Source organism: Arenibacter aquaticus, assembly GCF_003957295.1.
GTDB classification, from domain to species: Bacteria; Bacteroidota; Bacteroidia; order Flavobacteriales; family Flavobacteriaceae; genus Arenibacter; species Arenibacter aquaticus.
In genome coordinates, this window is record NZ_RQPJ01000003.1 from 379,135 (window position 1) to 609,820 (window position 230,686).

At 39.9% G+C, this 230,686-nt stretch carries 127 protein-coding genes, 1 tRNA gene and 2 pseudogenes (1 of these 130 cut by a window edge); 29 read left to right on the forward strand and 101 right to left on the reverse strand.

The window, feature by feature from the left end; all coding sequences use genetic code 11:
* Nucleotides 1-318 precede the first annotated feature (318 nt).
* The gene (locus EHW67_RS08495) at nucleotides 319-618 is read left to right on the forward strand and encodes a GIY-YIG nuclease family protein (RefSeq protein ID WP_126161950.1); all 300 of its coding nucleotides are present in this window, start codon (nucleotides 319-321) and stop codon (nucleotides 616-618) included.
* A gap of 787 nt (nucleotides 619-1,405) precedes the next feature.
* Here EHW67_RS08495 and EHW67_RS08500 read toward each other — a convergent pair.
* The 26 genes and pseudogenes from EHW67_RS08500 to EHW67_RS08625 form a co-directional block, all read right to left on the reverse strand.
* Nucleotides 1,406-2,263: a phosphoenolpyruvate hydrolase family protein gene (locus EHW67_RS08500; protein WP_126161951.1), complete on the reverse strand. Its 858-nt coding sequence runs from the start codon at nucleotides 2,261-2,263 to the stop codon at nucleotides 1,406-1,408.
* A gap of 37 nt (nucleotides 2,264-2,300) precedes the next feature.
* Complete coding sequence (locus EHW67_RS08505) at nucleotides 2,301-3,530, reverse strand: Tm-1-like ATP-binding domain-containing protein (protein ID WP_126161952.1); 1,230 nt, start codon at nucleotides 3,528-3,530, stop codon at nucleotides 2,301-2,303.
* 6 nt (nucleotides 3,531-3,536) lie between these two features.
* Nucleotides 3,537-3,842: a Dabb family protein gene (locus EHW67_RS08510; RefSeq protein WP_126161953.1), complete on the reverse strand. Its 306-nt coding sequence runs from the start codon at nucleotides 3,840-3,842 to the stop codon at nucleotides 3,537-3,539.
* 22 nt (nucleotides 3,843-3,864) lie between these two features.
* A complete protein-coding gene (locus EHW67_RS08515) occupies nucleotides 3,865-7,050 on the reverse strand; it encodes a PVC-type heme-binding CxxCH protein (protein WP_126161954.1) in 3,186 nt (1,061 codons plus the stop codon).
* A gap of 32 nt (nucleotides 7,051-7,082) precedes the next feature.
* Nucleotides 7,083-7,814, reverse strand: coding sequence for a 3-keto-disaccharide hydrolase (locus tag EHW67_RS08520; RefSeq protein ID WP_126161955.1), 732 nt, complete (start codon nucleotides 7,812-7,814; stop codon nucleotides 7,083-7,085).
* 882 nt (nucleotides 7,815-8,696) lie between these two features.
* On the reverse strand, nucleotides 8,697-10,139 hold the full coding sequence (locus EHW67_RS08525; RefSeq protein WP_126161956.1) for a helix-turn-helix domain-containing protein: 1,443 nt from the start codon (nucleotides 10,137-10,139) through the stop codon (nucleotides 8,697-8,699).
* A 558-nt stretch (nucleotides 10,140-10,697) separates the two neighbouring features.
* Nucleotides 10,698-11,741, reverse strand: a complete 1,044-nt coding sequence (gene asnA / locus EHW67_RS08530; RefSeq protein ID WP_126161957.1) for an aspartate--ammonia ligase — start codon at nucleotides 11,739-11,741, stop codon at nucleotides 10,698-10,700.
* Nucleotides 11,742-12,405: 664 nt separating this feature from the next.
* The gene (locus EHW67_RS08535) at nucleotides 12,406-14,589 is read right to left on the reverse strand and encodes a beta-N-acetylhexosaminidase (RefSeq protein ID WP_158285103.1); all 2,184 of its coding nucleotides are present in this window, start codon (nucleotides 14,587-14,589) and stop codon (nucleotides 12,406-12,408) included.
* Nucleotides 14,590-15,008: 419 nt separating this feature from the next.
* Nucleotides 15,009-17,030: a six-hairpin glycosidase-like protein gene (locus EHW67_RS08540; protein ID WP_126161959.1), complete on the reverse strand. Its 2,022-nt coding sequence runs from the start codon at nucleotides 17,028-17,030 to the stop codon at nucleotides 15,009-15,011.
* Between the two features lie 40 nt (nucleotides 17,031-17,070).
* Complete coding sequence (locus EHW67_RS08545) at nucleotides 17,071-18,276, reverse strand: MGH1-like glycoside hydrolase domain-containing protein (protein WP_158285104.1); 1,206 nt, start codon at nucleotides 18,274-18,276, stop codon at nucleotides 17,071-17,073.
* 152 nt (nucleotides 18,277-18,428) lie between these two features.
* Nucleotides 18,429-19,652, reverse strand: a complete 1,224-nt coding sequence (locus EHW67_RS08550; protein WP_126161961.1) for a M60 family metallopeptidase — start codon at nucleotides 19,650-19,652, stop codon at nucleotides 18,429-18,431.
* Between the two features lie 53 nt (nucleotides 19,653-19,705).
* Nucleotides 19,706-21,100: an arylsulfatase gene (locus tag EHW67_RS08555; RefSeq protein WP_126161962.1), complete on the reverse strand. Its 1,395-nt coding sequence runs from the start codon at nucleotides 21,098-21,100 to the stop codon at nucleotides 19,706-19,708.
* A 15-nt stretch (nucleotides 21,101-21,115) separates the two neighbouring features.
* Nucleotides 21,116-23,425: a family 20 glycosylhydrolase gene (locus EHW67_RS08560; protein WP_126161963.1), complete on the reverse strand. Its 2,310-nt coding sequence runs from the start codon at nucleotides 23,423-23,425 to the stop codon at nucleotides 21,116-21,118.
* 3 nt (nucleotides 23,426-23,428) lie between these two features.
* The gene (locus tag EHW67_RS08565; protein WP_126161964.1) at nucleotides 23,429-25,708 is read right to left on the reverse strand and encodes an alpha-N-acetylglucosaminidase; all 2,280 of its coding nucleotides are present in this window, start codon (nucleotides 25,706-25,708) and stop codon (nucleotides 23,429-23,431) included.
* Between the two features lie 227 nt (nucleotides 25,709-25,935).
* On the reverse strand, nucleotides 25,936-27,510 hold the full coding sequence (locus EHW67_RS08570; protein ID WP_126161965.1) for a SusD/RagB family nutrient-binding outer membrane lipoprotein: 1,575 nt from the start codon (nucleotides 27,508-27,510) through the stop codon (nucleotides 25,936-25,938).
* A 28-nt stretch (nucleotides 27,511-27,538) separates the two neighbouring features.
* Nucleotides 27,539-30,793: a SusC/RagA family TonB-linked outer membrane protein gene (locus EHW67_RS08575; RefSeq protein WP_126161966.1), complete on the reverse strand. Its 3,255-nt coding sequence runs from the start codon at nucleotides 30,791-30,793 to the stop codon at nucleotides 27,539-27,541.
* 491 nt (nucleotides 30,794-31,284) lie between these two features.
* Nucleotides 31,285-34,263 carry a GH92 family glycosyl hydrolase gene (locus EHW67_RS08580; RefSeq protein WP_126161967.1) on the reverse strand — a complete coding sequence of 993 codons (2,979 nt, stop codon included), beginning with the start codon at nucleotides 34,261-34,263 and terminating at the stop codon, nucleotides 31,285-31,287.
* An 8-nt stretch (nucleotides 34,264-34,271) separates the two neighbouring features.
* Nucleotides 34,272-36,698 carry a family 20 glycosylhydrolase gene (locus EHW67_RS08585; protein WP_158285105.1) on the reverse strand — a complete coding sequence of 809 codons (2,427 nt, stop codon included), beginning with the start codon at nucleotides 36,696-36,698 and terminating at the stop codon, nucleotides 34,272-34,274.
* Nucleotides 36,699-36,812: 114 nt separating this feature from the next.
* Nucleotides 36,813-37,565, reverse strand: coding sequence for a PKD domain-containing protein (locus EHW67_RS08590; RefSeq protein WP_126161969.1), 753 nt, complete (start codon nucleotides 37,563-37,565; stop codon nucleotides 36,813-36,815).
* Nucleotides 37,566-37,577: 12 nt separating this feature from the next.
* A complete protein-coding gene (locus EHW67_RS08595) occupies nucleotides 37,578-39,116 on the reverse strand; it encodes a SusD/RagB family nutrient-binding outer membrane lipoprotein (protein WP_126161970.1) in 1,539 nt (512 codons plus the stop codon).
* A 12-nt stretch (nucleotides 39,117-39,128) separates the two neighbouring features.
* Nucleotides 39,129-42,368 (reverse strand): SusC/RagA family TonB-linked outer membrane protein, encoded by a 3,240-nt coding sequence (locus tag EHW67_RS08600; RefSeq protein ID WP_126161971.1) that lies wholly within the window; start codon nucleotides 42,366-42,368, stop codon nucleotides 39,129-39,131.
* Nucleotides 42,369-43,378: 1,010 nt separating this feature from the next.
* On the reverse strand, nucleotides 43,379-44,842 hold the full coding sequence (locus EHW67_RS08605; RefSeq protein ID WP_126161972.1) for a RagB/SusD family nutrient uptake outer membrane protein: 1,464 nt from the start codon (nucleotides 44,840-44,842) through the stop codon (nucleotides 43,379-43,381).
* An 18-nt stretch (nucleotides 44,843-44,860) separates the two neighbouring features.
* Nucleotides 44,861-47,968 (reverse strand): SusC/RagA family TonB-linked outer membrane protein, encoded by a 3,108-nt coding sequence (locus tag EHW67_RS08610; RefSeq protein ID WP_126161973.1) that lies wholly within the window; start codon nucleotides 47,966-47,968, stop codon nucleotides 44,861-44,863.
* A 773-nt stretch (nucleotides 47,969-48,741) separates the two neighbouring features.
* Entirely contained in the window at nucleotides 48,742-50,532 is a 1,791-nt protein-coding gene (locus EHW67_RS08615; RefSeq protein WP_126161974.1) for a sodium:solute symporter family protein, read from the reverse strand.
* A 2-nt stretch (nucleotides 50,533-50,534) separates the two neighbouring features.
* Nucleotides 50,535-52,268, reverse strand: coding sequence for an N-acetylmuramic acid 6-phosphate etherase (locus EHW67_RS08620; RefSeq protein ID WP_126161975.1), 1,734 nt, complete (start codon nucleotides 52,266-52,268; stop codon nucleotides 50,535-50,537).
* Between the two features lie 87 nt (nucleotides 52,269-52,355).
* Nucleotides 52,356-52,685 (reverse strand): annotated as a pseudogene (locus EHW67_RS08625) (sulfatase/phosphatase domain-containing protein); the annotation flags it as partial.
* 648 nt (nucleotides 52,686-53,333) lie between these two features.
* Between EHW67_RS08625 and EHW67_RS08630 the strand changes: the two are divergent.
* On the forward strand, nucleotides 53,334-54,128 hold the full coding sequence (locus EHW67_RS08630; protein ID WP_126161977.1) for an AraC family transcriptional regulator: 795 nt from the start codon (nucleotides 53,334-53,336) through the stop codon (nucleotides 54,126-54,128).
* A gap of 340 nt (nucleotides 54,129-54,468) precedes the next feature.
* Here the strand turns inward: EHW67_RS08630 and EHW67_RS08635 are convergent, their stop codons facing one another.
* The 4 genes from EHW67_RS08635 to EHW67_RS08650 form a co-directional block, all read right to left on the reverse strand.
* Nucleotides 54,469-58,650, reverse strand: coding sequence for a hybrid sensor histidine kinase/response regulator transcription factor (locus EHW67_RS08635; RefSeq protein ID WP_158285106.1), 4,182 nt, complete (start codon nucleotides 58,648-58,650; stop codon nucleotides 54,469-54,471).
* Between the two features lie 1,306 nt (nucleotides 58,651-59,956).
* Nucleotides 59,957-60,030: transfer RNA gene (locus EHW67_RS08640), tRNA-Arg, on the reverse strand.
* A gap of 315 nt (nucleotides 60,031-60,345) precedes the next feature.
* Nucleotides 60,346-62,115 (reverse strand): alpha-amylase family protein, encoded by a 1,770-nt coding sequence (locus tag EHW67_RS08645; RefSeq protein WP_126161979.1) that lies wholly within the window; start codon nucleotides 62,113-62,115, stop codon nucleotides 60,346-60,348.
* A 47-nt stretch (nucleotides 62,116-62,162) separates the two neighbouring features.
* Complete coding sequence (locus tag EHW67_RS08650; RefSeq protein WP_238389872.1) at nucleotides 62,163-63,101, reverse strand: carbohydrate kinase family protein; 939 nt, start codon at nucleotides 63,099-63,101, stop codon at nucleotides 62,163-62,165.
* 601 nt (nucleotides 63,102-63,702) lie between these two features.
* Here EHW67_RS08650 and EHW67_RS08655 point away from each other — a divergent pair.
* Nucleotides 63,703-64,728, forward strand: a complete 1,026-nt coding sequence (locus EHW67_RS08655) for a LacI family DNA-binding transcriptional regulator (protein WP_126161980.1) — start codon at nucleotides 63,703-63,705, stop codon at nucleotides 64,726-64,728.
* A 123-nt stretch (nucleotides 64,729-64,851) separates the two neighbouring features.
* Here the strand turns inward: EHW67_RS08655 and EHW67_RS08660 are convergent, their stop codons facing one another.
* Nucleotides 64,852-65,754 (reverse strand): DUF808 domain-containing protein, encoded by a 903-nt coding sequence (locus EHW67_RS08660; protein ID WP_126161981.1) that lies wholly within the window; start codon nucleotides 65,752-65,754, stop codon nucleotides 64,852-64,854.
* A gap of 370 nt (nucleotides 65,755-66,124) precedes the next feature.
* Between EHW67_RS08660 and EHW67_RS08665 the strand changes: the two genes are divergently transcribed.
* From EHW67_RS08665 to EHW67_RS08675, 3 genes are all read left to right on the forward strand, one after another.
* Nucleotides 66,125-71,113, forward strand: a complete 4,989-nt coding sequence (locus EHW67_RS08665; protein ID WP_126161982.1) for a translocation/assembly module TamB domain-containing protein — start codon at nucleotides 66,125-66,127, stop codon at nucleotides 71,111-71,113.
* Nucleotides 71,110-73,434, forward strand: coding sequence for a translocation and assembly module lipoprotein TamL (tamL, locus tag EHW67_RS08670; protein WP_126161983.1), 2,325 nt, complete (start codon nucleotides 71,110-71,112; stop codon nucleotides 73,432-73,434). Before EHW67_RS08665 ends, tamL begins: the two co-directional genes overlap by 4 nt.
* 341 nt (nucleotides 73,435-73,775) lie before the next feature.
* Entirely contained in the window at nucleotides 73,776-73,961 is a 186-nt protein-coding gene (locus EHW67_RS08675) for a CsbD family protein (RefSeq protein ID WP_126161984.1), read from the forward strand.
* A gap of 172 nt (nucleotides 73,962-74,133) precedes the next feature.
* Here the strand turns inward: EHW67_RS08675 and EHW67_RS08680 are convergent, their stop codons facing one another.
* Together EHW67_RS08680 and EHW67_RS08685 are read right to left on the reverse strand one after the other, a co-directional pair.
* Nucleotides 74,134-75,156 (reverse strand): AI-2E family transporter, encoded by a 1,023-nt coding sequence (locus EHW67_RS08680; RefSeq protein WP_126161985.1) that lies wholly within the window; start codon nucleotides 75,154-75,156, stop codon nucleotides 74,134-74,136.
* 46 nt (nucleotides 75,157-75,202) lie between these two features.
* On the reverse strand, nucleotides 75,203-75,604 hold the full coding sequence (locus EHW67_RS08685) for a VOC family protein (RefSeq protein WP_126161986.1): 402 nt from the start codon (nucleotides 75,602-75,604) through the stop codon (nucleotides 75,203-75,205).
* 370 nt (nucleotides 75,605-75,974) lie between these two features.
* Between EHW67_RS08685 and EHW67_RS08690 the strand changes: the two genes are divergently transcribed.
* The 4 genes from EHW67_RS08690 to EHW67_RS08705 all read left to right on the forward strand — a co-directional run bounded on the left by EHW67_RS08690 (nucleotide 75,975) and on the right by EHW67_RS08705 (nucleotide 82,940).
* Entirely contained in the window at nucleotides 75,975-76,424 is a 450-nt protein-coding gene (locus EHW67_RS08690) for a response regulator (RefSeq protein ID WP_126161987.1), read from the forward strand.
* Nucleotides 76,425-76,547: 123 nt separating this feature from the next.
* Nucleotides 76,548-77,465 carry a YihY/virulence factor BrkB family protein gene (locus tag EHW67_RS08695; RefSeq protein WP_126161988.1) on the forward strand — a complete coding sequence of 306 codons (918 nt, stop codon included), beginning with the start codon at nucleotides 76,548-76,550 and terminating at the stop codon, nucleotides 77,463-77,465.
* A 678-nt stretch (nucleotides 77,466-78,143) separates the two neighbouring features.
* Nucleotides 78,144-81,275: a SusC/RagA family TonB-linked outer membrane protein gene (locus EHW67_RS08700; protein WP_202911936.1), complete on the forward strand. Its 3,132-nt coding sequence runs from the start codon at nucleotides 78,144-78,146 to the stop codon at nucleotides 81,273-81,275.
* A gap of 12 nt (nucleotides 81,276-81,287) precedes the next feature.
* Nucleotides 81,288-82,940: a RagB/SusD family nutrient uptake outer membrane protein gene (locus EHW67_RS08705; RefSeq protein WP_126161990.1), complete on the forward strand. Its 1,653-nt coding sequence runs from the start codon at nucleotides 81,288-81,290 to the stop codon at nucleotides 82,938-82,940.
* Nucleotides 82,941-83,136: 196 nt separating this feature from the next.
* On the opposite strand, the gene EHW67_RS08710 is transcribed toward EHW67_RS08705, so the two are convergent.
* Genes EHW67_RS08710 through EHW67_RS08730 form a run of 5 tightly spaced genes read right to left on the reverse strand, consistent with a single transcriptional unit; the run spans nucleotide 83,137 to nucleotide 87,857 of the window.
* On the reverse strand, nucleotides 83,137-83,937 hold the full coding sequence (locus EHW67_RS08710; RefSeq protein ID WP_126161991.1) for an alpha/beta hydrolase: 801 nt from the start codon (nucleotides 83,935-83,937) through the stop codon (nucleotides 83,137-83,139).
* Between the two features lie 9 nt (nucleotides 83,938-83,946).
* Complete coding sequence (locus EHW67_RS08715) at nucleotides 83,947-85,065, reverse strand: Zn-dependent alcohol dehydrogenase (protein WP_126161992.1); 1,119 nt, start codon at nucleotides 85,063-85,065, stop codon at nucleotides 83,947-83,949.
* Between the two features lie 35 nt (nucleotides 85,066-85,100).
* Complete coding sequence (locus tag EHW67_RS08720; RefSeq protein WP_126161993.1) at nucleotides 85,101-86,357, reverse strand: NAD(P)/FAD-dependent oxidoreductase; 1,257 nt, start codon at nucleotides 86,355-86,357, stop codon at nucleotides 85,101-85,103.
* A 15-nt stretch (nucleotides 86,358-86,372) separates the two neighbouring features.
* Complete coding sequence (locus EHW67_RS08725; RefSeq protein ID WP_126161994.1) at nucleotides 86,373-86,681, reverse strand: 2Fe-2S iron-sulfur cluster-binding protein; 309 nt, start codon at nucleotides 86,679-86,681, stop codon at nucleotides 86,373-86,375.
* A gap of 15 nt (nucleotides 86,682-86,696) precedes the next feature.
* Complete coding sequence (locus tag EHW67_RS08730; protein WP_126161995.1) at nucleotides 86,697-87,857, reverse strand: cytochrome P450; 1,161 nt, start codon at nucleotides 87,855-87,857, stop codon at nucleotides 86,697-86,699.
* Between the two features lie 206 nt (nucleotides 87,858-88,063).
* Between EHW67_RS08730 and EHW67_RS08735 the strand changes: the two genes are divergently transcribed.
* Together EHW67_RS08735 and EHW67_RS08740 are read left to right on the forward strand one after the other, a co-directional pair.
* A complete protein-coding gene (locus EHW67_RS08735) occupies nucleotides 88,064-88,906 on the forward strand; it encodes an AraC family transcriptional regulator (RefSeq protein WP_126161996.1) in 843 nt (280 codons plus the stop codon).
* Nucleotides 88,907-89,355: 449 nt separating this feature from the next.
* Complete coding sequence (locus tag EHW67_RS08740; protein WP_238389884.1) at nucleotides 89,356-89,874, forward strand: alpha-L-fucosidase; 519 nt, start codon at nucleotides 89,356-89,358, stop codon at nucleotides 89,872-89,874.
* Here the strand turns inward: EHW67_RS08740 and EHW67_RS08745 are convergent.
* The 4 genes from EHW67_RS08745 to EHW67_RS08760 form a co-directional block, all read right to left on the reverse strand.
* A complete protein-coding gene (locus tag EHW67_RS08745; protein WP_126161997.1) occupies nucleotides 89,787-90,518 on the reverse strand; it encodes a sulfatase-like hydrolase/transferase in 732 nt (243 codons plus the stop codon). The genes EHW67_RS08740 and EHW67_RS08745 overlap by 88 nt on opposite strands.
* A 115-nt stretch (nucleotides 90,519-90,633) precedes the next feature.
* A complete protein-coding gene (locus tag EHW67_RS08750) occupies nucleotides 90,634-92,196 on the reverse strand; it encodes an alpha-L-fucosidase (protein ID WP_126161998.1) in 1,563 nt (520 codons plus the stop codon).
* Nucleotides 92,197-92,222: 26 nt separating this feature from the next.
* A complete protein-coding gene (locus tag EHW67_RS08755; RefSeq protein ID WP_126161999.1) occupies nucleotides 92,223-93,617 on the reverse strand; it encodes a glycoside hydrolase family 28 protein in 1,395 nt (464 codons plus the stop codon).
* Between the two features lie 6 nt (nucleotides 93,618-93,623).
* Nucleotides 93,624-95,312 carry a sulfatase-like hydrolase/transferase gene (locus EHW67_RS08760; protein ID WP_126162000.1) on the reverse strand — a complete coding sequence of 563 codons (1,689 nt, stop codon included), beginning with the start codon at nucleotides 95,310-95,312 and terminating at the stop codon, nucleotides 93,624-93,626.
* A 462-nt stretch (nucleotides 95,313-95,774) separates the two neighbouring features.
* On the opposite strand from EHW67_RS08760, the gene EHW67_RS08765 reads away from it, so the two are divergent.
* The 6 genes from EHW67_RS08765 to EHW67_RS08790 all read left to right on the forward strand — a co-directional run bounded on the left by EHW67_RS08765 (nucleotide 95,775) and on the right by EHW67_RS08790 (nucleotide 102,835).
* The gene (locus EHW67_RS08765) at nucleotides 95,775-97,322 is read left to right on the forward strand and encodes an alpha-L-fucosidase (RefSeq protein WP_126162001.1); all 1,548 of its coding nucleotides are present in this window, start codon (nucleotides 95,775-95,777) and stop codon (nucleotides 97,320-97,322) included.
* A 251-nt stretch (nucleotides 97,323-97,573) separates the two neighbouring features.
* Nucleotides 97,574-98,590: a zinc-binding alcohol dehydrogenase family protein gene (locus EHW67_RS08770; RefSeq protein WP_126162002.1), complete on the forward strand. Its 1,017-nt coding sequence runs from the start codon at nucleotides 97,574-97,576 to the stop codon at nucleotides 98,588-98,590.
* 242 nt (nucleotides 98,591-98,832) lie between these two features.
* Nucleotides 98,833-99,630: an SDR family oxidoreductase gene (locus tag EHW67_RS08775; protein WP_126162003.1), complete on the forward strand. Its 798-nt coding sequence runs from the start codon at nucleotides 98,833-98,835 to the stop codon at nucleotides 99,628-99,630.
* Between the two features lie 12 nt (nucleotides 99,631-99,642).
* Nucleotides 99,643-100,977 carry an L-fucose:H+ symporter permease gene (gene fucP / locus EHW67_RS08780; RefSeq protein ID WP_126162004.1) on the forward strand — a complete coding sequence of 445 codons (1,335 nt, stop codon included), beginning with the start codon at nucleotides 99,643-99,645 and terminating at the stop codon, nucleotides 100,975-100,977.
* Nucleotides 100,974-101,318: an L-rhamnose mutarotase gene (locus EHW67_RS08785; protein WP_126162005.1), complete on the forward strand. Its 345-nt coding sequence runs from the start codon at nucleotides 100,974-100,976 to the stop codon at nucleotides 101,316-101,318. Before fucP ends, EHW67_RS08785 begins: the two co-directional genes overlap by 4 nt.
* A 20-nt stretch (nucleotides 101,319-101,338) precedes the next feature.
* Nucleotides 101,339-102,835 carry an alpha-L-fucosidase gene (locus EHW67_RS08790; RefSeq protein WP_126162006.1) on the forward strand — a complete coding sequence of 499 codons (1,497 nt, stop codon included), beginning with the start codon at nucleotides 101,339-101,341 and terminating at the stop codon, nucleotides 102,833-102,835.
* A gap of 274 nt (nucleotides 102,836-103,109) precedes the next feature.
* Here EHW67_RS08790 and EHW67_RS08795 read toward each other — a convergent pair whose 3' ends face one another.
* From EHW67_RS08795 to EHW67_RS08990, 41 genes are all read right to left on the reverse strand, one after another.
* Nucleotides 103,110-106,412, reverse strand: a complete 3,303-nt coding sequence (locus EHW67_RS08795; protein ID WP_238389873.1) for a VCBS repeat-containing protein — start codon at nucleotides 106,410-106,412, stop codon at nucleotides 103,110-103,112.
* An 85-nt stretch (nucleotides 106,413-106,497) separates the two neighbouring features.
* Complete coding sequence (locus tag EHW67_RS08800; RefSeq protein ID WP_126162007.1) at nucleotides 106,498-108,054, reverse strand: RagB/SusD family nutrient uptake outer membrane protein; 1,557 nt, start codon at nucleotides 108,052-108,054, stop codon at nucleotides 106,498-106,500.
* 17 nt (nucleotides 108,055-108,071) lie between these two features.
* Nucleotides 108,072-111,155 carry a SusC/RagA family TonB-linked outer membrane protein gene (locus tag EHW67_RS08805; protein WP_238389874.1) on the reverse strand — a complete coding sequence of 1,028 codons (3,084 nt, stop codon included), beginning with the start codon at nucleotides 111,153-111,155 and terminating at the stop codon, nucleotides 108,072-108,074.
* Nucleotides 111,156-111,547: 392 nt separating this feature from the next.
* Complete coding sequence (locus tag EHW67_RS08810; protein ID WP_126162008.1) at nucleotides 111,548-113,230, reverse strand: sulfatase family protein; 1,683 nt, start codon at nucleotides 113,228-113,230, stop codon at nucleotides 111,548-111,550.
* A gap of 354 nt (nucleotides 113,231-113,584) precedes the next feature.
* Nucleotides 113,585-115,387 carry an arylsulfatase gene (locus tag EHW67_RS08815; RefSeq protein ID WP_238389875.1) on the reverse strand — a complete coding sequence of 601 codons (1,803 nt, stop codon included), beginning with the start codon at nucleotides 115,385-115,387 and terminating at the stop codon, nucleotides 113,585-113,587.
* A 15-nt stretch (nucleotides 115,388-115,402) separates the two neighbouring features.
* Nucleotides 115,403-119,635 carry a hybrid sensor histidine kinase/response regulator transcription factor gene (locus tag EHW67_RS08820; protein WP_126162009.1) on the reverse strand — a complete coding sequence of 1,411 codons (4,233 nt, stop codon included), beginning with the start codon at nucleotides 119,633-119,635 and terminating at the stop codon, nucleotides 115,403-115,405.
* 422 nt (nucleotides 119,636-120,057) lie between these two features.
* Nucleotides 120,058-121,527 (reverse strand): sulfatase family protein, encoded by a 1,470-nt coding sequence (locus EHW67_RS08825; protein WP_126162010.1) that lies wholly within the window; start codon nucleotides 121,525-121,527, stop codon nucleotides 120,058-120,060.
* Between the two features lie 42 nt (nucleotides 121,528-121,569).
* Nucleotides 121,570-122,910 (reverse strand): sulfatase, encoded by a 1,341-nt coding sequence (locus tag EHW67_RS08830; protein WP_126162011.1) that lies wholly within the window; start codon nucleotides 122,908-122,910, stop codon nucleotides 121,570-121,572.
* 38 nt (nucleotides 122,911-122,948) lie between these two features.
* Nucleotides 122,949-125,093, reverse strand: a complete 2,145-nt coding sequence (locus tag EHW67_RS08835) for a sulfatase-like hydrolase/transferase (protein ID WP_202911937.1) — start codon at nucleotides 125,091-125,093, stop codon at nucleotides 122,949-122,951.
* Nucleotides 125,094-127,010: a right-handed parallel beta-helix repeat-containing protein gene (locus EHW67_RS08840; RefSeq protein WP_126162012.1), complete on the reverse strand. Its 1,917-nt coding sequence runs from the start codon at nucleotides 127,008-127,010 to the stop codon at nucleotides 125,094-125,096.
* The gene (locus EHW67_RS08845; protein WP_126162013.1) at nucleotides 127,010-128,827 is read right to left on the reverse strand and encodes an alpha-1,3-galactosidase-related protein; all 1,818 of its coding nucleotides are present in this window, start codon (nucleotides 128,825-128,827) and stop codon (nucleotides 127,010-127,012) included. The genes EHW67_RS08840 and EHW67_RS08845 overlap by 1 nt, the downstream gene beginning before the upstream one ends.
* Before the next feature lie 13 nt (nucleotides 128,828-128,840).
* Entirely contained in the window at nucleotides 128,841-130,307 is a 1,467-nt protein-coding gene (locus EHW67_RS08850) for a sulfatase family protein (protein ID WP_126162014.1), read from the reverse strand.
* Nucleotides 130,308-130,561: 254 nt separating this feature from the next.
* Nucleotides 130,562-133,969, reverse strand: a complete 3,408-nt coding sequence (locus tag EHW67_RS08855) for a VCBS repeat-containing protein (RefSeq protein WP_126162015.1) — start codon at nucleotides 133,967-133,969, stop codon at nucleotides 130,562-130,564.
* A gap of 16 nt (nucleotides 133,970-133,985) precedes the next feature.
* Entirely contained in the window at nucleotides 133,986-135,116 is a 1,131-nt protein-coding gene (locus EHW67_RS08860) for a sulfatase-like hydrolase/transferase (protein WP_202911938.1), read from the reverse strand.
* Nucleotides 135,077-135,514 (reverse strand): sulfatase-like hydrolase/transferase, encoded by a 438-nt coding sequence (locus EHW67_RS20855; RefSeq protein ID WP_202911939.1) that lies wholly within the window; start codon nucleotides 135,512-135,514, stop codon nucleotides 135,077-135,079. Before EHW67_RS20855 ends, EHW67_RS08860 begins: the two co-directional genes overlap by 40 nt.
* Nucleotides 135,515-135,643: 129 nt before the next feature.
* Nucleotides 135,644-137,182 (reverse strand): RagB/SusD family nutrient uptake outer membrane protein, encoded by a 1,539-nt coding sequence (locus EHW67_RS08865; protein WP_126162016.1) that lies wholly within the window; start codon nucleotides 137,180-137,182, stop codon nucleotides 135,644-135,646.
* A 19-nt stretch (nucleotides 137,183-137,201) separates the two neighbouring features.
* Nucleotides 137,202-140,315 carry a SusC/RagA family TonB-linked outer membrane protein gene (locus EHW67_RS08870; RefSeq protein ID WP_126162017.1) on the reverse strand — a complete coding sequence of 1,038 codons (3,114 nt, stop codon included), beginning with the start codon at nucleotides 140,313-140,315 and terminating at the stop codon, nucleotides 137,202-137,204.
* A 357-nt stretch (nucleotides 140,316-140,672) separates the two neighbouring features.
* Nucleotides 140,673-141,602 (reverse strand): sugar phosphate isomerase/epimerase family protein, encoded by a 930-nt coding sequence (locus tag EHW67_RS08875; RefSeq protein ID WP_126162018.1) that lies wholly within the window; start codon nucleotides 141,600-141,602, stop codon nucleotides 140,673-140,675.
* Between the two features lie 41 nt (nucleotides 141,603-141,643).
* Entirely contained in the window at nucleotides 141,644-142,207 is a 564-nt protein-coding gene (locus EHW67_RS08880) for a gluconate 2-dehydrogenase subunit 3 family protein (RefSeq protein WP_126162019.1), read from the reverse strand.
* Nucleotides 142,207-143,919, reverse strand: coding sequence for a GMC oxidoreductase (locus EHW67_RS08885; protein WP_126162020.1), 1,713 nt, complete (start codon nucleotides 143,917-143,919; stop codon nucleotides 142,207-142,209). The genes EHW67_RS08880 and EHW67_RS08885 overlap by 1 nt, the downstream gene beginning before the upstream one ends.
* Before the next feature lie 40 nt (nucleotides 143,920-143,959).
* Nucleotides 143,960-145,462 carry an alpha-L-fucosidase gene (locus tag EHW67_RS08890; protein ID WP_126162021.1) on the reverse strand — a complete coding sequence of 501 codons (1,503 nt, stop codon included), beginning with the start codon at nucleotides 145,460-145,462 and terminating at the stop codon, nucleotides 143,960-143,962.
* On the reverse strand, nucleotides 145,459-147,063 hold the full coding sequence (locus EHW67_RS08895) for a sulfatase family protein (protein ID WP_202911940.1): 1,605 nt from the start codon (nucleotides 147,061-147,063) through the stop codon (nucleotides 145,459-145,461). Before EHW67_RS08895 ends, EHW67_RS08890 begins: the two co-directional genes overlap by 4 nt.
* A 104-nt stretch (nucleotides 147,064-147,167) precedes the next feature.
* Nucleotides 147,168-148,610: a twin-arginine translocation signal domain-containing protein gene (locus tag EHW67_RS08900; RefSeq protein WP_126162022.1), complete on the reverse strand. Its 1,443-nt coding sequence runs from the start codon at nucleotides 148,608-148,610 to the stop codon at nucleotides 147,168-147,170.
* Between the two features lie 7 nt (nucleotides 148,611-148,617).
* The gene (locus tag EHW67_RS08905; RefSeq protein ID WP_126162023.1) at nucleotides 148,618-150,330 is read right to left on the reverse strand and encodes a glycoside hydrolase family protein; all 1,713 of its coding nucleotides are present in this window, start codon (nucleotides 150,328-150,330) and stop codon (nucleotides 148,618-148,620) included.
* A gap of 79 nt (nucleotides 150,331-150,409) precedes the next feature.
* Nucleotides 150,410-151,978 (reverse strand): sulfatase-like hydrolase/transferase, encoded by a 1,569-nt coding sequence (locus EHW67_RS08910; RefSeq protein WP_126162024.1) that lies wholly within the window; start codon nucleotides 151,976-151,978, stop codon nucleotides 150,410-150,412.
* A gap of 19 nt (nucleotides 151,979-151,997) precedes the next feature.
* Nucleotides 151,998-153,518 (reverse strand): sulfatase, encoded by a 1,521-nt coding sequence (locus EHW67_RS08915; RefSeq protein WP_126162025.1) that lies wholly within the window; start codon nucleotides 153,516-153,518, stop codon nucleotides 151,998-152,000.
* 659 nt (nucleotides 153,519-154,177) lie between these two features.
* Complete coding sequence (locus EHW67_RS08920; RefSeq protein WP_158285107.1) at nucleotides 154,178-158,227, reverse strand: hybrid sensor histidine kinase/response regulator transcription factor; 4,050 nt, start codon at nucleotides 158,225-158,227, stop codon at nucleotides 154,178-154,180.
* Nucleotides 158,228-159,255: 1,028 nt separating this feature from the next.
* On the reverse strand, nucleotides 159,256-160,959 hold the full coding sequence (locus EHW67_RS08925; RefSeq protein ID WP_126162027.1) for a RagB/SusD family nutrient uptake outer membrane protein: 1,704 nt from the start codon (nucleotides 160,957-160,959) through the stop codon (nucleotides 159,256-159,258).
* A 63-nt stretch (nucleotides 160,960-161,022) separates the two neighbouring features.
* Entirely contained in the window at nucleotides 161,023-164,229 is a 3,207-nt protein-coding gene (locus EHW67_RS08930; protein WP_126162028.1) for a SusC/RagA family TonB-linked outer membrane protein, read from the reverse strand.
* Between the two features lie 594 nt (nucleotides 164,230-164,823).
* Complete coding sequence (locus EHW67_RS08935; protein WP_126162029.1) at nucleotides 164,824-166,308, reverse strand: sulfatase-like hydrolase/transferase; 1,485 nt, start codon at nucleotides 166,306-166,308, stop codon at nucleotides 164,824-164,826.
* Between the two features lie 53 nt (nucleotides 166,309-166,361).
* Complete coding sequence (locus tag EHW67_RS08940) at nucleotides 166,362-168,008, reverse strand: sulfatase (protein ID WP_126162030.1); 1,647 nt, start codon at nucleotides 168,006-168,008, stop codon at nucleotides 166,362-166,364.
* A 24-nt stretch (nucleotides 168,009-168,032) separates the two neighbouring features.
* The gene (locus EHW67_RS08945) at nucleotides 168,033-170,135 is read right to left on the reverse strand and encodes a glycoside hydrolase family 127 protein (protein WP_126162031.1); all 2,103 of its coding nucleotides are present in this window, start codon (nucleotides 170,133-170,135) and stop codon (nucleotides 168,033-168,035) included.
* A 27-nt stretch (nucleotides 170,136-170,162) separates the two neighbouring features.
* Nucleotides 170,163-171,557: a sulfatase gene (locus EHW67_RS08950; protein WP_126162032.1), complete on the reverse strand. Its 1,395-nt coding sequence runs from the start codon at nucleotides 171,555-171,557 to the stop codon at nucleotides 170,163-170,165.
* 461 nt (nucleotides 171,558-172,018) lie between these two features.
* Nucleotides 172,019-174,106: a DUF5696 domain-containing protein gene (locus tag EHW67_RS08955; protein ID WP_126162033.1), complete on the reverse strand. Its 2,088-nt coding sequence runs from the start codon at nucleotides 174,104-174,106 to the stop codon at nucleotides 172,019-172,021.
* Nucleotides 174,107-174,189: 83 nt separating this feature from the next.
* The gene (locus tag EHW67_RS08960; RefSeq protein ID WP_126162034.1) at nucleotides 174,190-174,831 is read right to left on the reverse strand and encodes a bifunctional 4-hydroxy-2-oxoglutarate aldolase/2-dehydro-3-deoxy-phosphogluconate aldolase; all 642 of its coding nucleotides are present in this window, start codon (nucleotides 174,829-174,831) and stop codon (nucleotides 174,190-174,192) included.
* Nucleotides 174,821-175,774: a 2-dehydro-3-deoxygalactonokinase gene (locus EHW67_RS08965; protein ID WP_126162035.1), complete on the reverse strand. Its 954-nt coding sequence runs from the start codon at nucleotides 175,772-175,774 to the stop codon at nucleotides 174,821-174,823. Before EHW67_RS08965 ends, EHW67_RS08960 begins: the two co-directional genes overlap by 11 nt.
* A gap of 5 nt (nucleotides 175,775-175,779) precedes the next feature.
* On the reverse strand, nucleotides 175,780-177,225 hold the full coding sequence (locus tag EHW67_RS08970) for an aldehyde dehydrogenase family protein (RefSeq protein WP_126162036.1): 1,446 nt from the start codon (nucleotides 177,223-177,225) through the stop codon (nucleotides 175,780-175,782).
* Complete coding sequence (locus EHW67_RS08975; RefSeq protein ID WP_238389876.1) at nucleotides 177,197-178,378, reverse strand: mandelate racemase/muconate lactonizing enzyme family protein; 1,182 nt, start codon at nucleotides 178,376-178,378, stop codon at nucleotides 177,197-177,199. Before EHW67_RS08975 ends, EHW67_RS08970 begins: the two co-directional genes overlap by 29 nt.
* Before the next feature lie 28 nt (nucleotides 178,379-178,406).
* Nucleotides 178,407-179,414 (reverse strand): L-rhamnose/proton symporter RhaT, encoded by a 1,008-nt coding sequence (locus EHW67_RS08980; RefSeq protein ID WP_126162037.1) that lies wholly within the window; start codon nucleotides 179,412-179,414, stop codon nucleotides 178,407-178,409.
* 239 nt (nucleotides 179,415-179,653) lie between these two features.
* Nucleotides 179,654-180,952, reverse strand: a complete 1,299-nt coding sequence (locus tag EHW67_RS08985; RefSeq protein ID WP_126162038.1) for a GntP family permease — start codon at nucleotides 180,950-180,952, stop codon at nucleotides 179,654-179,656.
* A 193-nt stretch (nucleotides 180,953-181,145) separates the two neighbouring features.
* Entirely contained in the window at nucleotides 181,146-182,030 is an 885-nt protein-coding gene (locus tag EHW67_RS08990) for an AraC family transcriptional regulator (protein ID WP_126162039.1), read from the reverse strand.
* Nucleotides 182,031-183,277: 1,247 nt separating this feature from the next.
* Between EHW67_RS08990 and EHW67_RS08995 the strand changes: the two genes are divergently transcribed.
* From EHW67_RS08995 to EHW67_RS09035, 9 genes and pseudogenes are all read left to right on the forward strand, one after another.
* Complete coding sequence (locus tag EHW67_RS08995; protein ID WP_202911941.1) at nucleotides 183,278-185,116, forward strand: alkaline phosphatase D family protein; 1,839 nt, start codon at nucleotides 183,278-183,280, stop codon at nucleotides 185,114-185,116.
* On the forward strand, nucleotides 185,113-187,392 hold the full coding sequence (locus EHW67_RS09000; RefSeq protein ID WP_126162041.1) for a sulfatase-like hydrolase/transferase: 2,280 nt from the start codon (nucleotides 185,113-185,115) through the stop codon (nucleotides 187,390-187,392). Before EHW67_RS08995 ends, EHW67_RS09000 begins: the two co-directional genes overlap by 4 nt.
* Before the next feature lie 7 nt (nucleotides 187,393-187,399).
* Nucleotides 187,400-188,911, forward strand: a complete 1,512-nt coding sequence (locus tag EHW67_RS09005; protein WP_126162042.1) for a sulfatase family protein — start codon at nucleotides 187,400-187,402, stop codon at nucleotides 188,909-188,911.
* 435 nt (nucleotides 188,912-189,346) lie between these two features.
* Nucleotides 189,347-190,075 carry a FadR/GntR family transcriptional regulator gene (locus EHW67_RS09010; protein WP_126162043.1) on the forward strand — a complete coding sequence of 243 codons (729 nt, stop codon included), beginning with the start codon at nucleotides 189,347-189,349 and terminating at the stop codon, nucleotides 190,073-190,075.
* A complete protein-coding gene (locus EHW67_RS09015; RefSeq protein ID WP_126162044.1) occupies nucleotides 190,072-191,079 on the forward strand; it encodes a sugar kinase in 1,008 nt (335 codons plus the stop codon). Before EHW67_RS09010 ends, EHW67_RS09015 begins: the two co-directional genes overlap by 4 nt.
* A complete protein-coding gene (locus tag EHW67_RS09020) occupies nucleotides 191,076-191,711 on the forward strand; it encodes a bifunctional 4-hydroxy-2-oxoglutarate aldolase/2-dehydro-3-deoxy-phosphogluconate aldolase (RefSeq protein ID WP_126162045.1) in 636 nt (211 codons plus the stop codon). The genes EHW67_RS09015 and EHW67_RS09020 overlap by 4 nt, the downstream gene beginning before the upstream one ends.
* A gap of 2 nt (nucleotides 191,712-191,713) precedes the next feature.
* Complete coding sequence (dgoD, locus tag EHW67_RS09025) at nucleotides 191,714-192,871, forward strand: galactonate dehydratase (protein WP_126162046.1); 1,158 nt, start codon at nucleotides 191,714-191,716, stop codon at nucleotides 192,869-192,871.
* Nucleotides 192,872-192,915: 44 nt separating this feature from the next.
* Nucleotides 192,916-194,238 carry a GntP family permease gene (locus EHW67_RS09030; RefSeq protein ID WP_126162047.1) on the forward strand — a complete coding sequence of 441 codons (1,323 nt, stop codon included), beginning with the start codon at nucleotides 192,916-192,918 and terminating at the stop codon, nucleotides 194,236-194,238.
* A gap of 285 nt (nucleotides 194,239-194,523) precedes the next feature.
* Nucleotides 194,524-194,664: pseudogene (locus EHW67_RS09035) on the forward strand (transposase); the annotation flags it as partial.
* Nucleotides 194,665-195,083: 419 nt separating this feature from the next.
* Here the strand turns inward: EHW67_RS09035 and EHW67_RS09040 are convergent.
* The 18 genes from EHW67_RS09040 to EHW67_RS09125 form a co-directional block, all read right to left on the reverse strand.
* Nucleotides 195,084-196,448: an aldehyde dehydrogenase gene (locus EHW67_RS09040; protein WP_126162048.1), complete on the reverse strand. Its 1,365-nt coding sequence runs from the start codon at nucleotides 196,446-196,448 to the stop codon at nucleotides 195,084-195,086.
* Nucleotides 196,449-196,800: 352 nt separating this feature from the next.
* Entirely contained in the window at nucleotides 196,801-197,475 is a 675-nt protein-coding gene (locus EHW67_RS09045; RefSeq protein ID WP_126162049.1) for a PKD domain-containing protein, read from the reverse strand.
* Nucleotides 197,476-197,498: 23 nt separating this feature from the next.
* A complete protein-coding gene (locus EHW67_RS09050; protein ID WP_126162050.1) occupies nucleotides 197,499-197,741 on the reverse strand; it encodes a SusD/RagB family nutrient-binding outer membrane lipoprotein in 243 nt (80 codons plus the stop codon).
* A gap of 116 nt (nucleotides 197,742-197,857) precedes the next feature.
* Nucleotides 197,858-198,991: a carboxypeptidase-like regulatory domain-containing protein gene (locus EHW67_RS09055; protein ID WP_126162051.1), complete on the reverse strand. Its 1,134-nt coding sequence runs from the start codon at nucleotides 198,989-198,991 to the stop codon at nucleotides 197,858-197,860.
* A gap of 63 nt (nucleotides 198,992-199,054) precedes the next feature.
* On the reverse strand, nucleotides 199,055-200,563 hold the full coding sequence (locus EHW67_RS09060) for a parallel beta-helix domain-containing protein (protein WP_126162052.1): 1,509 nt from the start codon (nucleotides 200,561-200,563) through the stop codon (nucleotides 199,055-199,057).
* A 28-nt stretch (nucleotides 200,564-200,591) separates the two neighbouring features.
* The gene (locus EHW67_RS09065) at nucleotides 200,592-201,782 is read right to left on the reverse strand and encodes a cytochrome-c peroxidase (RefSeq protein WP_126162053.1); all 1,191 of its coding nucleotides are present in this window, start codon (nucleotides 201,780-201,782) and stop codon (nucleotides 200,592-200,594) included.
* 227 nt (nucleotides 201,783-202,009) lie between these two features.
* A complete protein-coding gene (locus EHW67_RS09070) occupies nucleotides 202,010-202,855 on the reverse strand; it encodes a LytR/AlgR family response regulator transcription factor (RefSeq protein ID WP_158285108.1) in 846 nt (281 codons plus the stop codon).
* Between the two features lie 511 nt (nucleotides 202,856-203,366).
* Nucleotides 203,367-206,621: a glycoside hydrolase family 2 TIM barrel-domain containing protein gene (locus EHW67_RS09075; protein ID WP_126162055.1), complete on the reverse strand. Its 3,255-nt coding sequence runs from the start codon at nucleotides 206,619-206,621 to the stop codon at nucleotides 203,367-203,369.
* A 260-nt stretch (nucleotides 206,622-206,881) separates the two neighbouring features.
* Complete coding sequence (locus EHW67_RS09080; protein WP_126162056.1) at nucleotides 206,882-210,031, reverse strand: DUF5107 domain-containing protein; 3,150 nt, start codon at nucleotides 210,029-210,031, stop codon at nucleotides 206,882-206,884.
* Between the two features lie 157 nt (nucleotides 210,032-210,188).
* A complete protein-coding gene (locus EHW67_RS09085) occupies nucleotides 210,189-212,579 on the reverse strand; it encodes a glycoside hydrolase family 95 protein (protein ID WP_126162057.1) in 2,391 nt (796 codons plus the stop codon).
* Nucleotides 212,580-212,614: 35 nt separating this feature from the next.
* On the reverse strand, nucleotides 212,615-214,912 hold the full coding sequence (locus EHW67_RS09090) for a glycosyl hydrolase family 95 catalytic domain-containing protein (RefSeq protein ID WP_126162058.1): 2,298 nt from the start codon (nucleotides 214,910-214,912) through the stop codon (nucleotides 212,615-212,617).
* A 22-nt stretch (nucleotides 214,913-214,934) separates the two neighbouring features.
* On the reverse strand, nucleotides 214,935-217,919 hold the full coding sequence (locus tag EHW67_RS09095) for a glycoside hydrolase domain-containing protein (protein ID WP_126162059.1): 2,985 nt from the start codon (nucleotides 217,917-217,919) through the stop codon (nucleotides 214,935-214,937).
* 53 nt (nucleotides 217,920-217,972) lie between these two features.
* Entirely contained in the window at nucleotides 217,973-218,704 is a 732-nt protein-coding gene (locus EHW67_RS09100; protein ID WP_126162060.1) for a phytanoyl-CoA dioxygenase family protein, read from the reverse strand.
* A gap of 62 nt (nucleotides 218,705-218,766) precedes the next feature.
* Entirely contained in the window at nucleotides 218,767-221,298 is a 2,532-nt protein-coding gene (locus EHW67_RS09105; RefSeq protein ID WP_126162061.1) for an alpha-N-acetylglucosaminidase, read from the reverse strand.
* 142 nt (nucleotides 221,299-221,440) lie between these two features.
* Nucleotides 221,441-222,199 (reverse strand): sugar phosphate isomerase/epimerase family protein, encoded by a 759-nt coding sequence (locus EHW67_RS09110; protein ID WP_238389877.1) that lies wholly within the window; start codon nucleotides 222,197-222,199, stop codon nucleotides 221,441-221,443.
* A gap of 218 nt (nucleotides 222,200-222,417) precedes the next feature.
* Nucleotides 222,418-223,956, reverse strand: a complete 1,539-nt coding sequence (locus EHW67_RS09115) for a RagB/SusD family nutrient uptake outer membrane protein (protein WP_126162063.1) — start codon at nucleotides 223,954-223,956, stop codon at nucleotides 222,418-222,420.
* Between the two features lie 15 nt (nucleotides 223,957-223,971).
* Nucleotides 223,972-227,250 carry a SusC/RagA family TonB-linked outer membrane protein gene (locus EHW67_RS09120; RefSeq protein ID WP_158285109.1) on the reverse strand — a complete coding sequence of 1,093 codons (3,279 nt, stop codon included), beginning with the start codon at nucleotides 227,248-227,250 and terminating at the stop codon, nucleotides 223,972-223,974.
* 269 nt (nucleotides 227,251-227,519) lie between these two features.
* A complete protein-coding gene (locus tag EHW67_RS09125; RefSeq protein WP_126162065.1) occupies nucleotides 227,520-228,695 on the reverse strand; it encodes a FecR family protein in 1,176 nt (391 codons plus the stop codon).
* 192 nt (nucleotides 228,696-228,887) lie between these two features.
* Between EHW67_RS09125 and EHW67_RS09130 the strand changes: the two genes are divergently transcribed.
* On the forward strand, nucleotides 228,888-229,487 hold the full coding sequence (locus EHW67_RS09130) for an RNA polymerase sigma-70 factor (RefSeq protein WP_126162066.1): 600 nt from the start codon (nucleotides 228,888-228,890) through the stop codon (nucleotides 229,485-229,487).
* Between the two features lie 793 nt (nucleotides 229,488-230,280).
* Nucleotides 230,281-230,686, forward strand: the 5' portion of a protein-coding gene (locus tag EHW67_RS09135) for a phage integrase SAM-like domain-containing protein (RefSeq protein WP_126162067.1). The gene runs 401 nt beyond the window's last position; the window shows 406 of its 807 coding nt (coding positions 1-406); the start codon lies at nucleotides 230,281-230,283; the stop codon falls past the right edge of the window.

Below are 230,686 nucleotides of genomic sequence, written 5' to 3' on the forward strand. Positions count from 1 at the left end.
TGCATTCAAAACAACTGGGGTGGTCACTTCGACAGCATCCTTTTTCGGGACGACGAGAAGTCGCACATATTGGGTTTTGGTTACTACATATTATATTATTGTCCAAAGCTGGGAAATTGTGGACTCAATTTATGTTTAGGCTGAGCTAGTTGTGTGATTTAGCTCATAGCATTTCTATTGTACGGGTATTCGTGAATCTTCGATTTCTCCTCCCTATCGGTCGTTCGAAATGACTGGGGTGGTCATTCTGTTTTAAGGCGCTTTTCGAAACTTATTAATAAAAAACTAAATTTGGGTAACACCAATTCCAGCTTCTAATTGTTTTACAATCATTTTGTATATATAACCACAAACGAACATCGTACAACCCTTTATATCGGGGTGACCAATAATATACAGCGTAGGTTATCCCAGCACTATTTTGATAGTCAAAATTCCAAGAAATCTTTTGCGGGAAAATATAACTGCATTTATTTGGTGTATTACGAAGGCTTTGAAAGCTCAAAAGATGCTATTGCGAGGGAAAAGGAAATTAAAAAGTGGCGAAGGGAAAAGAAGAAAAGTCTTGTTACTTCTTTTAATCCTAAGTGGGAAACCTTAAACAATCAGATTATTTAATAGGATTATATTTCAGGGGCAGTCACTTCGACAGAGTCCCTTTTCGGGACGACGAGAAGTCGCACATATTATGGTTTTGAAGTATGAACATTTTTCATGTCCATAGCTGGGAAATTATTCAAACAATTGAGGTTTCGTTCAGCTACCTGTGAGATTTCTCCTCCCTATCGGTCGTTCGAAATGATTGTTTTACGTCACTCCGACAGAGTCCCTTTTCGGGCGATTGAGAAGTCGTAAATATTGGTTTTCGTCATTGCACATTTTATCATTGTCCATAGCTGGGAAATTATTCAAACAATTGAGGTTTCGTTCAGCTACCTGTGAGATTTAGCTCATAGCATTTCTATTGTACGGGTATTCGTGAACCTCAGGTTTAGCTTATGCCGTATTTATTATTGGGGATTTTCGTAAACCTGCGGTTTAGCTCATGGCTTTGTTATTTCACGGGAATTCGTGTACCTACGGTTTCTCCTCCCTATCGGTCGTTCGAAATGACTGTTTTACGTCACTTCGACAGAGTCCCTTTTCGGGCGATTGAGGAGTCGTAAATATTAGTTTTCGTCATTGCACATTTTATCATTGTCCATAGCTGGGAAATTGTGGACTCAATTTATGTTTAGGCTGAGCTACTTGTGCGATTTCTCCCTAAGGTCGAAATGACTAGAGTAGTCACTTCGACAGAGTCCTTTTAACAAAACTAATTTAACAACTAATGCTAGATTTTTAATTGGATAGGCTTGCCAGCACCACTACCTATTCCCTCCTGCTTTAACAACAGCAGTTTGGTTTAGAGTTCCAAAGATTTAAATTCCTGCGTCAAGGCTGTCAAGGAAGATTCCACGGCCATCCTCTCTAGGGAAGATGCCCCAACAAAGCCATGGGCATCCGTATTGGCAAGGATCACCCTTACATCATCCGGGGTATTGATGGGCCCGCCGTGCGCCAAGAAAATGATATCCGGATTGACCTTTCGGCCCGCTTCTATAATCTCCTGTGTCCTTTTTATGGCAAAATCCATGTCCACCGTGGCACCCACTACCCCGATGGATCCGCCCACCGTGGTGCCCACATGGGCTATAATGGCATCGGCACCTACCTCTGCCATCTGTACGGCCTCCTCGGGGGTAGCAACATATACACATGAGAAAAGATCCATTTCCGAGGCCAGGCGTACCATTTCCACTTCCTTGTAGAAGCCCATCCCGGTCTCCTCTAGGATGTCCCTAAAATTACCGTCCACAATGGAATGGGTAGGAAAATTATTGACCCCGGAGAAGCCCATGGCCTTTACCTGTTGCAAAAAATGCCACATACGCCTTCTAGGATCGGATCCGTGTACCCCACAGAATACGGGGATCTCCTCCACTACTGGCAATACCTCAAACTCCCCGATCTCCATGGCCACCCCATTGGCATCGCCATAGGCCATTAGTCCCGCAGTGGAGCCGTGGCCGGACATCCTAAAGCGCCCGGAGTTGTATATGATCAGAAAATCGGCCCCGCCCTTTTCAATGAATTTGGCACTGATACCCGTTCCTGCTCCGGCGCCTATGATGGCCTTCTTTTGGGCCAGAGTCTTTTTCAATCGCTCTCTTACTTCTTCTCTGGTATAGGGGTTTCCCTTTCCAGTCCATTTATTTGGCATATCGTCTTTTATTTTTGTTGTATTTGGTTTTTGTATATTATTTCTCTTGTTGCAGTAATCCCAATAAACGCTCCACCAAGGCCTCGGCAAAGGCCGTGTCATTGATATGGGCGTCCACCTCCATGACCCCTATTTGGCCATCGGCGCTATCCTTTATGGCTCCGAACAGGGCCGTATCCGCTTCGGGATCATAAAAAATATCCCCTTCACTGTCCACCTGGGATATCCCTTTTAGCGGGATCATGATTTCTGCAGCGGCCTTGGCCTCTTTTAGCTTGTCTACCAACTGTTTTCCCAGGGCCTGGTTCTCCGCAACATTGGTGCGCATCAGGGTAACGTCCGGCGCCCAACTGTAGAGCTGTCGGGACCTGTACTGCTCGGGAAGCGTGTCCATTTGTGCAAAGTTCACCATGTCCAGACATCCGGGCACCACAATCTGTGGTATCCCCATTTCCGACGCTGCCGTGAGTCGGTCTGGTCCTGCGCTCAAAATGCCCCCGCACAGTTCATCGGCCAATTCGGTGGTGGTAACGTCCAACACCGCATCAAAGACCCCTTCTCGGATCAGCGATTCCATGGTGGCCCCGCCCACTCCGGTGGCATGGAAGGCCATTACCTCGTACCCCTTAGCCTTTAACAGTTCGGTACACTTGTCCACACACTTGGTGGTATTCCCGAACATACTGATGGCAATATTCTTTTTGGTCTCCTCCGAGGCGTCCTCCTTGGTATCCGCCATGGCAACGATGGCCGATGCCGCCTGCCGTATCAACAGCCTACTAATGCTATTGAGGCCGGCCACGTCCACTACCGAGGACATCAGGGTAATGTCCTTTACCCCTATCTGCCTGGAAAGGTCCTTGGCCACTACCGTGCTAAGGCAGAATTTGGGGATGCCCAGCGGCACTGCCTGCATGGCCTCCAGGATGATATAGGTTCCTCCTCCCCCGCCCATGCCGATGACGCCCTTGATCTTGTCCTTGTCGGCAAGCTCCTTCAGGATGGCTGCGGCGCCCTTGCCCATCAATTCTACCGCCCTGCCCCTATCGTTGGAATTGCGGATGGATTCCAAGTCCGATCCCGAGGCCTGTGCCACGGCGTCATGGTCCACATCAATGGGAAAATCCACCGAAGTCTCCATGACCCCGGTGTTTATGGTGATCACCTGCTGGTCCTGCGCTTTGAGATTTTTTAGGAGGTAGGAAAAATCCTCCCCCTTGGTATCAAAGCAGCCCAGCATTACTATACTTTTATCAGAGGTCGCCATAAGTTTTTATTTGGATTGCACGTTGAAATCGAACACCACTACACGCTCCAATTTTGGCACTACCAGCTCCTTGACCTTTTCGTGTATGGGATGTGGCAGATAGGCCTCCCTGGATTCGGGACTGTCAAAGGTCATGATAAATCCGTGGGTATAGCCATCGTTCAGCCCTTCCGTACTGTCATAGGATCCGTGCTCCATCTCCAAAAGACCGGGTATCTGCCCCACCATAGCCTGCATGGTGGCAAAACAATTCGCTATCTCCGCCTCACTTATCCCATCCTTGAACTGGAACATTCCATAATGTCTGGTCATAATCTAGTTTTTTATTTACTGTCTAATTTAAAGTTTTTATATAAGCGAGCAAATCCGAAACCTGTTCCTCCGAATAATTGTCTATCAGCCCCTTGGGCATAAAGGAGCGACCCCCCAAAAAGCCTTCGGAATCAATTTCCGATACTTGGATAAACTGACTACTGCCGCCCATAAATCCTAGGGTAGTCCCCCTATTATCCCTTTTCACCAGGTAGCCCTCTAAATTGGAGCCGTCCTTCTTGGTTACCCTATATACCGCATAACTACCTTCCACAGCAGCGTCCGGATTCAAGATAGCTGTTAAAAGGGCCTCGTTTTCGCGCATTGCCGATCCGTCCAATGCCGGGGCAAAATCGTGTCCCTTGTCGCCCACACTGTGGCACATAAGACAGGTCTGGAAAAGTTTTTCGCCATTTTCAGGATTTCCTCCCCCTTTTTCGGCAATGGCCATAAATCGTTGCAATTTGGACTGGAAGGCTTTCTTTTCGGCATCTATCCTGTTTTTCACCTGATCAAAAAGTTGTATCCCCCTTGTGTCTTCCTGGTCCGACTTAAAGACCTTTTCCGCACTGGAAAGGTTGAATTCTTCCGAGGTCAAAGCCCCCGCTTCAAAAAGCTGCTTAAGTAGGGTACTGCCCACTTCGGAGTTGGACAATTTTCCAGTAACAGATTTCTTCTGCGACTGGTCCAACTTGGGCATCCAATTATTTATAACCTTACTGGCCCCTTTCATATCGGTCTTTGCCAGCGCTTGGATAGCTTCTGCCCTCAGATCCAATTCCAAGGTTTTCATTTTAGCGATCCGCTCAAAAATGGCCCTATTCTCTTTAGGCTGTCCAACCAATGCCAGCATGGCCAGCTTGATCGTTTCCGAAGGGGAGTCCTCACTTACAAACGGAACTACCTTATCCCTCAAGGTATGGATACCCAATTTCCCTATGGCCTCCAAACCTAAATTTTGTTGTGATTTATCACTGCTTTTCAGCAAATGCCCAATGGGCTTTATCAATGCACTGGTAAGTTCCTTGGATTGCACCTTGGACAGGTTTTTTAGGGTGAGGGAAACATGTTCCTCTGCCTTGTCCACATTTTGCAGAACGGGCCGCATCAGACTCTCTACCTGCTTGTTCTCCAGCATTCCTGCCACGATTATAAAGGTGGGCTCGTCCAGATCCTTATTGTCCGCTTTCTTCCAAAGGTCCATAAATACCGTTTCCCGTTCCTCCTTTGGCAATGCCTGACTGGCCCATATTAAATTGGCCGTGGCGTATTGGGATGCATTGGGAGATGCAATAAAATTCAACAATTCCTTGGGATAGTTCTCTAGGGCCTTACGGGCCAAATACCTTTCAAAATTACGCTCGTAGGCCCCTCCCATGTCGTTGCCTTCAAGTGGTGGCTTACAGGCAGCTACCAATAGGGCTATGGTCTCTGGATTTGCCGTTCTTGCCGCATCCAAGGTCCGTAGTACCTGTGACCTTACCATGGGGTTTTGGTCCTTGGAAGGTTTTTCCAATAGCTGGGCCAATGTTTTGGCATCCAAGGAAAAGGATTCCAGGGCACGGACAGCTTCCCTTCTAAGGTTATCGTCTTGGGTCGCCAATAGGGTCTCCATTAGTCCTTGGTCGTAGTGGTTTATTCCCTCAAGCGACCAGAGGGCCATGATACGGGTAATTTCGTCCTGTTGGCTATCCGAAACCAGCTGTACAAGGTCCTTGGTCAATGCCTTGGTCTCCCCAATAGGGCGATCTGATATCTGGTGCCAGGCGGCACGCTTGGCCCATATGGAGGGGGACTTAAGATAGCCTACAAGTTCACCGGTCTTTACCTCATAGAAATTGGGGATCTCCCTAGGCTTTTGGGATTTATGACGGATCCTCCATATGCGACCATGGGATTTGTCCCGGTCCGGGTGTGATGTGTCCACCTCGTTATGGGAAACAATTTTATTGTACCAATCGGCAATATAAAGACAACCGTCAGGTCCAAATTCCATATTCACCGGTCGGAACCAGTCATCATCCGATGTCAAGAAACTCGGAAGGAGTTCGGCCGACACCGAGCCGTCTTCGTTACGTACTATTTTAACGGCATTGATCTCACTGGTAATGGGATTGGCAATAAAGGCCACATCTTTCCATTCACTGGGAAAAGAGCCTTGTACATCATCTGCAAAGGCAACGCCCGACATGCCCGTTCCGCCAACACGGAATTTGTGCAGTTCCGGCATAAATGGCTGGTAAGGCCTTAGACGTTGCATACCTATACCGGGGAAACCGGTCCCTGGTTCCATGGGTACGACCGAATACCCCAAATCATTGGCTTCCATTCCATACCATTGGCCATTACCCCGTAACTTAAAGCCCCAGATATTGTTCAATCCGGCGTTTACCAGTTCTATCTTTTTTGCATCCATGGAGAATTTTGCAATTTTACTGAAGTCAAGACGTATTTTGGCGTCGCTCTTAAGTGAGCTCACCTCACCTTTGTTCAGGGCCCCTTGGCTAAAATGTATCCAATCTCCCGGGCCGCGGACCAAAACATGGGCCATGGTATGGGTATCGGTAAAGCCAAAGCCGGTGAACAAGGGCGTACGCTTGTCCGACTTTCCGTCATTGTCCGTATCCTCCAGAAAGAAAAGCTCTGATCCCTGGGCCACATAGGTACCATTCTTATAGGGCAATATACTCTGTGGTATGGCAAGTCCGTCTGCCCATACATTGGTCTTGACATTATTTTTTTCGTAGAGTCCGGATAGTACCAATATTTTATCCTTTCCTTTGGTCTTCCCGCGGTACAGGTCTAGAATTCTTCTAAAATTAGGGTCTTTTTCCTGGGCTGCCGGATCGTCCATTAGCTTGAGCAAATCCCGCCAAGCGATATCGGATACCGGATCTAAGGGATACATCTCCGCCGTTTGCGTCCACAATCTGCCTGCATCGTCAAATGCCATATGGATGGGGTTTACCACGCCGTCCTTTTCACTGGCCACCAACTCTACCACAAAACCTTCTGGTACATTAAAGCCCGCCAGTTCCTCTTGGGGCGAAAGTATTGCTGTCCGTGACGAATGCGTTTTTTTGTTGAGGGCCGGATATTTACTTGCATTAGTATCCCCTGAATTGGCCATATCCGATTTATCCTTACATCCCAAGCAAGTTAAGGCCAATACAAAGCCATATAAAAGTAGTTTCCTTTTAATTCCCATCTGTTTTCCTAAATTAATAATAATTATATGCCCTAAAGCTCCGTGATTGTTATATGCTTAAATTCTACCTTGGCATTTCCCCCACTGTGCAGTTGGATGCCTATCACCCCTTTTGCCGGAATATTAGGGTCTTTTTCAATATACTCGGCAGTTTTAACGCCATTGATATAGGTTACATGCTTGTTGCCTATACATCTAACAATATAACTGTTCCAACCTTCCTCGTTCAGAATATGTTTTAGGGTTTCAAGTTCACCGCCCAGGAGTTTGCCCCTACGGTGCTCATCATAAATATCGCCCCAATACCCCTTGCCTATGTCGGCCTGGTAGCCGATTATCTTATTGCCCTCTATAATGGATCGGTATTGGATACCACTATTGATAAGGCCCTGGTCATGGTCTCCGGTAATACGGAACAAGCAACGGAACTCAAAGTCGCCATAGCTTTCAGTAGTATACAAATAGGTATTCGTTGGGATCTTGGTTACCCCATCCCCCCCGGTAATGACACCATCTACAACGGACCAAAATTTGGCGTTTTCCTTCTTTACGGGCTTCCAGCCGTTAAGTGTTGCCCCATCGAAAAGGGAAGTTGTGGAAGTCGTGGTTTGAGCACTACAGTAAAAGCTCGTCAATAGGGCTATTAAGAGAATAGGTAGTTTATTTCCTAAAACGCATTGCCCTTTTTCCCAAAGGAATCTGCCTGCATTTTCCTTTTTCGCATACGGCTCCCTATATAAACCATTGTCTTTACTGATTTTCATATTTTGATATTTTAAGGTTTTCTACAATTTATAAAAATCATTGAATTCAATAATAAGCATACGGTAAAAAAGCAATTTAGTGGCAACTTATGAATGATTGAAAAAATGCCAATCATAAATTCCCATCATTTGCGCCTTTATTACTTAGGTATAAAAGTAACCGTTTTACCGATTGGTTTTTGATTGTCCTAAAGTAGGACTAGAATTGAAAATTAAACAGATTTGCAACACTTAATATATCCCAATTTTAGTATTGGGACGTCCCAAAAGCCCAAAAAACGGTACTTTTAAGGGATAAGACACCACACAAAGGAGATGGACCTTAAGGTAAAATTTCCCTCTTTCAACTCTCCATTACCCCTATACACCTATAGAAATGGAGGGAGTAGTTGGGCAAGATTTCTACGCCCGCCCTTAACGGATACGGGTGGGCAAGCGTCGGAGCAATTAAATCTTGATTATCGAGTAAAAATTAGATTAATCTTAAAATTTTTATGTGAATTGGAAAAATAGAATAAACTATCCCACAGTTTGTGCTATGTTCATTTTTTGCATCGCCCAAAAAACGACCAGGGCCGAATAACCAGGGTACAGTGTACCTTGGTTAGGAGGAGCCAGCTGTAGCCAGGGTCATCTTGCTATTCAGAACTGCTGCTCATTGTGGAAACCACTTGATTTAGAACGAAATTGAAAATAGGCCGGTTATCGTTGCTTCAACCTTACAGCACATACAAATATTTGATCCTTATCAACATAACTAAGAACGTTATCTTCAAAGTCCGTTGATTGGATAATCTCCTTATGTAATGGAAATGTCATGCCAGTTAAGAATCATTGAAGCCGTGGAAGTAAATGACTGCTTATGCCCTAAATCAATATTTATTATTGACCAAGACTCTTTTTATATTCTGATGGGGTGCGATTGGTTACGGCCTTAAAAACCCTATAAAATGAAGTCTTGGAACTGAATCCACTTTTTTCGGCCAAATACATCATGGTATAAGCTTCATTATTTGGATCTTTCAACAGCCTTTTAAATTCCTCTACCCTTAAGTAGTTTAGGTAGTTGGTTAAACTAGTACGCCCTATCTTATCGAAAAGCATATTGATGTTCTCTTCGCTTTCCCCGGCCACTTCCAGGATTTGATCTATGGAAAGGTTTTGATCTTTATAAATGCCAGACTCCTCTATAGAGGCCTTGACTTTTTCAAACTTTTCCATTTCCACCTCACTCACTTTCACTTTTGACCCCTTTCTTAGATGGAAAATATATCTTCTTAGCAGTAAAATGCCGATAACAACAGCAATCACTGCTACTACAAGGTATATCCAAATATTATATGGCACAGGCTTGTTGAAAAAAATGATATCATCTACCATAATATGTCCCCATCCACCAGAGAAATGGTCAAGGATTTCAATCCTTGCCTTCTGACCTTTAAAAGGAGTTACATCCCATTGTTTCCAACGCAACTGCCCGTCGTTTTGTCCTGTTTGGGAAAAGACGATGGAGTCATTGACCAATAAATTAATGCAGGTCTTGTTGGGATGCCTTCCTCCTCCCACTAAAAACTTAATGCCATCATACTTAATCGTAAAGGTTTTGGAAGTGAGTTTTCCTTGTTTGGTATCATGGGTCTCCCCAAAGGAAAATGCGAAAAATTTGCCATTGAACCCATCCGGGGTTAAGGGATAATATACATTGGTCCTATTTCTTGGCACCTCAAAGGCCTCTCCTTCTACCTTCCAATTGCCGTAAGAGCCGCTTTCAAAATCCTCAAAAACCTCTTCCCTGGCATCTTTGAAATCACTAAAAACAATATTATCTACCAAAATATGAGGTAAGGTGTTTGGTGTATATTCTGTGATCATCGCATCCACTATCTCTATCACCGCACTCTCTCCTTGCAAATCATCAACATCCCAGATTACCTTTCTAAAAATATTATCGTTCTCTCCGCTGGCAACCCTTACAATCTTGTTGTTCACTATTAAATTAATACATTCCCGTGTATCATGTTTTCCCCCGGCAACCAATAAACGAATGTACTTCCGGTCTATAATAAAGTTTTTTGATACCAGCTTGCCTTGATTATGACTTTCGCCCTCCCCTTCAAAATTGGAAAAAGCAAAAAAGCTGCCTTGGGCGTTTTTTATATTTACGGAAACGGAATCGATTCTGCAGGGTTTATCAAATGCTACCCCCAATTTGTTCCACTTACCAAAATCACCGCTTTCAAAATCCTCGAAAACAATATCCGGTCTTTTCGAAGAAGAACAGGAAACAATAAGAAATACCAAGAGGAAACTTAGGCGAAATAACATTTACCTGACGAATGTTAATTAAATATTAATCTCTAAATATACGTACGCCCATACCAACTTCAAAATATTTGAAGTAAGAATTTCTTAAGGCTATCTGTTAACCCTACCCAAAGCCCCAAGTGACTATTGACCAATTTCTTGCTCTCTTGCTCCTAGGCATATCACGTATTCCCTAAGGGTGATTTTCAACTATTCTGAAATTGAAGCAGTTGGGTGATGCTCTTAAAAAAAGAGACTGCATCTTTTAGAGTGCGGTGATTGCAAAAAGATTAGCTGCGCTGATCATTTCTAATCCATGCTGCAAATTCATAACCTCGCAGCTAGCACTGCTAGTTTTTTTATGTACCACAGCGTATGGAATAATTAGAATTCTTCCTATCCAAACACTGTTATAGCCTGCATCATACATGTAGTAAACAGTTGGGACTAATTTGCAATAAAGAAGCAAAATACGTCTCTATACATATAAGTACCGATTATCATGAAGGATGACCATAATAAAAATGACTGCCAAAAAATACGGCAGCCATTTTTAAGGTATTTTAAAGTGTGGTGAACCTAGAAAAGAATGGGAATATTCCCTTGCTTACACTCTACAATCATATCTTCAGGCCAAATACTAGTTTGAATCTCTCCGATATGCGCTTTTTTCAGAAAAAACATACAAAGACGAGACTGACCTATTCCCCCACCAATGGATAAAGGAAGTTCATCATTAAGAAGCATCTTATGCCACATTAATTCCTTCCTATCCTCTGCTCCTTCAATAGCCAATTGTCTATTAAGTGCTTCTTTATCAACACGAATTCCCATAGATGAAAGCTCCAATGATTCTTCAAGCATAGGGTTCCAAACAAGGATATCTCCATTAAGCCCCTTTAGACCATTTTCCGTTTCGGTACTCCAATCATCGTAGTCAGGAGCCCTATCATCATGTTTTTTTCCTTCTTGGAGTAGCCCTCCAATTCCTATTATAAATACCGCACCATACTTTTTAGCCGCTGCAGATTCTCTTTCCTTGGATGTAAGATCAGGATACTGTTGTGCCAATTCCTCTGTATGAATAAATGTAATTTCTTCTGGAAGTACAGGCTTTAAATGAGGATAGCGCTCGTAAACAACATATTCTACCCTCCTAAAAATACTATATATTTTTCTTACAATATATCTTAAAAAATCAGTAGTCCTTTCTTCCTTAGAGACCACTCTTTCCCAATCCCATTGATCTACATATATGGAGTGTATATTAGAAAAAACTTCGTCTGGACGAAGTGCGTTCATATCAGTATACACTCCATAGCCTGACTCCATTTCTAACTGGGCCAGTGCAAGCCTTTTCCATTTTGCAAGCGAATGAACAATTTCAGCCTCGGCATCATTCATGCTTTTAATTGGAAAGCTAACAGGACGCTCCACTCCGCTGAGGTCATCATTGATTCCAGATCCTTTTTTAACAAATAAAGGTGCTGTAATGCGTCTCAATCTTAATTCGGATGATAAACTAAGCTCAAAAAAGTCTTTGATCAATTTTATTGCCTGTTCTGTCTCCTGCATATTTAATTGCGGACGATATCCTTTTGGGATTTGTAATTTATAATCCATTATATTAATATTTTATTAAATGATTAGCTCTATGCCGAGTTATATGTAAAATTTGAAACGCAAATGTGCAATAAATAGCAGGAATATCAAAACTGCGCTAAGTGATAAATCATGGACGATTTATTGACTTCACCCCATTTAATCGAAATACCAATCAAAATAATCCAATCAGGTGATGAACGTTGTTCAGTTTTTACAAACCAACCAGGGTTAGCTACGCAGATCCTTCCTTATCAATGTTGCAATTTCAAAACCTCGCATTCGCCATTTCCTGTTCGTTATTTATTATAAAGCCAGCATCTCAAATTTCCCCATTATATCCACGGTATTGAATAGCGAAGGGCAGGGCCACAATTCCATTAAAAGGACAGAGTTCTATGTAGGGAGTTTTACCAACCGTGTATTGGGTGAGATGAATAAGGTTTCTGTTTCGGGAATAGCAAATAAAAAGTTATAAATACCAGCCAATTTAGTTTTACTGGGGATCTACATTGTCTTCTAAAATGGTGTAGCTTAATTTCAGGTCAACTTCTAAAACAAAAGGAGGAAAACAAAAGCATTTTCCTCCTTTTAAACATAGTACACTCAGTACGATCATTTTAAATATTTACAATATTTGATCGTTATAATCCCTAAGCTTGACATTTAAAAATGGCTTCCTGGCTTAGTCTTTCTTCTTAATAAAAACCACTCCGTAGGAATCATTACCTATATCTCCCCTCACCTTAGCCTTAATTATAAATTCGGCTCCAGTCTCATATCCATCGATCTTTATATTGTAGGTGTTGTCAATAGAAGTGGGCCCAGTTTCTCCCTTATGCCTATCTTCGGTAATCAATTGTCTGTTTTTATAAACGGATACCCCTTCAATTTCCAATTTATGGGCCCCGTCCGTGTAAATGAAAGTGACCTCATAAGTCCCATTTCCATTTATTTTTCCCGTTGAATTTAATTCCAATTCCCCGAAATTAACTCCTTTGATAAGTGCCGGTTTCCATTCACCTAACAGTGTCCCAAATTTTTTGAATTGTTCATACTTCTCTGGGAAGTACAATGGCAAAGAGAACTGCTGACGGTTCACTACAGTAATCGCCTTAAAATCGGACAACTTTTCTACGCGGACAGGCTTGGTATATATCTTATCATAGGAATTAGGTTTAAGGCCATTGGTCGTATAGGTGATATGTGCCCCCTCAACCACATTTTCCATGGTCACCTCTATGCTCCCATCCATTTCTTTTTTTCCAATAAGTTTAGGCTGAGGCACCCTATAGCCGTAGCCGGCTTCATCATATCTGTTATAATGTTTTCGCATTCTTTGTTCAAAATCTGACCAATCTTTACGGCTTTTTTCGGTCCAGGCAACTTCGGCTAAAGCTGCCATTCTAGGAAAAGTTAGATAATCAAAATACTTCTCTGATCGGTTTTCATTAATAGGCTGGATTTCCTGTAAAATAGTGCCATGGATAAACTGATCTGACCAAAGGGTAGCGTGAACTCCTAAAACCTGGGACTTGAATTCATCCCCTAATCCTTCTACCACAGGATCCATACCGTAAACTTTTTCAAGGCTAATTGGAGATAACCAAGTAGCTGCTTTCACCTCTCCAGGGATATTACTCTCGGCCACATCAAAATAGGCATGGCTAGATAGTGCCATCACCATATCATGTCCTGCTTGTGTACCCAAAATGGCCTTTTTTTTGTTGTGCCACACCATTCCAACTGCCTTATCATCTAGACCTCTTTCTATTATCTCATCCCAACCTACAATAATCTTTCCGTGATTTTTTAATACCTTTTGGATCCGATTGGTAAAATACACCTGCAGGTCGGCTTCCTTTTCCAGTCCTAGGGTTTCTTTTCTTTTCTGGCAATGTGAACATTGTGCCCATCGATCGTACTTGGCCTCATCACCTCCAACATGTATGTATTTACTTGGAAAAAGTGCTACGACCTCATCAAAAACATCCTCCAGAAAATCAAAAGTGGACTCTCTGCCCACACAGTACAGTTCCCCACTAATTGAGTGCTGGGTCTGTACTACTTGCGGAGCTCCTGTACAGGACAAATGTGGGTAGGCGGCAATGGCCGGTAAGGTATGGGCCGGAATCTCTATTTCCGGGATAACCTCTATATTTCGCAAAGCTGCATAGGCTACTATTTCTTTTATTTCCTCTTGGGTGTAATAGCCTCCGGTTCTTTCGTGTCCATCGCCCCTGAATCCGCCAACGGAAGTTAACTTGGGATATTTCTTAATTTCTATTCGCCATCCGGCATCGTCTATCAAATGAAGGTGCAGTACGTTCATCTTGTACATAGCCATCATATCTACCAATTGTTTTACATAGGACACCTCATAAAAATAACGGCTAACATCCAACATCATTCCCCGCCAAGGGTAGGTAGGCTCGTCCTCTACGTAGGCTCCTTCAATGGCCCAATCTACATCTTTTTGTCTTCTTGGATTAAATATTTCTATGGGTAGCATTTGTCTAAGTGTCTGAATTCCGTTGAAGACACCAGCCTCACTATTGCCAATAATCTGAATATTTCTGGAATTCACAGAAAGTCGGTACCCTTCCTCTTTATCGTCTTGTGGGTCTATGGAAAGATGAATGCTGTTTTTTTTGGATTTTTTGGATGCCGATAACTCAAAATCCCAACCTGTTGCAGGGGAAAGGGTTTTTCCCAAATAAGTTGCCAAGGCCTCCAAGCCCTCATTATACTGTATTTTTGTTGAATGATCTAGTAAGAAAAGTTCGCCATTAGGTTCAAAAAGCTGTGATTTTGGGATGATATCGGTCGTTTCAGCCTGACCGTAAGAATTAATAATAACGAAAAACAATAAACACGTTTTTCCTAAAATAGTTTTTAACATAAAAAATTATAATTGAAATATTTATAAATACAACTTAATAACAACCTCAACCTTTCCATTCTGTTAGGCCATATTCCTTAATAACATTATCGTAGCATTAAATTAAGAAATTACTGAATGGACCAATTAACGTACTAAATTGTTCCCAAAAATATACTAAATTCAAATAATTATGTTTACCAATTACAATATTCCTAACTGTTAAGGTTTTCTTGGCTAATAGATGTCAAAATCATTTCTTATCTATGTTGCAATTTCAGAACCTCGCAGCCACCGCTGCTGTTTTTTTTATTTACTACTCTTTGTAGGGTTCTGCCTCTCTATAGAAGCGGACCTATTGATATAGGTTCATTGAGTATACGATCATCAAACCGCACTTTTACTGTCTAAAATTCAAACGCTATTTTTTTGCCTTCAGCAATTCTTCTTTTGACAACTTTATTGGTTCGATTGTCCGTGAAGTAAACCATGAGCTTTTTACCCGATCTTTTTACCTCAATATTAAAGTCCTCACCAAAAGCCTTTATATTTTTTAGGGACATATGCTCCCATTCCTTTGGCAATCTGGGAGTACACTCAAAACTTTTGAGGCCGGTTGGAACGATTCCGAACATTCCTTCGGTAAATACGCGGCAATACAATCCGCTTTCTGCAGATAAATGTGCCATATTCCCTTCCGGGTACGCTTCTACAACATAGGGTACCCTACTGCCCAACAATCTTTGATCTGTAAATTGGGTCAGTTTTTGAATGGATTCCTCCGTAGCTCCCGCCAAGAAAGTTCCTCTAAGGGCATAGAGGGTGCCCCTATCCCAAAATATTTCGGAAATCTTCTTGTTCTGATCGTTTTTTTCTACATGCACACCGTTTTCGGACCACAATTTTTCAAACAATGCCTTTGTGGTATCGTCTTTTCTGTCGAATAACTGCACTACAAGTGGAAGGCATATCCAATGCCGTAGATTTTGGTGTTCCTTGTAATATTTATACGTATCCAACCCTTCTATGGTAGCCCCAAAATAAACTTCTATGGCCTTGGAAATCTGCTTGGCCTGCTGTCTGTATTTTGCCTCTAAACTTCTGGGCTTGCCCAATGACCTACTAAGGTCCCGGGCCAAATTTAAGGCTCCGTAATACAAACTTGAGGTAGACAGATTGGCGTTTCCTGTTTCGATCCTTCCCTCCATCTCATCAGATTCTGAAGCCACCACCCCGGCTTCGTTCAACTGTCTATGATTGTATTCCAAACACCAACTGATCAAAGGCCATAATTTTTCCGCAGTGTCACGGTCCCCGCTAGCCAAGGCATACTGTGCAGCACCGTAGGCGATCATAGCCGCATCACCACGATCTAATGGATTTATAGGGGCATCACCCTCAATTTCAAAGGAGTATCTAATATTGGAGTATTCCTTATTAGTCTCCTTATCATAAAGGTCGTACATGTTCATGGCCGCATCATTACCTAAATCGTATCCCAAATACGGAAAGAACGGATTTACATACTCCGCCTGATCATTGGCCCAAAAACCTACATAGTACCTGCCCCCTCCTGGGGAATGCAACAGCCCTAATTTGGACTCAAAAATACTTTCTGAGGCTCTTATCTTAGAAAACTCAAAAAGGGTATTTAAGCTTTGGTTCGGGGTCTCCAATGTTAAGGAGGTTTTCATTTTTCTTAAAAACTCCAAGCGCTCCTTATAGTATTCGTCTCCTTGAATATTTATTTCGCTTTCTTTGTTCAAGGTAGCGGATATTCCTATAGAAAAAGTATATGATCCTCCAGGAGGTATATTGATCTCCTTCTTAATATTGCTTTTGACCGAAGCGGTATATTCCCCTTTTACTCCCTGGAGCCTTTTCTCCCTACTATTGGTTCGGCCCAACATATTCACCTCCTGTTCTGATGTATTGGTCAAGGTCCATTGCTCTACAAACAATCGCTCGGACATGGATGGGAAGAACGTTCTGGTCAAGGCTACCCCACCTACCGGCTCATGGACAAATTGCAACATGCCGTTGATGTGCACCTTACTTACCTTCCCGGGTGCATATATCTTATTGTTCTGTATAATACTGGGTAAAATAGCATCTGAATATATATCCTTAAAATAAGCCCGATAATGTTTCCATTCTGCATCATTGGTTTTTATATATGTTCTTAGTTGTGGGAAAAAGATTTCCCTGGAAATAGAGAGTTCCTTGTCTTCGTTTATTTCATAAGAAATAATTCCGGCCACACGTTTACCTGCCATTTCAATATTATCGGAATAGGGAATGTTCTCCTCTTTGGAAAGGTCCATAGCAATTTCATTGGCATGTACAATGTTCCAATGTTTTTTTACCTGCCCTACAGCCTTTAGCCCAAAAAGCAAAACGGTCGCGGCCAATACTATTTTCTTTTTCATATTTTAATTAAGGGGTTAAAATAGTTTCTCCAGCACTATATTAGTTAATATCCAACAACATCCAATTATCATTTACCGCTCCGTCCAGGACATTCTCTATGCAGAGATTCCAACTGACAAAACCGACAATCTTCCCATTTTCATCTATATGATCATCACTTGGAGCCAAAGGTTCCCCGGTATCGGCATTATAATTTTCATGCATGGTATTGTGCTTCTCCATATCCTTAAGCAATAGGGTTCCCAAGGTTTCTCCCAGCCATGCCACTTCTTCTTCAAAACCATATTTTTTTAAGCCTACCGAGTAAATATAGTTGGATATGGGCCATACCGGGCCCTGCCAATTGGAAAAGGGCACGATAATATTCTTATTGTTATAATCAGGGTCTTTTGCGGATAGCGTCCTAAAGCCATACTTGGCCTTCATATGTTCTGGATCCAAAAGATATTTTTCAATCATCGCCTTGCCTTCATGTTGCGGAGCGATACCTGCCAGTAAGGGAATAAAGGAAGAGTAGGATATTCTTTTGTAAAAATCCCCTGTTTCCCGGTCAACGGTATAATACACCTGGTCATCATTGGACCAAAGCAACGCATTAATGGCCAGTTTCAATTTCTCGGCTTTACCCAAATAAATAGTAGCATCTTCTAGTTCCCCTATCTTTTCTGCCAAGGCAGACTGCGCCAAGTATTCCTTATATTGCCAAGCACTGGCATCCGGCGCCAAGAAAGACCGTTTATCTTCCATGAAGTAGTTAAGTGCCGGATTGTTGTCGGCTCCACTCTGCATGGCTATATCCCAATAAAAAAGTCCGGTTTCCGCATCCTGCTGCGTTTTTTCCCTATAGGCCAGTACTTTTTTCAACTGCTCATAATGCGGTTTTACCCATGTAAAATCCTTTAGCCCCTTGGATGCCAAATACACCCCTTGGGACAAAAAAGGTTTCATGGCAAAATCTCCAAATATGGGCCGTGGTCCTTTGGTAGTAGCACAGCCAGATACGTAACCTTCCCCATCTATACCTTTAATCAAGTTCAACGCCCAATATTTCAGGTATTCCGGTTTTCCTTTGCTAACAAAGTAATTGCCCATAAAAAAGCCGTCCCAATCCCACATTTGCTTATAAAAACCAGCTGGAATAAGGTAAGGATATTCTAAATACCCTTCAGCGGGTTGGATAACTTTTTTTGACTGCTCCAGGTAATTATCCTTTAGGTCGTTATACACTTTTTTTAATACCCTCATATCTGGCATCGTTTCATTTTTATTTAGTTCGGGATCAGTAGATTTTTTTGTGTCTGAGCAGCTGTAATTGATGATTAAAAAAACAGAAATTAGTAATATGTATTTAATAGTATGCATCGAAATCTTATTAGGATAAAGAATAATTATTGATTTTAATTTATTTGATATTTATTTTCCAACTCTTGAATTCTTTCTTGGGACACAGGAAAACGCCATGTTTGAAAAAGTGGGATAAGGTTTACTTGCGCCTCCTTGCTCAATATCAATGCTATTAGGTTTATTTTATCCTCTGTACTCTCTGGGGGTGTAAAACCTTTAGCGTTCAATTCCCTGAAGGTCCTGTAAAAACCCTTATATACTTCCCAACCATACATATACTGGATACGTTGAAAAAGCGAATGCATTTCGTCTGAACTCATACTCTCCCATGTTCTGGAAGGGTCCGACAAATATTTATCACCAAAAAACAAAAATGATCTTTGCGAAAATTCCTTTCCTTTTAACTTTCTTCCCTGTTCTTGGAAGGGATAGTCTTTGACCACTATGGTCTGGGGAATCCTAAAGGATTGGTCTGGCATAGTTTCTATTATATAACAGAGCTTAAAATTGGCTTGAAACTCTGTAAAAGGACCATTAAAATTATACCACTCCCCTATTACATTATCAAAATCGTGTCCCATTTCATGTATCCATCCAAAAGGAAAGATTCCTTCTTCAAACTCCTCTATTGCATTACCAACAAACTTGGTATTCAATATAATTTCCTGTCCAGCATAAGCAAAATATGGATTCTCTACACTTTCCTTAAAAACGATGGTTTGCCCGTCATAGGGTACCCCGCCTACTAATTCTTCCATGGCTATATATGATTGGTTCAACCATGTCATAGCCCTCTCTATGGTCTTAAAATTATTGTACCTCGATTTCATTAGGGACAAGGCTACCTTGCCCTTGGACACTACTTTCGACTCTTCTGGCAAATAAGCTGCGGGTATTTCCAATTTTAAAGGAAATTTTTTGATCTTGCCGTTAACATTGGCGATGATATACCCTGTTTTCTTTGGATTTTTTTTACCAAAATCCGCAATGGTTTTTTGGGATAAATGTCCTATTTCAAATTTCTTCCATTCCTCATTGGGCGCCAGTACCCTATCCAGGGCATTGACTTTTTCTTCTTCTCCCTTCCACTGAAAAGTCCATCCTTTTAGGGTAACGTCCTGTTCTCCAGTATTGGTGGCCCTAATAGTGTAACTACCCCAGCCGTTGGGCATCCATCCCTCCGGTTGTCCCAGTGTCGTTTCTATTTCAATTTGAGCTGTGGCCGTAGTACATGCCAATGTACTTACCAGTATGGCAATATGTTTTTTTATACTCATAATAAGGTTCGTTTTAACCACTTTTCCGAGGCTTAATTCTAGTCATACTATTTTTAAAACTGATCAATAACGTTCATTAATTCTTCGACCATTTTTGGATTTTCCTCGGCCAAATTATATTCTTCAGAAATATCATTGGAAATATTGAACAATTCCACGCTTGTCGTATCCGGGTTCTTCTTGGTAATTGTTACCAGTTTATAATCTCCTTTACGAGCGGCACGTCTAGAAATACTTGTATCAAATTCCCAATAGAGAAAGTCGTGCTTAGGCTGACGATCAAAATCCCCAACAAGTGTTGGTAAATATGAAATACCATCACTTGATCTAGGTACCTCCACCCCTGCCAGATCACAGGCCGTTGGCATAAAGTCCCAAAAAGTAGCAACGTTATCGGTTTTGCCAGGAGTAATAATTTCTGGCCATCTTGCAATAAAAGGAATCCTAATACCGCCTTCGTACAAATCCCGCTTCATTCCCTGTAAACTCCCATTACTATCAAAAAAATCAAGGTTCCACCCCCCTTCTTGGTGAGGACCGTTATCAGAGGTAAAAATCACTAAGGTTTCTTTTTCCAATCCTTTTTCTTTCAACTTGTCCATTAGGACACCTATGTAGCTATCCAGACGGGAAATCATAGCGGCCCCAGCCTTTTTGGCTTCTGGCCAATCTTCATTGGCGTAAATACCCAAATCCGGCACTTCCATTCCATGTTCATTAATTAGAAAACTTTCATTATTGGCATGGGGTATGGTATAAGCCAGATAAAGGAAGAATGGATCATTCCCTTTCTTATCCAAGAAGTCCAATGCTTTTTCAGTAAAGACATCATTGGAATATTCCACTTTTTCCACAGCGGCATTACCAATGCCTACTGCATAATTGGTACTATCGGTAACATAGATGACCTTGTTTTTTAATGGATATTTCTCCCCATTTTCCCATAGGTAATCCGGATAATAATTGTGCGCCCTAATTTGATCGTAGTAGCCAAAAGAATAATCAAATCCCTGATCATTTGCATATCCGGTAGTACCTACGGCACCCAACCCCCATTTACCTATGACTCCAGTGGAATATCCTGCCGTTTTAAGTACTTCTGCAACGGTAATGTCTTCCTTTTTAATTGGTTTTTCCATGGATTTAATGGTGGTATGCCCCATATGTTGGCCCGTAATAAGACTATTGCGGGAAGGCGCGCATACCGTGGCCCCAGCATAATGCTGCCTAAAGAGCAATCCTTCAGAAGCCAATTTATCTATGTTAGGGGTTTTTATTACATCTTGTCCATAACAACCCAAATCCCCATACCCCAAATCATCAGCCAATATATAGAGTATATTGGGTTTGGAGGCTACAGCCTTTTCATAAGGGCTCTTTTCTTCCTTACAGGAAATTGCCACCAATATAGCAGCCGCGACCAAAAATTTATTTATGACATTGTTCATATTTCCTATTATTAATTAGTTGCTCAATGGCATTACCAATTCCTCCAAGGGTACAAAATTGGTCTCCCCTTCTTTCTTATACATAATGTTCAACTGGTTCTGGATATGCTTATAAAAATATTTTATCATCAAGCTGTGCTTACCTTCAGACAATGATACCGAATACTCTTCCGGCTTCCTTTTAAACTCGGTCCCTTTAGCCACCAATATGCCATCTATATAAACTTCGGCCAAACCATCGTCAGTGGTAAGCCTTAACTGATAATCGCCCTCCTCTGTTAATATTTCACCCGTCAATTCCAATCCATATGGATTATAAACATCTTTGAATCGGGTATCAACATGCCCTTCTTTCCTTACTTTAGCGAACAGTTCCCCATTAATTTTATCTAATCTATCCTCGGTCACTTTGCCGCTAATACCTTCTCGAATGAGATTCAGATCAGAAAAATTAGGCATGGAGTCCCAACCCTTAGCAGGAGCAGGACCGTAAATTTTGTACCTATACGCTGGTTCTATTTTTTGATAATATTCTTGGACCGGATAGCCTATGGTATTGCCGTTCAGATCTTCCTTCTGAATAGTTAACACACCACTTTCCGAAAGAACAATTGGCTCTTCGTAGAACTTAGCATTTTTCATATCAGGAAGGTCCCAAGATTTGGAAAAGACCCATTTATAACGTGCTTTAGGTTGCTCTTCCAAAACCACTTCAGCAGTATCCGTGAATTTTAAATCCTGTTGCTGGATTAAATTATTAACCTTAGTAACTACAGGCCGGAACAATCTACCATAGGTAGAATTTGTCGATTTCAAATCTAATTTAAAGGCTTCAAAATCTTTGGTTGGTTTCTTGTTCCATAAGTGTTCTGCCAAAATAGGCACCCTTTCCCTAAGTACTGGAATAACCTTGTAATGATTTTGTTCCCAAAAAGAAATCTGGGCGCCTACAATATTTTCCTTAGATCCTACTGTTACGTCTTTTATTTCATTCTTCCAGTGAGACCAATTGGTTATATCCCAATTATAAGCTCTTTCCAAAGAAGGTGCCAAATTCATAGCACCCACCATATACCAAGGGATCCATGTGGAGTTTATTACCTTATAACCATTTTTGAGTAAGTTATCTGGATGGTTGTAGGTTGTATTCCAGACTATGACCGTAATATCCTTATCTATCGTTACATTGCCACCACCAGTACCATGAAACCCTTCCCACAATATGGTGCTCTTTCCAGTAGCTTTCACCATTTGGTTCATCTTATTTATAAAATGTGCAAACAATTCGTTGGCATCCCCGTTTGCAGCAGCCGTTAAACCATTGGCTTGTGTATAGGGTAGGTACTCCGGGACTTTTTTAAGATTCTCTAAATATACCTCGTCACCCCCAACGTGAATAAACGGGCTATTGTAAAAAGTCGCTGCCAACTCCTCTATTATTTCATTTACCCCCCTGTAAGTTTCTTCCTTTGCTATATTAACAACATACAATGGTTCCGGTTTATTGGTTTGGGGATCTAGACTGCCAAATACCTCAGGGTATGTATTCCAAAGCATAGCGGAATGCCCTGGTAAATCAACTTCCGGAATTATGACCACACCACGCTCCTTGGCATATTCTACCAGTTTAGCCAATTCCTCCTTCGTATAAAACTCCCTTTCACCTTGAGTGTTAATTTTATTTAGTTTTGGGTAATTCTTTAACGGGAAGGTAAATCTATTGTTATCACTTAAATGAAGCTGTAAGTATGGAATTTTATACATCCACAGTAAGTCTATGGTTTCCTTTAAGGTTTCAACAGGATGCCAAAATCTAGCAACGTCCAATAATACGGCTCTAAATTCTGAGGAAGCATAATCTGTTATTGAAACATTGGGAATGTAACTACCAGTTTCATTGCTTTTTATTAATTGAACCATAGTTGCAGCGCCATTGGCTATAGTGTTATAGGAAGATCCTTCCAAAATAATATTGTCACCTACACTAATTTTATGTGTATTGGGTTCAAGGCCACTATTATATTTTATTACGATGGTATTTTTGTTTGGTGCAGACGTTACGAAATCAATATTGTTCCCGGTTAATCTTGTTGCATAGGCAGACAGAATTCTTGCTATTGGCAACAAACTATCATCTTCCACTACGATGGCAGTTCTATCCGAAAACCTAAAATTCCCATTTTGATTGTCCCACTTTTTAGGCGTGGGAATAACAGATACCTCCCTATCCTCAGTAACTTCTAATGACTTGGAAACACTACTACAACTGGTCAATAGTATTATTGATACCGATGCAAATCCATAAAATAAATCTCTTATTCTCATTGTTTAATTTTTAAAAAAGTGTGCATATTCCTTCTGTAATCTTTTCGCAACCAATACAGCATCCCCCGTAACAGTTGAAGGGTATGCATCCGTACTTTTAGTCCATTTGTAGTCCATTTCCCTAACCTCCTTGTCGTACTGTTTTGGATCAAAGGGCCGTTTTGTATCCAAAGACTGCCTTAAATGATCAATGAACAATTCCCATCTTGGTTTATAATAGCCACTGAACAATCCATTCCATTGTTTCCCCGCATAATCCCTTAGACCGCCATCAGGGTAGGGCTGCCAAATAGTAACAATGGTACGTGCGTTCCACTCATAATAATCCTGTTCTTGTTCTGTAGCTCCCCAGCTTCTGGCATCCTGTATCCATTTGCCCAACAAGAAGTTTTCATTTGTACCGGTAATATCATTAAGATCGTCCAATAACTTTAACAATGTTGCCGAAGCCTCATTAAACTTTTGTGTGTCTTTGGTTTGATAGGCTACACTTAGATCGTTTATAAATCTATGGGTAAGACTGAACAACAGCTCGCGATATATATTGGTCACGTCAAATTTGTACGTATCAATATCCTTTAATTCGCTACTGGCCTGCAAAATTAGATCCGCCGCCTTGGCAAGTTCAAAAACATCAAAATCCCATGCAAAAGGATCTTCCTCACTAATCTGAAAGTCTTTTCTCACGTGTCTTATATCCTCTTGACTCCCAGCATCAAAAATCATGAGCCGAGGTGTTGTGATTAATGGGGACCATAATGTCCTTGTTCTTCCGTAGACAGATTTCTCCAATGATTTCCAGGCCTCTATCGCTGCTTCATTGTCGGTTCCATATCTGTTGGACGCATAGTTATTTATCCAATCTGCAACATTCACCTGATTTTGGTCCCATGCTTTTTCAAAAATAAAATCCTGTACTACAGGGTTGTAACCCAAGCCTTCCGGTATTACCCCTATACCTTTTAGATTATTTTCAATTTCTGATTTATACGCCTGTTGAAATTGCTCTTGCATCACCTGCAGATCACCGCTCATATTCACTTTTTGGTCCTCATTGCAGATCACATTCCACACCCACGGCTGACCGTAAAAAGCATCTGTTTTGTTCCAGGTTGGATTTTTCTCTCCGTAGAGATCCAACACTATAGCTTTATCCTTAGGTATTCCATTCAAGAAGGCACTACCTCTTTCTTTGGTCCAGAAATCTTTTTTGAAAAAGAAAAACCACCCCTGTAGTACCCAGGTAGCTTCTGGGTCGGCCTGAGCCATAGACTCATATACACTTTCACTTACTTGCTTTAAAAATTCCGGATCTTCGGATGGGGGATCTACCTCTATAAAGCAATCGGCATCATATAAATGATCGGTGCCGTACATTTTTGTTTGCTTCTCAATAAACGCTGTACCAATTTCCTGAAAAAGACTGTCGGTAGGATCCAAGAAATATGTGCCCTCTACCCCGGCCCAGTCTTCTATCTGAAAAATATTAGCCTCTGGATAAAGCTCTTTTAAGGATTCTGGAACATGGCCTGTAAATGCCTGAAGTACGGGTTTCATCCCAAATGAACGCATGCGTTCCAAAATTTTGAGCTGAAGTTCCTTTCGCTGTTGTATCCAATTATCTGGCAATGGCCCTCCCATACCGTCTATATTTCCCATCCACCCCCATGGCAAATGGGCCGGACCTACAAAAAAATCATCTATTTGCTCATCCGACATGCCCAAGTCTTTAAAGACCTCTTGCCAAACCGCTTCTTGGCCAATCATGGCAAGAGGCATATTTACGCCCTTTAGGGCCATGTAATCTATCATTTGCTCCCATCTTCCCCAATCCCACCATGGCATGGTATACCCATAGGTGCAATAATTAAAAAAGTATCTGTAACTAAAGGGAGTTTCTACCTTTATCGGTTCAGTTAGTTCGGGGAGAACTTCTGGCAGGTTTATTTGATTATTATTAAGTGAGATTTGGGAATTACAATACTTACTAAGGTACCAATCCAGTCCAGACGCCATGGCTACCGCATTGTTCCCTTTTACGATCAATTGTCCATTTTCTGTACTGAGTTCAAATACATCCTTGTCATTTTCAGCAGGTATTTCCTTAAATACAAATTCCGTAGTACGTTCCGGAATAACACGTTTAACCAACGCGTATGAAGCTTTTTCTGATTTGCTGAGAGCCTGTTCTTTACTTTCACTACAGGCAACAAACAACAAAATACCTACAAGGGCTATTAAATGTTCTAGTTTGGAAATACTTCTGATTCTTGACAAAGACATGTTCTTTATTTAATTTTTTTAAAAAAATCATTACAACAATAAGATAGGGGCTTGCTCATGGATCCCTGTATCCTAAAATAAACTCCCCCATTACACCCCCGCCGACAATTTGATTACGATATAAGAACCAAACTCATTGGGAGTGCAAACGGTGAAGCTTACTAACAACTAATCAACTCTAACTCAAATTATAAATTCCTTATCCACTACCTAGTTGACAAATAGTTTTAATACTGATATAATACCGGTGCTGTTTGTAGGTTTGGTTCCATCCCAACAGTCGGGGCATTTTTTGCAAACCACAAATTATCCCCAAAAACATTGTCGATAATTGAAACTCCTGCAATTGCATTCTCGTAATTTTCTTTATTAAAATTCAGCATGGTCTCAATTGGATATCGCATTCTAACCGGATATCCTTTTTCCTTATGAATTCCTATATCAAAAAAGTCCATTGTAGGGTAACCTGTTCTTCTGATCATAGAGAAGGTATTGATACTTTGACCAAATTGGGCAATATATCTTTGCGTAATTATTTGCTCTGTTGCCTTGCTGGCATCATAGACTACATCGGAGGAAGATAAATAGGTATCTATATCCGCTGTACTTACCCCAAGCTCTTCCATATGGGCAGCAATACCGGCTTGGTACGCAGCTTCTGCTGAAGTTCCTACATTAATATTTTTTGCTTCGGCTTCGGCTTTGATCAATAACAGTTCGGCATAGGTCATGATGGGTCTTTGCTGCACCGAAGTAAATTCTGGCGATAACTGACTTACCGAGTCCAAAGCCATCCTAGTAAAATCACTTGGATTTTCATCATCAAAAGCTGGAGGCAAACCAACATAAGTCTCCTCATCAGTATACCCCTCGGCAGGGGACACCAATACTTTCATCCTAGGGTCCTCTAGATCTCCCAAGGTATTTAAAAAACCAGTAATTACTATGGGGGCACGTTCATCATTGTTTTCCACATAACTGGCAAAGGGGTCAGGATAAGATCCCACAGCATCCTCCCAAGTCATACCAAAATTATCCGCATTGCTTTCCAAAACCGGGTACTTGGACGGATTTGCAAATATTTCCTCCAGTTTTGCCTTGGCAAAGCTGGGATCAGCATCGGATATTCTCATTAGTATCCTAACTTGCAACGAATTGGCAAATTTCTTCCATTTTAGAATATCGCCACCTCCAAAGGCATCACTCTCCGGTTTAATGACGACGCCAGACTCCCCGGAAAGATCAAAAGTATTATTTGCTTCCTCCAAAAGGCCAATAACTCCTTTTAAGATTTCTTCCTGAGAGTCAAACTTGGGTTTGTTATATTGTTCTTCTTCCGAAATTTCGCCGTATTGAGCGTCCGAAAAAGGAATTGGGCCCCATAGCTCGGTCATGTTACCATAAATCCACCCTTTGAGTACCAATGCTATTGCCTTAAAGTTTGGATGTGGTGTCTCCTCAGTGTTGTCAATAATCCTTTCCACCAAGGGAATAGTTTGTGTCACTAAATTTTGATACACCCAAAAGTCATTAAAATCACTACGTGTATTGGAGGAAATAAACTCACTAGGCTGAAGATTATTGGTATAGTATTGTGTCCATTTGGACATTCCTTTATTAAAGCTATTGATGTTATCCAACAGTTCTCTTGAGGCCCTTATTTGAGCCCCTAGCAAAAGCCCTTCATTACTGCCGACCACCTGCGAATTGGGGTTGGTATTTATCTCTTCAAAATCATCGGTACAAGCATTTATCGCCAATAGGACAAAGCTTAGTATCGCTATATATTTAATTGATTTCATATTTTTTTGTTTTCAAATGGTTATTAATCTAGAAGCTCACTGACAAATTCATCCCTATACTTCTCGTATTGGGCAATGATCCATACTCAAAACCAGATCCATTGTTCAAACTTCCCATATTTGCTGTTTCGGTATCTATTCCGTCCAGGTTGTTTTTAATCAGCCAGAGGTTTCTTCCAATAAGAGAGATATTAACATCGCTAAGCCCTAGTTTATGGGTTACTTTATTGTCCAACCTATAGCCAATGGACAGTTCCCTTAATTTAATGTTGGTAGCATCCCTCATCAAATCAGATGTTGGGTAATTAAAATTTGAATATAGGTCTTGGGTACTTATCGCAGTAGTATTGGGCTGTCCTGTTTCAACGTCGATACCATCAAAAATAAAACCGCCTCCGTCAGTTACATTATCCCTAACGGCCACTCCGTTGGCATTTATACCTGCACTGTCAGGGTTTAGACCATTTAACGACATAAACTGATAAGTTGTAGAAATTACTTTGCCTCCATATCTAAAATCGAACAAGAAATTAAGGTTAAAGTTTTTATAGTTAAAACTATTTCTGATTCCACCGGACCAGTCTAATGGAGCTGATTCTTCTAAATCCCTGGTTCCACGCCATTGATTGTGCATAGGAAATCCATTTCTGGTAAGTATTTTACCTGTTCCGTAAATATTGTTCTCAGCGGTATATCCAAAGTTTTCAAAATCACTAGCCATATTTGGTACATTGGCCAAGGCATCTTGGGTATCCCTAAAATATTCAAACCCAACAATATGACCATATGGCTTCCCATTTGTAGCCCTTATCTCTGGTCCGTACCAGGCTGCTATGTGTTTAAAATCAACCAAATCCTCAGGAAAACCGGAAACGGCACCTCTATTTTGAGACCAATTCATATTAACGTCCCATCTAAAATCCTTGGTTGTAATTGGGGTCAGCTCCAACTTTACCTCTATCCCTTTATTGGTAATGGTGCCTGCATTGATAAAAGCAAATCTTGCTCCTCTTTCCCAAGCATTTTCAACCCTTATCAATTGATTGCTCGACTCGTTTTTATAATAAGCAACATCCAATTTAACACGGCTGTCTATCAGGTATAATTCTCCCCCAACCTCGAAAGAAGTAGATTCTTCGGGTATTAACGTTGTGGCAGGTATTACATTATCTATCCCCATTACCGGCTGTCCGTTAAAAGAACTCGTACTTCTTGTAATAAACCTATCCAAGGCATATGGCTGTGTATCATTCCCTACTTTGGCCCAACTACCCCTTAACTTACCATAATTTAAAAAGTTACTTTTTATATTCAAGGCATCCGTGAAAATAAAACTAGATGATACGGAGGGGTAAAAGAAAGACCAGTCATCCTTAGGCAAAGTGGAGGACCAATCATTTCTACCGGTCACCGTTAAAAAGGCATAACTTTTATAATTTAACTCAAGGGAACTAAATACACTGTTCACTTCTTTTTCGGTCTTACTATTGTTCACTATGGCCGGCTTGGCAGAATTGCCCAAATTGTAAATACCGCGCACCAATAGACCACCATCTGTTGCAGCATATTTCCTATTGCTTTCCTCATGCCTAGTAGCGGCACCTACCATTAAATTTAAGTTCAAGTCCCTGAACAGATCCCTGTTAATGTTTAACCTAAAATCGGCGTTCACTTCTTTATTAAGGTCTAAACCTTCCTGATACCCCCCATTGTTGTATAGGTGCTTTGCTACAATCCGCTCATACTCTGTAGTGTTGGTATCCTGAAAAACATTCCCTTGTAAAGAAATCCAATCGTTTACGGCATAATCCAACCCTACATTGAAGCTAAATCTTGTACGGGTAACCGGATTTACATTTTCATATAAATCCCAATACGGATTAGGGCCATTTTCATAAAAACTCACTTTGTTACCAAACTCATCCTTATAATTCCTCAGATCTCTAATATCTATGTTGGTAGGTATAAATAGAGTTTGCCAAAGTGCACCACCACCACCATAGGATGTCCTATTGTCGCTATTCATAGTTGATCCGGTAGCTACGAAATTTAAGTTCAATTTTTCGCCGATTTGAAAAGATGAATTAAAACTTCCAGTAATTCTTTCCAAACCGGTATTAGGAGTGATCCCTTTTATATCCTGATGTCCCAAGGACAATCTGGCATTTGAAGTTTCCGTTACATGTGTCAGTGATAAATTTTGTTGAATGGTATGGCCCGTTTCAAAGAAATTCTTTAGATTGTTGGCCCCATAAGGTAGCCAAGGTTTTACAACGGCCCCTCCGGTATTGGGATCCCATTGTGATATTTCCTGGCCATTATAGGCCGGCCCCCATAAGTTGGTATTGGATTCGTTTACCCCAGCACCGTTCCCGTCCACGTAGCTAAACTCACCATCAAAACCTTGTCCGTAATTTAACTGTGGTTCAGGTAAGATCAAAGCGGATTGAAAGGTAGTACTACTAGATATGTTGGCACCCCAACCTTTTTGACCAGATTTACCTTTTTTAGTGGTAATCATTATCACCCCATTGGCTCCACGCGCACCATAAAGTGCAGTTGCACTGGCCCCTTTTAAGATACTTATATTCTCAATATCGTTTGGGTTTATATCTGACAAAGGATTTCCCAGGTCCGACGCTCCACTAGAAGAAGTAAACAGGCTTTCGGACAAGGACCTATTGCTCAACAATGGAAGACCGTCCAAAACGTATAATGGTTGATTATCCGACGATAATGAAGTTACCCCCCTGATCAACACCCTTGGGGATCCATCCACCCCATTGGCAGAACCGGTTACCTGTACACCTGGGGCCTTTGCCGAAAGGTTTAGCAGTACATTGGGTTCTCCGGTTGAGTTTATTTCTTCTGAAGATATGGCATCTACCGAATATCCGATTGCCTTTTTCTCCTTTTTAATCCCCAATGCCGTAACAATAACTTCGGCCAGTTCATCGGAATCTGGCTCTAAAGCCACCGTTAACTGGCTCGCATCATTAACAACCACATCCTGGACTACATAGCCCACATAGGAAAAACTAATAGTTTTACCCTTGGCGACCATTATGGAAAATTCCCCATCATCATTGGTCATGGTTCCCGTAGGGGTTCCCTTAACATAAACATTCACATAAGGCAGAGGAAGGTTGTTTTCATCTACAACATTACCGGAAATGGACAGCTTATCTTGGTTGGCATTCTGGGACTGGACGTATCCCACAATTAGCAACTGGAAAATTAGTGCAAGAAAAGTACTCTTGCGCATTAACATTTTTATTTTCATAATTATTTGGTTTGTAGTTTTTTAATTCTCTAGGTTCTTGAAATTTGATAAATCATTTTTTTTCATTGAGTTCGTTTTTCGTTTAAAGTTTTTAATTAGTTTTCCATTCAGAAAAGGCAGAAAACACATTTTACCTTTTAATTTTTCAACCAAAGAATTGCAACGGATTTTCACAACACCTATCTGAACTTTTATGAGCTATACTGTTGTTAACAAAAGTAGAATGAGAACAGATTTTGAAATAGTATTGCAGTATCAAATACTTGTAAAATAGTATCAAAAGCCCCGTTTTTAGGGGTAAAACAAGGAGATTAAAGCATAGTCCGCCGATAGTTACACCTTAATTTAGTAAAGGAAAAACTACCCATTAAAACGATTTGAATTTGAAAATTATTCGAAAGGAAAATCTTTTGTCCGTACAACAAAAAAAGTGCTTACCGTTGATGAAGCCCACAAACGATAAGCACTAAAGGTTATAAAAAGCTAAAATCCTAATAGACCCTAAATTCTGCAATATGCACACCGGCATTAGCACTGTTATAGGACATATTTACTCTAAAATATTTAGCATAAGTTGGTGGTATTTTGTGTATATATCCTTCTTTGGTCGCCACAGTTGTATTGTCATTGGCATCAACAATGGTTTTCCAATTTATTCCATCCACCGAAGCATCAATGCTATATTGATAATATCTACCGCCATCCCAATATGTAAATAGATGCACTTCATTAACTTCTTTTTTTGTTTCCAACTCTATGGACCACCATTGTGGAAAGGGAGACGCATCCCAAAAATTATCCCTATCAACAAAACCATCAACTGCTTTACTAGGCTCATAACCAGGATTTAACAAGGAAGCCTTTGTTTTTTGATAACGAGTAATATTGTTTTCGTAGTTAATCTTTTCATACTTGGCCTTTCGTATCTTTGTAAGAGGTTTCCCAGCTGGGTTAAAAACAGTAGCAGTTACAGTTACAGTTTCCATAAACTTCAAAGGTGTACTGTAAATAGCTGATGAATTATTTGGTATGGAACCGTCTATGGTATACCGTATTGTTCCGTTCTTTAAGTTGGAATGTATAGTTACCAATACAGAATCCATAAAAGTTTTTTTCTCATGGTCCTCTATGCCTTTTGCCGAAATCACAAACCCGGTCTCATTCTTATTTTCCCACTTTCCATGCTCGGACATTGAGGGCGGCAGTTCTGACACTCCCCAATTCACATTTGGTTCTGGTCCCATTACATATTCCAACTTACCTCCTTTTTGAAGTTTCAATGCTTCTATAAAGGTATTGTGCAACGGTTTTCCATTAAATTTAGCGGATTGTATATACCTATTTCTATCACTGTTATTTTTAGCAATAATTTTTATTTCTTTTCCATTCTCAAGGGAAATCTCAGTCCTTTCAAAAAGTGGACTCCCTAGATCAAAAATAGGGGTTACACCAGAACCTCCTTGCATTTGGAACAACCCCAATGAGCTCATCACAAACCAACCTCCCATCTGTCCTTGATCCTCATCACCAGGCCAACCATCTTCCGGAGTTTCCCCATAATAAACATTCAAAATTTCCCTAACCCATTTTTGTGTCAACCATGGTTTACCTGCATAATTAAATAAATAGGCTGCTTGCATATTTGGTTGATTACCATGATTAATAGGATATTTTGCATATTGATCTCCAGTGGCATTAAATTTGGATTTTTGAGAGCTATTAAACCCCCATTCGAGTCTTTCTACAAATTTTTCTTTCCCTAGAAAATTGATAATAGACTGTACGTCATGTGGCGCATAAAAAGTATATTGCCAGGCATTTCCCTCTATAAACCCTTTGGAAGAAAATGGCTCCATAGGATCAATCCATTCACCGCTGGAACTTCTTATACGCGCATAAAGAGCCTTTTGGTCCAAATGATTTTTATAGCTTTTCGATCTTTCAAGAAAGTATTCATAATCCTCCATTTTACCTAAATCCTTCGCCATTTGGGCAACACACCAATCCTGAAAGGCTAGTTCCATGGTATTGGATGCCGGACCATATTCCAAAGGGACATAACCATAATCCATGTATGGCCTTAACCATCTATTACCAACAAAACCTCCACTTTTGTGTGGGCGGCCCGGCTCTTTCATAATTTTTGAAATTGCCTCATACGCCAAATCTACATCATAGTCCCTTATACCCTGTTGGTAGGCCGCTGTAATAAACGATACAGCAGGGGAAGAGGTCATAATTGCGGAATATTCACCGGCATTGGGCCCTTTGGGCAACCACCCTCCTCTTTTATATATTTCCAATAGAGAAGTTACCCAAGAATTCATTAATGAAGGATTTACCAAAGACCACAAACCATTTAAGTTCCATTTCATTCCCCAAAAAGCATCAGCCCCATAAATAGGCGTACCGGGTGCAACGGAAACCACATCCTCATTCATATCTACCCACTTGCCATTTACATCACTCCAAATGGTCTTAGCGCAATAAGTCCTATATAAATTTGTGTAGAATTTGACCTTGTTTTTTTCATTATTATCCTTTATTTTAATCTTCCCCAAAAGATTATTCCACACTTTTCTAGCATTGGCCCGGTACCTATCAAAGTTAAAACCATACTCACGAGTTTCAACATTCAAGTTTAATCGCGCTTGGTCAGTACTAACCATAGACAGTGCTGTGTGCACATTTATCTGATCTCCTTTCTCTGTGTTATAGTCTAAAAAACAGCCCACATCCCCAGAACCTTTTATTTGGTTTACATCTTTAAATATTTTGTCTTTATGCCATCCGCTTAGACTCTTAAATGGTTTGTCTACACGCGTTACAAAATACAAATAGTAATCATTATGCAACCAAATAGTTACTCCATTGTTTTGACGGTCCATAACTTTAATATAGCCCTCTATCTCCGTATCGCTTACCTTATTCACCACAACTTCCAAAACTTCACCGGGGTCCTCATACGGAATTTCAAAATCGAACATTACCCTGGATTCATTAGATTTCGGAAAGGTGTAGCGTTGTATACCGACCCGTGTTGTGGAAGAAAGCTCTGCTTTTACACCATAGTCTTCCAGATTAACAGCGTAATAACCAGGTGCGGCTTGTTCATTGTCATTATTAATCCGGGACCTATAACCTAAGTCTGGATCTACTTCAGTGCCAGGTTGTGTTTGTATTTTTCCCGTTACGGGCAAAACATAAAACGTGGACAGGTGATAATCATGTACAAAATTAAATCCCGCTATATTTTTTATGGCATAATCATGACCAGCTTTCCAATTGGATTTTTGATTATCAGGACTTAATTTCACCATACCAAAAGGCAATGTAGCACCAGGAAACAATAAAGGTCTCGAATCATGTGTCCCAATAAATGGATCTACGTAATCTACTGGTTCTTGTGAATAACTTAAGGTTAGGCAAAACACAAAACACAGTAAATTAATGTTAATTAATTTTTTCATAAATATGATTAATAAGCTCTTACTTCTACGATATGCATTGAACTATTAGCAGTATTACTTAGCATATTGACCCTAATAAATTTCGCCTTGGTTTTGGTAAATTCGTCTATATAGCCATTCTCAGTAGCTACTTCCCCATTGGAAGTCCTATCTACTATTAGTTCCCAATCTTTGCCATTTACAGAAGCTTCCACCGTATAACCATATACCCTATTACCGTCCCAATAGGTATAAAGTTGAATACTACTTATTACTGTTTCCTGATCCAAATCTATAATTACGCTAGTGGCTTCATTACTATTATCCCAATACCCATCAATATCCACAAAACCATCTATGGCTTTGTCTAAATTTATTCCAGATCCGGTACCACGGTCTACAGCCACTATTTTCTTAGCTGTAGTAATATTTTTTTCGTAATTCTTTTTTACAAACTTGTTTTCATATAATTTACCATATGGCACTCCATCAAAAAAACAACTTGCTTTTAGGTCCATTGAACTATTTATTAGAACATTACCTTGATAACGTTTAGAGTTCATCGTGGGCCTGCTCCCATCCGTTGTATACCTTATTTCAGATTGATCCTTTAAATTTTTCAATTCCAGTTCTACTTCGTCTATAAACTCTACACGATTTCTTTTACTATTAATATCCCTTAGTGGAATTGTATCCCCAACAATCTTGGATTTAATGGCGTTTACTTCGTATTTAGCAACTTTATACCCTATAGACAGACCTTTTGAATTAAAAACCCCTATCCTCGCAGAGAAATTATTATCCAACTCCAAAACTTTAGGCAACTGTGGTGAAGAAAACGTAGGCATGGAGCCATCTGTTGTATATGTTAATTTAGTGTCCGCAAGTATGGGTTTAAATTTTACCTTCGCCTTATCCGAAAATTCATTTTCCCTGTTAAAATATATCCCTTCATATTCCGGCTCATTAAACCCTTCCCTTTCAACATTTACCGGAAAAATCAGTTTTGTATACAAATCATCCACAATATGGGCCCGCTCATTGTAATCTTCATAGCTTTTCTTCCCCTCCCCATTCCAAAAAACTTCACTAATAGCCGAAACCCTTTTATGGATACTCGCTATCTGCTCTTCTTCACTCATTTCCCATGAGCACAATTGACCTCCTAAAATTGGGGTACTTTTATCTAGCTGTATAGGGTTAAAATAAGCAGGGGTTGCATTCCAATGATTTTCCCATCGATGTAGGTTCCAGTTATAAATATACTCCTTTGTCCAACGCCATCCGGGTGTAACATAGGCTGGTTTCCATGAGGCGTTTATTATCGTATATCCATTTTTAAGTAAACTTTCAGGTCTCTGATAAGCCGTTTCCCAAGCAAAAACGATCATATCTTTCGGTATTTTGACCTTTCTACTTCCCTCACCGGAAAAACTCTCCCAAACAAGCGTTTTTTTTCCGTGTTTTTTTACTACTTCATGCATTTTTACCAAGAAATCCAAGTAGACATCATGGGCATTATCAAAATCATTTTTAGCAACATGGGCTTTTGTAGCCTCTTTTTTTTGAAACTCTCCCAACCAAGCCTCATCTCCACCAATATGAAAATAGGGTGAGGTGTAAAAAACATCCATCATTTCTTTCATTATGGTTTCCATTGCCCTATACACCTCATCCTTGGTCATATCTACCACCCCTAAATTAGACGGTCCAAATAGCTCTGGCATAGCTTTTCGCATTGCTGTTGTATGTCCGGGAGCATCAAATTCTGGAATTATTACAACACCTCTTTTTGTTGCAAAATCTACCAAATATTTTAATTCATCCAAACTATAATGCCGGCCCTTGGTCGGCAAATTTGGATATGTGGTAGAAGGAAAAGTAAAAGACTGATCATCTGTAAGATGTATTTGTAAGTACCTAATTTTATACCAACGGCATAATTCTACCACCTGTTTAACTGTTTCAATACTGTGCCATTGACGGGCCACATCCAACATTACCCCCCTGTATTCAGATGTTGGCTTATCTTTTATTTCACATAAAGGGAAGATTAGACCGGCTTTTTTGGGTTTAGCCAATTGCAAAACAGAAGTTACCCCCATACACACTGCGTTATAACTTCCCCCTTTTACGGTTACATTAGCCTTGGTTACAATTATATTGAATTCTTCTTCAGCTAAAGAATTATCTATATCCAAAAATATATCAGCTTTACCCTCTTTTGCTTTTACTCTAATTTGGTACAACTTATATAAATCTTGTGCCATTAGATCCGCAACAGCGGATACCTTTTGATTCTTAAAGCCAACCCTTACTACTTCATCCAGATATAATTCACCTTCATTCAACTTTATTTCCTTTGGGTGAGGCACTATAGTTATCCTTTCCTGAGCAAAGTTTGTTGTAATAAAAATCAGGAAGGCTATTATGACTAGTGTAGTTTTAATATTCATCAATTTCATAATGTTTTACTGTTATAGTATAAAAAAGGCATAACAAAGAGCATTCTAAAATCAGAAACCTGAACTTCAATTGCTCAATCCTTTGCTATGCCTATTTAAAAGTGTTTATTTTTGACGGGCAATTAAAACTTTTTCCGTTAAAGCTTCTTCATCCCAATTTAGACCATCGCCTTCAAAAAGCTCCACATATTCTAAAGAAATAGCTTGAGTTTCTGCATTATATCTTCCCCTGCCCTGCACAAAAACACGATCATGGTATCCAAAGCCATCAATGGTATACATATATTGTAAGGGTATGGTTAAAACTCCGTCTTCCTCTACAATAACTTTTGCAAAATCATTTGTGCCATCAAAAGTGGCATACCCCCAACTCTTGTATAGCTCTCTATTAGCTTTTAGAACATTTCCAAACAGAAAGGCATTTTCACCGTTGACCAAAGTTGCAGTTGTTGTAAATTCATATTTTGAACCTCCTGAAGCTGCTTGAAAAACCCCTTGATATTCACCTGAAAAATCGGTTGAGTTGGCCGTTGCTCCTTGTAAAAAAATCTGGGTAGAATCTATGGCCGCTTTAAAATAACCTTTTGAGTAAGCGGTATATCGTATCTTCCACGCCCCGGGTAGCTCATACTCATGCTCTGGTTCCCTGTCAGTACTAATATTACCGTCACCAAATTCCCATAGGTATTCTTGAGCATTGGTAGAATTATTGGAGAAACGAACAACATAGCCATTTGTTTCCTCTAAATCAATGTTTGCCACAGGGGCATCTATATTGAGGTCGTAATCTTCGTATTTATCACATGCAACCAAAATAAATATGGCCAACACATATAATGTAATTATGGATTTTTTCATTTGTTTTACTATTTAGTTGTAGATAAATTTATATACTACTGGTTCCTCATAAGCAGCAGCTGTTGTAACAGTAATATCCTTGGCAAACCACATGTTGCCCCACAAGTTTTTGGTTAACTGAGGTGCTATAGTTTCAAAATTAGGATTACCCCCACGCATGTTATGTGAGTATGGGATTCTATCTGGATATCCATTTTCTATTGAAAAACCTATACTAACCCATTTCAATCCAGAAAAACCAGATCTTCTGATCATTGCAAAGGTGTTCAGGGCCTGGTGAAATTGTTCTATGTAGCGCTGTGTTATAATTTGTTCTTGTGCCCTTGAGGAATCAAAAGCGACAAAAGGAAGGGCTAGGTATTGATCTACTGTTCCTTGATCTGTAACGCCCCATTTTTCCATTGATGCCTTAACACCTTCTACATATATATCAGCAACATTGCTACCTACGTTATATCCCTTGCTAGCAGCCTCTGCTTTAATAAATAACACCTCGCCATATGTCAATACATCAATTGGCCTAGAATAATCCAATGATATAGCATCACCCACCGTGGACACATCGTTTATCTGAAAAGAGTTAAATGGACTTAAAACCGCTGGCGGCACACCTTGATATTCATATTCTGTCCATACTCCAGCCGTAACGGAATCGACAGATTTTTTAGTAGCGTTCAACATAATTGTACGCCTTGGATCATTATTGGCACATAGCAAATCTACTAAGGTGGTACTAACCGCCCTTACCTGACCATTGTTAGTTTGTTGAACAAAAATTGAAGTGTTAACTCCTGAGGTCTCCCCTATGAATTTCACACCAACATTGTCCAAATTGTCTTCCAAAACCGGGTAGGTATCCGGATTTTGAAAAATTTCTTCCAAACCAGCCTTTGCCACATCTGCTGCAGATTCGGACATTCTAAGCAACAATCGTGCTCGTAAAGAATTGGCAAACTTTTTCCATTTAAGCATATCCCCTTGACAAAAAATATCTGAAGCTCCATCTATATCGGCTACACCTGGTTCCAACTCAATTTTAGCATCTGCCTCTTTAAGTTTAGCCACCAAATCATTATAAATACTTTCTTGGGTGTCGAACTTTGGGTATAAAATGTTTTCGTCCATTGCCTTTAAAGCTTCACTATATGGTATATCACCGTACATATCCGTGAAATATGAAAAAACCCATGTCTTCATAATTATTGCTACTGCCTCATAATTTGCATGTTCATCACTAACCGCTTGCTTCCTCAGTAATTCCAAATTGTTTAAGACCGCTGTCTGATTATTAAAGAATGCATCCGTATTCCAATCAATGTCATAAGTTTGTTCACTATACCCTAATTTGGCATGGTACTGTACCCAATTTAAGGTTGTAAACACATTGTTGTCATCTAAAAGCGTATGGGTTATAGTGCGCTGCGCTGCCAACAATATTGATTGAGAAGATGCCTTAACTGGATTATTGGGATCAATATTCATTTCATCAAAGCCATCTGTACAAGCTGCTGTTCCAATAATACATGTAAATAGATATATTAATTTTTTCATATCTTTTTAAGATTAAAATTTAACATTTACTTTAAAGCCAATTCTTAGGGCCGCTGGCAGTGCTCCGTTTTCCAAACCAGTACCTGCATTGTTTCTCCCAAGGGACACTTCAGGATCTAGATTAGGTATATCACTTTTTAATACCGCTAAATTGTACCCTACCAAAGAAAGACTAGCTCCTTTAAAATATTTAAATGGCTCTAGTTGTTTTTTTGAAAGTCTATAAGATATGGACACATCCTGCAACTTAATATAACTAGCATCGAAAAGGTGTTCTTGGTGAATACCAGAAACCCATTTGTAATAAGCCTGTGCTTCCATATAGGTGTCATTTTCAACATACCCGGTTACGTTACCGTTAACGTCCTTCACTTCTTTAACACCTTCTGCCCTTACTCCTCCACCTTGAGCTACCGGCAATCTCTTCTCCACTCCCCTATCATTTAGACCAACAGTCTCTTTGAGCAACCCTCTATTCATGTTAATGACATTGGACATGGAGTATATTTTGCCTCCAAATCTTGCACTGATGGTGGAACTTAACCTAAGGTTTTTATACCTAAAGGAGTTGGTTACACCCCCTAACCAATCTGGTTGTGCATTACCTAAATATTGATCCCAATCCATATCCGGATAATCTTGGGAGCGGTATGGTCTGCCGTCATCCATAATTATATTTTTACCCTCCGGGTTTTTCACATAGCTATAACCATATATCTCCCCATATTTCTCACCTTCCGTAACCCTAACTTCCAAGTTGCTCCAGCCTGTTCTAATAAATTCTATGTCTTCGTGTAGGTCTACCAACTTATTTTCATTCTTGGAGGCGTTGACCACTAAATTCCATTGAAAGTCACCGGCCTTTACAGGAATGGTGTTCAGCATTAACTCTACCCCTTTATTTTGGACATCACCAGCGTTGATGGTAGCCCTGGAAAAACCGGAGGACCTGGGAATACCTACAGTAACAATTTGATTACGGGTATTGGTTTTATAGTAGGCAAAATCAATATTAAAGCGATTGTTGAAAAAATTCAACTCGGTTCCAAATTCTATAGAATTTGTGCGTTGTGGCTTTAAACTTGTAGGAGGTAGTACTGTTGTAAAGGAGTTGGTCTGCTGTCCGTCCCAGTCCAACCCAGAGCCAAAGGTCCCTGACAATTGGTAGGGGGCAGTGTCCGAACCAACTTGTGCCCAACTTGCCCTAAGCTTACCATAGTTAAATAAGTCCGATTTTAGGTTTAATGCTTCACTAAACAATAATGATAACGAAGTAGACGGATAAAAATAAGACCTATTCTCCTTTGGAAGTACCGAAGACCAATCGTTTCTACCCGTAACATCTAAGTACAAATAATCCCTATATCCAACAGAAAAAAGTCCAAAAATACTTTGGGTTTCTTTTTCCGTATATCCTTGGTTTACCGGCTTGTCCCCTAATCCATTGTTCAAGGTTGCCAATCCCGGGGTAGCTAATTCCTGGACATTGGCATTCCAAGAATTAGAATAGGTCTCCCTTTTGTTTGCTCCTAAGGTATATGAAAAGTCAAAATCTTCGGAAAAGTCCTTTTTCCCATAAACTAGAAGATCATAATTATTTTCAGTAAATGTATTTGCACTTACACTGTAAGCACCATTATCATAAAAATTACCAGAATTCGTTTTCGCCAAATCTATTTCACTAAACGACCTGTACTCCGTATTGTTTATTGTCTTTGAAATTGAAACCTTAGCTTCCATCCATTCGTTCACGGTATAGCGAAGCCCAATTCTTCCGACCACATTTCTTCTTTTATAACTATTAAAATCTTCTTTTAAAATCCAATACGGGTTATCAAAGCCCGTAAAAACAACTTGAGAGCCATCAGCCCTTTTGTGGGGAACAGAATTTATATACCTTATATCATAATTTATGGGCAAACGCATTAAATTTTGAGTGATGCCTGTCCCCCAACCCGGAACTCTATTATCACTACTGCTCTCTATGTAGTTTACCATCATCTCTGCCTTCCACTTATCCGATAAATTGGCCAGCAAATTAGAATTAACACTGGTTCTTGACTCATCCGTTTCCGGGGTCATTCCAGACTCTTGGGAATTCTTCAAAGAGATACGCCCGTAACCCGCTTCACCTCCGAAGGATACAGATACGTTGTGATCCTGAATAATACCGGTTCTCAAAAACTCCTCTACGTTATTTTTGTGGGGCAGCCAGGGTAAAGGCACTAGAGTGTTGTTTATCTTAGGTGAGCCAAATTGCGGTAAATAGGTATTCCCATCAAATTGGGGCCCCCAAGAATCATGTGTAAGTTCATTTGTCCCCGGGTTATTCCTGTCGCCAGTATACTCATATATGCCATTATTACCCGCCCCATACCTTGTTTGAAAATCTGACCTTATCACTGGATTAGAAAAAGTAGCATTATAGCTGTAATCAATACCTACACCCTTTCGGACACCCTTTCCTTTTTTTGTAGTAATCAATATTACTCCGTTTGCAGCCCTGGATCCATATAGAGCTGTAGAACTGGCTCCCTTCAAGATGGAAATTTCTTCTATGTCCTCTGGGTTCACCTTGGAAATTGGATCTCCCCAATCTATTTTTCCTTGACTTCGCCATCCATCCCAGAAAGATTGTTTATCAACCTCTTCATTATAGAACGGCACGCCATCGATAACAAAAAGTGGCAAATTGTTACCACTTAAGTTTGTATTACCTCTTATTGTGATATTGGATGACCCACCCATTCCGGAAGTACCTCCAGTGATAAATACTCCTGCAGCCTTACCAGATAGTGATTTTACAAGGTTGGGCTCAGCAGTAATCGCAAGCTCTTCTGCCTTAATAGTCTGAATTGCATAACCGACTGATTTTTTTTCCCTTTTTATTCCAAGGGCCGTAACGACCACTTCAGAAAGAACATCTGAATCTGGCTGTAATGAAACCATCAACTGGTCTCCATCACCTACAACTATTTCTTGGGAAACATAGCCTACATAGGAAAAGCTTATAGTCTTCCCCTTGGCCACCAACAGGGAAAATTCACCATCGTCATCTGTCATCGTTCCAGTTTCGGTTCCTTTCACATAAACATTTACATAGGGTAAAGGAAGATTGTTCTCGTCCAAAACAACACCTGAAACGGACAACTCTTCTTGGTTGGTATCCTGCGCCGGTACGTATCCCACGATTAGTAGCTGGAAAATTAGTGCAAGAAACGTACTCTTGCGCAAAAACATTTTTTTTCTCATAATTATTGGGTTTCTAGTTATTTATTTTTTAAGCTTCTGGTAAATTGAGTAAATCACTTTTTTTTCATTGAATTCTTTTAGAGGTTTAAAAATTAATATTGATCATTTAACGATGTTGGATATCACTCATTTAGATATCCCGTGCCCTAATATGAGGTCCACATTTTCATATCCAGAATCCTTTTCCAAAAAAATAGTTGGTTGGATTTTCCCTAATATTTGATGTTAAAATTAGAATTGAACCTAAAAAAGTAATAGTACCTAAATCTCAAATACTTATAATATTGTGTTCCAACAGAAGTATTTATGGGTGTTTATGCAGATTTATATAAAAAGTAAACGCCTTTAAATATTAACTAAAGGTTACGGCCCATAACATACAATTCAGCTGAATATTTCTTGATCGGTGCATAAAAAAATGCTTATAACCAATATGAGCTATAAGCATTCAAATTAATGGGTTATTTTAGTATCCCTGAACATAACAATATACAACCCGGTATTGGTACTATTGTAAGATTTTCCTACCTTAAAAATAATTGCTATTGTTGATGTTATCCTACGAACATACCTATCTGTGGTAGCTACTTAATGGCTATTAATGGCATTAACAATAGTTTCTAAATTTATCCCTTAACGACCAATTCAATGTTATACCTGTAATATCTGTTAGCATCAAAATAATTAAATAAATGCACTTCTTTTGACTCCTTTTCGGTTTCCAAACTATGGACCACCTCTCAAAACCCAATACATTATCTGGCTCATATCCGTCAATGATATATCTGATTAATTGTAAAATGGCCCATCTATTATTGTATGCACAAACCACTAAACTAAAAAGAACGCTAATGGCCCTTTTATATCCGTAGAATGAGATTCTCCTACGAAAAAAACCATGAACGCTCTTTTTTTAAATTATCATTTAAGTCCGTAGACTTCCTCGGGCAACCTATTTACCCACAAAGGCAGGCAGGTTCAAATCTCGATTATTGCCAAAGTTGTTCGGCCTACCAATTGGGGTTATTGGGAGCCAAATTTGGATTGATATCTATTTCGCTTTGCGGTATGGGCCAAAGCTCGTTCTTTCCGGCCACAAAACTGTATCCTTTAGCGGTCAGTACTTCGGCAGCTTTGCCCCAACGGACCAAATCAAAATAACGCTTCTGTTCGAAACACAATTCTACCCTTCTTTCATGATATAAGGCCTCTCTCATTTGCTCTTTAGAAATATCCGCATCAATGGTGGGTACTTTGGCCCGTATCCGAACAGGGTTAATAAAATTAACGGCTTCGGAGGTACGATCAAGCTCATTCAAAGTTTCCGCTTTTAGCAAAAGAATATCGCCCAAACGTATCACAACATAATTATTATCTACAAAATAAGGAGTCCCGGCGGTATACTCATCAAAGGCCACCAAGCCTTTCCTACAGTTATAACCAGTAGGCGACCATTCTTTTTTATACATATCGCCGCTAAACATGTCGCCATCACGTAGAATTGAAGCTTCCAATCTGATATCTCCAGGTTCAAACTCGTCTACCAAATCTTGGGTAGGCAACATGAATCCTATCCCTCCCCAATCTATATCGGAGGATCTTGGAGACATCCATCCGTTCCTGTTATACCCTTCACGGTCACTAGCGCCTCCTGTCTGAAAGTTCACCTGAAAAATCACTTCTTCGTTGGTTTCGTTTCCTATGCCAAAAATGCCTGAAAAGTCATCAGATAGTTCATAACCATAATCGTTTATTACACTACTGAGCAACGGATCGGCCTCTGTCCATTTTTTCTGAAAAACATAGGCTTTGGCCAAAAGCGCCTTTGCCGCTCCTTCAGTGGCCCGACCCAGATCATTGTCTGGGAGCTCGGCAGGCACCTTGAGCCCCTCCACTGCTTCTTTTAAGTCTCCTTCGATAAAAGCCCATACCTCGGGAGCAGGGCTTCTTGCGATATCATAATCTTCTGGACTATTGGGTTCCATTACAATTGGCAGATCGCCAAATCGTGTAACCAAATCAAAATAACACAAGGCCCTAAGGAACTTGGCCTCGGCCAACAGTCCTTTTTTAACATCGGCATCAATACTTTCCTCCCCCATTTCCTGAATTTTCTGAATCGCCAAGTTGGCCCTAAATACGGGCACAAAATATGCTTTCCATTTATCCACAAAAATATGATTGTCGGCCGAAGCGATAAATTTCTGTACCTGATCCATTCCCGGTTGATCGGAAGGACCGCCGCCCCCCTTTTCGGCATCATCGGTTTGTACATCTTCTACAATGGACATGGCACCGTAAACCGTATAACTTTGAATTCCGTCATAAATAGCGTTAACCGCTTGGGTTGCCTCCTCCGCGTTGGAATAAAAAGTGCCCACACTTAGCGAACCCAAGGGTTCCTTATCTAAAAAGGAATCGTCACATGCGAATAAGCCTAAAGCCAGTAAAGTGATATATATGTATTTCTTCATGGTTTCGTTTATTTAAAATTATAAGGATAAGTTTATACCCAGCACAAAAGAACTGGCCACGGGATATTTGGCCCTATCGACCCCTAGATCGGTTCTGGACCCCTTGGTCTGATACATTTCAGGATCAAAACCACGATAAGAGGTAAACGTATGCAGGTTTTCTGCACTGATATAAAAACGCAGACGTTCTACTTTTAGTTTTTCCAGAACACTTTCCGGTAAAGAATAGCCCAACTGAACATTTTTGATTCTCAAGAAAGATCCGTCCTCGATCATGCGGGACGAACTTCTGGTGTTTTGATTAATATCATCACGTGTAACCCTAGGCACGGAATTGGATGTACCTTCTCCAGTCCATCGATTTAAAATATAGGACCACTTGTTATATGGTTCCGAAGCTGTTTCCACCTGACGGATCATTCCGTTATAGATATCGTTACCATAAGAGCCATAAAGTCTCACACTAAAATCGAAATCCTTATAATTGGCCTGTGCATTCGCAGAAAAGGTAAAATCAGGATTGGGATCACCTATATACGTACGATCCTTATCGTCCAGAACACCGTCTTTGTTGGTATCTACAAACCTAATATCACCGGGCTCTGCATTGGGCTGTACCCCGTGCGCCGTAACATCAGCATTATTTTGAAAAAGTCCGTCCGCCACGTAACCAAAGAATTGGCTAATTGGTTTCCCTACCTCCGTACGGGTCCAACGTTCTCCAAGATACGCTTGATCACTCCAGATGTAATCCACGGTTCCAAGATCCTTAACCTCGTTCCTGATCTTGGTAAAGTTACCTCCAACATTGTATGTAAACTCCTTATATGAAGGAGATTGATAATCCACTGCCAACTCTATCCCGCTGTTCCTTATTTTACCTACATTGGTATAGGCAGTAGTAGAATAGCCCGATGTAGCCGGCGCAGGTAAAGTCAATAACATATCCTCTGTATCCTTTATGAAATAGTCTGCTGTGAACGTAACACTACTATTTAACATTTTTATATCAAGACCAAAGTTACTTTGAATTGTAGTTTCCCACGTTACGTTAGGGTTGGATGCAGCAGTAGGTGCGTATCCTGGTACAGTGGCCTGGGATGTTCCAAAAGGATAGTACACCAAGTCTAAGTTATTTGCCCATGGATAATTACTATAAATGTCTTGATTCCCCAATTTACCATAACTAGCCCTCAATTTAAAATAATTGACCACATCGGTATTTTTAAAGAAATCTTCTTCACTAGCAATCCATCCTGCAGAAACGGAAGGGAATGTCCCGAAGCGGTTAGATTCTCCAAAACGGGAAGAACCGTCCCTTCTTACATTGGCCTGAAAGAGGTATCGGTTTTTAAAGTTATAATTTAGTCTTCCTATATAGGACATCAGGGCATATTCCGAAGTAGTTCCGCTATTGTCCCTAGTACCGGTACCCGCTCCTAAATACCAAATATACTCTTGGTTGTTGGGAAAGTCCTTTCTACTGGCATTTAAAGTCTCATATATGTTTTCCTCTTTGGTAATGCCCCCTAAAACATCAAAACTGTGATCCTCGCCTAAATCAAAGGCGTAACTAACGGTGTTTTCCCATACCCAAGTGGTATATAAAGACGAGGTTTCAGATAATTGGTTCTGAATTGCCTGGGAGCTACCTTCAACATAAGTAGGATCAAAATCCTTTCCTTTAGAATACAAAAAATCATATCCAAAAGAACTCTTAAAAGTAAAATCGGAAACAGGAGTGTACTCCAAATAAGAATTCCCTAACATCCTGTAAGTTTTTCGCCTATCGAAATTCAACAACGCCAAACGCACCGGGTTTCCACCGTCTCCAACATACTCTGCCGGACCTATATTTCCGCCCCAATTTCCATTCTCATCTTTTACTGGTACCATAGGCCGTTCCCTTAACGCACCGAAAAGTACACTGGTCCAAGAATGATCATCGGGAACTACATCTTGAGTAGTGGTGGACAAGGATAAATTAGTGCCCACCTTGAATTTATCAGAAAATTTGGTGCTACCATTGATACGGGCCGATATTCTTTCAAACCCGCTACCAATAACGATTCCGTCTAATTGATAATAGCCTAAGGAAAATAAATAATCTGATATTTCGGATCCTCCCGAAAAAGTAAACTGGTGGTTTTGGATAGGCGCATTTCTGAATACCTCATCTTGCCAATTCGTATCGGTAGGATATGTTTGTCCTGGACCGTATTCGGCCGGATCTCCCCAAAACGCATCGTCTGGCAATCCAGAATTCCTATAAGCTTCCTTGGTGATCATGACATAGTCATGTGAATTCAAAACATCGATCTTATTGGCCGTCTGTTGAAAACCGTAATAACTTTCAACGTTAATTTTGGATACGCCTGCCTTTCCCTTTTTAGTAGTAACAATGATTACTCCGTTGGCCGCTCTGGCACCGTAAATTGCAGAAGCCGCAGCATCTTTTAGAATAGAGATGGAGGCAATGTCCGAAGGGTTAACGGAGCTAATTCCCGATTTTGTGGGAAATCCATCAATAACATATAAGGGATCGTTGTTGCCAAAGGTACCGGTACCCCGTATTCTAACAGCAATGCCACCACCTGGCTCCCCAGAATCGGCGGTAATCTGTACCCCCGCAACTTTTCCTTGAAGCGCTTGGGAAACCGTAGGAACCGAGCTCTCTTTTAGCACGTCTTCGCTAACAAAACCCACACTTCCGGTAAGATCCTTTACCTTTTGTTTGCCATATCCAACTACCATTACACCTTCCAACGAATTGGCCTCAGGCTCCATGTGAACCTGTATGTTAGACCCAGTTCCCACTGTAATTTCCTGGGTCTTATATCCCAAATAAGAAATAACCAATACGGCGCTTTCTGAAGGGAGCTCGATTTTAAAATTACCATCAAAATCTGTAGTGGTACCGTTCATGGTTCCCTTAATAACAACAGCCGCCCCTGGCAATGGGATACCTTGATCGTCCATAACACTTCCCACTACTGCCTGATCTTGTCCATCCGTAAAAAACGTCGGTTCATAATGGGCACTTGCGGAAGCCAAAAACGCCAGATAGCTGATTAAAAAGCCGAATATTCTAGCTTTAAAAACCATACATTTAATTTGTTTCAACATTGAATTAAAATTTTAAGTTAGCCAGGTTAAAAAACCCAATTGAATTAGTACTACAAACTAGTGATCACAACACTAAATTAGTATCACGTAAATGTATCTGCATGACAGCTTATAAAACTTATAATTGCGTATCAAATACTGAAAAAATAGTATCAAAAGCTTTGAAAAGCCCCTTAGTACATGGCGTTTTCCTTCGGCTGCCAGAAAAGGAGTAAAACAAAAAATTAGGATTTACCTGATAACCTAGTGATCCTTTTTATACGCTTTTGGAGTGTATCCATTAGTTTACTTGATGCATTTGAAGAAATAACCTGCTCCCTTTAAACCAGACAAGAAGAAAAATCTCCAATAGGTCGAATATTTCTTGATCCAGTAATTCTTTGGCCACTAGCTTTAAAAGATTCAGTAATATTATTGAGATTAAGTTCCGGTCAAAGCCTATACTGCCCGTAGCATCTGTGACCAATTTATATAAATTCTATAGGCATCATGTGTAGTTTTAATCTAAGCACTGATAATTATCTGTTATTTTTTGCAAAATGACAGAAGTTTATTAGTGCATATTGTAAATTATTGTGTATGTGGTTCCCCTAAAATCCTAAAGCTCCTGATCGACATCGAAGCATAATTCTCAGCGCATTATTATCATATGGTGGAGCGAATGACGGGTTACCACTTTGTAAGTGTAATTAGATATAAAACTATAATACTCCTTGATACTAATAGGATTAGTACTATTGAGTTTATGCCTTGGTGTATAATAACGAACTTGATTAGTCCATCTTAAGTCTTTTCCAAAGTTTCAGTAAGGCCCAAAGACTTAATCCTGTCAGCATCAACATTACAAAACCAAGCCTATAATCTCCTAAAATAAAATAGCCTATGGTAAAGAGCATTGAAAAGACCATAATACTTCCTAATACCATACATAAAATTGCCACTGGTACGTCCCATTCGCCAGAGCGGTCAAAATCCTTTAGTTGATCTTTTTCCATCTTGGCTATAATTTTTTTCCAACCTGGACCCCCAGGTCTAATCAATCGATAGAACGATTTTAAAGTTTCTTCGCTAGATGGGCTGGTTGCCAAAGTAACTCCAACCCATGCTACGGTAGTTATAAAAATTCCGATAAGAAGCTGATTAGAAGAAGATATTTCGGAAAAACCTACTCTAGTATGAATTAACTGAAAGTATATAGCCACAAAAAAAGATACAGTCATAGCTGTAATCTCACTCCAGGCATTTATTCTGTACCAAAACCATCTAAGAATAAATAATAGTCCCGTGCCCGCCCCAATTTGAAGAAGTATATTAAAAGCCTGTAATGCACTACTTAAAAATAATGCCAAAACAGCCGCAAAAAACATTAGCATAACAGTACTTACTCTTGCCGCCACAACTAATTCTTTGGAAGACGCTTTGGGCCGTATAAACCTTTGATAAAAGTCGTTTATCATATAAGAGGATCCCCAGTTCAAATGAGTGGAAATTGTTGACATAAATGCGGCAATCAATGATGTTAAAACCAATCCCAAAAGCCCGGAAGGCAAATATGTGAGCATGGCCGGATAGGAAAGGTCATCTTTGATTACGGAGGAATCTACATTTGGAAAGGCTCTAGCCAAGTCGGATAGATCAGGAAAGATAACTAAGGAAGCCAAGCCAATCAAAATCCAGGGCCATGGACGTATAGCATAATGCACTATATTAAAGAGTAGGGTGGCCCACACTGCATTCTTTTCATCCTTGGCAGAAAGCATACGTTGGGCAATATAACCTCCCCCTCCAGGTTCGGCTCCTGGATACCACACGCTCCACCACTGAACTGCAATAGGTATCACAAACACAGTAATCAGCATTTCAGTATTCGAAAAACTAGGTAATATATCTAATTTATCCTTTACATTGTCATGGGCTAGCAAATTTTGCAATCCACCAATTTCGGGTAAATCAACAATTACTATTGTTGCCCAAATAGAGCCTATCATGGCGATAAAAAATTGAATAAAATCTGTTATCAAGACTCCCTTTAATCCGCCCAGAGAACTATAAACTACTGTTACTAGAGAGGCAATAAACAAAGTTTGAACGGGTGATAAACCTAGCAGTACTCCAGATATTTTAATAGCCGCCAAGGATACAGTAGCCATTATGACAATATTGAAGAAAAAACCTAGATAGAGGGCTCTAAACCCCCTTAAAAAAGCCGCTTCTTTACCGCTGTATCTCAATTCATAAAATTCAAGATCCGTTAACACTTTTGACCTTCGCCATAATTTAGCATATAGAAAAACCGTAAGCATACCGGTCAATAAAAATGCCCACCAAATCCAATTTCCCGCTATTCCATTGTTCCTGACTATATCAGCGACCAAGTTAGGAGTATCAGCAGAAAAGGTAGTGGCCACCATAGATATACCAAGAAGCCACCAAGGCATAGAACGACCTGACAAGAAGTATTCAGAGGTATTTTTCCCTGCTTGTTTAGCAACAATCACCCCTATTGCCAAAGAGACAACAAAAAACAAGCCTATTATAATCCAATCTATCGCTTCTAACACCATCTTTATACCTCCTCTTTAATTCTCTTGATCACATCGCCCAAATGCATATCGGCATCTTTCAACCTTTCCAAGGCCTCATTATCACTCATATTATATAATTCTTTAAGAATAGCCTTAGCTCTTTCAACCAGTTTATCATTGGAACAAACTACATCAACCATTTGAGAACCAACGACCTTCCCTAATCTTATCATTAAACTAGAAGAAAAGAAATTCAACACTTTTTTGGTTGCTGTTCCAGCCTTCATACGCGTTGATCCAGCGATAAGTTCCCTCCCTGAATTTAGTGGGATTACGTAATCTAAAAAGGGCAAAATTACATTCATGGGCTCAACTTGAATAATTGTGGTCAATGCTCCTTTGGCCTTGGCCAAAGCCAAGGCGGATTGCACGTAATAAGCCGTTCCGCTTGCAGAGATTCCTATTACCACATCATTTGAATTAATATTCAGCAACAACATTTCCGGAACAGAACTGGCATCCTCTTCAAAATCGGATTCGATTTCTATTCCCGAATCCGATATTCCCCCTGCGACCAAGGTAACTATCCTATCTTCTGGCAAACCATAGGTACAAGGTATTTCAACACCGTCCATGGCAGCAATACGTCCACTTGTACCCGCACCGACATAAATAATGCGACCACCATTTTGGATTTTGCCTACAGATGAATCGACAACCTCAGCAATAATTCCAAGGCTATTTTCCAATTGAAGACCGGCCTCTTGCTCCACATCCCAGAGTTTCTTAATAATTTCTGAACTACTCATTCTTTCCAGATGAAACTCTCTATCATAAGGTATTTCCGTTTCGAGTTTTCTATATTCGTAGTTTACTTTAGTCTTAGCTGCCACCAACTCTCCCTGCGCCAAGGCCAAATTCCCTATCAACTGCAAATTATTACCTTCATGAGCAATCCTTATATTTACTGGTTTATCGAATACATTAAAAGGGTTAGATAAATGATTAATTATTTCCCGATTCAGTGCAAAGTCGGAATCACGTGCTGCGTCTACCAATCCTCCACATAATATAACTTCATCAAGGCCATAAATGATAGCCGCAGTTTTAATTATAGCTGCTAGATTTTGGAAATAGGATTCACGTTCAGCATAATACTTTTGGTTACTAAGAACCATAGAAAGGTCATTATTATCATCTAGACTAGCCAAACGTGATGCACTGGCCAGGTAATTATACTTACTATCAATAAAATCAATTTCACCAAGTAAGGGGAGCATTTTTCCTGGTCGCCATCTTCTACCATTACGCCATATACTAAAACCGAGACCTGTACCTATAGGCATAATACCAACAGTTTTATTGCCATTTAGATAACCTATTTCTGCCAACCCAATGGCCGCTGCGTCAGCATCATTTATTAAGCTAATAGGGCACTGGAACCTACTTTTAAGTTCTTTTTTGCATTCGGCGCTCTTAAGTATGTTCAAATGCGGGCCGGCACTTATTAATCGAGTCCCGTGGTAATCTACAATGCCAGCGGTTGAAATCCCGATACTCTGAATATCGTCTAATGTTGAATCAAAAAGAGAAAATAATTCTGTCAGTGAATCCATGACTTCAATAACTTTAGTATTTTCATGCAACGGACTTTTAACCTTTTTTACTTGAAAGCTTACGTCAGCTTTATTTGCTGACCTTTTGTCAAAATTGTAATTATCTACCAAAGTTCCTTTAATCCAAGTTCCTCCAATATCGATTCCTATGTACTTCATCTATTTTATTATAAATGCTTAAATGTTGATTAGGCATGATCTCCATTTGCCATCATCAGTCAATTTTATGAAAAACGGTATCATTTTCTAATTAAAAGAAAACAATCCTGAAGGTGTTCGTGCCGCCTCAAACAATTCTTCCATTTTCTCAACAATTAAAGGATTGTCATCAGCGACATTATTTTCCTCCAATATGTCCAATTGCAGGTCATATAATTCTATAGAATCATCTCTGTCTTTGAACACTTCGTTTTTAACTGCTTTCCAGTTTCCTATTCTTAGCGCCTGTTTACCTCCCATTTCATGAAATTCCCAATACAAATAGTCCTGTGTTTCTTGTTTTTCAGTGCTCCCTAAAAGCGTCGGAAGAAATGAAATACCATCTACATATTCCGGAACTTCTACGCCGGTTATTTTGGATAAAGTTGGTAAAACATTCTAAAAAATATAAATATGGTCCATTATGCTCTTTGCCTTAATTTTCCCTGGCCACTTTACAATCATCGGAACACGGATGCCTGCTTCATTTAAATCGCGTTTAAAACCTCTAATAAGTCAGTTGCCCCAAAAAAAGCTCAGTAAAAGGCGCAAAGAAAGATATGGTCTAAGTCCCTATCACTTTATCGGATCATGATCAATTATCAATATCGACTTATTCGCCTCCCTTATAATACTTCCTCGGCAGTAAAAAAAAGCGTTCCTTTAGTGTTACACCTACCGAAATGTATTTTCCTAAGGCCATATACCATCACACTCTTTTTTCAACTTACAGCTATACTTCTAACTAGTAAATCCTATTAGGCTTATTGGAAAACACTATGTGCTTCTATTACCAAATATTTAAAAATCTCCTTATAAGCCAATTATTGATTTTATGATAGTAGCTCAAATTTGTGGATTTGTATCACCACCCTTTAACCAAACTAAATCAAAAATATCTTCATATAAGGTGCCAAAATTATGGATTAAAGCTATTAACCAATTATCAAAAAATATCACTCGTTTCGCAAATATTTGCAACATCAACCTATCTTTATACATAATTAATAACATGATTTATTAGAAATGACCAACATTCATTATAACTTTACCTCAACCAATATAGAATGCCCAGTAACCCAAATCATGGGTATGTGGGAATTTAAAAGACCCGCCTTTTTTAAATATTTATGCTATTCCCTCTCCGGCCATCTGTTACATATGGTTACCAAGGGATCTTATTTGGTTAAAATAAATGGCGTTGCTTATAATGTTAAAGAAGGAGATGTTATTTACTACTACGAATCAGAGGAAGTTGAGACTATTGGAGGTACAGAAGAGGTCATTTTTTACTCCGTTAGCTATCAGGCCCCAAGCTTATTTCCGTTACCTATTGACAAGCGCATTATTTCAGTAGATTCAGAGATAAGAAAATTGTTTGACCAACTCTATAAAGGCTTTTCTTTCGATGACAAAGAAAGAAAAAGCTTCATAATATATTCCAATTTATTGGCAATTCTATACAAAATAGGACACGTTAATTTTGATTACAATGAAAAGGAGGATAGCAATGAATTATGGTGGGCAATTGAAAGAAGAATTCGAAAAAACAAGTCGTTCAGACCATCATTGAGCTATCTAAGCGAAATTGCAGGCTATAGCAGAGCAACTCTAATTCGCTCATGCAAAAGAGCCACAGGACATACGCCAATCAACAGAATACGTAAGATTAGGATGGAAGAAGCCAGAAGTCTCTTGACTTTTGCCAATATAAATGTCACTCAAGTTTCGGAATACCTTGGATATAATCGAGTACACGAATTTTCCCGTGAATTCTCGAAATATTATGGAGAACCTCCAAGCAAGTTGATCATTAGGTAAAACAATTGTCGTCTAGGCATTCTTTATTACTTCGAATATCTCAATCATAAATACTCAGAAGTTTTAATCAATAAAGTTTCTAATCTCAACATTAGTACTTTTAGACTGTCATTATTATATAGTCTATTCTAATTGAAATACCATACACAGCCAAAATTCATTTTTTAACCTTCGTTCCCCAAATACTAAGTGGACCCAAATCAAAATGCGTCAGCACAAAGGGGAAATCTCACTTCCCAACCTAAAAACTCCATAAAGAATAAAGTGAATTACCAAGTCTAATATATTGAGAAAAAATTCAACAATTGACAAGGTAGAAGAAGAGAAAAACTAGGAATAATTAGTTCCTTTTATGATTTTTAGTGTATTCTTTTGGAGTGCATCCATAGGTTTCCTTGAAGCATCTGGAGAAATAACTTGCCTCTTTAAATCCGGATAGATAAGCAATTTCGGCCATTTGGAATTTTTCTTCCTCCAGCAATTGAACGGCAAATTTTAATCGAATGGATTTGATAAAATTGTTAGGGGTAAGTCCGGTCAAAGCCTTTACTTTTCGGAACATTTGGGCCCTACTGACCCCAATCTCTGTCGCCAACATTTCCAAGGTCAAATTTTGGTCTTGAATATTGTCTTCTATAGCTTGTTTCAAATTTAGCAATAACTTCTCGTCCACGGAGGTAACCGTTACCTTTGAAGGCTCCAATATTGTTGAATTTTGGAACATTAACCTCAATTTCTCCCTGTTCTGAATAAGGTTATTGATATTGGCCAATAATACATCCTTATTAAAAGGTTTGATAAGATATACATCGGCCCCAGAATTAATACCTTCCACCACCTGTTGATCAAAGGCCTTGGCCGTTAATAATATTATAGGTATATGGCTGGTCTCAAAATTTTCCTTTAATTGTCTACATAAATCCAGTCCACTAATTTCTGGCATTACAATATCACTGACCACCAAATCTGGAATTTCCTCTTTGATCAAATCTATTCCTTCCAATCCGTTATTGGCGGTATAAACATTGTAATAATCTTTCAAAATATGTTTTAGATACATTCTTAATTCGTCATTATCCTCAACAATCACAAGGGAATGCTTCTTAGCCCCCTCAAGAACCAAAGGCGCTTCCGAAATGGAAGGAAGTTCTTCCAGTATTCTTTCTTTGTTTGGCGATACAGACAAAGAGGATTTTGAAACCTCATATAAATCCCTATTTTTAGGGAGAATCACTATGAAAGTGGAGCCTTCATTTCTTTTACTATTTAATAATATGCTGCCGTTGTGCATTTCCGTAAGCTGTTTAACCATATATAGACCAATCCCGGTACCAGAGTTTACACTATCGCTTTGGTAAAAACGGGTAAAGATCTCATGAATATCCTCCTCTAAAATACCAACTCCGTTATCGGCAATTTTTAGATAAACGTAATGCTCGGGTTCAACAATGAATTTCTCACCACATATTAACTTATACTTGTCGCTATTAAGATATTTTCTTTTGTTACTTAATTCCCCCAAAGTAAGCTGTACCTTTCCCTTATTGGTTACGGACTTAAAGGAATTGGATAGTATATTGTACAGTATTTTCTCCACCTTGTCCTGATCATAAAACATCATAATGGAACCCTTAGGTAATTTTACTCTAAACCGAATATTTTTCACCTTGGAAAGGTGTACAAAAGAATTATAGATACTCTTTACGGTATCAACCATGTCTCCCTCAACGATTTGAAGTTCCATTTTACCGTACTCATATTTCCTAAAATCCATTATCTGATCAATAAGCCTCCGCAACCTTTCAACGTTATTTTTAACTATATCCAGAAGCTCCCTGTGCTTGGCGTAATAACGCCTATCCTGAATTAAACTGAACACAGGATCTAGAATAAGTGAGAGGGGGGTACGCAGTTCATGGGAAATGTTCGTAAAAAACATAAGTTTGGATTCATAGATCTCCGCCAGTTTAACACGCTCCATTTCCTTGATTCTTAACTCATTACGATTATCCCTGTTTTTCAAAATTATTACCACAAAAGAAACAACAATGCCAACCCCCAATACGTACCATAGCAACATCATCCACCAAGTAACATACCATGCAGGCAAAACCTCCATCCCAAAACGTAGTATGTCCTTATTCCAAACCCCATCGTTATTAGAACCCATCAATTGAAACTCATACTCCCCTTCTGGTAAATTGGCATAATTTATAGAGCGTTTAGTGCCCAAATACCGCCAATCTCTGTCTACTCCTATAAGTTTACATTTATAAAGGTTATTGGAAGAATAGGGCAAGTGCAGGGATACAAACTCTAACCCAACCGTATTGTGGTTAGCCTTTAATTGAATATTTGAGGTATGTGAAACAACTTTGGTCAGTATTTGGCTCCCATCATCCACGGTTATTCGTTTCCCGTTCACCAGAAGTCCGGTCAAAACTACATTGGGACTGTAATCGCTTTTATTCCATTTTACAGAAGAATCGTAAACATTTAAACCTCTGGCTCCACCAAAATAGAGGTGCCCATTTTTCCCTTTATAAACCGAGTTACCATTGAATTCCAAGGACTGCAATCCGTCTTTGACACCGTATCGCTGCAAATCTCCATCATTAAAATCATAGGTAAACAGACCATTGTTTGAGCTGGCCCAAAGCGTGTTGGACAATTCCTCGTACAAAAGTCCGTAAACATAACTAGTTCCTAAGTTTAAAGAGTCTGAAGTGGTGCTTAAAGACGAATAAGGTGTTATTTCCTTTTTGGACAGATCAATACTACATATTCCAAAATTGGTCCCTACCAAAATGTTGCCTTTCCCAACCTCGCATATGGAATAGGTCTCATAATTTTCGATAAATTTCTTGTACTCCTCTGTAATTCTAATGATCTTAAAATCCAAAGGCTTCCCCATATTGCGGTATAGCGAAATCTGGGTACTATAGTCCTTGTAATCCAAATAGGCAATCATTCCGTTCAAGGTCCCCAACCAGATTCTATCACTGCTATCCAAGAGTAGCGAATAAACAATTTTATTGTCCAAAGAGGTTCCAATGGAGGTATTGGTCAGCTTTTTGGTCTCGCCTTTGGCCGTATATACAAATAGTCCGTTGGCCGTACTGACCCATTTATTGCCATCAGGGTCCTCCATAATGGCATATATATGCTCCCCGGGCAAAAGAGACGGCCGTTTGCCCTTAAATTGATTCACCAAGTCCTTTTGGGTAACTTCAAAATTAGCGTCCAAAATATAAATTCCGTCTTGGGTGCCAATCCAAATTTCCCCTTTTGCATCTTGTATTATAGATCGGATATGTCCAAAGGAGCTATTTACATCCGATGCCATGGTAACCACAAAGTCCGTTCCCAAAACAAAAAGTCCCTTTCCCCTAGCACCTACCCATAAATTTCCAAGAGCATCTTCCAATATCCCATGAACATTTACAATTTCAGTTTCCCCTGTGGTTTTGTCATTAATATGATCAAACACCTGGAACCTTTTTTGTTGTGTGTTAATGGCATTGACCCCAGCATCGGTCCCTACAAATAACAGCCCCGAGGTATCCTCGTACAAGGCTCTGACAAAATCGTTCTTCAGAACATTCTCGCGGTTAATTTTATATATATAGTTCTGCCAACTATTGGTCTTTTTATGATATACATAAAGCCCTTCTCCTTCGGTCCCGATCCAAATTGCCCCGTTAACATCCTCCAAAAACGTATTTACTCTTTCAGGCTTAGGCCAGTTATCATATATGTTAGAAATGTTCTGTACCTTAAGTAATGATTGTATTGGCTCAGCCTTATCTAAATTTGTAAAGTAGGTATTACCATCAGCAAAAACTAGTAATTGTCCCATCTTTGTCAGGTATAGTGCATTGCTGTCCCCAATCCTTCGTCCACTCACCACTTCCACTTCCAACCTTTTGGCCTCTTTATCTTTGGAAGCCAAATAGAATAGGTTTTTGGAACTGCGAATAATGGAGCCGCCGGGCACCGAAAGAATTTGGTCTATTTCCGGAGCATTGAATACACTGTCAAAACCTTCCAAACCAATTCTGTTAATGTAAAACGTACCATCCTTTTGTAAAGTAACTTTAAAGAGGCCGTTGGTAGTACCCATTAAAAATTCGCTGTTCCCCTCGTTGGCATCTATAGCGGTAATATGATTACTGAATTCAGAATTAATATCCGATGGAAAGATATAAGAAAAGGTTTGGTTGGACTTGTTTAAAAGATTCAATCCGTTTTTAGTACCAACGATAAGATAGTCCCCTGATCCATCTAGATCAGTAACCCACGGATTGCTTAATCCAGTATTGCTATTAAAGGTATTGGAGAAGATTTCAAAATCGTAGCCGTTGTACCTGTACAATCCGTCCATCTTACCGATCCACAAAAACCCCTTTCTGTCCTTATAAAAGGAGGACACTACATTATTGGTTATGCTAGATTCATTGCTTAGAGGGCTAATCTTATAATCAAAATTTTGCCCTAGAACAGTTTTGCTGACTATTAACATTAACAGAGCAATAAATAAGAAATTATTTTTCTGCATTCAGGGGTAAAGACTTGTAGAATTTATATATAAAAAGGTTAAAGATAATAAAATCGGGATACGCACATATTTTGCATCCATTTATTTTAAGCCAGCAGTCAATTCCCTAAGTTTGGTCTTTTCTAAGGTATAGCCTTTGTGTTTACCGGCCTCCTCCCAATTCGACAAAAAACCCAATTCCAATAAAATAGCCGGGCAGGTATCTTGCGTTTCCCTGAGCACGGGAAATTTGCGGATCCCCCTTCCCTTGACTAAAATTTGAACAGCACAAAGGACACAAAAAGCGCAAAAATATTGACCTCCTGCTTTTTTATTTACATCAAAGAAATTGAACCAAACACCATAAATTTTAAAACACTTATTTACAGTGTTTTATATACAAATAAGGCCTTTACTTACCCTTTGAGATGAATAAAAATTTTAAAAAAGTGTGCCTAAACTGAGCTTTTAGGCTCAAAAAAGAAGGGCCTCCAATCTCTTGGAAGCCCCGTGTTTATTGTGGTGATCGCGAAAGGATTAGCTGCGCTGATCCTTCCTTATCAATGTTGCAATTTCAAAACCTCGCAGCCACCGCTGCTGGTTTTTTTATTTACTACTAAGCTCAAACAAGTGTAAAACCATTAATTGCCCCCCAGGATTAGCTGCGCTGATCCTTCCTTATCAATGTTGCAATTTCAAAACCTCGCAGCCACCGCTGCTGGTTTTTTTATTTACTACTAAGCTCAAACAAATGTCAATTCCTTAATTGCCCATCAGGATTAGCTGCGCTGATCATTTCTTATAAATGTTGCAAATTCAAAACCTCGCAGCCACCGCTGCTGGTTTTTTTATGTACAATTAAGCTCAAACAAGTGTAAAACCCTTAATTGCCCCAAGGATTAGCTGCGCTGATCCTTCCTTATCAATGTTGCAATTTCAAAACCTTGCAGCCACCGCTGCTGGTTTTTTTATTTACTACTAAGCTCAAACAAATGTCAATTCCTTAATTGCCCATCAGGATTAGCTGCGCTGATCATTTCTTATAAATGTTGCAAATTCAAAACCTCGCAGCCACCGCTGCTGGTTTTTTTATGTACAATTAAGCTCAAACAAGTGTAAAACCCTTAATTGCCCCAAGGATTAGCTGCGCTGATCCTTCCTTATCAATGTTGCAATTTCAAAACCTCGCAGCCACCGCTGCTGTTTTTTTTATTTACTACTAAGCTCAAACAAGTTTGGCTTCTTCGTAAATAAAAAAACCACGCCAATTGGCGTGGTTTTGAGAGTGTCGTGATCGCGAAAGGATTCGAACCTTTGACCGTCTGCTTAGAAGGCAGATGCTCTATCCAGCTGAGCTACGCGACCATTCACTAATTTTCGATAAGTTTTTATCCTTAGCGGCTGCAAATATACAATTATCATTAATTACTGCACAATTAAAATGCGAAAAATATTCCTCCCTATTGCAACAAATAGTTTCTGTGACGATAATCACCTTTGAATACGCTAATCCCCAGCTGCGGTAAGCAACATCATTCTCACAAAACAGGCTACCTCTTATCACTGATTTTTTTGGTCCATCCTGGGGTAATCGAACTCAGTAAATAAGATCACCAGGGGTACTTATTTATAGTGACCAGCCCATGAGCACTCAATTAATACCGAATAGCCGCGCATACATTAACCCTTATTTAATGCCATTCTTTTTACCTCTGCCCCTTCCGTATACTCAATAGTGAAGGTCAAGGTTTGTAAATCGGCCCTAAGTTGGGCCCTCGTGTTTTGGAAAGTCCACAGTAGATCCAATTGACCATCTGTGGTTTCATTGATTCTTAGATTGCCCATAAATGCCTTGGAAGTATTTCGCACCCGCATTATAGATAGTTGCTGGAGCACTACATCTTTTTCCAATCCCTTTTTAACCTCTTCCAAGCTTATGTTTGATCTATTTATTTCCTTATGCCCTCCACTTCCCCCACTATCCGCTGCCTGATAGTTATTCTTTCCAGCAAATATATCCAAGTACCACACTTGTGGTATCCCCGGCATAAACATCTGTATGGCCCGTGCCAACAGCAGTTTTTCTTCGCTTTCACCCAAGGCACTAAAAAAGGTCGCATTTATCTGATAGTAGGAAATTTTCCTGCCTGAGGGATCATACAAATTCTTCACCCTACCCCCACGTTCCATAAGGGTATCCATTAATTCCTCAATCTCCCTATCTAATAGCAATCCGGGATTGTAAACGCCATCCAAATCCTTCCCTTTAAGATCCAATACAGGTATCCCGTCATGGCAACCTAACATATTAACAGTCTTATATCCTTTGTCCAGTATCTCCCTTACCCACTTCAATAGCGCCCTGTTTGTTCCCTTCTCCAAAGTGTGAAGCATGAGACCGGGAAGAAAGAAATCATAGATAACATAGCCCCTACTTGCCACCTCAGCATGTAAGTGACTTCCATATTCGGCATGGATCTCCGGCAATACTTGCATATTACTATCTTTGGCCATACGCCTAATCCTATCCAAATATTCCCAGGTCCCGGGCCTATTGAAAAAGTTCGACTGTCCAACTTCTTTGTGCAAATAGGCAAAAGCATCCAACCGCAAAACCCTTCCTCCATAGCTACTAATCTTACCAATAGTTTCCCGATAGAAGTCCCAAACCAATGATGACCGTGCATTTAGGTCCATTTGCCCCAGATAGGATCGGTTGCGATCCAAAACTTGGATAATTTGTCTTCTTAATTCATTATGGACTCCTAAACGGACTTTACTTAAATCCCGATTCCCATCAATGGCCAAATTAACCTTCTCACAGATAAATAATATTTGTTGATCCGATATTCCCACTATTCCCTCCAAATCTTCCGGCCTAAGGTGGTTATACCTACAGTCTTGGTAAAAAGTGTTCCAATAAGGCCTTGGCGTTCCGTCCGGAAAAAACACCTTTAAAATGGGGAGCCCTGCTTTTCTCATAAACAGCTGGTCAAGAAACTCCTTCTTAGGGATTATAACGCCATCATCATCCATTCTACCATGGCCTTCCCAGAACTTGTTCCAGTCTATAAAAAAGTCCTTATAGTTGGATTTGCTCCCGTGTTTTAATAAATCCTGAAATTGGGGTGAGGCTACGGACAAATGATTTAGAACAATATCGAACTTCAATTGAATGTTCATAATAGATAGCGCCCTTAAATCTTCTTCACTCACCAAAACATGATTTAGGTTATAGTCTATTATGGAGAAGCCCCGGTCCAGATCACTATTAAAAAAAGTGGGCAGTATATAAAATTGGGAAAACACATTTTTAAACTGGGACATTTTTAACATGCCCACCATATCGCCCATTTGCTCCCCAATACTGTCCGGATAGGCGTTCAGCATCACCCCGTTCATAAGTTGATCTTCGCTATTGGATTGCAAACTGTTTTTTTGGTCAAACATAAATATTTGCCGTTAACTATATTCTCTGTATTCCGGACAATGCGGTTCTATAAGATCTTGGACAACAGATCCATGTCATCAGGAAAGTTTCCCACATACTGCAGTTTTAAAGCTGCTAGGTTCAACCCCACTTTTAAACATTGCTCCAGGGGTTTTTCGTTTAAATAAGCAAACAAAAACCCGGACCAAAAAGCGTCTCCCGCCCCCGTAGCATCCTGTATTTTGTTCACCTTAAGGGCCGGTAAATTAATAATGCCCTGTCCGTTTTGGGATAGCTTTACCCCCTCACTACCAAGGGTTAAACATACAGTTCCCACCCCTTCTGAATGAAAAAAATTAAAGATCTCATCGTGGGACAAGCTTTGTCCGAACAAGCGTTGCATATCGTCCTCACTAATCTTCACCAAGGGGTTAAATTTACAATATGCCTTAATAATCCGAAGTGCTTTATCCTGACTCTCCCAGAGTTTATTGGCATAATTTAGGTCTATACTTAAAGTACATCCTAAATTAAAGGCTTCTTCCGCCATTTTTAAAATAGTAGCCTGTGCAGGTTCCTTACTAAGGGCAAAACAGCTGGTATGAAATATGTTGGTCTTTTCTAAGGTGCAAACCGTAATTTGGTTTTCAGCAATATGACAATCGGCATAGCGGAAGGGTAGAAAATCAGGGGTATCAACTGTACGGGACACAAAAATCACCGTAGTTGGGGTGTCTTGGATTTTTCTAATGAAATCTACATTTACATTGGCTGCTCTTAGCTTATTTAAAATATAGTCTCCAAAGCCATCCTCTCCCACAGTGGCAACCAAAGCGGCATGCAATCCCAATCTGGCTGCATTCATGGCCACATTGGATGGGGATCCTCCAACATATCTATGATAATCCCGAGTGTCATTGATTAGTGCTCCCTCTTGATGACCAATGAAATCTATTAGTACTTCCCCCACACAAAGTATGTCTATTTCCTTAGTGCTACTTTCCAAATTATATTGGTTTTTCCGGTCAAAGTTTGTGTTGTTTTAGTCCAAAATGATACCCATTAGGTACTAATAATTTTGTTTTAATGGCTGTGTGATGACCATGATATTTATCTTAAATCCTGGCGCTTCTGCTTGGTTTCTTCTTCTAAAATATCAGTCTGTGAATCATCTAAATACAGTAGTATTAAAATGTACAATGGTAAAGAGTAAAAGAGCTAACATAGTGCTACCACTATATCAACTCTAATTACACTACACTTGAAAAATCAACCAACCAACCAATAAAATTTATATCATAGAGCGTGGCATACGGCACATAATTTGCCCACCCGCTCATTTAAAAGTAATCAGGTTCAAAAAAATAATTCCTCCTTCAAAATTCCCTACACCTCAAATTCCCTACTTGTAATTTGTGATAGTGCTGGCATCTAGGGACTACTCAATACCAACATGGTAATTATTTGCTTTTACTATACCGCAATTTAAATCCTGTTCATTACAATAATTGGATTTTTTTAATCGAAAACGTTTTCGATATCAACGAAAACGTTTTCGAATTTCATTTTTTTATTATCTTTATATAAGAAAATTCATCAATTTACCAATGAAGCCTGTAACCCTAAAGCAAATAGCAGAGCAACTGAACATTTCTGTAACTACCGTATCCAAAGCACTTAAGGATTATCCGGATATCAGCAAAAAAACAAAGGCAATGGTTAAGGAATTGGCAAAGACCCTTAACTACAAACCCAATGCTTTTGCGGTAAACCTAAGAACCAAGGAATCCAAAACCGTTGGCCTTATAATCCCCGAAATTGTCCATCATTTTTTCTCTAATGTCATAAAGGGTATAATTGCGCAGGCAGAAAAAAAAGGCTATTTGGTAATTATTCTACAGTCTAACGAATCCTACGAATTGGAAAAAAAACAAATTGATCTACTTCTTAGGCAACGGGTAGATGGTATTTTGATCTCCTTGGCCAACGGTTCTGCCGAATTTCATCATCTAAACGAAGTCATGGCACAGGACAAACCATTGGTGATGTTCGATAAGATCGCGAAAATTGTACAATGCTCCAAAGTAATCATTGATGATAGAAAAGCAGGCTATGCGGCCACACAACATCTTATAGATACGGGTTGTAAACGTATAGCCCATTTTAGGGGTGCCTTATTGCCACAAAATTCCATCGACCGCTTTCTTGGCTATAAAAAGGCCTTGCTAGACAACAATATGCCGTACGACCCTTCCATTGTCTATATCTGCCAATGTGGTGACAGAAGTTTTGAAGAAGGCCGTGAAAACGCCAAACAACTATTAATGGATCACGACGACGTGGACGGTATATTTATCAATACGGACCTTGTTGCCATAGGGGCCATAACCGAATTCAACGAACAAGGTGTTAAGATTCCAGAAGACATTTCCATTGTAGGGTTCAGTAATTGGTTTATGTCCTCGGTGATCTCCCCTTCCCTGACCACTATAGACCAACCGGGATATGAAATGGGAAAAACAGCCTTTAAACAACTCTACAAGGAAATTCAACAAAAGAAAAAAAACAAAGCCATAACACACAAACAGATTGTACTGGATACCGCACTTGTAAAGCGCGCATCTACCAAATAGACAACTGGCTAAATGCAAGGATAACCTAATTCCTTGCCTAAATCTTCAAAATTACATTCGCTCCAAACCCAAATGCCAATCCAAAAATTGCTACATACCTTTTCAGATCCCCAATTATGCCATCTACCCAACATTTCTTGACCCCTCCCTTTCTGGCCCAAAAGCCTTCCAGGTCTTTTTGCTTACCATAACCACCAAGAAACAAAGGAAACCAATAAGCAATCCTACCAAAAACTCACCTACTATGGCCGGCAATGCCTCTATCCAATGATGAAGAAAATCTAGATTGTGTACAAAAATCCCACCTGCTACCAGAACTAAGGCAATGGTTCCAATGACCGATAAACTTTTAACAACTATAGGCAGTGCGGCAACAAGAAACCTTCCTATACTATCGGATACACTGTGCTTCTTGCCATTCCATTCAATAAGCCTTAGGCCCAAATCATCCATCCTCACTATCATGGCCACAATTCCATATACCCCTACTGTTGCTACAAGTGCTATTATGGTCACCACTACTATCTGGGTCGCAATTGGCTGTTCTACCACAGTTCCCAGTGCTATGATCACTATTTCTACAGAAAGGATGAAATCGGTAACTATGGCCGACTTAATTTTTTCCTTTTCCAATAGTAAGATTTCCTGCTTTCCCAAGTTGGTCTTTACCTTCCCTGATTGTGGCTTATGTTTGGGTGCTAAAAAATGATAAATTTTTTCCGCACCTTCATAGGCCAGGTAAAGTCCGCCCAACAACAGGATTATGGTGATGGCCAAAGGTAAAAAAGCACTGAGCAAAAAGGCTACAGGTAAAATAATCAACTTGTTTAATAAGGACCCTTTGGTAATGGCCCACAGTACTGGAATTTCCCTTGATGATACAAAACCGGATGCTTTTTCTGCGTTTACCGCCAAATCATCCCCCAAAATACCCGCTGTCTTCTTACCTGCTATTTTGGTCATTGCCCCTACGTCATCCATCAAACTGGCAATGTCGTCCAATAACGCAAAAAATCCTGATGCCATATCTACACTCTTTTAGTTCTTTAATAAATTGGATAGCCTTTCCTCACTTACCCCACTAACCGCAACCTTAGCCACTTATTTCCCGCAAATATATTTATAATTCCTACATCTACATTTCAATTGCAACAATAGGTCTTTTTAATAAGAATAAAAGTCTCTAAAACGTCTTTTGTTGCCCCATTTCCCTTATCGCTTTCCATATGAAGTGGCAATAGGTTGCCCTTAAGGACCCACTACTTTTCTCCCTTGATAGTGCAGTAGATAATTCCAACAATTTCTTAAACCCCATTATTTAATTTAATAAGTTAGTATAAGAATGGTAAAAGCACCTTTATTTTATTACTATTGATGATCTTTGGTCCCCTAAACTATGAATAAGGACAAATCCAACTATCGATTCTTAAAATGGACCGCCAAAGTGCTCTTGGTGCTTGCCAGTTTGTTTATCATTTTGGTACTTTTTATTAGAAGCCCCTGGGGACAAAATATAATTGTTACCAAGGCTACTGCTTTTATTGCCGATAAGACTAAAACCAAAGTTGAACTGGAGCGACTCTATATTACGTTTTCCGGGAATGCCTATTTGGAAAAGCTTTATCTGGAAGACCAAAAAGGAGACACACTCCTTTTTTCAAATAAGCTTGAAGCTAACATTGCCCTTTCTCCCTTATTGTTCCAAAACAAATTAAACTTACAGTCCCTGGAATGGGATGGCCTGCGCGCTTATATAAGTAGAAAAGCTGATTCTGATAAATTCAATTTCGACTTTATTGTGGAGGCACTGGTTTCCCAAGACCCCTCCACCCCACCTACCCCAGAGGCTAAGCCTATGGACATAAATATTGGGACGGTTAAATTATCCGACTTTATAATTGACTACCAAGATGCATACCTAGGTATGGATGGTAATCTTAATTTAGGGCACTTGTTCTTACGTGCCAGGACCATAGACCTAAATACCCAACAATTTAACCTGAAGGACCTAGAACTATCAGACACTGCCATTTCATATAAACAGTCCAAGCCTATTGTTTCTGAAAATGAGGAACCTAGTTCCCTTCCCCTAGTTGGAGTTAACCATTTAAAACTAAACAATGTCCGAGCCAATTATATCTCCATACCTGATAGCCTAAGAGCCAATATCTCTCTGGGCGATTTTATACTAAAGCTTCCAAGGGCAGACCTAGAAAAGAAGGACGTGGACATACGGATGCTATCCTTAAAGAACACTGATGTAGCCCTTAATTTTCTAAAAACACAACACAAACAGCAGGATTCCATCAGTAGTACTCAAGAAAAAATTGACTTTAAATGGCCTGAAATGTTTCTTAAGGCAGATAAATTACTTTTGGAAAATAATACTTTTCTGTTTCACTCCAATCATAATACCGCTTCAGAAGCTCAATTTAACCCTAACGATCTTCTTCTTTCCAATATTAGTTTAAGGGCCAACAACCTCAATTACCATCCCAAAAAAATAGGTTTAAATTTGGACGGATTGTCCTTTACGGACAAAAGTGGCTTTAAGCTTCAAAGACTAGGTTTTAAGGCCAGGGTTAACGACAATACCGCAAGCATTTCTGAACTGGAGTTACGGACAAATAACAGTTTGTTGGCCGCCGATCTACAAATGGAGTATGCGTCTATAAATCAAATGATGCGTTACCCTGAAAAGACATCGATAGACCTACAAATCCCTAAGCTAAGCCTAGCTGTGCAGGATGCATTCTTTTTTCAACCCAACCTAAGTGAGAACCCTTATATTTCCAGTGCCCAACAGCAACCGTTTACCGGAACCTTAAAGGCAAAAGGCACAGTTAATGAGATGGATCTCCCCAACCTGAAATTTGAGTGGGGCAGCAGTTCATTGGTAGCCGAAGGCCAAATTTCCCAACTTATGGAAACCGATTCTATCCGCTTTAATTTCCCAACCCTAAACGCTTCTACCACAAGGAGCGATATGGAACAATTTATTTCCATAAAAGACTCCAGCATTGTACTGCCCAAGACAATTTTGGTACAGGCCAAAACCCATGGTAACCTAAAAGATATTTCTGGGGAGGCATTCCTGAAAATACCGGAAGGCACAGCCCAACTAAAGGGACGTTATACCCAAAAAGACCAGATCAACTTTAACGGGAACCTAAAAGTGGATAGCCTGCAATTGGGGCAATTAATCAAAAATGATGCCCTAGACATAATAAGTCTTAAAGTTAAGGCTTCAGGAAGTGGCAACAGCCTTGAAACATTAAATGCAGAATTTGAATCGGACTTCACACAACTGAAACTAAAAGATTACGATTTCTCCAATCTGAAATTAAAGGGAAATATGGAAGACGGGCACGGTACTATCAACTTACAATTTAAGGATGAGAACCTAAATTTGGATTCTAAAACAAAATTGACCTTTAATCCCAAGAATTCCAAAGCCTCACTAAACTTAAATGTTATTGGTGCCGACCTGCAGGCACTGGGTATCACCAATGAGAACATTAAAGCTGGATTGGACGTGATAGCAAATTTTGAGGGCAATATGAACAACTATGCCCTAGATGTTCAAATGAACAATGGTATAGCCGTGTATGACAGTCAGCAATATCAAATGGGCAATATCAAGCTTAGCTCCAAAATAGACTCTCTTAGTACCAGTGCAAAGATTAATAGCGATTTTATGAATGGTAGATTCACATCCAATGCCTCACCAAAGGGAATCAATAAAGCGCTTGGTCAGCAATTCAAAAATTATTTTCAAGATACCATAAAAGTACCCTCCGCATCAGATTCGGTAAAACTTGAAATGAACCTGAACATACATCCCAATGCTCTAATTACCGAGGTCTTTTTAAGCGATTTGGACCAAATGGACTCCATTCGTGCAAATGCCAGCTTTGACGCCACAACCCAAAACATAAAGGCTACTTTACATGTACCTTATGCCAAATACAAGGATATTACTATGGACAGTCTAACCCTATCCATTATAGGGGATTCTACCAACCTGAATTTTACTGCCGGACTTGTTAATCTCCTAGCAGACCCGGTACATATAAAAAAAACATATTTGGAAGGGATTTTAAAGAACAAGGAATTACAATTGGATTTTAGTTCATGGGACGAAAAGGAAAAAGTAATGCATATTGCCTCTAACTTGAAACTTGCCAAGGACACCACTGTGCTCCAAATAAAGCCTAATGGCCTCCTGTTCAATAAAAAGGAATGGGAGATCCCTCATGACAACCAGATAACTTTTGCTCCTAACCACTTAGGTTTGAAGAATGTAAATTTAATCAGGAATTCCCAACAACTAAGATTTGGCAGCGGCCATTCCAGTTCAGAAAAAAAACAGCTCTCCATAAACTTCGAGCAATTTAGACTGCAAACCTTCCTGAGCCTGCTTAACCCGGACTCCCCTATTGCTAGCGGATTGGTCAACGGGAATCTTACCATAGAAAATCCCTACGGAGCTACAGGAATAGTGGCCGATTATAAAATTAATGACTTGGAAGTAATGCAACACCCCTTGGGCAATTTATCCTTATCAGCCGCCTCCAAATCCGCAGAACAATATGATTTTAGTCTGGCCCTAAAAGGCAATGGAATAGATACTGATTTAAATGGTGATTTTACGGCAGCAAAAACCGGGGCCCAACTAAACTTGGATTTGGACATAAACAGAATAGCTCTGAATGTGCTGGAAGGGTTTTCCTTTGGAGCATTGAAAAATACCGATGGATATCTTTCCGGAAAAATAGATGTTTCAGGTACCACCACTGCCCCACAATACAACGGTAACATTAGTTTTAATGAGGCCGAGTTTAATGTGACCGCATTAAATGCTAATTTTAACATAGGGCAGGAAACCTTAAAACTTGATACGGCCGGACTCTATTTGGACAGTTTTGATATAACCGATGCCAATGGGAATAATTTTGTTTTGGACGGCTCCGTGCTCACAGAAGAAATGCTAAACCCAAAATTTGACCTCAGTCTCAACGCCAAACAATTTCAATTCCTTAATTCCACGAAAAAAGACAACGAATTGTTCTACGGAAATGCTAGTTTGGATGCGGATATTACCGTAAAAGGTGATCTAAATCTTCCCATAATAAACGGAAAATTGCGTGTACGCGAAGGTACAACGGTGACCTATGTTGTTCCAGAATCGCAATTGGATGTGGAAGAACGTGAGGGCGTAGTTGTTTTTGTAAACCGTCAGCGTCCCGATGCAATACTCACCAGAAATGAAACGGAAGAAACTACAACTTTCTTTAGGGGCATGGATGTAAAAGCTATTTTGGAAATAGCCGATGATTCCAAATTCAATATAATTATTGATGAACGAACTGGAGACAACCTTCAAGTTTCTGGAAATGCCTCCCTTAATCTTAATATGGAACCAAATGGTAGGATACAACTCACGGGCAGGTATAAGCTAAACTCCGGTCATTATGAGACCAACCTCTATAACCTGGTTCAAAGAAGGTTCCTTATAAACCCCAATAGCACCATTAGTTGGCAGGGCGACCCTACAGATGCCAAAATGGATGTTACTGCGACCTATAAGGTAGAAACTTCTGCCGCTCCCCTTATGTCCAGCGTAGTATCAAGTGAGGATATAAGCGTAACCAGCAAATACCGTCAAGTCCTTCCATTTTTGGTCTATTTACATGTAGATGGGGAATTATTGGAGCCAAAATTGTCTTTTGGGCTGGATATGCCAGAAGATGAGCAGGGGTCCTTGGGCGGTGCGGTGTACGGACGAGTCCAACAATTGAACCAGCAGGAGGCCGAACTGAACAAACAGGTTTTTTCCCTCTTGGCCTTAAATCGCTTTTATCCAGATTCGGGAAGTGATGGCAGCACTGGTGGTACCGCGGCCATTGCAAGGGATAATGTGAACAAAGTATTGTCCGGGGAATTAAACGCCTTTTCAGATAAGATATTCGGACAATCGGGGTTTGAGCTGGACTTTGATCTGGACAGTTTTACGGACTACCAGGGCGAGAGTCCCCAAGACCGAACCCAATTAAACATCAATGCCCAAAAGAAATTGTTTAACGACCGCTTGATCGTAACCGCAGGAAGTGCTGTTGATGTAGAAGGGAGTGCGCAGCCAGGACAGGAAGAAACCCCTATTATTGGCAACCTAAGCATAGAATATTTACTTACAAAAGACGGCCGCTATAGACTTAAAGGCTTTAGAAAGAACGAGTATGAAAACATCATAGACGGACAATTGATCGTTACCGGGGTAGCCCTTATCTTTAATAGGGAATTTAATAGGTTTAGTGAATTGTTCAACCCCTTGAACAATTCCCAATCTGAGGAAGAAAAGGATAAAGAAGAAATAAAAGAATGAGAAGTCCCACACCAATTAAAACATACCCGCTTATAATAATTGTGCTCGTCTTGGCATGTCTGTACTCCTGCAGTGTTGGCAAATATATCCCAGAGGATGAAAGCCTATATACCGGTTCCAATATTGCTATTTCATTTAACAAAGAAGTAAAGAACACTAAATATATAGAGCAGGAATTACAAAATCTATTGGAGCCACAACCTAACTCAAAAATACTGGGCATGAGACCAGGCCTGTATTTCCATTATAAGGCCCAGAAAAAAAGGCCCGGATTTTTAAACCGGTGGCTCAACAAGAAAATTGGGGAGGAACCTGTTTACCTGTCGGATGTAAACAAACAACGGGTAGAGAAGCTAATGTTGAACAGGTTGGACAACCGTGGATTTTTCTACAGCAAGGTATTCCCAGAGATAGATAGCAGTCAAAAGAAGGCGGCAATCAAATACAACATAAGAGTCCCTAAGCCCTATACTCTTGAAAAATTTGAGCTGGACAAAGACTCTTTGCCCATCTATGCAGATATTGAAAAAGCTTTGGAGGAAACCCAAATAAAGCTTGGTGACCGATTTGATCTAGAACTGATGAAATTTGAAAGGGAGCGGATAGATCATGTACTTAAACAAAGGGGGTATTACAATTTTAACCCAGAATTTTTGATTTTTGAAGCCGATACCAATCGCTATGATAACAAAAAAACCGACCTTTTTCTAAGGTTGAAAAAAAATGTTCCAAAAAAATCACTTATCCCCTATACCATTGATTCCATAGCGGTTTATCCCAACTACTCCATAGATACCGATAAAAAGGATACACCCAAACCTTATGAATTAAACGGCATTCATTTCTTTCAGAAGAAGGAATTTTTCAAACCTAAAAAACTGGAGCCCTATATCCTGATGGAGCTAGGTGAAAAATATAATTCTGAGGTTGCCAGGTTAACCAGCAACAGACTTTCGGCCCTTGGGAATTATAAGTTTGTAAATATTCGCTTGAATATGAAAGATACTGTGGAGGTAGACAGCACAGCTTCCTTGTACGCCGATATAATGCTATCACCCTTGACAAAAAGATCGTTAAGGGCACAATTACAGGCGGTAACCAAATCCAATGGTTTTGCTGGTCCTGGATTGTCACTCACCTACAACAATAGAAACCTCTTTAAGGGAGGGGAAACCTTGAGTATCACAGCTAACTTTGCTTATGAGACACAACTTTCGGGAGGTGAAAAAACCGGTCTTAGCAGCATAGCCGGTGGCCTTAAGGCAGATCTGATCTTACCCAGGCTACTGCCCTTTTCCCCCAAGCAGTTTAAATATGCCGTGCCCAAAACGAAAATAAGCCTTGGAACCGATTTCCTAAAACGAACCAAGCTATATACCCTTGGTTCTTTCAATACTTCCTTTGGCTATACCTGGAATGCCAATAGATATGTGTACCATGAACTTAATCCTATAAGTGTTAATTACGTAAAGCTGTTCAATACCACCGATGAATTCAACACTATATTGGACAATAATCCTTTTTTAAAACAGAGTTTCGACCAACAGTTTATTGCCGGACTCAATTACAACTTTACCTATAATGAACTGGTAGACAACGACAATAAACAGCCGATATTTCTCTCTACAAGTGTTGATATAGCCGGGAATCTGTTACATCTAATAGGGGGATCCGATAAAACCGTTTTTGGAATGGAATATGCTCAATATGCCAAGGCGGATATCGATTTTCGCTATTATTTTAAATGGGGCAAGGAACAAGCCCTAGTGAGTAGACTATATGCAGGATGGGGCATACCTTATGGCAACTCCTCTACCCTACCCTTTGTAAAACAATTTTTTTCGGGTGGCCCATATAGTGTAAGGGCATTTCAAATACGCTCATTGGGTCCAGGAACCTTTAATTCCGTCGAAGATGGCTCCTCGTCTTTCTTCGATCAGTCTGGAAATCTGCGATTGGAGGGTAATTTAGAATATAGATTCCCTATATGGTCCTACCTGAAAGGAGCGATTTTTGCCGATGCCGGAAATGTATGGTTGACCAATGAAATTGAGATAGCTGAAGATGAACCTGCCGAAAGCAGGGAATTCAACGAAGAATTGTTTGCCAAAGGAAAGTTTGGTAGTAATTGGACCAAAGAGCTGGGTATTGGTGTGGGATTCGGCCTTAGAGTAGACATCCAAAGCTTTGTATTGCGCTTTGACCTTGCCTCCCCATTACAAATCCCTTACCTCCCCGAAGGAGAACGCAGCAATATTCCATTTTTTAATGGGGGTAGTGACAACATCACTTTCAACTTTGCCATAGGATACCCTTTTTAAGAGTCATCCCATTCACCTTTCCGGTTCCAGAACCTAAACTTACCCCAAAAAATATCATGGAAAGTTAATTACCTCATGGCAAGCCTGTCTGCCCATAAAGGCAGGCCCTCAAGGCATTGAAGGGATTCTTATTTAAGATTTTGACGCCCTCCTCAACTGATACGGGCGGGTAAATGCCAGAGCACCTGTCTGCGCCAGGTAGGTTGAAGTCTCGATTATCGAGTAAATGTGTCAAAAATGAATTTCTTAGAATCAATGAACACCTTAAACAATACGTAACTTTATGATAGTTAAATTATTAACCCGTCTACCCAATAGGTAGACCTAAAAAATAAAGTACAATGAACAACGATCAATTGGAAGGAAAATGGAAGCAAGTGAAAGGACAGTTCAAACAAAAATACGGTGATATTACAGACGATGACCTTACCTATTCAGAAGGCAAGTTTGATGAAATGATAGGCCGTTTACAGGAAAAAACCGGTAAGAAAAAAGAAGAGCTAAAAGAAGAAATAAGCAACTTGTAAGAATTTGTGAAAGTTCCCCCCTAAATAACCCCAATCCTAGGATTGGGGTTATTTTTTTGTTTAAGGCCATTATCGGGTTTTAAACATATTGTAATATCATATATAAAGAAACCAACTTTAAAATGCTGTTCCTATAATCTTATTCAATTAAGTGACTAGGTAACAAGGGGTATTAAAGTTGTTCTCCTTGTTCTTTGGCGTATTCTTTTTTGTACATACGTACAATGATAAGAAAAAGACTAAGAAGCAGAGGTCCAAAAATTAGGCCTATAAATCCAAAAATGGGTACCCCCACAATTACACCTATAAGGGTAATCAATGGATGTACGTTATCCAATTTTTTAAGCACATAGAGGCGAAACAAATTATCTGTAGACCCTACAATAACAAAACCGTAGATCAAAATACCCCAGGCCTGAAAGGTATTACCAGTGGACAGGGCCAGTATAAAAACGGGCGCTATACCCAAAAGGGCACCAACAAAAGGGATCATAGACCCTATGGTTACAATTACTGCCCAGAAAACGGGGGAATTAATACCAAATATTAAAAACCCTATTAGTGCTATAACTCCTTGGGCTAGAGCCACCAAGGGAATCCCCAGGGCATTGGATCGGACCATGGCCCTGATTTCCTCTCCAATTATCTTTAGATTATCCTTGCTAATGGGAATATACTCGAATAGGGATTCCCGCAATTCCCTCCTGTTGGTCAACATATAAAAAAGCATGAAATACATAATGGCTACAGCAATAAAAATATTAAAGGTGCCCCCGGCAAAGCCCTGAAGGTTTTTGGATAGCCAGGTAGATACGGCGTTGGCATCTATTTGGGAGGTAACATCATATCCAAACTGATTTTCCAATTTGGCCATTTGGGTTTCTACCGCAGTAATCACTTTTTCAGAATTCTGAACGGCACTTTCCACCTTATTCCCCAGCATTAGAACAATACCAGAAATAGGCAATAAGATACCAACAAAGGACACTATAAGCAAAAAAGTGGCCGCCACATTGGGCAGCCATCCTTTTTTTACCAGCTTTGCCATGGGCTTGCGCAATAGCACATAAAAGGTTATTGCGCCCAAAACCCCAGAAAAATAAGGTAGTATTGCCTGAAATATTATGCCTCCAAGCAGAATAATGAGAAGTAATATAAAGATTTGACGGATAATTTTAGGGTCAATCTGAGACATACGCTTTGTTAATCAGTATTATTAACTGTAATTTAATCAATTAGGATTACAGATCACAATTGACCATCCAGTGAATTCCAAATTTATCTGTACATCGGCCATACATGGCCCCCCATTCTTTTTCCACAAAGTTGTGATTAACCTGACCGCCATCGGAAAGTTTGCGAAATAACTCTTTAGCCTTTTCCCGCTGATCCATATCTATAGCCATATGAATTTTATTACCATTGTTCAATGGTGTATCGGGTGCTGCATCATAAGCCATTAATTTTATGCCTTTCCCCTTTAGCTCTGCGTGCTGCAGTTGATGTCGGTACGATTCGGGAATATCCATTTTAGATTCTTCATAGGTTTGCTTATTTACTATCTCGGCATCAAAACAATCTGCATAAAAATTCAATGCCTTTAAACAATCTCCTGAAAATGCCAAATAAGCTTGTACGTTCATTTTTATTTTATTTTTAGGTTCAAACACAATGTATTGTATAAACAGCAATCCAATTTGTGCAATCCAATTTTATTTTATCTCGAATAAATAACGGGGCTTGGCGTGTACCCAGAACCCAATAATAGGAATCGACCCAAGGGTCGAGGCATTGAACCTGGATCCTGCAGAAAAAGGCGGGATTAGTTCAACTTTCAATTTTCAGTGCGTCCTACTGACTTCTCAAAATTGAGTTTCACTAATAAAAACCCCAACTATATAAAAAAGTAACCCGTCTGCATAAATTATTGGTTCATTGACAATTAAGGTTTTAAGATTGGCCAAAAAAGAATTATCTTGTATAGGCTTACTATTCTTTAAATAACCACGACCGATGACCGCTAACAAAAAACCAATAAAAATCTACCTTGCCGATGACGACGAAGATGATCTTATGCTATTCTCGGAGGCATTGGAAGAACTGCCCATAAACTGTAAAATGTACAATTTTAAAGATGGCATATATTTGATGGGCCAACTAATGGTCAAAGAAACCCCATTACCAGATTTAGTCATCCTAGATATAAATATGCCATTGATGAACGGTGCTGCCTGCCTGTTAAAAATTAGGGAAACCGAGCGTATTGGTTCCTTACCTGTCATTATTTATTCCAACTCCTTTGAAAAAAGTGAAGTGGAGAGTTTTAAAGATATGGGAGCCAGTGGGTACCTACAAAAGCCCAACTCCTTTAATCTACTTAAGACCTTATTGTACAAGTGCATCCAGCCATATGCGCAGGGAAATTACCAGAAAACGACCAACAACTTTGTTATTCAGGTGTAGGCAATAAGAGGATCTCTATTATCCTTTAAATTAAATAGGGTTAATATTTAGTGTTTTTAAGTTACAGAATTCGGGTTTATTCTGCTATGTTGTTGTTTAAAGATCTATTTAAAAATAAAAGACATGGGCAGCAATACGCAAGAAAAGTTTTCCCTAAAAGCCTTACCAGGTTTGATAATTGACACCTATAAGTCATGGATGTCCCACGACCCATTTAGGTCTAGTGCCGTAGTCGCCTATTATGCCATCCTTTCCCTACCTGCTCTTTTGGTCATCATAGTAAATGTTGTAGGAGCCGTTTGGGGCACAGAAATTGTACAGGGGAAACTAACCGAAGAATTCTCCATGGCATTGGGCAGTGATGCGGCAACATCCATACAAGGAATGATAGCCGAAACACAGAACGAGCATAAAAGTACACTCTCCTCCATTATAGGGGTTGGGGTACTGTTGTTTGCTGCAACTGGAGTGGTCTATCATTTAAAAATATCATTGAACGCCATTTGGAGGATAAAATCGGATCCCCAGGCCAAAATAAAAAAAGTGGTCTTGGACCGTATGCTAAGTTTTGCTTTTATACTGGCCATTGGCTTTCTATTGCTTATCAGTTTTATGGTAACGGCAGCCATATCGGTATTAAACGACTTTATACGTCAGGTCTTGCCCGATATTTTGCTCTATGTGGCCTATGGGATCGATTTTCTGATTTCTATAGCCATCATATCGGTACTTTTCGGGCTAATGTTCAAATACTTGCCCGATGCCAATGTAAAATGGCCATCGGTAAGGATTGGAGCCGTCATAACAGCCTTATTGTTCGTCCTGGGAAAATCGGCCTTGGGATATTATTTCGGACAGGCCGAACCCGGGTCCACATACGGTGCCGCTGGGACCGTTGTATTAATTCTATTGTGGGTATCCTACTCTTGCCTGATCCTTTTTTTTGGCGCCGAGTTTACCTATAATTATGCGGAGCGTTTCGGATCTGGCATAGAACCCAATAGCAGGGCGGTAGCCACTTCCAACCCCAAAACCACCTGATAAAACCTTAGTTAGGACAGGAATTTTAAAATCTATAAGACCCTCAGGGCAAATAAGTTTGTCCTTGATGAAGGGTGTAACTATATATCAAAGGGTTTGCTCCTATTAAGGTCTGGTTTTCTTCTTTAAATATCTGTCAAGAACGGTTTAGCAGCTCTAAAATCTTAAAACCTAACTACAATGTTAAGTTAATGTATATTCCAACTTATTGTGCAGAAAAGGTATTGATTTAATAGGAAACCCAGGGCCGCATTTATTTTACTACTCTGGCTAACAAGTCTTAGCATCCCACTTTAACTGGGTAATTAACACCAGGCCATACTACTTTTAAGGTGAAATTTCTCTGTAACCACAACTTCCAATATTAAATTTTAATAATGTATTGATTAAGGTTTCTTTAACAATAACAATGACCTTTTTTAACATGCATTTAAATTTTCAATTTTGCGCCTTGTAAGAAAACCTGAAAATTAAATGAGCTATATATGACCTAAAACTCTCCAGAAAAGCTGTAACCCTAAAAGTACTTTTTGCCTTTAAACTGTAGTATACGGCAGAGAAGTATAACATTCAAAACAAAAAATCAAATTCAAAACTCTATTTATTTTTATTATGCCAAACCCTCCACGGAACATTAAATGTTCGTATTCAAAATCACAAAGGACAAATATTAGTTCGTTGATTTTACTAGTATTCGTTGCTCTGTATTCTAACAGCCATGCACATGTAAACAATGATATTAATAACTATGTATATGATGCGTATCAGCAAACAGTATCAGGTAAGATTACAGATAGTTTAGGAGAACCGCTCCCTGGAGCGAGTATTTTGGAAAAAGGCACCTCTAACGGCACAACAACCGATTTTGATGGTAATTTCTCCATAGAGGTAACAGATGAAAATGCCGTTTTGGTCATTTCATATATTGGATTCACTACACAAGAAGTCAGCTTAAACGGAGACGCTAAAATCTCGGTAACATTATTGGAAAACGCCGCTGCCTTGGCCGAGGTTGTAGTTACCGGATATACGTCAGAAAGAAAAAGTGATCTAACTGGAGCCGTCGCTATTGTTGATATGGGCGATGTAGTAAGCCAACCTGTTGCCAGTGTCGACAATATGCTACAAGGCCAGGTTTCCGGTGTTAACGTCGTAAGTTCAGCCTCTCCTGGTGGCCCTAGTAGCCTTAGAATTAGGGGATATAGCACGATACGAAATAACGATCCACTTTATGTAATAGATGGTGTGCCTACAACTTCAGGCATCAACCTTATCAACCCAAATGATATTGAGTCGCTTCAAGTATTAAAAGATGCTTCATCATCCAGCATCTACGGTTCCAGGGCCGCAAATGGTGTTGTAATAATTACTACCAAAAAAGGTAAATCAGAGGAAACAAAGGTCTCGATCAACATGCATTCCGGTATTCAGAATACTACTAATTTACCAAATAATCTAAGTGCACAGAACTATGGAAATGTATATTGGCAAGGTTTTGCCAATGATGGAATAACACCTGCCCATGCCATATATGGCAACGGTACTTCTCCTGTAATTCCTGATTTTTTAGATGCTGAAAACACAATTCCTTCCGCTAACACGGATTGGGTCGGTGAAATTTTTGATCCAGCAATTATCCAATCTTATAACATAAGTTTGGCCAAAGGAGGTGAAAAGTCCCATAGTATGTTCTCATTAGGTTATTTTGATCAAGAAGGAACCTTGAAATACACAGATTTTAGTAGAATTACCACACGTTTGAACTCGGATTATAAATTGTTCAATGACGTTGTAACAATAGGCGAAAACCTAACCGTTGCTTACTCCAAAAGTGTTGGAACCAGTACTAATTCATTGTTGGGGAATGCCGTTTACGATGCCTTTAGAATTCCAAGTATAGCTCCAGTTTATGATATTAATGGAGAATTCACCGGTTATCCATTATCGGATACTCAAAATCCGTTAGGTAATTTATACCGAAATAAAGATAATGTTGAAAATAAGGTACGTGTATTTGGTAATGTATTTACCGAAATTCAACTTTATGAAGATTTAAAATTCAAAACTAATTTTGGACTTAATTACACTACATCCGATAGAACCTCATTTAGTCCCACTTATAAGGAGCCAAACCCACAGCGAGTAATCAATAGTTTATCTATCAGAAATAATAAGCAGTTCGACTGGGTTTGGTCTAATACCTTAAATTACACAAAAACTTTTGCTGATAGGCACAATTTTAGTGCCTTAGTCGGGATGGAAAGTATCGAAAATCTATATGAAGTTACTACCGCTTCTATTGATGATCTACCTACCAATGAACTAAACATTAGAATATTAAATGCAGGTGACCAAGGCACACAAACCAATAGCGGGGATAAAATAGAGTACTCCTTATTTTCGTATTTCGGTAAATTAAATTATACCTACGATAATAAATATTTGTTTTCCGCTACCTTGAGACGTGATGGTACTTCTAAATTATTAAATAATAGATGGGGTACTTTTCCTGCACTATCAGCGGGTTGGAAAATATCGGAAGAGAATTTCTTTAATAAGGAAGGGGCTTTGTCCAACTTAAAATTACGTGCTGGATGGGGTGTAACAGGTAATCAAGACATCCCTGCTTACCAAACACTATCTGGATATAGTAGTAATCCGTATTATTCCAATTACGCCATTGATGGAGCTCAAAACAGTACACAAACTGGTTTTACTTTATCCAGAATTGCGAACCCGGATTTAAAATGGGAAACAACTACACAGATCAATGTTGGTTTGGATTTTGGTTTTCTTAAGGATGCCTTGACTTTTTCTGCGGATTACTTTTATAAAAACACAGAAGATTTATTATTGTTTAAAACCTTGGCACCAGATCAAGCAGGTTTTTCCAATAGTGGTCAATGGCAGAATGTTGGTGAGATGGAAAACAAAGGTTTTGAATTTACCGCGGATTATCAAAGTGATCGTGCAAAAGACTTCAACTATAATATAGCTGTTAATTTCTCTGTTATTGATAATGAATTACTGTCATTAGGGGAAGGCATAAATTTTATAGAAACAGACCCTGGGGTTTTACATAGTGTAAATTTTGACCAGAATACCTCAAGAACTGCAGTTGGGCAACCAATAGCTTCGTTCTACGGCCATGTGGTAGAAGGTATCTTTTCTTCCGATGCCGAGGCGGCTTCCAGTAATCAGCCAAGTGCCGTTGCTGGGGATTATAGGTTTAAAGACATCAATAACGATAATGTTATAGATGATCTTGATCGTACTTTCATTGGTTCTCCGCATGCAGATTTTACATATGGCATTAATTTCACTGCCAATTATAAAGCACTGGATTTAACATTGTTATTTCAAGGTTCCCAAGGAAATGATATTTATGATTTGTCGCGATACTATACCGATTTTTTCAACTTGGCCAACTATAATAAGAACGATCGTATTCTAAATGCGTGGACACCACAAAATACGAATACCGATTTAGCTAGAGTTTCTTTAAATGACCCAAACAACAATATTAGACCATCTTCTTACTACGTACAAGATGGTTCATTCTTACGTCTAAAAACCTTTCAATTGGGCTACACCCTTCCTGAAAATGTAGCTGAAAAAATAAGAGCTTCGCGAATTAGAGTTTATTTGGAAGCATACAATTTATTTACCATAACAGGATACGAAGGTTTGGATCCGGAAATTGGTTTACAGAATTACGATTCCGATGATCGCAACCTGGATATTGGCGTAGATAGAGGTATATACCCAAGTTCACAGACATTTACTTTAGGTCTTAATTTCAACTTCTAAAAAAATATTAAAATGAAAAATATAGTCATATTATTTGCCTTAATTGGGTTATTGGTCTCCTGTAGCGATGAGTTCTTGGAAAAAGAACCATTTGGAGAGCTAACAGACGGTCAGGTTGAATTACCAGAAAATATAGAATCTTTGGTAATCTCCGCCTACAGCATATTAAATGGACAAGGTAATGAAGCCTCCAACGCATTTAACTCGCCCGCTTCCAACTGGAGTTTTGGCGATGTGCTTTCTGATGATGCCTATAAAGGTGGTGGCGGTACAGGTGACCAAAACCAAATTCACAGAATGGAAATTTACAATATTGACGGACAAATTATTGATGTTGTTCAAAAGTGGAGTGTACTTTATGAAGGGGTTTATCGTGCAAATACCGTCTTAAAGGCTTTAAAAAATACTACAGATTTTGATGAGGCTACCAAAACCCAACGCGTTGCTGAAATGCGTTTTTTAAGAGGTCATTTCTACTTTGAACTTAAGAAACTGTACAATAGAATCTCCTATACGGATGAGGATGGAAATTACTTGTCCAACACCCAAATTACTCCGGAAGAAATTTGGACAAAAATAGAGGAAGATTTTAATGCAGCCATTGCCGTTTTGCCGGAAACTCAAGCAGATCCAGGCAGACCAACCAAATACGCGGCATGGGCTTACTTGAGTAAAACTTATTTATACCAGGGAAAATGGCAGTTGGCCAGTGATGCTGCAGACGAAGTCATTTCTAAAGGAGGTTATAGTTTAACGCCTAATTTCAGTGAAATATTTATACCGGAAAACGACAATGGAGAAGAAGTTGTTTTTGCAATTCAATATTCAATTAATGATGGTTCTCCCAGTAATTATAATGGATCCATTGGTGATCGTTTAATGCCTCCTGGGGGGCCTAGATATCCGGCATACGGCTTTTTACGTCCTTCTCAGAATTTAGTAAATGCCTACAAAACGGACGTTGATGGAATGCCAATACTAGGAAATGTAGATCTTACCGAAACCGATAATGTAGACCCAAGATTGGATGTTACCATTGGACGACCAGGGATTCCTTATAAAGATTTAGGGATCAACTATGAAGAAAGTTGGGCTAGGGATTTAGCTACTTATGGCCCATATGGCCCTAAGAAAAGGGTGATTTCGGCAAATCATCCCGATTATTTACCATCTTGGCCTTATGTCACAGCTGCCAATTACAGTATTATTAGATATGCCGATGTTTTGTTATGGAAAGCAGAAGCAGAAATAGAGTTGGGCAATTTGGAAGAAGGGAGAACTTATATAAATATGGTAAGAGAGCGGGCAAAAACGGGCTGTTATATTCAAAACCTAGAAGGCACTGCAAATGCGGCCAATTACATGATCGACACCTATAATGATCCCTTTGATTCAAAAGAAGAAGCTACGATTGCTTTAAGAACGGAACGTCGTTTGGAAATGGCACACGAAGGTCATCGCTTTTTTGATTTAGTAAGATGGGGTATTGCAGCAGATGTTATAAACACCTATTTAGAAAAGGAAAAGATTGCTAGAGGCTTTTTAACCGGTGCTACCTTTGTTGCAGGTAAGCATGAATATATGCCAATACCTCAATCCCAAATTGATGCTGGTGGCAAAGATGAAAGTGGCAACCCACTCACCACCCAAAACCCAGGTTATTAAGCAATAGGATTAATTGTATTGCCAGTGAAAAAGGGAGTGGGATTAATTCTACTCCCTTTTTTAATTAAGGGAATATTTACTATTCTTTAATATCATAGAGCTACAAATAAAATGAATTAAATATAATCGGGGAAAATCCAAGGATGATTACCTGTTTCCTGCCAACTATGATCTAAGCTACCTGTACACTCAAGTTCTAGTCAATCTGCTGGTCAAAAAAACTTAAAGTTTGTTTCAAATGCCTCTGCCAATACGGCCATTCGTGCCCCCCTTCAAATTCTTCGTAGGTATGGACTATTTTTAGTTCTTGCAGTTCTTTGTGCAATGTCCTATTGGCTTCCAAGAGGTCATCACTTGTACCACAATCAAAGCGTAGGGCAGGCAATTGACCTTGTTGTTTTTTTATTAGGTCGATGACGTTTTTGTCCGAATCACCTATTTCGTAGGAAGCAAGGGGCTCTTCTACAAAGGCGGCCATCTGCTCAAACCTGGTTATGGCACTGTGGGCCGAAATAGCCTTAAATTTATGGGAAAATTGCCCTCCAAGCATCAAGGCACCATATCCGCCCATAGACAATCCCCCAATACATAATGGGGAGTTTTTGGTTGCTCCGGCCATAGTTTCAATTATGGCCTCTGGAACATCGGACACAATCCACTTGGCAAAGTCTTTTTCCCTATGGGACAAGTAGCCAGAACCATCACCCCAAAGTCCGTCCGAAGGCATGGCAATAATGGCAGGACGTATATCGCCCTTATCCATTAATCTTTTTGCCGTAATATGCGCACCACCTTTCATGGACCATGACCAGGAGCTGCCGTATACGCCATGTAAAAGTATATAGATCGGGAGGTCCCTATGATTTGCGGCGTTTTTTGGTACAAAAAGACAGATATCTCCCCTACCCTTCAAGTTTTTTGTTTTGATGGTTAAAAACCTCAGTTCATCATTTTCGTAGGCTTTATCGGAAAGTTCAATGGTTCTAAATTTGCTCATATCCTAAAATTAATTGAAAACTATTACACCCTTTGCATTTTTTCCTTGGAGCATATCGTCCAATGCCTGATGTAAATCTTCAAGTTGATATTCCCTACTAATCATCTGATCCAATTTTAAATCCCCCTTTTTGTATAATCGCATCAATTTTGGAAAATCAATTTCAGGGCGACATTTTCCGTATAAGGGATTGATGTATATTTTGTCCCATTCAAAGAGTCGCATATCAACCGTAATTTCTTCTTCAATGCCGCTTACTTGTACCGCCGTTCCCGCATTCCTGATCATGGCCAAGGGTGCAGCTCCCAAGGAGGGGATTGCAGTACATTCAAAAGCGTAATCGGCTCCTCTCCCATCAAACATTTTCTTTACTTTTTCCGCTACCTGGGCAAGTCCCGTATCGGTTCTATCGGCCAAGATAACATCGGTGGCACCAAATTGTTTGGCCAATTCCAGTTTATTTGGATTTATGTCTACCGCTAAAATACTTGCAGCACCGGAAATTGCGCAGGCGTTGATGACGTTCAATCCAACACCCCCACACCCCAAAACCACTGCAGAACTACCGGCTTTTAGTCGGGCCGAATTCACTACAGAACCGTAGCCCGTCATCACCCCACAGCTGACAATACTGGCGGCTGAAAAGTTTAGATTCTCATCATCAACCTTTACCAAAGCCGAGGCTTTTACCAGGGCATATTCACTAAGTGTTCCAATATTAAAGGAACGCTCTATGGGTCTCCCCTTCCATTGGGTACCTTCCAAATGGGCATGCCCAGGGGTATAGCCATTTCCTCCCGCAACAACGGGAGAATTATTCTCGCAAATATGCTGATTTCCTTCCTGACATTGGAAACAGCTCATACATGGAGTGGCCCAATTAAAAATAACTTGGTCTCCCTTCGCAAGGTTGTTAACGCCTGCCCCTACTTTTTCAACGATACCTGCCCCCTCGTGTCCCATAAGCACAGGCTTGCCCCAAGAAAGGGAATCGTAATCGGTATGGCATAGGCCTGCTGCCTTCATTTTCACCACTACCTCATCTTCAAGGGGTTCCCCAAGGGTAACATGGTCTATAACAAATTTTCCATCGCCGGTGGCTATTGCACTCTTTGAAATTATGGACATATTTTCCTTTTAATTTTTAAGGGACATCAACACCTTTATTTATTCGCCAATAGATGTATTGGCTTAAATTCCACTGCTGGGTCCGCCAGTTTTTCCTTATTAATTTTGTTGCCGATTTTAATAAATTTAGTGCCGTATACATAGGCCTTGGCATTGTTCACGGCATCAACGGCAAGGAGACGATCTCCCCTGAAATACCAAGCGGAAAAACATTTCTCCTTATCGGCTTCCCTCCGTAAAATTAGTTGGTCATATCCATTTGACAAACCTACCATCTGTAGTTTTACGTCATATTGATTAGACCAGAACCAGGGAATGCTATCGTATCTTGTTTCTTTTCCACACATGGCAGCGGCCGCCACTTTTGCCTGATCCACTGCGTTTTGAACTGACTCCAACCTTACAAAACGACGGTAATGTGGGTTATAATGAAAGGTACAATCCCCAATAGCAAAGATATCATCATCCAAGGTCTTGGCAGTTTCATCCACTTTTATACCGTTTTCAATGATGAGTCCGGCCGAGGCCGCCAATTCTGTATTGACAAGTATCCCTACACCAACAATGATAATATCGGCGATATAACTGGTTCCATCATCACATTTCACCACATTTTCTTTAGTATTGGTGTCAATAGCGATTACATTCTTATTACTGAAAATAGCAACGCCATTTTCAGCGTGCAGATTTTGAAAGAAGGCGGACATTTCCGGTGCGGTAACCCTGGCCAAGACTCGATCTTCACGTTCCAATACCGTAACCGAAGCTCCTATTTTTTTTAAAGAGGCAGCAGTTTCAAGACCTATAAACCCTCCCCCAATAACAATTACCCTTTTATTATCACTTGCCGCCAAGCAGGTTCTAATGTTGGTCACATCGGCAGCCGTGCGCAGTGGGAAAATATTATTTGAAGACATTAAACCGGGAATTGGCGGTATAATAGGGCGGGCTCCAGTAGCTAGGACCAATTTGTCATAACTATGCTGCGTGCCATCATTGAGAACAACCTGCTTTTTCTCTCTTTTGATGGCGCTTACCTTAATCCCCAGTTTTAGGGTTATCCCTTCCTTTTCATAACTCTCGGCAGATTTCAATAGGTTTTTATCAATGTCATCATCACTTGTTAGATATGTTTTGGATAAAGGGGGGCGATGATATGGAAGCAAGGGATCGGCATCATATAAGATGATATTGCCCTCCCAACCTTCGCGCCTTAATGCAAAGGCAAAATTCACCCCTGAATGGCTTGCGCCGATAACGACGCATATTTTACTGTCCTTGATTTCGGTCATTATTGGAGGTGTAAATTATTTGGCAACCCTTAGGACCACTCCGTCCAAATGATCCCCTATTTCCAACTGACAGCACAAACGACTAAATTCGTCGGCATTATCGTCCAGTTCCAACATATCAGCTTCTATTTCACTTGCTGTACCTGTTTTTTTCATATCCTCAGGGCTAACATGAACGTGGCAGGTAGCGCAAGAACAAACACCCCCACAATCGCCGTCTATTCCTTTTACTCCGTTCTCAACGGCTAAGGCCATAACGGATCCTGAGCTTCCTTCTAAGGTAATACTTTCATTATCACTTGTAATAAATGTGATCTTTGCCATAATCGACTTTATATTTTAGGTTAATTTATTAAACTTTACATTTATTCGGTCGTATCCCACCTTTCGCTCAAATTCATCTAGAGACTCAATGTTTTCCTTGTAGTCCTGAATCTCTATGGAACCTACTTTGGTTGCCAACGTATTTAATAAGATTTTTAGTATTTGTCTGGCATGGGTTGCACCAAGACAGTTGTGATGACTAAAACCAAAACCTACATGTGGGTTTATTTTCCGGTCCAGGACAATCTCATTGGGGTTTTCAAATACGGCGGCATCCCTATTGGCAGAGGCCCAACATAAGGATACCCGAGTATCTGCTTTAATGGCATGCTCACATACTGCAGTGTCTTCCGTTACTACACGGCCCATTTGGGTCAAGGGAGAAAAGTATCGTATAAATTCCTCTACAGCCTTTCCTGCAATCTCGGGTTCCTTACGGAGGCGCTCCAGTGATTCTGGATACTCAGCCAGATAGGCAATGGAATTTGTAACGGCATTGATAACGGTATCGCGCCCACCGGCGAAAGTGAGTACCATAACCCCTTTCACCTCTTCCTTGCTAAGTTTTCTACCTTGAAAATCAGAAGATAGCAATACAGAATACATATCTTCCCCGGGTTTAGCAATGGCGCGTTCTATCTGCTGGTCTATATAATCATAAAGAATGTTGGCCTTATCCGCATCCAAGGCTTCCCCTTCACTTCTAAAAACGTGGGTGCCCCAGGATATCCAAGTTTCGGATTCCGAAAAAGGAGTATTGAGCAATAATGTTAAAGCCCTTGATTGTAGTGGCAGTGCAAATTGATTGACTACCTCTACCCTATCATTATTCAAACATTCATTCACCAAAGATTCTATTTGTTCCTTTAATTTTTCTTGATATTCAGCCTGTAACGGACGTTTAAACCAAGGCTCCACTATAGCCCTATATTCCCCGTGTACGGGAGGGTCCACCTCAAATGGAATTTGACGGGTGTCGCGAATATTCACCTCAGAAGGTACAACGATACGCCCCGGTTGGGCAGCAGATTGAAAAGTTTTGTAATTATGTGCTGTCTTTCTAACATCTTTGAGCCGCAATAGCATGGTTACCGGATCGTCCTGGTCATTCAATTTGCCAAAACCTTTTTCCACCCTCGCTTTTTCAAAGGGATCTGGTAGTTCACTTTTTTCCATAATACAATTCTTGATTCTACATTAATTAAAGGTAATTCCCAATAGTGATACAAAATTGGCAATAATATAATCCCAATAAGTAACCATTTATGACCAATAACTTAACTATTCTGTTTTTCATTTGTCAATTATCTGTAATTTAGGGTAAAATAAATCAATTAGTAAGGTTATACAGTCTATAGTTATTCCAAAATTTCAAGTAAATTATGAAGCCGATCCTTGAACCCATTCCTTTTAATAAACAACAAACCATTAAAGGATTTCACTACGTTGACAAGGATTTTGCAACCCCATGGCATTTTCACCCCCAACACGAACTTACCTACATAGAATCCAGTGTAGGAACAAAGTTTATAGGGGATCATGTTGGGCCATATCAGCCTGGGGAATTGGTACTTTTACGTTCCAATCTGCCCCACTGTTGGACTAACCACAAACAGCAGCTGTCAGATTCAAGATCGCTAGTGATACAATGGAACAAAGGTATCTTTGGAAAGGCGCCGGAACTTGCAGCTGTTTTTGAAATGTTAAAAATGGCTTCCAAGGGTATTATGTTTGATGCAGAGGTAATAGCCGTTGTTTTGCCACAACTTAAAAATATGATGCAATTAAAGGGACAAGGTCTATATCTGGAATTATTGTCCGTTCTTATCACGTTGTCCACAAGTTCGTATAAAACCCTATCGGTATCTAGCTTTGAGGAAGACTTGCCTACGGAATACGGTACCCGTATGACCAAAATTCATGATTTTGTGGGGGCGCATTACCACCGAAAAATATATTTGAAGGAATTGGCAGATTTGGTAAATATGTCCGAGCAATCCTTTTCACGTTTTTTTACAAAAATGATGGGGCGTTCTTTCTTTACCTTTTTAAACGAGTATCGTATTAATGTTGCGGCAAGAATGTTAGTGGATTCGGAGGCTTCCGTTTCCCAAATTGGTTTTGCCTGTGGCTATGAATCCCCTCCTTTCTTTTTTAAAAAATTTAAAAGTATATTCAAGGTTTCTCCCGCAAAGTATAGAAAAACATATTTGGGCCAAGTCTAAAATATGGACTGTTGCCAGGAAAGTTATAATGCCTCAACATTCAATTTTTGCTGCTACCCTCCGCTCTTCAAGACCAACAAGTAAGTAGCAATTTACGGGTTATTAAGTTGATTATCAATAGGTTTATATCCTATTAAAAAATTCAAAAAACCATTTGTTGCAGAATTTGGAGCATACGGAATTTTCAGATTAGAGCCTTAAGTTGGTATTTACTCAATCCAATACAGTGAGTGCAATAAGCTCCTTTTTTTAAAATAAAAAATGGTGGGTATAAAAAAATTGTAATACTGGGATCGATCCTGTTGGTTGATATCATGTATAACAGAGAAAAAGATGGTGGCCGAAACGTTCCCTGAGGTAGTAAAACATTTTGAGTCTAACTGGAAGTCTATCTATAAAAAAATTACAAATATCCCGAATGGATTGGCAATGATAAGTTTGGTATTTTCATACATTGGGGAGCATATAGCGTACCCGCGTTTGGCTCAGAATGGTATCCTCGACAAATGTATATGGATACAGCAACCTTTTTCGCCCAACTTAAATTGGGAAAAAAAGGGCCCAATGCCACGTACCTACATCACAAAAGGACTTGGGGCGATCAAAAAGAATCTGGTTATAAGGATTTTATACCCATGTTTAAAGCAGAAAAATTTGATGCCGCCGCCTGGATAGACCTCTTTAAAAAATATGGAGCCAGATATGTTGTTCCCGTTGCAGACCATCATGACGGTTTTGCCATGTACATATCCAATACCACAAGATGGAATGCGTATGACATGGGACCCAAAAGAGACGTACTGGGGGAGCTATTTAAGGAAGGCCGAAAGCAAGGTCTAAAAATGGGGGTCTCTCCCCATTTCGCCTTTAACTGGTCTTTTTACAACAAAAAAGATAAGTTTGATACTACGGACCCTGAATACTGGACCACTTTTTTTATACCTAAAGTGTCTATGTCCGTATTCTGAAGGTTTATATTTTGGCCATCAGCACCTTTAAGCTGCATTAAATATTCAACTTCTCCGGAAGGAAATAATTGATCAAATTTTAAATTTCTGCCATTGGTAATGTACATAGATGAGCCCGCACTAGGGTTTATATCAAAATGTAGCTTTTCAAAACTCCTATAAATAACATCGTCTATGACAATTGCGGGGCGATTATCCTGGCCCCTTGGTTCCATACTTACATTTTTCACTGTTAAGCCTTTACCGTGCCTTAAATACATTCCATAAGACGGCAGCGGCCCAAAAAACAATTGCTCAGGGTAACGCGCTTCATCCTCAGGAATATTTTGGCCATGTCCCTGCAATTCAAAAAGGTTTCTTCCTGTCAATAACATCGCTCTACTGGGTATGCAAGTGGCTCCGGAAAAAGAGCCCATTAAATAACCATTGTCAAAGGAAATACCATCTGCGGCAAGGGCATCCATATGGGGAGTCTGCAGCTGCATGCCTCCCAAACTGTGAACCCCGGAAAATCGGTGGTCATCCGTGTAGATTACCAAAACATTTGGTTTTTTGTTTTTTTTCCCCTGTGCGGAAACCGGCCCTACCGAAAAGGCACAGAGAAGGGTTATGAATAATTTAAGAACGGTTTTTATATGGTTCATTTCTTTCTGGTTTACTTTTTTAATGCATTGGGCAGGTAAAGTGGTGCCAAATAATTAAGTATGAACTTTTATTACTTGGCAAATACTTTATTCTTTCCAGTTTCTCTTAAAATTGTTATTCGGATATAATCTTAAAGGCAAAAGCATGGTCACCTACTTTTTCATGGGGCAATTGAATACGGAGCCCCTTGTCCCCTACTTTAAAGTCCAATGGCTTTTTATAGCCCAGTAACTCAATTTTCTTAATATTCTTTGAATAGTATTTATTGTCTTTTTTTAAGGTGGTTATGAGCATCTCGCCATCAGCGGGCCAATCCAAGGCAATGGCGTACAAGCTACCCTCTTTGGTCGTAAAGCGAATATCTTTAGAGGTATTATCCGGATTACTACGTTCGCTCAAATGGCCTTCAACCACCTTGGTCCCGCCTTCACCGTATACCGCAAATGTTCTTGTGCCATATATAGCCTCCCCATTTACCCTTAGCCATTGTCCCATTTCCAAAAGTCGTTCCTTTACAGGTTTGGGAATTTCACCGTTGGCTTTGGGGGTAATATTTAAAAGTACCGCCCCATTTTTACTAACCACATCTACCAAAAAATCTACCAGCCTATTGACGGATTTATAATCTGGATTCTTGATATGGCTCCAAGAATTCCAATCGATGGAATCATCTGTTAACCAGGGAAAGTCTTTTTTCTCGCTCATCCGGGCCCGTTCCAAATCCAAAACGGCACTGCCTTTGGCAAAATCATAGAACTTATAGGTAGAGACTACCTCTTGTTTTTTCTTAGCGGCCTGATTGTAATAATATTCTAGGAATTCTTTACGATATGTTTCTCCAATGACATCCATTTTATTGTCGAACCACACCAAATCGGGATCGTATTTGTCAATAATTTCCTTTAGCCTGTCCAACCATTCCTTATTAAAGTTTTCGTCGGCAAGGGGATAGTATTTTTTAATTCCTGCATCAATATCATGTGTTGAAGGAGGGTATTGAAAGTCGCCCTTTTTCATTTTAGGTCCGTATAGGCCTGCATATTTGGGGTCACTGGCGTCCGTAGTTTCATCCCAAGTAGGATACCAACCCAAGAGCCATTGCCTATGAAAGGTGGCAATAAATTTCATATCCCTTTTTCTGATCTCATGTGCCAGTTCCCCCATAATATCCCTTTTGGGACCCATTTCTTTAGCGTCCCACGAAGTAAGTTCACTATCCCACATAGCAAAGCCATCTGCGTGTTCCGAAACAGGCCCGGCAAATTTTGCCCCAGCTTTTTCAAAGAGATCGGCCCATTGGGCAGCGTCAAATTTTTCTGCCTTGAACATGGGTATAAAGTCTTTATAGCCAAAATCCTTTAAAGGGCCGTATGTCGCTACATGATGTTTATAGTATTCACTGGCCTCGCCGTTCTTTGCTTCTGGATTGTTTTTATGTACATACATCCAATGGGAATACCATTCATTTTTGAATTCAGGAACGGAGTAAGGCCCCCAGTGACAATAAATACCAAACTTGGCGTCCAAGAACCACTCAGGTGTCTTGTGCTGTTTTAGGGACTCCCAATCGGCCTGATAGCTAATATCTTGCCCTCTATTTATCTGTATTCCCAACAAGGTTAGTATACCCAAGAAATACCATTTGGTTGCAGATGGTTTTAGTTTGTTGAATTGCATATATTCTTTTTTGAATAGTTCAATTGTTAATTTATATTGATTTGTGATACAGGAACCAATTTGCGGTTCGCACGGACACCATTAATTTCTGCGTGTAGTACATCGTCCAATACTATTGGGTCCCGTAGATCCTTATTTAAAACAATTAGGTTGAAATTGTCTATGACCAGTCCATCAATATGTCGCGCGTAAATCCCCGAGGCAGGCAGGGTACCTACCAAACTGAACTCTGGCCACCATCCATTAAGCACTTCTTGTGTATATTCCTTTATTTCCAATTTATTGGCATCTTCCGCCGTTCCTCCTCCGGAAACCCCAAATTGAACATCCTTTATGGAGATGTCCTCTATACGATGTCCTGGAAATCCGGTCAGGAAGAAGGCCGAATTTTTATCTAACATGGAATTATCCACTACCACGTTGCTAAAGCTAAAATTGTGCATTCTTTTTAAAGGTTCCAGCTCGCCTTCAGGAGTTTCCATAGAGGCCCTTTGTTGGGTGAAGGACATAAATATAGGCCGTGGCACGTTCTCCATAACCAAATTACTAAAGACCATATTCTTCATTTCACCTCCTTCATTCTGTTGAATTTTGAGTCCCGAATCCTGAATATTCTTGAAAGTACAGTTGGTTACGGTGACCGATTCTATATTGCCCCTAGAGAGTAGGCCTATGCGCATACCGCCCCATTTGGTGCTAAAATGGCAATTGCTAACCGTGATATTTTTACAGGGCCTGTCTGGTCGTGAAGCCTGCAGACAGATGCTATCATCACTGTTATCAAAATTGCTATTGACAACGCGAACGTTAGTACATCCGTCAAAATCCAAGCCATCACCATTATTGTTTACCCGGCTTATAATATTGATGCCGCTTACACTAATATTATTGCAATATAACCAAGCTGAGGTCCATGCCGCCGGATTGATCAAGGTGATATAGCTCAGGTGAATATCGGTTACGTTCACAAACCTGACCATCATAGGACGCCCTCCATTGGCCTTGGTAAAGTTCTTTTGGTGGCCGTTCCCATCTATAGTCCCATAGCCTTCTATGGCAATGGAGCGGGCATCTTTCGCGAATATCAGGCAACGATCCATATGAGGTTCGTTTTTATACATATTTTTATGGGTGTCTGCGCTATAGTCTTGGTAATTTGGACTTCCTAAGAGTACGGCACCGTTTTCTACGTGCAGGGTTACATAATCTTTTAAATAGATGGTTCCGATCAAAACGGTTGTTCCCGAGGGTATAAGTACCCTGCCACCGCCATTTTGAGTACAGGCGTCGATAGCGCTTTGCACTGCACGGGTGTCCAAAGTAGTCCCATCCCCTTTGGCTCCATAATCCAATACATTGAAGTCCTTGGCCAGCAATGACAAAGGAAGATAGATCAGAATAACAAGAATTAATCTTTTCATGTTTTATTATTTGGGTTCAATGATCAAACCCCTTTCTGCTTCACTGTCTGCGGTGTACCGCAGTACCATTGGAGCATCTTCCCCCCTAGCCAATTTTATTTCCCGTTCCCATACCAACCTCATCTTTTCCAGTTCTTCGGTGTAGGCATCGTCCATCGCCAAATTGGTAGTCTCGTCGGGGTCGTTCTTTAAGTTAAAGAGTTCTTCATAAACCGCTTGTTCCCCGTTTAAAGGGCCTTCCACAAAATCCCGGTATAAGGCTATGTCCGGGTCGTGGACCTGATATAACATACTGTTTATATTTATACCCATTGCTTTGGCGGTTGCTATTTTTTTATTCGCGGATAGATTTTCATTCTTGTAATATCTTATGTATTTCCATTCCATGTCCTGTACCGCTTCGCATCTTGGGTTGCCAAATTGGGTAGACCATAAATTTTCGGTAAAGAGAAATGGCCGCACTGCAGTTTGGGAGCCAGAAAGTATGCCGCCTAAATCTTTACCCTGATAGCTATCAGGAATGGCAACATTGGCCATTGTCAACATGGTTGGGGCAATATCGATACTTTGCACCAAGGCATCGGAAGTTTTTCCACGAGTAGATTTTTTTGATTTGGGATCAAAAATAATCATAGGTACATGGGTCGTAACCTCATAGCAAAATGCCTTACCTCCAAGACCGAACTGCCCCATAAAAAGTCCGTGGTCCGAAGTGAATACTAGGACCGTATTCTTATTCAGTTTCTGATCTTTCAAGGTTTTTCTAAGTTGTCCTACCAAACGATCTATTCCGGTCATGGCCTCCATTTGCCTTATGTAGCGCTCTCGATAGCCTTCGGGGGTGTCTACATAATTATAGCCAAGCTGTCTATCGTTGGCGCGATGTATTTCTTTTGGTAGTTTGGGATCTTTAATGTCTTTTCTGGCCACATAGTTTTTGGGCAGGGGAATATCCTTATCCCGATATAATGTCTTATAGATGTCATCATCGGAATCCCGCATCTCCATACTTCCCGTACCCGCTCCATGGGGAAGATTAAAACATACCGATAACATAAAGGGTTTATCAGCTGGGCGTTGATCAATGAATTTTAATGCTCCTTTCAATTTTTGCTCGTTAGACAGAAAATCATGTATGCCCTCCCCCACTACTTCAACTTGGGTATCCATTTTTGCATCTTTGAAAATCGTATGTCGTTCCTTAGGGTAGAAACCCAAATGCCCATGTCCGGCATACCAATAGTCAAAGCTTTTTTCCATCATACCACTATCATAACCCCCATTACCTACAGGCACATGGTTTTTACCTATCCATCCGGTGTAATAACCATTGTCACGCATAACCACTGGATACGTATTTTTCCAACCCTCCTCAGACAAACTGGTTCCCGAATTAAAATTCACACCGTGTTTGCGCTCAAATTGGCTGGTGAGTATACTTGCCCGGCTGGGAGTACAAATGGCACTGGTAATATGGGCATTGGTAAAAAGAATACCGTCTTCGGACAATTTATCCAAATTTGGTGTTTTTACAATTTCATTTCCTGTGCAGCCCATCATCCCATATTGCTGGTCATCCGTAAGGATGAATATAAAATTAGGCCGTTCCTGTGCTAGCGATTTGGCAAAGGGGATCGTTAATAGTAAGACTATAACGAGCAATTTGAAAGCTCTGGTTGACTTATTTTTTTTCATTTTCTATTAAGTATTTCGGTTTAAAAGTTAGTTCCTCCTCTGGTATTTGTTTCGGAGACCTAAGTAATTTAATATTGAAGGCACCGCCAACCAAAAAATGAAGTTGATATATTGATGTGAAATTCCATAATTATTTTCTGACCTGGGACAACAAATTATTCAAATGGTGCAACAGATGATTTATTCTACTGCATAAAAGCAATATTACCTCCAAAACATATTGACTTTCAGTAGTTTTAGTTCTTGTCCATTTTGGTCCACATTGAAATTAGGAAAGTTGCGATCACCATTTTAAATGGGGTGAATTGACAAAAATTGATAAAAAAACACGCAGTTTTAAGAAACAAGAACCATTTGTTGCATCAATTTAAACATTAGTAGCTAGCCCTCGTGGGCAAAATTTGGAATTTAGCATCGTTATAACGCAGATATCGTTATGCATTAACATTAAATGATTAAATTATGACCCGGAAATTCCCACTCCTATTGGTTTTAGGACTAATAGTAATAGGTGCTTGTAAGACAGATAAGAAAGTAGAACAGTCTATTGCCAAGACCAACGAAACCTCTCCCAAATTTGAACCCAATTGGGAGTCTATCAAAAAAAATTACAAGGACCCAGAATGGTTCAGCAATGATAAGTTCGGTATTTTCATCCACTGGGGCGCCTATAGTGTTCCTGCCTATGGTTCCGAATGGTATCCTAGACAAATGTATATGGATACTGCAACATTTTCGGCTCAGCTAAAATTGGGTAAAAAAGGACCCAATCCTACTTACCTACATCACAAAAAAACGTGGGGAGATCAAAAAGAATTTGGATATAAGGACTTTATTCCAATGTTTAAAGCGGAAAAATTTGATGCAGCGGAATGGATAGATTTATTTAAAAAATCGGGAGCCAGATACGTAGTTCCCGTTGCCGATCACCATGACGGTTTTGCCATGTATAAATCCAATACCACTCGTTGGAATGCCTATGATATGGGACCCAAAAGAGACGTTCTGGGTGAGCTTTTTAAAGAAGGGCGTAAACAGGGCCTTAAAATGGGCGCCTCCTCCCATTTTGCATTTAACTGGTCCTTTTATAATAAAAAGGACAAGTTTGATACCACTGATCCGGACTATGCCGATTTGTATTCCAGTAAGGGAAAAAATTTGAAAGAGCCGGTATCGGATAAGTTTAAACAGCGGTGGTGGGATCGGACAATAGATCTAATTGACTCATATCAACCAGATATATTGTATTTTGACTTTTATGTAGATATTGAAGATTTTGCAGAATTACGCCCAAAATTGGCAGCTTATTACTATAATAAAGGTGTAGAATGGGGTAAAGAAGTACTAATCAATGATAAGAACTTTGGCCACGAAGCTTTTCCTGAAGGCACTGTAATCTATGACTTGGAACGTGGAAAACTTCCTGGAATTAGAAAACTGCCCTGGCAGACCGATACTTCTATTGGCAAGAACTCTTGGTCCCATGTTACTAATTGGGATTCTAAAACCGCCAATCAACTAATTGATGATTTAGTTGATATTGTTTCCAAGAACGGTAATTTATTATTAAATGTTGGCCCAAAGGCAGACGGAACTATTCCAGATGACCAAAAAGAGATTCTCTTGCAGATAGGTGATTGGCTTGCGGTAAACGGGGATGCCATATATGATACCAGATATTGGAAAACATTTGGTGAAGGTCCTACAGAAGTGAAGAAAGGACACCATTCTGAAGGACAAAATAAAGAGTTTACTGGGCAGGATATCCGTTTTACCAAAAAAGGCGACAAGCTGTTCGCCATTATGTTGGCATGGCCGGCAAATGGGAAAATTAATATCGAATCCTTGGGAAGTAAAAGTGAATACGCTAAAGATATTACAATTAAAGAAGTTCGTTTATTGGGCAGTGATGCCAAATTGAAGATTAATCAATCCGAAGATGGTCTTCTAGTTGATAATTTAGGTGAAAAATCAGGAGAATTTGCCCATGTGTTGGAAATTAGCCTATAGCATTGTTAAGTTGATTAGTTGAATTAGTATTTGTTAGAGCGCACTTGTCCGAGTGCGCTCTATTTAGATTAGTATACCTCTTCCTATAGGGTTAAAACTTAATAAGACCAATTATTACACCAAGTTGATGTATTAGTCCCCATAGAAATGCTATAAAAAAATAGTTTTAAAGTTTAAAAATATGACACTGTTTCGATAGATAAATTAAGATAATCTAAAATAAAAGAACAGTTAACCTAAAAAAAGATAGAATGAATTATATAGTTTGTGAGAAACCAGGAGAGTTTATTTTAAAAGAAAAGGATGCTCCAGCCAAAATTAAAGGAGAAGCCTTATTACGCGTCAAGAAGGTGGGTATTTGCGGAACGGACTTACACGCTTATGGCGGTAACCAAGCTTTTTTTACCTATCCCAGAATTTTAGGGCATGAACTTGCTACGGAGATCTTGGAGATAGAGGAGAACGATAAAGGCCTAAAAAAGGGTAACAATGTAGTGGTGATGCCTTATATAAGTTGTGGTACATGTGTCGCATGTAGAAACGGTAAAACCAATTGCTGTACCAACATTGCCGTACTGGGAATCCACACTGACGGTGGAATGCAGGAATCCATATCCGTTCCAATAGATTTGTTGATCCCGGCCCAAAACCTAAGCGATAATCAAATGGCGGTGGTGGAACCTTTGGCCATTGGGGCACATGCCATCCGCAGGGCCAATCTTAAAAAAGGAGAAACCATCGTGGTGGTAGGATGTGGGCCAATAGGCATTGGAATATTAAAATTGGCACAGATTGCCGGAGCAAAAGTGATTGCCATTGATATGAACCAAGGTAGATTGGATTATGCCAAAGAAAAGATCGGGGTAGATCATATTGTAATGGGCGGTAAAGATGCTGTAGAACAAATAAGGGAAATTACCAATGGCGATATGTGTGCCGTGGTTTTTGATGCTACGGGACACAAAGGTGCCCTGGAATCTGGCCCTGACTATATGTCCCATGGAGGACGCTATGTCCTTGTTGGACTTTCCAAGGGAGAGCTCACCTTTGTGCATCCGGCCATACACGCCAAGGAGTCTACCATCCTTTGTAGTAGGAATGCTACTTTGGAAGATTTTGAAAACGTCATTTCAATTCTAGAAAAAGGACAATTTCCTATTGATTCCTTTGTTACCCACAATGTACCCTATACGGAGATGATAGCCAATTTTGACCATTGGGTAGATCCAAAAAATGGAGTTATAAAGGCTATGGTAGATTTTTATTAATGCCCCGAAGCGTTTGGAACGCTGAGTGAGGTTTTCATTTGCCAGTAATGGTATATGCCCCTTGCGAACATTACACGCATGGGAATGCTAAGATTATAAAATTGGAAAGTAGAAAGGACCATTACGGTGAGAGTAACGGTTTAGGGATATATCAGAACTTTTACTGTCACCCATTATTTTTGGGATAGACACTAAAAAGGTCAAGGATTACTTTTGGATAATTAACCAACAATATAAAATAGATGGATTTAGGATTAAATGATAAAGTGGTTGTGGTAACTGGTGCCGCTGGAACTAAAGGGAGTATAGGTGAAACTATTGTACAAGCCCTTGCGAACGAAGGGGCGATACCTGTAATAGTGTGTAGAAACGATAGAGGTTATGGCTATGAAAAGGAACTTCAGGAAAGGGGGTTGGATGCCATCTTCGTTAAGACAGATCTATCCGATCCGGCCCAAATAGAAAAAGCGGTAAAAATAATTGGCGAAAAGTACGGGCGTATAGATGCCCTTATCAATAATGTTGGGGTCAACGATGGTGCCGGACTTGATGCTTCCATTGAGGATTTTATGTATTCCTTAAAATTGAATTTAGTAAGTTTCTTTGCCATGACAAAATACTGTTTGCCCTATCTTATCAAAGCCAAGGGCAATATATTGAATATAGGATCCAAAGTTGCATTAACAGGCCAGGGAGCTACTTCCGGATATGCAGCTTCCAAAGGGGGAGTGTTGGGTCTTACCCGTGAATGGGCGGTAGACCTAATTAAACATGATATCCGTTCCAATGCCATAATCATCGCAGAAAGCTGGACCCCTGCCTATGACAATTGGATCAAAACCCTGGACGACGGAGCCGAAAAATTACAATCCATCGTCAAGAAAATACCCCTCGAAAATCGAATGACAACTCCCCAGGAAATTGCTGATAGCTGTTTGTTCACTATCTCGGATAAATCTTCACATACCACGGGACAGTTCATTTTTGTGGACGGGGGCTACGTACATTTGGACAGATCTCTATTGACCGATCAACTATAAAAACTACCCACTATGAACACTACCAATAAAATACCAGTGGTGCGTAGGGAATTATTATTTCCCTTCATTATCATCACTTCATTGTTTGCTCTTTGGGGCATTGCCAACGACCTTACCAACCCTATGGTATCTGCATTTAAGAAAGTGATGCCGGAATTGACCAATGTACAAGCTTCGTTGGTACAGTTTGCCTTCTATTTTGGCTATTTTTTTATGGCCTTGCCTGCCGCACTCTTTATTCGTAAATACAGCTATAAATCCGGTATTATCCTAGGATTGATTTTATATGCCATAGGAGCATTTTTGTTTTATCCTGCAGCGGCCTATGAAGAATACTCTTATTTTTTAATATCCCTTTGGGTATTGACTTGTGGCCTTGCTTTTTTGGAAACCACCTCCAACCCATTAGTACTTGCCCTAGGCGATGAGGAAACAGCTACCAGAAGATTAAACCTGGCCCAAGCATTTAATCCTATGGGATCATTGACCGGAATGATCATAGCGCAAGTTTTTGTAATAGGAGCGTTGCGTTCAGATGATTACACCGCTGAAGCCTTTAAGGCCTTAGGGTCTGAAGAATTGGCCGCCATTAGGGAGAATGACCTGGGAATTATCAGTATCCCGTATATTGGTTTGGGAATTGTGGTACTCACTATCATGGCCATAATCGTATTTACCAAGATCCCGAAAACGGCAGAAGAAGACAAGATGTCGGTTTCAGAATCCTTTAAAAAACTTTTTGCCAATAAAAACTATATAAGAGGTGTTGTTGCCCAAGCTTTCTATGTGGGCGCACAGATTATGTGCTGGACCTATATTTTTCAGTACGTTGATCTGATGAACCAAGGACGGGCCGAGACCGAACAATTAACGGCTACTTGGTTCAACGTAATGGCCATGATATCGTTTCTTACAGGACGGTGGATCGGCACAGCTATGATGAAGAATATAAATCCTTCCAAACTCTTGATGTGGTTTGGTCTTGGAGGAGTATTGATGTCCCTAGGGGCGATAGTATTACCCGGCATGGCAGGTCTACTTGCTCTAGTAGGTATTTCGGTCTTTATGTCCATTATGTTCCCTACCATTTACGGAATTGCCTTAAAGGACATGGGAGATGAGGCCAAAATAGGGTCCGCGGGCCTTGTAATGGCCATTGTAGGAGGTGCTTTAATGCCAGTACTCCAAGGCAGTATTTTGGACTGGGGAGGGGATGGATTTGCAGATGTAGCGGTACTAGGATTTATTCCGGAAGTAAAATTTTCATTCATTCTACCCTTGATTTGCCTGGCCGTTGTGGCTTGGTACGGATACAGTAGTTTTAAAACAAATAATACAATCAAATGATGACAAAAAGATATTGTTTTTCCTGCGATTTAAAGGAAGACCCCCAATTAATAAAGGAATATAAGGAATACCATGCCGCTGGAAACGCCTGGCCAGAAATAACCAAAAGTATCAAGGATGCCGGTATTGTAGATCTGCAGATTTATCTTACCGGGAACAGAATGTTTATGATCATGGATGTGGACGAAACTTTCGACCCGGTGAAAAAGGCCAAAGCAGATGAGGAAAATCCAAAGGTACAGGAGTGGGAAGAGCTTATGTGGAAATATCAACAAGCATTGCCTTGGGCCAAAGAAGGTGAAAAATGGGTATCCATGGAACAAGTTTTCCAATTAGTATAGAACCATTAATATATTATATAATGAAGAAAAAACACCTTATTTTATCCTTAGCTCTATGCGCTATTCCGCTATTGGGTATAGGTCAAAACAATAAAGAATACCAAGCCAATTGGGAATCCCTTTCACAGCATAAAGAGGCACCAGAATGGTTTAAGGATGCAAAATTTGGCATTTATTTCCATTGGGGCGTTTATAGCGTTCCGGCATTTGGAAGTGAGTGGTACCCCAGTAAAATGTATATTAAGGGTACGGCAGAATATGAGCATCATCAAAAAGTATACGGTAAGCAAAGCACCTACGGTTATCATGAATTTGTACCCCAATTTAAAGCTGAAAAATTCGATGCGGATGAATGGGTTGCCCTATTCAAAAATGCAGGGGCCAAATTTGCAGGTCCGGTAGCGCAACATCACGATGGATTTGCCATGTGGGACAGTGAAATTAATCCTTGGAATGCTGCAGATAAAGGTCCTAAAAGAGACATTACAGGGGAGTTGGCCAATGCCTTGCGTAAGAATGACATGAAATTGATAACCACTTTTCATCATGCGCGAAACCTTCAGCGAAATGCGGAGAATCCAAAAAAATGGGGTAATTTTGATAGTCATTTCACGTATGACCCAAGCTATCATACCTCTACTGAAGAGCCAGAATTACGTAAATTATACGGGAACATTCCTACCAATGAATTTCATGAATACTGGTCTGCACAGATTAAGGAAGTAGTGGACAAATACCATCCCGATGCCATTTGGTTCGATTCTTGGCTCAATTTTATTCCCGAGTCCAGGGTGCAGCAGATGTGTGCCCAGTATTTTAATACCGCTAAAGAAAATGGGCAGGAGGTCTTGATTGGATATAAACAATGGGACTTGCCCAAAGAGGTGGGAATACAAGATATAGAGCAAGGAGGAAAAAGGGATATTACTGAACGGGCATGGATGACCGACATAACCTTGAGCAATCAATCATGGAGCTATGTTACTGGTCAGACCTATAAACCAGCTCCGCTAGTTATGAGAAACCTTATTGATGTTGTTAGTAAAAACGGTGTGGTATTGTTAAATGTTTCACCTAAGGCCGATGGAAGTATCCCGGAGGAACAACGAAAAGTATTAGGGGAAATGGGTAACTGGTTCTCAAAATATGGTGAGGCCATTTACAATACCAAGCCCTGGGATTTATACGGGTTTGGAGATGCGAGTGCAGGAGAAGGACATTTTGGTGGGCAATCGGCTACCGTAGAATACAGTGCCAACGATATTAGGTTTACACAATCCAAGGACGAAAAAAGCTTGTATCTCATTTTCCTAGGAAAACCAGAAGTGGGCAAGGAAGTTACATTGCGGTTATTGGCAAAACATCGCTACAGTCCGCATTCGGCCATTAAACGGATTGTTCTTTTGGGGACAGACACCGAAGTGGAATACGACCTGAACGATGAGAATTTTAAATTGATCATACCCGAGGCCCCGATGGATGAAATTGCAACTGTTCTAAAATTTGAACTGGAATAATTAAAATGGCTTAGTTCATTTTAATACTTTATGGTGAAATCATTCTAATTTGTGGTTTTACCAATTGCAAAAAGAAAAACGTATCGATATTGGCTAAAATCAATTAGAAGCCTTATTTCGGTACGTTTTTTTATGGCCTATAATCCTTTAACAGTTCTATAACTTAATTACACACTTAGATTTTTCCATCAAAAGCTCTGTATCTGCTATTTAGATGCTAGGTTTCTTATGATATTTAAACTATTGTAAATAACTGCTTTATAGCTAAAAGGACTTATTTAACTTCTTTAATTTTTAAGCTATCGTTATTAATGGCAAACAATAAACCGTTTGTTTTTTTATTTGCAAGTTTGATAATGGCCGTATTTCTAACATCCCCGGTTATCATTAGCCCACTTTTGTCCGGTTCTACCAACTTAAACCCTTGTGGTCCACCGATCATTACCAAGCCCACACTGGAGTCATTTCTTGGGGTTTCTACCTCGGATTGATAGAGATTGCCGGCCACAACCACATCGGGGTATTTATCTCCGTTATAATCAATTTCCTGAAAGGAGTTAATTGAGGAAAACTGTGCTCTATTGGGTAGGCTATGCATTGCATAGGTACCATCCCCCCTATTTTCAATCCATTGATGTGCAAAGGTTTGGACGGTATAATGCAGGGATTGTTCCAACATTTTTTCTCCATAAATATCCATAAGGTCCGCATTGGCAAATGATTCAAAGGTTTTAAAGCGTTGCTTAATGGCCGGAACTTGTTGGGAAGAGCATTCCCTGCCCCGTAATGGCAGTTTGGTGCCGTATTTTTCATAGCTCAGCACAATATCCATACTGCCATTTTCATCAAAATCGTTGGCATAGACCTCAAAAGGGGCCTTGTCACTGGCCTTGTACTTATAATTAAGACCTAAGTTCCCAGCCAGATAATCCATATCCCCGTCGGCATCCACGTCCATCTTCTGCAGCGCATACCACCATCCCCGACTCTTTTCAAAACCCAAATTTTGGGTAACTTCTTCAAATTTATGGCCCATATTCTTAAAAAAGCGAATAGGCATCCATTCGCCTGTTATGATCAGATCAATATTTCCATCGTTGTTAAAATCATCCCAGAGGGCAGATGTTACTAGACCTGCATCTTGGAGCTCGGGAACAATGTCCGCGGTTACATCTGTATATCGGAGTGCTTGGTCTATTCCACCATCATTACGGAGTAAATAACTCTGCGCAGGAAATGGATATTTTCCGGGTACTATTCTCCCACCAACAAACAGGTCCATATCTCCATCATTGTCGTAATCTGCCGAAACAACTGTTTGGCCACTGGAGGTTATTTTTGGAAGGGAACTGCTTGCCTTTGTAAATCCTTTCGGGGTATTTATATACAATCTATCCTGGTAAAACTCCTTGGGTTTTAATTTACTATTGCCTCCGCTTACCACATACAGGTCCAAATCCGAATCTCCGTCCGCATCAAATAATAGAGCTCCTGTGTCTTCTAGATCAAGCTCCTTATCCCAAGGGCCGGAAAGCATTTCAAATTCACCATTTTCTTTTTGCAGATACATTGCTGGTGGACTCCCCGCTGCGTTGCCTACAAAAACATCCTCCAACCCATCGGCGTTAATATCCCCTACCGTCAAGGCCGGTCCAAGTTGGGAATTCTTATGGGGCAACAGCGGCTCAAAGGCATAATCGTTATAAAAATCTTCTTCATGAAGAAAATCAATTTTGGAACTATCGGTAATATCCTCGAAAGGTAGTGGGTGGTCCTCTTTAGTTTCCGAAGCCAAAGGGCTGTTATCATTGTATTCAATTTCTATTGCTTGATCAACGGCTATATTTTGAACAATTTGAAGCTTGCCATTGGGCCAAAATATTTTTATTTCCTCCACTTGATTTTTAGATCCAAGTCCAAAATGCAAGAGGGGCTCCACACTGGATTGATATCCCCTGCTAAGTGTTAACTCCTGCTGCTGTATGCTTTCTCCACACTTTACCATTACTTTGGCACCAAGGCCCATTAGGTTCTGGTCTTGTCCTTTTAAGGCGACTTTTAAATAGTGGTTTCCTGTTTTTTGGGTCTGATTTACGGCTATGGTAGCTGCACCATCCATATTATTAATAACTAGATCTAGGTCACCATCGCCATCCAAATCGGTATATGCAAATCCATTGGAAAAGCCCTTTTGTTCCAACCCCCAATCCTTGGTTACATTTGAAAATGAAAAATCACCATTATTTTGGAAGGCAAAATTGGCAATGGGCGTACTGGGCATTAGGTTAAAATCAGGATTGCTTTCCCTCCCGAAAAAAGTAGCACTATCATAGGAGGCATTTACGTCATTATTGTTAACATCACGCTTTACACCGTTGGAGACAAAAACATCTTTATGACCATCATTGTCGAAATCTGCAAAAAGTGCTCCCCAACTCCAGTCGGTTGTTGCCATTCCTGCAAACCTCGCAATATCACTAAAGATGGGTTCTCCACCCCTGTTTGGCCCGTTGTTAAGCTGTAGCGAATTTTGCATATATTGATAATTGAACCCCAATTCCACCGCTTCATAAAATGATTCTGGGTTCATACTGGCCATATTGGTTTTAGATCTTTTGTAATCTGCCGGTGTCATATCTACCTGCAATAAGTCTGTGTATCCGTCATTGTTAAAATCAGCGGCGTCTATTCCCATTCCGAACATGGAGGTATGGCGGGTCGCTTTTTGGGATATTTCTTTAAAGGTTCCATCGCCATTGTTCTGATAAAGATAATCGGGAACGTTAAAATCATTGGACAAATATAGGTCTACATAGCCATCGTTGTTAAAATCCGTAGCCACCAATCCCAAGGTTAGACCAAAATTTTGTACCCCGGCCTCCACGGTAACATCCACAAACTTACCATTTCCTTGGTTCTTATAAAGATGGCCAGAATCTTCAAATTTGTTCTCATCCATCTTATCCTTATAATATTTGTTTCCCATGCTTACCATAACATTAGGGTAGTTTGCAACAAAGAGATCTAGTAGTCCGTCGTTATCGTAATCAAAAAAAGTAGATTGTATGGAAGCTCCGGTGTCGGCTATCCCATAAGATTGGGCACTTTCCCTAAAAGTGTTATTGCCGTTATTGATAAATAGTTGGTTGGCCGTGTTTCCAAATTTGCCCGAAACACTGAGATAAATATCCAAATATCCGTCGTGGTTTATATCTACCATGGTTGTACCGGAATACCATCGGTCATCTCCCGAAACACCTGCAGATTCGCTAATATCCTCAAATTGCAATCCACCTTTGTTCAGATATAATTTATTGGGAACAAGATTACCGGTGAAATACAAATCGGGTAGTCCGTCGTTATTGATATCCCCTACGGAGACACCGGCCCCTAGATATAGATATGGAAAGTCAAAATAGTTGAGGGTGTCATTTTCTACAATGTTATTGGAGAAGTGAATTCCAGAAGTCGCAGCATCAATTTGAACGAATCCGGTACTGCTCATGGGTTCCTTTTCAGAAGAACAGGAAGCGATGGTCAGGATAAATATAATAGGTAAAACTCTCAAATACATCATAATACAAAATTAGTCGGCGATTGCAATATAAATACTGAATCGCCGACATGAACAAAAAACTAACTTAATTAAACTACTATGACTGTTAGTATCCAGGATTTTGTTTAAATACTGGATTGGCATCTATTTCGTTCTGTGGAATTGCAATATATTCCCTTCCCGGTTTATAGGAACTGGTACCTGCACTCTCAGATTTCAATTCTGGTTTGTTTACAATATATTCCTCTACTTTTCCCCAACGCAAAATATCGAAATAACGTGTACGCTCCAGCGTTAATTCTTTTACGCGCTCATCTTCTATGTCCTGCATGGTCAAGGATGTCAAGGCCGGCATATCAACCCTTGCACGTACTTCGTTAATGGCCTCCAAGGCAGGGGCAGTAGATCCGTTCAACATAAATTCAGCTTCGGCAAACATTAGTAAGATATCCGCATATCTCAATAACCTTAGATTGTTGCCGGATTGGTGCCAACCACCATCTTGCGAACCCGTTTTGTTATCGAAGGTAATATCCAACCACTTGTTTCCCCATACGAAAGATTCTCCTGGGAATACCTCCTGATAGCTTAGATCGCCATATGTCTTGGAAGAAAGCACTTTACCGTTGTAGGTGGTAGTCTCATCAGTGTCAAAAAACAAGGTTGTATAGGTTCTTGGATCTATTTCATCGTTTACGGTTCTTTCATCCAAAAATAAATCCAACACCCAATTGTTTATACGCATTCCATCCTGACCTGTAAATCCTCTTGGCGCTATATCGGGGTGAAAGGCTGCACCTTTACCAAGTCCTGCGTTATCACCTCCCCAACCACTATTGCCATCGGCTACCAACTGTACTTCAAAAAGGGATTCCTTGTTATTTTCGGAAGCTTCAGTAAAGTTGTCGGCATAATCTTCCATTAACTCGTACCTACCATCCATTATCTTAGCAAACTCGGCCTTGGCCTCCGCATATTTTTCCTGGTACAAGAACACCTTGCCCAAAAGCCCAGTAGCGGCTCCGTTGGTAACCCTACCTGTCATATCCAAAGGCCAGGAGTCGGGAGCCAGTTGTTGGGCTTCCATTAGGTCGTTTTCTATTTGCGTCCAAACATCGGCAGGATCGGCCTGTTCAAGAGAATTAGGATTGTCTATATCACCTATCGGAGTGGTGATCAGGGGAACGTTTCTCCAACCGTTCAAGAGATTAAAATAATTAAAGGCCCTAATAAAATAGGCTTCCCCCAAAATATTGTTCTTCTTGGTCTGATCCATATCAATATCGGGAACGTGTGCCAATACCTCATTGGCTCTGGTTACCCCTTGGAACATAGCACTCCATACCCAGAAGGCACCATTACTTTGAGGGACACCGTTAAAAGACCCGGCGGCAGTACGCTCTGATGTAGCAAATGCATTAACGGTATCTGCCCTGTAATCCGAAAGGAAAATTTCAAATCGGGTATAATACCAAATATGGGTAAACGGACTATATGCCCCTATGATACCTTTTGTGGCGTCATCTTCGGTTTTCCAAAAGGATTGTGGGGTAACGGCATTCGGATTCTCTTGTTCAAGAATATCTGTTCTACAACTATTGGTTGTCATCATTAACAACAGGAGTGCAGCCAGCGTACTTTTTGATAATATTTTATTTTTCATGACTTTTTGTTATAATGTTAAAATGCAATCTGTAAACCTAGTTGAATTGTCCTCGCCGTTGGATAAGCACTCTCATCCACCCCGGAACTAAAAATTCTTCTGGCCGATCTTGTATTTCTACCAACTTCTGGATAGTAGCCAGTATATTGGGTTAAGGTAAAGAGATTGGTTGCTGAGGCATATATCCTTAATTTGCTCATTCTCATTTTTTCGGAAAGGTCAGATGGGATGGTATATCCCAACTGCATATTCTTTAACCTGAAGTAATCTCCCTTTTCCAAATAGAAATCGGAAGGCCTCCTGTTAAATCCAGGGTCGGTCTGGGTGTTTCTTGGTATATTGGTGTCCGTATTAGTCGGTGTCCAAGCATTTAATGCATCGGTCAAATATGGACCTTCGGTATCAAAATAACCTCTATATATATTACCGTTCAATATTTTATTTCCTGCTACCCCATTAAAAAATAAGCTTAAGTCCAAATTCTTGTAGGTAGCGGAAATATTAAGCCCATACTCAAAGTTAGGAGCAGGATTGCCCAAAAACTTCTGGTCATTTTCATCAATGACCCCGTCAGGGCCACTACCATCTGGACCAGCTATATCCTTAAACTTAAGGTCTCCAGCTTGCGGGTTATTGTTGTCATTGGCAGCAAGAGCTTCCGCATCGGTCTGGTAAATACCATCAACCACATAGCCAAAGAATGAAGAAACTGGTTGGCCAACATCGGTTTTTGTACCTTTAAGTCCGTTAGACGTAAATTGTCCTTCAATAATTGGAGTAGCATCCCCTAAGGCGGTTACCTTATTATTTAAGGTAGTGAAGTTTCCGCTTATGCTAAAGGAGAAATCTTCATTTACATATTCAGAGTAATTGGCCAAAAACTCAAAACCTTTGTTTTCTATACTCGCCGTGTTAAAAGGAACCCTATTTCCAAAACCTGTATAAAGAGGCAGCCCCAATTCTACCAGCACATCTTCAGATTTCTTATAGAAATAGTCCATGGTAATGTTCAATTTCTTGTTTAGGGCATTAAATTCCAAACCTATATCCGTAGTCTTACTGGTTTCCCAGGTAATATTCTCGTTTATACCTTTTGTAATTGAGTATCCTGTGGCACGGTTTTGACTTTCTCCTATTGGATATTCACTGTTCAGGTTCAATTCTGGACTTAGTGAATAGATAGGTACGTTGTCTGATCCTACCTCCCCATAACTAGCTCTAAGTTTTAGGTCTGTAATGGCAGATACATTTTCCATAAAGGATTCGTTACCAATATTCCATCCCAAGGCAAAAGAGGGAAAAGTACCCCACCTCAAATCTTTCTTAAAAAGGGAGGAACCATCCCTACGAAGCGTAGCAGTAAGCAAATACCTACTATCAAAAGAATAACTTAACCTACCAAAATAGGACTGAATGGTCTTTGTTAAATCTTGGGAAGGAAAGTTTACCTTGTCCTCTGCTGCGGAAGCTACACGTACATCGTTGGAGGGAAATTTTCTTGCCAAGGCTCCCAAGGATCTGGTGTTTGATACCTGATCGGTATATCCTATTACCGTATTGATATTATGTTTATTGAACTGCTTACTATAGGTTAGGGTGTGTTCTATAAGGGTAGAAAGGAAATTGGTGTTAACCTCGTTCAATTCAGCAAATTTGTTATTTCCAAAAGTTCCAGCGTTGAAAAAATAAGTAGGGGTAAAGGTGAAATTGTTATTGGCATAATAGTCCAGCCCTAAATTCAGTTTATAGGTAAGTCCGTCAAAAACTTCGAAAGACCCAGCTAAATTTCCAAGAACGGAATTTCTGGTAACCGTCCTATCTTCTACTGTGGCCAAGCCTAAGGAATTGCTTACATTCCCAACTCCGTAAAAGGAACCAATAGCAACATTATCGGGTTGGTCAGAAGCACTAAAATTCCCCTCATCATCATAAATGGCCATGGTAGGCAGCAGATCCCTTTCCCTATTAAAGTATGGGTTGGGGTTGTCTATAGTACGGGTTAGACCAATGGTGTTCTCAAGTTTAAACCTACCCATGTTCATCGTGGCATTTACCCTAGCTGTTGTACGTTTATAATCCGATTGTTTTACTATACCCTCCTGGTCATAATGGTTAAGGGAAAGGCTATAGGTACTGTGTTCATTTCCACCGTATATTCTGGCGTTGGCATTCATTACCGCAGCCGTACGTAAGGATTCCCTCTGGATATCACTATCTATATTGGGATTAAACTGTGTATCATTAGCAGGAAATCTTGGGTTGCCATCGTTGTCCCTTGCTCGGTTCACGATATCTGCATAATCTCTGGCATTGGCCCAATCTATATTTTTTACGGATTTTTGAAGTCCATAACTGTAATCAAGATCTACCTTCATTCCACCGCCTTTTGTTCCTTTCTTGGTCGTTACAATGATAACTCCATTGGCGGCCCTGGAACCATAGATAGCACTGGCCGAAGCATCCTTTAATACAGAAATACTTTCAATATCACCTGGGTTTAAGGTAGCCATATCCCCTGTAAGCATACCATCTATAACGTATAAGGGCCCCGCATCGGAAAGGGTACTGGAACCTCGTATGGTCACCAAAGCATTGGCCCCTGGCGAACCTCCATTTGCCTCTACCCTAACCCCAGCTGTACGTCCTTGTATTGCTTGGGCGGCATCGTTATAGGTAAATTTGTTGATTTCATCACCATCAACCGTACTTACAGAGCCGGTAAGGTCACTCTTCTTTTGGGTACCATATCCAATTACAACAACTTCTTCAAGTTGACTGGCATCCTCTTCCAAGGATACATTTATGGTAGATTTTCCGCTTACGGCCACTTCCTGGGAAACAAATCCTATGTAGCTTATTACCAGGGTAGCATTGCTGTCTGCCAAAATGGAATAGTTCCCGTCAAAATCGGTTTGTGTTCCGTTGGTGGTTCCCTTTACCAAAACATTTGCCCCAGGTAAGGGTTGGCCGGTATTGTCCGTAACATTACCTGTTACCGTAACCTCCTGGGAAAAAACGAAGGTCGCACTTGTCAACCAAAACAAGGTAAGTAACCACACCTTGGGTCGGTTTTTTTTCTTAAGCATTTTTAAAGATCTCATAAGTTTAATTGAGTTATTTAGGTTATATAAAAAACAGCTAAAACTGTTTAGCCAAAAGTAGCTGCAATAGTTTTTTTGCAGCAAAACATATGGTTTAATGAGTAGAATAGATGGTTTGTTTCATCGCCAAATGTCCAATTTTATTGGGTTTGAAAGTAGGATTGGCTAGACTTGTCCATTTTTTGCCATTGACAATATTTTTGCCCTGAAACAACCTGACCGGAAATAATTTTGACCAGGATTTTCCTAAATTGTAGTATCTATTATGATGTCTTTTTAGAACCAACTAACAGAAAATAAAATTCCCGATCTTAACCGCGAAGAAGTTTAGATCGGGAATGGGTTTTATCGGAAATATGTACCGATAATATTATTAACTCTTGACTTTGTTTTTAATCATTCCAATGCGCATCAATTACTTTTTGTATATGTGGATAATTGGCATCGGTTTCGTTTAGATTTTTCCGCAATTGGACCAGTTGTTCCTTTAAGTCTGCAATGACCTCTTTATATTCTGTATCACCGTAAACATTGTTCATCTCCTTGGGGTCTTTTTTTAGATCGTAAAATTCCCAAGCAGGCGGAGTGTGGTTGGTAAAATCGTTACCCCAACTATCTTTGTTCCAGGTCGCCTTTGGATCATCTGTATCCACCCAATACTTGCCATAGAAAAATATTAATTTGTAATCTTTAGTTCTAATACCAAAGTGGGCCGGGTTTTGATGACGGTGCGCCAAATGCATCCAATAGCGATAATAGGTAGCCTGTTGCCAATCTTTGGGCTCTTGTCCTGTTTCCAAAATCTCTTTAAAACTGTGTCCTTGCATATAATCCGGGGTTTTCCCCCCAGCCAGTTCAATCAAGGTAGGAGCAAAATCCGTATTATTAATAATGGCATCGGTACGGGTACCGGATTTAATGGATTTAGGATATCTCACAAAGAACGGCATTCTCATCGCCTCTTCATACATCCATCTTTTATCTATATAATCGTGTTCACCCAACATAAAGCCCTGGTCTCCTGTGTAAACAATAATTGTATTGTCCAAAAGGTTTTCAGCCTCTAAATAATCTAGAAGACGTTTTACATTATCGTCCACTCCCTTTACACAACGCAGGTACTTTTTTAAATAATCCTGATACACCTTACTGGTATACACCTTTTCCTCCTTGCTCATTTGCCATTTAACGTATTCCGATGGAGCTATATCCTCAGCGTTTCTATATTGTTTATACACTGTAGTGTCGTTCCAATAAATATTATTGGCTTGATGGCGGATCAGGTTACGGTGTGAAACGGAGGATCCAATAATCCTGGTAAGGGAATCGTTCTTGCCTCTGGTGGCAATAGATCCGTTATTCCCATTGTCATAAAGGCTTTCTGGCTCTGGAATGAAGGTATCGGCCAAGTAATCCTCATAGCGGGGAGCATATTCAAAGTCGTCATGAGGAGCCTTGAAATGGTGCATTAGAAAAAATGGCTTATTGGGGTCCCTTTTGTTTTCTAAATAGTCCAAGGTAATATCCATGATTTTATCCGAGGAATGACCTTGTGTTTTGACCACATTTTTTGGCCACGGTTTTTCTCCTCTAACCCGAAATTCCGGATCAAAATATTTGCCCTGCCCCGGCAATACCTTATAATAATCAAAGGCCGCAGGTTCATCATGTAAGTGCCACTTACCTACTATGGCTGTTTGGTACCCCAATTTCTTCATCTCTTTTGGCAGGTATTGCTTATCCGGTCCAATAACCCCTTCAAGATCAAGAACCCCATTGGTTTGTGAGTGCTGACCAGAAATAATGGCCGCCCTACTTGGGGTACATATAGAATTGTTCACAAAGCAATTGTCAAAAATAATTCCTTCATTGGCAATCTTATCCAATGTGGGGGTAGGGTTTAATCCGGCCAATCTACTTCCATATATACCAAAGGCTTGGGATGTATGGTCATCGGACATGATGTAAATAATATTGGGTTGTTGGGTTGGCGGTGTCTGTGACTTTCCATTCCAGGAAGATAAAATTACTACCAAAAACAACAAATAAACTAAACTGCTTTTATGGTTTTTCATTTAAAGAAGGCTTTTAATTGGATCTATTATTTAATGGAGGAAAAATACATATAACTACTGCTTAAAGGTAGAAGAAATGTTTTATTTCCTAATACATATGGTTATAACCCATACATCCTACTTCAATTCCCGGAATTATATTTTAAGCTACTGATATAATATAAAAATAAGAAACAGTAGTATCTAATATTAAATTATGTCCTATTTATTATTTATAAATTATTCAAGCCTTTTGCTGCTTTGTAAGTATCCTTAATAGAGATCATTGGCTGTTCTTGCATATAGACTTGCATTCTAATTTAAAAAAACAAAGAATGCGGTTACAAAGAAATGAAACAACTTTCTTCATTGCAATCAAAGCTTTTCTATCAAGGTGTAATAGGCCGGTATTTGTTCTCCTCGTTTATTGGTAAACGCACTGAATAATTTAAAACTTCCCTTTTCCAATTCACCTTCTATTTGCGCAAAGGGCTGCTCAGGATTAACCTTTCCTTCCAGTTTAAGATCGTTCAGCGTGATGGTGGCCTTTATGGGTTGGATGGCCCTACCTTCGGGCAATGTTTTTATATAGGCTGTTCCTTTTATTTCTTTCGCCGAGGCATTTAGGTTAAGTCCAGATTCTGGAGGATAGCGATAAAGCTTAAACCGATATCTACCACTCTCTTCTACCTTTATACTGTAGAACCCTTCAGGCAACGCTTTTGCCTCACGAATCTGAACTTGGTTCCACGGAATGTTATCATCGGTATGCATATCGTGCACGGTAATTAACGTAGGATTGGCATCGGGATGTCCAAAAGGTATTTCCGCATAACCAATATCAGGTTCTATACTGGTCCACCAGGAATCGTAGAAATCTTGCATTTTCAAAACTATTTCCGGATACCGGTCTGCCACATTTGTTGCTTGACTAGGGTCGTCCAAGGTATTGTACAGTTCCTTCCCATCTATTAAACGCCAATTTGTAGACATAACGCAGCTATTTCTACCCTTCTCTGGCAATTGATTTCGTTGGGTATCTATTACCAACATTCTGTTTATATTCTTTTCTTGGCCCGTTAGTATTTTGGCAACGCTGGTTCCGTCCAACGGTTTTTTTTCATTGAATGGTATTCCAGCTAGCTCCGTTAAAGTAGGTAAAAGATCAACATGGGCGGTTAGTTCGTTGTTTGTAGTTCCCTGTGCTATACTGCCATTGGGCCAACTTATAAAAAAAGGCACCTTATGCCCGCCATCGTAATGGCTGCCTTTTGTTCCTCGTAACCCGGCATTGTATCCCATTACTTCCCCATTCTTGCCATAATTTATTCCGGCAGCGGTTCCATTGTCCGTGGTATATACAATGATGGTATTGTCATATAGCTTTCTCTCCTTTAGATAGGCAACCAGTTTTCCGAAATTGTCATCAATATTGGTTATCATTCCATAAAAACGCCGTTGCAGATCTGTCAATGGCGCATTTTTGTACAATTTTGCGTAGCCTTCCGGGACATTAAAGGGGCCATGTGCAGCATTGAGAGGAAGATATAAGAAAAAAGGTTTTTGACCTTCTTCCTCCAAAAATTTAGTGGCTTCCCTAAACCAAACATCGGTACAATAACCTTCAAATTTTTCCGGATCACCATTGCGGAAATAAGTGTCATCAAAATAATCATTGTTCCAATAATCCGGGGTTTGGTTTATACCACCCCCTCCGTGATACAGGGCATGCTGAAAACCTCTGTCATGGGGCCTAAAAGGGTAATTGTCCCCCAAATGCCATTTTCCGAACATGGCTGTCCCATATCCGTTTTTAGCGAATACTTGGGCAATGGTTTCCTCGTCATCCTTTAGGATAGAACAACCGGCGATGGTATGCCAAGCATTATTTCTATTGGCATTTCTTCCTGTCATTAAACCTGCCCTGGTGGGAGCGCAGGTAGTTCCCACATGAAAGTTGGTAAGTTCCAAAGAACCTTGGGCAAAAGTATCAAGATTTGGTGTTTTTATCCATGGATTTCCGTGGTGTCCCAAATCGCCGTAGCCTTGGTCATCGGCCATTATAATAATCACGTTTGGTTTTGTGGCGACTTCATCCTGTGATGGGGCTTTTTCCTTGCACCCAAAGGCTATAAATACACAAAATAATACAACACCCTTAACTAGCATTTTGTTCATTGAACTATCAAAATTTTAATTGGTTTCCGATTTAGCCTTTGCATCCATTTTCCTAACGTATTCGCTGGGAACAATACCAAATTGTTTTTTAAAGCATTTGGAAAAGTAAGAAGCTGTATTGAAGCCGGTCATATACATAATTTCCTTTACCGATAGGTCGCTTTGATCAAATAACTGAACCGCTCTTTTTAAGCGTACGTTCCTAATGAACTCACTGGAAGACAAGCCGGTAAGCTCTTTAAACTTAAGATAGAGATTACTCCTGCTCAGCCCCATTTCACTTACCATCATCTCTACGTTAAAATCTGTGTTCATCATGTGTTTTTCAACAATTTGAATGGCCTGACTCAGGAATTTTTCATCCATGCTCGTAACTGTCACCTCATTTGGCTGAAGTGTAATATCCCTATTGAAGCGTTTGCGCATCTGCTCACGGCGCTTCACTATATTGGAAAGTTTAAGTTCTAATAGCTCAAAATTGAAAGGTTTTCGCAAATATTCATCAACCCCCAATTGTAAACTTTGTACTTCGCTTTCTTGGGATGATTTTGCCGTTAGAATGATAATGGGGATATGACTGGTTTCTTGGTGTTCCTTCATCGATTTACAAAAGGCTATACCGTCCATAACCGGCATTAATATATCACAGATCACTACATTGGGCATTATTTTTTTGGCCAGTTCAATCCCTTCTTGACCGTTTTCGGCTTCATATATCGCATAACTTTTTGTTAAAATCTGTTTTATAAAACTGCGGATATCCGGATTGTCGTCCACGATCAATAACACAGGTAGTTTGGATCTGGATTTGGATATGTTCTCGTCTATTAGGTCATCGTTCAGCCCAATGGCAAAGGATTCCGATTCAGAGGACCTAACTAGAAAGTCGTTGTCCGAAACATCCTTGCAGCTGATTTCCTTAATATTTAAATAAGCCTCTTTTTCCATAGGTAACCAAACTTTAAATTTGGTACCATGGTTGGTCTTACTGCTCACTTCAATTCCTCCCTGGTGCAATTCTATAAGGTTTTTGGAGAAGGATAGCCCTATCCCCATACCTTCACGATTAATGGAACTATCCTCTTTGGCTGTATGAAAGCGTTCAAATATACTGGAGAGCTTGTCCTTAGCAATTCCCAAGCCCGTATCCTTGACCTGTATGACCACTTGCTTTTGGTTATGGACCATTTTCTCGGAAATCTTAATATGTATACGTCCTCCTTTTTGCGTAAACTTAAAGGCGTTGGAAAGCAGGTTGTTTAATATTTTCTCCAAAGCATCGTGATCAAACCAAGTTGTTAATTGGGGATCCGAGGCATCAATACTAAAATCAATAGATTGTTTATGGGCCATAAACTGAAAGGGTTCCGCTACATCCTTAATGAAGGCTACAATATCGCTATTGCGCATTACCAACCTCATTTTTCCTTGGTTTAACTTCCTAAAATCCAATAATTGGCCTACTAGCCGAAGTAGGTAATCGGTGTTTTTGTGCATTAAGGCGTATTGCTCAGCCAAGGCTTTATTTTCTAATTTACCTACATTTTTCTGTAAATATTCCAACGGACCTTTTATCAGAGTCAAAGGTGTACGGAATTCATGTGAGATGTTAGTGAAAAACTCTAATTTAATTTTTTGTAGTTCTTCAGATTTTTCCTTTTCAACATGTTCCAACTCCAACTGGTGTTTTTTTGATGTTCTAATAAAGGTATACCTGTAGAAGAGCCATAAAAGGGCAAGAATCAAAAGGAAATAGACAACAAAGGCTGTATGGGTAAACCACCAAGGAGGGGCAATGGTCACTATAAGTTGGGTGGGGGTATCATTCCAAAAACCATCGTTATTGGAAGCTTTTACCTTGAAGGTATAGGTACCCGATTCCAAGTTGGTGTAGGTAGCAAATCGTTTGTTGGAGGAGGTATAGGTCCAGTCCGTATCAAATCCTTCCAACATATAGGCAAATTGGTTTTTGGAAGGGGCGGCATAGTGCAAGGCCGCAAATTCAAAGGAAAAATTATTTTCACCATACTCCAATAATATCTTATTGGTCTTGTTTATGTTTTTGTCTAAAATGACCCTTCCATTGATTTCCTCACCAATTTCAACAGATTTATTAAAAATCAATAAATCCGTGATGACCGTTTTGGCCGGAAACTCATTAACACCAATATCTTCTGGGTAAAAGGCATTAAAACCATTAATGCCTCCAAAGAGCATTTCCCCGTCCAACCTTTTTACACAGGCCAATTCTTGAAATTCGTTATCTTGTAGACCGTCGCTCTCATTATAATTCTTAAAATTTTCGGTTAGTGGATCAAATTTAGACAGTCCCTTATTGGTAGATAACCATAGATTGCCGTTGTCATCCTCTAAAATACCCTTAATAACATTGTTGGGCAGGCCATTTTTTTCTGAATAGGAAACAAAGGAATCCTCCTTACCATCTGTTCCTTTTACCAGTTTATTAAGTCCGCCTCCAAATGTACCGATCCACAAATCCCCTGCATTACTTTCATACAAAAACAGAATATAATTATGGCTTATAGAAGCGGTATTTTCTGGATCGTTTTTATAGGTTAGGAACTTTGGACGTTTTTTATAACGTTCCTTTGCAGAGATCATACTTAAACCGTTTCCAGTAGCCAGCCAAATATTGCCCTCGCTATCCTCAAGTATATTTCTTATAATATTACTGGGAACAGAATTGATACCATTGTTATAATGAGAAAAAACTTCCTTCTCATATTCTCCTTCATTATTTGTACGCATCCATCTATGCACTCCCGACCCATAGGTACCTATCCATATATTCTGCTCGGAATCCGTCAACAAACTAAAAACTCCGCCAATAAGGTCTTGGGGTACTAAGTTATTTTCGGAAACCTTGGTTGGGTCGCTAATATCCAATTGAAAAAGTCCCGGTGAACTCTCAGTGCCTATAAAAAGAACTTTCCTTTTTCCTATTTGTGTTTCCGTTAAGGCAAAGGTCCTTTGAAGTGAGTTGAAATGTTTAAAGGAAGAATAGGATCCATTGTCTTTTTTTTTGGTCAACATGTTTAAGCCCCCACCTTCTGTTCCAATCCATAAAGTGCCATTACCGTCCTCGTACATAGCCCGTATCTTGTCATAACTAAGACTATTGGGGTCGGAGGTGTTTCTAATATGTCTAAATTTTTTTCGCCCTGGGTCAAAAGTGTTCACACCGCCTCCATTGGTGCCGATCCATATTATTCCCGTGCTGTCCAAGAAAAGGGATTTTATAATATTTTTACTGATACTGGCTGGATTTCGGGAATCGTATACAAAACGGTCCCAGAATTTTGGTAAATTGTCCCCAGAAGTGTTTTCAAATAGTAAAAGCCCTTCATTGGAGCCTACCCAAATTCGATTTTCATTGTCTACCAATAAAGCACTGAAATTGCCATCATATAATTTTTGGAGATTTTCTCCTTGGCCCTTTACCTGAGCAAAAACACCTTGTCCTGTTGCAACCAATAACCGTCCTAAAGCATCTTCGGTAAGATCGCGAATAGCTGTGTTTGGCAACCCAATGGTATTGGTTATACTTCCAAAGTAATCTTGGCCATTGGCGTCTTTGGCCAGTTTAAACAAGCCGGATGCGCTACCCACTAATAACTGACTGTTTTTATCTTCGTATATGGTATAAATACTTGTACCGTCCCATCCAGCAATAAATGGAGCCTGTTCCGAATTATAATGTTTAAAAACAAAATCCTTGGAAGATAATGACAAATCAACCATATCAAGACCGTTTCTACTTCCTATCCATAGTCGTTTTTTACTGTCTAAATAAAGGGCAGTGATGTGATCACTGGACAAACTGCCACTATCGTCTTCCTTGTTTCTATAAGAGGTAAATTTACCGGTAGTGGCATTGAAGAAATTAAGCCCACTTCCTGTTGTTCCTATCCAAAGATTACCCTCATCATCACCAACTATATCATATATAAGGTTGCTATTGATACTATCGGGTTTTTCGTTGTCCGGGTTGTAAACTGTAAAACCGTATCCATCATATTTATTTAGGCCATCATGGGTGCCAAACCACATGTACCCAAACTTATCCTGATAAATAGCGTTGACGTCACTCTGTGACAGACCATCTGTGGTGGTTATATGCTTAAAACTAATAGCTTCTTGGCCATATACTGATATATTGAAGACCAATAATGGTATAACAATGCAGCACAGCAAGGTAGAAATATTAGAAATTGGCAAAATCTTCATTAGTAAGCCTTAATTTAATACTATTCTAGGACCTACAAGACCAAACTAGATCGTAAAACATAAATGAACCAATGTTTTTAAGGTTCAAAATTATAATTTACGGGTTTGTTCCCGTTTAAGAATGTTATAGAGCTAAAGTAGTCATAAACCCTCTCTTGGAATGCAAGATATGGTCAATATACCAGAACATATGTCCTTTTTTGTGGTATATCTCCCTTATAATGGTATACCGTCACTTTATTTTATCTAAACAGACGATGGTGTTAAGACAAATAAAGTCCTAATGGATAAGGGATAGTTCTTGAAGTTATATTAATACGTTTTTACATCTGTTACCATTTGATCAGAATTAAATTAGACTGCATCAACTTTGGACTGTTGTTACTACTACCACTATTAATGGCTAAAATCAAAATTGTAAATCAGTGCTTATTTTTATATTCCTTGGCCAGGGTCTGAAAACCTATTTCGACACCATCCAACATTTGCTGGTACAACTCTGGCTTCTCTAATTTAACCCATTCCAATATATCCACGGCAATGGCATGCTCCGGGTGATAAACATCGTTCACAGGCTTCATTTTTTTATCGTATTGCAGGGTCTTCTCTCTTAGTTCCCTTAATATTTTGCTATACTCAGGATTGTCCACCAAGTTATTCAGTTCCTGTGGATCATCTGCCAAATTGTACAATTCCTCGGGCTGTTTATGGGTTTGAAAGAATAATTTCTCTTCTTCATTAAGTTTACCCTCCTCTAATAAACGGCGCATGACATGCACTGCAGGTCGATAAAATTCCAAGTATGCCTGATGGGTATCGAAAGGTATTTCAGGCCTATCATTTCTTATGTATTTCCATTTTTCAGAGGTTAATGCTCTTGACTTTTCCTCCACTTCGTCCCAAAGGTCACGTGCGGCATAGACATAATCCCTTTCAAATTTCTTGTCAAACACAGGCTTTCCGGTCATGTAGTCCGGCACTTTCACTTGCGCAAAATCCAATACGGTAGCAGTAATATCTGTGGCACTTACCACATCTTTTCGTATTTGACCTCCTTTTATCCCCTTTGGATAATAAACAATAAAGGGAATATGTAGCCCTGGATCGTGCAAATACCCTTTTCCTCGGATGTTACAACGCCCATTATCCCCAATAAAAATCACTACAGTGTTATCGGCCATTTCCTTTTCCTCCAATTCCTTAAAAATCATGCCTACCTCATTGTCCAAATATTCTATTTGATCCAAATACTTGGCCCAATCGAGTCTAATTATAGGATCATCTGCCATAAATTCAGGGAGTTCTACCTTACTAGGATCTACAGGGTGTTTAGACTTCTCTCTCACTTCATCCCACCAATCCCCCCTATGGCTGGCCTTCAGCTGTATTTGAGCAAAGAAAGGTTGGTCTTCCTTTTCAAAAGTGTCATATTTATCGAATATTCCAAATTTTGTTTTGCCATCCCAAGGTCCAATAGGCTCATGTTTAAAGTTAGCATCTATTTTGCGGCCTTTGCCCATTACCCCATGATGGCCAAGGATGGTGGTATAACCAGCTTCACGTAACCAATAGGTAAAAGGCTTATAGTTTTCGTCCAATGGAACATCCCTGTTACTACGATGGTGATGGGCATTTATTTGCACTTGATGGGTCCCGGTCAACATTGCGGAACGGCTAGGCGAACAAATTGGATTGGTTACAAAACAATTGTCAAAACGAACCCCCTGTTCAGCCATTTTATTTAGGTTGGGTGTCCTTACCCCTTTCATCCCATAACACTCCAGATCCAAACTCATATCCTCGGCCATGAGCCAGATTATATTGGGGCTTTCCTGGGCGAAAACCAAACAGTTAAACATCAGACATATAGTGGTTGTTACTAATTTATTCATGATTTATTTTTTATGGTAATATATATTGGTTGAGGCGTGGGACTAAAACTCTGGTACAGCCTTTTTCTCCCACCTTTTAAGTTGTTTCTTCATTCTACCTGCTCGATCAACCTCAATGTCTATCAAGTTTGTGGTCTCTCCAATGTCCGTTTTAATATTAAAAAGGTCATAACGTCCACTGTGGTATTTTATCAATTTCCAATCTCCGTTCATAATGGCTGTGTACTGATCTTCATAACTTCGAAAGAAATATAGATTACGTTCCTCAAATTCCTTGCCCTTAAGTAGGGGAACAAGGCTTTTCCCATTAACATCCGGAACATTCACTTTTTTTCCGGCAGCAATCTCTACCAAGGTTGGAAATAGGTCTATGGATTGTACGGGTACATCACAGTTGGCATTTGACTTGGTAACACCAGGATAATGAATAATAAATGGTACTCGGGCACCCCCTTCTCCCAAGGTATTGCCACCGGTTTTACCGCCACTCAGGGGAGCATTGCTAAAATATCCTCCTTGATCGGATAACAGGATGATAACCGTATTATTGGCCAAACTCTTATCATTCAAGGCCTTTCTTACCTTCCCCACAGACTCGTCCATGGCACTAACCATTGCAGCATATTCGGCATCTTTGCCAGTAAGACCTTCTTTCTCGTACTGTTCTACCCAATCTTTCCTCCCTATATGTGGGCCATGTACATTGTAGTACCATAAGGAAAGCATAAATGGTTGGTCTTTATCGTATTCAGAAATGAATTTTTCTGCGCCATTGGTCAGTACATCTGTGAGATAGTTCCCTTCTTTTACTTCCGGCAATGGGTTTCCATGCCTAAAGAAAGGCGCATAATAGTCTCCGGGATGCCCATGATTTCCTGTACCGTATTGAGCGTCAAACCCCTGATGTATTGGGTGGTATTTTTCGCTTCCCAAATGCCATTTGCCAATAAACAAATTATAGTAACCAAATTCCTTAAGCTTTTCGGCATAGGTAACCTCTTCTAGGGGAAGCCAATTTCTGGAAGGCATTTGTACTGGATCGGTAGGCCAAAGGTTGAATTCGCCACCGGCTAAATTACTTTTGGCTGCCTTTTCCTTATTATCTATAATGTGGCGAACCATTTGAAACCGTACCGGTTCTTTCCCTGTAAGTAGGGAGGCCCTACTAGGGCTACATGTAGGCGTAGCTATATACGCTCTCTCAAAATTGAGGCCTTCTCTTTTTAACTGGTCAATATTGGGCGTATGAAATTTGGGGTTTCTAAAGCCTACGTCGGCCCAACCATAATCATCTACAAAAAGTAGTACAATATTTGGTTTTTCCTGGGTAAAACTCAATTGGGCCAACACCAAAAAGCCAAGCAACACTATTATTCTGTTCATATTTTCGTAATTTAAAGGATAAAATGAGGCCAAGTACATTATCTAATAAAAAAGACCGATTCTGGAACCTCCTCTTTAGAAAAAGATGGGCCACTCCAGCTAAGTACCAACCTATTAATTCTATGGTCATCACTCCCATAAAATATTTTTATTGGATGGTAGCCTTGTTTTAACTTGATGGTTCCTTGCTTTGTAGTCCCATAGGTATAGCCATAATCCGCATCAATAATACTAGCATCATGTATTCTTAAAAAAGTCTTATTTTCAGATTTCACATAAAAGCTATACTCTCCATCAGCAGGTACTTTGATGAACCCCTGAAAGGAATAAATCTCTTTTCCATTTGTTTTTATATGTTTAAAACTTGGTTTGGCAACAATTCCACTGGCCTTACTGGAAAGGGAGTGTATTTGTGGCAACCATGGTGCCGCATTGGTATAGGCGCTCCATTTAAGTCCATTTTTTAGACCTATGGCAGCGACAGCCGGAACCATTTCTTCGTCATAGGGTCTTTTAGCAGTAGCGTTTGGCATACGGACCTGTAGGACACGTTCCTTAAAAGTCTTTTGCAGTCCTACCATATTTGTATTACCAGCTAAATTATTGGCCTGTTGTTTATCGGTTATAACGTTGTATAGTTCAAAGTCATCATTGGCACTTTGTATATTATATCTAAGTCCTACAATATTTCCCAATCTCATCATCTGCATTTCCTTTCGCAGCCGATTCCGGTTATTGGGTGCAAACTCCTCATAATTCGGGGATTTTTGACTCTGGGAATATTCCACATAGATCATACTTTCTTCTGACTGTCCCTCACCGGTGAGGGCCGGAATCAAGGAAACCCCGTCCCCATTGATAGGCGCAGGATAACCAGCGGCCTCTGTAAAGGTTGGCAACCAGTCATAAGAAATGGAGGGAGAACTAACAATACGGCCGGCAGGGATACGATTGGGCCACCTAGCAACGGTGGGCACTCGCTCTCCTCCTTCCAAAACATCTCGTTTAATACCATTAAAAGGCCCAAAACTATTAAAGAAATTAGCTTCATAGGGTTCGTTTTCCAGATAGGACTCAATAGAGGGACCATTATCCGAACTAAATACCACTAGGGTATTATCATCTATATCCAGATCGGCCAAGAGTTGCATAATATCCCCTACTTGATTGTCCAACCTTCTAGTTGTGGTGGCATAACGCTTATAAACATTGGGCCAAGATACCTCGGGAGATGATGGATCATTATCATTGTCATAAGTGGCCACATTGTAATCTGGATGTACCCAAGAATCAATTTCTCCAGAAGCGGTATTGATCATTTCACCGGGTTTACCTATCCATTGCAGTCCTCCGTTAAGGCCTCTGCCCTCAGGATAAGCTTGGGTGGGCAATTCCAATACCGCATGCGGGGTATCAAAAGCCAGGTACAAAAAGAATGGCTGCCCCGCCTCTTGCCCTTGAGTTTGCTCTACGATCCACTTCTTGGCAACCGCTGTCCAAAGATCACCTGTATAACATTTGTCCAACCCCTTGCTTACTTCATTTTTATTTTCATAAACTTCCTTGGCTCCCCTATAAAGTCCTTCTTTGGGGTAATGTTCATGACCATCCACATGGCGCATATAACCGTAATAATAATCGAACCCACGGTTTAGGGGATGGGCAGGCCAGCTATCTCCATTCTCCGACCACCTATTAGAACCCATTAAGCCCCATTTTCCTATGGCAGCCGTATTATACCCCACTTTTTTTAGGACATTGGCCATGGTATGATTATCTGTCAAGGCCTTATCAAATTGACCATTTCTAACGTTTGCATGTCCTTGGCTCAGACCGGTGAGCAGGGAAGCACGTGATGGGGCACAGACTGGTGCTGCTGCATAATGCTGGGTCAAAACGGCCCCATCTGCGGCCATTTTGTCCAAATTTGGGGTCAATACCCAGGGTTCACTACGGTCATTTATGTTCTGTCTTTGATTTTGAAAAAACACTCCCACATCCCCGTAACCCAAATCATCGGTAAGAATAAATATGATATTGGGCTTTTGGATATGTTGGGCTAATGCTGCATCCTGGCCGTATGTGACCGGGAAAGCACCAACTAGCATCAACAATGTAAAAAATATGCGTCCGATATATTTGCTGCAGTTGGCCATAGATTTTAATAAAATTAGTTTAAACACTTATTTAAATTTTAATTTAGGTTGGGAAGCATCCTTAATAAGAATTTGTTCTGCTTTGCCAGTATATGTATTTTTCTTGAAAATTATATTTTTTGATGCGTTTACCGTGATGGCCGGATTATCTGGATAGAGCATAGGGAAAGTACCGGAATTGGTAATCGTATTATCTTGAAACAACAAACCATCAACATTGGAAATCTCAAGGATTAGATTATCAAATTGACTGAATTGATTATTGGTTATTTCAATATTCTTAAAGGCAATATTGTGATTTTCTTCATCTGTAACAAAACGGATTACCCCCCTATTAAAACCGCTATGCTGGTTATCTTGAAAGGTATTGTTCCTAACAATGAGGTTGGCGGCATTGCCAGATTCAAACCAATGACTGCTTTCCACAGGTATTAGAATAGCTTCCATTTCAGTACTGAAGAAGTTGTTTTCTATCAGGGTGTTTTTAGGGTTTGATATTAATAACCCCCTGGCCCTGTTCCTGCTTATATTGCAATTTTGTACCAATAGGTCTGGATACCCCTTTATATTCTCTATTAAATCGCCAACTTTTAAGGTTGCAGGAAGGTCTTCGTTAAAGGTTATTACTTGGTACCTGCCATTAATATATTCGGCACTTTTTAGGGTAAGATGCCCATAGGGAAAAAAGGAAGTTTCCAAACGCACCAACCCAATGCTGTCATTAGTTTTTCCAATAGTAAAGCCTTGTTGCTGTGCATGTCCCATACGCACCCCAATGCTATTTTTACCCAAGATATCTATGACCTCTTGGTAAGTGCCATGGACATTGGTAGCATCGTCCAACTGATTGTTGAAAGTGCAATTTTTTAGAACCACTTTACCCCTACAACCAACAAAATGGGTAGCATCGGCAGTGGTTGAGACCAATCGTCCCTGAGATGGCGTTACATTAAAATTATCCAAAATAAGGTCTGATGAATTTTCTGCTATCAATCCCATACCGCCTGCGTGGTGAACGTTTACATTTTTCGCATTAAATCCTTCCGTTTCAGTAACTCGAAATCCCGGAGCCAAACGATTAAGACTTTGATCCCCCTTACAAACCAACACCATTCCCACTGGGGGCAACTTTTGTTTGTGATTAAAAATACGGACCGTACCCGGCTTAATTTCCTCCACCCTCAAAATATCTTCTTTTCCACGCACCTTCTCCACCTTGGAACGGGGATCGACTTTATACTTGTATTTAATTTTTTCAAGGTTATGCTGTACACCGGATTTACGGGTGGCGGAAATAGGTGTATAGACTTCGGTATTAAAGGCAATGGCATTCCGTTTAGGGTCGAAAAGAATAGATTGTCCAAGGGTATGCTCGTAATACTCTTTTACGAAAATTAATTGTCCGTTTCTTATTTCATAGGGGTAGGCATCTGATAGCTGTAGATCAAAACTGTTGTTAATGGAATCATTGCCCACTATTAGTCCTTCACTATGAAATGGCACAGACCAATCTATAGTTAGGTTAGCAATTGTAATATTAACAGAATTTTCAATTAGGAATGGTATCATTCTACCATGAAAAATAAAGGTGGAGCCTTGACCGTCAATTGTTAAATTCTGCATTCCTGATATAGGCATTGCAGTTTTGGCCAATACATCGTCATGGTTAGATATACGTGTAAATTTCTCATAGGCCTTATCTGGGTAAAAATGATAGGTGCCCTTTTCAAATTTTATTACGGAGATGGGATGTTCATTTGCTTTACGAATTCTGGCCAAAACCGCTGGGGTAGCATCTTCTGCTATATCTACTTTAAACAGAACGTTGTCCGAGGTTAAATCGCCCGACTGGGAAAAAGCTTTTAGACCGGTTAATAAAAGGCAAATGGCTCCTATGATCTTAAACATTTTTAATATACTACTTTGGATTTCCTGATTTTTCATTATTTGTATTTAAACCCTTTATTTCCTTTAAAGATCAATGTCTTTTGGGATTGGTTGTCATTTTGAATAAAATTTGTATTGGGGCCTTCATATGAATTTTCTGTGACCTCTACATTGGTGCAATTAATAAAGTGCATCATTGGAGCCATTGGATAAATACGCGTTGCGCTTGGCACCTGTTTTATGGTATTCCCTGAAATAGTTAAACCATCTACCCTATCGGCCCAAATAATTCTATTGTCAAAGGTTTGTATGGTATTGTCCTTAAAACGAATATTACGGTCATAGGTCTCTGTGGCATCAAAATCTTTCCCTAGGCGGGGACTGATTTTAAGCACGGCATGCTCCATACCGCTATAGGCACAGTATTCAAAATTGTTGTTCCGGATCAATACATCCTCAACCGCACCGGATTCGAACCAATAAAAAGTTTCTCCACGAAAAAATATGGAGGACATCATAGACGAAAAGTTATTGTTTTCAATAAGGATTTTCTGGGGTGTCTTTAATACAATATTCCTTGCTCTATGGTCTTTTATTGTACATCCACGCATAATAAATGTTGGGTTCCAAGTTTTGTTTTCCAAAATATCGCCAGCGGCCAAATTTGTAGGCAGTTTGTTCTTAAAGGTTATGTCAATATACCTATCATTGATTTGGACCAACGTTACTACCTCATTTTCTAAAGTTCTAGTGGGATTCGGCTTTTGTATAAACCAAAGTACATCTCCCTTATCTGCAAATTGAAATCCCATTTGCTCAAAATGTTTCAAAGCAACACGCACTGTCTTGTCGTTTAAAATGCGGTCTACCTCAACGTATGTCCCATGTACATTGGTACCATCATCCAACATGTGCATAAAAGTACAGTCTTCAATGAGTATATCGCCTTTACAATTCGCAAAATGCGTAGCATCCGCGATCGTAGAGACTACTCTGTCCGATCCCTTACGCACGTAGATACCAGATTGCTTAATGGTAATATCCTGAGTTCTTTCAAACAAAAACCCCATACCTAAAGCGTGATGGATAACAATATCATCAAAAAGAACATCATTGGATTGCACTACTTGAAAGGCAGGGGCGTATCGGTTCTTTTCCTTCTCTCCTTTGGAATTTAGAATAGCACCTATTGGTGGGTAATGCTTTAAGAATTCGTGGAATCTTAGAATTCCGTTTGAACGTTTTTCAACCCATCTAGGGTTGCTATTTACATCCCAAGCTCCGTGTGAAACTCGTTTAAGATCCGGATCAAAAGCCAGGGTACTCCCCAACTCGTTAAATGAAAAGCCATGTATATTGGGGAAATGTAATTGGTCATTCTTTACTTCCCATGAATACCCATCAGAAAAAGGTTTAATGTCCCTCCATCCCTGAACCGAGTCAATGGCAACTACTTCACCCTGAAAAAGAAAAGGAATGTCCCAATCCAGTGTGAGGTCTTTGACTCTTATCTTTTTACAATTTTTGAATTGGAAAGGAGCAACTTGCCCTTGAAAAATAAATTCGGCACCATTGCCCTCTATCACTACAGAATCAAAATCTTCCATGAGGAAAATAATATTCTTAAGGCCGTTGCCATGGTTGGTTATATAGGAATATTGTTGCCTGGCATAATCTGGCTTAAAGACATAGGTACCTTCCGAAAAAACTAGTTTTACGTCCTTTTGATTTACTTTCTCCAAAGCCTCCCTTACAACAAGGGTCATGTCCCCTAGCTGTGGTTCGATCTTAATGAGCTGTTGCCCTTTTACGGACGTGCTTACCCCTAGCACTAGGAAACAGAGGCCGACCAAAAATTTTAAATTATTCAACATTATATTTTTGCCTTTATAAATTAACTCCTGTTCCTTGTAAGGTGTTATCGTGATCCCAAGTAATTAGCCAGGGATCACGGGTTTTAATTTGAAAGGCTTTCATTTTTTTGATCATTTCATCCATTACTTCCTTATAATCCGGGTCGTAGGCCAGGTTCACTATTTCATCTGGATCATTTTCCAAATCGAACAATTCAAATTCAGGGCGAAATAAGTAATCTTGAACCTTTCTTTTTCCGTAAAACTCCTTTTGGTTCCTATATATTTCCTGCCAAGTTGATGAGGCCCATAGATCCGAGGCAAACGGATATTCTGACCGCCATGCAATATTTCTTATCAGTTTATAATTTTTGTCACGTACCACCCGCATGGGATAGTACATGGTAATTTCATGGAAGGTATGGGAGGCATAAATTTGATCCCATGCATTAGGTTCCTTCACATTCAGCACCTCTTTAAATGAACGTCCATGGAATGATGTTTCCTTAGGTTTTGCTTGGGCCATATCCAAAATGGTAGGTGTTAGGTCTACCCACGAAATCATTGCATTGGTAGTTGTATTCTTTAATTTTGAAAAGGGATCTTTGATAATACAAGGCAATTTCATACCTGGTTCGTACAATGTTGTCTTTGCCCCAGGAAATGCCATCCCATTGTCTGATATATAAATAACTATAGTATTATCTTCCTTTCCGGAATCTTTCAACATCTGCATTAATTTCCCGAATCCTTGATCTATTCTTGAAATACTCTGATAGTACTGGGCAATTTCTTCCCTACTCTCTTGGGTATCCGGTAAAAAATCTGGCACCAGTACTTCTGCAGGATCGTAAGTAATGGTTGTTACCCCTGGATATCCTTCCTCCTTGTTCCCAAAGCTGTTTGGAGCGTCCCAGCGGTCCGGATTAGTTGAATTTCCCCTATGTGGATCATCCGTACAGAAATACAAAAAGAACGGCCTGTTGGATTCCAATATATTTCTACATTCTTTAGCCATGGCCACTGTGCTTCTGGGATCTGCCTTTAAAACTTCCTGAAAATGATAAACCGATTCCGGAGCCAAATGATATTTCCCAATCCTAGCGGTAGCATATCCTTCACGCTCCAAAAGAACGGGCAAGGATGTTATGGTATCATATGTGCTAAAATGGTGGTAGTCGTGCACATGTCCATAGGATCCAGTTGCATGTCCGTATAAGCCCGTTAGGATTACAGATCTACTGGCAGCACAGCTTGCGCTGGTACAATAAGCATTATTAAAACGTACTCCTTCAGATGCCAATTTATCCAAGTGAGGTGTTTTAATAATCTTGTTTCCATATGCTCCTATGGCATCAGTTCCATGATCATCGGCCACAAATAAAATAATATTGGGTTTCTCTGTATCTTGGGAAGTTGGTAAAGGGGTTTCTTCTTTTTCTTCACAGGATGTCGAGCACAATCCCCAAAGAGCGGCTATAATGATAATCTTATAATTCATGTGATTTTATTTTATGGGCAACTATTCAGCGTTAAGATTTTATCGATTCCTAAAGAATGTCGAAATAATAAAAATTATACTGTAGCTATGTCTCTATGTGTACAACAAATGTCTTTCCATGTATAATTCAATGTAAAACCTTGACAATCAAGCATATTTTAAGTTCTTTAATAATTAAGCTATGACCGTATTATTTGTAGAATATCTACTGTTGTGTGGCCGTCATTACTTATGACTTAAAAATGTATACTCCTTTAAAAATCCCTACCATCTGTTACTCTATAAAAGTCCAGACCGGTGTTATTATTGGAAATAATAAGCATGTCTCCGTATTTTTTATTGTGAATTTTTTCTATTTCCCGAACCTGATTATCCAGTTTTAATCCTGAATTTCCTAGTGGGATGGGGTGGAAGATATCATTTCCCATGTTCTTCAATAAGGAGCCATAACCCGCGTCGTACCTGCCCAATTCTGTATTTACATCATGTAAATTTTGTCCCAATAGTAAATCGATATGTCCATCTTGGTCAAAATCCAATTTAAAAATATCGTTTACTAAGGAAAACTGTGCTTCTTGCGGTAATGGAACTATATTAAACTCATTGTTCCCTACATTTTCAAAATAGCAACTTCTAAACTCGTAAGCCTCTAATATTAATGAATTATTTAACTGTTCTTTTGTAAAAATCTCATTGAAGTCGGCGTTCGAAAAAGCCGCATAGGTGGTAAACTTTTTGCGTAAATACAACAACTGCTTTTCAAGTAGGCTTTTGGAAGAAAACACATGTTCTTGTCCATCTATATAATGGGTGGTTATGCCTTCTGGCCAACCATTTTTGTCAAAATCGTTGTGATACATTCTTACCGGGTTTAATGACGAGGCTCTTAACTTGGCATTCAACCCCAAGTTCCCGGCTACCAGATCCACATCACCATCTTTGTCAAAATCACCATATTCCAAGGAATTCCACCATCCATTGGATAATTCCAATTTGTTTGCTTTCGGTTCCGCATTCTGTAATTCACCTTTTTTATTGTTGTATATTTTTATAGGCATCCATTCTCCAGCCAGTACAAGTTCCTCCCAACTATCCCCATTAAGATCAACCCAATTGGCAGCAGTGACCATTCCACATTTATCAAATAATTTCTTGGAATTGGCCGATAAAGAAAAATTACCCTTCCCGTCATTTACCAAGAGATATGAATTTGCTGGAGATCCATATTTTCCGGGGACGGTCCTGCAGCCAATGAAAATATCTTTATCGGCGTCCTTATCAAAATCGGTCAAGGCTAAACAGGAGACCGTGCCATATATTTTCGGAAAATTAATCTGTTTTGTAAAAGTCCCCATTCCATTATTTAGATAAAGTCGGGTTAAACTTTTGACCTCTGGTCTTATCTCTTGATTACTCCCGCTACCTACCAAAAGATCCATATCGCCATCCTTATCTGCATCAAAAAAATGGGCGGCCGTGTCTTCGGAGATGGCGTCCGCCTCAAATGCAGCCTGAGCCTTTTCAATGAATTTACCAGAGGTATTTTGCAAGTAGACCTTGGCTATCTGGTTTTGTGCCCCCCCAACAAAGAAATCGTCCAGACCATCTTGGTTAATATCAGCTACCGCCAATGGGGCACCCCAAGTAGAGTTTATATGGGGAATAAGGTGCTCTCTATTAAATTCATAAAACCTATTTTCCTTGTGTTGGAATGATACGCCCATCAATTCACTTTCAACTTTTGCAAAGATGGTATTCGCAATTTGGTTAGGAGGAACTAGGCTTCTACTGGTATTTAATTGATTTATGGTAACTGTCCTACCAGGTTTAACATTGGTCATTACTTGATGGGTCTGGTTTGGCCACTCTATTAAAATTGTATCTATCATACTATTATCAGGAATTCCGAAATTGAGATAAGGAGGGACGGAAGAGAGGTAGCCCCTGGAGGTCAACAATTCCTGATACAAGGTTTTACCTGAATATTTAAGGGTTACTTTGGTACCAATACCGAATGGATTATTTTCTAGGCCCTTTAGACTTACCCTAAGAAAATTTGCTTTCCCAACACTTTGCTCTATACTAGTATTTTTGAGTATGGAAGCACGTTCATTAAGGTTATTTACTACTAGGTCCATATCCCCGTCATTATCCAGATCGGTATAGGTGGCCCCGTTGGAAAATCCTTTTTTTGAACCGCCCCAGGCAGTGGACACATTACTAAAAGTAAGGTCCTTATTGTTTTTATAAAAGAAATTTTGGAGGGGATAGCTAGGCATTTTATCTACCAATGCTTTACTATAATCATAGTTACCCGCACGTAATTGTTGTTGTATTGCCTCACCAGATAGGAATTGCATATAATCCATATCATTGCTTCTCTTATATATACCATTGGTAATGAAGATATCCTTAAATCCGTCCAGGTCAAAATCGTTTCCTAATACGGACCAGCTCCAATCTGTTGCTTCTATACCCGCCAATCTGGCTATTTCACTAAAGTGTTTCCCATCTCGATTCAGTTGAAAGGTATTGTGTGCATATTGATGTTTGTATCCAAAAGACAATTTATAGTTATAAATAGGATATGAATCTTCCCCATGTGATGCCTTGATAATTTTAGGATCATAGGGTTGCATGTCCAAAGACAAAATATCAGGTAGGCCGTCATTGTTCATATCCACAATATCATTGCCCATGGAGAAGCGACTGGTATGTTTTATGAAATTGGAAAGTTTTTCGGAAAAGGTACCATCACCGTTATTAATGTAAAGATAGTCGTCCTCGTAAAAATCATTGCCCACATAAATGTCCGGGTATCCATCCTTATTCACATCAGCAGTATTGATACCCAGACCAAAACCTAGGGTACTACTGTAAATACCTGCTTGTTTGGTTACATCAGTAAAGCTGTTACCATCATTTCTGAATAATTTGTCTCCTTTGGGGGAATATAGAAGGCGTTGTTCCGCCTTAGGGAGTACCCCATCGTTAAAATTGGAATGGGTCATGACGTAAACGTCTAAATCACCGTCCAGGTCATAGTCAAAAAAGGCACTATGGGTGGTGGCTCCATCAACTATTAAACCCATTTCTTGAGCCGATTCTTTAAATTGCGGATAGCCATCAGCATCATTACCTAGGTTGATAAAAAGTAGATTGTGATCATTTGATCCAAGAATATCCCCAATTTGTCCTACATAGATATCCAAGCGGCCATCTCCATTTACATCCGCAAAAATTACCCCGGTATACCAAGAATTCTCTTTTCCTCCCGTATTGGTAATAGCGGTGATATCCTTGAAATGGAACTCGCCTTGGTTTAGATATAATTTATTCTGAACTTGATTACCAGTGAAGTAAAGATCATCCAAACCGTCGCCATTTAAATCCCCGGCGGCCACTCCCCCACCATTGTAGAAATACATATATGCAAACAGATTAAAATCATTTGTAGCCTTGACATTATTAGCAAAGGTGATTGCGGTTGACTTGGGGGGTATTGACTGAAACAGGCCCTGATCAACTCCAACTTTTGGTGTTTTCCCCTTTTCTTCACAGGCCATTATAAAAATAGCCATAAGGATGACAACTAAAACCATCGATAATTTATATGACTTTGATGGTGATCGAAAACCAGATGTAATTACCTTCTTTTTCATTCTTTTGTTTTTCGGATCAAAGACGTTGTACTGAATACCCCTGCACTCTATACCGCTCCAGAGTCCCTTGTAAATCTTCTATGATTCCAGGGTTTTCATTATAGAGATTATTTCGCTGTTCAGCATCCTTTTCCATGTTAAATAGCAAGCCAGGAGTTGTAAAATCTGTATACCCCTTTAGATCTTTAAAAGATTGGGGCATTTTAGAATGTTCTCCAGAGGAGGCATTAATATAAAGCCATTTCCCTTTTCTGAGACCCCAGACATTCTTGTAGGTGTTGTGTACCGTAGCTTCCCGAAAAGGGGAGTTATATGTTCTGCCCATAAGTATGGGTGTTAGGTCGTAGCTGTCCGGTGCTGCATTGTGGGGTACTATTATGTTGGTTATGGATGCAATTGTAGACATAATATCTACTTGGGATATAACTTCATCGGACACCGATCCTGGAGCGATGTGGTTTGGCCATTTAATAATAAAAGGCACATGGTGACCACCTTCCCAAACATCGCGTTTTAGTCCCCTAAAATTTCCCATGCTAAAGTGGCCGTATTTTTCAGCCCGGTCAAAGGCATATCGTTCCGGACCGTTATCTGCAGTAAAAATCACAAGGGTATTCTCTTCCAACCCTTTTTCCTTAAGGGCTTTAAGTACCTGTCCTGCCACCCAATCCGTTTGATAAACAAAATCCCCATAAGGTCCTGCTGAGGATTTTCCTTTGAATTCCTCGTTCGGAATAATGGGAGCATGCGGAGAGGGTAAGGCGAAGTATAAAAAGAACGGCTTTTTACTATCCTGCTTCCCTATCCAATCTACCGTTTTTTTTGTAAGTGTAGGCAAAACTTCATAAGGGTTCCACCCTTCTACTTTGGGACCAGGTCTAAATTCCCACTCCCCCTCGTCTATATCAAAACCTATATTATGGGGATCCATTGTAGCTGTTGGCAGTTCTACAAATCGGTCATTTTCCATCCAAGCATAGGGCGGAAAATTAATGGTTCCATCTCCAAAATAATAATCAAACCCCCTGTCCAAGGGACCTCCAGTAATAGGTTGGCTCCAATCTACATCCTCAGGGCGATAATATTGACGCATTTTTCCCCATTGCTTTACTTCACCTGAGGGATCATTTTTAAATTCCAGTTCCATCCCAAATGCCACTTCCCTATACAAGCGGTTTGATATCCATTATTCTTAAGAACTTGTGGAAGGGTAACGTCAGTCTGGTCAAAAAAAGGTCCTCCAAAAGAATCTATAATACCGTGTTGTCTACGCCAGTGATAGGTGCCGGTCAGCAGGGCGTACCTACTAGGGGAACATATTCCCGAGGAACTATGTGCATCACTAAACCGCATTCCTTCTGCAGCCAAGCGATCCAAATTAGGGGTTAAAATTTTGGAATCTGGATTTTGGGCATTAAGATCACCATAGCCCATATCATCGGCATAAATAATAACAATATTGGGCTGTTGACCTTGAATTTTGGAAAATAATCCCAAAAATAAAATAATTACAAATACTGAAAATCTGTTCAGGTAATAAATCATTGGGTAAAGAATTAAGTAATATAAATCCATTTAAGGAAAACTACATAAGAAATTTAATAAAAAAAGCCAGAAAACCCTGAGGCTTCCTGGCTTACAACTAACAACTTAACTAAAACTCATAATAAAATACTAATAATCCGGGTTTTGGTCCAAGGCATTGTTCTTGTCTATAGCACTTTGTGGCAATGGCCATTTATAGTGTTTAGGTAAGAAAACCCTATTGGAAGCCACTTGTGGATCATAAAACCCGTTGAGGACTTCTTCTGCTATACCCCAGCGCTTTAAATCAAAGTAACGTAAACCTTCAAAGCTCAATTCATATCGTCTCTCGTTGCGGACTATTTCCCTAAGTTCGTTTGCGCTGGTGGTGGTAATTTCAGGATAATTATCGGTATCACTTACTGCCACACCATAGGCTCTTGCCCTTACTTGATTAATGGCGTCCAGCACGGAACTATCTATATCCCCATCCTCTATTTTCCCTTCGGCATACATTAACAGTACGTCCGCATAGCGAATATGAACATAATCTGTGGCTTCGGTGGAATTCTGAACCAAGGAAGCCCTTGTTTCGGGAGTGGTCCATTTTAGGAGGCCATAACCAGAAAGGGTTTTTTGCTCTATTTCGGGGTTCCATTCCCCTTCTTGTACGATCTGCGTTAATCTAGGATCCCTATTTTCCAGAGGGTTTTCCGGATCGTATTCCGGAGATTCGTCAATAGGAAGTCCGTCAATGGCCTCAAATGAATCAACGAATTGTTCGGTTGGCTTTAAGGTTCCCCAAAAACCAAGCATCACCTCGGTGCCCCACGGCTGAACCTCTCCAGGAGCATTGGTATAAATGGTAGAAAAGATTATCTCCGGGTTACCTGCCTGACCACTATCTACAAACAGACTGGAATAATCATCGGCCAGTTGAAAGTTTCCTTCGTCCATTACTTCTTTCGCTGCAGCCGCTGCCTGTCCGTATTTATTTTGATACAAATACGTCCTTGCCAATAGGGCATTTGCGGAACCTTTTACTACACGGCCATTGGTATAGGGCGCTTCTGGCAAATTGGAAGCAGCGAAGATCAAATCGGCTTCAATTTGAGCAAAAACTTCTTCCGCTGTGCTTTTTGGTAATTCCTGATTGTCTAAAGTGGTAGACTCCAACCTTAACGGCACATCACCATAAGTAGTCGCCAGATAATAGTAAAAGAATGCTCTAATAAAAGAGGCTTCTGCCTTCCATTGATTTAACTTGGAAGTCTCTACGTTCTCCACTTGATCTATATTGGCCAAGAAAAAATTACAGGTCTGAATTCCTTTGTAACAGATACGGTATAATTGCAAAATTGCACCGTTATTACCTCCTGTAGTAGGAGAAAAAGTACCATCTATTATTTCCCGGAAACCATAATTAAATGTTTGGTAGGCATCATCGGTCAGGGCATCCCAATTGGGTTTGATGGAAGGGGGCCAGGCTCTTTCTCCTTTAATGGCTATTAAATTGGATTGGAGGTTACTATAAACCCCGGTTAGGGCCAATTGTGCATCTTGTTCCGTAGTCCAGAACCCCTCTGATGAGAGCTGGGAAGAAGGTTGTTTATCTAAAAAATCAGAATCACAGGAGCTGATTGCCAGCCCAAGGATCAGTAAACTAAATATTTTTATACTTTTTTTCATCTTGCTATTTTTAAACTATTTAGAAGGACATGTTTATACCTAAGGTTAGGGTTTTTCTAAATGGATATGCATCCACCCCATTAGCTTCAGGATCTACTTTGATTGGATAATCTTTCTGAAAAGTTAGATAGTTCTCGGCAGCGACATAGAATCGTAACTTATTAAATGGGGTCTTATCTATGAGTTCACTAGGGAATGTATATCCCAAGGTTACGTTTCTAAGTCGTAGGTAAGAGGTGTCCCATAACCAAAAAGAGTTTGTATAAGCAATGGACCTGCGTTCTTCAGCTGTCTCGTAATAAACAGCTGGCAACCTGGAATTTGTATTCTCTGGGGTCCAGGCTTCGGTTAACCAAGCAACATCGGCTCCACCGTCTTGTCTAAAGGGATCTCTTGCGATGTAATTTTTGGTACCTTCAACACCTTCCCAGAACATTCTAAAATCAAAATTCTTATAGTTGGCTGAAAGATTTAGCCCATACACAAAAGCTGGGTAACGACCATCAATATGAATACGATCTTCTCCGTTGACCGTGCCATCTCCATTTTGGTCTTTTAATTTAATAAAGCCAACCTTTCCGGGTTGTGGCTGTGAGGGTGAGTTGTCTATTTCTTCCTGACTCTGGAAGTACCCATCTGCTTCCCACATATACCAATCCTGGAAAGCGTAGCCTTCCTCATTTATATTTCGATTTTGTATCTCGGGCTCGCCAAAAGTTTTAAGCCTATTTTTAAACCAGGATACATTTCCATTGATACTATATCTAAAATCATCTCCCACCATATTGTCATGTCCAAGTACTATATCCCAACCTTTATTGGTCATGGCCCCCTGGTTCACTACTGGAGGGTTAAGTCCACTACTCTCATCTACTTGTAATTGACGTAGAATATCTACAGTTTCCTTTACATAATAGTCAATGGATCCGTGTATTTTTCTGTTGAGTAAGTTAAAATCGACCCCAAAATCGGTTACGGTAGTGGTCTCCCATGTGATATCAGGGTCCACCAAACTAGCCAGGCCAACCCCGGATAGGACACTGCTACCGAATGGATATCCAAAATTGGTAAAGGATAATGTAGATTGATAAGGGTATATTCCAGAATTCAATTCATCATCACTTAAGTTGATCCCGATATTCTGGTTGCCCAATTGTCCCCATGAACCTCTAAGTTTTAACTCGTTGATGGCATCTACTTCTTCTACGAAGCTTTCCTTATCCAATCTCCATCCTGCGGATACCGAAGGAAAAATCCCCAGCCTATTACCTTTGGCAAACCGAGAACTGATGTCTCCCCTTAGGTTTGCTTCCAATAAATATTTTTCTTTATAGTTGTAATTGGCCCTACCGAAAAAACTTTGGATCGCCCAACTTTCCGAAAAACCTGTTGTAAATTGATTTTCCGAATTGGCTCCCTCCAAGTCGGTTATCTTTCTACTGGGAAGACCAGTTCGTTGAGATCTGGTAAAATTGCGATCAAAACTCTCCTGGCTATAACCTCCAAGAATTTTAAAATCGTGATCCCCGATGAGTTTTGAGTAAGTAAGGGTAGAGAACAAGGTAATTTGTTTGCTCCATACATTATCCACTGTTAATTGAGAAGGGTCTCTAGTACTTCTTAGGTATTCTCCAGTTCTATAATTATACTCATCGTATTGGATGCGTTGGTTCTTATAAAAATCGTAATCAAATTTATAAGCACCTTTTGTACTCCAAACGAGATCATCGGTAAATTTTACGTCAAAATAGGCATTGCCATTAAAGTTATATTCATTTAGCACTTCTCCGTCTTGAACTTCCAATTCGGCAATAGGGTTATTTCTGGTGAAACCCTCATCGAAACCAGGAAATTGTGGGTCGTTACCAGAAAAGGCCTTTCCTGAATAATGACCTGTACCATCAAGGGTATACACACCCCAGGTAGGTCTAACCCTAAAAAGGTTAAATAATATGGAGCCATCTCCTCTTGCCCCAGTGGTCTTTGAGGTTACCCCAGAGGCAGTACCTCCAATAGTTAATTTTTCACCTATATCCGACTTCACGCTTAAAAAGAAATTGTTCTTTTCAAACCCAGTAGACCTAATTATACCTGGCTGATCCCAATTGCCCAATGAAAGGTTATAACTGGTTCCATCAATAGCACCGCTTGCCGTAACAACATGGCGTTGAACAATGGGATTTCTGGAAGCCTCATTGAACCAATTGGTATTTGGAAAAGCAGGATCCCCATTGGCATTCCTGTAAGCGTCTATGACTTCCTGAGGATATGGATTGGCTGATGCGCCAGGAGTATTTATTACCGCTTGGTTCAAAAGGGTCATAAAATCGGCAGAATTGGAAATCATTTCAGGTACCCTGGTAAAGGTTTCTGTAGTGACACTGCCGTTGTAATCTATTTTAAAGTTGTTACTGCCACCAGTTTTAGTGGTCACCAAAATAACACCGTTGGCTGCCCTTGATCCGTAGATTGCAGCTGAAGAAGCATCCTTAAGTACAGAAATGGAGCTGATCACGGTTGGGTCCAAGTCCTGTAGGTTTCCCTCTACCCCATCAATAAGGACCAAAGGGCTGTTGTTACTACCAAATGAGTTGAGACCCCTTATCTTAATATTAAGCCCTTCATTACCAGGAGCACCACTGTTCTGTGAAATTTGAAGTCCTGCGGCCTGTCCCTGAAGCGCTTGGAATGCATTTTGCACATTTCTATCCTCCAAAGCCTCACTATCCACAGCAGTTACGGAACCAGTTAGGTTGACCCTCTTTTGTTGACCGTAACCCACAACTACCACTTCATCCAATTGACTGGCATCTTCGGCTAGGGTAACATTGATAGTTTCTTTTCCTTCAACTGGAACCTCCTGGGCAATAAAACCGATATAGCTAAATACCAATGTGGCACTACCTTCGGCGCTTATGGAATAATTTCCGTCAAAATCGGTTTGTGTTCCAGTAGTAGTACCCTTTACCAAAACATTGGCTCCAGGCAATGGCATTCCACTTTCATCTACTACAGTTCCACTGATGTTTTGATTCTGGCCATAGGTCTGTAATGTTGCAAAAAACAACACCAAGATCCATACGCTTTTGCGAAACAGAATCGGTTTGTTGGTTACTAGTTTTTTTTGTTTCATAAAATGAATTCTGAAAATTTAGTTAGTAATTAATAATTGAGTTAAAATTATTGTAGCTGATCGTCAGCGGCTATCACAAATGATTTTAAATAGGTAACATATATTTAAACTGCTTTAATGCTTTAAAAATAGTTGTGGCCTATATTTGATTTATATGTTTGTCTTGAATGGCGGATTATTATATGTTAACTTATTATTAACATTACAAAGCTAAAACCAGAAGAATATTTAGTGTATCTCTCTATACATTTCTTGTATCCTTGCATTCAATAGCCTTATAATCATTACATTAGAAACCAAAGAGTAATACTCTAAGACGTTTGATAAGACCATTATCTAAAAGTCATACGGGATAAATTATACAATACTACCAGCCTTTAACAATAAGTCTCTTGTTAGGATCACCCCTTCTTTTTCCGAATGGGTACTTCCTTCATATTCGATACCAATATAACCGGTATAGCCAGATGCCTTTACCGTACGCAGCATTCTATAATAATCAATGGCAGTTTCGTCTCCTTTATCGTTAAATTGGTACGATTTGGCACTAACACCTTTGGCAAATGGAAGCAATTCTTTTATTCCCTGGTATTTATTGTATTCCTCAAGACATAGCTTGTCCTCTCCTTTTTCTATACAGAAATTGCCAAAATCTGGTAAAGTACCACAATTGTTGCGATCTACTTTTTTCATAATGCTCGCCAGCCATGATCCATCTGATGAAAATCCGCCATGATTTTCTACTAGGATATTAATATTCGCCTTTTGTGCAAACTCAGCTAACCTATTCAAGGAATCAAGACTTGCCATAGCCGCTTCGGTTTTCTTTATCCCACCGCGCAGATCTACCCTTATGGAATGGCACCCTAAAAACTGGGCTGCCTCTACCCATTTATAATGGTTGGTGATGGCTTTGGAACGCTCGGCCTTATCTGGGCTGGCCAGATTGCCTTCCCTGCCTACCATAATCAGAAGGTTTTTAACCCCTTCATCCTCTGCCCTAGCGTTCATTTGCCGTAGGTAGGAGTTGTCCTTTGCTTTGGTTGAAAAGAACCGGTTAACATATTCCAAGCCCTCACAACCAAGACTTCTGGCCTTTGCGGCAAACTCCAGGTGGTCCATACTCCCATCAAACAATGCCCTGTGAAAGGACCATTGGGCCAAGGATATTTTAAAAAAGGGTTTTGTATATGGGGTATTTGCCAATAACTCCAAGGGAATTGCCCCAGCAAGGGAGGCCAAAGCCCCCATTTTCAGGGATTGGTTTATAAAATTTCTTCGTTTCATTTGGTCTGTTATTTATGAAGTCTACTAAGGTTTAGGGATGTTTAAATGGACCACGCTTTACCATCTGTTAATTCATCCAGGTCGCCGCAGGGTATGTATTCTCCAGGGACTGGTAAATAGGCCAAGACTTCCTCTGCTATATATTCATTACACTTATATGCCCATACCGTTAAATCCCTGATTTTTTTGGCGTACCTAAACTCCGTACCGCTTTGTGGCTGTAGGGCGCTAAGCATTACCGGGCCAAGATCTTCCGTAGTGAGTTGTTCTGCTTGTTCTTTATTGGAATTGTTTAAGGCAAGTTCTGCTAATTGATCCAAGGTGGACCTGAAATTTAATTGTTCCTTTGTATCCATTACCTCTTTGACAAAGCTGTCCAAAAAAATGTGGGCATTGACTTCTGATGCTGAAGGAGTGTCTGTTTTTGGCAATATGGCATCAACCAATGTCCTTAGTACCGAACCCTGTTCCTGCGTAAGGAATTCAGGTGTCCAAGCCTGTTTTCCCTCGTTCTTACAACTTTGCATAAGTCCTAAAAGTGTTGGTGTTGCCACAACATACCCCAAGGACTTACCCATTTGTATCAGTGCTTTTCTTCTATCCATTATATATTTCCTTTTTTAAGTTCTTGTGCTGCATGATTTGCTGCCCTTGCTGAAAAGGCCATGTATGTAAGTGATGGGTTAACACAACTTGAGGAAGCCATGAAGGCTCCGTCAGTAATATATACATTGGGTACGGCATGTACCTGGTTATGTCCGTTTAGGACAGAAGTTTTGGGGCTACGGCCCATTCTGGCCGTGCCCATTTCGTGGATACCATGCCCTATGGTGTATTTGCTATTACGGGTAGTGATATCCCGGAATCCCGCTTTTTTCAACATTTCTGCAGCGTTTTCCACGATATCTTCGCGCATCTTTAGTTCATTGTCCCTTATATCCGCATTGAAATTTACGGTGGGCAAACCCCATCCGTCAAGTTTGTCATAGTCCAGTGTCATTCGGTTGTCCCCATAGGGTAGAATCTCGCCAAAACCACCAACACCCATGGTCCATCCACCTGGTTTTAGTATGGCTTCCTTTAAGTCTTTTCCCATAGATAGTTCGGCCACGGCGTCCTGCCAATTTTTGCGACTTGCGCCTCCTTGATATCCAAATCCCCGGAGGTAATCCTTACTTTTTGATCTGTTATCCAAATTTTTAAATCTAGGAATGTAAATGCCACCCGGTCTTCTACCTTTATAGTATTTGTCCTCAAAACCATCGAATTTACCACTGGCCCCGGCGCCCAAATGGTGATCCATTATGTTTCGACCTACTTGGTCCGAATCATTGCCCAACCCATTAGGGAAACGATCAGATTTTGATTGCAATAAAATAGAAGCCGATGCTATGGCGGAAGCACATAAAAAGATCACCTTGGCTTTAAAGACCAATTCTTCCTTGGTAAGTCTGTCTATTACTTTAACACCAGTCGCTTTTTTGGTATCGGGATCATAGATAACCTCTGTAACGATAGAATCTACCCTTAGGGTTAGGTTACCAGTACGCTCCGCAGCAGGCAGTGTTGATGAATTACTGCTAAAATATCCTCCAAAAGGGCACCCTCTAACACAACGATTTCTAAATTGGCATTTGGTTCTACCTTCAAATTGCTTGTCGCCCGTAATATGGGCAATTCTACCCGCGGTAACAGGGCGACCTTTGAAATTTTCGGCCACCTTTTCCTTAAAATGTTGTTCTACACAATTGAGTTCCAACATAGGTAAAAATTGTCCGTCCGGTAGTTGTGGAAGACCCATTTTTTCTCCAGAAACCCCAATAAAGGTCTCTACCTTGTCGTACCAAGGGGCAATATCCTTATAACGTATTGGCCAATCAACACCGTGACCATCCTGTTTATTGGCTTCAAAATCCCATTCGTTCCATCGATAGCTGTGTCTGCCCCATTGTAGGGAACGCCCTCCAACGTGATAGCCACGCATCCAATTAAAGGGTTTGGTCTCCTGGTAGGGATGTTCCAAATCGTTGACAAACCACATATGCGATTCGGCCCTTGTCAAACGAGGTGTCCTTCCTTGTTTTAATTGTTTGGCCTTTTCGGCCTTGGGCAATTCCCCTCCATGTGGAAAGTCCCAATCATCTTTATTGGCAGTCACATAATCCGTTATGTGGTTGATCATTCTACCTCTCTCAAGTACTAAGGTCTTTAGGCCATTTTCGCAAAGTTCCTTTGCTGCCCAGCCGCCACTTACCCCTGTGCCAACCACAATGGCATCATAGGAATCCTGTTCCTCATTATAATAAAATTTACTCATAATTTTGGTTATGTTTTTATGGATGTTTTAAAGATTGTTGTTATCTGTTCGTAAATGCTATTCTAAAAGAGTAGGCAGCCTCACAGGGTTTATCCCCTTCGATCTTGAGACGAAGCCCCTTTTCGGTTTGTTTCCAATCAATAGTATTATCCCCACTGATCATTTCAACCATCTTTATCTTGCGAGCTTCCAACGCGTTGTTCTTGGCCAAGGATTTAATCAAAATAACTCCATTGTCTGGCCATGCCAAGGCAGTTGCGTATAGCTTTCCATCTCTGGTGGTAAAACGAATATCCTCGGCCCCCGATTGCTTGTTATTCTTTTCTGAATGATGGCCCGTACTCACTTGGGTAGGCCCCTCTCCAAATATTTTCCATGGTCTGGTGTCATAGATGGCCTCTCCGTTCAATTGTAGCCAATTGCCCATTTCGACCAATATTTTCTTGGCCTCATCTGGAATAGTACCATCCGCTTTAGGACCTACATTCAATAACAGACATCCATTTTTACTTACAATATCAATTAATTCGTCCAAAAGATAGTCGGAGGATTTATATTCCTCATTTTCCACATAACCCCAAGAAACTTTACCTATTGATGTATCGGTTTGCCATGGATATTTGTAAATACCATCCATTCTGCCGCGTTCTATATCCAGTACAATAAGATCCTCTGGAAAGGATTTGTTACGCATATTCTTATCTTGGAACACCACGCCTTTATCCCATTCCAAGCCTTTATTATAGTAATAAGAGAGTATTTTTTTATGCATCGGTTCAAAACCAGGTTTGTCCAGCCCAAAGTCAAACCAAAGCAGATCGGGTTGGTATTGGTCTATTATATCGGTAGTCCGATTCCACCATAGATTGAGGAATTTTTGGGTCGGTAGTTCGTTTCCATCCACAGGTTCGCCATATAAGTCATAGAATTCTGGGTCATTGGTATCCCAAGAAGGGTCGTCCTTTCTATAGTATATGCGGTGTAGGGCGAAGTGAGAGGATACTCCAAATTTCATACCTTGTGCATAACATGCCTCTTGGAGCATGCGCATCACATCTTTTTTGGGGCCTGTATCCAGCACATTCCATCGGGTATAATTGGATGCATACATGGCGTAACCATCATGGTGTTCAGCAACGGGGACCACATATCGTGCCCCAGCTTTTTTAAAAAGTGTGGCCCATTCTTGGGCATCAAAATTTTCAGCTTTGAATTGTGGAATAAAATCCTTATAACCAAATTTTGAAGGTTCCCCATATTTTTCCCTGTGATAGGTATATGGCTTTAATCCTCCTTTCTGCCATTTTGGGTCATAGATCCCTTTCGGATACTTTTCACTGCTGTAGGCAGGAACAGCGTAGGGTCCCCAATGTAGAAAAATTCCGAACTTGGCATCATGGAACCAATCTGGAATTTCATATCCATTCCTGATAGATTCCCAGTCCGCTTTGTACTTTTTGGCTACCTTGACTTGGGCAAATGCCAATAGCGAAAAGAATAAAAGAGCAGTACTAAGGATAATTTTTAATTTCTTTAAATTCATAATTTTTTAGCCAACTTGTTTTTTTTGTTCTTTTTCTTTCTTGCCATAAGGCCAATTGTAGGTCTCGGAATTTTATCAGTGGGGCCACGCATTACATAAGGTTCCCATTGCTCCCTTACCTTTTCCCATTCATCTAGACTACGGGTAGGATACCAAGCAGGCCATCCAACGGTATTAAAATCATAATTCTTATGATTTTTTGTTATCCATTCATCTACTGTAGAAAACGGATTCTGGTCGGGAAAAACACCGGTAGCCCTAAACTTTTCTGAAACACCTTGATCATTTATGACATATTTTCGCCAGTATTCCAGTTGGTTTATCAATTCCTTTTTTACTACTGCATATTCGGGATTTTCAGCTATGTTATGTACCTCAAATGGGTCATTTTGTATATCAAATAGTTCTATTTGGGGTTTGGTTTCGGCAAAAAACAATGACTGTTCTGGAGTAAGTAATCCCTTCATATACAGTATGTTCATCTCTGCTAAAACAGGGTATGCCCCTTCTTTATATTCGTTATACTGACAATAGGGCCGTTCTGGCATTAGGTTTAGGATTAGTTTAAATTCCTTGGTTCTAATAGCACGCATGGCATCATGCGTTTCATCCATTTTGTCACGGGCAGAAAATATGTATTTTCTATTCTTGATTTCATCCCCTAAAAGGTTTTTTCCATGCAAGGGAACTGGAGGGGCAATACCTGCGGCTTCAAGAATAGTTGCGCCAATATCAATAGACATGACAAGGTCATCACTTACCTGCTTGGGTTCAACTTTGCCAGGCCATCGCATGATCATAGGTATTCGCGTTCCACCATCGTACAAAAATTGTTTGCCACGTATGTGGCAACGACCGTGATCTGCTATAAAAAACACAATGGTATTATCGGCCAGGCCTTCGTCATCCAGCCGTTTTAACAAACTACCTACTTCTCTGTCTACCAATTGCATTTGTTCCAATCCATTGGCCCAATCACGACGAATAAAAGGGGTGTCCGCATAATAAGGGGGAAGCTCAATGTCCCCAATGTCAATGGGCCTTTCATGGTCCCGTTTCCAAGAACGGTGGGTACCTGCAAAGGTAATTCTGGCAAAGAAGGGTTGATCTGGCTCACGTTCCGTCCAATCATTCGTATTCATAAAGAGCTCCTCCTTAGTGTCCGGAAGAAAATTCATATCTGTTTTCCAGCTCATCAGGGTGGTGAAATATCCTGCTTCCTCAAATAATTTTGGAATAGGTTTTACGCCATGTGGCAAAGGCTTCTTATGATGCTCTCGGTGTTGGTGGGCACCAATGTAGTTTTGATGGAAACCGGTCATCATTGCAGAGCGCGAGGTGGAACAAACGGGAGAGGTAGTAAATGCAAGATTATATCGAATGCCTTCTTCGGCCAATTTATCCACGTTAGGGGTATAGATTCCTTTTGTTCCATAGCATGAAAGGTCTGGACTCCAATCTTCAATAGTGATCCATAAAATATTGGGGCGATTATCCGTCATTTCTTTTTTCGTCTTTTTGGATTCATCGGCACAGGAGGCTAGCAATAATAAGTTCAAGAACATAAAAACACCCACAAGCGGTTTAACGGAAGAAAACATAAGAAGAACTGATTTAGTTTATTTTCAAAAGAAATAGAAATGCGCCAAACCGGTGTATCCAAGCATCAATCCAATGTATCTATGAGTACAACTGACCCTTAGGCTTATAAATAAAAGTCAGAAATGATATTGCGAGGTCCTTTTTCATAATCCCATAGGTAGTCTCCGGTGGCTTCGACACATTTTTGACTGATATGCTGAGGTAGTACGGAAACCAAAGGATAGCCTGTTTTGGATTTGAACATTGCCAAGTGTTGTAAGTATTTTTCTTCCGTGATATCCTTTTCGGCATTTCCACCAATATGGTCAAGGTTGATACCACGTCCGGGAGAGGATTTGCAGGAAATTTCATAATGTGTTTTTACACGGGCGGGCCAATCGTATTTATCGTTCAGCCACACATCATTGGTACGGGTTACATCGGTAAACTTGGTAAAGAAAATATCGGGAACGTGAAATTCCATTTCAATAGTTTCGTCTATACCTTTTGCTGCTTTATAAAGTTCTTTGTGTATGTGCAGCATGTCCGATTTTGTATTGTAAGACATATCGATCTTAAACTTGCGTACCCCCATTTTATGAAAGCGGTGAATGGTCTCCGTAGCGTACTCAAAAATATCCGCTTTCGGGTTTAGCCATCGTACCCCCTTGTCGTATTCCGTTTTGCCTTGTACCCTATAGGCACCCAAAAGATTCGGATTGTTCTGGGCCGCTATACTGGAGCCGTGAATTTTTGGAAATGCTATCCATAGGCCGGGAGTGAATCCTTTTTCATTAATGAGGTCCATGGTTTTTCTAAAATCGGGAAATTTTTTAGGGTCCGGATGCCATGAGCCGTAACCAGAATTTAGGCTACCGTCCGGAAATTGGCCCCAGCCATGGTCCAAAGTCATTTTTCCCTTAGGATATCCGAATTCGATAATTTTATCCAAATACTTTGCTACAAAGTCGTGATTCAATAAATCAAAGTGCCCTTTAGGAACATTGGATTGTATTTTCTGCTCTACCCAAGTGCAATACTCCACATCGGCCCAGAAATGCGGATATAGCTTGTAGGGTTGAATGTTCAACCGTTGCATCATTTGAGTATTGTATGCCTTCCATGCTTGGTCGCCATCTCCGTTTTCATCAATAAAAAGCTCCTGTCCTTCGGGAACGTTTATGGTCAATGTTTCTTTTCCATCAAAACTGAAAGTTGAATTTTCAAAACCGAAAGTAGTCATAAAGCCAACGAATTTACCGGCGGTGTCACGGATAATAGGCGAACCGCTCATGCCACTGGCAGGAGTGGTAAATGGGTTATGGGTAAAGGCATCACTTAGAAAATAATAGGCATCACCACCTTTTTGAGCAGGGGTGCCATTACTATTGTACGGGCAGAATAAGGGTTTTGTAACTTTTATTTTTATTTGCTCACTTTTATTTATGCCTTTTAGGTCAAAAACCTCAAAATGAGAGCTAGCGACCTTTGCTGCCAAGGGAGCAGAAACACCTGCTAAAGCAGCACCCATACCAGCCTTTTTTATAAAGTTTCTTCTGTTGTTCATATTGATGTTATTCTTTTAAGGTTATGGTTTTGGTGAAGTTTACGGTATGGCTCCCATCTAGAATAATGGTACTTTTTATGCTATAGCTTGTCCCTTTTTTCAATTTAGCTTTACTACTAAGGGAAACTGTAGACTCCTCAAACGGTTGAATTGGTTCCAACTTTCCGGCAGCTATTTCTATTTCCTTTCCATCTATTGGAAGTGTGAGTCTAATTTCTGCATCAGAGGAAGCTACTTGTCCAAAATTCTCTACTATCACTTCTATATCATATCCTTTAACAGTCTTTTTAAAAACTGGTGACCTAGCAGATAGAATGGGTTCTATATATTTCACCTCTGGTAATCGGGTGTATCCAAAAAGCAATTTTCCATTTTTTTCTTTGCCCAACAATTTCCCTGCAAAGTTGTCGTTGGTAAGGCCGTTACCTTTGCCATCAAAAATTAGAATAAGGTCATCACCTGATTTTTCTGTCCGCTTTATTTTACTTCCCTGTCCGTAGTTTACTTGTTCCGAAGCACCAAAGCGTAGGGAGTTTAAGTCAATATCCGCTTGCGGATTAAAATCCCTCTCTGCCTCTATTTTAACCCGAATCTCTTTTGTCTTTGATGTGATTTTCTTCTTGTTTAATACAGAGAGTAATTTGTCTTTTACCAGAGGAACAACAATTAGTTTGGAACTGTGGTTATCATTGGGCAAATCTTCATATTTTAAAGTATCTATAACGGCAAAATTTGCAGCAATGGCCCGTCCTTTATCATCTTGCAGCATGCGAATACGTTCGTATTTATGCCAGTCTTCCTTTAACCCGTTTTCATGAACCGATATTCCCGGCATATAAGCTTCACCTGGTTCTACTTTCCAATTCACGCCATTTTTAGAGCGCAGGTACCAGGCGATCCTGCCGAGCCAGTCGTTCACAATGAGATGGTATTGTACGCTGTCTTTCCAGATTACTGGGTCTTCATATTTTCCTTCTACCGGCGGATATACCGATTTCTCGCCAACCATATTCCAAGTGGACAAACCATCTTTGCTGAACCATGTGTAGCCATGGCGGTTTACCATTAAGAATGAGCCGTCTTCACGTTGCGCAAAGGTGCAGTTGTGCATAAAATTGGAGGCATTTGAGGTTTTACGGTCACGTTTGTCGAATTCAAATTGACCTTCTTGCCAGGGGCCATTAATATGCCGGGCCACATAATATTTATCTATGACGTAGAGTACATATCTTCCTTCTTTTGTCCTGTACCATGTGGGGTTGTGTCCATGCCCCACTTCCGATTGTATTTTGAAAGGCCCAAAAGGGGATTCGCTCACCCCATGAACTACGCGGCTATTATGATATGCCATGTGACCCTTTTCGGCAGTTTCTGGCCATCGACAAACAAAGAGATGATATTTACCATCTTCCTTTTCCTGCAAGGTATTGCCTCCCCAATACGACCACCGCGGACTTTCCACGCCATTGTTGCTGTCTCTGGGGATCACATTGGGTGCTCCCCAAGTATTTGAAGTAATTCCCCCGAGATCGGGCATGGGCAGAAATCGATCCATAAAACGGCCGCCTAGAACAAGTTTGCTCCACTCAACTGGACGCTCTCTCTCTACGACCATTTCATGGGCTTCTTTTTTTTGTTTCTTCGGTATCACCTTTTGTTGAGCATGCGAAATTGTAAAGGTCATTAAGAGAAAAAGAATGGTAATATATTGTTTTGACATTGGTTAAGAAGTATTTAGTTATAGGTGTTTACTATATAGGGTTCGGTGCCTAGTATTTAGAAAACTCGCAGGGAGTGAGTCAAACTCTTTTTTGAATAGGCCCTATGCCATTTCTCCAGTTTTGATTACATTCTCTATAAAGAATAGCCTTTAATTTTTCTGTTTTTTGCGGATGGTCTTTGGCTAAATCTTTCACTTCTTCATAATCATCTGGTAGGTAATACAGTTGAAAAACATCTTCTTTAAGATAATACCGGAGTTTCCAGCCATCTTGGGTGACCAAAGCGGGGCCCATTTTTGAAGAGTAAACGGTGTAATCCCGTAATTTGGGTTTCCCTCCAAAAAGAGCTTTTGCATAAGAAACTCCATCTTTTTCTCTTCTTTGCGGGGTACCTACAATTTCGGCAAGTGTATTCAGAAAGTCATAATTGCTCACCATTTGATCAGAAACGCCGCCGGCTTCAATTTTACCTTTCCAATACCAAAACAAGGGAACTCTTACGCCACCTTCCCAATTGTCACGCTTTTTTCCGGACATACCATCATTACCGTCAAAAATATCTCCAGCAACCAGACTGTTAAAGCGCGTAATAATATTATCAAATTCTTCCCCTTTTACATTTACGTTGTTTTTTGAGGTACGTCCTTCTTCGGGATAATAGATTTCATGACCGTTGTCCGATGTAAAGACGATAATAGTATTGTCTATAATTTTCATTTCTTCCAGTTTGGAATAAATTCGGCCCACATCGTCATCCAGCATTTTAACCATAGAAGCATACTCTTTTTCCCATTGGGTCAAGCTGGGGTTGTTTACCAATTCCGGATGCACCTGGGGAACCATAGTAGGCCCGTGGGGCAATTGTGTGGGGAAGTATAAAAAGAAGGGCTTGTTCGTTTTTTTTGGATGATTGTCATCCATAAAGTCCAGCATTTTTTCCATGATAATATGCTCGGAATAGACCGCTTTCCCTTCCATATTCCAGCGGTCCTTAAAATTTGTGGGAGAGTCATATTCAGTGGTTTTGGCACAATCTATATGTGTATTTCCAGGGATGTCTATTTTTTTACCATTCTCAAAAAGAAAGGAAGGGTAAAACCCGTGGCATCGCACATGGTCATAATATCCAAAGTGATAATCCCAACCATGGCGTTCCAAACGTTCTGGAGTGGTAGCGAAACCCCATTCCAATTTCCCGAACTGCCCCGTGGTATAACCTGCTTTCTGGGCAATTTCGCCCAAGAAAACTTCGTCTTTTTCTGCTGGAAGTGCTACTTGATGGATTTTAGTCTTTATGTCGTCTAGGGTCAAACTCTTATCCAGTTCCTTATAAATACCTGCTTTCACAATGGTCATGGCATCACCTCCATGACAGTCGTGCATTCCGGTCAGTAGACTGGCCCTTGCAGGGGCACAGTATATGGCGCCATAGGCTCTTTCAAATTGCATACCTTCTAAAGCCAGTTTGTCAATATTGGGCGTAGTCAGCATCTTTTGTCCGTAAGTACCCACCATACCACGGCCAAGGTCATCGGCATAAATAAGTACTATGTTGGGTTTTTGAACTTCTTTTTTTTGGGTCCAACATGAGGAAACAGTAAAAAGAATTAAAAAAATATGAATTGAAAACTTCTTGGTAAGGTTCATTGGTTAGAACAGTTTTAAGTTATTTGGAGAGAATGGAATTTGGAGATAGTGGCACTTTGTTTGAAGCTCGCCATGCAACCAGCTCATCCAGTAATTTTTGTGTTGTTTTGGCGTGGTCCTGGGCCAAGTTCTTGGTTTCTTTGGGGTCTGTCTTTAGATTATAAAGTTCTAGTTTTCCATCTTTCAAGAATTGGATCAGTTTGTAATCTCCTTTTCGGATTACGAAACACGTGCCATGTTTGTACTGGCTAGCCAAGTGCCAGAACAAGGGGCGTTGCTTAAAATTACGATTGTCCTTTTTAAATAGGGTGGAAAGGGATTTTCCATCTAATTGTCCTTTGTGGGCTACATGGGCCACATCCATTAGGGTGGGGAAATAATCTATTACTGCAATAGGAATTTCAGTTCTTCGGGCTCTTACCTTGCCGGGCCAGTGAATTAACGCAGGTACTTTTATTCCGCCTTCATAAATTTCACCTTTGGCTCCTCTCAACTTTAGATTCTCTGAGGCTATGGGGTGGTAGCCGTTATCTGAGGTAATAATTAAAACAGTATTCTCTTCTAGCTTATTTTTTTTGAGGTACGCCATGATTCTACCAATGTTCTCATCCATAGATTCTACCATGGTGGCGTAACTGGCCATCCGTTCTTTATTTTTCCCTATTCCTTGCCCTGTTATGGGGTCCCCTGGTTTGTTCATGTATTTATTAAAAAGTACGTCATTTCTATTCTTTATTGGACGATGAACCGCATAGAAATGGAGGTTGACCAAAAACGGAGTGTTTTTATTATTGTCCATAAATTCAATAGCGTCGTCAGCTAATCTATCCGTAAGCCATTCATCATTGGGTTTTGGAGCTATGAACGGATTGCTGAACGGAGCGCGATACCCTCCTCGTTCACTTTTGTAGCCTCCTTTTTCTAAGGCAGGATCACCTCTAAAGGTGCCACCAACATTTTTAATAAAGCCCCTGCCTTCTGGATAAAATTGTTTTACAGCTTGGGTCTTATGGTTTTCTACCCAAGTGAAATCCCCCGCTTGGGGTTGGTCCAGTCGTTGCTGTATAGGCCAGTTCATTGCCAATTCTTTTTCGGGATAGGGCCCCACAATGTGCCATTTACCCAAATGAATGGACTTATATCCCGCTTCAGCAAGGGGTTCGGCGTAAATGGGGTGTTCCTTTTCAACCGTCCATCTAGAAAATATATTCTCTTGAGCATCTCCTTTCTCTAATACGGGAACCGTGTAAACTCCAGTCCGGAAGGATTGTTTCCCGGTGAAAAGTGCGGACCTGGAAGGCGAAAAAGTAGGATACATATAGGCATTGTCAAATACCAAGCTTTCTTTGGCCAAAGCATCCAAGGCAGGGGTCTCAAAATAGGTTGATCCATTAAAGCCAACATCGGCATAACCCAGGTCGTCAACAAGTACAAAAATGATATTGGGTTGCTTTTCTTGGGCCCTGTTGACCCCAAAAGACATTAGGAATATCAGAAAAAAATAATACGAACCCTTTTTTAAATACGTAGTGTCAAACATTTATTCAATTTTTTTAGTGTACTTGAGAGGAGGTAATCGTTTTCCCGTTTTATAGTCCAATCGCTTGCCGTAATAGATATAATTATCAAATATATCTCCCTTACCCTGTGTCCTGGGATCACCCTAGATTATACCCCCTATACAAGGCATCGATATTCTGGTTAACGGCCCGCCAAACACCATACATGCCAGCAAAGGGCTCTTCATAATTTTCGATGCTGGAATTGAGGTTTATACCAACTTCCAAACCAATTTTATCGAATTTCGTAGAAACATTGCTTCGTACGTTAAAACGCTCGTAGTTTACAACGTCTTTTTTTTAGATACTGCCTTCATCTACATAACCCAGCGATACAAAATAGTTGGTTTTTTCACTGCCCCCGCCAAAAGCATTTCAGTTCATTTTTTTAAGGATTATGTTGAGTTGATTAATACATTATTTCTGCCAAACAGTAAAGTGTTCAGCTTCTTGATTCTTTGTTGCTTCAAAGGTATTTTTTACAAATTAAGAGATGTATTTGCAAGTAAATTTTATGTATTTACCAATCAATACGCGAAAGTAGATAGGGAGAAAAAAGGCAATGGAGAATTAAACAAAAGCGACTTATTAGACTTTACCGATCGCTAGATTTTATTAGGAAAAGGATGTGTTTTATACTTTATTGATCTAGAGAATCTACATACTTACCAGGTGACACCCCATAAGTTTCTTTAAACAGTTTACTAAAATGGGTTCTACTTTTAAAACCGGTCATAGTATAAACATCGTTTACCGAAACGTCCGGCTCTTGTACTAACAATTCTGCTGCCCTTTTTAAGCGGTACATCTTAAGCATTTCAAAAGGTGTTTTGTTGGTCAATGCTTTTACTTTTTGATAGAAATGGGTTCTATTTAAGTACAACTTCCGGGCAAATTGATCCATGTCCAAATTCTGATTGTCCAGGTTTTCCGCCATTAGATGATACAGTTTTTCCAGGAAGGCGTTGTCATTTCGGCTATTGATATTATTGTCTTTAGTAAGAGGAATACCAATTTCAAATCTTTCCCGTAAACGTTGTTTATTTGTAAGCAAAGCCTCGGTGCGGGCCACTAACTGTCTGGCATCGAAAGGCTTTTTTATATAAGCATCTGCACCGTCTTTGATGCCTTGAATTTGATTTTCTATATCTGCAAGGGCAGTAAGTAAAATTACGGGTATATGACTTGTCTTCACATCAGCCTTTATTCGCTTACATAAATCCAATCCATTCATAAGTGGCATTTGTATATCACTGATCAATAGGTCTGGCCATTGATCATCCATAGCATCTAAACACTCTTTACCGTTAGAAAATGTTTTCACCTTAAAGAACTTAGAGAGTACTTTGGAGACATACATGCGCATGTCTATATCATCTTCTGCATAAAAAATTAGGCTTTCTGAATGCTCTCCACTTGTTTTAATCGTTGAAATTTCAGTTTTTAAAACAGTGGCTTCTGAGTGGGCAACTGCATTTTCAGCATTGATAATTGCATTTTCCTTTGAAGCTTGATCTTGAAGGGATTCTTTTTTTACAATAGGCAATCGAACCTGCATAGTTGTACCAACACCCATTTTACTTGTGACCTCTAGGTATCCATAATGCATTTCAACTAACTTTTTTGAGAAGGCCAAACCTATACCAGAACCTGAAGAATGTACGTTTTCTATTTTCTTAGATTGGTAATACCTCTCAAAAATATGGGGCAAGTCATCAGCATCTATGCCTCTACCCGTGTCTGTAACTGAAACAATAAGATCTTTGTCTTCACATTGGTATGCAATGGTTATATTATCATATATAGCCGTATATTTAAAGGCATTACTCAAAAGATTGTTGAAGATCTTTTCCAATTTATCGCGATCAGCAGACACCACAATATTATTATCTGGAGGTACTACGGTTAGTTTTTTTTCGCTATTGTAAGCGAGGTATTGGAAATCGACCAAAATTTGGTCAAGAAATTCGTTAAAATAAAATCTTGAAAATTCCATCTCCATTAAATTGGCATCTACCTTTTCAAAATCATGTATCTGATCTATCAACTGACCTATTTTTTTGGATTGACGTTCAACTATACCCAATTTCTCTCGGGAGTCGGGATCATTTAGAAGACGTGAGGACAACTCCTTTATAGGCGCCGAAATTAAATTTAACGGCGTTTTCAGCTCATGTGAAATATTGGCAAAAAATCGAAGTTTGGCCGCATTTATTTCTTTTACCTTATCTTTTTCTATTTGCTCCAATTGAATGTTATGGTGTAACGACTGAACCTTGAGTATATAGAAAAGTACAATACCAACTATCAATAAGGCCAATAAAATATAAAGGACATAAGCCAAGGGTGTTTTCCAAAAAGGAGGGTGGATAGAAATACGTATTTTCATAGGTTCAGTCCATTCTCCAATAGAATTTGAGGCAGACACCTCCAAGGTATAGTTACCTGGTTGTAGACCATTATAATTAATAAACCGCTGGTCTGAAGTGGATTGAAACCAATTTTGGTCAATTGGTATAAGACGGTATTTTAAAAAATGATTCTCAGGAGATGTATAGTGCAAGGAAGTTGCCTCTACACTGAAAACGTTCTCATCGTATTTTAAATTTAAGGTTTGACCATTGTGCAAACGTTTATCGAGTACTACCCTACCCTGAACAGAATCTTTAGGCTTAACAGTACGGTTGTAAATTTTAAAATCTCCAAATTCAAGATTAGGCAGTTTTTCGGACTCTTGGATTTTTGTGGGATCAAAAAAAGTGAATCCTTCTAGACCCGACAAGACCAACTTACCATTACCTAAATGTTCTGAGGAATACCAAAAATCTTCAAATGGCAGCCCCTCTTCAGTGCCGAATATCCTAAATTTTTGCTTATCCGGGTAAAACTTGTTCAAACCTATATTGGTAGCAATCCAAAGGTTGTTCTGGTTATCAACATTAATGCTTTTAACCACGTTATTGGATAGACCATCCTTTTCGGAAAAGGGTATAAATCTTGGTGTGGCATCACTATTCTCAACCTTACAAATTCCTGCTCCTTCAGTGCCAAGCCATAATTCTCCACGGTTGTCCCTTAAAATAGCAGACACAAAATTCTTAGGCAGGTCTCCACTATTTTTTCCCGCTCTAAATTCTTCTATTTCGGCGTCTTTTAAAGGGGGATCCCCCTTAATATTTACCCTAAAAAGCCCATCTTCAGCGGTACCTATCCACAAAAAATCATAAAGGGGGTCCAAATAAACATATCTAGCCAATGTTAGTTTAAAATCTTTAAAAAATGGATTGTCGTTTAAAGACTCTATATTTTGTATGTCGGCTTTAGAATCGAGATTTATTTTAAAAACACCATTCTTAGCCCCTAACCACAGATTGCCGCTTTTATCCTCGGTTATTTTATAAGCCTCAAGGTCTAACAAATCAGAATCTCGCCCTGCATTAGCCAATATTGCTTCTGATGATCCGGGATCAACCCTAAAGTATCCCTTTCCAGACACTTTCAGCCAAGTGCGCTTTTTCGAATCAACGAAAACCAAAGAAATTTTGCTTTTCAGTTTTGGATCCATTTTAAAGGGTAATGAATCATACCCATTCTTTTCGGTATTGAACAGCACCAGTCCACCATTGTTTCGAGTCACATAGAATCTATAGTCATCTAATGGAGCCAATTTAATGGAATGCCTATTACTGATTCCAAAATTATAAGGTGTGTCGTGTGCAAATTCCAAAAAGGGAGATTCTTGAAGGTTAAACCTATAGACCCCTTTATCAAAGCTACCTAACCAGAATCCGCTGTTTTTGGCCAAATGGAAACAACTAGTTCTAAGCTGTCGATCTTTATAAGCAAAAACGGTATGATCAACTATGGCATTAGATCCTAAAGCATCCATATCATCAATACGAATAGCCCCGTTTGTAAGTGTCCCCAACCACAAGTTTTTATTTTGGTCCAAAATAGAACTATTAAAATTGAGCTCTGGGAAAATAGTATGACCAGTAACGCTATACTTATAACCATTTGCACTTTTAGCTTGTGAGATTATTATAGCTCCCGCATCTAATGTGACCAAAAAGGAGGAAGCATCCAAGCTAAGTAGCGAAGTGCAGTAATCAATTTTCTCTGAAAATAATCTTGTAAAAACAAACTCTTTTAAATCTAAAGAGAGAAGACCCACTGAGGTTGCATACAAATAAGTATAAGTATCCAGTTGCAATGAACCATAAAATTCAACGGCACCATTTTGGTAAAATGCCGTAGGCGTATACTCCTCTTTCAGCTCATAATCTTCATTAAAGGCCAATAGGCCATATTTTTCGGTGGCACAAATTACCAGCCCCAACTCTTCATTTACCGTAATATCACGAACAACAGGACCCTTCAAGGCCTTTGTGGCCATTTGGTTTGAATACACGTCGAAAAAATTATCATATTGATAATCGTAAACGGAAATACCTTCATCGGTACCTATCCAAATATTGCCTTTACTATCTTCTTGAATGGACCTAACCCGGTTACTCGCCAATATATTTTTATCAAGTGTGTTTTTATACGTCTCAAACGTATAACCATCATAACGATTGAGGCCTTCATATGTGCCAATCCATATAAAACCACGAGAGTCTTCCAAAATATCAGTAGTCCCATTATGTGCCAGCCCTTCAGAAATGGAAAGGTTTTGTACGTCTTCCATATCCATTTTTTGGGAACTAAGCACCCAAAATGAAAGTAAGGCAAAAAATGTGGTGAATATATATTTAGACATATGTCAATTCCAACGCAAAGCAGTTTTTCTCTCTTCAAAATAAAAGAAGCTAAAAATACGAAAAGTGAATCAAAAGCTGATTCCCTTCTGGCATCTTAGTTAGTACCCTTTCAGAATATACGCACAATGATAGGCTTGAGGTGAAATTTTATAACATGTCCATTTCCAGTAGGCCGATCTTCCAATACTTTTAGTCTTTTCATCCGGACCGTAGCCTTCACTAAAATATCTTAGGTTGGCTAACGGGTATTAATAGCAGCATAATAACATTGGGGTTTAGACGCATGTCTCCTAGTTTTCATAGAATTAATACAGTTTTTCTCAGTTAATTATATTCAATTCAACAACTTTTTCGAAGCCCAAATACCCGCATTATAGTTGTAAAAAAGATACAGATATATTATTGGGTATTTTATAGGATCTACTAAAGATTCCAGAATTGACCTTGGTTTTCAATTATCCAAAAACGAAGGGTTTTATAGGGAATACAAGCAAAGGTGCCAGATTTAAGTTAGGCCGATTTAAAAATTTGCGCACTCATCAAACTTAATTTTAGTGGAAAGGAAATGGCTTATTTATTGGGTATCTCATTAGGGAGCGTGCATGTGGCTCGGCACCGTTTAAGAAAAAAAATGAATATAGGACGAAAAATAAACCTCTCAAGTTACATCAATTCCATATAGCCACCACTGCTTACTTATGGCCAACTAGATATAAATACATACCAAATCAAATTTTTTACGCCCTGGGACAGCAAAGCAGCCCAAGCTCCACATATAGGATAACACAACCACATTAACAATATATTCTTGAAAACCACCTCAATTTTTTACAACAAAAAAGCCATCCAAATCATGGATGGCCTTTTAACTAACTCAACTAAAACTAATTATCTATTCTATGTTTTTCCCAAATGAAAATGAAAACCTTATTATCACTTGGGTTCTAACTATTTATTAATAGCCGTCATTCTGAACCATAGAAGGCGCTTTTTCTACTTCTGAAGCGGGAATTGGCAAATAATATTGACGCTCAAACCATGGTCTAGTGACAACGGTATACTCTTCGTTGGACACCGTACCATCTGCAGCTTTGGTCCACTTAAGTCCCTTTACATCAAAGCCTAAATGTTCTTCGTTCATCCAACGTCTTTCATCAAAGAAATTATGCCCCTCAAAAGCCAGTTCCACCCGTCTTTCTCTTTTAATATCCTCCAACAACTCGGGTCCTGAAGAAGTAATCGTAGGCTGAAGCGCCCTTGTAGATACCTTACTAACAAATTCGCGGGCAATACCCTCTTCTCCCAAATGGTACTGTGCCTCTGCATAGTTTAAATAAATTTCCGCCAATCTATAGAGAATATAGGGACGATTTGGGGAAACATCGGTCAATCCTACGCTTTCATCTTGGAATTTTCTAATATTATATCCAGTTTTAGAGGAATGCCCCGTATTGCCCAATCCTTGAGGTGAATCCAATCCATGGGGAAAGGCATCAACATCCTCTGACAAATAATATTGGACGTCACGACCTCTAAATTGTGCACCATTAAAATTAAGATCTGCATAGTACCTAATTTCTCTATTTTCATTAGGATTGGCTGGGTCATAGCCCCCCTCTGAAGTACTTGTTCCATCGGCCATATTATACAATAGTGCGAAATTATGGTTGGGGGAAGACAATGCCCAGCCACCATATCCACTAGGGGCCTGGGTCTGATTCCAAAGCGAATTGGCGTCCGTTCCAAAATCATAATAAGCGGCACTATATGCTCTAGCAAAAAGTATATCCTGATTAGGTGACAAAAATAAATTATGATACTCGGTCGCATCCGCTACAGGAATAAGATCACGTGCACCTACAATATCTATAACTGCTTTGGCTGCATCGGCTGCATCTTGCCATTTTGTTGATTTGGTATAATCGTACAAAGGCCCGCTTGGCGAAGTACTTGGATCATGCAATTCACTTGCAGCATACAATAATACCCTAGATTTTACGGCCATGGCTGCCAATTTGGTGGCCCTACCAAATTCGCTATCAGGGCGGGATTCTGGCAACACCGCAATGGCTTCATCCAATTCCTTTACAATAAAGTCTACACATTCCTCATAACTGTTACGTACCAAATCAAAATTATCATCCAGTCCCAAGGCGTTTTCCAAAATTGGAACCCCTCCATAATACTTTATAAGTTTAGCATATATATTGGCCCGTAAAAACTTCATTTCTGCTTTGAGAAGATTCACTTTCTCCGGATCGGTTTGCATAGCCTCAGAATCATCTATTTTGTCCAAAAACTCATTGGCCAGTCGAACGTAATCCCAGTAATTTCTCCATTTCTGTTGCAAAACACCCACATTACTGGGTGTCCAACCTGCTCTAAGCCTTAGTTGGTCCAAATCGTTGAAATTAAATCTTGCCTCAAAAGACCCCACTTCAATATTAAATCTTCTGGACCACCATTGAAATTTGTTCAACCCCCAACTCTCTGTACTATTATAAACAGGGTAGACCAGTCTTTCAACCTGCTCAGAGTCACTATAAATTAAGTCTTCAGCGAAGGCATCGGATGCCTCCGTATCCAACACATCCTCGCATCCGGCACCTACTACAAGGGCCAAAATTACCCATATATATGCTAATCTTAGATTTTTCATATCCTTATATTTTTTATTATCTTCTTACTATTCATTTCCATAAATTATTAATACAATACTTTCTTAAAAGCTAAAGTTAAGCCCCAAGGTATAGGTCTGTAACGATGGATAGGTACTCTGTCTAAAGTCATAATATCCATTGGCTTCTGGATCTAGACCTAAATCGGCAACCTCCGAGAACATCGTAAGAATATTGTAACCTCTTAAAAACACTTTTAAATCTCCAAGTTTAATATCTTCCTTGTGAAAGGTATATCCCAATTCCACTTGTTTCAATCTCACAAAGGAAGCATCGTGAAGCCAAAGATCTGCTCCTTCAAAATTGGCAACATTACCACTCTGGTTAGTACTATAATTATCTCCTGTATTGTAGGCTCTAGGATATCTGGCATTTCTGTTCTCCGGGGTCCACCTTTCATTAAAAAGAAAATCGGGACGGGCACCTGGGCGTTCAAAGAAAATCAACATTTCAGCCTCGGCCTGTCCTTGGAAAAGGAAACTAAAGTCGAAATTCTTGTAATTAAAGCCTCCGAAAACACCAAACTGAATTTCAGGAACATTGGAAGAATAAGCCCTGACCCTATCATTGGCATCTATTGAACCATTTCCATCGGTATCCAAATAAATAGGTTCTCCTTCAATGGTTCCATCCAGTTTAACGGGAGTAGCATCAACCTGTGCCTGGTCACGAAATATTCCTGCAGTTGGATACGTAACGTAAGAATCCATGGAATGCCCTTCTCTTTTTCTCCATTCAGGAACATCGGCCGCCTCAGCCAAATAGACCACTTCGTTCTTCGCTTGGGTGAAATTGGCTCCAAAATTATAACTAAAATTGTCATTGATCTGGTCTCTCCATCCCAACTCCAGTTCAAGACCAAAATTATCTACTTTTCCAATGTTCTCGGCAGGCAAGGTAATACCTGCAGCATCTGGAATAGCAGCTGCACGAGTCACTAAAATATCCTCTCTGTTTTGATAGAAGTAATTGATGTCACCTGACAACTTATTGTTGAACAAAGTAAAATTAAGTCCGATATTCTTCATATAGGCCGTTTCCCAAGTAATATCAGGGTTTGGCACATTGGCACTTGTATAACCATTATAACTAACCCCTGGCGAACCAAAAACAGCATAATTAGGTTGTGCATTATTGGTTGGCCCTCCATAATTGTAACGGGTCAGGTACTGGAATGGCGCTATACGATCATTACCCATTTTGGCCCAAGAAGCTCTTAATTTAAGTGCATTTAACCATTCAACATTCTCCATAAACGACTCTTGATGTATTGCCCAAGAACCGGCAACACTGGGAAAAGTACCAAATCTTTTACCTGGCCCGAAATTACTGGAACCATCGTGTCTAAGTGTGAAGTCGATAAAATATTTTTTCTTGAAATCGTAAGAAAAGGAACCAAAATAATTTAGGCGACCCCATTCTTGTGATTCGCCGTAGGATTGTTGCCCATCATCACTCCCCGCAAATAATTCGGGATGATCATCTGTTGGAAAACCTCTTCGTTCTGCCCAGAAATTACGCTGGTTGGAAGTAGATTGTTCTATCCCCACAAAACTACTTATGGAATGATTATCCCCTAAGACTTTGGAATAATACAATGTAGCGTTTAGCAACAGTTCATCATATTTCCAAAAACTTTCACGTAAGGTTCGTTGTCTACCTTGACCCTGTGCAAAGCCTTGGGATGGAATATACTCTCCAGAGCCTTCTTGAAAGGTGTACACGGTCCATGGGGTATACCATGATTTAATATCATTGTTCATTCTAGTAACACCCGCAAAACCTTTGGCCCTTAAACCATCTATTAAATTGTCCAACCTCCAATCGAAAGAAAATTTACCGCGAAGCTCATTGTCAATTCGCTTAGTAAAACCAGACTCATTCGTAGACATAACATAAGGATTCGCTCCATTTTCACCACCCCATCCAGGCAAACCATTGGGATAAATACCTACTTCGGTAGGCTGATTGGTATTAATTCTACCATATATTTCACTCTCGCTTACCCCTGGCTGATTTCTATCTCCGAATCTACCGGATAGATCTACTCCAATTGTAAAATTATCAGTTAAATCAATATCGATATTGGAACGCACCTGTTTTTGCCTAAAATTCAAATCTCCTGAATGGTACATCCCCACTTGATCCACTATGTCTCCACTTACAAAATAGTTTACGTGTTCACTACCACCCGAAATAGAAAGTGAATTTCTGGACTCCGGTGAAGTTTTGGCAAAAGTAAGATCGGCCCAATCCGTATTTGGGTAATTGATAGGATCAGTGCCGGAAGCATAATTGTTAATATCCTCCTGGGTGTAAGGCAGAGGGGTCCCGTTTCTTTCCGCTATTTCATTGTTATAAATTGCATATTCCTCAGATGACATTAAATCTGGTGTGGCAGAAAAACTAGATACGTTATAGGATGAACTAAAATTAATACTAGGCTTACCTGATTTACCCCTTTTAGTTGTTATCAATATAACTCCGTTAGCTGCCCTTGCTCCGTATATGGCCGCGGCCCCATCTTTTAAGACCGTCAAGGATTCTATATCCTGTGGTGCCAAATGTGAAAAACTGCTAGCGGTAATACCATCTATAAGGATTAAGGGGGAGTTATTGTTTAGGGTAGACTTACCTCTAATCAAAAGCGTAATATCATTACCATCAGTGGATCCGGGCAATCCTCCCCTATCCGAGATAATTAAACCTGGTACTCTACCAGAAAGAGATTTGGCCAGATCCTTATTCCCAGCCTTTTCTATTTCCTTAGAACTTACTGTGCTTACCGAACCCGTTAGTTCTCCCTTCTTTCTTGTGGTATACCCCAATACAACCACCTCATCCAACTCCGATGTATCCTCGGTTAAAATTACATTCAATACAGTATTGGAACCTACAGGAATTTCTTGTGTTTTATAACCTAAATAAGAAAACACCAAAACTGCAGAATTATCGGCTACTTCTATGCTATAATTGCCATCGAAATCGGTAGTAGTTCCTTCTGCAGTACCTTTTATAACAATACTGACACCAGGTAATGGTCCCATAGCATCCGATACGCTACCAGTAATTGTTTGTTGTGTTTCTAGGGAAGAATAATTTCCTTCAACCTCGTTAAACCCTACCGTATTTGTAGAATGGTTCGCGTTTGCCGTAATTGTCAATAAAATAACAGCCGTTAAATTTAAAAAGTAAAACTTTTTAATTGGTGAGCCTTTGCTCCCTACATTGGTTAACCATTTAATTTTCATAAATTTGATTTAGTTAGAGTTAAACTTACCCCATACCTATGGGGTTTTACCTTTACCACATGCTGTGCATGAAATTTTAGAAGGGTGTTATAGCACTCTTCTTTTTGCTCTGCTCTATATTAGAACAGATAGGATATTCTTCCATTTACACCAGAAGACCATATACATTTATAATTTTCTCGGCATATTGCCAATCTAACAATCTTCAATACCTTTATACAAAAGAACTGTAAAATTAAGGGGGCACATTTGCGAAATTTAACCGTAGCTAGCACTATTTTACCCATAATGTAGTTTTTAAGAAAAAATAAAATAAAAGGAATAGTCGTCTACGATTAGACATGGGATTCAAAGCAAAAAAAGAACTAAAGGAGCAATACATTTAAGATGTTTACAGATCTTAAATGCTTATAAAAATTAGGGCAATCTATTTTATAAAGACCAAAAAATAAGGCGGATTGGATACTATTAACTATTAACCCAATTGGCCTTTACTGTACTTGAGTAAATTTATGTTGAACTATATAAGCGCAATACAGTATCTCTACACCTATAGAAAATTAGCCAACCACGTTTAACCGTTCTTAAAACCTGCTAGCTTTTGTTTTTATAGGGGTGTGCAACCAACTTGGAAATTTCGAAGGTCTCATTATACCGTGGCATCCTACCATCGTTCCAATATTCTTGATCTTTAAGGGAATAAAACCATAATGGACGAACAAAGTCTTTGGTCCACCTTTCCGTTTCGGATACCATTTTCTGAAGAAGTTTAGGATATCTGCCACTTAAATTTTTCTTTTCGCCAATGTCCTCTTTTAAATTATGAAGTCTCCAGGGCTCATTGCCCATGCGGGTAATTTTCCAATCGCCTTTTCTGCCACCAACATCGGAATAGCCTTCGCGGTAGCGCAGCGCGAATATCATTTGGTCTTTATAGGCATCAGCACCGGTCAAAACATTGGCCATTATATCTTTCCCATCCAACTTCTTGTCATCGGCAACATTGGTTTTAGCCAATTGAACAAAAGTGGGATAAAGGTCCAAAGCCGATACAGGAAAATTAAAACGCTGGTTTCTTTTTACCTTTGCCGGCCAATGGAAGAACATTGGCACCCTAAAACCACCTTCCCAGGTATCACCTTTTGTCCCTTTAAGGGGGTAATTATTGGCACCGTGATCTGTATTGCCCCCATTATCACTCAAAAATACAATGAGTGTATTCTCATATTGATTTGTTTCTTTTAAGGTTTCTACAATTTGGCCCAATCCACGATCTACCGCATAAACCATGGCCGCATAAGTCTGTCTATCCCTGCTTTTTATATGAACAAATTTTTTAAGATCCTCAGCTTTCGCCTGCAAGGGTACGTGGGGTGCATTATAGGCCAAATAGATAAAAAATGGTTTCTTTTTTTCTTTGGCCGTTTTAATATCACGTATTGCTTCCCTGGAAAAAGCATCAGTCAGGTATTCTGTCTCTACCACATCCTTACCATTATGTTCCAGTGGTTTAAGATAATCCCTAATAGTTTTATTTCCCTTTTTCAATTGCTCGCGGTATGTTTTCTGATATTGCTCTGGAAAATATTCGTGGCCGCCTCCAAGAAAGCCATAAAAATTGTCGAAGCCCCTTCTATTGGGATGGTATTTGGGTGCTGCTCCTAAGTGCCATTTTCCAATAGCACTTGTATAATACCCCGCTTCTTGTAATACTTTGGACATATAGGTTTCTGCTATGGGAACACCCATATTATCCTTATCTTCCTCACTACTATTTTGAAATAAATTGTAGGCAGTCCCTGTAAAATGTGGATACCTGCCTGTCAGTATTGCAGAGCGACTTGGTCCACAAAAGGGGTGGGCCACATAGGCCGAAGTAAAAATAGTACCCCCATGGGCCAATTTATCCAATTCTGGGGTTTTAATATCAGTAGACCCGTTAAATCCTACATCATTATATCCTAAATCATCACATAAAACGACTAAAATATTTGGTCTGCTATCTTGTGCCATTCCAAAATTTGCGAGTAGCAAGACTACCATAATGAAAAGCCACTTTATTTCATTTAATATAATCATTGTAACAAGAATTATTTTTAACTATTCAATCTAAAATCCAAAGCCAAACACAATTAGGGTACTATAGCCAAATTTCCCTGCCACCCTTTATTGAACTGCGTTAAAAGTTCTTTCACTAACTCTGGATTACCTTCCGCGATATTTTTGGATTCCGAAGGGTCTTTCAGGTGATCATACAATTCAAAAAATATAGGTTCCGCATCGGGGTTTGTGTAATCTTTCCATACCACAAACCTGTACTTATTGGTACGCATGGCATATCCCATAAGACGATTTTCAAACAGTTCCCGATTCCATTTATCTCCTTGCTGGGCCTTTATACTTTCTTCCACTTCTTCTATTAAGGGACCAAATGAAGTTTCGCGCATTCCTTTTGATAAGGGATTGGCTGCCCATTCGCGTAAAGCGGGTGTTGGAAATTGACTAAAAACAGCCTTTTTCCATTCTCTACTTGGGGTGGTGAGTAAGGGAGCGAAACTCTGACCTTCTAGATGTGCTGGCAATGCAACACCTGCCAAATCACATAATGTGGGATACATATCCACTAGCTCAACCAAAGCATCAGTCTTCTTTCCACGCACAGTGTCCGGCATATTGGGGGTGGAAATAATCAAAGGCACACGGGTTGCAATTTCATAATTGGTAGCCTTGCCCCAAATACCCATATCTCCAAGATGCCATCCATGGTCACTCCAAAGTATAATGATGGTATTATCCCGAACACCTGCCTCATCCAAAGCTGATATCATACGACCTATCTGGGCATCTACATAACTTACACAAGCCAGATAAGCGTGCTTTAAATTAATAGCCAGTTCTTTATCTATATCTCCTTTTTTAGGAATACCGGCCCTTGCCCTTAATTCAAATGAAGCATGTAGCCCCATAGCGGCACCATCTTGGGGAGCTTCTTTATGCTCTGCCAATTTTATCTTTTCTTCATCGTATAGATCCCAATATTTCTTGGGAGCTACCCAATCCAGATGCGGTTTTTTCATTCCTAGACCCAAAAAAAATGGTTTATCCGGATTTTTTTGGAGCATATCATTCATGGTAGCAATGGCCAAGTCGGTATTATGACCGTCCTCGTATTGATTATCTGGATAATCTGCAAACTCATAGGCTGGTCCTTTTCCCAAACCGTTTCTCAAAGCATTCTCTCCGTACTTTGCTACCATGGCAGCTGCATTTTCTTTTTGCATCTCCCTATTTTTCGGAAGCTTAAATCCAAATTGCACCCTTGGACTATCTACCTTTACCGGTAGTCTGCTCCAAGAAAGTTTGCCGTCACCAAACTTTTTGTTATGGTATATTTTGCCTGTGTACACTGTTTCGTAGCCATTTTCCCAAAAATGCTGCGGCAAGGTTTTGATGTCCGGGTTTTGCTCTCGGAAGTAAGTAAAATTCTCTATTACCTTAATAGATTCCGGTCTAGCCCCAGTCATTAAGCTAGCTCTTGATGGACTACAGATGGCCTCCTGACAATATGCATTGTTGAACAATAAACCATTAGCGGCCAAGGCATCAATATTGGGTGATATAGCTATATCTGACCCGTAACAGCCTAATTCGGGACGCAGATCATCGATAGCTATAAACAGTATATTCGGCTTTTGTTTCAATGATTCTACGGTATCCCCTTTGGGTTTACAACCTAATACCAAAATAACAAATAAAAGTATGTATGCTTTGATTTTCATGGAATTTGCGCTACTAGTTAAATATTACCAAACAACTGGTAAAAACACAGTCATTTCTCCCTCTTCCCCGCCGTTTCTATTAGACCAGGCAAAATAGGGAACAAAGGTTGTTGAATAAGACTTCCATTCTGGTTTTTTAACCTTGTTATACATGCCTCCCTTCTTATCCTCCTCCTTTCGCAATAGCACCTCTCCGGTCAAGGAAGTAACCCCGCCCAGAAAATCTGGCTGATACTCCGCCTTTAGCTTTGACGGATCCCCCTTAATGTATACGTCTAAAATACTAGCTTCTTTTGGCAAATCGGCCGATTCCACGCAATACACAACCGGACCTCTTTGAATGGCGACTTGATTCCGAACTTCCTCAATGCGGTCGTTCCCCTCTACAAAATTGACATCCATAGGCATATTCAATTGTATAACATCCCCTTTTTTCCACGCTCGATTAATTGTTGCAAATTCACCTGGCACTACGGAAACATCCGCATCCGTACCATTTATGGTCAACGAAGCACCTTCCGCCCAATCTGGTATTCTCATCAACATGTTAAATGGGGATTCTTTAGATTCTTCAATTGTAATCTTAACAGCACCTTCCCAAGGATATTGGGTTTCTTGCGTTAATTTAATTTTGGAACCATCCAATAATTCAGTGTCCAGTACATTGCCTCCGTAGAGATTTACAGCAACACCATTATCGGCAAGACTATAGGCCCAACCGGAAGCCTGTGCAATGGTACGAACCAAGTTTGGAGGACAGCAGAAACAATCCAAGTAAGCTTGGCGCGTTGGGAATTCGGTATTCATTTTTTCATAATCCCTTGAGCCATGTATTACCCGTAACGGATTGGCATAGTAATATCTATCCCCTTCTATATTAATTCCTGAAAGTGCACTGTTGTACAATACCTTTTCCATGATGTCGGCATATTTGGATTCTCCATGCACACCTAACAAACGATAACTAAACATAGAATTGGTAATATTGGCACAGGTTTCGTTATAAGCCGTCATATTAGGCATCATATATTCGTCAATAAAACCTTCTTCAATCTTATCCCTGTTGGTAGAGGCTCCATAGTGCGTTTGTCCCACAGCTCCTGTTACATACATTTTTTTAAGGGTAACATTCATCCAAAGCTTGTCCAAGGCATCAATCAAGGCTTGTTCCCCTGTTTCCGCATAAACATCTGCCGCTCCTGCATAATAATAAAGTGCCAATACAGCGTGACCAACAGCTTCATCCGATTCACGAAGCGGGGTACGTTCCTGTACCATATCGCCAATTGGGTAGCCTTTTGTTTCTGGAGTTTCCGTAACAGGGTATTTACCGCGATTGTTTATGAATTGTTCGGCCAATTCCAAATATCTTTTATCCTTAGTAGTACGATACATTTCCACCAACCCCATAATCTGTGTCTGGTTAAATCCAAATCTACCATAGCGTTCATCATCGGTCATAAATAAGGAGTACAAAAGATCCGCATGTTTTACCGCAATATCCAGAAAGTTTGTTTGGCCTGTAATCCTGTAATGGATACAGGCACTCGTCATTAAATGTCCAGAATTATACATTTCGTGATATTTACGATTTTCATATCGGCTTAGATTATCCCTTAATTGGATCTGTGTTTGCAAATACCCATCCTCTTCCTGTGCTTTTCCGATGATATCGATGTATTCATCCAACTCTTTTAACAGCTTCTCATCTCCATTTTGTGCATAGACGTACATGGCCGATTCCATAAACTTGTAAAAATCCCCATCATGCCAGTGCATCCCTTTATGCTCCCCTTCTTTTAGGCCGGCGGCTATTTTGAAATTGTTTAGGGCATGACCAATTTCCCCTGTAAGCAAGCTGCGCATATAAGGAATCATTTTTTCCTCTGTTATTTTGAACTTATCTGCCCAAAACCCTTCTGTCCATTTACAGTCGCCCATGTTGATACTCCGCAATTTTACATGTGGACTATGGGTATTGTTTAATATACCCTGACCTTTATCCAAATTGGCTGCATAATCTTTATTATTGATTATTTCCTGTTGTGCCCCGGCAGCATCCACAGCCTTATCCTTACAGGAGAAGATCATTAATATACTACAGAAGACAATAGTTAACTTTCCCATTTTACTATATTATTTTAGTTATTTTATTTATTCAGATTTTTTGTTTGGCCAATAGGCATCCATACGACCTATATCCGCTTTTTCATAGCTCTTTTTCAGCAACCATCTCGGTCGTTCCAGAGTTGCTTCCCAAGCGAACATTTCTTTATACATTTCCTTAAACCTAACTGGTTCAGAAGCCGAAAGATCATTTAATTCCTTTTCATCATCCGGAAGGTAAAATAGCTGGGCAGGACGGTCCGGGAAACGCACCAATTTCCAGTCCCCTTTCCTCATGGCAGCCCGCGCATCGCGCTTCCAAAATAGCACCTCATGGGGGCGTCCTGTTTTTTCCCCATTTACATAAGGAACTATATCTACACCATCTATATCCTTTAACTCCTTAACTGCTCCCCCGGCCGCCGCATAAAAAGTAGGCAGAAGATCAAAGGTGCTGATTGGTAGGTCATAAGTAGTATTGGGCTTTAATTTTCCTGGCCATTTCATTAAAAAAGGAACCCGTATCCCTCCTTCCAAATGGGTAGATTTTATGCCACTAAATGGACTATTGTCCGATCCATTTTTATCCGAGGGACCACCATTATCATTGGTAAAGACCACGATGGTATTCTCCGCTATACCCAACTCTGACAATTTATCCATTATTTTACCCGCAGCCCTGTCCAGGGCCAAGGTCATGGCCGCCACTATTTTTCTATTGCCCATTAACTCTGGGAATTGTTTTAAATCCTCCTCCGTGGCATCCATTGGTGTGTGGACTGCATTAAAGGACAGAAAGGCAAAAAATGGTGTTTTGGACTTACTATTTCGCTCTATAAAGTCTAAGGACTCTTCAGCTAACACATCGGTCAAATATCCCTTATGTTCCTCATAATGGGCAAAGCCACGTTCCATTTTATTAAGCGATTCTTTTGGATCGGACTCATAAGGAAAGTAATCGCGTGCACCTCCCCGAAAACCATAAAACTCGTCAAAACCACGTTTAAGCGGGTGAAAGCGATCGGCTCCCCCTAAGTGCCATTTACCGTAGAAAGCCGTGGCATAGCCTTGTTTTTTAAGATAATCGGCCATGGTAATTTCTTGAACAGGAAGGCCCATTTCCGCCCCATCAGCTGCCGATACTGCGCTCATAAAACCAGGAACGTTGTTTTCTTCGTACCCAAATCTATATTGCGACTTGCCGGTCATAAGTCCAGCTCTCGATGGTCCGCAGGTAGGGTGTGTAACATAGGCCTGAGTAAACCGGACTCCTTGTTTGGCCAATTTATCCAAATTGGGCGTTTTCATTATTTTGCTACCCTGAAAACCAAAATCGGCGTATCCAGCATCATCCGCAAACAACAGCACAATATTAGGTGGCTCTTGGGCCAGGCCAACATGCACTGAAGAAATGATACTAATAAGTAGAAAAATATATTTCATATTATCCAAGATTAAAGGAAAGGCCATTATTCTTTTGGATTCCCTGTTTTTAAAATCTATCCAAGACAAATTAATCAAAATAAAGTCTCGAGGGATTAATGAAATTTACCTTAGGATAGCATTATTTTACCCCAATAGACCTAGTAATGGGACAGACTGAAGTATTTCAGTGGAATATTTTAATCCACTAACTCCAGTAATAGATGGGTACACATGTTGCGTTAGTCCGAACGTTTAGTGTCAAATCACGTCATTTCCGGCATAGGGTTATAATTTTTGAACTTTACCCTTTCTATTTTGTACTGACCTTTTTCGAATTCTGTATAATGAATCCTTCTGGCTTCGTAAACCCCTCCCCAGTATCTTTCTTCCTATGCTGGGATGCCCATTTGCCTACAAGCGTATTACATCTACACAGTATTATTTGTTTATTATAAATATAAGTTGACCCACATTTAAAATTAGTCTACAGTTAAGTTTACTTCAAAGTGGCCGCTTTTTACAGTTCCATCCTGCATAGTGATTCTATACCCATAACCCGGAATACTGATATTCCCTTCAATTATCTGTGCCACCGGTCCCAAATTGGCCACTACCTCCGTTCCACTTGAAAATTGGCTTCGCTGCACCTTAAAATCGGCGCTTAGATACTCATGGCTCAACAACTCGGAAAAGAAAGTTTCCTTATGCACCGGACTCACTAATTTTTGGGCCATTTTGATCATTGGCCTCATGCCTTCAAACTCATAGGGGGCAAAAAATATAGTGGTTCCCCTTCCGAACAGCATACTACGTAAGGTTTTTATCCTAAAATCACCATTAGCGGTAACCTCATTGTCCGGATCCTGTATCTTTCCAAAATTTGCAATGGCCTCGTGATATACCAAATTGAACAAGGGAGCGGGGTGTGAAATTACAGATAGAGGCCTATTTTCCAAATAGGTCATACCTTCAAACATATCAAAATAGGGAATCCATTGTTCCTGACCGTGTTCCGTACCGTTTACCAGATTAAAACTATCTATATATTTAGCCAACTCCAATCTGCCCTCCTTGCCATTTTCACGATAAGCCGCAAACGTTATATCTGTTATATCCGCTTCCAGGCCAAGATATGAGATTTCATTTTCAATATTTTTCTGGGCAAGGGATTTTTGAAATTTAGGATCTACACGGGCCCAGCGGCTCCCGGTATTCATGAGTTTCCCTTCCTCATCCCTCTGCATGAGCTCTGTAGTAAAATCGGGATCATTTTCCAACATTGGGGAATAGGCATGATAGGAAGAATACAAGTAACCATATGATTTTGCCAAGTCTACTGCAGCCTTTAATTTGGCCGGACCACCCAACTCCTCACTAATAGGGAAGTTGTGCGGCACAAAATTGGAGAAAGTTCCCCAAGCATGTATAAAAGCCTTATGGACCCCTAAATCCTCATGAATGCTTCTGATAGTCTCCTTTAATTCATCAAAAGTAAACGCCATCCCAGGCATGTTCACATAATGTGGGTATCCCCCATATATGCCAAAATAAATAGCTCCTGGCAATTTATTTACATTAGGATTTCTAGCAAGCTTATCCTTGAGTGTTACAAAATAGCCCTTTTTAACAGCTTCCTTTTTATAAATTTTCGCCATATCCACATAATCCCCTTCAGGAATAAAGTGGTAGTCAATGGCCATTTTCCCATCATCTACGTTTAATTTCCAAATAGGGTCCAAAAAAACGATTCGTCGATAGGGCGACATCTCCCCTTTTGGATTAAATAGATATTGCCCATTATTGTTAATATTATACATCATATCAGGCCTTGAGTTTTCTTCCAAAATACCTACAACGGCCGATTTTTCATTATAAGTTCCCCACCAAGGCATTGTTAATCCGGTACCATTATTGAACAATTGCAATGACCCTACTGATTTATTGTTATAGGTAGCGTCATCCCATTTACAAAAACGTCCACCATTCATAGGGAAAATATAAGATGGGCAAATTACCCCTTGTTTTTGCGGAATTACTGCCGCTCCTTTATCTTCATCCGTCTTAAGACTAAACTGTCTAGCTGGATAACGCAAATCCAGTAACTTATAACTCCCCCCTTGATGCTCGGCAATCTGCACGTTTAAAATCCCCCCACTTTGATCCAATTTCAATTGAGTCCCGATACGGACACCCTTGGCCACGGTCCCATTTTCAAGAACCGGGTCTATAAATTTTATCTTTACTGTTTCTGCATCTTTTTTGAAAACCTCTATATTTTTGCTTTTAGAAAGATTAACGGTCTGCTTTTTACCTTTCGCATCCGTCAAGTTAAGCAGGCCTGCTGCGTTTTCCCAAGGATCGGATCCCCATACTTGACCAGTTTTTTTCTCCAGCACCGAAAAACAACCACTCGCAGAATTAACGGTCACCTTAACAGCGGCGTTTTCCAACACAACTGGATCTACCTGAGCGGTGTTAAAAGATATATTGCCATTACTGGCTAAACCCGTAAAAATTACAAACTGAAAGATTGTAAATAAGCTCCCTATTACTTTTGATCTCTTCATAATACTATATTTTTTTGGTATTATTGCCCCTTCAAGGTATAATGCTATAACCTGGCAATTTTGTTAGACTTTTACTATCGTTTTTAAGATTCCTTTACTTCCATTCTTACTTTTTCAAAATGATCAGCAAGGCCTTCAAAATCCCTTTTCTCCATTAACTTTTTGTCGAAGAGCGAACTGCCCATGCCCACGCCTACTGCCCCAGCCTCAAAAAAGGACTTAATATTCTCTAAAGAAACACCCCCAGTCGGTAAAAGTTTAATATTGTTTAGCGGAGCTGATATGTCCTTTATAAATTGAACTCCAAGTTGGGTAGCAGGAAAGATCTTAACCGCTGATGCCCCTAGGTGCCAGGCTCTGTAAATTTCTGTGGGGGAATATGCTCCAGGGAAAATTGGCACCTCTTGAGCCACAGCTGTTTTGATAACCTCTTCATCTATAATAGGAGTCACAATAAACTGGGCACCTGCTTCCACGGCCCTATTGTAATCTTCCATATTGCAGACCGTACCAGCTCCCACATTAAGGCTCTGAAATTCGTTCCTTAGATTTGAGATAATTTCAGTGGCTGCTGAGGTATTCATGGTGATTTCAATAGTATGCAAACCTGCCTTGAGATAGGCCTTGGCTACATCCCGCATAACATCCATTGATACTCCCCGTACAATACCCACTATTGGAGACTCATTGTACAATTCCCAGGAAAATGATTTTTTATTTAACATGTTTTTCTAAAATTTTTCTCTGACCGACCAGTAGGGCCGTTTCTATCAATTGTGGCTCTAAACAAACTATTCGATCCAACGGGAGGAAGCATTTTAAAGCCAATTGATACAGTTGGTTTTGTATTCCAGTAACCGCCAAGTAAACCGTTTCACTTCTATACTTCAAATAGCCCAACTCTGCACCTATTAACAATCCAGATAAATAATAATAGTTTTCCTTACTTGGAGTTTTATGTATCAAACTATTTGCCCTGATTGAAAAAAACGATGCCATCTGTTGATTTGCAACTCCTTTTTTAACTCCTTTCACAAAAACATCCTTAAATGATGGGCTCCACTCCACTTGGTCCAGAGAGGTCGATAAAATACTGTGTTTCCCTAGCATCTCAAATAATTCCCCGGTCATATAGGTTGTGAAATCTATAAAGTGCCCCGTATCAAATTGGACATGTTTACTATGGGTTCCGGGCAACAATAGAATCCCCTTCTCCTGTTCAGGTAGGTAATCCGAAAGACCAATGGCCTGTATCTCTTCCCCTCGCATTACATCGCTATTGGTTCTGGCTCCGGAGATTAAAAGCAGATTTATACAATTGCCTATTCCAATCTTCTCGCTTTTTAGATCTTCCCCATTAAAGGCGATAGGCAATTCACAATACTCCAATTCCTGCATGCCTATGGAAGATGACAGCATTCCAGACGCCACTATATAGCCACTATCAGCTTCGTCCACATCCAGTTTTCCCAACTGTGCCAACAAATAATCTGCAAAAAAGGCCTGCTGGGACTGTTCATCCTGTTGTTTATACAACTGATAACACTTTTTAATCCCCATATTAGAACTGATTTCGGAAAGTACCGTTAATGAATGGGAATCCACCAAACGGAGTCTAAAATTGGATGTTCCCCAATCGCAGCTAATAAATTTTTCTGGTAGTCCCATGCTTCTTATAACGCTTTGGTTACCCTTTTTTTAATGAGATAATCATCTAGAGCGTATGTTGAACAATCTACTCCAATACCACTATTTTTAACACCGCCATGTGGTAAATAAATGTCGTATTTTACCCCATTCAATTGTACTTCACCAAAATCCAATTTATACGAGAAATAATTAAGTATATCATTATTGGATGAAAATACATAGGACGCCAAACCTGCATTGGTATCGTTAGCCAATGCCACAACTTCTTCTTTTGTAGAAAAAGGTACAATTATAGCTACCGGACCAAAAATCTCCTTTTGCAAAATTTTGGCATTTTGATCATTTAATTTAATGACCGTAGGTTCAAAATAATAACCAGGTCTATCAATTGGGTGTCCCCCATATAAAAGTTGTCCACCTTGAGCAACCGCCTCCTTAACAATGTTCTCAACTTTCTGTACAGATTGTTTATTGGTAAGAGGGCCCATGTCCGGGTGATTTTCCCTACCAAAACCAATAAGGGTATTTTTAAATTTGTTCACCATACCCTCAATAAATATATCGATCACGGAGTGGTGTACAAAAAAACGGTTCGGCGCAACGCATATTTGGCCAGTGTTCCCTGTTTTCAATGCGGCACCAATATTTATAGCCAGCTCCATATCAGCATCATCAAAAACGATAAAGGGAGCATTTCCCCCACATTCCATACTATATCTTTTAATAGAAGTTTTACTGCTTTGGCCAATGAGTTTTTGTGCTGTTTCTGTAGAGCCTATCATGGTAATCAATCTCGGTATTTTACTTTCGCAAAGGGGGATACCAACATCTTGGACATCACCACAAATAATATTAATTACACCTTTTGGAAAGTTAATTTCCTCACATAGTTCCCCAATAATATAGGCTGATAAAGGAGAAAACTCGGAAGGTTTCAAAATTATACTACATCCCGCCGCCAAAGCTGGCCCCAATTTAAAACCAAGGTTCAATAAAGGGAAATTATAGGCCAAAAAGGCAACGACCACTCCTAATGGTTGTGAAACGATTCGGTGCTCATGTGTGCCTTCTTTATCTTCTATGGCAATATCATGGCGTTGTTTTATTTCCTCAGAATAATACTTTAGGGAATTGGTGATACTAGTCATATCTTCTTCACTGCCTTCCCAGGTCTTCCCCATCTCATACATAATACTTTCACGGAGCAAGTCGCTATTTTCAAGCAGTGTATTCCTCAATTTTTCGATCCACCTTATCCGTACTTTCAATGGCAATTGAGACCATGATTCAAAACCTTTCTGTGCAGATTCCAGAGCACGTTCCGTATCGTCCCTCTGGGCCCATGCAATAGTGGCAATGGGTTTTTCATTTGCGGGACAAATAACTTCAAATGATTCGCCATTTGATGCTTTTATCAATTGCCCATCAATGTATAAATTTTTATTTCCGAATTTTAAGTTTTGTTCCATGATCCTGCGTTTCTTTATCTAAATAATTTTCCAATGCATCCATATCCACCTCTATTCCCAATCCAGGTAAGTCTGGCACCTGCAACAGACCGTCCTTGATTTGAATCTGGTGCTTGGTAACCTCATCACGTAAGGCATTTTCCGTTCTATCCAACTCCATAGTAGGTATCTCGTTATACATTCTTCCAGGGTTCTGATCTAGGTTCGCCACAAAATGAACTGCAGCACTAATGGCAATCCAGGTTCCCCAAGTATGGGGTACCACATCTTTATTGTACGCCTGTGCCAAAGTAGCTATCCTTTTGGCTTCGGTTAAACCACCAGCCGCACATATATCCGGCTGGGCAATATCTATACAATGGTTTTCCAGCAAGCGTTTAAAGCCAAATTTTAAATACTCACATTCCCCACCGGCTATTGGTATGGAAGTGTTTTCTCTAAGCCTTCGATACCCGTCATAGTCTTCTGGGGAAACGGGCTCCTCAAACCAGGAAATATCATATTTTTCAACTTTTCTAGCCAATTCAATGGCTTCCTTATAGCTGTAAGCGTGGTTGGAGTCGATCATCAATTTCATATCGGCCCCAATAGCTTTGCGGATCGCAGCCACATATTTAACATCCTCATCAATTCCTAGTCCCACCTTCATCTTAGTAGCTTTGAAACCTTGGGACTTATAAAGTAAGGCTTCTTCAATCAATTGCTCCTCCAGATTATCTACACGGGTAAAATATAGGCCAGTGGCATAAGGTTGAATAATAGGATTCTTAATACCCCCTAGCAACTTAGATACTGGTTGCTCAAATATTTTCCCTTTTAAATCCCAAAGTGCCACATCCAAAGCACTGATGGCAGCTTGGAGACAACCACTTCGGGCATAATCCATTGAACGCCGGTACATTTCTTGCCATAACACCTCATGGTCCAAAGCATTTTTGCCCATGATAAAAGGCTTAAAAAACTCTATTCCTGATTTAATAACATTTGCCGGACCATACCCCTCACCCCAACCGTAGGTACCATCCTCCAAGGTTATACGCACTAGGCAGATTTTCCTCGTGTCGTATTGCCACTGGGAGAAATAGAAGGGAGTGTCTAACTTATGGGTAATTACGAAGGGTTCTATCTTTGTTATCTTCATATCTAAATTCATATATTTCTTTTTAAAAAATAATCCAGTCCTAGTAATTGGCATATCCAAGTATGCAAATGGCAACAATTAACACAAACAAACCACCCAGCAATATCTTAAAAGACGTACCGGAATCCTTCCACTCACCGGCCCTGTAACCCCAAACATTACTGATAATAAGTGCTAGACCGAGTAAAATGGGCCAACCAATTACAGGACCTAAATCACCCATCAATGCTGCTCCCTGTCCGTATACGCCCAAGGCAGCGAACCAAAAAACACCTGCCAAAATGGCCCAGCCGTAAGCTTTTTTACTACCTGTTACCTTGAAGGAGTTCCATGAATTGTTTTGCACCAAACGAAAAATAGCATACCCTCCGTTCATCGCAAAAGCACCTAGAAGGACCACTACCCACGAAGCCAAACTGGCATTTTGTGTGCCTACTCCAAATTCATCAACAGCAGTTTGTGCTACTGGGGCCGCGTTTGCAAAACCTACATTTAGAAAGGCAGAGAGGACTCCAGAGGCCACGGCAATCAATACCCCCATTCCTATAGCCTTATTGTTGGATGAGTCACCTGCCCTTAGCTTGTCCCGTTTAACCCCTGCAACAGCTGTAATGGCAACCCCTACCAAAAGCAGGGCTACCCCTAAAAGAATAATTGGAAAGGAGGGTTGCGAAAAGGCGCCATCAATCTGAAATAAAGGAATTATAGACCCCATAGATGCGGCCAACCCCATAACAATACCATAGGTAATGGAAATTCCTGTTTTTTCCACGCTGACCCCAAAAAGAATACCGCCTATTCCCCAAAGAAAACCGTAAAATGCCGCTAACCATAAGGTAGTGCTATCGGTATGGGATATTACCCCTAACAAATCGGGTATCGCGATAAAGCCCCACAATACTGGAACCAATATCATAGCCACAAAGGCATGTACCAACCACCAGGCTTCCCATTTTAAGGGTGCCATGTATTTCATTCCCAATCCAAAAGTTCCCTGAAAAAAACTTGCAAAAATTACCAAGGTAATCGCTAAAAAATATGAGTCCATTTATGTATTTATTTAAACTTGTAAAAGATTTTTGGACTATGCCTTGAATCTTCCACTACAAAGAAAAATTAATATGAAGCTGAGGTGTAAATGGATTTTACCTAGGACTAACATTATTTTAACATGTCTCTAGTTTGCTGCAAAATATGTGAAGGTTCAACAATATGCAGTCACATATAACAAGGCCGGTTCACTTGTATCTATAAGAATTCATAAAAGCAACCAAGGTATGGTTGCAATTAACCCTGTAATAAATAAATAAAAAGGATTAAAAGACCTCCACTTAGGGAAACCACAGCGCTCAACAGACTAAATGTTTTAAGGAGTTTGGTAACCGAATAATCGTGAACCTCCTTAAACAACCAGAAAAAACTACTATTTACATGAATTATGCCTAAAGAACCTGCTCCAATGGCTGCTGCGGTGAAGGCGGGATCAAGAGTGCCATTGGAAACCAAAGGAGCGATGATAGATGCCGTTGTGATCAATGATACCGTAATAGAACCCGTGACCGTAGTAAACAAAAAGCTAAGTAAGAAAGGAATAACAATACCCATAGCCTCTATACTCCCTGATTCCCCAAACAAGGAATTAACTATCTCCGTATCCTTTATAACCTGTCCAAATGCACCTCCCGTTCCAGTAATTAAAATAACAATGGCAGATTTGGCTCCGGAGGTTTGAAAATATTTGTTCAGTGTAAGTGAAAAATTCTTGGTATCCATCAATGGCAAGGCAATAGCCACTCCGATCATCAAGGCCCAAACAGGATTTTCAACAAATTCGATAATAGGGTTATCACTGTGAAATATAGTGCCGATAGACATTAATATTAGGGGAACCAATAATGCCGCAAAAGGTAAAACCCTTTTAAAACCCGTTAACTGTTTTTTATCCTCAGAATCTATAGCAGATACGGAACCTGAATTGATATTCAAATATTTCTTGTTGAGCCATAACCAAATCATTCCGCCTGTTATAGCCCCAATTGCCACAAGTACATTAAAAGGGATAATATCCCCCAAACTAATTCCAAGAATGGCCGCAACCGCCAAAGGTCCAGGAGTAGGTGGAATTAACGCATGAGCTACAGTTAAACTCATAGCCAGTGACAATCCCAAGGTCAAAACAGAATGACCGGATTTTCTGGATAGCACCATTATAGTAGGCAGTAATGTTAAATACGCAACATCCATAAATACAGGTATCCCTATAAGAAACCCTATTATCGCCATACTCAATGGCAAGTATTTTACCCCAAATAAATTAATGATACTATCTGCAATAACATCGGCACCACCAGTTTCTGCCAGTATTTCGCCCAATAAGGTGCCGAATAAGATAATAAGACCTATCCATTTTAAGGTATTTCCAAAGCCGCTCAATAAACTATCCGTTACCATTGCAACCGAACCACCTGTGGCCAAACCCAATATAAGTCCACAAATAAGTAAAGCTGGAATAGGGTGCACCTTGAATACTGTAACCGATACAATTAACAGTATTATGCAGGAAAATAATATCAGAAGAGCGGTCATATGGAAGGCATTTGGTTATAAAATTGTAAGCTTTTGGCAACTTCAAAGTTATGATTTAGTAAAACCCCCGGCTATCTCCCTTTTACCATTGACCAACATTATTATACCCACAAATAGACAGTGATTGAGTTTTTGCCTACATTAGGTCAAATCCCCTTAAGATAAAAAGGAACTGTAAAGACTTCAGAACTTTTTAAACGACCTCCTGTCTTTGGTTATATTTTTCCATATATTCAGAAGGCGTAATTTTCATAAGAGCCTTAAATTGTCTATTAAAATTGGTCAAGGTATTAAAACCTGATTGATAGCATATGGTGGCAACCTGCAATTTACCTTCAATTAAAAGCTTACAGGCATGTCTTAAGCGTATCTCATTAAGGTATTGGGTAAAAGATTTATGGGTACGTTTTTTGAAATATCTACAAAAAGCATTTGGAGTCATATAGGCAATAGCCGCTACTTGATCCAATTCTATTTTATTTTCGAAATTTTCATTAAGGTATGAGATAATCCTGGCCATACGATCCTTTTCATTTTGGTTAAAAGTATTTGTTATAGCTTCCAAACAAAGAGTCGTGTAATTTTCGCTAATGGACAGTATATCCAAAATATTCAGAAGGCCTATAATGCTTGAGAGACCATTGTTTCCAACTAATCCCAAAATATGATTATGCACAAGATAGGTGGCCGCTTTGGAGAATTTAATACCCTTATTCGCCACTTGAAATAGAGATTGTAGCCTTTTGGCTTCCGTCAAGTCCAAAAAGCTAGCGCCCAAAAAATCAGCTTCAAATTTAATGACTATTAGATCTACCGCCTCATCCTCCAATTTATCGGCATAATACTCCCTATCATTTCTGAACAAGTGTGGAACATTGCTCCCTATCAAATATAATTCCCCCGGGCCAAAATTACCTATGGAGTTCCCTACATAGCGGGTACCGGTACTTTTGATAAAATAAATAAGCTCCAATTCTTTATGAAAATGCCAATCCTGCCCAATGTATGGCATTCTATCCTGTCTAGCCAAGAAAGAATTCTCTGGTCTCTTTTCGGTCTGTTTGTATGTTAGTTTCATCTCTTACATCTTTAATACCTACCCAAGTCTAAATGCCATGCCATATACCAATATCAAGTTTTTTTTATATGATGGACTTATACAGCCTATCAATTCTGGTCTTTAAAGGTAGTAAATTACCCCAATTTAAAAACAAATACAACTTTAATTGATAAAATAGTTGCAGTACAAACATCTTAGTTACCTTATTTCTTCCCCCTAATTTTTAACCCTAAAAGCCATATCTATTTAAGAGAAGATTACTTCCTACACGTTTTCGGATATAGATCCTTGACCTGAATGCATATTGGTATTCGGTTGCTCACAAAGTCCCAGTGTCTTAAGGTATAGTCAACAATCCCAGTTAATGGGATAATGACTAAATTGGATATCAATTGGCTTCATTTAGGGACAAAAACTCTTAACGCTTGGTAAATAAATTTATCATCCATAACTGTGCTTTATGGTAGTACCTACAGAAGTAATCCCTAAAGGTCTGGACCATAATTCCTTTTAGACTTCCGAAAATTATTTAAAAAGCCCTCCAACCATGTTTTGGTTAAAGCGAATGAGCTTGATGGTCCGTGTTATTTGACAGGTATTGTTGAACAATAGAACTATAAGTACTTTTCCGCATTAAGAACATACATAATTTTATTAGCTAACATTAATCTATGGGGCCATTGTACTCTCTAGGTTAAATAGCAAATTAGATTCAAACTGTGAAAGAGGCTAGTTCATGCATCGCAAATAAACTTTCTTGGTATTTAAATTAGAATTGACTTAATTTGTATGATGTATTACATCTTTAGAGTAAAAATATGAATCCTAATAACCACTTTAGTTTTCTTAAACAACTTGAATTTGAACTGACAAAGGTTATTAGACAGATAATTATTCACTCTGAATTAATACCACATCGAAAAAAAAAACCTTGAGATGTGTATTCTTTTTTTGGGGGACATCTAGTGAGTAGAGACATTAATACGGTAAATATTTATAAATCATAAAAGCCAAGAACCCGTACAAACATTTTAGAAATGAATATAAATAGATATTTACAACAAGGGTTGTATTGAAAATTCCTGAATCCATCATCGATTATGAGTTATGTTCAAAGTCAAAAATTGGCATCCAGAATATAGCAACTACCTGTTTACACAATTCTAAATAATATAATTTATGAAGGCATTCAAAAAAAGTTAAATAAACATAACTCCAAGTTTAAGGTATGTTCAAATTGATATAAATAACCAAAACCAATGATTATGCAGATAGTATTAAAATTAAGAATTTTGTTCTTAATAATTACCTTCCCTTCCTGGTCCCAAGTGGGGAACACCATTACCCATGGTCCAATTTTAGGCCATATCACCCATAATTCGGTCCGTATTTGGGGAAGAACGGCAAGCCCGGGCCCGTTTAACATCGTCTATCAAAAAATTGAAGACACTTACCAGACCCCCAAAAGCGTTGAAGCCAATTCATTTAGGGCCGATGACACTACCGGCTGGACCACCTTAACCAATCTGGAACCGGATACTGTCTATTCATATTACCTTCAAGTGGACGGAAACAAGAGCAAGGAAGGAAGTTTCAGAACCTTGCCAGACGCCAAGGATTATGTAAACGGAACACATAACCCAGAAGGACTTTTCAACTTTAGGTTTGAATATGGCTCCTGTGCGAGTCAGAATCCCGCGAACGGTATTGGGCCCAGCCTACCCACCTATACTACCATGCTAAACGAAGTTAAGGATAAAATAAATTTTGCGGTTATGAACGGAGATTGGCTGTACGAGGAAAAACGGGATTATCCACTGTCCGAATGGTTAAAGGCAAATGAGATAGGTGAAAACGGCAAACCAAAGGTAGTGTCCCACGCCCCAACTGTTGTGGGGGTTTGGGAAAATTACAAATCCTACTTGGACAAGGCCGAAAATCTGGCCGAATGGCACCGACATGTGCCCTCATACTTTACTTTTGATGACCATGAGCTGATCAATGACATTTGGGGAGCAGGTACCGCAGGACGGCGAGATCGGCGTACCGTTTTTAGGGACATTGGCACTGCCGCATGGTACGATTACCTTGGATGGGCCAATCCAATAGAATTTGATCAAGACATCCAATTTGGGAAAGGTAATTTCAAAAAGGGTTCCGATATTCTTACCGACCCAAAAACTGACTTTACCGCAATGGACCTTAAGCAAATGGGCAATCTGCACGTTCTTTGGGGCACTCCTACCGCCGGAGTGGATGAGATTGCCTTGGATTCAATAGACGATGGCAATCCCAATTCAAAGGTTTACGATATAGTGGAGGTCATCAACAAACACAAATTGCGAATTTCACCGGCTGCAGTTGCCAACGGTTCCGGTGATTACTCCATAGCCAGAAAATCCTATTCCAAATTTACTGTTGGGAATTGCGATTTTTTCCTGTTGGATACCCGAACCCATCGCGAATGGCACGACACCCAAAACAGGGACCAACCCGGCTTAACCATGCTTGGCAAAGACCAATTGCAATGGCTAAAAGAGGAAATGAAAAATAGCCAGGCCGATTTCTTATTCCTTTTTTCCTCGGTTCCCTTTATGATCCCACATATTGGAGCGGGAGGCTACGCCATGACAAGCAACAAGGACGAATCTTGGACCGTCTTTTTGGACGAGCGCGAAAAGCTGATCAATTTCTGGGAAGGCCTGGAACAACCCGTATTTGTATTAACAGGTGACCTTCACAATAGTTTTGCGGTTAAAATTACCGACCATATCTGGGAATTTTGCGCAGGCCCCCATAACTCGGTAAACCACCGATTGTCCGATGAAGGCAATCGCCCTAAATCCGGTCTTTACCAATTTGACAAAAGGGAGATGGATATTCGTTGGTCCAGCTTTGTATTGGATGACATCCCCAGGCCAGAGCGTATGTACCCCCATTATTGCATTGTACAGATCAACAATGTTTTTAATAATCCCCAACAATTGGGAAAAAAACGTTGGGTAGCCTATGAGCACCCTCAAGTTATCTTCCAATTCTACGATGGAAGAACTGGCGAATTCAGATATTCAGAAACAGTATCCACCAAAAGAAAGAAAAAATGACCTTCAAAATAAGCAACTCTTTGTATTTAGGGCTCCTAGCCCTTTTGTGCTCTACCTTGTCCAACGCTCAACAGCCCCAAAAAAAACGTCCGAATATTATACTTATCATGGTAGATGACTTGGGATACGAGGCACTAGAAAGCTATGGAGGAACTTCTTATAAAACTCCCAACATAAATAAATTGGCAGCGACAGGCATGCAGTTCAACCAGGCCTATGCCCAACCCTTATGTACCCCTACCCGGGTTAAATTGATGACGGGCCAATACAATTTTCGCAATTGGGAAGCTTTTGGAATCCTGAACAGCAAACAGAAAACCTTTGGTCATCTTATGAAAGGCGCGGGTTACGCCACTTGTATGGTGGGGAAATGGCAATTACAGAGCTATGACCCTCCAGAATACCCCGGCTCTGAATACCGAAGGGGAAGGGGAATGAAAGTATCTAATGCCGGCTTTGACGAATACAGTATGTTCCATGCGGCACATACCGAGGACAAAGGTTCCCGTTATGCCGACCCTACCATTTTTCAGAACGGTAAAATCCTGACCCATACCAAGGGCCAATACGGTCCTGATATTTTTACGGGTTATCTCAATGATTTTGTAGGCAGACAAAACAACAAGCCCTTTTTTGTGTATTACCCCATGGCCCTTACCCACAGTCCCTTTACGCCCACCCCCAATAGCAGCGCATGGACAAAGCCTGAAAACAGATTGGTGGACAGCACCGTTCACTTTAAGGACATGGTAGAATACCTAGATAAGATAATAGGGGACATCGTCACCAATTTGGAAGAAAAAGGACTGCGGGAAGAAACGTTAATACTACTGTATTCAGATAATGGCACCCACCAAAGCATCACTTCCCAAATGGGAAATAGAACGGTCCGTGGTGGCAAAGGACTAACAACCGAAGCAGGTATTAAAGTGCCCTTTATTGCCAATTGGCCCGGCCAAATAAAGGCTGGTAGCCACAGTGATGAGTTTGTTGATGCGATAGATTTTCTACCCACCATTATGGAAGCGGCCGAGACCCCGCTCCCCAAAGATTTTCATACTGATGGGGAGAGTTTCCTAGCTGTCCTTAAAGAACAGCCATCCAAAAGGCGCGATTGGGTTTATATGAGCTATGACCCTAAACCTGGTTGGGACAAAGATCAGTTTGCCCCTTCCGAATTTGTACTGAACGATAATTTTAAACTATACGGGGATGGCAGGTTCTACAATATTAAAAATGATGTATTGGAAAAGGACACACTTGCTAACGCAAAAATTAGTCAAGAAGCCAAAACGATTAAAGAGCGATTTGAGATGATTTTGGATTCCCTAAAAAAGTATCCATCCTATGGTTGGATAGAACGTTTGGATCCCGCCTTTGATTCCCTGGTATCAAAACATGCGAGAATAGAATTGGTGGCCGAAGGCTTTAACTGGTCAGAAGGTCCGGTCTGGCAACCCTATGGACAAAAAATTCTCTTCTCGGATGTCCCCGAAAATAAAATCTATCAATGGAACAACTTGGACGGGTTAAGCCTATATATGGCTCCCTCCGGCTATACAGGCCGCATTACAGGCTATAAGGAAAAAGGATCCAATGGGCTAATACTTGACCCTAAAGGAAAACTAGTCCTTTGCCAGGTTGGAGATCGGGCAATAAGTAAACTTACCAGCTTAAAGGATTCTATTAACCCCAATTTTGAGCCTATTATCACCCATTACAAGGGAAAAAGATTTAATTCCCCAAATGATTTGGTTTATGACAGCCATGGCAACCTTTATTTCACAGATCCCTCCTTTGGTCTTGGTGATAAAAAAAGCGACATCGGATTTAATGGCGTCTTCTTCTTTGGAAAGAATGGAAAACTTAAACTCCTGGACGATAGCATAAAAGCTCCGAACGGTATAGCCGTATCCAACGACAACAAAATACTGTACGTAGCGGACTCCGACACTCAGTTTCCCAAAATACTGGCCTATGACCTTGTAGGTGATGGAAAAGTAGACAATAAACGAGTGTTTTTTGACGCTACTGAACTCAGAAGCAATAGTATCAGCAAGCAGTCTCCCGATGGTATGAAAATAGATAAACACGGTAACATATTCTTGGCTGGCCCCGACGGAGTATTGGTTATCTCTCCCACAGGAAAACACTTGGGAACCATCAGAACCGATAAAAAAACGGGTAACTGTGCTTTCAGTGATGACAATCGATATCTTTTTATCACCGCCGATGATTATCTACTACGTGTTAACCTAAACCCATATTCCAAATAAAATCAATATGTATAAATACATTAAACGTTGTTTCCCATTTGTTACGGCCTTGTTCATCATTTCTTGCGCTTCTAAAAAGGAAAATAAAAACCCCCAAGTAGAGACCCCAAACATCGTATTCATCATAGCCGATGATATGGCCTGGGACGATAGCGGTGCCTATGGACACCCAAATATAAAAACCCCCAATATAGACCAACTGGCCAAGGATGGGATGCGATTTGACAATGCCTTCCTAACCGCCAGTTCCTGCAGCCCCAGTAGGACCAGTATAATAACTGGACTTTACCCGCATAACACCGACGCAGAACAACTGCACTGGCCGTTGCCTGCAAATAAGAAAACCTTTGTGGAAGAATTGAAAGCTTCGGGCTATTGGACGGCACAGGCAGGAAAATGGCATTTGGGCGAGGCCATAAAAGATCGATTTGATCTTGTCATGGATGTCGGAACCCATGGGTTTCAACTATCGCCAACAGGAGAAAAAACCAAACAAATAGGGGACGGCAGTGGATGTGAAAATTGGGTGCCAGTTTTACAACAAAGGCCCCAAGACCAACCCTTCTTTCTCTGGTTTGCTGCAGTAGACCCCCACCGCCCGTATTCAGAAGGAATTATAGACACCCCCCATGAACAAAAGGATGTAATTCTCCCCCCCTACTTTCCGGATACCGAAGAAGTAAGGGAAGATTTTGTACACTACTACAACGAAATTACCCGCTTGGACAACTACGTTGGCAAGGTTATAGCGGAATTGGACCGACAAGGGGTTACAGATAATACCCTTATACTTTTAATTAGTGACAACGGCAGGCCGTTCCCACGGGATAAGACAACGCTCTACGATGGGGGAATTAAAACCCCGTGGGTCGTAAAATGGCCCAAGGTAGTACAGGCTGGTTCTAGCTGCCAAAACTTGGTTAGCTCAATTGATATTGCACCAACGTTTTTAAAGCTGGCCGGATTGGAAGTATCCCCAACCTATGAGGGAGTAGATTTTTCTCCTTTACTGACACAGCCAGAAAAAACGTCCAGGGAAATGATCTATGCCGAGGACCACTGGCACGATTATGAGGATTACGCAAGGGCTATCCGTACCAAAAAGTATAAATACATTAAAAATTTCTATACCGATCTGCCCAATACACCGTCAGCCGATGCTTTTGTTGGCGGCACTTTCCAGTCCATGATAAAATTAAAGGAAAAGAATCAACTATCAGAAGCCCAGATGGCCTGCTTTACATTACCGCGTTCGGCAGAGGAATTATATGATGTAGTAAACGACCCTTTTGAGCTCACAAACCTAGCGGGCAATCCTCTATATAAAAATGAACTTAATACATTGCGCTCAAAAATGAAAAACATCCGTAAAATAACCAAAGACAGTCTACCTGCGTTTAGAACCCCGGACGAATTTGACCGTGAAACCGGAAAATCCAATGCTTTTAGAAAACGGCCGCGCCCTTCAAAAATTGAAATGAAGAAAATCATCCTGGAAATGAATAAAAAAAACAAATAAGAAATAATAATCCTAACCGCTCTGTAGGTATTGAACAGAATTTATATTTTGAGATTGAAATGTTAGCTAAACCGAAGAAAGAACATAAAAAAAACTCGTCCTCTCCAATGGCCGGGATCCTCTTTGCAACTTAAAAATTAATTAATGTCTCACAGGGTATAAATGGTTTTCGTAAGTTAGGTTTAGGATTCAAAAATATTCTATGATTAATTTCTATGTTGTGACGTTAAATAACAATCACTCTTCTGCTTGTATTACTCTATAGAATTACAGCCTTAGAGCCGAAAACTTGTGGATAAAATAGATTATATCACCTTTTAATCTGCAGGATATTGATTTAGAAGGAGAACTTTTTTGTCCATACTATAATTAATCATTAAATTTGTATGATGTCGTACATTTTAGATTAAATTTAATTAATAAACCCACCTAAAAATGTTTACACCAGTAGGACCACGTAAAACTCTAACACAACAGGTAGAATTTGAATTAACAGAAGCAATTAGAGCAGGAAAATATTTACCCGGAAACAAAATCCCAACTGAAAGTGATCTTTGCGATATGTTTAATGTCAGCCGAACTGCCGTACGAGAGGCTGTTAAAAAGATGAGCGCAAAGGGTATCGTAGAAGTAAAAAGAGGGAGTGGTGTTTACGTTTCGGAGATGAGTATTAAGAATGCCTCTGAAATTTTAAACATCTTTTTTGAGCTATCTACTGATGAAGATGTAATTCTACAAACAATTAACGCAAGATTAATTATTGAACCCGCCATAGCAGCACAGGCAGCAAAATATCGCAACGACTTGGATGTAGAGCTACTAAGGAATAACATGACCGCGATGCGCAATTGTGATTTAAATGATAAAAAAAGAGAGACAGAATTAGATAATGATTTTCATAGGACACTCCTTTCCATTGCTAACAATCAAGTTTTGGACTTGCTGTTAAGTCCTATTTTCAATTTAATGCCAAAATTTAAAAGAATAGTCTATGCGAAACCCACTGATGGCAACACCCTAAAAGACAAGGAAATAATGTTAGAACATCATGAGAATATACTACAGGCAATTATTGGTCAAAATTCGGAAAAAGCCTCAGAAGCTATGAGGGACCATATTATTGAAACACAGACCAACTACTCTAAAACCATACAAAAGAAGTGAGTTTTATTACGTTTGGGGAAACCATGCTTCGGTTGACTCCTGGCAATCATGCCACAAAAATTAGTTCATCGCGACTTTATCAAGCTAGTTTTGCAGGATCAGAATCAAATGTAGCCAGTTCATTGGGTGTGCTTGGCAATCAGGTCGACCACATTACTAAACTTCCCATAAATCAATTAGGGGACGCGGCCATAGCTTCGTTACGATCGTACGGCATCTCCACAAAATTTATAACCAGAGGAGGAAAAAGAATTGGCACGTATTTCATAGAAGTTGGCACATCGATTCGCCCCTCAAGTGTTATTTATGACCGGTCCAATTCTTCTATTAGCGAAATTGGGACTAACGAGTTCAACTGGAATGAAATTTTAAAAAATAAAAAATGGATCTTTCTTTCCGGTATCACCCCCGTTCTCTCCGAGCAATGTTCAGAAGAAACATTAAAAGCCGCAAAAGTAGCCAAACATATGGGAGTAAAGGTAGCCTTTGATATGAATTATCGTAGGTCACTTTGGAACGACCCTGCTGATGCCCGCAAAATTTTTGATCAAATTTTAGAATATTCAGATCTATTATTTGGTAATGCAGGTGTATTAAAAGATGTTTATAACTTAACAACCATAGGTGGTTCGTCAATGGACCAAACAATAGAAGCAACTACGAAAGCAGCTGAAAAATTCGGAATAAAACAATTAGCTTTTACGGCTAGAGAACATATTTCAGCAAGTCAAAATAAAGTCTCTGCTATTTTTCTATCCGACTCAAAATATACTATTTCAGAAACTATAGACGTCTCAATTTCTGATCGTTTCGGAACGGGTGATGCATTTGCTGCGGCTACTTTACATGCCATAAATCAAGGTTGGGACAACAAAAAAATAGTTGATTTTGCAACAGCAGCGTTTGCATTAAAACATACAATTAAAGGAGATCAGCACACTAGTTGCGAAAAAGAAATTCTTTCAATAATGGAAGGTAAAATTGGAGGTCACGTATTAAGATGAAAAAAGAAGATATAGTTAAAAAAATCAAGAAAGAAAAAATTGTAGCAATTGTTCGGTTAAAGGAACAATTAGAAGTCCCTACCTTACTAAAAAGCTTAATTAGCGGAGGACTAAAAGTACTTGAAATCACTTCAAATACACCTGGTTTTTGTGATGAAATCACTAGTGCCAGAAGCCTCTATTCTGATAGAGACATCTTAATTGGGGCTGGTACTGTAACGAACGCTTCCATTGCTAAAAATGCAATCCAGGCGGGGGCACAATTCCTCGTTACGCCAAATACCAATATAGATGTAATTCAAATTGCCCATAAGAACAATATTCCTGTCTTAATGGGAGCTGCAACACCCACAGAAGTTTGTGTTGCCGTAGAAAACGGTGCTGATATTATTAAATTATTTCCAGCTGGAAACCTTGGTATTGATTACTTCAAATCCATCAAAGCTCCCTTGGACAAGGTAAACTTTTTCGTTGTTGGAGGTATAAACTTACTCAATATAGAAGATTGGTTGGAGGCAGGTGCAACAGGTGTTGGCCTAGGAAGTATTTTGACACAATCCAACAATGGTAGTAATGCTTTGGAAAATATAAAAAGTACGGCGAATAAATTCATTCAAATAACATCGAAATAAATATGGACCAACTTAAAATTGAAAAAATAGAATTGTTTAAAGTTCCACCAAGATGGCTTTTTATTAAAATCACCACCAAATGTGGTATCATAGGCTGGGGTGAGCCTGTGGTTGAAGGAAAAGCAGATACAGTGGCTGCTTGTATAAAAGAGCTAGAGCCATATTTAATTGGACGTACCGCAAACAATATTGAAGATATTTGGCAAATTCTTTATAGAGGCGGTTTCTATAGAGGAGGGCCTATTTTGATGAGTGCCATATCGGGAATTGATCAAGCTTTATGGGATATTAAAGGTAAGTTCTTAAATGTGCCTGTTTATGAACTGTTGGGTGGGGCAGTACGACATAAAATGAAAATGTATTGTTGGATTGGTGGAGACAATCCAGATGTTGTTTTGGAACAAGCCCATGCCAAAGTGATGCAAGGTTATAAAGCAGTTAAGATGAATGCTACAGGTGCAATGGATTGGGTATCATCATTAAAGGATATAAAAAAAGTAGCAAATAACATCAAATTGTTAAGGGAGGAATTTGGACACGATTTGGATATTGGATTGGATTTCCACGGAAGAGTACATAAGCCAATGGTTAAACGACTTATAGATGAACTTGAACCGTATGAGCCAATGTTCATAGAAGAACCGGTACTAAGTGAAAATAATGACACATTGAAACATATTTATTCATACACAAGTATTCCAATAGCAACAGGAGAGCGAATGTTCTCTAGATGGGATTTTAAGGGTATTCTTAATCATGGAGTTGTTGACATTATTCAACCAGATCTTAGTCATGCGGGTGGAATTTCCGAGGTAAGAAGAATTGCTACAATGGCAGAAGCATATGACATTGCTATAGCACCACATTGTCCCTTAGGACCTATATCACTTGCTTCTGCCTTACAACTTGATTTTGTATCATCAAATGCCGTCATACAAGAAAGTAGCTTAGGGATACATTACAATAAAGGATATGATATTTTGGACTATGTATTAAATCCAGAAGCTTTGGAAGTAGAAAATGGATATATCAAATTGTTTGAAAAACCAGGTCTCGGAATCGAGATTAACGAAGAAAAATTGAAAGAAGGCCAAAAAATTGGACATAATTGGGCTAATCCAATTTGGAGAAACCAAGATGGCAATTTTGCTGAATGGTAATAAATACTTGAGAAACTCCAACAACCAACCAAACCACAAAAAACATGACTTATATAATTGCATTAATAGTTTCATTGACCTTTTTAGTAATAGGTATTGTGAAATTCAAAATTCACCCTTTTTTTGTACTACTACTTGCCTCAATTGGTTATGGATTTATTACCGGAATGGGAGCGGAACTAATTGTAGATTCAATAAACTCTGGTTTTGGAAGCATTTTAGGCAAGATTGGGTTAATAATCCTATTTGGTGTAACCATAGGTACCATTCTGGAGAAATCAGGTGGAGCCATGGTAATTGCCACAAGAATATTGAATTTAATTGGTGAAAAGTCCATTCATTTAGCTATGATGATTACTGGCTATGTATTATCAGTACCAATTTTCGCCGATAGCGCACTCTTGATGATGAATCCTTTGAATAAAGTATTATCCAAGAAAGCCGGAATTTCCTACGCTGGCACAACGGCTGCATTAGCAATGGGATTGACAGCAGCTCACGTAATGGTTCCGCCAACACCTGGTCCCATAGCTGCGGCTGGTATTTTAGGAGCTAGTTTAGGAGATGTTATTTTATGGGGTCTCGTTGTAAGTAGCCTTTCATTGATACCATGCTATATATATGCAAAAAAGGTAGCCTCAAAAATTGAAATTCCTATCATCATTGAACCAATTGCAAACCCAGAAAAGGAACCTGCTTTATGGAAATCATTGCTCGCCATTGTAGTTCCGTTGGTGTTAATACTACTGAAGTCAGTAATGGATTATCCCGAATTGGATTTTCAGCAATCAATTTTTAAAAGCTGTATTTCATTTTTAGGAACACCGGTCATATCATTGCTCATAGGTGTCATCCTATCACTAGTACTTCCAGAAAAATTGGATGACAAAATTTTTTCAGCCACTGGATGGGTAGGTGATTCATTAAAAGTAGCGGCCCCAATTATATTAATTACTGGAGCCGGAGGAATCTTTGGCAAAATGCTTCAAAACTCAGGTATAGCGGATATTATTACCGAGGGCTTTACAGGGCTGGAGATAGGTCTATTTTTTCCGTTTTTCTTAGCGGCCTGCTTAAAGACCACACAAGGTTCTTCTACGGTTGCCTTGGTAACCACCGCTTCAATTGTTGCACCACTTATGCCAGCTTTGGGGTTGAACGAACCATTTTTACAAGCAATGACAGTATTGGCGATTGGTGCCGGCTCCTCAGTAGCTTCCCATGTTAACGATAGTTTCTTTTGGGTTCTAACACAATTAACAGGGATGAATGTAAAACAAGGCTATCAGATACAGACTGCTGGCACTCTAATTTTTGGCTCAACCGCAATGACAATCATTTATATCATTACCAAGTTGATTAACTAATCATGAACAATAATACCACGACAATAGTTTCGGGTAATATTCCGTTAAGAAGTGATAAGTAAATTTACAATAAAGTGAATTGGGAATTTACAGGAGTAGCGACATTTTTGCTCAATATCCCTATTTCAATGATATGAACTGAAGCTATCTTTTTAATGTCTTGGCGAAGAATTAAGTGTAAAACCTGTAGCTCTTCTGAATAATAATTTTCATTGAACTTTAAATATATGTGATGCAACAAAGGCACTTATTTATCAATTTTGACCTAATTTTCACCAGAAGGATCACCTGAACTATTTTGTCAATAGGAGAACCAACGCATCGGCAGAATCATTTAACGAAAAGATCAAGGCATTCAGGGCACAGTTTAGAGGTGTGAAAAATGTAGAGTTCTTCCTTTACCGATTAATCACAATTTTTGCATAAACACAACAATTGGTCATGATCCCTAAAGTTCTTTCAAGTTACTACAATTTCAGTGAACAACTGCACACCGAATTGCACACCGAATTAGGTGTACACATATGATATCAAATGATATCAAAAAAAATTCATAAAAACAAAAAAAACACTGAAAATCAATTGATTAACAGTGTTTTGCCACCACATGAAAAGTGGTTCGTCGGGATGACAGACTTAACTATCAAACATCAAAGCACTGTATATCGGTGTTTCAAGAGATTTCCTCATAAAATGCACACCTAATTGTACACTCAAAACTGAATAAGAACTCTAAAGGTAATATTTACTATTCTTTAGTATCATAAAGGTACAAATAATTCCAATTCGGAATAATTCGACAACAAAAATTTTAAATCGAATACTATTTTCATTCATACAACTGGTTAAAACAGATACTTAATTCTCTTTACAATCTTTTTAGGTAGATTATAAGGCGGATAACGAAGAGGTGCATCAAACCAATTGGCTTTCTTGATGATGGACTTCTGATGTGAAAATAGGTCGAAGGATCTTTTTCCATGATAGGCACCTATTCCACTTGCACCAACCCCGCCAAATGGAAGTTTTTTATTCGTGATTTGAATTACCGTGTCATTGATAGCTCCCCCGCCAAAACTATACCTATTGATTATTTTTTTCTGGAACGCTTTACGGTTGGAGAATACATAAGTGGCCAAGGGTTTTCCATAATTGGATAAATACCTCTCTATATCATCTTCATTGGTGTAGGCTATTATGGGCAAAATGGGCCCAAAAATTTCGCCCCTCATCAATTTACTGTCCAATTTGGGGTTATTGACCAATGTCGGTTCCAGATAATTATCATCATCATTACTTTTGCCACCAAAAAGAATTTCCTGGCCCTCCAACATGTCTTTTAAACCTTCAAAATGTCTTTTGCTTACCGTTCGCGAAAAATCCGGAGACTTTTCTATATTCTCTCCGTAGCACTTGATTATGTTTTGTTTTAGAGCGCCAACAAGACTGTCTTTAACGGTTTTGTGAACAAGTATATAGTCTGTAGCAATACAGGTTTGGCCTGCGTTTAAAAATTTGCCCCAAACAATTCGTTTCGCGGCCAAGTTTATAGATGCCGTTTCATCTACTATGGTGGGATTCTTACCGCCCAGTTCCAAGGTTACCGGGGTTAGGTGTTTTGCGGCGGCTTCATATACTATTCGCCCAACTCGGGTACTTCCGGTAAAAAAAATGTAATCCCATTTCTCGGCTAATAGTTTTTGGGAAACTTCCACACCACCTTCCACCACACTAACATGTCCCGGATCAAAGACTTCATTGATAATTTCTGAAATGATCGATGCCGTATGCGGTGTAACCTCGGAAGGTTTTACCACCACCGTATTTCCTGCCGCAATAGCCGCAATCATGGGAGCAAATGCTAATTGAAAAGGATAATTCCAGGGAGCAATGATCAACACTGCACCATAGGGCTCCTTATAAACCCAATCCGAAGATGGCCAATTTATCAAGGTTCCTGATTTTCGTTCAGGACTGGCCCAATCGTCAATATTTTTTAATGTTAAATTCAATTCTGCCAGAACGAATTGCGTTTCAGCTGCCAAGGTCTCAAATTTTGGTTTTTTAAAATCTTGGTATATAGCTTCAGCAATATCATCTTCACGGGCCAATATTTCCTTTTGCAAACGTTTTAAAGTGTCTTTACGAAAGCTCACATTCTTGGTCTTTTTGGATGCAAAAAAATTGCCCTGTTTTACTAATACGTCCATGGGTCTTAAATTAAATAATAAATATCCCCAAACATATTCATTTGGGTATATTGTCAAAATTTTGTTCTACATATCCCTATTTGGTAACTATCCACTTCAAAAAATATAATTTTATAACTTATGAGGATTCCAAAGTCAAATGAAAGAATAGTGTTGGGGTATCATAAAAATCCTGTTCCGTATGTATCCCAAGTGCAACATTCATAGTTGATTCGGTAATTTCCTTTAAAATAACGATGTTACTCGTTTTTTAAAGCCCGGCTATACCCCCAAAATTAGACTTTACTTTTCGGAAAAACTGACATTAACAGGTCCTACTTGAGGATAAAGAGTGTCTATAATAAAATCGTCCTCACTTATTTCCCAGGTGGCATTGGTTACGGGGGGGGGGGTAATTTACATGGGCCAAAGGCACGTTGGCCAGGTCTGCGGAAACCGCTGTAATATTGGCACGGTGAAAGGCACTTGCATGTATAATACACATAAGAATTTGGCTATCAACATTGATTACTTTGTAGCTACCGTCATGTACAAAGGTAAAGAAATCCTCAAAGGAAGCCCCCAACCCAACGGCTTCCAGTATGTTGTCAAAAGATGCAATTAAAAGGCCAAGTTTGTTTTCTATCAATCCTGCACCATCTTTAACTGCCGTATATGCTCTTTTCAATTTCCAGGTTTTACCCTCTGGTATCGCCGGTCTCCCAGTAAGAAGAATATCAAGTGCTGGCAGAATAGTTACAGTTTTGGTTTCTGAGAACGTACCATTTTCGCCACTCACCATCATCTTAACATTGTATGTTCCGGGACTGGAATAAGCATATACAGGATCTTCTTCCAAACTGGTAGATCCGTCTCCAAAATCCCAAATTATGGAAGTTGCATTTTCTACGGTTCCGTTGAAGGTTACCAACGAACCCTCAACCAAAAATTGAAAATCAGAAAGAGGCAATTGCGATTTATCATCTTCACTACAATTAATCAATATCACGGTCACTAATAGTAAACTCAAAATTTTTATATTTTTCATCTGATTATATTTATTGTATTGTTTTAGTTTCTATCCCACCATACCTTAGTGATGATCTTATTTGCACCCTGTCTTGAAATTGCTTCTTGCACGTTAGTGCTGTTTGCTCCCAATTCAAAGGAAGAGTACATAAATCTATTGGGCATAATACCATTGGTAACTCCTTTAGACAGATCCCCACTGGTTCCCACCGGTATAACAGGGTAACCTGTGTGTTGGATTTGGGGCCATCCCTCAAAATAATTGGGAGTTAGCGCCAACCACATTTGAACACAATTTGTTCCTTAGCATTCACTTCTGTCAAGTTCTCTGTAGGCGAGGCCATAAAGTCTGTTCCGTATCATCAACCTCCCATTGGTTCAAAGATACCTCTATGCTCTCTCTAAACAGGGTGTTGGGCCTTAAATGGAATATTTTCCACTATGCCTTGCCCATCCTCATCGATTATAGACAATCCAAAGGATCCCTTTTCACCGCTGCCCTCAAAAGCCAAGGTGTTGGACACGGTATAACCTGTCTGATAAAATTCCCTATAGGGGTTCCTGTTGAAGTTAGGGGAATAGGTGTCCTGCTGACCCAACCAGTTGATATAGGACTGACCTTCCATTCTGGGTCCCCAGCTCCAAGAGAAGGGGTAGTCAAGAACAGGTCTTCCATTGGCATTTATCGGTGCAAAGTCGCCAAATGCCCTGGTTCCGTACTCATTATGAAAGTCCGGGGTTAGGGAGATATCAATAAACCAAAAGGACGAATTTAAAGAAATACCAACACCATCCTTTTTAGTGCCCGACTTGGTGGTGATCAAAATTACTCCGTTCATACCCAGCGAGCCATAGGCTGCAGCCGCCCCGGCCCCTTTCAGTACACTTAAAGATTCTACGTCATCGGGATTGATGTTGTAAAGGGCGTCGCCACGGTCTACACCTCCAAATCCGCTGGCCCCGCCAGAACCATTGCTAATGGGGATACCGTCAACCACCACCAATGGTCTATTATTACCATTGATAGTAGTGATTCCTCTAAGAAGTACTCGGCTAGAACCATCGACCCCGATATTGGATTGGGTTATCTGTAGTCCCGATACTTTTCCGGAAAGGGAGTTCATGATGTTATTTTCCCTAGCTACGTTGACTTCCTCAGAAGATACTTGGGAGACGGAATATCCAAGAGACTCCTTGTCCCTTTGGATGTTTAATGCGGTAACCACCACCTCGTCTATCTGCTCAGCATTGATATCCATGAAAACATTGGTTGTAGTTTGGTTTCCGACGGATATTTCCTGGGTAGAATACCCTATATATGAGAACTCCAGAAAATCATTATTGCCGATATTTGTCAAGGAGTAATTCCCATCGGAATCCGTTGTTGTCCCTTTCTGAGTGCCTTTGACCAATACGCTTACCCCTATAAGCGGCATATTGGTATCTTTTTCTAGTACGTGACCGGAAATGGTTTTTTGGGCCTTGGCCGTGACAATACTACCCAAAACGGCCAATATTAGAATTAGTTTGTTCATATGATTATATTTGGTGGTTTAATTAGTCCATTATATACTGCATTCTTTTGGCAAGACCTTGATTTAAGGCTTTAGAGCAAGAATATATTCGGCCACGGCCATTTTGGCTTCATCCGATAAATAGTCTTGTGGAGGCATTTCCGGATAACCTTCCCTTAAATTTTTTGGAGCTGTGATATAGTCTACAATACCTTGGGGGTTGCCGTTGTGAATGGCCTGGATGATATCCGTAGGTGGACCTATCAACCTAGTACCAAAAGCATGACAACCCGCACAGACCCCATAATAGGTAAGCTCACCTAGTTCTTCTTTGGAAACGGACCTTGGGGGGACAGGAGATGGGGTCATCATGGTCAATACATCCTTGGTATCGGTTATTTGTGCCGTCCCATAATGGTCCAATCCAAAGGTTCTGTATCTGTTCTTATCCCTAATAGTACTTCCAGTCCCACCTCCATAAGCAAAAATATCGGGTCCCTTGCTGTCCATTTGGGCAAGCATTATGGCCTTTATTTCACCTGTTGGGGCATTCCCATTGTTAAACATAATATTATCCAAAATAACCACCCTGTCCGGATTACCCTCAGAATTGGGATCATTGGCCTTAGGGTCGCCGGTAGCCAGATCAACAATGGTTATCCCCGTATTGTTATTTCCGGTAATTATATTATTTTCTACAATTACGTCATCGGCGGCCATTATTAATATGCCGGTACCGGGTGGAATGCCAGCTACGGTAGATCCGGGTGCGCCAAAATTTTCGTGGTTGTTGTTCACCACAAAGTTATTGCGAAGTATGACATCAAAGGTGGTCTTTATGGGCAGGCCAGGAGTCACAAAGGCTAACAATCCTCCCGTATTATTGTGTGCATAATTGTTCTCTACCAAACAGTGCCTGGAGTTTTCTATCTCAATACCAGCCACATTATCAAATACTTCGTTATGCCGTACATCAACATTATCGCACATTCCAACGTAAATGGCCGCATCCGCAATTTTGCTCAGTACATTATGTTCCACAAGTCCATTTTTACCATACTGTGGAAAGATTCCATAAACACCCGTATCAATAATCCAATTGTTTCGTATAATAAAATTGTTACCGGCTTGCCCCATTATGCCGTTGCCTTTGTAATTAATGATTTTAAAATTCTCTATAAGAATTCCGTTTCCAGAATACAGGAAGGCATCGTTAATTTCCTTTTTACCATCCAAGGTTGGCCATTCTCCATTGATGACGACTCCTTGCAGGCTAATGTTGTCCTTATCTATGTACACGTTCTCCGTATACGTTCCGGGATAAACCCGAATGAGGTCTCCGGGTTTTGACTCTTTAACCGCATTTTGAATAGAGCTGCCATTTTTAACTTCAATAATCTTCCCATTAAATTCTTCACTTGAAGCCACTCTTGTAGTATCATTGGTATGCCCTACATTTCTATACCTCATCGTGGAAGGAATGGGTACGGTCTCCACACTTTTTGGTCCAAAGAATGATTTCCCAATAAATACACCTATACCCAAAAGTAAGACCGAGGCAATAATTTTTTTATAAGGTGATTTCTTATTCATTTTTAATTTATTTTTAATTGATTATACATTAAGAGGATATGTGTAGTCCGGAAGGCAGTACCTCCGGCACTTTTGGTTTAAAGGATTCATCGGTCAAGGTTTTTAAAAAATCTACAAGGCGATCCAATTCGTAATCGGTTAAATTGGGTTCCCAAATGTGCCAATGAATCAATAAATTTTCCCCTTCGGGTACGGCATGGCCCCGTCCATCTGTATAAAATTGGACGGTTTCTCGAAGGGTTTTGAACCTTCCCGAGTGCATATAAGGGGCTGTTTGGGCTATATTTCTCAGACTTGGAACCTTAAAGGCACCTCTAAGGCTTTTGTCCTTATAAGTAACTTCCGCCCCAGGATCCAAGGGTACCCCATCTGGTTCTGGAGAGCCTATAACAGCAAATTGTTGATTTGTAAAAAGAGGTGGCGTATGGCATTCTGCACAACGTGCCACAAACGACCTAAAAATATTGAGTCCTTCAATTTCATTTTTGTTCAAGGCGCCGTCATAGCCATGGGCATATTGATCATACTTACTGTTTAAAGAAATCAAGGAGGATTGAAAAGCTGTTAAGGACCTGGTAATTTCATGTAACAGAATGGGTTGGTCTCCGTCCCTTGTCGGAAATGCTTCCGCAAACAATTTTCTATAATTCTCTATTCCATTGATCGTACTTAGTAAATTATCCGGTGAATTTCCCATTTCTTCTTTGGAGAACAGTGGTTCCAGCATTTGCTCCTCCAAAGTTGTGGCACGACCGTCCCAGAAGAGCTTTTTTAAATAGCCTACGTTATAAAGGGAAGGAGCCGCTCTTTTTAATCTTTGTCCATCTATTCCCATGCTAGTCGCTAATCCATCGCTCAATCCTTTATTCGGATCATGGCATGTTGCACAGGAAATAGTTTGGTCTACCGAAAGAGCGGGATCAAAAAACAAATACCTTCCCAGGTCGATCTGTTGTGGGGAAAAACCATCCCTGATCTCTGGTAAGGCCGATTTTAAACCACCTACACCTGCCTTGTTAGTAGTAGCATATTGGTTATATAAATTTTTTGCAATACACTCATTATTTTTGTTTAGTTTAAATCCGGGAGGACAAGTACTTTTTAAAAGTGGAACGGGATAATATGTAGCAGGATTCTCTCCCGAAAAAAAAGCCCATGCTAAGATTACTACAATCACCAGGAGTAGAATAGCTTTTAAAATGTCCCTACTTATTACCATCTGTTAATTATTATTTTGTACCCTATAGGTGCACTTGTACAAGTGCCTTTCCTCCCAGGGTCGAAGCCGTGTGTTGAATCCTCTAAATCCCACAACTAGATATGATCAGATGAGGATTACCTTGTTTATAGGTTTAGCCAAATGCACCATGTGGCACAAATTAGCAATGGTGCTTCAACTAACTATTAAATTTGTAATACTTTGTGATGAAATATCCCTATTTGGGATTAATGGGGCACTTTTAACGCCAAGGCTTCTTCAAATTGGTCCTTGTAACCTAGGGATACAGGTATTATTTCTTCTGGGGCATGCTGCACCCGTATATTGTAGCCTTTTCTTGTTTTCTTAATAGATGAAATCATGTTGGTATTGACCATATATGATCTGTGTACCCTTAGTACACTTGAACCTTTTAATTTTACTTCGATTCCTTTTAGACTCATGCGTACAAGTTCCTTTGATAATATATCTCCTTTTAGATAATAGATATCTACATAGTTCCCGGAGGATCTCACAAAAAGCAAATGATTCGAATTAATTGCCAAAACTGCCTTGTTATTCTCTGCGATGATGGTCAGGAGTTTATTGTCAATTCCCGGTTCAATCGAAGCATTGTAGCGAGCTACGTCCTGATAATTGGAAAGCTTATGTCTATAAGCCAAAAACCAAACAAACAAGAAGTAAGGTCCTATAATTATTAAACATACGAATTTAAGCGTATCAAGATATTCATGGACCCGTTCTTTAAATGTTGGGAATAGAGGACCATAAACAAGATAAACAAAGAAGGTAATCACAAATAATTCTCCAATTATCCAAATGAATAAATGATACAGCCTAAATTTTCTGACTCCCAAAATGTTACGCAGTGGAAATTGGCTTACCAGCATTACAACCGTACCAATCCCAACATAGCCTAAAATACTGCCGCCCCATTCTATCATATTGAAAGGGTTATAGACAACTAAAAAAATTAAAGTAAATACAGCTAAAAAAGCGACGAGCATCGCCTTGTTCCTAGAAGAATTCAGATAAGGAGCTTCTCTCTGTAAGATATCAATTACTGCTTTCATAAACATTCAAATGCGCTTTAACATAACGCATTTTAAATATAAAAACAATTTTGATGAATACTTATATAATACCTTAATTGTTGTCTTACCATATTCTTTCTGTAATCTATAATAATGAATTTAAATGATGGACAGGCTTGAAAAATTACACGGAACACTAAAATAAAAGGTATATTAGAAACTAAATCTAAAGAAAGTCATGTTTTTAAGAAAGGCTGAGAAAAGACCACTTCTATTATTTCTCCCTAAATACTCGTATCCGCATGGCACACTATTATAAAGAATAGTAATATTGATAAAGCCTATTGAACATAATTATGAACTCATCAAGTAGGCACGCCATTGTTATTGGGATAGTCTCTATTGTTTTTTAAGAAAAAAGATCAATAGCTCTTTTATCGTGATTGGCTCCTAAATCACTTGCCCTAACTCCCCCAAAAGGAAGATTCTTAATGGTAATTTGAATCACTTCTTCCTAGGAATTAACTATTGCTGATCCTCATTAATCATTCTAAACTTTCTCTAGCACTATTTGCCCAATCATCAGATTACTTCCTTTTGTTGACTTAGATTTTAAAATTAGTTTTCCGTCATTACTATCCTCCCTCATAACATGGAATTTCACCCATTGTCCTCCTTTACCATTATGTTTTCCAAGTTTTACTTTTCTCCCCTCAAACTCAATAATACCTTCCCTTCCTTGATGGTTCCAGTCCTCGAAAAGTACGTAAAAACTACCTAAGATTCCACTAGGACAATCCAAAGTAATGGTCATATTCTTTCCATGCCATGCACTTCCTTCATTATCTTTCCAAACACCGTCCGATTGTACATGGTAATTCACATTTTCTTTTTGAATGACTACTTGATCGACCGCTTTGGACCATTCTTGATCAATATTCTTATCTTTTACCAATTCAGCAGATTTTATATGTATCAAAACGTTATGAAAGCCTTCATCCAATGTGGTTTCGGTGGCTTTGGGAATCATGGGAAAAAGTTCTTTGAGATATGCTTCATCAACAGCTAAAGTAGGGTTGAAATTGTCGGATTTCATGTACTTTATAAGACTATACTTTAATTGCTTTGCTGCAGGGGAATCATTGGTCGCAATATCGAAACCACACACCAAAAGACTGCCTTTTCCAACTTTGAACTCAAATATAGTTCCTTCTTTATTGTTTCGATGAAAATCATCCACTACCTGTACGATAGGCTTAAATTCTTGTGGGGTACTGTTTAGTACAAAGCCCTTAGAGGATTTCATTATAGATTCCCACTGCCAATCGCTGTGAAAAGAGGTCGGAAATTTTTTCATGGCGGAATGATCGTTCTGCACCAGTAATCCTATATTGGTTTTACCCTGACCAGGAAAAAATGTTAATGACCAGTATAAGGGATGAAAGTTTAGTTCCACACTATTATCATCGGTACCCAATTGATTTGCAAACAACAAAACCTTTTCACCATTTTTTAATGCTTTTAAGGCTTCCTCATGCAATGAATTTGCAAAGTGTATTCCACGGTCATCTATCTGTGGTAGGTTGGAAGGGTATACCCAAATATTCCACGTGTTCTTAAAACGGGAATCTTCCAATGCTAGGGAAATGGTTAATTTTTGGGCATGATCAATTGAACTTAAAGGAAAGTTAAACTTTCCTATATCGGTTAAACTGCCAATGTCCAAATCTTTGATGGGCCACCTTTCCTCCTTTAAAATACTACCCTTATCATTGACGATTGTTGCGATGATTATCCCGCCTTCAATGGGATACTGTCCATAATGGGAAATCTGTGCATTTGCCTCAAAAGTTTCATCCGTGTTCCAAACATATTTGTTCATTCGCAACAGTGGAACCGTTTCATCAAAATGTTGTTTAAATTTTTGAGGAGTCGTAATTCCCTTACTGTCCCAAAAGGCATCGAGCCATCCGATCAATGCTTCCCCCTGTCCCTGGTAGTCCTGCATACTCAATAATTGAACCCCAGCGCAACTTTTAGTCCTTAAAAATGACTCGATTTCATATTTGTACATTATTTGGTTCAGTGCTCCTGAAGCCATTTTAAAATCCCGGTCTTGATCTGCGATACCATTTCTCTCCGCAACTTCCTTAAATCCCTCAAAGTTCCTAGCCTTGAGTACACCGGTATATTTGTGGATTTCATCCCATGTAGGGTATACGGGCCATTGCCCAATCTCGTGTGCAATAATTGGTATGTTCATTTTAGAGTAAATATCCTCAAAATCCCAGTCGGTCTGTGGACCATTCAAACCTCTTGTACGTCCCACACCTTGAATATAATGGGTAGCCATATAGTCGTCTACGTCCGTTATTTTTCGGGCGGTTGAAACGGAATAAAGCCTTCTGTTGTCCATGGTCTTTAAGTCTGCTACCCATTCTTTCATTACATCGAAATCCGAATTGCCCAATTCGTTACCTATACAGAACATGGTAAATGATGGATGATTTCCGTAAGTGTCCACCACTCTATTCATTTCTTCGATAACAAAAGTGTCACGATCGGGATCCAACCCCAAACCTTTTGGATACCCTTTGGTATCCATCTCTGGCCTTCCCTTGGCTTTCATATCCTCACTCATCCACCAATCTATCCAAATGGAAGCTTCTGCTTGTAAATAGATTCCTACCCTGTTGGCTGCTTTAAAAGCTGCTTCGGGAGGACACCAGGAGTGGAAGCGAGCATGGTTAAGACCGTAATCCTTATATGTATTGAATATTTTTACCCAGTCCTCTATATTTGTAGATGGATACCCGGTGAGAGGAAAATGAACGCAATCTAGATTTCCCCGTAGAAAAACGGGATCTCCATTGATCGTAACGTTTGTGCCATTATGGCCTATTTCTTGGAAACCAAATTCTGTTTCATAATAATCGGAATACTTTTTTGTGGCGATTTTCGCAATAAGGATATAAACTGATGGATCAAATTCATTCCACTTCTTTAATTTGCCCTCGAGATCCAGGCTTATTTCAAGTTTATTTGAACCTTCCTTTATTTTCCTGGTAACGTTCAGTTCTCTAACTATTTCCTGTTTATCCAGCTCTCTTATTTGTAGTTGAATGTTGGCCTTTTCATCTTTATGCGCCGTTAAATCCAATTCTACCTTCAGTTGGTCTTTATCTATCAAAGAAAAGGTTCGAACACTGTGAATATAAGTAGGGTCTTGAGCTCTAATTTCTATTTTTCCAACTATACCGTTCCAAACGCTCTGGGTGTAGGCTCCGTAGGCATGCCCCTTATCTCCAATATTGTGGATCATTTCATTATCCACTTCAATGACCAGTTGATGTTTACCAGGAGAAAGAGGTCCAACATGGTGCATATGAGGAGTTCCCAGTGCATCTTGGGTACTAATATTTTTCCCGTCGATGATTACTTTGGATTGCCATAATACGCGTTCTAGGAAAATGGTAAGCTGTTTGTTCTTCCAATTTTCGGGGATTATTATTTCTTTCTCAAAAACGGCCACTCCTAGATATTTATATTCAGGAGTAAGTACCCCATACTCCGACCCTTCCGTTTTTATACCAAAACCTTGTTGGGCGAGCGAAGACGGTAACTGAATAATCCCCTCCAATTTATTATTTCCTACGGAATTATCATCAGTATTAATCGCTGAATTTAAGGTTACCTTCCATGCGCCAGATAAATCTATACTTTGTTCTTGTGCATTCAAAGGAAATATAATCATCAAAGCTATTACTATACCCGTGATTGCACTATTCTTTATTCGCCTGTCCATAAAACTATTTTATTTTATATTTTAAATTTCAATGGTCCGATAAATGAAATGGTTTGCCAAACTCTGTTAATCCTATCTCATAAACAGAAAAGTAGATGATATATGTTTTCAACTTTTTCAATATATACTATATTAGGACTTTAGTTGAAAGCATTGTCGACTTTCCAAAACTAGGACTGTTAGATAGCTCATGAAATCATTAAGACTAAATAAATCCCGTCATACTGGACATCAAAAATCAACCGAAAGATCAATTTAATTTATTCTCCAGTAGCCACTATTTTTGAAAAGGCTTCAGCCAATTCCGAAACTAGCACATACTCCTCATCAACGAATTTGGTGTCGTAGGCGTGTACCTTTTCATTCGAACTAAGTATAGCCTTCTTAACAGCTTCATGATCGGCATCCTTATACCGGGCAACCGCCCATTCCAAGTATTGGTTATCACTTAGTTCTTTTGATATTTTTTGTAATAATTCCTGTATCTGATTATTTCTTTTAAACTTCTCCAGCACGACTAATTGGAAGTACAGTTTTGAACTTTCATGAAGGTAGTCCGGAGTTTGATGTGACATAATCCTCTCAAAATACTTTTCAGCTTCTTCCGGCTCTCCTTTCTTGTTATAGGCCAGGGCCAAAAGATAATTATCCAATCGCTCGTCCACATCGTAATGTTTCCCCACCCCTAGATTTTTGGGCCACAATTTGGCTTTCTGTGCGTAGAAAATGGCCGCATCGTAGTCTTGGGCCAACAACGATTGCATGGCCAAGCGTACACAGGTCTCATGGTAGACCGTCCTGCCTTCCGTTGCCCCTTCAAATGGCAGCACATTAAAGGTTTCAAGAAAATTCAAACCGGCCTTATACTCCTTTAATTGCAAAAGTATTTTTGCATAGCGCATGCCCAAAACCGCCTTTTCCGGATATCTGGACAAGGCCTTTTTTGTGAGTTTTTTGGCGGCCTTCCATTGATCGGTTTCCATGTAGTGCTCTATCCATGCAAGCTGTACCCGCCAATTTTTATTATCTAGATCAACTGCACGTTCAAGGGCTTCAAGCCTAGTCTCCGCACTTCCCGGGAACAATTTGATCTTTGCCAAATAAAAGGGTACAAAATCCGGTTCATTGCCACATTGCAAGAACAACTTCTTGGCCTCTTCCAAATTTCCCTTGCTCCATTGTTGTAAAGCCAGGTAATACTTAAACTTCCAGTGATCGTTTTTCTTTAGGAACTTCCTTAGTACCTTAGCGGTCTCAGTTCTATGGGGAAATACCATCTCCGCATCCATGGCTATCACCTCTTCCAATAGATTTTTCCGATCTCCCTGACCCAAATGGGCCATGAACAGGGCTACGATAGGATGAGTGGGCGACATTTTGAGTATTTGTAATGCCTCCTTCTCTGCCCCATAGGCCATGTATTGCAATGCCACCTCTAAATAAGATTCATATGCCAGTTCGTTGGTGATCTTTGCCTGGACTTCTTCCTGGGTGAGAGTTCCCAAAAAGTAATTTTCAAAAGCATGGGTTAAATTGGTGGCATCCTGCTCGTAAATTTTTGCCAGTACCCTCTCTCCTTCTTTTACATGGTCCATTTTCCTCAACAGTATTGCCCTAAGTTCCATTGCGGAAATAGCATGGGCATTATAGGTTAAGGCCATATGCGTATATTCCAGCGCTTTGACATATAGCCCTTCCTTCATAAAAAGTTTTGCCAATTCCGTATAGGAAGCGGTTCGCATACCCACGGATTGGGAGGCAATGGAAAAGCCGCTTTTGGCATCGGCCGGGTTGCCCAAGGAAGTATTGGCCAGTCCGTATATATAATTCGCCAGTCCGTCATAGGTATCTATTGCCAAGGCTTTTTTGGAGAGCTCCAAGGTCTTTTCCCAATTTTCCATTCGGTAATAACTCAGTCCCAATCTGCTTAATGTAGGGACATGGGTAGCTTCTGTTTCAAAGCTTTTCAAATAGGTTTCATGGGCCTCGGTATACCTTCGTTGTTTTTCAAGTTCCAGGCCTTTTACATACAGTCCGTATGCAGATTCCCAATCGAATGCCGTTTCTGGTTCATAGGGACGGTCCAGAATGGCTGAAGCATCATCGGAATTGTAGACCAATAAAAGATCACCAATCACCACTTGGATTTCCTGGTCCCCTTCAATGTTCAAGGTCTCTGCATATAGGTCTAAGGTGCTTAACTCCAGGTCCCTTCTAAAATGCGTCCTAGTTCTTGTCCGCACTTCCATATAGGTGTCCAATGGCTGTAGGGCACTTAATCGGATTTCAAGGCTGCTACCTTTTCTCTTTACATTCAAAACCCCATATTCCGATGCGGCGACCATCCCTTTGGTCCCTTTAAGGGGAAACCATAGCTCTTTGGCAATATCCACATCATGGGGCATAAATTCCCGATGCTTAAATGGTGTAAAAGTACTGCTATTGGCAGCTTGGTTAAAGAGTTTTCCTGCCTGGTATTCTATATACTGCCCATTGGAATCGGTCAACAGCTCTTCCCATATCATACCTTGATCGGACAATCCCCATATCCATATCTTCTTTCCTGGCTTATCTACGTAATCGGCATAATGCCCGAACCCAAAATCATCTTCCTGCCAGTAACCGCCAAAATAGTCCGAATAACTATCGATTATATGGTACGATTTATAGATTCCAAAATCATTGTTTTCGTATCGTGAGATATCCCTGCCGGAATCTATGGGCCATTCTCCCAGTTCCCCGCCATGTCCGATTCTTTTGTTGCCGGGATAGATAAACTCCAGGTCACCATCGGCCTTGGCCGCGGCATTCATCCAATGGTAATACGTTACCGGAACCTCACTGGAATTTTCCCATGTGGCGATAGTTTCAAAATAGGCCCTGTCCGGGTGCAGTTTTATCTCTACGTTCCATTTGGTCCTAGATGGCAGGTCCAGTGCTCCCACCACACAGGATACACTCCCATTCGGATACTCCTTTAAAGCATAGTCTACTGGGGTTGCACAGGTAGGGATATGACCGATATCCCCAAAGTTGTATTCCAATCCACCAGAGGTCCACGCCCCGCGCATGGCCACATCCCTGAATTTCACTACCTCGTTAAAATACATGAATTCCTTTCCCGTGGATTTCTCTATGGCACCCCATATCTTCCCCCCTACTTCCGGGGATACGTAAACCTTGATATAGTCGTTCTCCAAGACCACCATTTTCCAATCCCGATACTCCCCCTGGTCCGTATAGCCGTCAAAGCGAAAATAAGGATAGATACGGTTTATATTGGGTACGGGATCAGGGTCCCCGAACATATAGGTTTTCATGTTCAGATTTTCTTCCCGAACCGTGGCTTTTTGTGAATATATGGCATGCATCATAGAAAATGTGACAATAAGTACATTCAAATATTTCATCTTGTTATTATAATTAACACTTTATATTTGTCTATTCAAATACTGTCATTACAAACTATTTACCTCTTGTTATTTACCCCTAATTATAGATTCTCTAGACAATACGGCAATCTAGATAAGTAGTTTGAATATATTCAGTTTAATCTCTTCAATTTCATTAATTCACCATCAGACTACCATCAAGATTTAGAACCTTCCCAGCCTTCAAATCAAAACGAATTACCTCATTATGATAGCGAATTTTAACAGTTTGATCATGGTCGCATTTTAACGTAAGCTTGTCTAGCTTTCCATGTGACCATGCCATATCTACTTCTATTCCACCACGCGCCTTCAGGCCACCAATCTTTCCCGTAGACCATGCTTTGGGGAGTGCTGGTAATATGTGTATTTCTCCTGAATGTGATTGCAAAAGCATTTCGGCCATTCCTGCCGTAGCCCCCATATTCCCATCTAACTGAAAAGGAGGGTGCGTAGAAAATAGATTATTATATACACCTCCGCCATCCATCATATTTACACCACCTGTCTGGGTTAGCTGCATGGCTCTATTTAACAGCTTATAGGAACGGTCCCCATCCAACAAACGTGCCCAAAAATTTATCTTCCAGCCAATAGACCATCCGGTACCGTCATCCCCCCTGGCGTTCAGGGATACTCTGGCAGCATTTACCAAATCTGGTGTTCTAACTGTATTCACTTGCGTTCCCGGATATAGAGCGTATAGATGGGATACGTGACGATGTTTATTTGTCGGGTCATCAACGTCTTCTTTCCATTCCTGCAATTGTCCCCATTTCCCGATTTTCAATGGTAATAACTTTGATTTTGCAGCAATCAACTTTTCTTTAAACCCATTGTCCAAGCCGAGGTCTTCGCAAGCCTTAATACAGTTCGCAAAAATATCCCATGTAATCTCAATGTCCATATAGGCTCCAGTAGAAATCCCACCATGTTCAGGAGAATAGGAAGGAGAGGAAACCAAAAATCCGTCTTCATCTTCTGTAAGGTAATCCAACCAAAATTGGGCGGCCTCCTTCATTATAGGATAGCCCTTTTCTTTTAGATAATTACGGTCGCCCGAAAACTCGTAATGTTCCCAAACATGTCTACTATACCAAGCTGCACCAGCTGGAAAAAACCCCCAGGGGAATCCCCATCCTGGAGCGGTATATCCAAATGGATTGTTCATTGTGTTGACTATCCATCCTTCGGCATTAAAAAAATCTCTTGCTGATTTACGGCCAGGAGGCCTTAGTTTATCTATGTACTCTATAAGTGGTTCATGACATTCCGATAAATTGGTAATTTCCGCGGGCCAATAGATCATTTGGATATTGATATTGGCATGGTAATCACTGGCCCAAGGGGGATTTGTCATATTGTTCCACTTCCCTTGTAAATTGGCAGGCATGGTCCCGGGACGAGAACTACTGATTAGCAGGTATCTCCCGTATTGAAAGTACAACGTCTCCAAGTAGGGATCCTCACCACCACTCGCGTACAACCTTAACCTTTCATCTGTGGGTATATTATCTTTATCCACACCATCCAAAGTGAAATCTACACGCGAAAATAAATTGGAATAATCCGTTAAATGCTCCGACAAAAGCGCATCGTACCCCTTACTTAAAACTGTCTCAATTGTTTTTTTGTTCAACTCCTTATACTTTCTACCTGAATAATGTGGATACTCATTTTTATAATCGGTAGAAGCGGTTAGGTACAATGTGAGATTATTGGCCGATTTCACACTCAATTTCCCATCTGTAAAAGGAAGGATTTTTCCGTCAGATTCTACCACTACCCTACTTTCAAATCCCATCCTATTGTTTTCAAGATACCCAGACATTACAAGCTGTCCGTCTTTATACGAAATGTCCACATTTTTATGTTCGGTTGTTTGTCTAAGGACGTAGTCAACCCCTTGGGGATTATCATTTTGAAAACGGAAAACCAAAGTTCTACTGGGGTAATTAGCAAAGTATTCCCGTTTATGACTGACACCTTCAGTTATATATTTAACGGTAGCGATCCCTTTTGAAATATTAAGTTCCCTACTATAGTTGCTGGGGGATCCTGATGATTGAGGTCTTACAAACAAATCTCCGAAAGGCTGATAAGCCCCATATCCTTCCCATACACTATTGCCCTTGTCGGCCTTGATCACACCCGTTAGTTCCCTGTTCGCGAGCTGATGTGCTTCTTCATATTTACCAGAATCGAGCAATCTTCTAACCTCGGGCAAATGTTTGTGGGCGCCTTCCCTATTTCCGCCATTGTATTCATTCCACTCCCCCTTTCCTCCAGTCCATAGGGTCTCTTCATTAAACTGTATATGCTCCTCTTCAATTCCTCCAAAAAACATAGCACCCAAATATCCATTACCAATCGGCAGGGCCTCCTTCATCCAGGAATGGGCCGGTTGTTTATACCATAGTTTCGGATCTTTCGATTCCTGCCCAAATGAAAATACAGAATTTAGGAAAATAACAAATGTGGTTAGAAGAAAAGTACATGTCGTTCTTTTTGAATTGCTGAATATCATATTAATTTACAGTTAATTATATTGACCAATGGCGGTTATTTTTTTATAAGAGTTATATTAACGTCAACTTCTGTTTCAAAGGTCAAGATATTTCCTTCTTTTTGATGTTTAGCAGAGCTTTCAAAGCTATCCGTAAAGGGGTTTTGAACTTTTATGGTCCCACCTTTCAAAGATTGAATCTCAACCCTAATTATCTCCCCTGATTTCATTTCTGCAGAGACCAAGAAAGCACCTTCCGTTCTAAGTTGATCAAATGCCACATTCTTCCAATTATTGGGTATGGCCGGGAAAATCTTTACCACACCGGTATGACTTTGAATGAGCATTTCATGTATACCGGCTGCAAAAGCAAAATTCCCTTCCAACGTAAAAGGCCTATAGGTAAAATTGGATTTTCCAGTTCCCGATTGGTCCCCATTTGCATGAAAACTGTTTGGAAGTACAAATGAGGTGGCAAAATCCTTAAGCGCCTTGGCCGCTCCTTCTCCGTCCAGAGCCCTTGCTTTTATACTCCCCAACCAACTAAAAGAGTACCCTGTCCATTGACTACTGCCAATTGCCTCTAAATTCTCAATGGTTTTCCGAATTATCTCCATATCCCCTTCCCCTTTGGAAGGGTCTATCAATCCTAGTGGGTGAATTGCCATTAAATGAGAAAAGTGACGGTGAGATTCCTGATAGGGTAAATTAGTTGAGAACATAAGCCCACTATCATCCACCGCATACTCCGGCCATGCTTTCAATTCATTCTTCCATTTACTGGCTTCTTCCATTAGCCCTAGCTCCATGGCAAGTTCAGCCGCGTGCAAATATGTCCATCTGACAAGTGACAGATCAAAATTGGTCATTTCCCCAAACCAGGCTTTATGCGAATTGTTATGGATTTCTGGGCTGGAGCTCAAAGGGAGTTTTCTTTTACCTTCATCGCCCAAAACGGACAGTTCATTGAAATGAATGGCCACGTCCTTGATCCAAGGATAAGCTTGCTCTTTCAGGAAATCACGATCCATACTATAGCGCCAATGCCAATAGAAATGTTGTCCCAGCCATGCTCCTACGGTTGGACCAAAAGAATACTGTATCCAACCTCCCATGGGTTCCCCGGTCAATGTGGTAACCCCAGGCACATTGAGACCGTTTGTTCCATAGAATTGCTTTGTATATTTCTTAAACGTAGGTTTATACTGAATTAGCCAATCTATAAAGCCTTGTTCCAAATCCAAATGATTTCCTGAATAAGTGGGCCAATAACTAAGCTGTGTATTTAAGTCGTGATGAAAGTCACCTTTCCAGGGCGGAAGTTTGCCATTATCGGCTGTCCAAACGCTTTGCAAAGAAATTGGCGCAGCGCCTTGACGTGCTGCAGATCCCAATTTGTACATTTCCATATACCATTGGTTCTGTAGTATGGTATCGGGAATTGAAATACTTGATTGGTTCCAAAACCCATGCCACCATATTGTATGGTCTTCAATAGGTTTCCCAATACCCTTGGAAAAGGAAGTCTCTACTATCTCCGTTGCGGTGGTTACAATTTCCTCTTTTGTTTTTTGGGAACTAATACTCCAACTTCCCAAAAGAGCGTCCGATCTGTCCTCCCATTTAGTATACACTTGAAAACTAAACTCATCCCATCCTGTTTGGTTATAAGTAATGGAATTGTCCATGTGTGAGACTGTTCCTTCCTTATACCCCAATCTCCTAAGATCTTGTCCACTTACGGGATCTACCACTGTGGATTCCTTAGCATCGAAATACGGCGGAGGTACAATAGTTGGCCGAATAGGTGTTTTCAAATTTTCAAATTGATACCAACCAATGGGTTCTGTGGCATGCACAAAAGTTTTTAAAATTGTTCCATTTTTCCATTCAACAATACACGTAGCAGATGCCAAGTTAAGCTTAACGTTCTTAATTTCCCCAAGCCCGCTGATATCAAACTCTAGTGCCCCACCTGGTATCTTGGATGGTGCAGGTGAGTTATCATAGGGGGCATCATATTTATCCTGAACATTTTTATAGGTATTGTTCTTCCATTGGTCATGCACCCACCTAAAGTCGAAATCCTGAAAATTCAAATTTTCCATGGGACGAAGATCCCAGAGATCCGAACGATCCAGCGAAAATCTAAGCTTTCCATCTTTTTGCCATACCAATGCCCCCAAGGTTGCATTTCCCAAGGGTATTCCCTCATCCCAGGTTGTTGCCAGCCCACCAAACTCCAGCTTGTAATCGGGAAGTCTGTCCGCCTTAGCAGTTCTTTCATGTTCTTCGGAACATGAAGCAAATAAGGCCAATGTTAAAAGGCAACATATAATTGTATTTAATGACATCTTTCTATGCATCTTTTAGTTTTTATAATTCAACAATTAATAGCCAGCCTTTGGTTGGCTCGATAGGAATTTCTTCATCTATGGAAAATGTTCTTTCGGGTTGGAAATCTTCAATTTTAGGAGCGATTATTCGAACTTTATTTTTATCTAACCCAACAGCTTCCCAGTCTAAATCCAACTTTATATTTACGGTTTCATTTGCCCAACTCGCTACTGAAATCATCACCTTGCCTTCCTTAACGTAAGCGGTTGCCTTAACATCTTCCCGACTGCAGAATACGACAGGATCCCTATCCCAATAACCTATCATTTTAGATTCGGCGATTCCAAAATCGTCCCACACCTTCCAAATGCCCCTGGGGTCACAGCTTACACCCTCTGTGAACCATGGATATCGAACTGTCATGCCATAAACCATCCCTCGCCAAGGGTTGCCACCGGCATGCAGCATATCCCCCATGTGTCCAAAAGGGATTCCGGATACTTCCACGAGCCAATTTTCGGGGGGCATTTCATCATAATGAAATGATTCCCCGAACCACAATTTATCCAAATATGGAAAAAACTCTGCATATTGATTGGCCGGCCCCTTAGAAAATCCAGTATTGGAATGTAGATCTATCATAGACCCTGGCTTCTCACTATCCAAGATTTTACGCATCCGTTTTAAGATTCGTCTATCGTAGGTAACATCATCCAGATATAAACCGTCTATATCCATATTTTTCAGCAACCAAGAAAGACCTTCCAAATAGTAATTATACCAACGTGAATCTCCTGGAGCATTTATTATTGACGCATCAATACCATTTTCCAATGGAGAATACCATTGTGTATTATAATCGGTGACCAAATGCTCTTGCAACCAAGGGTATCCACCCCCTTTTCCGGTTCCCAAGATCTCGTTGCCTAAACTACGTAATGCCCATATTTCTGTAGCATGATTAGACAGTTCCCTTATGGTATAGTAAATCTTCACCCTAAGATTCTTGGCATGCATTTCATTCACAAAGCCACGCATTTCCTTTGTATTTATAAAAGGATAGTTGATAAAGGGATTGTATTTATTGGCATGGTGAACATTAATAATTTTCACGCCATCCGTTATCTCTTCCTCTTTGGGTTTGGGAGCCAAGCCATTATGGTAATATCTATTTGTGAACTGTGCCTTGCTATCTACTTCCTTAACGGGCGTAATCAAAAAAGATAGTTCAAAAACCAATTCTTCCCCTTTGGCAAATGTTCGTTTTCCCGAGAATACGGTTGCCATCGTTTCTTCTTCTTTCTTCTCTATAGAGAATCCGCCCTTACCATCATTATCCCAACTTTTGGGTGGTTCTGGCTTATAGAGATTTAATAGTGGACCATGGTACTCCCCTCCACGTAGCTCAACATGCAAACCTCCATAGCTGTTTCCCACCCAAAAACTATCTTGGGGCCCACTCCACTTCGCTTGGTGTTGCCTAGGGACTTTTGTTCCCGGCAATCCCATACCCATCATATACTCTGCTACGGATGACTGAAAGGGTATCTGTAATTTAAAGTCTTCTAGGTCAACATCCGACTGGGCATGTAATTTGATCTTATAATTAATATGTCCATCAAACTCTAAAGTTGATTCTGTTTCTATATCAAAGTTCTGGGTATTGGAAGAATACCTATTTACCACCACTCCCGATTTGCCGATCGTGGATACTTGTTTTTCATTCTTAATATGCTCCCCATCCAATACAAACTTAATAGGACCCGCTAATATTTCTGTGTCCCAAGCTTTTATGGAGGTCGGCAACCCACCGTCACCGTACTCGATATTTTTACCCAAGAGCTTCCAGGTATTGTCTAACTTGTCCGTGTCAATAGATGTATACGCAACGGTAGGCTCATCATCGATCCCAATTGTAGAGTTTAACCACCTTAGTCTAGAATGTCTCCAAGGCTCATCATCACCACGACTTGCAATTATCCGATCTTCTATATTTAAGCCAATAGTAATATTTTGGTCTGGTTGACCATTGGCTTTTACTGTAATGTTACCGGTATAGAGCCCAGCCTTAATATCTTTTGGAATATCTACTCCAACCCATAATGGCTGCACCTTTCCTTTAGCAACTTTAACTTGTTTTGTAAAGGAATTTCCATAGGGATCTACTCCATGGGTATTAAAACAAGTAAAAACACGTTCCGACAACGTATCACCATTTGACGATTTTAAGTTAGAGAATTCCAGTCTAATATTCTCCAAGGCAATTTTAGAGGCATAAATACCTATTTGAAAAGTATAGTATTCATGCCGTTGAGCACTTCCTTTAAAATGCTGTTCAATTCCATTCTCTATCCACTTAAAAGGCAGATGATCCCGCATTTTTATTGGATATTTCCTATCCTCAGGAATAGCGATATAAGCCGATTCTGCTGTACTAACAAATTCTTCCAATTCTTCTTGTGTTGCTACCACCTCCATGGGGTAGAAGGAATCAAAATCCGTTCTTGATTGTATTTCTTTGCAAGTGGCTTTTGGTAACTTACGCAATCTCTTTGCATTACTAAGCTTATTATCTGTTACCCACAGCAGATCTGGTGATTTTTCCTGTTCTAGATATCCATATTTATAATAGCCCCATTCGGGGTCTGGTTTATAGGGTAAGTAATAAAATAGGTGCTCTCCCTTTTCTGCAGGCCCAAAAACCAATTCACATTTTTCATTATTAATCTCTATTCGGTGAATGTTTTTAATAGTTTCACCTGTCCGTGAATTGATAATTACAAATTGCCGCTTTTCTGGATTTTTATCATGGCGCCTCCAACTAAAGTTCACTTTAACGGCTTCCGCTTTATTAGGCACTTCTAAAATTGCCCTATGGTTTCCAAGACCTGCCTCCCATGGGGTTTCAGCTACGCTGTATTCTACTTCGGACTGAGAGTAGCCTAAATAACTAAATACACTAAAAAGAACAATAAATAATGATTGTCTGGAATTAATAAGAATTAAACTCTTTATATTTTTCATTTATACGATTCGTTTTTGAAATATCAATTAAATGCAATAGAACAATTGAACATTCATTGTTTAACTTTTCTATCCCCTGTATGATCTACCCCTTTAGAACGTTCCAAGGAGATCATCGCCTTAGGCCTGAAATTCGTGATAATGGCCCGCCTGTTATCGTTGGTAGAGTTACCCCTACTGTAATGTAACGTACCTCCTTGGTGAAAAACACAAGATCCAGGAGACAATTCTATACATACAGAATTTTCCTCACTTCCCTCGCATTTAAGTGCCCCTTTGTTGCCAGTCTGCTCATGTTGTAAAATTTCTGAGAGGTGAGATTTTGGCGTATACCACATACAGCCATTCTCCTTATAGGCATGATCAATAGCCACCCAACAACTTGCTGCCCTTTTATCGGGCATATTAATCCAATATGCCGCATCTTGATGCCATGGGGTTATAGTATTGGTATTAGGGGCCTTATTGATAAGCATATCAAAGTCCAGTGCAATATCATCACCCATTAGTTCTTGGGCCATTCTTAAAGATTTGATATGCAATACCTTTTCCAACATTTCCGGTACTATTTTACTCGGAACCATAATTTGAGTTATGTTCTCCTTGGCGGCGTCATCGGATCCTGATAAATCTGACCGGTATTTTGAGGCATCAATTCTATTATCTAAAAATGAATCATAAAGATTACTATAGTAAGTGACCTCTGACTCATTCAACAAATTGTCAATGACCAGATATCCCTCTTCTTCAAAAAATGTTATTTGCTGTTTAGTTAATAATTTCATAGTGCTTTTTTGTTAATGTAAATCATAGTCCATCTTTTCAACTTACCGATACCATTGTTGTTTTATTCTTCAAGAATTAAAATCACCTTGCCTTTCGCTTGTAGTTCACCATTTTTTCCATCTATAGTCACTTTTAGGGAGGCACCGTTATTTGCCCTTACTCCCATTTCCAACTTTACGGAATAGATAGCGCTAGGGTTATCTGTGTTCAAAGAACCGGTCTTTGGGTTATTAAAAACTACTTTGCCATCCGCTATTAAGGACATATCCTTTAGAATCACAGTGGAATTTCCGCTTGTATAAATAAATTTAACCTCTTTGATCTTTTGCAAATACTCTCTTTTAAGAGGCCATTCCATGGAGTTATCCTTTGAAGACCAGTCACCCACCACAATGTCATCTTCTTTTACCATATTGGGAATAGGTCTTTCTATAGCTTGTTGTACCAACTTTTTTGCCGATTCTAAGGGATCAGCAAAAGGCTCAATCCTACTCACTCCTTTACCCCTCACCCAGGCATCCTCAAAAGCTCTGTTATCATAGGTCTCGTTCATCCTTAAACTTTCTAATTTACCGGCCATTCTGGGGAGATAATAATCCCGGATTAAACCTCCCCACATTCTGGCTGCATAATCATTGACCCCTAACTTCAGTTTTGGTGGCCCCCAAACAGTAAGTATACGCCTTGCATCCTCTTCATATTGGTCCTGTTGAGCTTCATCTTGGCTTGTCCCCCTGGCGAAGTCGATCCAGCGTTGCAGGCTTAAAGTAGGGTGATTCTCCAACAATCGGTCTGCATCTGTAAGGTACTGCAAGGCCCTATTACCAGCTTTGTCCCTAGTTTCAAAATCCATATTCTGATGTGCTTCATAAGCATACCCAAACCAATCCTCAGCTTTGTGACATAACACCGTAGCTGCAAACTCTAAGGCATCGGCTTTATACAATTCAGAATCTCCCAACTCATCGGAACAAGAAAGAAACTTATCTATTGCTTTGAAGATACGGGGGTCTTTATTTATAGTTCCCGTGGACCATGAGCCTCCATTACCTTGAAAACCAAATCGAGGATGATCGGTCATCGTTCCATAGCTTGTTTTTCTTAATAACTGCCATGCTTCTTCCATGGCAGGGGGACAGTCACCGTAGCGTGCCCTGGAATAATCATTATACCATGTATCCAAATCAATGGATTCACTTCTCCATGCCATATCCGATACCAATTCGAAGGTGACCTCATTGTTTTCAATCCCTTCAGGGGCAAAACCAAAACCAGCATTGCTTTTCATATAGGGCGACTTCAAAAGCTCTATTGGATTTGTTGCATAATAATCATGTACCCCGGTATGGCCAGTTTTTCCTCCACTATTGAGCATAAAACCATAGACCCATGGTTTATTGTTATAGCCTTCAAATACCTCATAGTTAAAACCGTTTTTATAGGCAATACCGTTATACTCGTATGCATAATCCAGAATCATTAATTTGTCATCAGGAATTTTGCTGAAAAGTGCATTGGCTGTTTCCTTGTTCCATATATTTCTTTGATAGGTAAACATCCATCCCTGCACAACCCATACGGCATCAGGGTTTCCTGATTTAAGTGACTCATAGATAGAACTTCCATATTCGGCCAAAAGTTCGGTTACCGGTCTATCCGTTTTTGGTAGGTCCATTTCATTAAAACTATCGGCCAAATAGTATTTCCCTTTTCCAAATTCCTTTTCCCACTCCTCAATAAAAAGTTTCCCTATTTTATCAAATAAGGGTGTTTTTGGACTTATCAAGGCCCCTTGATATTTCTCTGGAAAACCTCCCCAACTTACCGATAACAATTTATCTTCAGGAAAAATCCGACTAATATCCTTAGGTACAAATCCGGCAAAGGCCGGAAGGATAGGGTTCATGCTTAGTTCTTTTACCCTATTCAATATTTTATGTTGCAGTGCTATTTGCCCCTTATGCCATTCTTTCGTTAACAATTCACCACCCAAATTATTTACATTGCCCATTCGTTGCCAAGGCAGTAATGATGGAGCCGTATAAAATCTATCTATTTCGTCTTGTGTAAGCCCCAACCTTTTCCACACGCGTGTTGCTATAGCTTCATTGGCCACCAAGGCTAAAGGGAAGTTCATACCATGCAATGCCATCCAGTCTATTTCCTTTTCCCACCGTTCCCAATCCCAGTAGGGTGTTGAATAGCCGAATGCACAGACATTTAAGTAATATCTGTTCTTGTACGGGGAAGTTATTGTTTTTTCAAGTTCGGGCAATTTCTCCGGTATATTGATATTCTCCCCAGACCAACTTACCATGGAATTCGTAGCATTCTTTAAATAATCATATGCACCTCTAGTCAAAGAAGTAACCGAGTTTCCGGTAACAACCACCTTATTTTTTTCTACACTGATTCCATAAGTATCCAATGTATCCTTTTCATTGTATTTAAAAATAAATTTGGATGCGTTTTCCGAACCCAAAGTTCTTTTCAAAACATTATGAGCAGCCAATTCTTCAGGTCTCCGGTTCTCATAGGAATTACATGAAACCACTATTAGAACAAGTAAAATAAATTGTAATCTCCAGATCATGACAATTGTCTTAATTAAATTTTAATGCTATACTCAACAAGTGAGATTTAAATGCCCTCTCTTTTCCTACTAGTTCAGGGGGCGTCGAAATGTTATATATAATTCTTTACTATAACTCCTAGGCCGTTTTAGTGGCAAAGGGCTAAATATTTCTATAGGATTCAATAATTTCTTTGCGTATGAATTCATTTATTTCCCATTGGTCCCCCATGGGTATTTGGGTATTCGGCTTATATAATGAATAAGGAAAAGGTCCGTACTCTGGAGTAATGGTCATATAGGCACGGCCTTTGTCCCTAGCATTTTTCAACATCTTCACCCACCAAAGCAGAAACTGATCAAGTTGTTGTTTGTAATTTGTATCCCTGGGATCAATAAGTTGTGGGCTTAGGGCAGACCCTACACGTGCATGAATATGATACGTATGTGAAATTGCCTTCTCTACAGCAAGAGTTTGGTTATCAAGCATAGATTCTGCAACACAGCACCAATGCGACAAATCAGAGGTAAGTTTTAAAAAAGAGTATTCCTCCAAGTAGGAAAAACAGGCATGAGCTGCAAATGAAAAACGGGAACGATGCGTTTCATGTGTAATAGCAACTCCTGTTTTTTCTTCAATCTCATGAGCCATTTCCAATAATTTTGCATTCTGGGCATAGCTATAAAAGTCCATCCCTGTATGAGAGTTTATCAACAATGGGTTGGCCTCGGCAAGGTTATACAAATGCTTTTTCAACTGATCTTGATGTTTTGCAAAGTTGACTTCTTTTGTTTCCCAGTGTTGGGCTACAAATTCCAATTCAAAATCCTTTAACATGGCATATATTTCCCGTTTTTTTTTAGGATCTGTAGGTAGGTCTATTTCCACCCCTTGGTAACCTGCTGCTTTGACTTTGTTCAAAAAATCAACCCAAGATAAATGTGAACTTCCCCAGCGAGGATATATAAATTTCAAATCCATATTATATTTAATGCTATGTCTTACCTCTATGAAAATAGTTAAGGTTTACTTACATGACGGTTCTACTGTGCTCAAATTTCGATACATAAATAAACCCCGCAATAAAAAAACTAACCAACTAACTCTTTTAAGCGGGGCTTACCGTAATTCTTAACACCCTAATATCCAGTATTCTGTTGTAAATTAGGATTATTGATCAATTCAAAATCAGGAATCGGCCATGTATAATCCCTCGGAGCCGTGAATGTCCGATCCTCCAATGGCACTACACCTATTGCTGGTTTATTCATGGTCTCATCCAACAACTTCCACCTATGGTAGTCATAATAAAGAACCCCCTCTGCTGCCAATTCTATAATCCTTTCCCTACGTATTATATCCCTAAAGCTATCTTGGGTAAGACCTGCAAGGGCTATTGGGGGAACAACAATGTCCGACCCATCTGCTGCGGCCCCTTTTCCACCTCGTGTCCTAAGTTCGTTCACCAGATCCAATAAATCCTGTGACGGACCATTAACTTCGTTCATAGCCTCCACATAATTGAGATACACCTCTCCCAATCTAAAAACGATAAAGTCGTTATGACTTCTCTGTTCTGCGGTTTCAGCGGGGTCGATCCATTTTCTAAAATTCAACCAAGTCCCGTTGTTTTCAAAAAGTGCCCCCTCATATTCCACATTCTCCATCCAATTAAAAATGGTTTGGTTAAGACGGGGATCCCTATTTTCAAAAGGCGTCTCGGAATCGTATAATGGACTGGTAGCAATATCCTCTCCATTGATATCGGGATAGCGTTCCACTAGGGCCATTGTAGGAGTATAAATAGACCAAGAGGCATGGAAACTGATTGGTCCCAGCCATTGGCCAAGGGAATGATATTGACCTTCAAGATCCGCATTTATCCTCGCTAAAATTATCTCTGAATTCCCTTCTCCTTCCGGTCTAAACAAGTCGGTATAATTTTCATGTAAACCAAAACCTCCAGACATTATCTCATTTGCTAAATTGGCACTTTCTGTCAACATTGAGTCATCAGATGACAACGTTCCCTCATAAAGTAAAATCCTTGATTTTAAAGCCATAACCCCCCATTTCGTAACCCTACCATACTCAGGTGTATAATTTGATGAGGACAACTCTACTAAACTTTGGTCCAATTCGGACAAAACAAAATCCAATACTGTTGCCCTTGAACTGGGCTCTACCTGCCCTTCATTGATAGCAAGGAAGGTGTTTACCAAGGGGACATCCCCAAACTGGAACAATAATTTATAATGGGCCCATGCTCTAAAAAATCGTACCTGTCCCATATATTGAGCTAGGTCTGTGTCAGATAATCCAGCTTTCTCCACATTCTCCATAAACCAGTTGGCATCCCTAATAGTGGCATACTGTCCTGTCCATAAGCTATTCACTATACTAGAACCCGGATTAATGCCCCCAGTAGAAATTTCAACAGAGGGTCCGTTCTGACTGAACATAATTTCTGTCAAAGCGTCCCATTCAATCTGACCTACGTTTGATAAAGACCCATATAGGGCATTAGCAGCCTGTCTAACATCTTCTTCACTAGTCCAGAATGCATCTTCAGAAAGTGCTGTTACAGGTAGTTTGGTAATCTCCTCTTCAGAACAGCTTTGTAAAACACCCCCTAAAGCAAAAATTAATATATATACTGTTTTAATATAAGTTTTCATATCGGTATGTTTTTATTAGAAATTAATGTTAACCCCCAATGCAAAGGACTTTAATGGTGGTACCGTCAAACCGTTGGATTCAGGGTCGAATCCAGGTCTAAAATCAGAGACTGTCAACAAGTTTGTTCCAGTAAAATAAAGTCGTGCCTTTTGTACGTATCTATTCTCTTTAAGTGGAAGGGTATAACCTAACTGTATATTTTTCAATCTTAAGTAAGATGATTTAAAAGCCCAAAAACTAGAATTGGTATAGAAATTTTGAAAATATGTTTGTTGTCCGAATAGCAATAATCTTGGGTAGGACCCGTCAATATTTGAAGCACTCCAAGCGTCATTGGCTTCCTCAGGAATCCATCCATAGTTGCCGAACAAATCATTTGACCTATAGTCTTTCGCCTTTCCTGTTCCCTGGAAGAACATTTGAAGATCAAAACTCTTCCATTCAGCGTTCAAATTAATGCCGTAAGTTATCTTAGGCAGTGTCTCGGCAATAGCCACGTTATCCTCAAAATTTAGAATTCCATCTCCATTTTGATCCACATAACGAATATCTCCCATTGTTGTATTAGGTGCAATCCCTGAGGTAATTTCCGACTTATAGTCATCCACTTCGGCTTGGGTCGACAAAATACCGTCTGCCACATATCCATAAACTGTACCCAAGGCATCTCCAACCCTATAACTTGTGTCGAACTCCGAAAAGGCATCGGTCAGCTCCGTTATTTCATTCGTATTGTACGTTCCATTAAGTGAAACACCATAGGATAGTCCGTTCGGTAGAGTGTTGTTATGACTTAAGATCAATTCCAACCCTTTGTTCTGAACGTTCCCGGCATTGATAGCTGGTCCGCTTCTACCCGTCCCAACTGTACCTGGCACGGGGCTAGGCAATAGAATGTCCTCCGTATCCTTTATATAGTAGTCCAAAGAACCGGACAACAATCCACTGTTCAAAGAAAAGTCGAGACCAACGTTGGCTGTACTGGTCGTCTCCCATCTCAAGTCTCTGAACGGAACTCCCCCTTCAGCAGCCGTCGGTTCAACGATATCGCCCATTCCGAAATAATAGGTCCCAAAAGAAATATTGGAGAAATAACTACCAGAGACCCTATTATTACCTGTAGTTCCATAAGAGGCTCTCAATTTAAGCTGGTCCAATGAATTGGAATCAAAAAAATCCTCTTTACTTATCATCCAACCAGCTGATGCCGAAGGAAAGAAACCGTATCTGTTTTCCGGGGCAAAAATTGATGACCCGTCATACCTTCCCGTTAGCTCAAGAAAATACTTTTCGTCAAAATTATAATTAATTCTTCCTACCCCAGACTGTAATGCACTCTCAGCTGTATTACTGCTTAATTGAGTAATATCATCATTGTCTCCAGAATTGGGAGCACTGAACTCGGTCAACAAATTATCGAATTGAAAGTTTCTTCTTCCAGCACTGATAAAAGAATCCTTGTTGAACTGCACATCCCATCCAGCAAGAATACCAATGTTATGCTTATCAAATGCTTTATCATAGCTAATGAAAGTTTGGGCATTGTATTGATTGTTATCCCTCCATGTTTGACCCAGACTATTTACATCCGAAAACCAAGTGGGTCCTCCTGTGGTAGACCTTTTATAAATACTGGAAACAGACCTACTTGTACCCGATATCAACGAATAACGGCCAATAACCTTTAAACCATCAACAAGTTCCCATGTTAGATTGGTATTAGCGGTAAAGGTTTTGTTTTTAGTATTGGCCGTACCCGCCTCCAGTTCCCATAAAACATTCCAAAATCCTCTGCCATAAGCACCTGCCTCATTAAAAAATTGGAATTCACCATCAGCATTTCTTACTGGCAAAAAAGGAGCCGTACCATTCATATGCTGATAGATATTATCAATTCCTGCATTGACATTTGGTGCAGTATTGTTTGTGATATTGTAACTTAGGTTAACATCTAAATCGATATTTTCCCTCAGCTTTGTTTTTAGGTTAGTTCGTAAATTATATTGTTTACGGTCGATTCCAGTTTTTACAATTCCATCGGCATTCCTGTATCCTAATGAAAAATAATAGGAAGACCTTTCATTCCCGCCCGAAGCACTTAAAAAATATCTATTGGCAACTTCTGTTTTCAAAAATTCATCCTTCCAATCAGTATCGGGATAAGCTGGGTCCGTACCTGACTCGAATTTGGCAAAATCCTCTGGTGAGAACAACTCCTGTCCTCCAGAGTTCAAAGAGGCCTCATTCATGATAGTAGCGGACTCTATAGAATTGGCCGACTTTTGTTTCGTGGTCAAGTCACTAAAACTTACAAAGCTTTCAAAATTAAAACTTGCCTTTTTATTCCTTCCCGTCTTCGTTTTTACTATAATCACCCCTGCTGCTGCTCTGGAACCATATATAGCTGAAGCTGCGCCATCTTTTAAAACAGATATAGCTTCAATATCGTTGGGATCCACACTTAGTAAATCCTGTGGCACTCCATCAACTATATACAATGGAGAGTTATTACCTATAGTAGTTGCCCCTCTTACCAGTACCGATAAACCTTGATTGTAGCCAGAATCACGTATATACAGGCCGGGAGTACGCCCTTGTAGCGCGGCTGCAATATTAGAACTGGTGACATTTCCCAACTCTTCAACATCAACGGTTGATACAGCGGAGGTTACGCTGGTAATCTTTTGGGTGCCATACCCCACCAAAACCACTTCGTCCAAGGCATCAGAATCCTCCTTTAACACGATATTCAGTACGTTACGATCATTAACAGCTATTTCTTTGGTTTCAAAGCCTAAATAAGACACTTCCAAAATGGCATTACCTGTCTCTAGTTGAATTGAGAAATTACCGTCAAAATCTGATTGGGTGCCATTGGTAGTTCCTAGCTCTAAAATATTTGCTCCCGGCAGAGGCTGATCATTCTCATCTGTAATAGTACCCGAAATAGTTAGTTGTACCAAACCCTCTAGATCATTGTTGCGAGGATTTTCACTTATCAGAATAGCATTGTTTTCGGTTATCTCTATATTAAGGTTCCCGTGGGACAAACTACGATGTAACAGGGTATTGGTCTTTATCCGTCCTTTTTGTACCTGTACTTTAGGAAAACTCTTGAATATACCTTCTTCATAAAAGAATTTATACTCCGTCTGCTCCATAATTAAGTCAAAAACTTCGTCAACCGTTAATGCCTCATCTGCCTCTATTTTAATTTTAGAATGTTGAGAAACTAGACTAGCAGGAGTTAAAGCAAAAACAGTTGTACAAAATAAGAAAAGAAATATTCTCATAATAAACATTAACAGGCGTTTTCTATAAGGAAAACAACCTATGGTCCATTTAATTTCCATAAATTTGTGTGTTATTGGTTGATTAAAATTTAATTAATTGATAATGCACTCTAGGGGATAGGGTCTTTAACTTTAGCGGGTAAAACCTTATCTCCCTTTTTTTTAAAATCGATTTTTTTTACTTCATTGGCCTATATTTTTGGTTTTAAAAAATTATTCATAATCGGTGATTTAATTATTGAGGTTCTCGCTGATGAACCCCATTACAATTACTTAATAATGATTTTCTTATCCCGTATCTCATAATGGTTAATAGAACTAGATTTCATGATCGATAAAATTTCTTCAATGGGTTGATCTTTATCCAAAGTCCCTTTAAACTTTATCAATTCCAAGTCTTTGTTTTCAAAAACAAAATCAACATCATACCATCTGGACAATACTCTCATAATATCCTTTAAAGGCTTTCCCTTAAAATGAAAAATACCTTTAATCCATGAGATTTCGTTTTCCACATCCACTAGCCGCACTGATAATTCGTTATTGACTACATTGACCCTAGATTGTTCATTAGGAACCAAAGTTTTTTCAACCATATTAGTGTTCACTTTCACCTTCCCCTCCACAAGGGTCGTATAAACAGCCGAATCATCCTTATAGGCCTTAATATTGAACTGCGTCCCTAAAACTTCTATTACTTGTGAATTATTAATTACTTCAAATTTTGCTCCTCGATGTGCTGTGCTCGGCGAAACATTAAAAAAGGCCTCTCCATAATCGAGTTCCACTTTTCTGGTTTGGCCATCCCTAAAGGCAACCGGATACCTCAATTGGGATTCGGAATTTAACCACACCTCGGTTCCATCCGATAGTTTTAAAAAAAATTGTCCACCTCTGGGTATATTCAGTATATTGTATATAATTTTACTAGAACTATGTTTTGGCGTTTCATACACAATTTGTTCACCATTGCTACTTATTCCTTGTGTTTTAAAGGATGTGCCTTTTTCCAATGCTACAACAGAACCATCCTCACGTATCAACGTCGCTTTGTCCGTACCTGGTTTTATAGTGCTGTTTACCTGTACAGGGTTAGATTTTAATTGGGTAGAGAATAATATATCTTTATAAATAAAAGTAGCGGTCAAAATTGCCGCAAAAATTGCTGCAGTAGAATATCTTACTATGCTTACTATCCTAGACTTACTTCTAAAAATACTTTTTTCTCTGTTTAAGCGTCTTACAATATTTGCTTTCGCCCTTTTTTTATCATAATCACCCATTGTCTTATTTATCATGGTATTGGTCTTGATGTAATCATGAAACAAGGCTTCATTTTTGGGGTCACTGATCCAAATCTCAAGATGTTTGAGTTCGTCAATATCAGCCTCCTTTAACAGAAACTTAATTAATAGATTTTCGATTTTTTTCTTCTCGTTTTTCATAGCATCGTTACTCTTATAACGAAGTTAAAATTGTTATACCCCCATTGATTAAATAAATAATATAAATTTATCTCATTGCCGAACCTATCCTTTCACTACATATTTAACAATATAACGAAGCTAAAATTGACATACCACCATTAAATTGATAAAAAAAATTACATTTGTTCAAACTTGAAATAATTACTGGCCATGAGTGCTAATTATACCAATCAAAAAAAACTTCTCAAACACCTCAAAAAAGGGAAAACACCGGCGTATACCTATTTAGTGGACCTGTACTACGAACAGTTGTGTAATTATGCCCAAAATTTAGCCCGAGATGACTATCAATCTGAAGACATAGTGCAAAATGTGATTGTTAGAATATGGCAACAACGAGATAAATTAAATTCCAATATCAATATAAAAAACTATCTATACAGATCTGTTTATAATGAATTTATAGATCAATATCGAAGATCCAATGCCATTACTGCCTTGGAAAAAAAATATATTGAAGGATTGGATATCGTCCTAGAAGATGAAGATTTTAATAATTCCGAAAGGATTATGGCTATGGTGATGAAAACAGTTGAAAACCTACCCCCAAAATGTAGAGAAACCTTCTTATTAAGTAAAAAAGAAGGACTTACTTATATTGAAATTGCGGAATATCAAAATGTTTCTGTAAATACCGTGGAAAAACAAATCGGAAAAGCTATCCGCATAGTACGGGAAACATTAAAAGACAAAATTAAAACTGTATTATTTTTATTGTTGGGGCTAAATTCCAAAAATGTAGAACACTAATTTGTTAACAATATTATGTTGGGAGTATTTCAATAAGTGTGTAAAGTAAAAAAGTATCGAGGGTCGGTCCCACAACTACGAAACAGAACAGTTTAAAAATTATAATTTACCAGTAAAATTGAGATAAATCTAATCAAAAATCAACATATGATCACTCCATTAATACTTGTAACACCTCCATCGCCAACCCCGTAACACTCTCCTCCCTTCTACTATGCTCTGCCTCTTCCCTGTTAGACAAAAAGCCGCGTTCCAACAACACGGCCGAGCAAATATTTTGTGTTTCCCTGAGCACTAGGAAAATTGCGAATTCCCCTTCCCTTGACTAAAATTTGAACAGCACACAGGACACAATAAGCGTAAAAAGTAATGACCCCCTGCTTTTTTATTTACATCAAAGAAATTGAACCAAACACCATGAATATTAAAACACTGATTTACAAGATTTTATATACACATAAGAGGTTTACTTACCCCTTAGGATGAATAATAAGTTAAAAAAAGTGTGCCTAAACTGAGCTTTTAGGCTTAAAAAGAAAGGGCCTCCAATCTCTTGCAAGCCCCGTGTTTGTTAGTGTGGGCCCTACTGGATTCGAACCAGTGACCCCCTGCGTGACAAGACGTTCAATTCGAAATTTTTACCAGTGCAAAATACAGTATAAAATATTGATTATCAAATATTTATATGCATTATAACAAAATTCCATATCATTTGATATCATATGGTTTCAAAAAAAAGTGAGCACAAAGTGAGCCTTATTTTTTCCTAAATTTAAGTAAAATTAAAGCAAAAATGGCTAAGGTCAGGTTGATATTGGACACCAGAAAATCGGCAAAAAGTTCGACCAATGGATTGTACCCAGTGGCCATCCGTCTATTTCACAAAAAAGCCAGAATCATTCGCCTTCCCTATCACTGTTCAAAATTAGGATGGGACGACCGGTATATGCGTATGAAAAAGTCCGCTTTCAAAAATAGGCACATGGATTGTGACAAGGTCAACGAAAAAATGTATGACCAACTGCATACGGCCCACAAGCTTATCACCGACATAGGAAATAGCATCAACTCCATTGATGTCGATACACTAGTCCAGTACATACATCAAGCTTGGGACAAAAAAGTGGATACCAAAATACGGAACGATGTAGATAACGGCATCACTTTGGGTGAGTGGGGAAAAGTGATCATCGACAGAA

What these genes read in the sequence shown, in the direction of transcription:
- EHW67_RS08500 (WP_126161951.1), bottom strand. Translation starts at nt 2,263, where the DNA reads ATGCCAAATAAATGGACTGGAAAGGGAAACCCCTATACCAGAGAAGAA.
- EHW67_RS08505 (WP_126161952.1), bottom strand. Translation starts at nt 3,530, where the DNA reads ATGGCGACCTCTGATAAAAGTATAGTAATGCTGGGCTGCTTTGATACC.
- EHW67_RS08510 (WP_126161953.1), bottom strand. Translation starts at nt 3,842, where the DNA reads ATGACCAGACATTATGGAATGTTCCAGTTCAAGGATGGGATAAGTGAG.
- EHW67_RS08515 (WP_126161954.1), bottom strand. Translation starts at nt 7,050, where the DNA reads ATGGGAATTAAAAGGAAACTACTTTTATATGGCTTTGTATTGGCCTTA.
- EHW67_RS08520 (WP_126161955.1), bottom strand. Translation starts at nt 7,814, where the DNA reads ATGAAAATCAGTAAAGACAATGGTTTATATAGGGAGCCGTATGCGAAA.
- EHW67_RS08525 (WP_126161956.1), bottom strand. Translation starts at nt 10,139, where the DNA reads ATGTTATTTCGCCTAAGTTTCCTCTTGGTATTTCTTATTGTTTCCTGT.
- asnA (WP_126161957.1), bottom strand. Translation starts at nt 11,741, where the DNA reads ATGGATTATAAATTACAAATCCCAAAAGGATATCGTCCGCAATTAAAT.
- EHW67_RS08540 (WP_126161959.1), bottom strand. Translation starts at nt 17,030, where the DNA reads ATGAAAAAGAAAATAGTATTGGCCGCGACCGTTTTGCTTTTTGGGCTA.
- EHW67_RS08545 (WP_158285104.1), bottom strand. Translation starts at nt 18,276, where the DNA reads ATGAGGGTATTAAAAAAAGTGTATAACGACCTAAAGGATAATTACCTG.
- EHW67_RS08550 (WP_126161961.1), bottom strand. Translation starts at nt 19,652, where the DNA reads ATGAGTATAAAAAAACATATTGCCATACTGGTAAGTACATTGGCATGT.
- EHW67_RS08555 (WP_126161962.1), bottom strand. Translation starts at nt 21,100, where the DNA reads ATGAACAATGTCATAAATAAATTTTTGGTCGCGGCTGCTATATTGGTG.
- EHW67_RS08560 (WP_126161963.1), bottom strand. Translation starts at nt 23,425, where the DNA reads ATGAGAATAAGAGATTTATTTTATGGATTTGCATCGGTATCAATAATA.
- EHW67_RS08565 (WP_126161964.1), bottom strand. Translation starts at nt 25,708, where the DNA reads ATGTCTTTGTCAAGAATCAGAAGTATTTCCAAACTAGAACATTTAATA.
- EHW67_RS08570 (WP_126161965.1), bottom strand. Translation starts at nt 27,510, where the DNA reads ATGAAATCAATTAAATATATAGCGATACTAAGCTTTGTCCTATTGGCG.
- EHW67_RS08575 (WP_126161966.1), bottom strand. Translation starts at nt 30,793, where the DNA reads ATGAAAATAAAAATGTTAATGCGCAAGAGTACTTTTCTTGCACTAATT.
- EHW67_RS08580 (WP_126161967.1), bottom strand. Translation starts at nt 34,263, where the DNA reads ATGAAAAAATTAATTAACATTAATTTACTGTGTTTTGTGTTTTGCCTA.
- EHW67_RS08585 (WP_158285105.1), bottom strand. Translation starts at nt 36,698, where the DNA reads ATGAATATTAAAACTACACTAGTCATAATAGCCTTCCTGATTTTTATT.
- EHW67_RS08590 (WP_126161969.1), bottom strand. Translation starts at nt 37,565, where the DNA reads ATGAAAAAATCCATAATTACATTATATGTGTTGGCCATATTTATTTTG.
- EHW67_RS08595 (WP_126161970.1), bottom strand. Translation starts at nt 39,116, where the DNA reads ATGAAAAAATTAATATATCTATTTACATGTATTATTGGAACAGCAGCT.
- EHW67_RS08600 (WP_126161971.1), bottom strand. Translation starts at nt 42,368, where the DNA reads ATGAGAAAAAAAATGTTTTTGCGCAAGAGTACGTTTCTTGCACTAATT.
- EHW67_RS08605 (WP_126161972.1), bottom strand. Translation starts at nt 44,842, where the DNA reads ATGAAGAAATACATATATATCACTTTACTGGCTTTAGGCTTATTCGCA.
- EHW67_RS08610 (WP_126161973.1), bottom strand. Translation starts at nt 47,968, where the DNA reads ATGTTGAAACAAATTAAATGTATGGTTTTTAAAGCTAGAATATTCGGC.
- EHW67_RS08615 (WP_126161974.1), bottom strand. Translation starts at nt 50,532, where the DNA reads ATGGTGTTAGAAGCGATAGATTGGATTATAATAGGCTTGTTTTTTGTT.
- EHW67_RS08620 (WP_126161975.1), bottom strand. Translation starts at nt 52,268, where the DNA reads ATGAAGTACATAGGAATCGATATTGGAGGAACTTGGATTAAAGGAACT.
- EHW67_RS08630 (WP_126161977.1), top strand. Translation starts at nt 53,334, where the DNA reads ATGACCAACATTCATTATAACTTTACCTCAACCAATATAGAATGCCCA.
- EHW67_RS08635 (WP_158285106.1), bottom strand. Translation starts at nt 58,650, where the DNA reads ATGTTAATAGTCAGCAAAACTGTTCTAGGGCAAAATTTTGATTATAAG.
- EHW67_RS08645 (WP_126161979.1), bottom strand. Translation starts at nt 62,115, where the DNA reads ATGTTTGACCAAAAAAACAGTTTGCAATCCAATAGCGAAGATCAACTT.
- EHW67_RS08655 (WP_126161980.1), top strand. Translation starts at nt 63,703, where the DNA reads ATGAAGCCTGTAACCCTAAAGCAAATAGCAGAGCAACTGAACATTTCT.
- EHW67_RS08660 (WP_126161981.1), bottom strand. Translation starts at nt 65,754, where the DNA reads ATGGCATCAGGATTTTTTGCGTTATTGGACGACATTGCCAGTTTGATG.
- EHW67_RS08665 (WP_126161982.1), top strand. Translation starts at nt 66,125, where the DNA reads ATGAATAAGGACAAATCCAACTATCGATTCTTAAAATGGACCGCCAAA.
- tamL (WP_126161983.1), top strand. Translation starts at nt 71,110, where the DNA reads ATGAGAAGTCCCACACCAATTAAAACATACCCGCTTATAATAATTGTG.
- EHW67_RS08675 (WP_126161984.1), top strand. Translation starts at nt 73,776, where the DNA reads ATGAACAACGATCAATTGGAAGGAAAATGGAAGCAAGTGAAAGGACAG.
- EHW67_RS08680 (WP_126161985.1), bottom strand. Translation starts at nt 75,156, where the DNA reads ATGTCTCAGATTGACCCTAAAATTATCCGTCAAATCTTTATATTACTT.
- EHW67_RS08685 (WP_126161986.1), bottom strand. Translation starts at nt 75,604, where the DNA reads ATGAACGTACAAGCTTATTTGGCATTTTCAGGAGATTGTTTAAAGGCA.
- EHW67_RS08690 (WP_126161987.1), top strand. Translation starts at nt 75,975, where the DNA reads ATGACCGCTAACAAAAAACCAATAAAAATCTACCTTGCCGATGACGAC.
- EHW67_RS08695 (WP_126161988.1), top strand. Translation starts at nt 76,548, where the DNA reads ATGGGCAGCAATACGCAAGAAAAGTTTTCCCTAAAAGCCTTACCAGGT.
- EHW67_RS08705 (WP_126161990.1), top strand. Translation starts at nt 81,288, where the DNA reads ATGAAAAATATAGTCATATTATTTGCCTTAATTGGGTTATTGGTCTCC.
- EHW67_RS08710 (WP_126161991.1), bottom strand. Translation starts at nt 83,937, where the DNA reads ATGAGCAAATTTAGAACCATTGAACTTTCCGATAAAGCCTACGAAAAT.
- EHW67_RS08715 (WP_126161992.1), bottom strand. Translation starts at nt 85,065, where the DNA reads ATGTCCATAATTTCAAAGAGTGCAATAGCCACCGGCGATGGAAAATTT.
- EHW67_RS08720 (WP_126161993.1), bottom strand. Translation starts at nt 86,357, where the DNA reads ATGACCGAAATCAAGGACAGTAAAATATGCGTCGTTATCGGCGCAAGC.
- EHW67_RS08725 (WP_126161994.1), bottom strand. Translation starts at nt 86,681, where the DNA reads ATGGCAAAGATCACATTTATTACAAGTGATAATGAAAGTATTACCTTA.
- EHW67_RS08730 (WP_126161995.1), bottom strand. Translation starts at nt 87,857, where the DNA reads ATGGAAAAAAGTGAACTACCAGATCCCTTTGAAAAAGCGAGGGTGGAA.
- EHW67_RS08735 (WP_126161996.1), top strand. Translation starts at nt 88,064, where the DNA reads ATGAAGCCGATCCTTGAACCCATTCCTTTTAATAAACAACAAACCATT.
- EHW67_RS08745 (WP_126161997.1), bottom strand. Translation starts at nt 90,518, where the DNA reads ATGAACCATATAAAAACCGTTCTTAAATTATTCATAACCCTTCTCTGT.
- EHW67_RS08750 (WP_126161998.1), bottom strand. Translation starts at nt 92,196, where the DNA reads ATGCAATTCAACAAACTAAAACCATCTGCAACCAAATGGTATTTCTTG.
- EHW67_RS08755 (WP_126161999.1), bottom strand. Translation starts at nt 93,617, where the DNA reads ATGAAAAGATTAATTCTTGTTATTCTGATCTATCTTCCTTTGTCATTG.
- EHW67_RS08760 (WP_126162000.1), bottom strand. Translation starts at nt 95,312, where the DNA reads ATGAAAAAAAATAAGTCAACCAGAGCTTTCAAATTGCTCGTTATAGTC.
- EHW67_RS08765 (WP_126162001.1), top strand. Translation starts at nt 95,775, where the DNA reads ATGACCCGGAAATTCCCACTCCTATTGGTTTTAGGACTAATAGTAATA.
- EHW67_RS08770 (WP_126162002.1), top strand. Translation starts at nt 97,574, where the DNA reads ATGAATTATATAGTTTGTGAGAAACCAGGAGAGTTTATTTTAAAAGAA.
- EHW67_RS08775 (WP_126162003.1), top strand. Translation starts at nt 98,833, where the DNA reads ATGGATTTAGGATTAAATGATAAAGTGGTTGTGGTAACTGGTGCCGCT.
- fucP (WP_126162004.1), top strand. Translation starts at nt 99,643, where the DNA reads ATGAACACTACCAATAAAATACCAGTGGTGCGTAGGGAATTATTATTT.
- EHW67_RS08785 (WP_126162005.1), top strand. Translation starts at nt 100,974, where the DNA reads ATGATGACAAAAAGATATTGTTTTTCCTGCGATTTAAAGGAAGACCCC.
- EHW67_RS08790 (WP_126162006.1), top strand. Translation starts at nt 101,339, where the DNA reads ATGAAGAAAAAACACCTTATTTTATCCTTAGCTCTATGCGCTATTCCG.
- EHW67_RS08795 (WP_238389873.1), bottom strand. Translation starts at nt 106,412, where the DNA reads ATGATGTATTTGAGAGTTTTACCTATTATATTTATCCTGACCATCGCT.
- EHW67_RS08800 (WP_126162007.1), bottom strand. Translation starts at nt 108,054, where the DNA reads ATGAAAAATAAAATATTATCAAAAAGTACGCTGGCTGCACTCCTGTTG.
- EHW67_RS08805 (WP_238389874.1), bottom strand. Translation starts at nt 111,155, where the DNA reads ATGAGATCTTTAAAAATGCTTAAGAAAAAAAACCGACCCAAGGTGTGG.
- EHW67_RS08810 (WP_126162008.1), bottom strand. Translation starts at nt 113,230, where the DNA reads ATGAAAAACCATAAAAGCAGTTTAGTTTATTTGTTGTTTTTGGTAGTA.
- EHW67_RS08815 (WP_238389875.1), bottom strand. Translation starts at nt 115,387, where the DNA reads ATGAACAAAATGCTAGTTAAGGGTGTTGTATTATTTTGTGTATTTATA.
- EHW67_RS08820 (WP_126162009.1), bottom strand. Translation starts at nt 119,635, where the DNA reads ATGAAGATTTTGCCAATTTCTAATATTTCTACCTTGCTGTGCTGCATT.
- EHW67_RS08825 (WP_126162010.1), bottom strand. Translation starts at nt 121,527, where the DNA reads ATGAATAAATTAGTAACAACCACTATATGTCTGATGTTTAACTGTTTG.
- EHW67_RS08830 (WP_126162011.1), bottom strand. Translation starts at nt 122,910, where the DNA reads ATGAACAGAATAATAGTGTTGCTTGGCTTTTTGGTGTTGGCCCAATTG.
- EHW67_RS08840 (WP_126162012.1), bottom strand. Translation starts at nt 127,010, where the DNA reads ATGAAAAATCAGGAAATCCAAAGTAGTATATTAAAAATGTTTAAGATC.
- EHW67_RS08845 (WP_126162013.1), bottom strand. Translation starts at nt 128,827, where the DNA reads ATGTTGAATAATTTAAAATTTTTGGTCGGCCTCTGTTTCCTAGTGCTA.
- EHW67_RS08850 (WP_126162014.1), bottom strand. Translation starts at nt 130,307, where the DNA reads ATGAATTATAAGATTATCATTATAGCCGCTCTTTGGGGATTGTGCTCG.
- EHW67_RS08855 (WP_126162015.1), bottom strand. Translation starts at nt 133,969, where the DNA reads ATGAAAAAGAAGGTAATTACATCTGGTTTTCGATCACCATCAAAGTCA.
- EHW67_RS08860 (WP_202911938.1), bottom strand. Translation starts at nt 135,116, where the DNA reads ATGGAACTGGAATTTAAAAATGATCCCTCAGGTGAAGTAAAGCAATGG.
- EHW67_RS20855 (WP_202911939.1), bottom strand. Translation starts at nt 135,514, where the DNA reads ATGATTTATTACCTGAACAGATTTTCAGTATTTGTAATTATTTTATTT.
- EHW67_RS08865 (WP_126162016.1), bottom strand. Translation starts at nt 137,182, where the DNA reads ATGAAAAAAAGTATAAAAATATTTAGTTTACTGATCCTTGGGCTGGCA.
- EHW67_RS08870 (WP_126162017.1), bottom strand. Translation starts at nt 140,315, where the DNA reads ATGAAACAAAAAAAACTAGTAACCAACAAACCGATTCTGTTTCGCAAA.
- EHW67_RS08875 (WP_126162018.1), bottom strand. Translation starts at nt 141,602, where the DNA reads ATGAAACGAAGAAATTTTATAAACCAATCCCTGAAAATGGGGGCTTTG.
- EHW67_RS08880 (WP_126162019.1), bottom strand. Translation starts at nt 142,207, where the DNA reads ATGGATAGAAGAAAAGCACTGATACAAATGGGTAAGTCCTTGGGGTAT.
- EHW67_RS08885 (WP_126162020.1), bottom strand. Translation starts at nt 143,919, where the DNA reads ATGAGTAAATTTTATTATAATGAGGAACAGGATTCCTATGATGCCATT.
- EHW67_RS08890 (WP_126162021.1), bottom strand. Translation starts at nt 145,462, where the DNA reads ATGAATTTAAAGAAATTAAAAATTATCCTTAGTACTGCTCTTTTATTC.
- EHW67_RS08895 (WP_202911940.1), bottom strand. Translation starts at nt 147,063, where the DNA reads ATGTTTTCTTCCGTTAAACCGCTTGTGGGTGTTTTTATGTTCTTGAAC.
- EHW67_RS08900 (WP_126162022.1), bottom strand. Translation starts at nt 148,610, where the DNA reads ATGAACAACAGAAGAAACTTTATAAAAAAGGCTGGTATGGGTGCTGCT.
- EHW67_RS08905 (WP_126162023.1), bottom strand. Translation starts at nt 150,330, where the DNA reads ATGTCAAAACAATATATTACCATTCTTTTTCTCTTAATGACCTTTACA.
- EHW67_RS08910 (WP_126162024.1), bottom strand. Translation starts at nt 151,978, where the DNA reads ATGAACCTTACCAAGAAGTTTTCAATTCATATTTTTTTAATTCTTTTT.
- EHW67_RS08915 (WP_126162025.1), bottom strand. Translation starts at nt 153,518, where the DNA reads ATGTTTGACACTACGTATTTAAAAAAGGGTTCGTATTATTTTTTTCTG.
- EHW67_RS08920 (WP_158285107.1), bottom strand. Translation starts at nt 158,227, where the DNA reads ATGGAAGACGTACAAAACCTTTCCATTTCTGAAGGGCTGGCACATAAT.
- EHW67_RS08925 (WP_126162027.1), bottom strand. Translation starts at nt 160,959, where the DNA reads ATGAAAAATCTAAGATTAGCATATATATGGGTAATTTTGGCCCTTGTA.
- EHW67_RS08930 (WP_126162028.1), bottom strand. Translation starts at nt 164,229, where the DNA reads ATGAAAATTAAATGGTTAACCAATGTAGGGAGCAAAGGCTCACCAATT.
- EHW67_RS08935 (WP_126162029.1), bottom strand. Translation starts at nt 166,308, where the DNA reads ATGATTATATTAAATGAAATAAAGTGGCTTTTCATTATGGTAGTCTTG.
- EHW67_RS08940 (WP_126162030.1), bottom strand. Translation starts at nt 168,008, where the DNA reads ATGAAAATCAAAGCATACATACTTTTATTTGTTATTTTGGTATTAGGT.
- EHW67_RS08945 (WP_126162031.1), bottom strand. Translation starts at nt 170,135, where the DNA reads ATGGGAAAGTTAACTATTGTCTTCTGTAGTATATTAATGATCTTCTCC.
- EHW67_RS08950 (WP_126162032.1), bottom strand. Translation starts at nt 171,557, where the DNA reads ATGAAATATATTTTTCTACTTATTAGTATCATTTCTTCAGTGCATGTT.
- EHW67_RS08955 (WP_126162033.1), bottom strand. Translation starts at nt 174,106, where the DNA reads ATGAAGAGATCAAAAGTAATAGGGAGCTTATTTACAATCTTTCAGTTT.
- EHW67_RS08960 (WP_126162034.1), bottom strand. Translation starts at nt 174,831, where the DNA reads ATGTTAAATAAAAAATCATTTTCCTGGGAATTGTACAATGAGTCTCCA.
- EHW67_RS08965 (WP_126162035.1), bottom strand. Translation starts at nt 175,774, where the DNA reads ATGGGACTACCAGAAAAATTTATTAGCTGCGATTGGGGAACATCCAAT.
- EHW67_RS08970 (WP_126162036.1), bottom strand. Translation starts at nt 177,225, where the DNA reads ATGGAACAAAACTTAAAATTCGGAAATAAAAATTTATACATTGATGGG.
- EHW67_RS08975 (WP_238389876.1), bottom strand. Translation starts at nt 178,378, where the DNA reads ATGAATTTAGATATGAAGATAACAAAGATAGAACCCTTCGTAATTACC.
- EHW67_RS08980 (WP_126162037.1), bottom strand. Translation starts at nt 179,414, where the DNA reads ATGGACTCATATTTTTTAGCGATTACCTTGGTAATTTTTGCAAGTTTT.
- EHW67_RS08985 (WP_126162038.1), bottom strand. Translation starts at nt 180,952, where the DNA reads ATGACCGCTCTTCTGATATTATTTTCCTGCATAATACTGTTAATTGTA.
- EHW67_RS08990 (WP_126162039.1), bottom strand. Translation starts at nt 182,030, where the DNA reads ATGAAACTAACATACAAACAGACCGAAAAGAGACCAGAGAATTCTTTC.
- EHW67_RS08995 (WP_202911941.1), top strand. Translation starts at nt 183,278, where the DNA reads ATGCAGATAGTATTAAAATTAAGAATTTTGTTCTTAATAATTACCTTC.
- EHW67_RS09000 (WP_126162041.1), top strand. Translation starts at nt 185,113, where the DNA reads ATGACCTTCAAAATAAGCAACTCTTTGTATTTAGGGCTCCTAGCCCTT.
- EHW67_RS09005 (WP_126162042.1), top strand. Translation starts at nt 187,400, where the DNA reads ATGTATAAATACATTAAACGTTGTTTCCCATTTGTTACGGCCTTGTTC.
- EHW67_RS09010 (WP_126162043.1), top strand. Translation starts at nt 189,347, where the DNA reads ATGTTTACACCAGTAGGACCACGTAAAACTCTAACACAACAGGTAGAA.
- EHW67_RS09020 (WP_126162045.1), top strand. Translation starts at nt 191,076, where the DNA reads ATGAAAAAAGAAGATATAGTTAAAAAAATCAAGAAAGAAAAAATTGTA.
- dgoD (WP_126162046.1), top strand. Translation starts at nt 191,714, where the DNA reads ATGGACCAACTTAAAATTGAAAAAATAGAATTGTTTAAAGTTCCACCA.
- EHW67_RS09030 (WP_126162047.1), top strand. Translation starts at nt 192,916, where the DNA reads ATGACTTATATAATTGCATTAATAGTTTCATTGACCTTTTTAGTAATA.
- EHW67_RS09040 (WP_126162048.1), bottom strand. Translation starts at nt 196,448, where the DNA reads ATGGACGTATTAGTAAAACAGGGCAATTTTTTTGCATCCAAAAAGACC.
- EHW67_RS09045 (WP_126162049.1), bottom strand. Translation starts at nt 197,475, where the DNA reads ATGAAAAATATAAAAATTTTGAGTTTACTATTAGTGACCGTGATATTG.
- EHW67_RS09050 (WP_126162050.1), bottom strand. Translation starts at nt 197,741, where the DNA reads ATGTGGTTGGCGCTAACTCCCAATTATTTTGAGGGATGGCCCCAAATC.
- EHW67_RS09055 (WP_126162051.1), bottom strand. Translation starts at nt 198,991, where the DNA reads ATGAACAAACTAATTCTAATATTGGCCGTTTTGGGTAGTATTGTCACG.
- EHW67_RS09060 (WP_126162052.1), bottom strand. Translation starts at nt 200,563, where the DNA reads ATGAATAAGAAATCACCTTATAAAAAAATTATTGCCTCGGTCTTACTT.
- EHW67_RS09065 (WP_126162053.1), bottom strand. Translation starts at nt 201,782, where the DNA reads ATGGTAATAAGTAGGGACATTTTAAAAGCTATTCTACTCCTGGTGATT.
- EHW67_RS09070 (WP_158285108.1), bottom strand. Translation starts at nt 202,855, where the DNA reads ATGAAAGCAGTAATTGATATCTTACAGAGAGAAGCTCCTTATCTGAAT.
- EHW67_RS09075 (WP_126162055.1), bottom strand. Translation starts at nt 206,621, where the DNA reads ATGGACAGGCGAATAAAGAATAGTGCAATCACGGGTATAGTAATAGCT.
- EHW67_RS09080 (WP_126162056.1), bottom strand. Translation starts at nt 210,031, where the DNA reads ATGAAATATTTGAATGTACTTATTGTCACATTTTCTATGATGCATGCC.
- EHW67_RS09085 (WP_126162057.1), bottom strand. Translation starts at nt 212,579, where the DNA reads ATGATATTCAGCAATTCAAAAAGAACGACATGTACTTTTCTTCTAACC.
- EHW67_RS09090 (WP_126162058.1), bottom strand. Translation starts at nt 214,912, where the DNA reads ATGTCATTAAATACAATTATATGTTGCCTTTTAACATTGGCCTTATTT.
- EHW67_RS09095 (WP_126162059.1), bottom strand. Translation starts at nt 217,919, where the DNA reads ATGAAAAATATAAAGAGTTTAATTCTTATTAATTCCAGACAATCATTA.
- EHW67_RS09100 (WP_126162060.1), bottom strand. Translation starts at nt 218,704, where the DNA reads ATGAAATTATTAACTAAACAGCAAATAACATTTTTTGAAGAAGAGGGA.
- EHW67_RS09105 (WP_126162061.1), bottom strand. Translation starts at nt 221,298, where the DNA reads ATGATCTGGAGATTACAATTTATTTTACTTGTTCTAATAGTGGTTTCA.
- EHW67_RS09115 (WP_126162063.1), bottom strand. Translation starts at nt 223,956, where the DNA reads ATGAAAACTTATATTAAAACAGTATATATATTAATTTTTGCTTTAGGG.
- EHW67_RS09120 (WP_158285109.1), bottom strand. Translation starts at nt 227,250, where the DNA reads ATGAGAATATTTCTTTTCTTATTTTGTACAACTGTTTTTGCTTTAACT.
- EHW67_RS09125 (WP_126162065.1), bottom strand. Translation starts at nt 228,695, where the DNA reads ATGAAAAACGAGAAGAAAAAAATCGAAAATCTATTAATTAAGTTTCTG.
- EHW67_RS09130 (WP_126162066.1), top strand. Translation starts at nt 228,888, where the DNA reads ATGAGTGCTAATTATACCAATCAAAAAAAACTTCTCAAACACCTCAAA.